Annotated in this window: 164 protein-coding genes, 1 tRNA gene and 1 riboswitch; of the genes, 94 read left to right on the plus strand and 71 right to left on the minus strand. The window is 44.2% G+C overall.

All coding sequences use genetic code 11. The features are described 5' to 3' along the window. Nucleotides 1–480 precede the first annotated feature (480 nt). From HQN88_RS24365 to HQN88_RS24425, 13 genes are all read left to right on the plus strand, one after another. A complete protein-coding gene (locus HQN88_RS24365) occupies nucleotides 481–1,431 on the plus strand; it encodes an ABC transporter permease (RefSeq protein ID WP_173117389.1) in 951 nt (316 codons plus the stop codon). 20 nt (nucleotides 1,432–1,451) lie between these two features. Further along, entirely contained in the window at nucleotides 1,452–2,318 is an 867-nt protein-coding gene (locus HQN88_RS38475; RefSeq protein WP_274319426.1) for a carbohydrate ABC transporter permease, read from the plus strand. 60 nt (nucleotides 2,319–2,378) lie between these two features. Continuing rightward, on the plus strand, nucleotides 2,379–3,884 hold the full coding sequence (locus HQN88_RS24375; protein WP_173117391.1) for an extracellular solute-binding protein: 1,506 nt from the start codon (nucleotides 2,379–2,381) through the stop codon (nucleotides 3,882–3,884). A gap of 21 nt (nucleotides 3,885–3,905) precedes the next feature. Beyond that, nucleotides 3,906–4,655 carry a LamG domain-containing protein gene (locus HQN88_RS24380; protein WP_173117393.1) on the plus strand — a complete coding sequence of 250 codons (750 nt, stop codon included), beginning with the start codon at nucleotides 3,906–3,908 and terminating at the stop codon, nucleotides 4,653–4,655. A 213-nt stretch (nucleotides 4,656–4,868) separates the two neighbouring features. Next, complete coding sequence (gene gabT, locus HQN88_RS24385) at nucleotides 4,869–6,224, plus strand: 4-aminobutyrate--2-oxoglutarate transaminase (protein WP_173117395.1); 1,356 nt, start codon at nucleotides 4,869–4,871, stop codon at nucleotides 6,222–6,224. Between the two features lie 8 nt (nucleotides 6,225–6,232). Then, the gene (locus tag HQN88_RS24390) at nucleotides 6,233–7,657 is read left to right on the plus strand and encodes an aldehyde dehydrogenase family protein (protein WP_173117397.1); all 1,425 of its coding nucleotides are present in this window, start codon (nucleotides 6,233–6,235) and stop codon (nucleotides 7,655–7,657) included. 538 nt (nucleotides 7,658–8,195) lie between these two features. After that, the gene (helD, locus tag HQN88_RS24395) at nucleotides 8,196–10,628 is read left to right on the plus strand and encodes an RNA polymerase recycling motor HelD (protein ID WP_173117674.1); all 2,433 of its coding nucleotides are present in this window, start codon (nucleotides 8,196–8,198) and stop codon (nucleotides 10,626–10,628) included. A gap of 79 nt (nucleotides 10,629–10,707) precedes the next feature. Then, nucleotides 10,708–11,463, plus strand: a complete 756-nt coding sequence (locus HQN88_RS24400) for an FHA domain-containing protein (protein ID WP_246320430.1) — start codon at nucleotides 10,708–10,710, stop codon at nucleotides 11,461–11,463. A 19-nt stretch (nucleotides 11,464–11,482) separates the two neighbouring features. Further along, nucleotides 11,483–12,775: a UDP-N-acetylglucosamine 1-carboxyvinyltransferase gene (murA, locus tag HQN88_RS24405; protein ID WP_173117399.1), complete on the plus strand. Its 1,293-nt coding sequence runs from the start codon at nucleotides 11,483–11,485 to the stop codon at nucleotides 12,773–12,775. A gap of 55 nt (nucleotides 12,776–12,830) precedes the next feature. Then, entirely contained in the window at nucleotides 12,831–13,598 is a 768-nt protein-coding gene (locus tag HQN88_RS24410; protein ID WP_173117401.1) for an arylamine N-acetyltransferase family protein, read from the plus strand. 85 nt (nucleotides 13,599–13,683) lie between these two features. Further along, entirely contained in the window at nucleotides 13,684–14,193 is a 510-nt protein-coding gene (locus HQN88_RS24415) for a shikimate kinase (RefSeq protein ID WP_274319430.1), read from the plus strand. A gap of 56 nt (nucleotides 14,194–14,249) precedes the next feature. Next, nucleotides 14,250–14,552, plus strand: coding sequence for a hypothetical protein (locus HQN88_RS24420; RefSeq protein ID WP_173117403.1), 303 nt, complete (start codon nucleotides 14,250–14,252; stop codon nucleotides 14,550–14,552). A 13-nt stretch (nucleotides 14,553–14,565) separates the two neighbouring features. Continuing rightward, nucleotides 14,566–15,036, plus strand: coding sequence for a hypothetical protein (locus tag HQN88_RS24425; RefSeq protein WP_173117405.1), 471 nt, complete (start codon nucleotides 14,566–14,568; stop codon nucleotides 15,034–15,036). Here HQN88_RS24425 and HQN88_RS24430 read toward each other — a convergent pair. Together HQN88_RS24430 and arfA are read right to left on the minus strand one after the other, a co-directional pair. Beyond that, a complete protein-coding gene (locus HQN88_RS24430) occupies nucleotides 15,033–16,667 on the minus strand; it encodes a glycoside hydrolase family 26 protein (RefSeq protein ID WP_246320431.1) in 1,635 nt (544 codons plus the stop codon). The genes HQN88_RS24425 and HQN88_RS24430 overlap by 4 nt on opposite strands. 146 nt (nucleotides 16,668–16,813) lie before the next feature. After that, nucleotides 16,814–18,325 carry an arabinosylfuranosidase ArfA gene (arfA, locus tag HQN88_RS24435; RefSeq protein WP_173117407.1) on the minus strand — a complete coding sequence of 504 codons (1,512 nt, stop codon included), beginning with the start codon at nucleotides 18,323–18,325 and terminating at the stop codon, nucleotides 16,814–16,816. 147 nt (nucleotides 18,326–18,472) lie between these two features. Here arfA and HQN88_RS24440 point away from each other — a divergent pair, with 147 nt between their 5' ends. From HQN88_RS24440 to HQN88_RS24465, 6 genes are all read left to right on the plus strand, one after another. Continuing rightward, nucleotides 18,473–19,375, plus strand: a complete 903-nt coding sequence (locus HQN88_RS24440) for an ArsR/SmtB family transcription factor (RefSeq protein ID WP_173117409.1) — start codon at nucleotides 18,473–18,475, stop codon at nucleotides 19,373–19,375. Nucleotides 19,376–19,516: 141 nt separating this feature from the next. Then, the gene (locus tag HQN88_RS37840; protein ID WP_216855813.1) at nucleotides 19,517–20,272 is read left to right on the plus strand and encodes a DUF975 family protein; all 756 of its coding nucleotides are present in this window, start codon (nucleotides 19,517–19,519) and stop codon (nucleotides 20,270–20,272) included. 13 nt (nucleotides 20,273–20,285) lie between these two features. Next, a complete protein-coding gene (locus tag HQN88_RS24450) occupies nucleotides 20,286–21,305 on the plus strand; it encodes a hypothetical protein (protein ID WP_173117413.1) in 1,020 nt (339 codons plus the stop codon). A gap of 11 nt (nucleotides 21,306–21,316) precedes the next feature. Continuing rightward, entirely contained in the window at nucleotides 21,317–22,144 is an 828-nt protein-coding gene (locus tag HQN88_RS24455) for a hypothetical protein (protein ID WP_173117415.1), read from the plus strand. Between the two features lie 165 nt (nucleotides 22,145–22,309). After that, the gene (locus tag HQN88_RS24460) at nucleotides 22,310–22,588 is read left to right on the plus strand and encodes a hypothetical protein (protein ID WP_173117418.1); all 279 of its coding nucleotides are present in this window, start codon (nucleotides 22,310–22,312) and stop codon (nucleotides 22,586–22,588) included. A 437-nt stretch (nucleotides 22,589–23,025) separates the two neighbouring features. Then, on the plus strand, nucleotides 23,026–24,789 hold the full coding sequence (locus HQN88_RS24465; protein WP_173117420.1) for a glycoside hydrolase family 2 protein: 1,764 nt from the start codon (nucleotides 23,026–23,028) through the stop codon (nucleotides 24,787–24,789). Between the two features lie 55 nt (nucleotides 24,790–24,844). On the opposite strand, the gene HQN88_RS24470 is transcribed toward HQN88_RS24465, so the two are convergent. From HQN88_RS24470 to HQN88_RS24505, 8 genes are all read right to left on the minus strand, one after another. Beyond that, nucleotides 24,845–26,530 carry a DUF11 domain-containing protein gene (locus HQN88_RS24470; RefSeq protein ID WP_173117422.1) on the minus strand — a complete coding sequence of 562 codons (1,686 nt, stop codon included), beginning with the start codon at nucleotides 26,528–26,530 and terminating at the stop codon, nucleotides 24,845–24,847. Continuing rightward, nucleotides 26,527–33,246, minus strand: a complete 6,720-nt coding sequence (locus HQN88_RS24475) for a DUF11 domain-containing protein (RefSeq protein WP_173117424.1) — start codon at nucleotides 33,244–33,246, stop codon at nucleotides 26,527–26,529. Before HQN88_RS24475 ends, HQN88_RS24470 begins: the two co-directional genes overlap by 4 nt. Nucleotides 33,247–33,372: 126 nt before the next feature. Next, nucleotides 33,373–34,149, minus strand: a complete 777-nt coding sequence (locus tag HQN88_RS24480) for a class I SAM-dependent methyltransferase (protein ID WP_216855814.1) — start codon at nucleotides 34,147–34,149, stop codon at nucleotides 33,373–33,375. A gap of 159 nt (nucleotides 34,150–34,308) precedes the next feature. Further along, nucleotides 34,309–35,184: a carbohydrate ABC transporter permease gene (locus HQN88_RS24485; RefSeq protein WP_173117426.1), complete on the minus strand. Its 876-nt coding sequence runs from the start codon at nucleotides 35,182–35,184 to the stop codon at nucleotides 34,309–34,311. Nucleotides 35,185–35,200: 16 nt separating this feature from the next. Further along, a complete protein-coding gene (locus tag HQN88_RS24490; RefSeq protein ID WP_246320432.1) occupies nucleotides 35,201–36,133 on the minus strand; it encodes an ABC transporter permease in 933 nt (310 codons plus the stop codon). Between the two features lie 72 nt (nucleotides 36,134–36,205). Continuing rightward, a complete protein-coding gene (locus HQN88_RS24495; protein WP_173117436.1) occupies nucleotides 36,206–37,870 on the minus strand; it encodes a type 2 periplasmic-binding domain-containing protein in 1,665 nt (554 codons plus the stop codon). 363 nt (nucleotides 37,871–38,233) lie between these two features. Continuing rightward, nucleotides 38,234–40,603, minus strand: coding sequence for a helix-turn-helix domain-containing protein (locus tag HQN88_RS24500; protein ID WP_173117438.1), 2,370 nt, complete (start codon nucleotides 40,601–40,603; stop codon nucleotides 38,234–38,236). A 127-nt stretch (nucleotides 40,604–40,730) separates the two neighbouring features. Next, nucleotides 40,731–41,996, minus strand: a complete 1,266-nt coding sequence (locus HQN88_RS24505) for an MFS transporter (protein ID WP_173117440.1) — start codon at nucleotides 41,994–41,996, stop codon at nucleotides 40,731–40,733. 157 nt (nucleotides 41,997–42,153) lie between these two features. Here HQN88_RS24505 and HQN88_RS24510 point away from each other — a divergent pair, with 157 nt between their 5' ends. From HQN88_RS24510 to HQN88_RS24520, 3 genes are all read left to right on the plus strand, one after another. Continuing rightward, nucleotides 42,154–42,390, plus strand: coding sequence for a cold-inducible protein YdjO-related protein (locus tag HQN88_RS24510; RefSeq protein ID WP_173117442.1), 237 nt, complete (start codon nucleotides 42,154–42,156; stop codon nucleotides 42,388–42,390). A 145-nt stretch (nucleotides 42,391–42,535) separates the two neighbouring features. Continuing rightward, the gene (locus tag HQN88_RS24515) at nucleotides 42,536–42,979 is read left to right on the plus strand and encodes a DUF2663 family protein (RefSeq protein WP_173117444.1); all 444 of its coding nucleotides are present in this window, start codon (nucleotides 42,536–42,538) and stop codon (nucleotides 42,977–42,979) included. A 28-nt stretch (nucleotides 42,980–43,007) separates the two neighbouring features. Beyond that, entirely contained in the window at nucleotides 43,008–43,610 is a 603-nt protein-coding gene (locus HQN88_RS24520) for a carbohydrate-binding family 9-like protein (protein WP_173117446.1), read from the plus strand. An 839-nt stretch (nucleotides 43,611–44,449) separates the two neighbouring features. Here the strand turns inward: HQN88_RS24520 and HQN88_RS24525 are convergent. Next, a complete protein-coding gene (locus tag HQN88_RS24525; protein ID WP_173117448.1) occupies nucleotides 44,450–45,649 on the minus strand; it encodes an ornithine--oxo-acid transaminase in 1,200 nt (399 codons plus the stop codon). A gap of 234 nt (nucleotides 45,650–45,883) precedes the next feature. On the opposite strand from HQN88_RS24525, the gene HQN88_RS24530 reads away from it, so the two are divergent. Then, nucleotides 45,884–47,302 (plus strand): aspartate ammonia-lyase, encoded by a 1,419-nt coding sequence (locus tag HQN88_RS24530; protein WP_173117449.1) that lies wholly within the window; start codon nucleotides 45,884–45,886, stop codon nucleotides 47,300–47,302. 57 nt (nucleotides 47,303–47,359) lie between these two features. On the opposite strand, the gene HQN88_RS24535 is transcribed toward HQN88_RS24530, so the two are convergent. From HQN88_RS24535 to HQN88_RS24550, 4 genes are all read right to left on the minus strand, one after another. After that, entirely contained in the window at nucleotides 47,360–47,722 is a 363-nt protein-coding gene (locus tag HQN88_RS24535) for a glyoxalase superfamily protein (protein ID WP_274319472.1), read from the minus strand. 33 nt (nucleotides 47,723–47,755) lie between these two features. Continuing rightward, on the minus strand, nucleotides 47,756–48,664 hold the full coding sequence (rocF, locus tag HQN88_RS24540; protein WP_420794175.1) for an arginase: 909 nt from the start codon (nucleotides 48,662–48,664) through the stop codon (nucleotides 47,756–47,758). 224 nt (nucleotides 48,665–48,888) lie between these two features. After that, nucleotides 48,889–50,634 (minus strand): SulP family inorganic anion transporter, encoded by a 1,746-nt coding sequence (locus HQN88_RS24545; protein ID WP_173117455.1) that lies wholly within the window; start codon nucleotides 50,632–50,634, stop codon nucleotides 48,889–48,891. A 282-nt stretch (nucleotides 50,635–50,916) separates the two neighbouring features. After that, entirely contained in the window at nucleotides 50,917–51,243 is a 327-nt protein-coding gene (locus HQN88_RS24550; RefSeq protein WP_173117457.1) for an ArsR/SmtB family transcription factor, read from the minus strand. A 265-nt stretch (nucleotides 51,244–51,508) separates the two neighbouring features. Here HQN88_RS24550 and HQN88_RS24555 point away from each other — a divergent pair, with 265 nt between their 5' ends. Both HQN88_RS24555 and HQN88_RS24560 read left to right on the plus strand, forming a co-directional pair. Beyond that, nucleotides 51,509–51,850: an Asp23/Gls24 family envelope stress response protein gene (locus HQN88_RS24555; RefSeq protein ID WP_173117459.1), complete on the plus strand. Its 342-nt coding sequence runs from the start codon at nucleotides 51,509–51,511 to the stop codon at nucleotides 51,848–51,850. A 153-nt stretch (nucleotides 51,851–52,003) separates the two neighbouring features. Further along, nucleotides 52,004–53,299: a hemolysin family protein gene (locus HQN88_RS24560; protein ID WP_173117461.1), complete on the plus strand. Its 1,296-nt coding sequence runs from the start codon at nucleotides 52,004–52,006 to the stop codon at nucleotides 53,297–53,299. Between the two features lie 53 nt (nucleotides 53,300–53,352). On the opposite strand, the gene HQN88_RS24565 is transcribed toward HQN88_RS24560, so the two are convergent. Next, the gene (locus HQN88_RS24565; RefSeq protein WP_173117463.1) at nucleotides 53,353–54,585 is read right to left on the minus strand and encodes an aminopeptidase; all 1,233 of its coding nucleotides are present in this window, start codon (nucleotides 54,583–54,585) and stop codon (nucleotides 53,353–53,355) included. Between the two features lie 169 nt (nucleotides 54,586–54,754). On the opposite strand from HQN88_RS24565, the gene HQN88_RS24570 reads away from it, so the two are divergent. Together HQN88_RS24570 and uxaC are read left to right on the plus strand one after the other, a co-directional pair. Continuing rightward, a complete protein-coding gene (locus HQN88_RS24570) occupies nucleotides 54,755–55,687 on the plus strand; it encodes a VanW family protein (RefSeq protein ID WP_173117465.1) in 933 nt (310 codons plus the stop codon). Nucleotides 55,688–55,822: 135 nt separating this feature from the next. After that, a complete protein-coding gene (gene uxaC / locus HQN88_RS24575) occupies nucleotides 55,823–57,223 on the plus strand; it encodes a glucuronate isomerase (RefSeq protein ID WP_173117467.1) in 1,401 nt (466 codons plus the stop codon). A 707-nt stretch (nucleotides 57,224–57,930) separates the two neighbouring features. Here the strand turns inward: uxaC and yicI are convergent. Next, nucleotides 57,931–60,252 carry an alpha-xylosidase gene (yicI, locus tag HQN88_RS24580; protein ID WP_173117469.1) on the minus strand — a complete coding sequence of 774 codons (2,322 nt, stop codon included), beginning with the start codon at nucleotides 60,250–60,252 and terminating at the stop codon, nucleotides 57,931–57,933. Between the two features lie 147 nt (nucleotides 60,253–60,399). Between yicI and HQN88_RS24585 the strand changes: the two genes are divergently transcribed. Then, the gene (locus HQN88_RS24585) at nucleotides 60,400–61,320 is read left to right on the plus strand and encodes a helix-turn-helix transcriptional regulator (RefSeq protein ID WP_173117471.1); all 921 of its coding nucleotides are present in this window, start codon (nucleotides 60,400–60,402) and stop codon (nucleotides 61,318–61,320) included. Here HQN88_RS24585 and HQN88_RS24590 read toward each other — a convergent pair. Beyond that, a complete protein-coding gene (locus tag HQN88_RS24590) occupies nucleotides 61,268–62,092 on the minus strand; it encodes an AraC family transcriptional regulator (protein ID WP_173117473.1) in 825 nt (274 codons plus the stop codon). The two genes, HQN88_RS24585 and HQN88_RS24590, sit on opposite strands and share 53 nt — an antisense overlap. Nucleotides 62,093–62,246: 154 nt before the next feature. Between HQN88_RS24590 and HQN88_RS24595 the strand changes: the two genes are divergently transcribed. Both HQN88_RS24595 and HQN88_RS24600 read left to right on the plus strand, forming a co-directional pair. Then, the gene (locus HQN88_RS24595) at nucleotides 62,247–63,533 is read left to right on the plus strand and encodes a Gfo/Idh/MocA family oxidoreductase (RefSeq protein ID WP_173117684.1); all 1,287 of its coding nucleotides are present in this window, start codon (nucleotides 62,247–62,249) and stop codon (nucleotides 63,531–63,533) included. A gap of 22 nt (nucleotides 63,534–63,555) precedes the next feature. Beyond that, entirely contained in the window at nucleotides 63,556–64,572 is a 1,017-nt protein-coding gene (locus HQN88_RS24600; protein ID WP_173117475.1) for a dienelactone hydrolase family protein, read from the plus strand. A 47-nt stretch (nucleotides 64,573–64,619) separates the two neighbouring features. Here HQN88_RS24600 and HQN88_RS24605 read toward each other — a convergent pair whose 3' ends face one another. Beyond that, entirely contained in the window at nucleotides 64,620–64,997 is a 378-nt protein-coding gene (locus HQN88_RS24605; protein ID WP_173117477.1) for a YmaF family protein, read from the minus strand. 143 nt (nucleotides 64,998–65,140) lie between these two features. Further along, a complete protein-coding gene (locus HQN88_RS24610) occupies nucleotides 65,141–65,575 on the minus strand; it encodes a methylglyoxal synthase (RefSeq protein ID WP_173117479.1) in 435 nt (144 codons plus the stop codon). Nucleotides 65,576–65,817: 242 nt separating this feature from the next. On the opposite strand from HQN88_RS24610, the gene HQN88_RS24615 reads away from it, so the two are divergent. From HQN88_RS24615 to HQN88_RS24635, 5 genes are all read left to right on the plus strand, one after another. Next, nucleotides 65,818–66,444 (plus strand): SLOG family protein, encoded by a 627-nt coding sequence (locus HQN88_RS24615; RefSeq protein WP_173117481.1) that lies wholly within the window; start codon nucleotides 65,818–65,820, stop codon nucleotides 66,442–66,444. 884 nt (nucleotides 66,445–67,328) lie between these two features. Beyond that, entirely contained in the window at nucleotides 67,329–69,398 is a 2,070-nt protein-coding gene (locus HQN88_RS24620; RefSeq protein ID WP_173117483.1) for a bifunctional aldolase/short-chain dehydrogenase, read from the plus strand. 26 nt (nucleotides 69,399–69,424) lie between these two features. After that, nucleotides 69,425–70,645, plus strand: a complete 1,221-nt coding sequence (rhaI, locus tag HQN88_RS24625; protein ID WP_173117485.1) for an L-rhamnose isomerase — start codon at nucleotides 69,425–69,427, stop codon at nucleotides 70,643–70,645. Further along, a complete protein-coding gene (gene rhaB / locus HQN88_RS24630; RefSeq protein WP_173117686.1) occupies nucleotides 70,639–72,132 on the plus strand; it encodes a rhamnulokinase in 1,494 nt (497 codons plus the stop codon). Before rhaI ends, rhaB begins: the two co-directional genes overlap by 7 nt. A gap of 112 nt (nucleotides 72,133–72,244) precedes the next feature. Further along, complete coding sequence (locus HQN88_RS24635; RefSeq protein WP_173117487.1) at nucleotides 72,245–73,006, plus strand: DeoR/GlpR family DNA-binding transcription regulator; 762 nt, start codon at nucleotides 72,245–72,247, stop codon at nucleotides 73,004–73,006. Between the two features lie 126 nt (nucleotides 73,007–73,132). Here HQN88_RS24635 and HQN88_RS24640 read toward each other — a convergent pair whose 3' ends face one another. After that, nucleotides 73,133–76,048, minus strand: coding sequence for a sensor histidine kinase (locus tag HQN88_RS24640; protein ID WP_173117489.1), 2,916 nt, complete (start codon nucleotides 76,046–76,048; stop codon nucleotides 73,133–73,135). A 13-nt stretch (nucleotides 76,049–76,061) separates the two neighbouring features. After that, complete coding sequence (locus HQN88_RS24645) at nucleotides 76,062–77,702, minus strand: response regulator (RefSeq protein ID WP_173117491.1); 1,641 nt, start codon at nucleotides 77,700–77,702, stop codon at nucleotides 76,062–76,064. A 204-nt stretch (nucleotides 77,703–77,906) separates the two neighbouring features. Here HQN88_RS24645 and HQN88_RS24650 point away from each other — a divergent pair, with 204 nt between their 5' ends. The 7 genes from HQN88_RS24650 (at nucleotide 77,907) to HQN88_RS24680 (ending at nucleotide 87,194) form a co-directional block, all read left to right on the plus strand. Next, nucleotides 77,907–79,283, plus strand: a complete 1,377-nt coding sequence (locus HQN88_RS24650; RefSeq protein ID WP_173117493.1) for an ABC transporter substrate-binding protein — start codon at nucleotides 77,907–77,909, stop codon at nucleotides 79,281–79,283. A 68-nt stretch (nucleotides 79,284–79,351) separates the two neighbouring features. Then, nucleotides 79,352–80,236 (plus strand): carbohydrate ABC transporter permease, encoded by an 885-nt coding sequence (locus tag HQN88_RS24655; protein WP_173117495.1) that lies wholly within the window; start codon nucleotides 79,352–79,354, stop codon nucleotides 80,234–80,236. Further along, the gene (locus HQN88_RS24660; protein ID WP_173117497.1) at nucleotides 80,221–81,045 is read left to right on the plus strand and encodes a carbohydrate ABC transporter permease; all 825 of its coding nucleotides are present in this window, start codon (nucleotides 80,221–80,223) and stop codon (nucleotides 81,043–81,045) included. Before HQN88_RS24655 ends, HQN88_RS24660 begins: the two co-directional genes overlap by 16 nt. A gap of 17 nt (nucleotides 81,046–81,062) precedes the next feature. Continuing rightward, complete coding sequence (locus HQN88_RS24665; protein ID WP_173117499.1) at nucleotides 81,063–82,070, plus strand: SGNH/GDSL hydrolase family protein; 1,008 nt, start codon at nucleotides 81,063–81,065, stop codon at nucleotides 82,068–82,070. 26 nt (nucleotides 82,071–82,096) lie between these two features. Further along, nucleotides 82,097–84,316, plus strand: coding sequence for a glycosyl hydrolase family 95 catalytic domain-containing protein (locus tag HQN88_RS24670; RefSeq protein WP_173117501.1), 2,220 nt, complete (start codon nucleotides 82,097–82,099; stop codon nucleotides 84,314–84,316). 198 nt (nucleotides 84,317–84,514) lie between these two features. Next, nucleotides 84,515–86,593: a 3-keto-alpha-glucoside-1,2-lyase-like domain-containing protein gene (locus tag HQN88_RS24675; RefSeq protein WP_173117503.1), complete on the plus strand. Its 2,079-nt coding sequence runs from the start codon at nucleotides 84,515–84,517 to the stop codon at nucleotides 86,591–86,593. Nucleotides 86,594–86,696: 103 nt separating this feature from the next. Continuing rightward, nucleotides 86,697–87,194, plus strand: coding sequence for a metallophosphoesterase family protein (locus HQN88_RS24680; protein ID WP_173117505.1), 498 nt, complete (start codon nucleotides 86,697–86,699; stop codon nucleotides 87,192–87,194). Nucleotides 87,195–87,537: 343 nt separating this feature from the next. On the opposite strand, the gene HQN88_RS24685 is transcribed toward HQN88_RS24680, so the two are convergent. Beyond that, nucleotides 87,538–88,401 (minus strand): aldo/keto reductase, encoded by an 864-nt coding sequence (locus HQN88_RS24685; protein WP_173117507.1) that lies wholly within the window; start codon nucleotides 88,399–88,401, stop codon nucleotides 87,538–87,540. A 352-nt stretch (nucleotides 88,402–88,753) separates the two neighbouring features. On the opposite strand from HQN88_RS24685, the gene motA reads away from it, so the two are divergent. Continuing rightward, a complete protein-coding gene (gene motA, locus HQN88_RS24690; RefSeq protein WP_173117509.1) occupies nucleotides 88,754–89,551 on the plus strand; it encodes a flagellar motor stator protein MotA in 798 nt (265 codons plus the stop codon). Further along, on the plus strand, nucleotides 89,548–90,354 hold the full coding sequence (motB, locus tag HQN88_RS24695) for a flagellar motor protein MotB (protein ID WP_173117511.1): 807 nt from the start codon (nucleotides 89,548–89,550) through the stop codon (nucleotides 90,352–90,354). The genes motA and motB overlap by 4 nt, the downstream gene beginning before the upstream one ends. 84 nt (nucleotides 90,355–90,438) lie before the next feature. On the opposite strand, the gene HQN88_RS24700 is transcribed toward motB, so the two are convergent. Then, a complete protein-coding gene (locus tag HQN88_RS24700) occupies nucleotides 90,439–92,361 on the minus strand; it encodes a methyl-accepting chemotaxis protein (protein ID WP_173117513.1) in 1,923 nt (640 codons plus the stop codon). 259 nt (nucleotides 92,362–92,620) lie between these two features. Between HQN88_RS24700 and HQN88_RS24705 the strand changes: the two genes are divergently transcribed. The 5 genes from HQN88_RS24705 (at nucleotide 92,621) to phoU (ending at nucleotide 97,200) form a co-directional block, all read left to right on the plus strand. Continuing rightward, nucleotides 92,621–93,541, plus strand: coding sequence for a phosphate ABC transporter substrate-binding protein (locus tag HQN88_RS24705; protein ID WP_173117515.1), 921 nt, complete (start codon nucleotides 92,621–92,623; stop codon nucleotides 93,539–93,541). A gap of 412 nt (nucleotides 93,542–93,953) precedes the next feature. Continuing rightward, nucleotides 93,954–94,892, plus strand: coding sequence for a phosphate ABC transporter permease subunit PstC (pstC, locus tag HQN88_RS24710; protein ID WP_173117517.1), 939 nt, complete (start codon nucleotides 93,954–93,956; stop codon nucleotides 94,890–94,892). Then, nucleotides 94,889–95,746: a phosphate ABC transporter permease PstA gene (gene pstA / locus HQN88_RS24715; protein ID WP_056616691.1), complete on the plus strand. Its 858-nt coding sequence runs from the start codon at nucleotides 94,889–94,891 to the stop codon at nucleotides 95,744–95,746. The genes pstC and pstA overlap by 4 nt, the downstream gene beginning before the upstream one ends. 3 nt (nucleotides 95,747–95,749) lie before the next feature. After that, nucleotides 95,750–96,517, plus strand: coding sequence for a phosphate ABC transporter ATP-binding protein PstB (gene pstB, locus HQN88_RS24720; protein WP_173117519.1), 768 nt, complete (start codon nucleotides 95,750–95,752; stop codon nucleotides 96,515–96,517). A gap of 23 nt (nucleotides 96,518–96,540) precedes the next feature. Then, nucleotides 96,541–97,200, plus strand: a complete 660-nt coding sequence (phoU, locus tag HQN88_RS24725) for a phosphate signaling complex protein PhoU (protein WP_173117521.1) — start codon at nucleotides 96,541–96,543, stop codon at nucleotides 97,198–97,200. A 62-nt stretch (nucleotides 97,201–97,262) separates the two neighbouring features. Here phoU and HQN88_RS24730 read toward each other — a convergent pair whose 3' ends face one another. Further along, nucleotides 97,263–98,870: a response regulator gene (locus HQN88_RS24730; protein ID WP_274319474.1), complete on the minus strand. Its 1,608-nt coding sequence runs from the start codon at nucleotides 98,868–98,870 to the stop codon at nucleotides 97,263–97,265. Nucleotides 98,871–99,021: 151 nt separating this feature from the next. Here HQN88_RS24730 and HQN88_RS24735 point away from each other — a divergent pair, with 151 nt between their 5' ends. Further along, nucleotides 99,022–100,764 (plus strand): GGDEF domain-containing protein, encoded by a 1,743-nt coding sequence (locus HQN88_RS24735; RefSeq protein ID WP_173117523.1) that lies wholly within the window; start codon nucleotides 99,022–99,024, stop codon nucleotides 100,762–100,764. A 17-nt stretch (nucleotides 100,765–100,781) separates the two neighbouring features. Here the strand turns inward: HQN88_RS24735 and HQN88_RS24740 are convergent, their stop codons facing one another. After that, nucleotides 100,782–101,531, minus strand: coding sequence for an HAD family hydrolase (locus tag HQN88_RS24740; protein ID WP_173117525.1), 750 nt, complete (start codon nucleotides 101,529–101,531; stop codon nucleotides 100,782–100,784). Between the two features lie 141 nt (nucleotides 101,532–101,672). On the opposite strand from HQN88_RS24740, the gene polA reads away from it, so the two are divergent. From polA to HQN88_RS24765, 5 genes are all read left to right on the plus strand, one after another. Further along, entirely contained in the window at nucleotides 101,673–104,336 is a 2,664-nt protein-coding gene (gene polA / locus HQN88_RS24745) for a DNA polymerase I (RefSeq protein ID WP_173117527.1), read from the plus strand. Between the two features lie 55 nt (nucleotides 104,337–104,391). Further along, nucleotides 104,392–105,252, plus strand: a complete 861-nt coding sequence (gene mutM, locus HQN88_RS24750; RefSeq protein ID WP_173117529.1) for a DNA-formamidopyrimidine glycosylase — start codon at nucleotides 104,392–104,394, stop codon at nucleotides 105,250–105,252. Between the two features lie 98 nt (nucleotides 105,253–105,350). Continuing rightward, complete coding sequence (locus tag HQN88_RS24755) at nucleotides 105,351–106,091, plus strand: MntP/YtaF family protein (protein ID WP_173117531.1); 741 nt, start codon at nucleotides 105,351–105,353, stop codon at nucleotides 106,089–106,091. Nucleotides 106,092–106,126: 35 nt separating this feature from the next. Then, a complete protein-coding gene (coaE, locus tag HQN88_RS24760; protein WP_173117533.1) occupies nucleotides 106,127–106,723 on the plus strand; it encodes a dephospho-CoA kinase in 597 nt (198 codons plus the stop codon). Then, a complete protein-coding gene (locus tag HQN88_RS24765; protein WP_173117535.1) occupies nucleotides 106,720–107,307 on the plus strand; it encodes a lytic transglycosylase domain-containing protein in 588 nt (195 codons plus the stop codon). The genes coaE and HQN88_RS24765 overlap by 4 nt, the downstream gene beginning before the upstream one ends. A 100-nt stretch (nucleotides 107,308–107,407) precedes the next feature. Here HQN88_RS24765 and HQN88_RS24770 read toward each other — a convergent pair whose 3' ends face one another. Next, nucleotides 107,408–107,617, minus strand: coding sequence for an alpha/beta-type small acid-soluble spore protein (locus HQN88_RS24770; RefSeq protein ID WP_065855582.1), 210 nt, complete (start codon nucleotides 107,615–107,617; stop codon nucleotides 107,408–107,410). Nucleotides 107,618–107,728: 111 nt separating this feature from the next. Between HQN88_RS24770 and nrdR the strand changes: the two genes are divergently transcribed. Beyond that, on the plus strand, nucleotides 107,729–108,208 hold the full coding sequence (gene nrdR, locus HQN88_RS24775) for a transcriptional regulator NrdR (protein WP_173117537.1): 480 nt from the start codon (nucleotides 107,729–107,731) through the stop codon (nucleotides 108,206–108,208). 98 nt (nucleotides 108,209–108,306) lie between these two features. Here nrdR and HQN88_RS24780 read toward each other — a convergent pair whose 3' ends face one another. Both HQN88_RS24780 and HQN88_RS24785 read right to left on the minus strand, forming a co-directional pair. Then, nucleotides 108,307–108,777 carry a DUF4183 domain-containing protein gene (locus HQN88_RS24780; protein ID WP_173117539.1) on the minus strand — a complete coding sequence of 157 codons (471 nt, stop codon included), beginning with the start codon at nucleotides 108,775–108,777 and terminating at the stop codon, nucleotides 108,307–108,309. Nucleotides 108,778–109,060: 283 nt separating this feature from the next. Further along, on the minus strand, nucleotides 109,061–109,249 hold the full coding sequence (locus tag HQN88_RS24785) for a hypothetical protein (RefSeq protein ID WP_173117541.1): 189 nt from the start codon (nucleotides 109,247–109,249) through the stop codon (nucleotides 109,061–109,063). 42 nt (nucleotides 109,250–109,291) lie between these two features. Continuing rightward, nucleotides 109,292–109,390: riboswitch (cyclic di-GMP riboswitch) on the minus strand. Between the two features lie 84 nt (nucleotides 109,391–109,474). On the opposite strand from HQN88_RS24785, the gene HQN88_RS24790 reads away from it, so the two are divergent. Beyond that, nucleotides 109,475–109,648 carry a hypothetical protein gene (locus HQN88_RS24790; RefSeq protein WP_173117543.1) on the plus strand — a complete coding sequence of 58 codons (174 nt, stop codon included), beginning with the start codon at nucleotides 109,475–109,477 and terminating at the stop codon, nucleotides 109,646–109,648. A gap of 50 nt (nucleotides 109,649–109,698) precedes the next feature. Here the strand turns inward: HQN88_RS24790 and htpG are convergent, their stop codons facing one another. Next, entirely contained in the window at nucleotides 109,699–111,579 is a 1,881-nt protein-coding gene (gene htpG, locus HQN88_RS24795) for a molecular chaperone HtpG (RefSeq protein WP_173117544.1), read from the minus strand. Between the two features lie 1,010 nt (nucleotides 111,580–112,589). Next, nucleotides 112,590–113,261 carry a DUF559 domain-containing protein gene (locus tag HQN88_RS24800; RefSeq protein WP_173117546.1) on the minus strand — a complete coding sequence of 224 codons (672 nt, stop codon included), beginning with the start codon at nucleotides 113,259–113,261 and terminating at the stop codon, nucleotides 112,590–112,592. A 180-nt stretch (nucleotides 113,262–113,441) separates the two neighbouring features. Here HQN88_RS24800 and HQN88_RS24805 point away from each other — a divergent pair, with 180 nt between their 5' ends. Both HQN88_RS24805 and HQN88_RS24810 read left to right on the plus strand, forming a co-directional pair. Then, nucleotides 113,442–114,197, plus strand: a complete 756-nt coding sequence (locus HQN88_RS24805; protein WP_173117548.1) for a PIG-L deacetylase family protein — start codon at nucleotides 113,442–113,444, stop codon at nucleotides 114,195–114,197. Nucleotides 114,198–114,224: 27 nt separating this feature from the next. Next, nucleotides 114,225–115,511, plus strand: a complete 1,287-nt coding sequence (locus HQN88_RS24810) for an MFS transporter (protein WP_173117550.1) — start codon at nucleotides 114,225–114,227, stop codon at nucleotides 115,509–115,511. Nucleotides 115,512–115,985: 474 nt separating this feature from the next. Here the strand turns inward: HQN88_RS24810 and HQN88_RS24815 are convergent, their stop codons facing one another. The 3 genes from HQN88_RS24815 to HQN88_RS24825 all read right to left on the minus strand — a co-directional run bounded on the left by HQN88_RS24815 (nucleotide 115,986) and on the right by HQN88_RS24825 (nucleotide 118,360). Continuing rightward, nucleotides 115,986–116,654 carry an NAD-dependent epimerase/dehydratase family protein gene (locus HQN88_RS24815; RefSeq protein WP_173117552.1) on the minus strand — a complete coding sequence of 223 codons (669 nt, stop codon included), beginning with the start codon at nucleotides 116,652–116,654 and terminating at the stop codon, nucleotides 115,986–115,988. Between the two features lie 27 nt (nucleotides 116,655–116,681). Continuing rightward, entirely contained in the window at nucleotides 116,682–117,434 is a 753-nt protein-coding gene (locus tag HQN88_RS24820) for a hypothetical protein (RefSeq protein WP_173117554.1), read from the minus strand. Between the two features lie 95 nt (nucleotides 117,435–117,529). After that, the gene (locus HQN88_RS24825) at nucleotides 117,530–118,360 is read right to left on the minus strand and encodes a helix-turn-helix domain-containing protein (protein WP_173117556.1); all 831 of its coding nucleotides are present in this window, start codon (nucleotides 118,358–118,360) and stop codon (nucleotides 117,530–117,532) included. A 194-nt stretch (nucleotides 118,361–118,554) separates the two neighbouring features. On the opposite strand from HQN88_RS24825, the gene HQN88_RS24830 reads away from it, so the two are divergent. Further along, entirely contained in the window at nucleotides 118,555–120,807 is a 2,253-nt protein-coding gene (locus tag HQN88_RS24830; protein WP_173117558.1) for an FAD-dependent oxidoreductase, read from the plus strand. A gap of 25 nt (nucleotides 120,808–120,832) precedes the next feature. On the opposite strand, the gene HQN88_RS24835 is transcribed toward HQN88_RS24830, so the two are convergent. From HQN88_RS24835 to HQN88_RS24845, 3 genes are all read right to left on the minus strand, one after another. Then, the gene (locus HQN88_RS24835; RefSeq protein ID WP_173117560.1) at nucleotides 120,833–121,951 is read right to left on the minus strand and encodes a GerAB/ArcD/ProY family transporter; all 1,119 of its coding nucleotides are present in this window, start codon (nucleotides 121,949–121,951) and stop codon (nucleotides 120,833–120,835) included. A 324-nt stretch (nucleotides 121,952–122,275) separates the two neighbouring features. Next, entirely contained in the window at nucleotides 122,276–123,439 is a 1,164-nt protein-coding gene (locus HQN88_RS24840; RefSeq protein WP_173117562.1) for a Ger(x)C family spore germination protein, read from the minus strand. A 30-nt stretch (nucleotides 123,440–123,469) separates the two neighbouring features. After that, nucleotides 123,470–125,158 (minus strand): spore germination protein, encoded by a 1,689-nt coding sequence (locus tag HQN88_RS24845; RefSeq protein WP_246320434.1) that lies wholly within the window; start codon nucleotides 125,156–125,158, stop codon nucleotides 123,470–123,472. Nucleotides 125,159–125,239: 81 nt separating this feature from the next. Between HQN88_RS24845 and HQN88_RS24850 the strand changes: the two genes are divergently transcribed. After that, nucleotides 125,240–126,430: an oxalate decarboxylase family bicupin gene (locus tag HQN88_RS24850; RefSeq protein WP_173117564.1), complete on the plus strand. Its 1,191-nt coding sequence runs from the start codon at nucleotides 125,240–125,242 to the stop codon at nucleotides 126,428–126,430. Between the two features lie 190 nt (nucleotides 126,431–126,620). Here HQN88_RS24850 and HQN88_RS24855 read toward each other — a convergent pair whose 3' ends face one another. The 7 genes from HQN88_RS24855 to HQN88_RS24885 form a co-directional block, all read right to left on the minus strand. Next, a complete protein-coding gene (locus HQN88_RS24855; RefSeq protein WP_246320435.1) occupies nucleotides 126,621–127,502 on the minus strand; it encodes a carbohydrate ABC transporter permease in 882 nt (293 codons plus the stop codon). A gap of 19 nt (nucleotides 127,503–127,521) precedes the next feature. After that, nucleotides 127,522–128,427, minus strand: a complete 906-nt coding sequence (locus tag HQN88_RS24860; RefSeq protein WP_173117566.1) for a carbohydrate ABC transporter permease — start codon at nucleotides 128,425–128,427, stop codon at nucleotides 127,522–127,524. Nucleotides 128,428–128,584: 157 nt separating this feature from the next. Then, nucleotides 128,585–129,958, minus strand: coding sequence for an ABC transporter substrate-binding protein (locus HQN88_RS24865; protein ID WP_173117568.1), 1,374 nt, complete (start codon nucleotides 129,956–129,958; stop codon nucleotides 128,585–128,587). A gap of 89 nt (nucleotides 129,959–130,047) precedes the next feature. Next, the gene (locus HQN88_RS24870) at nucleotides 130,048–131,649 is read right to left on the minus strand and encodes a response regulator (protein WP_173117570.1); all 1,602 of its coding nucleotides are present in this window, start codon (nucleotides 131,647–131,649) and stop codon (nucleotides 130,048–130,050) included. Next, nucleotides 131,627–133,417 carry a sensor histidine kinase gene (locus HQN88_RS24875; RefSeq protein ID WP_173117572.1) on the minus strand — a complete coding sequence of 597 codons (1,791 nt, stop codon included), beginning with the start codon at nucleotides 133,415–133,417 and terminating at the stop codon, nucleotides 131,627–131,629. The genes HQN88_RS24870 and HQN88_RS24875 overlap by 23 nt, the downstream gene beginning before the upstream one ends. Before the next feature lie 254 nt (nucleotides 133,418–133,671). Next, nucleotides 133,672–134,085 carry a VOC family protein gene (locus tag HQN88_RS24880; protein WP_173117574.1) on the minus strand — a complete coding sequence of 138 codons (414 nt, stop codon included), beginning with the start codon at nucleotides 134,083–134,085 and terminating at the stop codon, nucleotides 133,672–133,674. 82 nt (nucleotides 134,086–134,167) lie between these two features. Continuing rightward, on the minus strand, nucleotides 134,168–134,851 hold the full coding sequence (locus HQN88_RS24885; protein ID WP_173117577.1) for a DUF6022 family protein: 684 nt from the start codon (nucleotides 134,849–134,851) through the stop codon (nucleotides 134,168–134,170). 107 nt (nucleotides 134,852–134,958) lie between these two features. Here HQN88_RS24885 and HQN88_RS24890 point away from each other — a divergent pair, with 107 nt between their 5' ends. After that, the gene (locus tag HQN88_RS24890; protein WP_173117579.1) at nucleotides 134,959–135,672 is read left to right on the plus strand and encodes a TetR/AcrR family transcriptional regulator; all 714 of its coding nucleotides are present in this window, start codon (nucleotides 134,959–134,961) and stop codon (nucleotides 135,670–135,672) included. Nucleotides 135,673–136,332: 660 nt separating this feature from the next. Here the strand turns inward: HQN88_RS24890 and HQN88_RS24895 are convergent. The 4 genes from HQN88_RS24895 to HQN88_RS24910 form a co-directional block, all read right to left on the minus strand. Further along, the gene (locus HQN88_RS24895) at nucleotides 136,333–136,788 is read right to left on the minus strand and encodes a VOC family protein (RefSeq protein ID WP_173117581.1); all 456 of its coding nucleotides are present in this window, start codon (nucleotides 136,786–136,788) and stop codon (nucleotides 136,333–136,335) included. A gap of 82 nt (nucleotides 136,789–136,870) precedes the next feature. Further along, on the minus strand, nucleotides 136,871–137,320 hold the full coding sequence (locus tag HQN88_RS24900) for a DoxX family protein (RefSeq protein WP_173117583.1): 450 nt from the start codon (nucleotides 137,318–137,320) through the stop codon (nucleotides 136,871–136,873). A gap of 25 nt (nucleotides 137,321–137,345) precedes the next feature. After that, nucleotides 137,346–137,942 (minus strand): TetR/AcrR family transcriptional regulator, encoded by a 597-nt coding sequence (locus tag HQN88_RS24905; protein WP_173117585.1) that lies wholly within the window; start codon nucleotides 137,940–137,942, stop codon nucleotides 137,346–137,348. 251 nt (nucleotides 137,943–138,193) lie between these two features. Beyond that, nucleotides 138,194–139,228 carry an AraC family transcriptional regulator gene (locus HQN88_RS24910; protein WP_246320436.1) on the minus strand — a complete coding sequence of 345 codons (1,035 nt, stop codon included), beginning with the start codon at nucleotides 139,226–139,228 and terminating at the stop codon, nucleotides 138,194–138,196. 112 nt (nucleotides 139,229–139,340) lie between these two features. Between HQN88_RS24910 and HQN88_RS24915 the strand changes: the two genes are divergently transcribed. Further along, nucleotides 139,341–139,922, plus strand: coding sequence for an NAD(P)H-dependent oxidoreductase (locus HQN88_RS24915; protein WP_246320437.1), 582 nt, complete (start codon nucleotides 139,341–139,343; stop codon nucleotides 139,920–139,922). A gap of 83 nt (nucleotides 139,923–140,005) precedes the next feature. Here HQN88_RS24915 and HQN88_RS24920 read toward each other — a convergent pair whose 3' ends face one another. After that, a complete protein-coding gene (locus HQN88_RS24920) occupies nucleotides 140,006–140,164 on the minus strand; it encodes a hypothetical protein (RefSeq protein ID WP_056616564.1) in 159 nt (52 codons plus the stop codon). 207 nt (nucleotides 140,165–140,371) lie between these two features. Between HQN88_RS24920 and HQN88_RS24925 the strand changes: the two genes are divergently transcribed. Beyond that, nucleotides 140,372–142,021, plus strand: a complete 1,650-nt coding sequence (locus HQN88_RS24925) for an alpha-amylase family glycosyl hydrolase (protein WP_173117587.1) — start codon at nucleotides 140,372–140,374, stop codon at nucleotides 142,019–142,021. An 11-nt stretch (nucleotides 142,022–142,032) separates the two neighbouring features. On the opposite strand, the gene HQN88_RS24930 is transcribed toward HQN88_RS24925, so the two are convergent. Continuing rightward, a complete protein-coding gene (locus HQN88_RS24930; protein ID WP_173117589.1) occupies nucleotides 142,033–142,575 on the minus strand; it encodes a PadR family transcriptional regulator in 543 nt (180 codons plus the stop codon). A gap of 122 nt (nucleotides 142,576–142,697) precedes the next feature. Here HQN88_RS24930 and HQN88_RS24935 point away from each other — a divergent pair, with 122 nt between their 5' ends. Further along, a complete protein-coding gene (locus tag HQN88_RS24935) occupies nucleotides 142,698–143,822 on the plus strand; it encodes a serine hydrolase domain-containing protein (protein ID WP_173117591.1) in 1,125 nt (374 codons plus the stop codon). 382 nt (nucleotides 143,823–144,204) lie between these two features. On the opposite strand, the gene HQN88_RS24940 is transcribed toward HQN88_RS24935, so the two are convergent. The 3 genes from HQN88_RS24940 to HQN88_RS24950 form a co-directional block, all read right to left on the minus strand. Further along, complete coding sequence (locus HQN88_RS24940; protein ID WP_173117593.1) at nucleotides 144,205–144,915, minus strand: SDR family oxidoreductase; 711 nt, start codon at nucleotides 144,913–144,915, stop codon at nucleotides 144,205–144,207. 63 nt (nucleotides 144,916–144,978) lie between these two features. Further along, a complete protein-coding gene (locus tag HQN88_RS24945) occupies nucleotides 144,979–145,560 on the minus strand; it encodes a TetR/AcrR family transcriptional regulator (RefSeq protein WP_173117595.1) in 582 nt (193 codons plus the stop codon). A gap of 78 nt (nucleotides 145,561–145,638) precedes the next feature. Next, nucleotides 145,639–146,343 carry a MerR family DNA-binding transcriptional regulator gene (locus HQN88_RS24950; protein WP_216855815.1) on the minus strand — a complete coding sequence of 235 codons (705 nt, stop codon included), beginning with the start codon at nucleotides 146,341–146,343 and terminating at the stop codon, nucleotides 145,639–145,641. 163 nt (nucleotides 146,344–146,506) lie between these two features. On the opposite strand from HQN88_RS24950, the gene HQN88_RS24955 reads away from it, so the two are divergent. Next, nucleotides 146,507–147,127, plus strand: coding sequence for a DUF5701 family protein (locus HQN88_RS24955; protein WP_173117597.1), 621 nt, complete (start codon nucleotides 146,507–146,509; stop codon nucleotides 147,125–147,127). On the opposite strand, the gene HQN88_RS24960 is transcribed toward HQN88_RS24955, so the two are convergent. The 3 genes from HQN88_RS24960 to HQN88_RS24970 all read right to left on the minus strand — a co-directional run bounded on the left by HQN88_RS24960 (nucleotide 147,124) and on the right by HQN88_RS24970 (nucleotide 150,318). After that, complete coding sequence (locus HQN88_RS24960) at nucleotides 147,124–148,278, minus strand: PQQ-dependent sugar dehydrogenase (RefSeq protein WP_216855816.1); 1,155 nt, start codon at nucleotides 148,276–148,278, stop codon at nucleotides 147,124–147,126. The genes HQN88_RS24955 and HQN88_RS24960 overlap by 4 nt on opposite strands. A gap of 23 nt (nucleotides 148,279–148,301) precedes the next feature. Further along, on the minus strand, nucleotides 148,302–148,787 hold the full coding sequence (locus tag HQN88_RS24965) for a CBO0543 family protein (protein ID WP_173117599.1): 486 nt from the start codon (nucleotides 148,785–148,787) through the stop codon (nucleotides 148,302–148,304). Nucleotides 148,788–148,974: 187 nt separating this feature from the next. Next, nucleotides 148,975–150,318, minus strand: coding sequence for an FAD-binding oxidoreductase (locus HQN88_RS24970; protein WP_173117601.1), 1,344 nt, complete (start codon nucleotides 150,316–150,318; stop codon nucleotides 148,975–148,977). 358 nt (nucleotides 150,319–150,676) lie between these two features. Here HQN88_RS24970 and HQN88_RS24980 point away from each other — a divergent pair, with 358 nt between their 5' ends. Then, nucleotides 150,677–151,753 (plus strand): glycosyltransferase, encoded by a 1,077-nt coding sequence (locus HQN88_RS24980; protein WP_246320438.1) that lies wholly within the window; start codon nucleotides 150,677–150,679, stop codon nucleotides 151,751–151,753. 17 nt (nucleotides 151,754–151,770) lie between these two features. Here the strand turns inward: HQN88_RS24980 and HQN88_RS24985 are convergent, their stop codons facing one another. Beyond that, nucleotides 151,771–152,412, minus strand: coding sequence for an acetyltransferase (locus tag HQN88_RS24985; RefSeq protein WP_173117603.1), 642 nt, complete (start codon nucleotides 152,410–152,412; stop codon nucleotides 151,771–151,773). Next, complete coding sequence (locus tag HQN88_RS24990) at nucleotides 152,402–153,514, minus strand: DegT/DnrJ/EryC1/StrS family aminotransferase (RefSeq protein WP_173117605.1); 1,113 nt, start codon at nucleotides 153,512–153,514, stop codon at nucleotides 152,402–152,404. Before HQN88_RS24990 ends, HQN88_RS24985 begins: the two co-directional genes overlap by 11 nt. Before the next feature lie 327 nt (nucleotides 153,515–153,841). Between HQN88_RS24990 and HQN88_RS24995 the strand changes: the two genes are divergently transcribed. Together HQN88_RS24995 and HQN88_RS25000 are read left to right on the plus strand one after the other, a co-directional pair. After that, entirely contained in the window at nucleotides 153,842–154,603 is a 762-nt protein-coding gene (locus HQN88_RS24995) for a metallophosphoesterase (RefSeq protein WP_173117607.1), read from the plus strand. Between the two features lie 158 nt (nucleotides 154,604–154,761). Then, a complete protein-coding gene (locus tag HQN88_RS25000; protein ID WP_173117609.1) occupies nucleotides 154,762–156,267 on the plus strand; it encodes a M35 family metalloendopeptidase in 1,506 nt (501 codons plus the stop codon). Between the two features lie 361 nt (nucleotides 156,268–156,628). On the opposite strand, the gene HQN88_RS25005 is transcribed toward HQN88_RS25000, so the two are convergent. From HQN88_RS25005 to HQN88_RS25035, 7 genes are all read right to left on the minus strand, one after another. Next, nucleotides 156,629–157,045 (minus strand): DUF6199 family natural product biosynthesis protein, encoded by a 417-nt coding sequence (locus HQN88_RS25005; protein ID WP_173117611.1) that lies wholly within the window; start codon nucleotides 157,043–157,045, stop codon nucleotides 156,629–156,631. A gap of 580 nt (nucleotides 157,046–157,625) precedes the next feature. Continuing rightward, nucleotides 157,626–158,960, minus strand: coding sequence for a HEPN domain-containing protein (locus HQN88_RS25010; RefSeq protein WP_173117613.1), 1,335 nt, complete (start codon nucleotides 158,958–158,960; stop codon nucleotides 157,626–157,628). A gap of 165 nt (nucleotides 158,961–159,125) precedes the next feature. Continuing rightward, a complete protein-coding gene (locus tag HQN88_RS25015) occupies nucleotides 159,126–160,661 on the minus strand; it encodes a protein kinase domain-containing protein (protein WP_173117615.1) in 1,536 nt (511 codons plus the stop codon). 17 nt (nucleotides 160,662–160,678) lie between these two features. Continuing rightward, a complete protein-coding gene (locus tag HQN88_RS25020) occupies nucleotides 160,679–163,750 on the minus strand; it encodes a type I restriction endonuclease subunit R (RefSeq protein ID WP_173117616.1) in 3,072 nt (1,023 codons plus the stop codon). A 15-nt stretch (nucleotides 163,751–163,765) separates the two neighbouring features. Beyond that, nucleotides 163,766–165,103 (minus strand): restriction endonuclease subunit S, encoded by a 1,338-nt coding sequence (locus HQN88_RS25025; RefSeq protein WP_173117618.1) that lies wholly within the window; start codon nucleotides 165,101–165,103, stop codon nucleotides 163,766–163,768. Then, nucleotides 165,093–166,589, minus strand: a complete 1,497-nt coding sequence (locus tag HQN88_RS25030) for a type I restriction-modification system subunit M (protein WP_246320439.1) — start codon at nucleotides 166,587–166,589, stop codon at nucleotides 165,093–165,095. Before HQN88_RS25030 ends, HQN88_RS25025 begins: the two co-directional genes overlap by 11 nt. Before the next feature lie 283 nt (nucleotides 166,590–166,872). Beyond that, on the minus strand, nucleotides 166,873–167,907 hold the full coding sequence (locus HQN88_RS25035) for a hypothetical protein (RefSeq protein WP_173117620.1): 1,035 nt from the start codon (nucleotides 167,905–167,907) through the stop codon (nucleotides 166,873–166,875). 231 nt (nucleotides 167,908–168,138) lie between these two features. Between HQN88_RS25035 and HQN88_RS25040 the strand changes: the two genes are divergently transcribed. The 10 genes from HQN88_RS25040 (at nucleotide 168,139) to HQN88_RS25085 (ending at nucleotide 176,787) form a co-directional block, all read left to right on the plus strand. Next, a complete protein-coding gene (locus HQN88_RS25040; RefSeq protein ID WP_246320440.1) occupies nucleotides 168,139–168,609 on the plus strand; it encodes a JAB domain-containing protein in 471 nt (156 codons plus the stop codon). A 604-nt stretch (nucleotides 168,610–169,213) separates the two neighbouring features. Further along, nucleotides 169,214–170,449, plus strand: a complete 1,236-nt coding sequence (locus HQN88_RS25045; RefSeq protein WP_173117621.1) for a tyrosine-type recombinase/integrase — start codon at nucleotides 169,214–169,216, stop codon at nucleotides 170,447–170,449. A gap of 156 nt (nucleotides 170,450–170,605) precedes the next feature. Next, nucleotides 170,606–170,767 carry a hypothetical protein gene (locus HQN88_RS25050; protein WP_173117623.1) on the plus strand — a complete coding sequence of 54 codons (162 nt, stop codon included), beginning with the start codon at nucleotides 170,606–170,608 and terminating at the stop codon, nucleotides 170,765–170,767. After that, on the plus strand, nucleotides 170,767–171,789 hold the full coding sequence (locus HQN88_RS25055; protein WP_173117625.1) for a hypothetical protein: 1,023 nt from the start codon (nucleotides 170,767–170,769) through the stop codon (nucleotides 171,787–171,789). The genes HQN88_RS25050 and HQN88_RS25055 overlap by 1 nt, the downstream gene beginning before the upstream one ends. Before the next feature lie 9 nt (nucleotides 171,790–171,798). Next, the gene (locus tag HQN88_RS25060) at nucleotides 171,799–172,512 is read left to right on the plus strand and encodes an ATP-binding protein (protein WP_173117627.1); all 714 of its coding nucleotides are present in this window, start codon (nucleotides 171,799–171,801) and stop codon (nucleotides 172,510–172,512) included. 20 nt (nucleotides 172,513–172,532) lie between these two features. After that, a complete protein-coding gene (locus HQN88_RS25065) occupies nucleotides 172,533–173,999 on the plus strand; it encodes a DnaB-like helicase C-terminal domain-containing protein (protein WP_173117629.1) in 1,467 nt (488 codons plus the stop codon). Further along, on the plus strand, nucleotides 173,996–174,178 hold the full coding sequence (locus tag HQN88_RS25070) for a hypothetical protein (RefSeq protein ID WP_173117631.1): 183 nt from the start codon (nucleotides 173,996–173,998) through the stop codon (nucleotides 174,176–174,178). The genes HQN88_RS25065 and HQN88_RS25070 overlap by 4 nt, the downstream gene beginning before the upstream one ends. 618 nt (nucleotides 174,179–174,796) lie before the next feature. Next, nucleotides 174,797–175,006, plus strand: a complete 210-nt coding sequence (locus HQN88_RS25075) for a helix-turn-helix domain-containing protein (protein WP_246320441.1) — start codon at nucleotides 174,797–174,799, stop codon at nucleotides 175,004–175,006. Nucleotides 175,007–175,193: 187 nt separating this feature from the next. Then, nucleotides 175,194–175,571, plus strand: coding sequence for a hypothetical protein (locus HQN88_RS25080; protein ID WP_173117633.1), 378 nt, complete (start codon nucleotides 175,194–175,196; stop codon nucleotides 175,569–175,571). A 22-nt stretch (nucleotides 175,572–175,593) separates the two neighbouring features. Continuing rightward, on the plus strand, nucleotides 175,594–176,787 hold the full coding sequence (locus HQN88_RS25085) for a site-specific integrase (RefSeq protein WP_173117635.1): 1,194 nt from the start codon (nucleotides 175,594–175,596) through the stop codon (nucleotides 176,785–176,787). 207 nt (nucleotides 176,788–176,994) lie between these two features. On the opposite strand, the gene HQN88_RS25090 is transcribed toward HQN88_RS25085, so the two are convergent. Further along, nucleotides 176,995–177,067: transfer RNA gene (locus HQN88_RS25090), tRNA-Ala, on the minus strand. A gap of 210 nt (nucleotides 177,068–177,277) precedes the next feature. On the opposite strand from HQN88_RS25090, the gene HQN88_RS25095 reads away from it, so the two are divergent. From HQN88_RS25095 to HQN88_RS25105, 3 genes are all read left to right on the plus strand, one after another. Then, nucleotides 177,278–177,565 (plus strand): hypothetical protein, encoded by a 288-nt coding sequence (locus HQN88_RS25095; protein WP_173117637.1) that lies wholly within the window; start codon nucleotides 177,278–177,280, stop codon nucleotides 177,563–177,565. Between the two features lie 17 nt (nucleotides 177,566–177,582). Further along, nucleotides 177,583–178,101, plus strand: a complete 519-nt coding sequence (locus tag HQN88_RS25100) for a VanZ family protein (protein ID WP_173117639.1) — start codon at nucleotides 177,583–177,585, stop codon at nucleotides 178,099–178,101. A gap of 241 nt (nucleotides 178,102–178,342) precedes the next feature. After that, complete coding sequence (locus HQN88_RS25105; RefSeq protein WP_173117641.1) at nucleotides 178,343–180,160, plus strand: ABC transporter substrate-binding protein; 1,818 nt, start codon at nucleotides 178,343–178,345, stop codon at nucleotides 180,158–180,160. Nucleotides 180,161–180,177: 17 nt separating this feature from the next. Here HQN88_RS25105 and HQN88_RS25110 read toward each other — a convergent pair whose 3' ends face one another. After that, nucleotides 180,178–180,441, minus strand: coding sequence for a hypothetical protein (locus tag HQN88_RS25110; RefSeq protein WP_173117643.1), 264 nt, complete (start codon nucleotides 180,439–180,441; stop codon nucleotides 180,178–180,180). 157 nt (nucleotides 180,442–180,598) lie between these two features. Here HQN88_RS25110 and HQN88_RS25115 point away from each other — a divergent pair, with 157 nt between their 5' ends. Further along, complete coding sequence (locus HQN88_RS25115) at nucleotides 180,599–181,264, plus strand: tetratricopeptide repeat protein (protein WP_173117645.1); 666 nt, start codon at nucleotides 180,599–180,601, stop codon at nucleotides 181,262–181,264. An 11-nt stretch (nucleotides 181,265–181,275) separates the two neighbouring features. Here the strand turns inward: HQN88_RS25115 and HQN88_RS25120 are convergent, their stop codons facing one another. Then, the gene (locus HQN88_RS25120; RefSeq protein WP_173117646.1) at nucleotides 181,276–182,340 is read right to left on the minus strand and encodes an acyltransferase; all 1,065 of its coding nucleotides are present in this window, start codon (nucleotides 182,338–182,340) and stop codon (nucleotides 181,276–181,278) included. 266 nt (nucleotides 182,341–182,606) lie between these two features. Between HQN88_RS25120 and HQN88_RS25125 the strand changes: the two genes are divergently transcribed. The 4 genes from HQN88_RS25125 to HQN88_RS25140 all read left to right on the plus strand — a co-directional run bounded on the left by HQN88_RS25125 (nucleotide 182,607) and on the right by HQN88_RS25140 (nucleotide 187,371). Continuing rightward, complete coding sequence (locus tag HQN88_RS25125; protein WP_173117648.1) at nucleotides 182,607–183,038, plus strand: DUF86 domain-containing protein; 432 nt, start codon at nucleotides 182,607–182,609, stop codon at nucleotides 183,036–183,038. A gap of 83 nt (nucleotides 183,039–183,121) precedes the next feature. Then, nucleotides 183,122–183,754, plus strand: coding sequence for a helix-turn-helix transcriptional regulator (locus HQN88_RS25130; RefSeq protein WP_173117650.1), 633 nt, complete (start codon nucleotides 183,122–183,124; stop codon nucleotides 183,752–183,754). Between the two features lie 547 nt (nucleotides 183,755–184,301). After that, nucleotides 184,302–185,921, plus strand: a complete 1,620-nt coding sequence (locus tag HQN88_RS25135) for an S-layer homology domain-containing protein (RefSeq protein WP_246320448.1) — start codon at nucleotides 184,302–184,304, stop codon at nucleotides 185,919–185,921. 196 nt (nucleotides 185,922–186,117) lie between these two features. Beyond that, nucleotides 186,118–187,371, plus strand: coding sequence for a S1C family serine protease (locus HQN88_RS25140; RefSeq protein ID WP_173117652.1), 1,254 nt, complete (start codon nucleotides 186,118–186,120; stop codon nucleotides 187,369–187,371). A gap of 69 nt (nucleotides 187,372–187,440) precedes the next feature. Here HQN88_RS25140 and HQN88_RS25145 read toward each other — a convergent pair whose 3' ends face one another. Continuing rightward, nucleotides 187,441–188,076 (minus strand): bifunctional 4-hydroxy-2-oxoglutarate aldolase/2-dehydro-3-deoxy-phosphogluconate aldolase, encoded by a 636-nt coding sequence (locus HQN88_RS25145; protein WP_173117654.1) that lies wholly within the window; start codon nucleotides 188,074–188,076, stop codon nucleotides 187,441–187,443. Between the two features lie 180 nt (nucleotides 188,077–188,256). On the opposite strand from HQN88_RS25145, the gene HQN88_RS25150 reads away from it, so the two are divergent. Together HQN88_RS25150 and HQN88_RS25155 are read left to right on the plus strand one after the other, a co-directional pair. Next, on the plus strand, nucleotides 188,257–188,703 hold the full coding sequence (locus HQN88_RS25150; protein WP_173117656.1) for a DUF948 domain-containing protein: 447 nt from the start codon (nucleotides 188,257–188,259) through the stop codon (nucleotides 188,701–188,703). A gap of 14 nt (nucleotides 188,704–188,717) precedes the next feature. Continuing rightward, nucleotides 188,718–189,083: a YtxH domain-containing protein gene (locus HQN88_RS25155; RefSeq protein WP_173117658.1), complete on the plus strand. Its 366-nt coding sequence runs from the start codon at nucleotides 188,718–188,720 to the stop codon at nucleotides 189,081–189,083. 146 nt (nucleotides 189,084–189,229) lie between these two features. Here the strand turns inward: HQN88_RS25155 and HQN88_RS25160 are convergent, their stop codons facing one another. Both HQN88_RS25160 and HQN88_RS25165 read right to left on the minus strand, forming a co-directional pair. After that, nucleotides 189,230–190,357: a phosphodiester glycosidase family protein gene (locus HQN88_RS25160; protein WP_173117660.1), complete on the minus strand. Its 1,128-nt coding sequence runs from the start codon at nucleotides 190,355–190,357 to the stop codon at nucleotides 189,230–189,232. 119 nt (nucleotides 190,358–190,476) lie between these two features. Further along, entirely contained in the window at nucleotides 190,477–191,139 is a 663-nt protein-coding gene (locus tag HQN88_RS25165) for a helix-turn-helix domain-containing protein (RefSeq protein WP_173117662.1), read from the minus strand. A 205-nt stretch (nucleotides 191,140–191,344) separates the two neighbouring features. Here HQN88_RS25165 and HQN88_RS25170 point away from each other — a divergent pair, with 205 nt between their 5' ends. The 5 genes from HQN88_RS25170 to HQN88_RS25190 all read left to right on the plus strand — a co-directional run bounded on the left by HQN88_RS25170 (nucleotide 191,345) and on the right by HQN88_RS25190 (nucleotide 195,087). Further along, nucleotides 191,345–191,767: a disulfide oxidoreductase gene (locus HQN88_RS25170; RefSeq protein ID WP_420794176.1), complete on the plus strand. Its 423-nt coding sequence runs from the start codon at nucleotides 191,345–191,347 to the stop codon at nucleotides 191,765–191,767. Nucleotides 191,768–191,856: 89 nt separating this feature from the next. Beyond that, nucleotides 191,857–192,849, plus strand: a complete 993-nt coding sequence (locus tag HQN88_RS25175; protein ID WP_173117666.1) for a polysaccharide deacetylase family protein — start codon at nucleotides 191,857–191,859, stop codon at nucleotides 192,847–192,849. Between the two features lie 113 nt (nucleotides 192,850–192,962). After that, nucleotides 192,963–193,772 carry a glutamate racemase gene (racE, locus tag HQN88_RS25180; protein ID WP_173117668.1) on the plus strand — a complete coding sequence of 270 codons (810 nt, stop codon included), beginning with the start codon at nucleotides 192,963–192,965 and terminating at the stop codon, nucleotides 193,770–193,772. A 127-nt stretch (nucleotides 193,773–193,899) separates the two neighbouring features. Further along, nucleotides 193,900–194,775 carry a M14 family metallopeptidase gene (locus HQN88_RS25185; protein ID WP_173117670.1) on the plus strand — a complete coding sequence of 292 codons (876 nt, stop codon included), beginning with the start codon at nucleotides 193,900–193,902 and terminating at the stop codon, nucleotides 194,773–194,775. 99 nt (nucleotides 194,776–194,874) lie between these two features. Next, the gene (locus tag HQN88_RS25190; RefSeq protein ID WP_171633989.1) at nucleotides 194,875–195,087 is read left to right on the plus strand and encodes a hypothetical protein; all 213 of its coding nucleotides are present in this window, start codon (nucleotides 194,875–194,877) and stop codon (nucleotides 195,085–195,087) included. The last annotated feature ends 337 nt before the right edge of the window (nucleotides 195,088–195,424 follow it).

Here is a 195,424-nt window from a genome sequence, read left to right on the forward strand (position 1 = left end):
ACCGTCTGTTGTTTAAATTCATCATTATACCTTTGCCGCTGTTCACCCAAAATGAACACCTCCTGATAAGATTATTATCCTCATCTCCTAACGAGGTGTCTACTTTTTATTCTAGTTTCAATTTTCCAGTTAAACTTGAAATTCCAACATGAATCCGCGAAATAACTGGAGGTTTTCCAGCTAACGATAAGTTTGGTGGTGATTTGTTCTTGGCAGGTGAGGTTTTGCAGTTAACAATGTGTGGCTTAGACTTGTTCTCAGTAGGTGAAATTGTCCCGCTATTAATGCATGTGGCGTTGCTGAGCTCAAGGGAAGCGAAAGGGAAGTTGGTCTTACAGCTATTTTCATATGTATTTGTTCAGGAAGTAAAAATAGTTGCAATGAAAGTCAAAGGATTGGTATACGCTTTCAAATCGGCAACGGATATAATGAGGGCACAGAAGTTCAAATCCAGCAACAAGGAGAGGAGAGATCCAAGATATGAAAGCCTCAGTCCCTGCCGCAACATCCCAAGTGCTGACAAGCAAGCGGGCCAATCGTCATCCTCTGCTTAAGTATTGGGATCTTTATTTGATGGTTCTACCAGCGCTGGTGTTCCTGCTAGTGTTCAAATACGGACCGATGTACGGAGTCGTAATTGCTTTTAAAGACTACAACATTATTCAAGGGGTATTTGCAAGTAAATGGGTTGGCTTACAGTACTTCCGAGAGTTGTTTATGTTCGACGAGTTTCCGAGGGTGGTGGTTAACACACTAGTAATCAGCCTGATGAAACTGGTCATTGGATTCCCGGCCCCAATCTTGCTCGCGTTACTGCTTAATGAGCTTCGTCTCGTTGTTTTCAAACGCTGGGTTCAGACGTTTACGTATCTGCCGCATTTCATCTCATGGGTCGTTATCGGCGGGATTGCTGTCGACTTGTTGTCACCAAGCAGCGGTATCGTGAACAAAGTGATTCAAGTTTTTGGCGGCGAGCCGATCTTCTTCTTAACGAGTGAGAAGCTGTTTCGCTGGATACTCGTGTACACCGATGTATGGAAGGAAGCAGGATGGGGCGCTATCATCTACCTTGCTGCGTTACTAAGCATCAACGAGGAATTGTTCCAAGCAGCAACAGTGGATGGTGCGGGACGGCTCCGACAAATCTGGCACATCTCGCTGCCGAGCATTCGCTCAACGATTATTATTCTGCTTCTGCTGCGAATCGGTCATTTACTTGACGCCGGCTTCGAGCAAGTGCTCGTGATGTACAACCCGACGGTATACGATGTCGGTGATATTATTGACACTTACGTATTCCGAGTGGGATTAGGCACGATGCAGTTTGGCCTGACCACGGCGGCGGGATTGTTTAAATCAGTCATCGGTTGTGTGCTGCTAGTTATTGCCAATACACTTGCCCGGCGAATGGGCGAGGAAGGAATTTACTAACCTAGAGAGGTGGTGCTTGTGTGATTCGTTCTAGAGGAGAAACCGTATTCAGTTACTTTAACGTGTTCCTACTTTCGCTCATCTCGCTGTCGATGGTTCTGCCGTTCATACACGTGGCAGCCAAAGCGTTCAGTAGTGAATCACATGTTCTAGCCAAGGACATCCTGTTATGGCCCAAGGGAATCACAACGATATCCTTTGAATATGTGCTTTCAAATAAGCAATTCTACTACTCATTCGGTAATTCGTTATTTATTGCCATTGTCGGAACGGTAATTAGCATGGCGTTGACCGTGCTAGCGGCTTATCCGCTTTCTCGCAAGGGCTTGCCCTACACTCGCTTTCTGATGTTACTGTTCGTCATCACGATGTTCTTCAGCGGAGGACTGATTCCGACGTACCTCGTCGTAAAGCAAGTTGGGCTGCTTAATTCACTATGGTCGCTCATTTTGCCGACTGCGCTGGCACCGTTTAATATGATCTTAATCCGCAACTTCTTCATGGGCGTACCGGACTCATTGGAGGAATCTGCTCGAATGGACGGTGCCTCAAATTTACGAATTCTGACCTCAATCTATCTGCCGTTATCTGTACCTGCACTGGCTACCGTCGGGATGTTCTATGCGGTTGGCTACTGGAATGCTTTCTTTCAAGCGATGATGTACATTACCGATCGGCAGTTAATGCCGCTTCAAATGTTTCTCCTTCAACTCGTAACCGATGAGAAGTCAGCTGACCTAGTTGTGAATGATGTATTTCGCGAAGTTACTCCAGAAACGATACGGGCGGCAGCCATTCTGTGTGCAGTAGTTCCCATTTTGTTTGTGTATCCATTCATTCAACGGTATTTCGTCAAAGGGGTTATGTTGGGTGCTGTCAAAGGGTAATGGCCAACCTGCGAAAACACCTGTTTTTTTATATAAACACTTTAGGGGAGGTTTTATTCGATGAGAATTCAAAAAGCAGTGCTAGTGGGCATGTCATCTGTCCTGTTGGTCGGGCTTGCAGTAGGTTGCAGTAGTAATAATACTGCCCCTGCCAGTACCAAAGCTGGAGCGACAAGTTCAAGTGGATCAGTCAAAAACAAGGAATTGAAAGTGATGCGTATGTATCATCCTGCCATGGAACAATACAAGGGCAGTGACACGATTAACGACAACAAGCTGGTGAACGTGCTTAAAGAGAAATCCGGATATAACGTGAAATTCGAGTCGCTGCCTAAGGACAATCCCAACCAGAAGATATCGATCATTTTAGCCTCAGGTGATGTACCAGATATTATGTGGATCCCAGGCAAATCCGACTACTTTAAGCTGGCGCAACAGGGGGCATTTGAGCCACTTGACGAGTTAGTGAAAACAAATATTCCTAATCTATCTTCATTTCTGCCCAAAGAAATTCTCGACGCCTCCAAGCTGGATGGCAAAATGTACGGCATTCCAGTACGTGTTGCCCAAAAGGTTGGCAACGGCCTTCTGGAGCGCTCGGATATTCTGAAGGAGCTCAGTCTGAAAGAACCGACTACGATGGACGAGATGTATACGACGCTTAAGGCGATCAAAGAGAAAAAGAATATCGCGCCTCTCACGGGTTCCGCCGGAAATCCAGGAGCGTTTATGGCATCCTTCCTGCCTTACGCATCAGCGTTCGGAGTAGGTACCTCGACGGTAAACAAAAATGGCAAGTTAGAATTCGCATGGCTGCAACCAGAATATAAAGAGTACCTCACGACCATGAAGACATGGTATTCCGAAGGCTTAATCGACCAAGAATTCGCTATCAATAAAGATATTAAGGACAAAATGATCAACGGAACTGCTGCTTTCGGCACTGTCTATTGGGGCGATGCACTGACGATTGATACCTCAATCAAGGATAAGAAGAGCGCAGGAACCTTACAGTACATCGCACCAGTTAGCGGTAAGAGTGGAGCTTCAGGCTTCCAAGAGGAAGGTATTCCAGGTAACTACATTGTTATTCCGAAGCAAGCCAAGAACAAGGAAGGCGCCGCCGCATTTATCAATTACATCATGAATGCAGATACGGATAAATTTTTAACTTATGGACTTGAAGGTCAGGATTATAAGGTAGATAACGGGCAAATCGTGCAGACACCAGAACAGAGCAACAACATTCCGTGGAGGACATTGTACTTCTTCGGAGACAGTGACCCGAGCTTCAATGCACGTTTAAAAGTTAAGGGATTCCTTCCGTATTACGAGCCGCTGCTGAAATTTAAGCAGAATCGGGAAGAAACTTCATACGCACCTTCCATTGAGGCGTACGACACCAAGTTCACGGAGCTGCGCAACTACACAGAAGAAAACGCCTTGAAATTCATTATGGGCAAACGTGATCTAGGCGAGTTTGATAAGTTTGTGCAGGAATTCAACGCCAAGGGCGGCAAGGCAGCCATCGATGCGATGAACGAATGGTTTAGCAAAAAGAAATAGGGAACCTTGGAGGCTTCATTCATGAAGAAAGATATTGAAATGATGCTCAGCCATCCGAATTTAGTAGCGTTATGGGACTTTCAAGAAGGCCCTGGAGAAGCACGCATGTCAAGGGGTGGAAAGCCATATGCCCTGCAGGAAGGTGCAGGGCTGGTAGATCGTGACAATGAAGGTATATTCGGTCCATACAGTGCTCTGCTAGAGGAAGGGAAATGGTTCCGAATTCCCCGGGAGCACATCCAAGATCTGAATATACATGGTGAGAATGCGCAGGTGACGGTTGCTGCTTGGGTTAAACGCAGGAAAAAATCCAATAATGAATGCGAATTTATTGCTGGCATCTGGAACGAATCCAATAAGAGACGCCAGTATGGACTATTCCTGAATTTATCGATCTGGGAGAGCGGCCAACAGGTGTGCGGCCATGTATCTTCTGTAGGTGGTCCGACACCTGGGTATCGCTGGTGTATGGATGCATCTATTGGTAAGACCGAAGTCCCTCAGGGCGAATGGCAGCATGTAGCTTTTACATACGATGGTCAGCATGCGCGGTCCTACGTAAACGGAGTATTGGATGAACGTCCGATCCTTAATCCGTATCATTACCCTGGCGGCCTTTACGATGGAGGGCCTGACGGTGCTGATTTTACCGTTGGAGCGGTGGATCGTTCACAGGAGATCGGCAATTACTTTGTCGGCAGCATCGGTGGATTAGTTATTTATAACAAAGCATTAACGAATGCGGAGATGCACCAACTTGCTTGTTTGTAGAAGAGGAAGGGGCCAACTCGAGCATCTACAAGTATAAAAAATTATATTAAACAAGAGCCTGACCTACACGGCTCGTAAGCCCTGAAAAGGGCTTTTTTTTGCGTCATATTCTGAATGTGTAAATCGTTGCTGTCATAAAATGAAGAAGAAGGTAGTGGTAACTCTCATATAAATAAGAAAAGTTAAAATAGGAATGTAAAGGGGAAGATGAACATGCAAATCGCACGTAAATTTGCTTCAGTACCCTCCAAGTTACAGGGCGGCCGCACGCAAGAACTCATGGCTAAAAGACAAGCATTCATTCCAAGAGGTGTTGGCAATAATACGCCGATTTTTGTGGAGAAGGCAGAAGGATCATTGATTTATGATGTGGATGGTAATGTATTCATTGATTTTGCTGGCGCCATCGGAACGCTGAATGTGGGCCATTGCCCGCCAGAAGTTGTCAAAGCTGTTCAAGAGCAACTTGAAAAATATATACATCCTTGCTTTCATGTCGCTATGTATGAACCTTATCTGAAGTTAGCTGAGAAGTTGGCAGAGATTACGCCGGGCAGCTTTCCGAAGAAAACGATCTTTCTGAATAGCGGTGCAGAAGCGGTTGAGAATGCTGTGAAAATTGCTAGGAAATTTACAGGGAAATCAGGCATCGTCTCCTTTTCGCGAGGATTTCATGGTCGAACTCTCTTAGGCATGTCGCTTACAAGCAAGGTTAGACCCTATAAGTTCCAGATGGGACCTTTTGCTCCGGCCACCTATAAGGCGCAATTCCCGTATCCGTTGAATCGTCCGCAAGGCATGTCGGAGATCGATTACGCGCGCTATTGTGTTCAGCAATTTGAAGATTTCCTCCTTACGGAGGTTGCACCAGAAGAGTTGGCAGCGGTCATTATGGAACCGATCCAAGGTGAAGGCGGCTTTATCGTCCCTCCAAAGGAATTTGTTCAAGGTATATATGAGATTTGCAAAAGTAAACAAATTTTGTTCATTGCCGATGAAATTCAAACGGGTTTCGGACGTACGGGAGAAATGTTTGCATCGACACATTTTGGGATTGAGCCAGATTTGATGACGATGTCGAAATCCATTGGGGCAGGCTTGCCGATATCAGCGGTTACGGGACGTTCGGAGATTATGGATGCACCTGCCCCTGGCGAAATTGGTGGGACGTATGGTGGAAGTCCACTTGGTTGTGTGGCGGCATTGGCCGTTATTGAGAAGATGGAACGCGAGAATCTTATCGAACGATCTCGTGTTATCGGTGAGACAATCCGTGAATTCTTTACTAACTTGCAGAAGACGATTCCGCATATTGCGGAGGTTCGTGGTCTAGGCGCGATGTGTGCGATCGAATTCGTAGATCCTGATACGAAAGAACCAGATAAAGCGAAGACAGCTGCGATTCAAAAAGGCTGCTATGAAGCAGGCGTGATTCTATTAAGCGCTGGGGTGCACAGCAATGTGATTCGTTTTCTGACGCCACTCGTAATTACGGATGAAGAGCTTGCTGAGGGACTTGATATTGTCCAACAGGTTATACTTGACCAATATGCGCAAGACAGAAAGTAGGGTTGGGGATGAAAAGGCATTTGTTTATTAACGGAGAATGGAAAGAAGCTGCTCGTTACGAAGCACTTTACTCACCATTTTCAGGAGAATGGATTGCAGACGTGGGGTATGCGAATGAGGCAGAAACGGATGAAGCAATCCAAGCTGCACAAGCAGCTGCGCCGATCATGGCTCACATGCCTGCACACGCGCGTACGGCTATTTTAAATAAAGTCGCTGAATTGTTAGAAAAAAGGAAAGAGGAGCTGTCCCGTCTCGTAGCTTTGGAAGCGGGTAAGCCGCTCAAGACCGCGCGGGGCGAACTCGCCCGGACGATTCAAACGTATAAATTCGCTGCGATGGAAGCAAGTCGCATCCATGGAGAAACGGTCCCTCTGGATGCAGCTCCTGGTGGAGAGGGACGCATTGCCTTTACGCTGCGCAAGCCGCTGGGAGTGATTGCGGCGATAACACCATTTAACTTTCCCTTTAATTTGGTCGCACATAAAGTCGGCCCTGCGATCGCGGCGGGGAATACAATTGTACTCAAACCCGCGGGACAAACGCCACTTTCCTCTTTGGTACTTGCAGAGATTTTCCAAGAAGCGGGACTCCCGAAGGGGGCATTGAATGTTATTCCCGGACCTGGATCGGTAGTGGGTGAGAAGCTCGTGAGCGATCCACGAGTGAAGGCTGTGACATTCACAGGTAGTCCTGCAGTCGGAATTGCCATGAAAAACAAAGCTGGTTTAAAGCGAGTTACCTTAGAGTTAGGTTCGAATTCAGCTTTACTTATAGACAAAGCCTACGAGATTACAGATGAGTTAATCAGTCGGTGTGTGCTCGGTGCATTTTCATATAGTGGTCAAGTATGTATCTCCATTCAGCGGATTTTCGTCCATGAGCTGCATCATGATGATTTTATGAGTAGATTCAAAGCGCAAGTAGAGAAATTAGTTATCGGCGACCCGCTGGAAGAGACAACAGATCTATCTGCGCTCATTAGTGAGAAAGAAGTTCGCCGGATGCAGGATTGGGTAGATAGCGCGGTCTCCAAAGGAGCCCTTGTGATTACGGGAGGTAAAGAGCTGAACTCTCGGATATACCCACCGACCATCTTGACGCATGTAGCAGCGGATGAGCCTGTATCCTGTGAAGAGGTGTTCGGACCGATCGTCACGGTTGCCTCATTCAGCTCGCTGGATCAAGCCATACAGGATGTCAATCATTCCCGCTATGGACTTCAAGCAGGCATCTATACAAATGACATCCGTTCCGCGATGCTTGCTGCCCAGCAGTTGGAAGTAGGTGGCGTCATGATTAATGATTTCCCTACATTCCGTGTGGATAACATGCCTTATGGCGGTGTGAAGGAAAGTGGCTTCGGACGGGAAGGTATTCGATATGCGGTTGAGGAGTTGACGGAGCTGAAGTTCATTTCAATTAAGTTATAGGCTACACGATCCAATTAACTTGAAAATGTACAGCTATTTCAGCTATTTTTCCGGATTTTTCTTGAATAACTGGATTAGGTACAGCTAATTTAGCGTGCTTTGAACCAATTGCTTCATATGGCTCGAATTAGCTGTATGAAATCCAGTTATTCCTAATAGATCAGCTTTTTCAGCGAGATTAACATCATAAAATCCATCTATTCATGAAGCGCTGCACGGAGAAGGGGGATGCAGGTGCTGGTACTAGTACTAGCCGGATTATCAAACCCATAGCCGAAACATCGGAGGTTTCTTGGTGGACTCCAAGTTCAAATGCAAAAAAAAAGAAGAACCAGCAGAAATGCCGGTTCTTCTTACTAAATCATATATTTACACAGGAGGAAGTTTTATGTTAAGATACTAAGACTATTGGCTATTTTTAATTTACATTATAACTATTACATTATATCTTTAATTAAATTTTAGCATGAAAAACGGTAGGTTGTCAAACATTTTTTATTTTTTTCACACAAGACCCAAAAGGAGCGTGTTCGTGAAGATGATAAAGGCGAACGAATGGCAGCAAGAACAAGAGCGATTAAATATGGTTAGCGAAAAATTACAATCTGCAATCGTCGAAATTGAACCAGAAGTAGTCGGGTTGCGCGATCAGGTAACGGACTTCCGCAAACGTTTCTGGGAAGAAGTGTCCATCAACACGAGCACCCATGAAGATTTCGAAGAGGCATTTTATAGTATTAGGCAGCAAGAAGCATTGTTATCAGAGCGGGAGCGCAGTCACCAGCAGCGGATGCAACGATTGAAGAGCATGAAGCGACTGCTGCCGTCGCCATATTTCGGGCGAATTGATTTTCATGAGGAAGGCCTTAGCTTCAGCGAGCACATTTATATCGGTGTTTCGTCTTTCGTTGACGATGACGGTTTAAGCTTCCTGGTCTATGACTGGCGCACACCTATTGCAAGTATGTACTACGACTATTCCCCGGGGGCTTCAGCCTATGAAACACCAGGAGGGCAAGTAGCAGGGGAGATGACGCTGAAGCGGCAATATTACATCGGCGACGGTCAGTTAAAACGTGTGTTCGACACGAGTGTAACCATTGGCGATGAATTGCTCCAGCAAGTGCTTGCTCAAGGTGCAGATTCGCAAATGAAGAGCATTGTGGCAACCATTCAGAAAGAGCAAAATGCCATCATTCGCAACGATAAGACGCGAATGCTCATTGTGCAGGGAGCGGCCGGCAGTGGCAAGACGTCAGCCGCTTTGCAGCGAGCGGCCTACTTATTATATAAGCACCGCGATAAGCTTAAGGCGGACCAAATTGTACTTTTTTCCCCGAATCCGATGTTCAACAGTTATGTATCAACGGTTCTTCCCGAACTCGGTGAGGAAAACATGCAGCAGACGACCATTCAAGAATATTTGGTCTATTGGCTTGGGTCTACATTACAATTGGAGAGTCCTTTCGAGCAGATTGAATATGTGCTGACGTCACCATCTTCTCACGAGTATGAAGCACGACGAAGTGGGATTCACTATAAGGCATCTGAGGTATTTCTCCATGCGCTGCAGCAATATGCGGTTTGGCTGGGGAAAGAAGGCATGTTGTTCCGCGCTATCAATTTTCGGGATCGTGAGTTAATTACCGCGGAGCAGATCCGATTGCAATTTTATAGCTATGACCCTACCATTCGTCTGGCTAATCGCGTCCTTCTTTTACAGGAGTGGATCCTGCAAAGGTTGACGACGCTAGAGCGGAAAGAACAAAAAGCGCATTGGGTTCAGGATGAACTCGATTACCTCGATAACGAACAATATGCCGAAGCCTACAGAGAGTTACTCAAGAAGTATCAACAAGAAGAAGAAGTTGTCCTCCATATGAATGAACAGCTTTTGGATGATTATGGACAGTTTCTTGGCAAGGAGCAAGACGATGAGCATGATGTTGATTTTGCCATGCAGGAAATCGAAGAACTTCTTCGGAAGATGATCGTGAGCGGCCATTATAAACCCTTGAAAAATGACGTAAAGCGATTTAAGTTTATCGATATCATCGGGTTGTATGATCAGTTATTCAGCGATGAGACCGCTTATCGGAGCATGACCAACGAGCGCGATGTACCTGAGCATTGGACGGAAATTTGCAGGCAAACGAAGGAAAAGCTGAGTAAGCTCGAACTGTTTTATGAGGATGCGGCGCCGTTCTTGTGTTTGAAAGAATTCGTAGAGGGGACTCGGAGGAACACGAATGTGCGGCATGTATTTGTCGATGAAGGACAGGATTATTCTCCCTTCCAATTCTACTTCCTCAAGCAGCTATTTCCCCGCGCCAGCATGACCGTGCTCGGAGATTTCAGTCAAGCAATCTTCCCACAGGCGACCAATCTATCTGAGGTGGATTCGCCATTAATTCGGCTATACGGCCAAGATGAAACGAATCTGATTCGCCTTGTTCGAAGCTATCGCTCCACTCGCGAGATTGTGGAGTTTACGAAGGCATTGCTGCCTAGCGTAGATATTGTGCCTTTTGAGCGGAGCGACCAGAAGCCGTATCTTATTAAGGTGAGCAGCCGTGCAGAGAGAGTTGAACGCATTGTTGCGCATCTTGCTGAACTAAAGGCAAAGGGCTTTGAGTCGATTGGCATTATTACGAAGACCGCAGCGGAGAGTCGGGAGGCTTATGACGTGTTGATGTCAGCGGACATTGAGACGCTGCGACTCATTACGAAGGAAACATCAACGTTTGAGAAAGGGACGATGATCATTCCCGCATACCTCGCCAAAGGTGTCGAGTTCGACGCGGTATTGATTTTTGATGCATCATCACAAGTGTATAATCGTGAGAGCGAACGTAAGCTTTTTTATACGGCTTGTACACGTGCGATGCACCGGCTTTTGCTCTATACAACAGGGGAGTGGACACTGTTTATCCAGTCATTGGATCAGAATTTATACGAGAGAGAGGGTTAAACATAATTGTTACTGAAAAATGAGTGACCCGTCAGTGAGAAGGGGTTTTAATCAGCTATAGTTTGAGGTACGATAACTAATGGGGTTATTTCCCAAGATAGTTGGTAAGCTGCATTTGCAAACGGAGGGGACACAACTGGATAACTTTGCATGCTTATACGTTGTACGCGGTGAGCCCTATCGAGCGGGCACTTGCGTGAATTTAAACCAGGAAGAAACAAATGTCGGCCGGGTATCCCATGAGTTAACGCCGGATTTGGCTTTTACGAACGCGTTTATTTCCCGGAAACATATCATTATCCGCAAAGAGCAAGACAAAGCGGTGCTCTATGATTTAGGAAGTCGCCACGGCACTGAACTTAATGGCGTAGAGCTAACGCCGCACACGCCGTATCCGTTGAACAATTTTGATATTATTAGGCTTGCCAAAGGGATGACCGTCATCCATTTCTCATATATGTTTGCCGATCAAACCCTTGAAATCGAACCGCTCAGCATCACCATGCAGCTAGAAATTCCCAAACTCCCGTTGGAAATAAGTTGGGAGAAACGGGAATGTGTGGTGGAAGGCAAGCGAATTCTTATGTCGGAGAAAGAATATCTATTGATCCGTGTGCTGCATGAACATATAAACCGACTCGTTCCCATGGAGGAAATTAAATCCAAGGTGTGGCCTGAGCGATCACCAGGAGCCGAAGGGTTCTCGGACGTGACTCTCGATGAACTAAACGCTTTGGTCTATCGGGTTCGCAAAAAGTACGGAAAAGATACCTTTCTCATTAGTGCCGTGCGCGGCGGCGGTTATATGCTCGAATCCGAATTGAAATCGTCATAACGAAAGTTGGGATACCTTCATGAAGTATATACAAGCGGAATACTCAGGCCCACTCCACGGAACGGTACACATACCAGGCGCAAAGAATAGTTCTCTTGCCATACTTGCAGCTGCTTGTTTGGCGGATAATATCGTAACATTAGAAGGCATACCACACATAGATGATGTCCGTCTTATCGCGGATATTGGTAGGGATATCGGTCTGAAGCTCACACAGCACGCGGGGCAAGTGATTATTGATCCCCGCTGGATCCACAGCTCCGTGATTGATCCAGGCAAAGCATCGAGCTACCGAGCGTCTTATTATTTTGTTGGCGCGTTATTATCCAAATTTGGCAGAGTCACGATTGGATTACCTGGTGGTGATGATTTTGTTTCAAGACCGATGGATCAGCATATCAAGGTGTTCCAAGCTCTTGGAGCTCAGGTGCGGCTCTACAAGGATTATTATGAAGTCGAAGCGGCAGAGTTGAAGGGGGCGGACATTTATTTCGACACCATTACCTCGGGGGCGACGATGAATGCGATGATGATGGCTGTATTGGCAAAAGGACGGACTCACCTGCACAATGCGGCCGTGGATCCAGAGGTATGCGATACGGCAAGATTCCTGAATCAACTCGGGGCACGAATTTATGGAGCCGGCACGGATCGTATTCGGATAGAAGGTGTTCCTTACTTGAACGGGGGCATCCATACGGTAATTCCAGACAGGCTAATTGCCGGAGCTTTCTTGATGGCGGCTGGGCTGGGTGGGGGACAAATTACCGTCAAGGATGTCATTCCTGAGCATCTTGGCTCCTGTCTAGCTAAGCTGGAGGAAGTCGGACTGCATGTGGAATGTGGGGAAAACAGTATAACTGCTTATGGTACTGGCGCGCTGAGAGCCACACGAATTCGCGCAGGCATGTATCCGAGTTTCGCCACCGATTTACAGCAACCCATGACGGCACTCCTGTTGCAGGCCGAGGGCAAAAGTATCGTGACTGATCGTGTGTATCCGAAACGGTTTGCTCATGTTCCGCAGCTAAGACGGCTTGGTGCAGAAATAGAGATGCGGCAAGAATCGGCGTTTATTCGCGGTGGAATGCCCCTGCGAGGCGCTTGGGTGCATGCGACAGATGTGCGTGCAGGCATTTGTCTGCTGATGGCCGGTCTCACGGCTGAGGGCAGCACGTGTTTAACAGGCGTCGAGCACATCGAGCGCGGCTATGAGGATGTGATCGGCAGCTTCCGATCCATCGGAGCTAAGCTCTCGATGCGTGAACTGGACGCCCAAGAGATTTACAGTCGAATTCACATGCAAGGGTAATCGTTTTCCTATACATAGTAACGAATAACTCACTTAAGGAAGGTGTCTTCCCTCGATGAATACAGACATTCAAATTGAGAAGTATCTCGAACGCATCGGTTTTCAGGGTTCGCTCGATGGCAGCGCTAAGACATTAGCTGACCTGCAGGAACGACATCTGCACACGGTTCCCTATGAGAATTTGGATATTCTCGAAGGGAAAGCGTTATCTCTTGATCCGCAGGAATTGTATCAGAAAATTGTCATACGCCAGCGTGGCGGGTATTGTTTTGAAACGAATGCCTTATTCGGTTGGCTGCTTCGTGAACTTGGCTATACGGTGACGGATTTGGTCGCCAGATTCTGGCGGGATGAGCCGAATCTACCGCCCAAAAGGCGTCATCATGTCTTGAAGGTAGAAGCCGAAGGCGTGAACTACCTGTGCGATGTTGGTGTTGGCGGGATCGTACCTCGCAGACCCCTTTCCTTCATCGAAGGTCTTGTCCAGCAGCAAGGCGATGAGAGCTACCGCCTTGAGAAAGATCCCTATGACGGCTGGGTGCTTTGCGAACAGAAAAAGGAAGCATGGCATCGCATCTACTCTTTCACAGAGGAGCCTCAGCTGCCGAAAGACTACCTATTCGCGAGTTTCTGGTGTGAAAAAGCCCCAGATTCGATTTTCAACAAGTACCCAATCGTTGCGATACGCACGCCAGAGGGAAGGCATACACTTGCTGATAAGGAGTTCCGCATATTCAGTGCTACTGACGTAAGGACCTACACGCCTCAGACAAATGAAGCGTATAAAGAAGCTCTATTATCGTATTTCGGCATTCGTCTTTAGCTAAATAGAAGCGTGTGAGAAGGCAGCGGACCTCGTGGTTCGGTTGCCTTTTTTAACTAGAGGGAAAGAATGGAGGTATTTTATCGTGAAAAAGGGTAGGAATATCGTACTTATCGGAATGTCAGGCGCTGGAAAAAGCACGCTGGGTGTGTTATTAGCCAAAGCTTTAGGTATGGATTTCGTAGATACAGATATTGTCATACAGCAACAGGAAGGGCGATTGTTACAAGAAATAATAGAGTTAGATGGAATCGAAGCATTCATGGAAGTCGAAGAAAGAATTGTGTCAGGATTGCAACTTGAAAATTGCCTGATATCTACAGGTGGCAGTGTCGTATATTCTGACAAAGCGATGAAAGTCCTTCGACAAAGCGGCAGGATTATTTATTTGCATGTTTCCTATGAAGAAATTGAACGGAGAGTAACGAATATAACTACAAGAGGCATTGTAATGAGGGCAGGAAATAGCCTTAAGGATGTTTACGAGGAGCGAATTCCTCTCTATATGACGTATAGCGATTGCACGGTCGATTGTACGAGTAAGGAGATTGAACATTGCGTAAAGGAGATCATTTCGAACTTAAGTACCCCCTGAAATCGACGAAATTCGACGAATTTATATACAAGTTATTGCATAAGGAGTGAATCACGATGGCGAACAATTACAAACGCTTCATTCATAATCAATTCGAAAAAGCGAAGTCTACCGCATCCGAGTTCATTTCTTCAAGAAATGTGGAACAAGAAGAAGGCATGATAGAGCTCGACCCACGATATGTTGATCAGCTAAAAGATATCGCCATTCTGCAGCATACAACTGTAGATGCTATCGTCAATGGACTCATTGCTCAATATCTGGCAAGCGCCTCTTACGAATTAACCCCGATCTCTGTGGATCAAAAGGAAGCAAATCCACTGCTGTATTTGGATGGTATTTGCAAACAAGAGGATTAAGGAGGTCTGATCTATGGATAATCACTTGAATATTCAGGATGCCATTTTTCTGGATGAAACAGCTCTAGCCGCTTTAATGAACCCTGAAGACCCTCGATATACCAAGGCTCGTTCGATGTTTCTAGATTTACATGATCTTGAACGTAACTACATGACGACGAACTCCATCGTATTCGATCTCCACGAGTGGCTTCGTAATGAATACAGCTATGAGCAGGCGGAATATTTTCTGAAGGCGATTGAGAAAGCAGTAAGTAAAGGCAAATTGGCGGTCATCTCAAGCGGCCCTGAATTTGAGGGGGAATCGCGCAGATTGTTAATGGACAGGCCAGAACTCCGCTTCTCACTCAGCGAAGCCCTTACGGCAGTGACCATGTCGTACTACCAGGTGAAACGCATTTTTACTTTTAATCGTAATTTCATGATGCTGGCTAATTTGGATAAGGATATTCGTATTATTCCATCCTATCACTTCGGCAGCTAAGGCGTAACCGTATTGATATGAGCGATAACCTCAACACCCGAATTGACAGCAGTCACTTCCATTTTGTCATTGTAAGCTACCGCATACCAAGGTTCTGAGGCCGATTCAGCCTGAACGCCAATGTCGATTTCCCAAGGGGCTTCATAACTGACGCCAAGGAGTTGATTGCCTTGGTAAATGGCGATTGCAAAGGGTGGTTTACCCTGTTCATTCACAAGCTTCGGATAGACAAGAACGGTCTGTTGACCCGTAGGAAGAGAACGGTCTAAGACTGGTTTATAACGGTATTGAATAGGATTTACCCCTGGCTCTACCTTACTTAGAAACCAATCGGATGCGATTAGCCTTTGATAATATCCATCCATAAATGGATTTTCGCCGATGTCATAGACATAACTTCCGCTCGTTCGAATCGCCTGAGCCCGGCTGAAATTAAAGTAGGTAATGGCTTTTACTTGAGGAAATAATCGCGGGAGATGACCATACATATAACCCAACTGGCTTTCTGCCCAGGTCCAGTAAGCTTGGTTAGTTGGCAAATACGTATGAGCAACAGCACCCTCAGAAATCATAATAGGTTTATGGCTATATCGTTTATAAAGAGGAGCGAAGGTATCGATCACGGTGCCCTTTAGCTGCTCTTTTTCTGCTGAGAAAGGGGTGCTATATAACGAGAATCCAACCCAATCCACGTAGGCGTCACCTGGATAGTAGCTATCGATCGTATCCGGCGGCCAGAAGTTCGGTGACCACACCATGGCGACATTAGGTGCTTCTTCGGCCATAATATCGTGAATAAGACGGAATTTCTCGATATATAGCTGGGGCTCGCCATGCCATGGCACCCAAGCTCCGTTCATCTCTGATGCATAGCGTAGGAAGATAGGGATACCAGAAGCTTTGGCTTCACGTGCGAAACGGCGAACATATTCATCATCCTGCACGTCGTTTAAGCCAAACCGCGGCTCCCACCCAATCTGAAGTGCGCCGTCAAGTTCCTTCACTCTTTCTGCGGTACGCGCGGGGAAATAAGTGTTGGTATCGGTCTGCACCTTGCGCCACCCCACATAAGACAAATACAGCGCGTGCTTGCGTCCGTAGACGTCTTCAATCTTCGTAACATCGTAGCCGACTCTGCGATCTGCCCCGAGCATGCCAATATAAACCCCTGATGCAGGCTCGTGTTTAGCAAGCGAAGAAGTTACAGGGATGGCAGATTCCGTTGGTTTAAGGGGTTGAGCTGGTTGAACAGATTGAACTGGCATCGGAACACGGAGATAGAGCTCCATATCTGTCGAAGGTGTCTGGATGTTAGGCGAATCAGGCGTAAACAGAGGCGCCGAAGGAAGTCCAGCTGTATATACATCAATCCGATTGCGATAGACTGCTGCAGTCTCAGCCTGTCCTGCTTGCTCGGATTTCTTCTCTTGGTTGGTCCAATAAGTTAAGATATCTGGCTGTTTAGATCGTGAAGGAGGGGGAGTGGCAGGCGAATGATCCAGCATGGCAACGGCATCAAGTGTATTAGGCTCGTGCTTATCGCCATCGGTCTTCATTACAAGCAAGGGAAGCGCGATACAGCTCGCCAAACCGAGAAGGGCTGTAAGCCCCCAGGTAACTTTATTTCGCATGATACAGGTTCCTCTCCAAGGGGATTCCTCTTAATTGTATGCCCAAACCTGAGAGTCGGTCAATGGCGCATACAAGATGAAAATAAGGGTTCCCCGCCACATACATGGCAAATGGGAAACCCTCGTTTATGGTGTCTAGGATTAGCTTAACCTTTTTTAGTTTGAAGACGAATAACATTCCAAGATGCTTTGGCAAGGTTGCTTTTGACATGTCCATTGTCAAGAACGGATAGACCGCCATGGTGAGGCTTAACATGATGTGGGTTAGCCTTGGTGTTCACCGCTTTCAGGTCTTCGTGTTCAAGCACGATGTGTTCGATCAAGCTAACTTCGCCGAAGCTGCGAATGTCGAGATCCAGTTCCATAGCTTCGGAGAGATGGCGATTGACAGCAAAGACCGTAATATGACCCTGCTCCTCGTCGTATACGCAAATCGATTCCAAATAAGGGACATCTGTATAATCTTTGGAATCATATTTGGGTGAAGAATTGACGGTATGCAGGACAGTTCCTCGACCATAAATGGAAGCATGAAGGAATGGATAGTAAGTCGTTTGCAGCCACAGCGGACCACCTGTCTCTGTCGTAATCGGTGCGATAACATTAATCAATTGCGCCATGCAAGCCATTTTGACACGATCAGCATGCTTAAGTAACGTAATAAGGAAACAGCCAACCGCTAATGCATCCTCATGCGTATACACATCTTCAAATTCTGGTGGAGCAATCTGCCAACGCTCTTCTGCGCGACTTGATCCAATGGTATGCCAGACATTCCACTCATCTAAGGAGAGCATAAGTTTTTTCTTACTGCGCTTCTTGGCTTTCACATAATCACAAATGGATGCGACACTGCTGATGAACGTATCTAGATTAAGAGATGAGGCAAGAAAGTTTGCTGTATCGTTGTTATTATTATTGTAATAGGCATGTAGTGACAGATAGTCAACATTGTCATAGCTCAAATCCAGAACGGTAGCTTCCCAATCTGCAAAAGTACTCATACCGCTTGATGAGCTGCCACAAGCCACTAACTCAATAGAAGGATCGACCCAACGCATTACTTTTGCGGTTTCGTTTGCGAGGCGACCATACTCAACGGCTGTCTTCGTGCCGATCTGCCAAGGCCCGTCCATTTCGTTGCCAAGGCACCAGGTTTTGAAACGGTGGGGTTCCTTATAGCCATGAGAAATACGTAGATCACTATAATACGAGCCAGAAGGATGATTACAGTACTCGATCAGATTTCTGGCGTCGTCGATGCCGCGTGTGCCGAGATTAACCGCCATCATAACTTCAGAACCAACTAATTTCGCCCAATCAGCGAATTCATTCGTCCCAACTTCATTCGTCTCCGTTGTCCACCAAGCCAGCTCTAGCAATCGCTTACGATCTTTCTTAGGTCCAACGCCATCCTCCCAATTATAACCGGAAACGAAATTGCCTCCTGGATAGCGAATAATTGGAACTTGCAGAGCACGGATGGCTTCAATCGCGTCTTGTCGGAAACCATTCTCATCTGAGGTAGGGTGACCAGGCTCATAAATACCGCCGTAAACAGCCCGCCCTAGGTGTTCGATAAAGGATCCATATAGACGAGGGTCAATTTGAGCTAGAATAAAATTCTTGTCGATGAGCATTTGTGAACGTAAAGACATGTGTTATCGCTCCTTATATTTTGAATTAGTATATTAGTGAATCCTTGTCTTGTTGATTTCATCTATATTATGTACGATAATAGAGTTAATCTTCAATAACAATTTCATAGGATTAGCAAAATTGCGTATTCTAAAGGGTGTGAACGAATGTATCTAAAGACGGATGCTGCGTCGCTTCAGGTGTATGAAGCATTGGCGAGTGAGGTTCGCCTGAAAATTATAGATAAACTATTCATCAAGGAAATGCATATTAAGGAACTCGCTGCCGAGCTCTATCTTAGTAATGCGATTGTCAGCAGCCATGTAAACAAACTCGAACAAGCCGGACTTGTTGGAAGTAAGATGAGGCGAGTTAATGGTGGAACCTACAAATATTGCTTCGTGAATACGTCCTATTTGCAAATTAAGCTGTCACCAGAAAGAACCTCTTTGCACAAATCTAAGGAAGTGTCCGTCCCTATAGGCCATTACACGGATTATGAAGCGTGGCCGACTTGTGGACTGGCGACTACGGAGAAGATCATTGGCCATTATGATAATCCCACCTATTTTATGGACCCGGAAAGAGTAGATGCAGGTATTCTTTGGTTTGCGAAGGGGTTTGTCGAGTATAAAGTGCCTAACTACTTGTTAAAGGATGATCAATTAAGGGAAATAGAAATTTCGCTGGAAATTGGATCGGAAGCGCCTCAAGTAAATGAAAATTGGCCCTCGGATATTTGTTTCACATTGAATGGGACGCGACTAGGTACCTGGACAAGCCCGGGCGATTATGGTGAGACGAGGGGGAAGTTGACCCCGGAATGGTGGCACTCGGACGTGAATCAGTATGGGCTGTTGAAGGTTCTTCGCATTACGGATCAAGGCACATATATGGATGGTCAACGGCTTTCCGATGTCTGTATCAACGAGCTGGAAGTGGATCCGAAGTACTGGGTATTGCGAATTAGCGCAGAGGATACGAAACGTGGGCGTGGGGGGTTAACGCTGTTTGGTAAGGGATTTGGCAATTACGAGCAAGATATCTGGATGAGATGTTTTTATGAGTGAACTCATGGACACGCGCCCGATTTGGGGTACGTGTTTTTTTATTAGAAAGATCGTATAGAATTTGGTAAAAATAGGTACTGTTCTATGACATTCGGAGATAAAATAAGATGGTGTATATGGACTTACCTGAGGAGGGATTGCGTGGATTGGTCGCGTAAAGAGTTGAAAGCTAGAGCGAAACAAGTTTTGCGTACATCGTATTGGAAGGCATTTCTAGTGAGCTTGCTGCTTGCCGTTGTTGGAGGCGGAGTTCCGAGTTGCAATTGGAATTCGGATCGTGGTGCCTCCATTAACCTGACAGGTATGAATGCAGATTTTGGGGGTATTTCGGATGGTGTCGGTGCACTTATTCTGATCATCATTATTATTGTTGCGATCGTAGTAGGATTGGCCGTCGCTGCCTTCAACATCTTTGTGATTGCCCCCTTCAAAGTAAACACACAGCAATATTTCAAACAAGCCTCTCAAGGTGATGTTAATATGAACTATCTTCTTTACACATTTGGCAAAGGGAAGTATTTAGGAACGGTTGCCGCTATGTTTTGGAGTGCTTTGCTTAATTTCCTATGGTATTTATTGCTCATCATCCCTGGTATTGTGAAGAGTTATGCCTACAGTATGGTTCCGTATATCCTCGGTGACAATCCAACGATTGGTCGCAAAAGAGCCGTTCAACTCAGCAATCAGATGACGCGAGGACACAAGTGGCAGATGTTTGTTCTAGATCTTTCGTTTATTGGGTGGTTCATTCTCGGTGTCTTAGCACTTGGCGTAGGTGTGTTGTTCGTATTGCCGTATTATAATTCTACGAAAGCTGAGTTATATGTAGTATTGCGTCAGCAAGCATTATATGATGGACTGAGTAACCCTGAAGAATTAAATTTACCCATTTCATAAGGAGCTGATTGTTGTGTCTGTCCAAGTAGCGATGAGTAAGGCGCAAGCAACCACGACGACGTCCAAGCATTCGATCACGATGATCATGGGCATGTGGCTTATTATTGGCCTGTTTATTGATGGCTTCGCCCATAACCATGGAGCAGTAGAAACCTTTTTTACACCGTGGCACGCGATTCTTTACTCGGGCTATTTGGCCTGTGCTGTGTGGATTTTTCTAATGATTCGCTCGAATAAAATCAGCGCTCAATCCTCCTCATGGTTCGCAGCCATTCCAGTAGGCTATAAACTTGGTGTTGCTGGCGTCTTTCTCTTCTTTGTAGGTGGGCTTGGTGATATGTACTGGCATACGGTGTTTGGTATTGAAAAAAATATCGAAGCCCTGCTTAGCCCTACACATCTTTTGCTGCTGTCGGGTGCTTTAATGATTCTGACAAGTCCCTATCGTGCAATCAGCGCTGTTGAAAAGGAGGCTGCGCCGACGTTTCGCCAATTGTTACCGGCGTTAACTTCGATAGGGTTAACTTTTACAGTGTTTGCTTTCTTCCTCATGTACGCATGGTCATTCCGGCAGAATCTATGGATGGCCCGAGGTGAGGATGCGATTGGAAGAGCCGTGGTGGATTTCCTCATTACGACGATGATTCTTGTGATTCCATTGATGTTTGTCCTGCGGAGATGGAAGCTTCCGTTCGGTACCGTTACTTTCTTCTTTCTATTCGAGTCGATATTCCTAGCGGTGCTGGACGGATTTAGAGACTATAGCTCAATTACCATCCTGCTAATCAGCGGTGTGATCGGTGATGTGCTATTTCGAGAGATCAAAGAGCGCGACGTAACAGACTGGCGATATAAGGCTGTATTTTTTGCTTTGCCTGTCTTGGTCTGGGGACTATATTTCGCACATTTGAAACTATTTGAAACGTTGAACTGGTCTCCAGAACTGTGGGGTGGATCAATCTTCCTGTGTGCATTGACTTCACTTGGTTTAAGTATTCTTGCAGCGCCGGTTTCATCCGACAAAAGCGAATGAGAGTAAAGCTATTGCCCTTTACGTGCTTAGTTGTACTCCTATCCGCTTGTGGTTCGTCAGCCACCACGACGATTGATATGTCCGATATGTCCAGCATGTCGGGTATGACGATGTCATCGTCATCCGTTACACATCAACATACGAGCGATGCGATTGCTCATTTTTCGGTGGATTCACCGAATTATTTACCAAAAGAGTTATCCGATATCACGATTCTAGTTCAAAATAAATGGAATCGCCCCATCGAGAAGTTCGATGTTATGCACGAGAAACTTATGCACCTTATTGTGGTTAGCAAGGATTTGTCCTACTTTGAACACTTGCATCCAACCTACGCAGGAGCTGGGCGATTCGATGTCCAAACATCGTTCCCGGCAGGAGGCTACTATCAGCTCATTGCGGATTTTACGCCAACGGGCTTAGGGGAAAGTGTGCAGTCCCATTGGTTGACCATTAACGGGAAGGCACCGAAAGCTGTTAAGTTGCTCCCGGATAAAAACTTAACGAAACAGGTCGGTGACAAGGAAGTCACCCTAGCCTTCGATCATCTCATGGCAGGTATGGAGCTGGACATGGTGTTCACTTTCAAGCAAGGAGCTGCCAAAACACCTGTAACGAATCTGCAGCCATATCTTGGAAGTGTTGGACATGTAGTTGCCATTAGCGAGGATGGGAACGATTATGTCCATGTGCATCCGACTGATCCTACAGCGACTTCGGGGCCAACTGCAGCGTTCAAAATTGTATTTCCTACTAAAGGGATCTACAAAATTTGGGGCCAGTTTCAGCAAAATAACGAAGTGTTCATCGTTCCTTACGTGATACAAGTAAATTTGTAATATAAAAGAAATATAGTAGTCATCTGCCATACATGTTAGTCGGTTATAATAAAAGACGACCCCCTTTTAAAATATAAACCTTTAGACCCGCGGCCCGTTGCTGTGGGTCTCTTTTTGTCCATCTGTGGTACAATAAGAGACATACATCGAATAGGAGTGAGAAGAATGACTGCAAGTGTGAATGAGCAGGAGCTTTTACAATTCATTATGGGCAAGACGAAGGCAGAGCCGAAGCAGATTGAGTTAGTTTTGAAGCATGAGAAAGCCTACATAGCCAAAGCGGAACAAGGCTCGAAAGGTGCTGTGGATATCGACAGCGATGATTTAATCGATCATATTCTAGGCCGTCCAGACGTCAAGCTAAGCGAGCTTGCGGTGGATACGATTCTGGAAGCCGAGATGGAGTACTTGATGAAAAATGGGATGGCCGGCTACATCGACTAAAATATGTTCTAAAGACCCTCACATGGAGAATATCTGTGTGGGGGTCTTTTTGTGCGGGGGAGTAGGTTACTAAGCTGTCTTATAGCTGTCTATTGTGCGAAATAACTGGAAAATATCCATCTAAATTCCGCCGAAATCATTGTTTTAAAGGGATAAATGGATTTTATGGAGTTAATTTTACTGTTTTCTACTCGAGATCAGGAAAGTGAGGAAAATAGATGTAGTTTATCCAGGGGGAGGAAAGTAATAAGTGAGCAGTGAGTAGTGTTAAGTCAGGAGTTTAAAATTAGAAGCACGAATAGAATCATTAGTGTAACTTCAAAGTTAATTGAATAACGCGTATTGACATTGATTTCGTACGGATGCATAATGAAAAAAGGAATTATTACGTTATTTAATTAACTTATAAATTATCTAATTGGAGGTTTTCCTTTACAATGAGCAACCAACCGAGAGCTGAATATCCTAGACCGCAATTTGTACGAGATAGCTGGATCAATTTAAACGGCGAGTGGCAATTCGAGTTTGATGATGAATCCGTAGGGACGAAACAAAAATGGCATAATGGTGAAAGAGCGTTCTCCCAGACGATTCAAGTACCGTTTGCTTTTCAAAGTCAATTGAGCGGCATTGGCAGTAATGAATTCCACGATATCGTGTGGTATCGCCGCGAACTTGAGATTCCGCAGCCGTTTGCCGGTAAACGAATTCTACTTCACTTTGGTGCTGTGGATTACCTTGCATCGGTTTGGGTGAACGGCATTCTTGTAGCGACGCACGAGGGTGGTCATACGCCATTCCATGCGGATATTACGGAAGCGCTTCAAGCGGGGACGAATTTGCTTGTTGTGAAGGCTGTGGATTTTAGCAAAGACGTAACACTTCCTAGAGGAAAGCAGTATTGGAAAGCGGATTCTGCGAGTATTTTTTATACAAGAACAACGGGGATATGGCAAACGGTTTGGTTAGAGGCTGTTTCAGCTAACGCCTACTTAGATAAGGTGAAAATGACGCCGGATATTGATGCAAAGCAAATCGAAATCAAATACGAAATCGAAGGAATTGACGCACAATCGACGTCCAAGTACCAACTGAAGGTTGATATTTCTTTTAAAGGTGAGCTAGTTTCCGAAGATGTGTATGGGATTAAGAGCGGGACAGGTGCACGGAAGATTCGTTTGAATGATTTTAATGATCATGGGCTTGGCGGATGGTGGACACCAGAGAAACCGAACTTATACGATGTTACGTTCACGCTGCTAGTTGATAATGAGGTTGAGGATGTTGTAGGAAGTTACTTCGGTATGCGCAAGGTTTCGATCGAGGATGGCAAGTTGTGTCTGAATAATCGTCCTTATTTTCTGAAAATGGTACTGGATCAAGGCTACTTCCCTGATGGGAATTTGACGCCTCCGAGCGACGAAGCAATTAAACAAGATGTTGAGCTTACGAAGGCGATGGGCTTCAATGGGGCCAGGAAGCATCAAAAACTGGAGGATCCAAGATTCCTGTACTGGTGCGATGTGCTGGGGCTCGTAGTGTGGAGTGAAGCCGCGAATGCCTACGAATACACGGATAAGTATGTAGGGCAATTTACCAAAGAATGGATCGCCTCGATGGAGCGGGATTATAATCATCCGTCGATTATCGCTTGGGTACCGCTCAATGAAAGCTGGGGAGTCCCGAACATCCAAATCGATAAATTGCAGCAGCAGCATGCTTTGACGATGTATCATTTGAGCAAATCGCTGGATCCAATGCGCCCAGTTATCTCGAATGATGGATGGGAGCTTGTGACGACCGATTTATTCGCTATTCATGACTACGAGTGGCGGGAAGAAGTCCTGAGTGAGCGTTATAGCTCCAAGGAGAAGGCCGTCCATGCAATGCCGGCGAATCGACGTTTATTTGTCGAAGGTTTCCCTTATCAAGATCAGCCGATCCTCGTCACCGAATTTGGTGGAATTGCCTACAAGAAGAGTGAATGGGAAGGTTGGGGCTATTCCGGTGCAGATAACGACGAAGACTATGAGCAAAAGCTGCGTGCCGTTATTCGTCCACTCCTGAACTCAGGCGTAGTGCAAGGCTACTGCTATACGCAATTGACGGATGTTGAGCAAGAGATCAACGGGTTGCTGACGTATGATCGGAAGCCGAAAATTCCCGTGGAAATCATCAAAGCGATTAATGATCGTAACTAACATACAAATAAAGCCGAGGCTATTGCAGCCTCGGCTTTATTTGTATGTTACATAGCTATTCCTCTGAATGATCAATCCGAATAATAACAACATTGGAAAGCACAGTGCCTTGATGAATCGGCGCATTAACCTGATAATCATACGTAGCTGGGATTTGCAGGGTGAGTCTTCTCACATTGGAATGATGAATAATGGCTGCTTCATAAGTGATTTCAACGGATGTACGCGGCAGCAGATTGCCAAGAGACAGCGGTTGTTTCATATTTACTTGCTGCACGACAACTCCGTTAATTTGCAGCGTGCCTGGGACAAGTGTATTCAACGGAGAAATCCAATCAAGCAGATTCATGTGGTTCGCAGCCAAGTTTCCAGTGTTGGCTACCTGGATGTGGTAATGAATGATCGTACCCGGTTCAGCAAGCTTAGGTGATGCCGATAGCAGGATATCCAAGATTGGCCATAGTAATTGTGTGCTAACTAGATTAGATAGCAGCTGATTAGAAACGACGCGACCATCCGATAGTCGATAAGTAAAGAGAACATGTGCTTGGCTATTCAATTGCTTCTGATCCAGCGAGATGGCAAATGAATTTACCGTCACTTGGAATTTTACAAGGAGAGCTTTATGGGGCTGCAAGGTGCCTAATGGTATCTCACTTGGGAGTATACCCTGGCTATAAGGAACACCATCTATGGTTAGACTTCCCAGCACATAAGAACTGCCTGCTGGAATGAATTCAGACAGCCACACTTCCGTAGCAATATTACCATGATTCGTAATTGTAATGCCGTAGGACAAAGTGTCTCCCAAGGTAGCCTGTGATTCAAGTGCGTTTTCAACCACGATCAAGTCAGGATCATAGACGTGGATCGTTACATTATTGGAGATCATTTTCCCTTTGTAATCACCTGTTGAATAGGTGAGGACAGCTGAGTTTACGAGACAACTCGAGGGAGGAACACGGGTAATGGTAACTTGAAACTGAAGACAAACTTCCGTGTTTCCTGGGATTTCGCTAAGTTTGATGCCGTCGTTAGGGTTCGCTGAGGGGTAACTAACCTCGTTAATCTTAACACTTCCAGGTACAAAGGCAGCCCCACCAGGCAATTCATCTTTGAAAAAAGGGTGGAGAATCGGACAATTTTCCTCGTTTTTAATAATGAAATAAAAGGTGATCGTGTCGCCCACATACGTAGAAGTTGTGCTTGTTTGTTTGGTGAATCTGATTTTCGTTTCTTTAAATGGAATAATAACCGTATTGGACTTTGAACTGCCTGAAACATCTCTACCGCCAGGTGTATGGAAGTCATACACGGTTGTTGCTTGATTCTTCAGTTGTCGGGAAGCAGGTTCTTCTAGAACAATAACTTGAAAGATGACTTCAATAGTTTGACATACTTGTATAATACCTAGTGGTATGCCTTGATCTGGCCTAGCAAGTGGCAACGGAATAGTATCAACAATGACACTATTGGGAATAAAGGCAGTTCCTTCAGGCATGTTGTCAAAAAGGGTAACTTGTGCATCCAAGTTACCCTTATTGGCGATCGTCAAGGTATAGGTGATGATCTGGCCGAGAACGGCCAGATGGGTGTTTGCCTTTTTGAGCACAGTAATGATTGGACCTACGACAGGTGTATCTACGATATTCGAGTAGGAATGGCTGGTGGAGCTGCCTGAGCTGAATCTTACGACGGATTGGTTAATAAGATGATTGGAAGAATGGGAGTCGGCCGTCATACGACCGTCACCTCGAATGTAACCGTGACAGAAACTCCCGCAGGAATTGTACCGATTGGAACACCTGTGCTCGGATTCAGCGTTGGTTTGGATACACCATCTACAGTTACGCTGCCTGTAATAAAGACGGTTCCAGTGGGAATAGGATCGGTTAAGATGACATTATTAACAGCTTCAATACCGCTATTCTTGACGATAATTTTGTACGAGATCGTATCGCCGACAATCGCATCAATGGCATCCGTACTTTTCGTTACAGTTACATTAGGCGCAGATACTGGGATGATGAGAATATTGGATGAAACTGAGCCGTTTAATGGACGTCCATCTGGCGGTGAGTACGTATAGTTCGCTGTCGCTTGGTTGGATAGAAGCTGAGGAGATGGCAATGCATCAACCGTAACCTCAAGTGTAATTTTAACATCGACAGAAGCGCCTGGAGCAATGGTACCCGCATTAATTCCTGTTGATGGGTCGACACCTGGTTGGGTAACGCCATTGATAATAACACTGTTAGGAACAAAGGCTGTACCTGATGGGATCGAATCATACACAGTTGCAACTGCAGGAAGATTCCCAGAATTATGAAGTGTTAAGGAGTAAATGATGGTATCGCCAACAGTCGCATTCGTCGTATTCGCGCTTTTGACAACCGAGATAATCGGTTGATAGACCGGAACAATAACGGTGTTGGAGAACGCAGATGCTGCGAAAGCGCCCGTTGTAAAGCTGGCAGACGATTGATTGCTCAGTTGCTGAGTTGGAGGTAAAGCCGTTACAGTGACGTTGAAGTTGACTGTTATCATATTGCTAGGAAGAATGGAGCCCAGCGAGATCCCATTGGTTGGGTTGGCATTTGGTGCTACTACGCCATTAATCGTGACACTGCCTGGAATGAACGCGGTGAAGGCAGGAAGCTGATCAAAGAATTGAACGTTATTGACGGTAGATATACCTTTATTCGCAATGATAGAGGAATAAGTAATGGCATCGCCAACAACTGCATCGGTTGCTGTAGTTGATTTATCAATCGTGACGTTTGGAGCGGAAACAGGAATGTTGACGGTATTGGAATTGATAGCCCCGTTAAGGATGCGACCATCAGGCGGAACAAAGGTGTAGTTAGCCGTAGCCGTATTCGTTAATACTTGCGGATTTGGTAAGGAAACGATCACTACACCAAAGGTCACGGTGTCAGTAGCACCAGGTTGTGAAGTAAATGGAATGCCGGTTGCAGGATCTGCGCCAGGTTGTGTAATACCGTTTAGGACGACACTGTTCGTTTGGAACATCGTACCGTTCGGAATCGTGTCAACCAAGGAGATGGATGCCGGGTAATTCCCGGTGTTCGAGACGGTGATTGTGTAAATTACCATATCGCCAATCGTTGCGTTGGTCGTATTAGAACTCTTCGCAGCAGCGAGTATTGGTTGATAAACAGGTGTTGTAATTGTGTTAGAGAATGTGACCGCTGAGAAGGCACCGGATGTGAAGCTCACCGAACCATAGTTGTTCAATTGTGCTGGATTAGGTAAGGAAGTTACCTGAACATTAAAGGTAATGGTAACAGTCGCCCCGACGGCTATCGTACCAAGCCCAATTCCTGATACTGGATTCGGAGGTACGGGAGGCGTTGGCGCACCTGTAATAACAACACTGCCAGGAACGAAAGCTTCTCCAGAAGGCAGTGGATCTGAGAACACGACATTATTAATAGGTGCAAGCCCATTGTTAGTAATGACGAAAGAGTAAGGAATGATATCGTTAACCACTGCGTCTGTTGCTGTCGTACTTTTGTCAATCCTGACATCAGGAGAGGAAACAGAAATGGTAACGGTATTGGAATTCGTGCTGCGATTAAATGTCCGACCATCAGGCAGTGTGAAGGAATAGGCTGCTGTTCCGGTATTGGTCAATATTTGCGGATTTGGCAGTGAATCAATAATGACGGAGAAAGTGACGGGCACAGTTGTTCCGGGACTAATCGAACCAATTGAAAAGCCTGTTGCAGGGTCTGCGCCTGGCCAAGGTTGAGTGCCTACAAATACACTGTTCGCGAGGAAAGTCGTATTGGATGGAATCGTATCTGAAAGAAACACGTCAGTTGCATAATTACCTGAATTTGAAACATTTAACGTGTAGACAATGGTATCACCGACGGTAGCGTTAATGCTGTTGGCGCTTTTGAGTACGTTGATAATAGGTTGGTAAATAGGTGTTGTAATCGTATTGGAAGTGGTTGTACTTGATATCGCGCCTGAAGTAAAGCTGACAGCTGAAAAGTTGTTGAATTGAGCAGGACTTGGCAACGAAGTAACAACGACGTCGAAGAAAACCGTTACCGATGCACCAACTGCAATCGTCCCCAGGGTGACGCCGGATGCCGGATTGGGAGGCACGACAGGCGTCGGTGCGCCGATGATGACAACACTGCCAGGCACAAAAGTGCCTCCTGTTGGTATTTGGTCGGAAAAGGAAGCATTATTGATGGCGGTAATACCATTATTAGTAATGATTGATTTGTAGGTGATCGTGTCACCAACTGTAAGTGCTGTGGATGTTGTGCTTTTGACTACTGCCACATTCGGTGAGGATACAGGGAATGAAACCGTGTTGGAAGTAGCCGTTCGCGTGATCGTCCGACCATCTGGCGGAAAAAACGTGTAGGTTGCTGTTCCTGTATTACTTATCACCTGAGGACTAGGTAACGTGTTAATGAGAACCGAGAAGGAAACGGTTTTGGTGGCGCCTGCTGCAATCGAGCCGGCATTAATTCCTGCAACCGGATCAGCACCTGGCTGTGGTGTCCCGTCTACGATAGCACTATTCAGAACGTAGGAGGTCCCCGTTGGAATGGTATCTGTTACAATGACATCCCCTGGCAAGTTCCCTGTATTGGTAACCGCAATCGTGTATACAACCGTATCACCAACTGTAGCATTGGTTGTATTAGCCGATTTAACCAGCGTCATATTGGCTTGAGTAACAGGTGTGATGACATTATTGGAAGAGGATGAGCCAGAGAATGTGCCAGATGTGAAGCTGACATTAGATTGGTTATTAATTTGTGGCGTTGGCATTGTGATTTTCACCTCAAATGTCACGGTAACCGGCGTATTGGGCGCCAGGGTACCGATTGGAATGCCGGTGGACGGATTCGTGTTAGGCGATGATACACCATTTACGACGACGCTTCCGGGAATGAATGAAATGCTTACATCGGCAATGCTAGTCAAAATAACATTGTTGACGTTCGCAACACCTTGGTTAGTGACCACGACGGTGTAGATAACCGTGTCACCTTGAATGGCGGTGCTCACATTGACAGTTTCCATTACGACGACGTTGGGAGCAGATACGGGGATTGATACCGTATTGGAACTTCCTGTTCCAGACAGAGAACGGCCATCTGTGAGCATAAAGGTATAGCTTGCTGTGCCTTGGTCAACTAATTGCTGCGGGTTAGGGAGCGATTCTACAGTCACCAAGAAGGAGACATTCTTAGTACCACCTGCCGAAAGGGTACCGATAGGGATTCCACTTACAGGGTCAACGCCAGGAAATGGTGCATTATTGATGCTAACACTGTTCACGAGAAAGGAACTGCCAGCAGGAATATTATCAAAAATCGTAATATCTGCTGCTGTACTTCCGGTATTACGTACTTCAATCGTGTACGCAATGATATCGCCAATAACCGCTAACGATTGACTAGCGCTCTTGGTAAGGGAAATGATCGGCTGCTCGATATAGGTAGTAACGGTGTTCGAAAAGGTTGCGCCGGTGAAAGCGCCAGAAGTGAAAGAGATACTCGCATGGTTGTCAGCCTGAGGCGGGTTAGGGACGGATGTGACAGTTCCGCGAAAAACGACATGAGAATTGACGCCAGGATTTAGCGAACCTAGTGTGTAACCAGATGTGGGGTCTGCTGTAGGTTTGGGAACACCATCTACGGTCACACTTCCGGGGAGAAAGGTAACGCCACTCGGAAGCGCATCATTGATAACGATATTCGTAACTTGAACAACACTATTGTTAAGAATATCCAATGAATAGATGAGAGTATCCCCAATAGCAGCATAGGTTAGGTTCACGGACTTACTTACCATAATATTCGGTGCAGAAGCAGGGATGTCGATCGTGTTGGACGTGGCACTTCCTGACAATATACGCCCATCTGGTGGTTGATACGTGTAATTGGTAGTAGCCAAATTCGTGAGTCGTGGCGGCGATGGCAAGCTTTGCAAGACAACTTGGAACGTAATGACCGTTGTTCCGGATGGAGCAAGTGAACCTGCGACGATGCCCGTAGCAGGATTCGAACCTGGGCTTGAACTACCATTTATCGTAACACTGCCTGCTACAAACGAAGTTGATGCGGATATGGCATCAAAAATCGTTGGTTGCACAGCGATATTACCTTGATTGTTAACCGTTAGCGTGTAGGTCAATGTATCGCCTACGGTAGCGTTCGTGCTGTTCACACTTTTCGCTATGGAGACTTGGGGTTGAAAGACAGGTGTTGTAATCGTATTGGATAACGAAGTTCCGTTAAAGGTACCTGACGAGTAAGAGACGCCAGCCATATTAAGCAATTGACCTGAAGGTGGTAATGAGACGACATTCACCTGGAAGGAGACGGTCACCGAATTCCCAGCAGCAATCGATCCTACCCCAATTCCTCCGTCTGGGACAGCGCTTGGCTTCCCAATTCCACCGACGAGTACACTGTTTGGAACAAATACGACTCCTGTTGGTAACGTATCTGTTAGAACGACATTTGTTACGCTTTCTACACCTGAATTTGTAATTACAGTGTTGTATGTAAAGGTGTCTCCAATGACAGCGTCAATAACTGGCGTACTTTTGACAGCGCCTACGCTCGGTAATCGAACAGGGATTGTCAGTGTATTGGATTCTGCAGCGCCAGAAATCGTGCGGCCATCAGGCGGTTGGAAGGTATATGTACTATTCGCTTTATTGATGATTTGTGAAGGTGAAGGGAGTACGAGAATAAGAATATCGAAAGTAACAGTTGATGTCCCACCGGCGGCTACAGTCCCGATGTTGACGCCTGTCACGGGATTCGCACCAGGGACAGTGACACCATTGACCTTGAAGCTATTCGCAACATAGGAAGTACCTTGAGGAATGTTATCGGTAATGGTGACATTTGCTCCGATATTTCCCGTATTGGCGACTTGCAGTGTGTAGGTGACAGTACTTCCCACGGAGCCATTGGCTGTGTTGGCGGATTTTACGATACCAATTCTTGGCGCATAAACAGGTGTAGTTACGGTATTCGACGGTATAACGCCGCTGATTACGGAACCGCCAGCTACACTCTGGAACGTAAACGCGGCATTCGCCATATTCGCAATCTGTTGCGGCGTCGGAACACTTGTGATTGTAGCTTTGTATGTCACGGTGATTGAGGTACCGAAAGCAAGCGAGCCAAGCGGGGCACCAGCCGTAATATCATAAGTAGGTTTGGCAACCCCAGCCACCGTCACGCTTCCAGGCACGAAAGTTGATCCTACAGGCAATGCATCGGACAAAACAATACTAGCCGCGCTTGCGGTTCCCGTGTTGTTCGTCGTAACGCTATAGGTGATGGTATCCCCTAATACGGTTCCAGTAACATTGGCGCTTTTGGTGACAGTAATTTTAGGTGCATTAATGTCGACCTGAATCCCATTGCCGTTCACGACATAAGCGTCCCCTGAGGTCGTTAATTGCAGCACGGCTGAGGATTGATTGTTAATAAGGCGTGCAGATACATCAATGTTGGTAATATCCCAACCTTGTCGTCCAGCGCTGATATTGGTACCTGGTGCTCCATTGATTTGATTGGAACTTCCGAAAGTACCTGTGGTATTCAGGTTTCCTAAGTCATTATTGATTTGTGAAGCAAAGAAGTTAGCGGCAAAGTTGTTGGGTCCAGATAGCGCAACTAATGAACCAGTAGTAGGACCGAATAGCGCTTGGTCCCCGGTTCGATTGGCATCTCCTTCCTGGGCGCTAAATAAGGCTCTGCCTCCTAGAGCACCTGTTACTGGTGTAGCAAATCCGGTAATCGTGGTATTAACTGGCGGAGATGTCGATTGGACAAGGACAGCACCAACCCGCAGCGACATATTCCGGAATGGCAAACTGGTGTTCTGGTAAATGACAGCGAGTGTCCAACCAGCATGATTGGCGGTGGAATCACCAGGAATAACGATGGTCCCAACGACATTTCCTGTTGTATAAGTTCCAGCCATCCCTTGTTGAATGAGCGTCGTGACATTAGCGGATCTGACATATCCCAGTGCTCCGCCGCCTAAGTCGAATTCATTCTTGGTTGCGTTGTCTGGCGTAATGGAGCTGGTCCCTGCAGGGGTGGTAAAGGTGACGGCATTGTTAATAAAAGCTGTTAAGTTAACCGTGCCATTCACATAGGAACCGCCCCAGATCAATTCAGCATACAAAATGGTACTTCCAGCAGGAAGGTTTAAGATGGCGGAGGAATTGTTGAGCGTATAGAGACTGGTTGTTCCTGATGGATAAGTCCCATATTTGAGCGCTGTATTGGTCGTGGTAAAAGCACCAATGCTGTCTTGTGTTCCCGGTACACCTTCTGTATTCGAGCGGCTTAGGCCAAGTGTATTTCCGGTGAACGTAATCGCGCCAGTTGCGTTGAGTGTGGCCCTGACGACGAGAGCTATGATCGTCACCCCCTAGTATTTGTACCGCTTCTTCCTTCGTGGCGAGGAAACGGTGTGGTGATGGAAAGTAAAATAGGCCGATGGTCTTAAGATATGAGTCGAAAATGAAAAAATGATCATTTGGAGATGAAAATCTTACTTGTGCGGGCTTGATTTCTTCTTACCAGGTTGCGATGCTTTTTTGGAGGATTTCATAGACGCATTCATAGAAGGGCTCGTAGGAGAAAGCTTTCGAGACATGGGGATGACGTCGATATTGATTTCTTCAGGGAGTTCTTCCGATTCTGGTGCTAGTTGACGTCGAAGAGAGGGAATCCATTGGGGTTCGTAATACGTTTTATTGCAAATTCGGTGCCAATCGTCAACCTGTAATTCCTGCTTCACAACCACAAAGTGATACATGATTTCACTAATCAGATTGGGTTGGACATATTGCAGCATATCTAATTCGTCCTGTTCATACAGCGTAGTTGAATATGGAGGTTCATAGAGCAGCTCCATGCGGATTAGACGGAAATCAAAGGGGACGACATGTTCAAGGTACTCCTGTACAGGTGGGCAAATCGGACTACCTGCAGGTTGAAGAAAGGTGTTTGTTAAATAACGAGGCGTATATTCATCAAATTTTTGCTTCAAGTACGGATTCGACGCATGACGAAAATGATGAGCGTAAGGCGAAAGAATGCATACAATCGCTTTGTGCGTACAAATCCGATATAGCTCAGACATGACAGCAAACAAATCAGTCACATAAGGAAGACTGCGACTAGCCATGACAAATTCCACGGAATTATCGGGCAATGGAATGCCCTTGTCGATATCACATACCAAATCAACGCCTGGCAGCTGGACGCGATCGATTCCGTAGAAGTTCAAATGCTTGTGGTGACCGCAACCAAGATCGATATGCATGAACGTTCCTCCTTACCAAGTAGAAAAATGAACTGTCCTATAATCTATGTACAAGGTCCTTATCAGACAATGCGCTTGCCTAAGGAAGGAAAATATTCAAGAGCTATACAACGAAAAAACGCCGTCCCTCCAGAGCGGAGCGGATGACGTTTGTGGTACTTACCCTTTGACAGCGCCAATCATGACGCCTTTCACGAAATATTTTTGAACGAACGGGTAGAGGATCAGAATCGGTACAGAGGCAACCATGATGGTGGCATACTTGATTGTTTCTCCAATCTGGTGTTGATCGGCAGCATTGGCGCCCGAAGACATCATATCCGTGTTATTGGCTATTAGTATTTCCCGAAGGGTGAGCTGAAGGGGGTACAGTTCGCGATCTTTCAGGAAGATCGAAGCCCAGAACCATCCATTCCATTTCTCAACCGCATAATACAAGATCATAACTGCGATAACGGGCATGGAAAGCGGGATAATGATTTTAAATAGGATAACGAAATGGTTAGCGCCGTCCATTTTGGCTGACTCTTCCAAACTCTCTGGCACGGCCATAAAGGCTGTACGCATAATAATTAAGTTAAACGTATTGACGGCGAATGGTAAAATGGTTGCCCACAAGGAGTCGATGAGTCCGACGCCCTTCACGACAAGGTACATCGGAACAAGTCCACCGCTGAAAAACATCGTGAGAATGACGATGAAAATAAAGACTTTGTTCCACATGACATTTTTACGTGAGAGTACATAGGCCCCTAATGCCGTGACAATAAGGTTGGTCGTAACACCGAAGACGAGAATAAATAGGGTGTTGCGGTAGCCTTGTAAGATCGATGGATTTTTAAACACATTTTGATAAGCTTCCAAACTGAATCCCAGTGGGCGATAGAGCAAGCCTTTATGGGTGATAAGTTGTGCGCCGTCGCTAATGGAAGCGAAAGTGACATAGATGAGCGGATAGAGTGTTACAATCACTAACAAAATTAATAGAACATGGTTCACAGCGTAAAACACGCGGTCTGAATAGTTCGTTTTCATCTAAGACCCTCCTTCACTACCATAAGCTATTTTCACTAACTCGTTTACTAATTTTGTTGGCAGTAATGAGCAGAGCTAAATTGATCACGGAATTGAAGAGACCAACCGCAGCACTATAGCTCCATCCAAATTCGAGCAAACCTTTGCGATAAACGAAGGAAGAGATAACATCAGCCGTATCGTAGGTACTTGGGTTGTAGAGTAAGATGATTTTCTCAAAGCCGACGTTGAGTAAATTCCCCATTCGAAGAATGAACATAATCGATATGGTTGGTAGAATACCAGGTAATGTGATGTGCCAAATGGATTTGAGTCGTGAGGCTCCATCCATTTTCGCGGCTTCGTATTGCTCTTGATCAATGCCCATGAGTGCTGCTAAATAAATGATGGATTCCCAGCCAATTTTTTGCCAAATTTCAGATAACACGTATATGGTTCGAAACAGCTCTGGCTTCTGTAGCATCGCTGTATCATTCGCGCCAAAATAAGTCAGTAACGTATTCACTACACCGCCGTTATTCGTAAAATCTTTAATCATTCCGGCAATGACGACTAGCGAGATAAAGTATGGCATATAAGTAACCGTTTGCACAAAACGTTGGAATCTTTTATTCGCCAGCTCATTAATGAGAACAGCTAAAATAATCGGGGCAGGAAATTCAAAACATAACGTATAGAGTGAAATCAGAACCGTATTTTTGAGAATGCGCCAGAAATAATAACTGGTGAAGAAGTCATGGAAGTTTTGGAATCCGATCCATGGGCTGCCGAGTATCCCTTTGATGGGGGTATATTCCTTGAAAGCAATGATGGCTCCATACATCGGCGCATAGTGGAAGATAAAGTAGTAAGCCAGTACGGGAACCATCATCAGGTATAAATATTTATTCAACAGAAAATCGCGCTTGAAGCGTACAGAAAAGTTAGCCTCCGCTGTTTTACGCATCATATCTCTCCTTTCGTCGAGGACATGGAAAATATATGGGAGAGGAGCTTGTGCTCCTCATCCCCATGTTAGATTCTAACGTTTGTTATAACGATCTAAGGATGCTTTCTTGATTTCGATGGCACGGTTCAATTTTACGGAATTGAATTTCTCCATATACTTGTCAAAGCTTTCAACTGGCTCAGTTCCCAAGATGATTTTCAGCGTCATTTCATCCACAATGGTGTTCAGATCTGTCATGATTTTAGCAAGCTCTGTACTTTCTTCCGGTGTTGCTGTAATTGGCGGCAATTTGTGTTTATCTACATCGGTTTTGGACCATGTGGTTAAAGCATCTCGTTGTGTTTGCAAAGCCAAATATTGTTCGATATAGCGTTTATCCTGAATGAAAGGACCATTGTAGTTACCGCGGATATACATGGACATGGCTTGTGCTGGAGCCAATTTATCCGGATTTTTCATAAGTAAATCTGTGTATTTCGGATAGTTCCCTTCCATATTATAGGAAACGCCAGGAGTTCCGAAGTTGAAGAATAGAGCGCCTTCGGTGGAATAACCATAATCAAGCAGCTTAGCGGTAGTTTCAATGTTCTTGGAAGTAGCTGTAATCGCTACAGATCCGCCTGGTGCATTCGCAGGGTCTTTTTGACTGTACATCGCGATGTCACCTTTTTTGAGAACGGGGTAAGGGGCTGCAATCAGAACGCCTTTAGGATCTTTAGCTGTGATAAGCGGCTGCCATTTACCAATCCCGCCACCTGCATTACCTACAGTTACACCAGTAGCTCCTGACGCGATGTTCGCATCCAGGGATTTGCTGTCTGCCGTTGCGAAGTTCTTATCGATCAACCCTTCCGCATACCATTTGTGGAAAGTCGCTAGGAAGTCTTTGTAGCCTTTCTCAGCAGGGCCGAACTTGATCGCACCTTTATCATCCATGTAGAAATCACGTGTGACACCGAAAGCACTTGCGAATGCGCCGTTGGCCAGTTCGTTGAAAGGTCTAGGTACACTAACGACGGAGAAAGAAGCTGTGGCACCTTTCTTCTCTTTGAAGGCTTTGAGAGTGGTGTACCACTCGTCAATCGTTTGAGGAACAGGAAGACCTAACTCATCTAACCAGTCCTTACGAATGATGGGTCCTTGGAAAACGCGTAGCAAATCGTCACCACGGATGAAAGGGAATACATAGTAACTGCCGTTGTCTGTTTTGACTTGCTTATCAATTTCGGGATGTTCTTTGAGATATTTCTTCAGGTTCGGTGCAAATTTATCAATGGTATCATTCAATTTGAGAATGTATCCGTCTTTGATTGCTTTTTCAGGTCCGCCTGGGAATTTACCTTGGAAATCATATTCAATCATATCCGGCAAATCACCAGTTGCTAACATGACGTTGATGGCTTGATCTGCTTGGTTGGTCGGCGGTGCCGTGAACTTCATAGTAACGCCGGTGACTTTTTGCCAATTTTGAAAAAATGGCGTATCGGCGTGTGTACCTTTGACACCTGTTAAGTTCCCAGTAACTTCTCCCCAGTAGGTTAAGGTTTTGTCTGTTTTGAGCGGATAAGTAACGGCTGCTCCTGCGGCTGGTGCTGTTGATGCTTTAGTCGCATCTGCGGATGCTGCTGGACTAGGCGTACCTGTCGTAGAAGAATTGGATGAACAAGCAACAACTAAGCTTCCCATTAAAGATGTGGTTACCAACATGGTGAACATTTTTTTACTGTTTCTTTTCATGTGTTGACCTCCTCAAAGTTTTTCGCCACATGTACTGGCAACAAAAGCATGACTGGTGTTTCGCCAAATTGGCTCGCAGATGAGCTGATTTTAGCTAAGCTGTACTGAGAAATTGACCAGAGAAACAGGCTTCGGGAGTCTTAGAATGTTGTTGCCTGTGCTATACCTTAACTATATGGTAGCGCTTACATGAATGAAATCTTGAATTTCTCCAATTTCATCTTGATAAATAGTGAAAGAATCTTCAAAATGTCCAATTCCTTCATGAAAAAAGCCAATTTTGGGGTCGAAAGCGCTAATTTCATGAAAATAAGAGCGGTTTCCCGCTCCTATCTCATACAGACACTTACCTATTTCCTACGTTTATTTCTCAAGCATTTCCTTATATTTACCTGGCGTAATACCTTCGACCTTTTTAAATACACGAATAAAAGCGTTAATGTCATTAAAGCCTACACCGTATGCGGCATCCCCAACGGATTGTTCTTTCCCTCTGAGCAGCTGCTTGGATTTCTCGATCCGCACTTTGTTGATCCGATCTAGTAAACCTTCTCCGACGTAATCTTTGAAGAGTTTAGATAGGTATGTGGCTTTGCGATCAAAATGACTGCCAATCATCGTCACATTCAAGTTCACATCGGTATAATTGTGCTCAATATACGTATTCACTTGCTCTACGAGCTGTTGCAACGCTTTCTGTTTCGTTATCGAATTCGCATGTTGCCGCTTCGCAGCGGTATACGCACAGACTTGTGTAAGCATATCTCCGAGTTGGAGTTCCATATCGTGGATGGTTTTCGCGTTCATGAGACGGTCCAGCTGCTTCGGATTGCGAATGAAGAAGCTTTCCTGCATGCCGCCAGTATCATTAAGACTTTTCATCATCGTAGTCACTAAGCCCATCATTAAACATTTGGTTAAAGAGACGGATATACCAGAGCCTTCATAGTTTTTCTCGATGACCTCACGAAGAATCTGACGAGCATCTGCTAGTTCTCCGAACTTCAAGGCATTGAGGAATTGTTGCTCCACGCCCATTGGATAATAATAACCAGAAGGATTATCACAGTGAGTATGAGGCTTGAGATCATTGTAGGAAAGAATTTCGTGCCCACCCATGACAAGTTTGTAAGTCATTGCATCCAAGGCTTCCAAGAAAGCTTGCGGGACACTTGAAATGTGCTCATTCACGTTACTTATTGCGATCGTAAGATGGATATCATAGGTGGAAGCAAGGAACGATTGAGCCTCATCGGCAATACGTAATAATTCGTCTTTGGCACTATGGCCATCCTCAACGGACAGATTAACTAAGCACGCAAGAGTATCATCAATTTCTGCTACATAGCCGCGGTGCTTCTGGGAAACGAGTTCTTCAACCACATTACTTACGATGAATTGAAGCAGCTTCCACTTCTCCTCTTCAGGCGTGTTCGTTATGCGTTCGAAGAACGATTCGCTTTTATCTGTGACGAAGAGCATAACCGCAAATTCTTGTCGATCCAGCTTCATATCAAATGTCGTTAGAGCTTCGGCGATAGGTATTTTACCGTCCAGTTTACCTTTCAAGAGCTTTTCTACAAAATGAGACCGCACAATATGCCGGTGTTGCTCGACTTTGCTTTTGAAATCAGCCATCTCAATTAATGTACTGTCCACGGCTTCCTGAATGAAATGAAATTCATTATAAGTTCTGCCGGATTCGATGGACTGCTTCTTCGAGAAAGCGTGGACCAACCGCCGAACAGGATTGTAATTTCTTCGAAGGAAGAAGAACGTCAATATACCTCCGCCGAGTAAGCTAATCAGCATACTTAAATAGGTTAGATTGCGGATGTGTGAAGCTTTCTGCCAATAGGTCGTGCTAGGCATGATCGAAACGTATTTGAGCTTGGAACGCGGTGATTGAATATTAAACACTTCATATTTTTCACCATCATTGCTTTTAAAATAGAAATTCGTTGCAACATCTAGGTTCGCATAGGGGAAATCGACGGGCATCGTGCCCTCCGAACTGGAAGCTAGCACTTGATTCTGTTCATTCAGAATAAGCACATGGCCTTTATTGAAAATTTCCATGTTCTGAATAGCTCCAAGAATGCGTGATTGATCGATCATGATGACATTCGTTGCAAGAGGTTGGCCGTGTTCCATGGGATATGTGCTAATATAGGCAACTGTTTTGCGAAGGCTATTATCGTCGCCAATGCGGTACATCGGGATGAATCCTTTGAAATTACTCCGTGTTATAATCGATTGCCAGGAAGAGAAGGGGAAAGCATCGCTTCTGTGAAGCGTATCGTATGCAAAATCTTTGGATCGGACGGTCGTTGGGAGAATGACAGACTCATTCTTGTTCAAGTACACATAAAAAGAGTCGATCAACGGATAAGAAGTTTTGTACAAAGAGAAGCTCTTTGCAATCTGATAGGTATCATAAGGGAGATCTTTCGGAAAGTTTTCATATTTATTCGAATAGAGCAACTCTTGTACGTTCACATTCCATGTGATCTCAAAATTGAGCTGTTCCATCGCTTTGAATTGGTTGTCCATGACTTCGCGGACTTGCTTGAGCAAGGAGTCATTTGCTTGCTGAATTTCTTCCTTTAACGTACGGTTGGACTCGATATATAGCAAGAGACCAATCACGACAGGAAGCAGGAGGATGACAATATAGGAAATTAACCAGGTTAAGACGATACTTTGTCCATTAAAAATGAGCTTTTTCCGCATAGGTAAGGCCCCCTTGGCATTCTACTTGTCACTTGAGCACTGAGAAGTAGCTATGAATGCGCTCTCATTCTATTGTATTTCCTTTCCTTCGTCTACGTCAACGAGGAAAGGTGCTTTTTCGGTGGGTTTATTCTAGGGTTTTAAAACGCTGCTTACCAAAGAAAAAATAAAATAAAAATGAAATCACCGAATAGACGACGGCTGTGATACAAAAGGCGTACGCATATCCGAAATAACTGCCGTATCGAAATACGAGGCCTGTACTAATCGGAGAAGCGATAAACCAACCGAGGTTGAATACGGCCTCGCCGGAACTTGAAGCAAGCCCGCGAAGCGATCGATGGACATAGCTCATTTTGATCGAATTATAAAAAGGATTGGCTGCGTTCATTAGCGCCTGGCGGAACAGATAGCCACCGGACGATAAATAAAGATTAGCTGAAAAAGCAGTGATGAGCAGAAAAGGGATCGAACTCAGCTGCAAATACACGACTGATTTGACTTCGCCGAAGCGCTTCGCAATCATCGGTCCAATAAGGAAGGCAACCCCTGTGGCAGCTTGTCCTAAGGCAACGATAATGCCGATTGCGGATTTCGATGCTTCAAAGCGATCCTCAAAGTAGACGTTGAGATAGGGAACGATCATTCCACCGCCAAGTGAGGAGAGTAAACCGAGCAAACAGAAGATGGCGATGACCTGGATCGAAGTTTTGTGCTCACGCCAAGTGGCTTTCCAGCTCAAAGATTCGCGGTGCGGTGCATCTTCTTCCTTCTCAAGATCACTTTTTTCAAAAAGTGACATGGGAATGACACCAAGTGCTGCGATGGCGACGCCAATGAGCAAGGTATACCGCAAGCTATGAATTTCGTCTAAGCCAATTAGGAATTGAAAGAAATCACAAAGTACACCACCGATGGCAATGCCAATGACATTGGCCAACATAACCAAAGCCATATTGAGCGAAAAGAGATGAACCCGCTGCTGCGGCGTTGAGTTATTCGCCATGAACGGTAGAATCGTCGCAGAGACCACAGCTAGCGCCATACCGCCTAAGAAAGCGGATATCAACATTCCTTCATGTAAGTGAATGAGTGATCGTGCGGTTAGTGCGGCAATTGTAAAAATGAGACCGAAAGAAATGACGCGCTTAGGACCGAAGCGATCGTTCATGATGCCCGCCGGAATGAGGATGATGGCTGCAGCCAAAGCTGTCATCCCTACGATGCTGCCTACCATCGTTTGCTCATAGCCTAAGCTTCTTACATAGAGGTTGTACACAAGCCCAAACATGCTAATGCCCAAGTTCCATACAAAATTAAACCAGAAAAATAGTTTGATATTCCGGCTATAGCCTTCGAGTTGAAGCTTCCATTCACGTAGTAGATTGGTCATGCGATATTCCTGCCTTTGTATTTTGTGTCTAAATTGCAATCGCTTTGTCTATTCTACCACTGGTAAATACTTTTGAACACGGGAAAGACTTGATATTCGATGCGATCTGTATAATAATAAGTAGTCTAATCTACGAAGCAGGGAGCACATAATTGAAATGTCTACAACAACGAGTATTGTAACGGAAGAAGAACAGAAGCCAGAAGTTGAACAGATTGAGATTTGGAAATGTAAAGCTACGGAATGTAAAGCTTGGGTTCGCAAGGAATTCGTGACGGAAGCTTTACCAACTTGCCCGCTTTGTAAAACACAGATGGTCCGCAGCTACAAGCATGTACCGGTAGCAGCTAAAAAAGGAAATAAAAAGTTCCTTGTAGGAAAGAAACGGTTTTAATCGGAATTATTGAAAATTTCTACTAAATAATAGGTCAAGATCGAGAGCATCTTCAGCGAAGCATGAAGAGTGATGCTCTTGGTCTTTTTTTTTGTGTAAAGAATAGCCTTAGACAAGCATAGCATGGTAACGAGGGGGAGATGCTGTGATTGGACCAAAGATCAATGTAAGTGATGATACCGAAACCTTGTTGAAAGAGCTGCAGGAACGTAAGCAGAAGTGGGATAAACTCAAGCAAATCCAACCGATCTTATCGATTGCCACCGGAGCTATTTTGCTATTCGTCATTTATATGTTGTATCAGCAAGTTATCGTCCGTGCGAGTGGTAACGCCATCTTGATCTTGGATTTACTTATTTCGAATAAACTGTTATGTAGTTTGTTGCTCGCATGTATTTCGCTGTTTCTGTATGCCTCTAATCGGTCGCGCGAAACGGAGAAGGCGAAGGGGAAATATGAAGATTTACGTATAGAAGCTATTGAACGTTTGGAAGCTTCCTGGTTGAAAGATGTGAAGTCAGAGGCAAGGGATCAAATTTCGAGCTTCCTCTCCAAGGAGTTTGATATTAATATAGTTTATAAGAATTGATTTGGAAAAGTGGGGGAGCTACGAACTGATGAAATACATTTGTCGCTACATAGATGAAATTAGTTGTGTGAAATGGGAAGATGTGCAAGTTAGTTACTTGCGTGACGTGGTATCAGCGGATGTTCCAAAGTTGGAAACGCGGTTTCGAGCATGCTGGACGGCGGACAGTCTGCACATTCGATACGAATGTGAGGATGATCATGTGGTGTCGACGATGACACAGCGTGACGAGCCTCTGTATGAGGAGGACGTTGTAGAGGTGTTCCTTGACCCATTCGGCGGCGGTACGACCTACTACGAGTTTGAAGTAAGCCCGCGGGGCGTTTTATTCGATGCGTTGATCCATAATAAGCTGGATGGAAACAAGGATGTGGATACTTCGTGGATCGCGAAGGGATTCCAAGCAGAAGTTACGCCGGGGAAAGAGGACGGATGGCTTGTCTATGATGTGCGGATCCCATTCGCGGATTTAGATGAGGCAGGGGTGCCACATGCCGGAGCGGTCTGGCATTGGAATGTTTTCCGTATCGATGATGACCGCGATGGCGTTAGGCATTATTCAGCTTGGTCTCCTACCGGGATCGTCAATTTCCATGTTCCTCAGCAATTTGGGGAGCTTGTGTTCGAATGAAGAAAGACTCCAACTAATTAAAAGATTAAGATTAAAGATTCCCTTTGGGACGAATGATTTCGCTTTGTTCAGCGGATTAGTCCGAAAATGCCGAATTAATCTCACAATTGGCATTCTTACAAGGGTAATAGTCCGAAATAGCCTGACTAAATCGCCCTAAACACCGCTCAGACGGGGAAAGAGGGCGAATAAGTCGGTGAAATCGGACTATTTGCCTTTTGTAGCAAGGAATTCTCGGTTTAGTTCGGAGATGTCGGACTAATCGCCGCATTGATCTCTGAATTCAGCGAGCTACTTTCTTATTAATTTGCTGCTGTCCAGAGGGATGTGTTTAACTGGAAAAACTACAGCTATTTCAGCGATTTAACCCCGAAATTATCAGTTAACTGGATAAAGTACATCTATATTCCCCCGTTTGTCGGTTTCCAGAAGGAAAGTGTAAAATTAGCTACTTAAAATCCAGTTATTCCTTCAAAACCATGCATTCCATAGAATTTAGATGGATTATTTCCAGTTATTTCTGTTGTAAACTGCCATGTACTCCGAATCCAACTGACCATCACCCTAACTCCTACTCCAACAAGCTACTCTATCCTAGCCTACTCCAACAAGCTACTCTATCCTAGCCTACTCTAACAAGCTACACTATCCTAGCCTACTCCAACAAGTTACTCTATCCTAACCTGCTACTCCAACAAGTTACTCTATCCTAACCTGCTACTCCAACAAGTTACTCTATCCTAACCTGCTACTCCAACAAGCTACTGCTTACCAAATCGCCAACAGGCGCGTCTACCTGGAGAAAATCCAGCATCCTCTCGTCCCACCGCAGCCGAAACTCACTCCACTCGCAACACGTCGTGTAGCTGCTGCCAAGCCCAATCCAGCTCATCCTTCGTGATGACTAGGGGAGGCGCCAAACGAATGATATGCTCGTGTGTTTCCTTGCACAGCAAGCCTTTATCCTTCAACGCTTCGCAGAATGGACGGGCCGGGACCGTCAAGTCGATCCCGATGAATAAGCCGCGGCCGCGAATCTCTTGTATGAGCGGATTCTCGATTTCCTGAAGCCGCTTCAGGAAATAAGCCCCGAGCGAATCGGAACGCTCTGCGAGCTGTTCCTGTTCCAACACCTCAAGTGCAGCAATCCCGACGGCGCAGCCGAGCGGGTTGCCTCCGAACGTCGAGCCGTGTGACCCTGGCTCGAACACCTCAAGGACCTCACGATCTCCGGCCACAGCCGAGATCGGAAAAACACCGCCGCCAAGTGCTTTGCCCAGCACATACAGGTTCGGCGTGACGCCTTCCCAGTCGCTGGCAAAGCGGCGGCCCGTGCGGCCGAATCCCGTTTGGATTTCGTCCGCGACGAACAACACCTGATTCGCCTTGCAGAGCTCATAGCTTTCCCGCAGAAACCCTTCCTGCGGGATCACGATGCCAGCTTCGCCCTGAATGGGCTCCACAATAAACCCGGCCGTGTTCGGCCCAATTGCCTCACGTAACGCATCGACATCGCCGTATGGAATCATCCGGAAGCCTGGAGTGAAAGGCCCGAAACCCCGTTTGTACTCCGGAGAAGAGGAGAAGGAGGTGACCGTCACGGTGCGACCGTGGAAATTCCCTTCACAGACTATAATTTCCGCCTGATTCTCCGAAATCCCTTTCACATCGTAGCCCCAACGTCGGACCGCTTTGACAGCTGTTTCAACCGCTTCTGCGCCCGTATTCATTGGTAAGATCATAGGTTTACCTGTATATAGCGCCAATTTCTCATAGAACTGTCCAAGGATCTCGCTGTGAAAGGCTCTAGATGTCAAAGTTACTTTGCCTGCTTGTTCTACTAAAGCGTTTAGTATATGTGGATGACGATGTCCTTGATTCAGAGCTGAATACGCGCTTAGCATATCCATATATCGCTGGCCTTCGGGGTTTTCGACCCAAACACCTTCGGCTTTTGAAATCACCAGCGGCAGCGGGTTATAATTACGTGCACCATATTTCTCTGTTTGCGCAATAATCTTCGAGCTTTGTGTAGGCATAGGTTTTCCTCCCCGTAACATCAATCAAGGTTGTACTTCATTGTATTCATTATTAGCGTATGATGACTTTCTAAGTATATAATTGAAAAATAGGCGAGGATTTGCAATCTTAGCTATCCGGTGCATATCCCTCACTTTTAAGCTAAAAATAACCATGTTAGTGGACTTATTGTCGTTCTAGGTTCCATCGAAGCTTTGGGAATGAAATTTGAAGTGAAAAAGGATGGTAGTCGAATGAGTTATCGCATCGAGAAAGACTTTTTAGGAGAAAAGCAAGTCCCATCTCATGCCTACTACGGCATTCAAACAATGAGAGCCATTGAAAATTTCCCGATCACAGGTGTTACGATTCATGGTGAGCTTATTACTGCGTTAGCAGAAGTGAAGCGTGCAGCGGCACAAGCGAATATGGATACCCACATGCTCCCTAAGAAAATTGGAGAAGCGCTCGTACAAGCTGCTGAAGAAGTGAGTGGCGGAAAGCTCTTAGAGGAATTTATCGTCGATTCCATTCAAGGCGGAGCAGGCACCTCCATCAATATGAATATGAACGAAGTGCTGGCCAATCGATCCCTAGAGATTTTAGGTGAGGAAAAAGGAAGCTACTTTCACTGTAACCCCAATAATCATGTGAATATGTCGCAATCGACGAATGATGTGATTCCAACAGCGATCAAAATAGCTGCCTACCGCTTGTCGGAGCAATTAATAGAAGCTTTATCTTCTTTGCAAAGCGCTTTTGCACGGAAAGAAGTTGAATTTGATGATGTGATTAAAATGGGGAGAACCCATCTCCAAGACGCCGTGCCGATCCGTATGGGCCAAGAATTTGGCGCTTATGCGCGTGTATTGATGCGTGATATTCATCGAATTAAGCAAGCGATGCGAGGCCTCTTGATCGTCAATATGGGAGCAACAGCCGTAGGAACAGGGCTTAATGCCAAGCCGGAATATGTAGAGCGTGTTATGTTTCATTTGAAGGCGGCAGCTGGTATTCCGGTTGAAATCTCGGAGCATTTAGTCGACGGCACCCAAAACATGGATGCTTACACGGAGCTATCCGCATCGCTGAAAGTATGTGCGGTGAATCTCTCCAAAATATGCAATGATATCCGCATGATGGCATCTGGACCTCGCGCAGGGCTAGGTGAACTCAAGCTGCCGCCAAGACAGCCAGGTTCGTCGATTATGCCGGGCAAAGTCAATCCGGTGATGCCTGAGGTAGTGAATCAAGTGGCTTTCCAGGTCATAGGCAATGACCATACCATTTGTTTAGCCTGTGAAGCAGGGCAGTTTGAGCTTAACGTGATGGGGCCGGTTCTTGCGTTTAATCTCTTGCAATCCCTTAAAATATTGCGAAATGCGGCAAGTGTATTCGAACGCTTCGCAATTGAAGGTTTGGAAGCGGATCGTGAACGGTGCAAGAATTACGTGGAGCAAAGCTTCGGTATCGTAACCGCATTAAATCCGCATCTAGGCTACGAAGTTGCCGCGCAGCTAGTGAAAGAAGCTGTACGCACAGGTCTTACCTTGAAAGAACTCATTTTAGAAAGAGGATTACTCACGACAGAGGAGATTGAGGAAATTCTGAATCCGATTCAGATGACCACCCCAGGCATAGCAGGCGACAGACTGCTTCGCCCCGCAGATTAACTTTTTCGTATAAAAAACCCCCGATCTCAATCTGAGAAGAGATCAGGGGTTTTTGTGCTACGTTTCGATTCTTTCGAAAAAGATAATTCGATTACCAAAAGGATCTATCACCGTGACTTCACGGGTGTCCCATGGTGTCTTGTGGATGCCGGGACGAGAATATTTTGATTTTTGCGCTGTCAATAGGTTGTGAAAAGCTTCGATATCTGCCATTTCAACACGAATCGCGGCTCCGGGGGTGCAGTCCCCATGATGTTCGGATAAATGGATGGTGAGTGCATCCAAGGTAACTTCCATGTAAAGGGGCATTTCAGGTTCAAAACGGTGTTCCCAAGCCAAGGTAAACCCTAAATAATCGAGGTAAAATTCCCTGGCTTTCGTTTCATCAAACATTCGGAAGATAGGTGTTGCCCCTTTGATGCTCGGAATAAGATTCCCCTCCTACACAGTTAATTATAAAATTTGATCACCGAAGAAAGAGCTGATTAGGCTTACTGCTAATTCGGAAGTTTTGTTACTTTCATCGAGAAGCGGATTGACCTCTACGAATTCAGCAGACGTCACAATGCCGGCCTCATGCAGCATTTCCACAGCGAGATGAGCTTCGCGAAAGTGAAGACCACCTTTGACAGTTGTCCCTGTCCCAGGTGCCTCCATGGGATCCACGGAATCGACATCATAGCTAAGATGAACGCCATCTGTTCTTATTTTAATATAATCGATGGCTTCTTGCATCACATGGGCCATCCCTTTACGGTCAATATCGTACATCGTATAGCATTTGATGCCCAGCGAGCGAATCAGCTTCTTCTCCCCTTCATCCAACGAGCGGGCTCCAATAAGCACGATATTCTCAGGTTTCACCTTGGGGGAAATCCCGCTGATATTGGTTAACAAGGGATGCCCAATGCCAAGGCTGACGGCAAGCGACATCCCGTGTATGTTTCCAGAAGGGCTAGTTTCTGGTGAATTTAAGTCCGAATGGGCATCAATCCAAATGACGCCTAATTGCTGATAATGACTAGCTAGTCCCGCAATTGTGCCAATGGCAATACTATGGTCGCCACCGATAATGAGTGGGAAATTATCTGGAGTCACGACGTTAGAAATTTGCTCGGCTAGTCGTGTGTTTATATCAATGACTTCAGCAAAATACTTGAGATTTGTGGTATCCACTTGATCATCTAAGGGAGTTACTTTCTCATTCAGGTACAGATCTGAAACATGATTAACGGTATAACCCATTTGGTGTAAAGCGGGAAGTAATCCAGCTTCAAAAATGGCTTTAGGTCCATGGCTCGCACCTCGGCGGCCTGCCCCAAGATCAAAGTTGACACTGATAGCCGCGATGTTCGGTTTGATACTCATCGGATCAACTCCTTCTGATGGGATGACTTAACAATAAATCCTCGGGTAGCACTCCTTTGACTAACATTCCCAATCTACATGTAACCATCCTTCTATACTATATGAAACTATATTTTCTTTGTTCGCTCGTTAGTTCCTTTTTTATGTGATGTAAAAACCAAACAAGCCGGGACACATTACATAGCGCCCAGCTTGTTTATAATAGTAGAACCTCTTCGTCAATCAAACGGCGTTCGAACGTTAACCACTCTTGGGTCAGACAAATGTTTGCATTCTCGGAAGGCAAAGTGTTTGCACCCCAGACATTGCGCGTGGTTAAGTTTCGTTAAGGCGAAGTTAAGGGCATCCCCGGTTTTATCGAAAAAGTGCTCCTGCCCAATCCACTCGTCCAATCTTGTTTTTCGTAACATGCGGCGTGGTTGGTTTGGTACTTCAGAAATGATGACAGTGCAGCCGTGAAGGTCAAAGTGTCTGAGAATACGTGATAAATGGGCTGTTCCTGTTGTGTCCATATAGGGGACATTCCCCATTTTTAGCAGTAATACTTTGGGGGTGGTATGGATTTCTGCCATAATGGATTGCTCAAATGCACTGGCAACCCCAAAAAATAAAGCGCCTTCCACGGTGTAGATACTAATTTGAGGACAATTATGCTGCTCAGTAACGATATGTGCGGTTACATGTTCGTGCTTATCAGAAGGGTTAGGCAAAACCTTGGCAGTATGGAGTAAGTCGCTCATATGTTTCACAAAAATGATGCCAGACAAAAGCAACCCAACTTCGACTGCAGTTGTCAGATCGGTAAACACAGTAAGAAGAAAGGTAATAAGCAAAACGACGGACTCTGCAGTTTTGGTTTTTAAGACGTGAGCGAACTCTTTGCGTTCACTCATATTCCAAGCAACGACCATTAAGATCGGTGCCATACTTGCAAGCGGAATGCTTGAAGCATAGGGAGCGAATAGGAGCACAACCAGCAGCACCACAATGCCGTGGAAGATGCCGGAGAAAGGAGATTCCGCACCGCTTTTTATATTGGTTGCCGTTCGGGCAATAGCCCCGGTTGCAGGGATTCCGCCAAACAACGGTGTTATCATATTGGCGATACCTTGACCGATCAATTCCCGGTTGCTGTTATGCCTCGTTCTTGACATCCCGTCAGCAACGACAGCAGAGAGCAAGGATTCGATGCCGCCTAACATCGCGATGACAAGAGCAGGTTTTATTAGAAACTGCATACGTTCCATGTTAAGTTCAGGGAAGTGGATACTTGGCAAGCTATTCGGAATTGCGCCGTAAGTTGACCCGATGGTTGCAACCTTGTCAGGATAGAAGAGGGAGGCGATGATCGCTGAAATCAACAATCCCACTAAGGAGCCAGGAATTTTAGAGGACATGCGTGGTGTGAGAAGAATAAGCACCAAACAAATCACAGCAGTTAGGATGCTGTATATATTGATTGTTGAAATGTGAATGATTAATTCCTTCATATTGAAAAGAAATTCTTGATGTTTTGGAAGATCATGCAGCCCAAGAAAATTGGCGATTTGTCCTGTAAAGATGGTAACAGCAATTCCTGTGGTAAAACCGATCGTAACAGGACGTGGAATAAATTTAATGATTCCGCCTAATTTGAAAATCCCCATGAATAACAAAATAACGCCAGCCATAAAACCTGCGATAAGTAAGTTTTCGTACCCATATTGCATGACGATCGCGAAGAGGATGGGGATAAATGCCCCTGTCGGACCGCCAATTTGAAACTTGGAACCACCGAATAACGAGATGAGGATGCCCGCTACAAAAGTCGTGTATAACCCGTACTCAGGCTTTACGCCTGAAGCAATTGCAAACGCCATTCCTAATGGAATGGCGACAATTCCGACAATCAGACCTGAAACCAAGTCTTTTTGAAATTTTTTTCTATTGTAACCTTGGAATCTGCCTCGAAAAGAAAGTTTCATATCGAATTCCACCAACTTAAATATTTGATTATTTAAATATATATAAAATCATATATCTAAAACATAGGGGTGTCAATTTGATATTTCTGCTAGGAAATCACAATGAGAAAACCTCTATCGAGGCCATTCAAGGATGAGCGACCGCGGTTAGAGGTAGGTTTTACGCCAATAAGGAAGCTGTTTTCGGGAACCGAAAACTTATGCTTTCTTATGTGGTAAAAAAAAGGAGGTAAATCGAGAACAATAGACCCGATTCACTCCTTTTTGTGAAAATAGAAGCATTTATTGATTCTTTATGTGTTCTAACATGGAAATCGCATTCACAAGATGGTTATCAAATATTTGCTTGGCAACAATAAGCAGATCTTTAATTAAAGGATCTGTCAGGGAGTAGATCACAGAGGTTCCGTCTTTGATCCCACGGACAACGTTTTTATTTCTTAATACGGCTAACTGTTGTGATACGGCAGAACCTTCACTGCCCAAAATCATTTGTATCTCATTCACGTTCTTATCGCCATCCACTAAAACTTCAAGGATTCTTATACGTAAAGGGTGTGCTAATGCCTTGAAAAAATCTGCTTTAAAATGCTGTATTTCTTGATACATAACGTTCTCCTCTACTATCAATATTCGAACATTTGAATATATAGAATATCATAACATAAACTGGAATGTATGGAAGCAGGTTTTAAAAGCCTTTGCGTTTTTGATAACTTTTCAGTTATAGTATAATTATAATATTCAAAAAATCAAATATATTGTTATTTAAAAATAATGATCGGTAAATTGTTAGTTGGCGATGAATTATATATGGCTGCTTTCATGCGTTTAAACAAATTCTCAAAAGCATCGATAATGGGAGGTGATCCTTGTGTTCGAGAAATTACCATGTGGCTTCATACGTATATCAGACGATGTTATTTCTACCATAGCTGCATTCGCTACCCTGCATACACCTGGTATTGATTCCATGTCGGGCGGCCTCTCTGAGGAACTGACGAAGCGCTTGAGTGGAAAAAGTGCCAAAAAAGGCGTAGTGGTCGAGGTCATGGAGTCGGATGTCATCATCCATTTACGTGTCATCGTCAATTACGGCATGATGATTCATAACGTATGCCATGAGCTTCAAGAAAACGTTAGAGAAGAAGTGGAAAATTTGACAGGACTTCGCGTTCTGAAAGTGAACGTAAGAGTAGAGAACCTGGCAGTTTAGAAAGTAGAAATGAATAGGCTCGGATCGTAGTTGAATAATTACAATCCGAGCCTTATTACATTTCCTTGGTTGATGGGGGATTGCTAACATTGATAAGTTAACTCAAGAAAGTTAAACTTATAGAGATAAACTAAACGCTGAAGGTAGGTTACCATGTTAATCAATTTGGTTTTAATCGCACTACTGATTCTCCTTACCGCTTTTTTTGTTGCGACAGAATTTGCTGTTATTCGGATTCGTCCAAGCCGCGTAGATCAAATGGTTGCAGAAGGCAAGAAAAATGCACTAGCAGTTCAAACCGTTACCTCCAATTTGGATGGTTATTTATCCGCATGTCAACTCGGCATTACGATTACAGCTTTAGGGCTTGGTTGGTTAGGTGAGCCCACGGTCGAGAAGCTCCTTGGTCCCTTGTTCCATGGACTTGGTGTAGGTGAAACACTTTCGCACATTTTATCTTTCGGTATCGCCTTTTTATCCATTACCTATATCCATGTTGTTCTTGGTGAACTCGCTCCCAAAACGTTAGCGATCCAGAAAGCTGAAGCCATTTCTATTCTAACTGCTCCGTTCATTATCTTTTTTTATAAAATGATGTACCCGTTCATATGGATTTTAAATGGTTCCGCAACGCAGCTTGTAAGAATATTTGGCGTCAAGCCTGCAAGCGAACATGAGGAAGCTCATTCCGAAGAGGAAATACGCATTATTTTATCAGACAGCCTTGAGAGTGGGAAAATCAATAAGACCGAATACGGATTTGTGAATCGGATCTTTTCATTCGATGAATTGTTAGCACGTGAAATCATGGTCCCACGTACGGATATGATTTGTCTCTACGCGGATAAATCACTTGAAGAGAACATGAACATTATTATTAAAGAACAATATACTCGTTTTCCTGTAGCTAAAGAGAGCAAAGATCATATCATCGGATTCGTGAACACGAAGCAATTTTTCTTAAGTTATATCTCGAACCCGGATTTTAATTTCAAAGGTTTACTTCAACCGATCATGACGATCCCTGAAGGAATGCCTGTGAAGTCCCTGCTCAAAAAGATGCAGCGTGAAAATGTACATATCGCTTTGTTGATGGATGAATACGGCGGAACGTCCGGATTGATTACGATTGAAGATATTCTTGAGGAAATTGTCGGGGAAATTCGTGATGAATTCGATAAAGATGAACTGCAAGAAATTGACAGGCTAGCCGAAGGACACTACGTGGTAGACGGCAATGCCTTGATCATTGAGTTGAATGCTAGATTGGGGCTTGACATCATAGATGAGAATATAGATTCCATCGGTGGCTGGCTATACAGTAAGCAGTCAGAATTGAAAATCGGTGAACTCTGGCAGCATCAGGATTGGACTTTCATTGTGCGTGCTAGAGACGCAAATCGAATTCGTCAAATTGAGCTTATTAAAAATCAAATCATACATAAGTAGAAAAAGAGGGTTCCCCGCCGTGATCCATGGCTCAGGGGACCCTCTTTTCTATTCTAAAACGCCCAATTTCCTTGGCGGAAGATCGGCACGATGGAGCCATCTGCGAGCTCGCCGTCAATATCCATCTCGGCAGAGCCTATCATAAAGTCGACGTGAATGAGACTGTCATTCAGTCCTGCTTGCAGTTGTTCTTCTTTGGTCAGCTTCGTACCACCTTCAATACAAGTCGGGAAGGCACGACCGAGCGCCAGATGATTTGAAGCATTTTCATCATAGAGCGTATTGAAAAAGATTAGATTCGTGTTCGAAATCGGAGACACATGCGGTACAAGGGCAATTTCGCCTAGGAAGTGCGCGCCTTCATCCATCTCGATCATCGCTTGCAGCGATTCAAAGCCTTGCTCCGCTGTGTAGTGAGTGACACGGCCTTGCTCAAAGGTGATCGAGAAGTTGTCGATCAAGCTGCCTTGATAGCTCAGCGGCTTAGAACTGCGGACCGTCCCATTCGTTCCTAGACGGTTCGGAGAAATGAACACTTCCTCTGTCGGAATGTTCGGGTTGAAATCGAAGCCGCCCCTTTCGTTCGTCGCCGAACCCCCACGCCAAATGTGCTGAGGTGGAAGCTCAACTGTAAGTTCAGTGCCTGGGGCACGGTAATGAATTTTATGAAATTGCTGCTCATTCAATTGTTCCCGTTTGCTGCGAAGAGTAGCGTTGTGATCCTGCCACGTTTGTACCGGATTTTCTTGATCTACGCGGGTAGCCTCAAAGATTGCATTCCAAAGGGCTGTGACCGCGGCTTGATCTTCGAGATCAGGGAATACTTTTTGTGCCCATGCTAGGGAAGGGGCAGCAATAATGGACCATGTCATTTTGTAAGAGGACATGTATTCACGCCATTTGACCAGCAGGGGACCTGCCGCTTTCGCATTCGCTGAGATTCTAGCAGGATCTACATCCTTCAGCAGCTCTGGGTTGTCCGCGTCGATCCATAAGTAGGCGCCGTTGCTTTCCGCTAACTCAGTCAGTGCTTGCGCACGCCAAGCTGGGTATTCATTGAATGATTCATCAGGTGCGTGTGTATATCGGATTTGGGTGCAGATTTCATCCTGCCATTCAATATGTACATGCTTAGCGCCAGCTTCATACGCTTTACGAGTGATGAGTCTTACGAATTCGGGGTGCCCAATTGGCGCATTAATCCAAAGCGATTGACCAGCTTGAATGTTGAGTGCTACTCGAACAGTCAGCTCCGCATATTTCTCAAGATTGTGTTCAAACGTCATTAGATAAATCCTCCTTTTATAGCGTCTTGTTTGAAGTTTATCGCTCTGCTCGCCGACTGTCAAATAAATTTTACCGTTGATGCGAATCGTTTTTCAAAATGTATCTGAGTTGTCATTGCATGGAATTTTGACATTTGTTTACACTAGGGGCAGGAGGTGAATTGCGTTCATGCGCTATGAATGGCTATTGGGCCTGTTGCTGCTTGCCCAGCCCAAAGAATTACCTTTTCAACTATCAGATAACCCGAATGGCGAGAAGATGGCTCAGATTAGGCGAGAGCCCATTACGACACATCTCTTGGATGTTCCACTGGTAGATACACAGAAATTAAACCGGCTTGCGGAGCAAATTGACAAATCGATATATCGAAAGCCGATTAACGCAACCATTAGTGACAGTGGTGGCATTGTGAAAGAGATTGCAGGCGTTCGACTGAATCGACGCGCATTTCTCGATCAGTTCTATGGGCAATTTTATTCAGAAGGCCCCATGAATGTGGCATTGCCGTTGCAAACCCTATATCCCAAAGTAGATAGTGAACTGCTTGCCAGCATTCGAGTCCGTCCAATAGGCTATTATGTTACCTATTTTAATTCACGCAATAGTCACCGTGTTACGAATCTCAAATTAGCCACACAGGCGATCAACAATTATGTTGTACAGCCGAATGAGACATTCTCATTCAATCGTGTTGTAGGCGTTCGAACTCCGAACAGAGGGTATATGTCCGCTAAGGTGATTGTAAGAGGGGAATTCTCCGAGGGAATCGGCGGCGGTATTTGTCAAATATCATCAACGCTGTTTAATGCGGTTGACCGTGCAGGTCTTACGATTATTGAAAGGTACTCCCACAGCCGATCGGTGCCTTACGTGCCCCATGGAAGAGATGCTACCGTGAATTGGGGCGGGCCTGATTTTAGTTTCAGAAATGATTATAATCAGCCTATTTTAATTCGCGCACATGTATTGTCTGGTTCTGTCCATATCAGCATTTCGTCTTCGGATGGGGTTAATGTCAAATCCCGACATGTGCCTGGTGCAACAGAAGCGATCCCAGAAGAAATTGAAACGAATTCAAATGTTAAGAATACGCTCCCTTAGCAGATATGAACCCTTCTCAAGGTCAAGATATGCATATTTTATGAAATAAAAGCACGAAATCGCAAGATTTCTGAGCTGATTTTTTGCTAATATAGATGGCAGATCATTCAGCTTGAGAAGGGTGGAAATTCCTTTATGAAAACGTTTTTAGACGAAAATTTCTTGCTTAACAATGAAACTGCCGTACATCTTTTTCATGAATATGCCAAAGAATTGCCGATTATTGACTATCACTGCCACTTAAGTCCTAAGGAAATTTATGAAAATAAACAATTTAACAACATCACCGAAGCTTGGTTATACGGTGATCACTACAAATGGCGGATGATGCGTGCCAATGGTATCGACGAGTCCAAAATTACGGGAGAAGCTAGTGATTATGATCGCTTTGTAGCATGGGCTTCCACACTTCCTATGGCAATTGGCAATCCGTTGTACCACTGGTCCCACATGGAGCTACAAACGTATTTCGGTGTGTACGATATCATTAATGAGCAGAATGCACCAACAATTTGGGAAAAAGTGAATGCGAAGCTGGCTGAGGGTGGATCCCGCGCCAGAGACCTAATTACAAACTCCAAAGTAACGGTGATTTGTACAACTGACGATCCTGTGGATTCTTTGGAATACCACATCCTAATCAAAGAAATCGAAGGATTCAATACACAAGTATTGCCTTCCTACCGTCCGGATAAAGCGCTTGAAATCAACCGTGCTACATTCCTTCCGTGGATTGCTCAACTTGAAAAAGCGGTAGGAACACCGATCCGCACGTATGATGATTTATTGGCTGGTTTAGAAAGCCGCGCTGTCTTCTTTGACTCTGTAGGCTGTAAAGTATCTGACCATGCGTTGGATTATGTACCGTTCGCGGCAGCGACCAAAGAAGAAGTTGACGCGATCTTCGCGGCAGGTCTTGCTGGTCAACCCGTAAGCCTGGAAGACGAGAAGAAGTACAAGGCATTCACGCTCATCTTCTTAGGCGGCATCTACAAGAAATTGGATTGGGCCATGCAATATCATATCAATGCTTCGCGTAACAACAATGGACAGGCATTCGCGAAACTAGGTCCAGATACAGGATTTGACTCCATCGGTGACAGCCCTGTTGCGGGTGCGTTAACGGGACTCTTATCCGCACTTGCCGTAGCGGATTCCTTGCCGCGTACCATTCTCTATTCCCTGAACGCGCGGGATAACGAGATTCTTGCTTCTTTGATGGGCAGCTTCCAAGGCGATGGCATCGCTGGCAAAATCCAATTGGGCGCCGCATGGTGGTTCAATGATACGCGCGACGGCATGATCTCCCAAATGAAATCCCTAGGCAACTTCGGTTTGCTAGGTCGTTTCGTTGGGATGCTAACGGATTCCCGCAGCTTCTTGTCCTACACGCGCCATGACTACTTCCGTCGCATTCTCTGCAATATGATTGGTGAGTGGGTTGAAGCAGGCGAGTTCCCGAACGACGAGCAGTTGTTGAAACAGCTAGTACAAGGCATTTCCTACAACAATGCAAAACAATATTTCAGTTTCTAACTGACAAACCTTTGTGTGAGCGTGAGCTTGCACGAAGGTTTTTTTATTTGTGGAGGATCCGCGGCCGGCTGTTGGTGGGAGTGGAGGGCATGATTAGTTTGGTGATAGTAGTGAAGAGTAGAGAAAGGATGAGTGTTGGGCAGGCTAGTTTGGTGAGAGTAGTGGAGTGAAAAGTGAGGATGAGTGTTGGGCAGGCTAGTTCGGTGAGAGTAGTGGAGTGAAGAGTGAGGAAGAGTGGAGGACGGGCTTAGTTTGGAGAGAGTGGTGGAGTGAAGCGTGAGGAAGAGTGGAGGGCAGGCTTAGTTTGGTGAGAGTGGTGGAGAGAAGAGTGGGGATGAGTGGGTTGGAGTGAAGAAATGGAACCAGAGAGAGGCTTCACGCCCGGATCCGCGCTCCACGGCGTGAATAAATGGATTTTATACAGTTAATATCTCACTTATTTCGTGAAAATGTTAATTAGATGGATTTTATGTTGTTAATTTAACGGAGGTTAGCCAAATTGATCCGATTTCGTCAAATTAGCTACATATTTTCCATCTATCTTGAAAAATCGAGGGGATTTCCCTGAAATAGCTGTACATTTTCCAGTTAGATGAAGCCTAGGGGCTTGGAGGGGGTTCGGAGGTCTCGAAATCCTGATAATAAATCGGAAAAAACTCCCCCTCACATTCATCATTGAAGTGAAAGGGGAGTCTATTTACGTTGGATCAGATGGTTAGAGAAATAGCTGAGTTTGTGTTGACAGGCGTTACTTTCAGGCCATGCTCATGCGGTAAAAGAGTGCCATTTTCAACGTTAGTTACGGATGTTATGCCTCTAAGTACAAGGATCCAAGTGGCTGAATTGCCCGCCGGAATGATCTGGATGACATTGCCGTTGCGCGTAACCGTGAGGGTAAACTCCGCTTTCGTTGTCGGATGATACACGCGGGAAACGGCTTCATGTCCGTCCTCTAACTCAAATAGGTGGAATTCGCTATTCGCCAAGTAATCATAGTCTGGTTTCGTATCAACCGTTCCAATCGCTAACAACGTGTTCGGTCGGACGAGGAGCGGGATGCTCATGTAATCATGGTGCTCCTTATACCACCGATTGCCTTCGGCTTTTGCCCCAGTTAAGAAATGTGTCCAAGTTCCGGCAGGCAGATAGTAGGATGCTTCCCCTGAGTCATCAAAAATAGGCGCAACTAACAGGGAATCTCCAATCATATACTGACGATCTAAGTGATCGCACGTCGGATCATCACCGAATTCCAGCACCATCGCACGCATCAACGGTAATCCGAGCCTCGAGGCATCAACAGCCGTTTGGAACATATAAGGCATCAATCTGCTTTTGAGCTTGGTGAAAAAGCGCAAGACATCAACCGCTTCCTCATCATACATCCATGGCACTCGGTACGAACGGCTGCCATGTAGACGACTATGGCTGGAGAGAAGACCGAATGCTGCCCAACGTTTATACAGGTCAGCGCTAGATGTACTTTCAAATCCTCCGATGTCGTGACTCCAGAAGCCGAATCCCGAAAGTCCAAGCGATAGGCCGCCTCGCAGACTTTCAGCCATGGATTCGTATGTAGCCGTACAATCTCCGCCCCAATGGACAGGGAATTGTTGTCCGCCAGCTGTTGCGGAACGCGCGAACAAGGCAGCTTCCCCCTTGCCAAGCTTCTCTTCTAACACATCGAAGACCACTTTGTTATACAGTTGCGTATAGTAATTGTGCATTTTGACAGGATCAGAACCGTCATAGTAGACGACATCTGTTGGAATGCGTTCACCGAAATCTGTCTTGAACGAGTCAACACCCATATCGACAAGCTTTCTTAGTTTCGCAGCGTACCATTCACAGGCGGCAGGGTTCGTAAAGTCGACGATGCCCATGCCAGGTTGCCACATATCCCACTGCCATGCATCTCCGTTTGGTCTTTGCAGCAAATAACCACCTTGCATACCTTCTTCAAACATCGGGGAACGTTGGGCGATATAGGGATTGATCCACAAGCAGATTTTCAAGCCTTTGCTTTTGAGCCGCTGCAACATCTGTTCGGGCTCTGGGAATATCCGCGTATCCCACTCAAAATCGCACCAATGGAACTCGCGCATCCAGAAGCAATCGAAATGGAAGACGTGAAGCGGTAATTCGCGTTCAGCCATACCATCTATGAAGCTTGTTACTGTGGATTCGTCATAGTTGGTCGTGAACGAAGTGGTCAGCCAGAGTCCGAAGGTCCACGCTGGCGGCAGCGCGGGCTTTCCAGTTAGCGTAGTGTAATTGCCAAGTACTTCCTTTAAATTAGCCCCGCCAATCAGGAAATAGTCGAGATATTCACCTTCTACACTGAATTGCACCTTAGAAACTTTCTCGGAGGCAACCTCAAAGGACACGTTCTCGGGGTGATTAATGAAAACACCATACCCTTTATTGGTGATGTAGAAAGGAATGTTTTTGTACGATTGTTCGGAGTTCGTTCCTCCATCACGATTCCAGATATCAACGCTTTGCCCGTTTTTGACAAAGGAAGTAAAACGTTCACCAAGCCCATAGACACTCTCTCCAACGCCAAGGTCTAATTGATCTCTTACATAAGTTGTAGCGTTATCCGAGATTACGTATCCGATGCTCTTTAAGCCGCTGGAAGTAAGCTTACGCCCCTCGTAATCAAATGCAAGACGCCAAGGTTGATCTCTTCGAATGCTGGCCCTTAAATTGCCGCTGGTTAAGCTTGCTTCTATTTTATTTGCCTCTATTTGCAGGGAATGGCTCTCATCTGTGTTGAGTGAAAAGTAGGGACCGACTTGTTTCTTTCCTTTATGATGATAAATTTGAACACGAATAACATCCTTCAAGGGGGAACTTAATTTGACTTCGATAAGGGGGGTGTCTAATTCTCCAGCTCGGTCTATGATCGGTTTAGGCGGGCCGAAAAGGGTCAGAGAACGATCGGTTGTATACACATCATGTACTTCAACAGGACTAATAATTTGGTATTCTTTGCGGGTCATCCATTGACCATCACTAAATTTCAAAGCAGTCAACTCCTTAAATGTGAACTGTATAACTATATTGATAAATTTATGAGTCTTTGATTAAAAGTGTAATCGCTTTATGATATGATTGTCTTGCAGGATGCTGATACAGAAATATAACAATTTTGATATAAGGAGTGCTACGCTATGAATTTGGATGACTTGCATGAAGGTCGAATTCACGGCGATCTCATGTTCCCGCTAAGTGTGTACCAGGTTGAGAAAGTCAATGACGTTTTCTTCAACTACCACTGGCATGAGGAAATTGAATTTATATATATGACGCAAGGAAGCGCATGCTTCTATATTGGTTCCTCTTTGACGGAACTTCAGCAAGGTGAATCGCTGCTCATTCCGAGTGGTCAATTACATGCATGTTATCCTGCGAGCGAATTTCCTGCCTATTTTCATGCTATCGTCTTTGATTCCCATTTACTCAGCAGCAGTGCTTATGATGTTATCCAAAGTAAATACATACAGCCGTGGATGGAACAACGATTGATCTTGCCTAGCATCTACCGTTCAACAGATTCGTGGGAACAACATGTACGCCCGATGCTCGTGGATATTATTAAGCAATTCGAGGGAAAGCCACTAGGTTATGAGCTCAAAATAAAGGCCAATCTGCTCGCGATATTCGCTGAGTTGCTGCCACATGGTGAACTATCCGCTGATCTGCCTCGAAACGCAATACAAGGAAGTAAAATTGAGAGAATTAAGCCTGCGCTTCAATTTATGCATGAGCAATATAATCAACGGATTATGATTCCTGAACTCGCAGGCTTGATCGGGATGAGTGAAGGACATTTCTGTCGGTTTTTCAAAGCAATCGTCAAAAAGACACCCATCGAATACCTCAACTTCTATAGAGTCGAGAAAGCGATGAAGTGTCTGGAAGATCCAAAGATCAAAATCATTGATGTTGCGAGTGAGGTTGGCTTCGAGAGTCCGAGTTACTTTATTAAGACGTTTAAAGCGTTGAAACAGATGACACCGTCCAATTATCGTAAATTGATCAGAGACTCAGATGCATCATCTTCCGGCATTCCAATGGAGTCTGCGACGTAACTTGCTTGAATACGCGCCCGAAGTGGGCGACGCTGTCAAAGCCGGCTTGCTCGGCTATGTGGATCACTTTGAGCTTTGTTTCCCTTAATAAGCGTTGCGCCTCACGGATACGTAAATTGTTTAAATACTCAACGAATGAGAAGCCAATCGTATCTTTGAACGAGCGGCAGAAGTAACTTGGACTAATATGGAACTTTTCGGATATGAGCGCAAGTGACAATCGTTCGTTGAAGTGTTCATTGATATAGGTGACGATCTCGAAAATCTTCGGATTATAAGCCTGGGGATGCTCATCTAGCGTCCCTGGCTGTCCCATAAGTCTTGAGCAGAATATCAGCAACTGTGTGAGCAATGCTTTGCTATTCAGTTCCCAACCGAGCTGCTCTTGCTGCGTTTCCCGCAATAAGCTGAAGAGTAAATTCTCAACGATTGTGCGATTCGCTCCAGACAGAGAGACAATATAATGTTTTTGACGAAATGGAGATAGCGCAATCGAATAGGTTTCATCTTCTTTCATAGCGATCCAGCGCTCTTCAAAATTGAGTAAGATGCGCTCGTGCGGACGATCATCGGCATCAAGTGTTTTATGGAGTGTATGTTTATCTATAAATACAAGATCACCCTCTTGCATAGCATAGACGCGGTCATGAATAAAATAATTACGTTTACCGCTTAGCAAATAATAAATTTCATAATGATCATGGAAATGATTCACTAGCATTGTGTAGGGCTGTTCTCTGCGAATTCTTTCAATCTCGTAATGAAACAACATAGACACCTCTCTAGGTTAGGTTCTGTCTCTCTATTTTACAGCAAGATATGCAAGGAAATAAAGGTATTGAGTAATATTTGATTAGAAACACAACAAATATTGTATTAATCTTGCTATAAGAGATGACATTCTTTTTAATCGAGAGGGGCATTAACTGATGAAAACACGTTATGCGATTGTAGGTACTGGTGGACGAGCTGAATTCTTCTATGGTTCCATGGTAAAAGATTTTCAAGATACATCTGAGCTTGTAGCCATTTGTGATATTAACCAAACGCGCATGAACTTTACGAATGGCTTACTTGCGGGCAAGTATGAGTATCATGCTGTTCCTACGTATAAAGCTGATCAATTCGAAGAAATGATCCGTAATGAGAAGCCGGATGTCATCATTGTAACTACGGTGGATCGTACACATCACACCTACATTATTAAAGCAATGGAACTTGGTTGTGATGTTATTTCGGAGAAACCGATGACAGTTGATGAAGAGAAATGCCAAGAAATTTTGGATACGATTAAACGTACGGGCCGTCAGCTTCGTGTTACGTTTAACTACCGTTATGCACCGCACAATACGAAAATTCGGGAGTTAATTATGGATGGAACGATTGGTGACGTCCACTCCGTTCATTTCGAATGGTTGCTCAATACAGAGCATGGCGCCGACTATTTCCGCAGATGGCACCGTGATAAACGCAATGGCGGCGGGTTGCTTGTGCACAAGTCAACGCATCACTTTGATTTGGTTAACTTCTGGTTAGGGACACAGCCTGAGACTGTTTTTGCCATGGGAGATCTGATGTTTTATGGGAAAGCCAATGCAGAGAAACGCGGCGAAACGAAGTTCTATCAACGTGCTACAGGGAATGAGTATGCGAAAGAGGATCCTTTTGGACTTCAATTGGATAAAAATGAACATCTCAAAGGGCTCTATTTGGATGCTGAGCATGAGGATGGTTATCAGCGTGATCAGAGCGTTTTTGGTGACGGGATCTCCATTGAAGATACGATGGGCGTGATGGTTCGTTACAAAAATAAAGCGATTCTGACGTACTCCTTGAATGCCTACTTGCCTTGGGAAGGCTTTAATGTGAATATTAACGGCAGCAAAGGTCGTATTGAAATGAAAGTTGTTGAGAAATCTTACGTAAATTCAGGCGGAGATAAAGCGGATGAGGGTGCGTTGAAAGCGAAAACGATTACGGTATTCCCGATGTTTGCAGCACCTTACCAAGTTGAAATCGAAGAAGGCGTTGGCGGCCACGGTGGTGGCGATCCGGTTCTGTTGCAGGATATCTTCGACAAGCCATCCGACGATCGTTTCAACCGCGCGGCATCTCATGTAGATGGAGCGATGTCTATTCTTACAGGTATTGCTGGCAATATTTCATTGCGTACAGGGCAACCAGTTGCTGTAGATAAACTTGTGAAATTTTAGCTTGTGACGGAGGTTGAGTCCGATGTGGAGTCCTGACGCGAGTATGGAACAGCTCTATCGCGCTTTCGAATCGAAACGTGAGCAGAGTCGTACGGAATGGGCTGAACATGCGAAAGCTCATATGAAAAAGCGCTTGGCTGACTCCTTAGCGGTGACCGTGGAAGAACAGGACGATCTTCGTCCTGTTCTTCTTGATCGTGCCCAGTTTGAGGATCATGTCCGGGAGCGAATTGAAATCGGTACGTTTTGGGGTTTTCGGGTTCCTGTGTATGTGCTGTTGCCCAAAGGAGATTCTCAAAAGCGTGCTGGCGTACTGGCTCTGCATGGTCATGGCTATGGGAGCAGGCAAATCGTAGGCTTGAACGCTGATGGAACGGAACATGAGGGCGAATGGGATCTTCATGGCAACTACGCGCTAGAGCTGGTGAGGCGCGGCTTCGTCGTTGTAGTCCCTGAAATCCTAGGCTTCGGTGATCGGCGCTTGGAGGAAGATCAGAAGGATGGACAAGTGGGGAACTCTTCCTGCCAGACACTTGCTTCTCATCTTATGCTATATGGGATGTCTATAGCTGGGGTGCGTGTTCATGAGGCGATGCGTGTGTTGGATTACGTCGTAACACGTGAGGAAGTAGACGCAAGTCGAATCGGTTGTTTTGGATTCTCGGGTGGCGGCTTACTTGCTGCTTACACGGCCGTATTAGATGAACGCATTCAGGCATCGGTCCTGTGCGCGTTCACCAATACATTTAAGCGCAGTATCATGGGCATTCGGCATTGCATTGATAACTATCTGCCTGCTGCGCTCGAATTCGCGGAACTGCCAGAACTCATTGGTTTGCTTGCTCCGCGCCCGTTGTTCATTGCTTCAGGCAGACAGGATCCGATTTTCCCCGTTGATGGGGTGGAAACAGCTGTTTCCTACTTGGAGCGTGAGTATGCGTTGGCGGGAGCGCCAGAGCAACTGGGTGTACATCTCTATGATGGTGTTCATGAAGTGAATGGGAGTCAGGCGTATCCATGGTTGGTGAAAAATCTGTAAAAAATAGAAAGACTACTGAATATTGTTCAGTAGTCTTTTTTTGACATTTATTTTACACGTTGACGAATAATACTCTCAATAATTAATTTGTGCCCAACGACAACGCCAAGACGAATGACACCTGTAGTTCTGCCAGATATGATGTGGCGATGTCCATCTGCAATGTTTGTTGATATTTGAAAACGATGAAAATGATTCACGCCTACACCGATGTTGAGACCTGTACGACCGGAATACGTGTGGCGATGTCCGTCAGCTGTTGTCGTGATGCCTTGGAAAGTGTGACGGTGTCTGCCATCCTCGGGAATCACAATGTCACTTAAATTACCGAAAGAATGCCGATGGTTTTGTGTGAGAGATGTCAAACCCTCCATGCGATGTCTGAATTGAACGGGGCCGCCTGATCCTTGCTTGATTCTAGCCATTGTCTATCATCCTTTCAAGAAGAGATGATATTAAGGTATGCAAATCATAGTGGACTGGCTTGGTCAAGAGGCTAGTTAATAGGAATATTATAATATTCTGAAAGGTAGATTGGCAGTAGATTCTTCTATAATTTCAGGCAGTCTTATTTGTGGTCTGTACCATTCAATCGTGGGGAATCATATTTGCGAATTTCTTCGCGCCAAGAGAGGAAGCCGTTTTCCATAGCTCTAATTAGCATTTCTGCTGTTCCAAGATTAGTCGCGAGAGGGATTTGTTGCACATCACAGAGGCGAAGGAGCGCTGTAATATCGGGTTCATGACCTAATGCTGAGATCGGATCACGGAAAAAAATGAGCAAGTCAATGTCATCCATGGCGATCATAGCACCAATCTGCTGATCCCCACCATACGGGCCTGAGCGTAGTCGAATCACGTCCAGCTTTGCTGCTTCACTAATTCTTCTTCCTGTAGTTCCTGTTGCATAGAGCTGGTGTTTTTGGAAAATATGCTTATAAGCAATTACGAAGTCCACGAGCAAGTTTTTGTACACATCATGCGCAACGAGTGCAATATTCATTCCTATCCGCTCCTTTTATGTCATGTAAATTAACATAATTATTTGTGTTAAGATCAGAATATCGCAAAATAATTAAAAATTCAATCATTATTTTGATAAAAACAGTCATAATATTGTCTTTAAGTCATTGTCGTGAATGTTCGTGTTATATTAACTGACATAATTATTATGAGAAACACCTCCTTTCTAATTAGAATCATCTGTGCTAACCTTTTAGGAGTATTAACTAGGAGGTGAACTCGATGAAACGCGTACTGATTACAGGGTACAAAGCGAATGAACTTGGTATTTTCTCATTGAAGCATCCTGGCATTCCGATAATCAAAAAAGCAATTCAAAAGCGGATCATCGCTTTAATAGATGACGGGCTCGAATGGGTTGTTGTAAGTGGGCAATGGGGGGTAGAACTGTGGGCGGCAGAGGCTGTGCTAGAGCTGAGAGAGCGTACCTATCCTGAGTTGAAGCTTGCTGTGCTTACGCCATTTTTGGAGCAAGAAGAGAAGTGGAGCGACGATAAAAAGGGATGCTACGCTAGCGTGATGCAGCGGGCCAATTACGTCAACAGTATAACGAAGACTAAATATGAGGGGCCTTGGCAGTTTAAAGAGAGGGACAAGTTTCTTCTGCGAAACTCTGATGGCATTCTGCTGGTCTATGATGAAGAGACAGAGGGTTCTCCGAAATTCATGAAATTGCAGGCTGCTCAAATTGCCGCGCATCATACCTATCCGATCATAACGATCAACGCTTTCGATTTGCAGAATGTGGCCGAGGACGAGCACGGAGATTACGGCGGCGACATCCAAGATGACATGTCTGGGGATTCAGTTAGTAGTGGAGATAAGTGGCATTTTGACGATGACATTTAGGCCGACTGACTCTCCTCCCGGCATCTAGCCTTCCGAATAAAGAGAGAACTGTCCAATACAACCACCAAACTGTCTCGGTACACCATAGCTACTCAACAAACATCAAACTTGGCTCCGTGCGTGCACCAAAGCTACTCAACAAACATTAAACTTGGCTCCGTGCACCATAGCTACTCAACAAACATCAATCTTGCCTCCGTGCGTTATAGTTACGCAACAAACATCGAACTCGCCTCCATGCATCATAGCTACTCAACAAACATCGAACATTCCTCCGTGCACCACAGTTACTCAACAAACATCGAACTTGTCCCCATGCATCATAGCTACTCAACAAACATCGAATTTGTCTCTAAACTCACCTTTCTGTTACTCGATGTTTACCGAAGACTCCTCCAACATCCACCCTCACGATTAAATGGAAAACATACAGTTAAATTCAGCATTCTAGGCGACAAAATTGAACTAAATGGAAAATATGTGGTTAATATTTGGTTTTTTACTTGAAACAGTGGTTTTAGCTGAAAATAGCTGTAGGTTATCCAGTTAATGTGCTTCAAAAGGTAATTTCCCCAGAATTAGCTGTATGTTTTCCAGTTATTGTACGGATGGAGCGTCGTTGTTGTGGAATTCAGAAGAAAACCCACACATTCGCAGATTAGAACAGCGGCGCTTGACCTTTCTACTCGATATCACCCTAATATTTCCCTTGTAATCGAGTCAATCCATTCATTTTAATACTCGATACACGGAATTATCTGTGTTTGCTTTTGCCTAAAACAAACATAAAAATAATTATTCAAATACAAACAAAGATGTGTTAAGATGAAACCATCAAAAACAAACACATACACATGGGATGTAAAACTTAGGAGGGTACTTACATGGTTGCGAATTTATGGGATGCTTCAAAAGCGAATGCAGTATCGAAAGGCGTAGAGGAAATTGTTTATCGTTCTAACTTATTAGGTACAGATCGCGCTGTTTGTAACTGGGGCGGCGGCAACACTTCTTACAAAACAATAGAGAAAGACTTCCGTGGTCGCGATGTAGAAATCATGTGGGTTAAAGGTAGCGGTTCGGACCTTGGAACAATGAAAGCAAAGAATTTCACAGGTCTACGTATGGAAGATATTCGTCCCTTGATCGAGCGTGACGAAATGACTGATGAAGAAATGGTTGCTTACCTAGCCAACTGTATGATCGACAGCAAGCACCCGCGTGCTTCCATTGAGACGCTTTTACATGCCTTTTTACCATTCAAAAACGTTGACCACACGCACCCAGATGCGATTATCTCGCTCTGCTGTGCACACAATGGACGTGAGCTTGCGAAAGAAATTTACGGCGACCGTTTCGTGTGGGTACCTTATGTGCGTCCTGGTTTTACACTTTCCAAAATGATCGCTGATGGCGTTCGCAACAATCCAAAGGCTGAGCTTGTCCTGATGGAGAAGCATGGTCTAGTAACTTGGGGCGAAACGTCCGAAGAAAGCTACCTCAAAACGATTGCCATCATTAATGAAGCAGCAAGCTTCATTGAAGCTCTCGTGAACGAAGCGAACCTATATGGCGGCTCCAAATACGAATCTCTTAGTGTAGAAGCTCGCAGCGAACTATTGGCACAAGTTCTTCCAGTTGTACGCGGTGCGGTAAGCAACGAAAAGAAAATGATCCTCACCATTGACAGTGCAGACGATGTGCTTCAATTTGTAAACAGCCGTGATGCAGCGACGTTATCCCAAGTAGGTGCAGCTTGCCCGGATCACCTTGTTCATACGAAAATGAAGCCTTTATATATTGATTGGAACCCAACAACAGGTGACGCAGCTTCCTTAACTGAAGCACTTAAAGCTGGTATAGAAGCTTACAAAGAAGAGTACAAGGCTTATTTTGACCGTAACAAAAATGAAGGCGACGTTATCAATGAAGCAGCTCCACGTGTTATCCTTATTCCAGGGATCGGAATGATCAACACCGGCAAAAGCTGGGCTATGGCACAGATTAGCGGCGCACTTTACCACCGTGCGATTTCCGTTATGAGAGGTGCTACAGCGCTTGGAACGTTCGTATCCCTTAGCGAAAATGAATCCTACAATGTTGAGTACTGGCCTCTTGAACTTTATAAACTAACATTAGCTCCTGCAGAAGCTGAATTCTCCCGTCAAGTTGCTTTCATCACTGGTGGCGCGGGCGGAATCGGAAGTGTAACAGCTCGTCAATTCTTGAAAGATGGCGCACACGTTGTACTTGCGGACTTGAACCTTGAAGGCGCTCAGAAGCTGGCAGCAGAACTTAACGAACAATATGGCGATAATAGAGCGATTGCTGTCCGCATGGACGTAACGAAGGAAGAAGAAGTAGAAGCAGCTTTCCGGGAATCCATTCTTAGCTACGGCGGAATCGATATTATCGTGAATAACGCAGGTCTTGCGACTTCCAGTCCTTTTGACGAAACATCCCTTAAAGAGTGGAACTTGAACATGAACGTGCTTAGCACAGGGTATTTCCTTGTAGCGAGAGAAGCGTTTAAAATTATGAAAAAGCAAACCATTGGTGGCAGCATGGTATTCGTAGGCTCCAAGAACTCCGTATTCGCAGGGAAAAATGCTTCCGCATACTCCACGGCTAAAGCGGCAGAGATTCACTTGGCACGTTGTATTGCAGCAGAAGGCGGCGAGTTTGGAATTCGCGTGAACTCCGTATTGCCAGATGCGATCCTTCAAGGATCCGCGATTTGGAATTCCAACTGGCGCAATGAGCGTGCTGCTGCCTACGGAATTGAACCGGATCAATTGGAAGAGCACTACCGTAAGAGAACGACGTTGCTTGTTAATATTTTCCCCAAAGATGTGGCAGAAGCTATCGTGTACTTCGCATCATCCAAAGCAGCTAAAACAACAGGTTGCATGATCACAGTGGATGGTGGCGTACCTGCTGCCTTCACACGCTAATTCAACTAATAGGAGGCAATAAACCAATGAGCGATAAAGCCTACGCATTATTCGAAGAACAACAAGCCCTGAGAGGCATTGATATAGCAGCAGTCAAAGCGAAGCTAAAAGCACTTAAAGTTGAGACACCTTCATGGGGCTATGGAGACTCGGGAACACGTTTCAAAGTTTACAAACAAACAGGCGTGCCGCGTAATCCCTTTGAGAAATTCGAAGATGCAGCGCAAGTGCACAAACTGACGGGTGTTTGCCCGTCGGTTGCCATCCACATCCCATGGGATAAAGTGGACGACTATGCGAAGCTGAAGCAGCACGCGTCTGATCTAGGCGTATCCATTGGTGCGGTGAACCCGAACCTTTTCCAAGAAGATGATTACATCTTTGGCAGCGTAACAAATTCGAACGCAGCGATTCGCCGCAAAGCGACGGATCACTTGCTAGAGTGCGTTGACATCGCCAAAACAGTAGGCTCCGATGTGCTGAGCTTATGGTTCGCAGACGGTTCCAACTATCCAGGGCAAGTGGATATCCGAGCGCGTAAAGCATGGATGTACGAGTCATTGAAGGAAATGTATAACGCAATGTCACCAAGCATGCGTATGTTAATTGAATATAAGTTCTATGAGCCAGCTTTCTATCACACGGATCTAGCTGATTGGGGGATGGCGTTCAATTTGGCTAACAAATTGGGTCCACAAGCCGAAGTCCTCGTAGATACAGGACATCACCCGCAAGGAACGAACATTGAGCATATTGTGACGTACTTGTTGGATGAAAATAAATTAGGCGGATTCCACTTCAACTCCCGTAAATACGGCGATGACGATCTGATCGTAGGTTCAGTGAACCCGTATGAATTGTTCTTAATCTTCTACCAAATCATTGATGCAGCGAACGACAAGAACCCACAAATTCGTCAAGCTGCTGATAACATTGCGTACATGATCGACCAAAGTCACAACATTGAGCGTAAAATCCCTGCGATGCTGCGTTCCGTACTTAACGTACAAACGCAATATGCGAAAGCACTTCTAATCAACCTTGAAGAAGTTCGTGCTGCACAAGCGAACCAAGATGTTCTTGGTGCCGAAGATGCGGTTCGTAAAGCTTTTGAATTTGATGTAACGCCTCTGCTTCAAGCTGTTCGTGAAGAAATAGGCGTTCCGGTTGACCCAATGAAAGCTTACTTGGCAAGCGGCTATGACGAGAAAATTAACGCGCGTGGCAAAGGCGGTGCAAGCTGGTGAGTACCTCTTCGACAGTTCTAGCCTTCGATTTGGGAGCAAGCAGCGGCAGAGCGATCGTCGGACGTCTTGATTCTGAAGCGGGCCGGATCACGATCGAGGAAATTCACCGCTTCTCCAATGATCCAGTGCAGGTGGGCAACCACCTTCACTGGGACATTTTGCGGTTGCTTCATGAGCTGAAGCAGGGCATTTTACAAACAAAGCATCATGGTTACACGAACATTGAGAGCTTGGCCATTGATTCATGGGCGGTTGATTTTGGATTGCTTGCTAAGAATGGCGAGCTATTGGGGAATCCTTACCATTATCGGGATCACCACACGGACGGCATCATGGATAAGGTGATCAGCGAAGTAGGCCGTGAAAAACTGTATGCGCTAACAGGGCTGCAGTTTTTGCAATTCAATTCCATTTTCCAACTGTATGCACTCCAGCAAAACAATCCGGAATTACTTGACCGCGCGGCGACGTTTCTTATGATTCCAGACCTGCTTCGCTATTTCCTGACAGGTGAAAAGCACAGCGAATTCACGAACACGACGACGACGCAGTTGTTTAATGCAACGAGCTTCACGTGGGACACCGAACTAATTGATCAGTTAGGCCTACCGGCTCAAATCTTCTTACCGCCTGTCACGTCGGGATCGCGTGTTGGATCACTAAGTCCTGCTGTTTGCGAGGAACTGGATGTTCCTTCCATTCCTGTGATCGCCGTTGGCGAACATGATACAGCGTCAGCTGTGGTTGCCGTTCCAGCACTTGATGACGACTTCGCTTTCTTAAGCTGTGGAACATGGTCGTTGCTGGGCACTGAAACGGAAAAGCCTGTGCTCACGGAACAAGCCTTAGCGTGGAATTTCACGAATGAAGGCGGCGTGTACGGAACGAATCGCTTATTGAAGAACATCATGGGGCTATGGCTGATTCAAGAATGTAAGCGGACGTGGGAAAAAGAAGGCAAAACAGCCAGCTTCGCTGAGCTTGTTAAGCAAGCGGAAGACGTAAAACCTTTCCAATTCTTCATCGATCCGGATGATGATATGTTCCTTAACCCTGCTCATATGCCAAAACAAATTCAGCAGTATTGTCGTGACACCAAACAGACTGTGCCTCAGACCGATGGAGAAATCGTGCGCTGCATCCTGGAAAGCTTAGCGCTCAAATATCGCTTTATCTTAGAGCGTACCGAGCAGCTTTCAGACAAGACATACCGCGGCCTTCATATCGTTGGCGGAGGCATTCAGAATGAGCTGCTTTGTCAGTTCACTGCGAGCGCTACGGGGCGTGAAGTGTGGGCGGGACCGGTAGAGGGTAGTGCCTTAGGAAACCTTGTAGTACAATGGATAGCACTAGGGTACATCGCCAATTTGCGCGAAGCCAGGAAACTGATTCGGAATTCGTTCCCAGTCAAGACGTATCATCCTCAGGATGAGGCGGGTTGGCAGGCAGCTTATGCAAGTTTTTGTCAACATATTTTGATTGTATAGGTTTTACATTATACAATGTAATATGTCTAGATAAACGCGCGGATCCTTATAGGCATGCCGTAGTCGTTTATTGCGAGTGGCCTCCCGATCGACGGTGAAATGAGGGGTAACGATGCTGGTAGCAGAAAGATGGCAGAGAATCGTTCAATTGGTTAATGAAAGAGGAAGCATTCGCGTAACCGAGTTGAGTGAACTGTGCCAAGTAACAGAAGAAACAATTCGACGTGACTTGGATCGCTTAGAAGCTGAAGGCAAGCTCATGCGCAGCCATGGCGGTGCGGTGAGCGTGAAGGAAGCGCAGACCGAAGTTCCTTTCATGGAGCGGGAGACAGCTCACGCGGATTTCAAGAATAGCATTGCGAAGGAAGCTATCTCACATATTCAAGAGGGGGACCGTATCATACTTGATGCGAGTACGACAGCTTGGTATATGGCGAAAATGATTCCCGACATGGCGATTACCATCATCACCAATTCGATGAAGGTCGCACTTGAGGTAAGCGGCAAAGAGAAAATTCAAGTCATCTCCACCGGCGGCTTACTCTCTCCGAAGTCTTTATCTTATGTAGGTCCATTATCGGAGAGATCCTTGGATATGTACCATGCGCACAAGCTGTTCCTTTCCTGCAAAGGGGTTCACGTACAGCGCGGCATCAGCGAATCAAATGAGCTGCAAGCCTTGATTAAGCGCAAAATGATCAGCATCGCAGACGAAACCTATCTGCTGGCTGACCATAGTAAATTCGGTACGCAAGCCTTAACACAAGTTGCAGATTGGTCAGAAATTCAACATGTGATTACGGATCGCATGACGGATAAGGATGCTCTTGCGCGTATTCGCGAAAAAGGCGTGCAAGTCCGCCAATTGGATTAGTGCATCTACGATCCCTTTGGATGCTCGTCATAATCCATGGGATAGTATGAATTAAATAGTTCAAGCATAATAAAGGCTATCCTGAAGTAGGAAAATATACTTCAGGTAGCCTTTTTCTGGTTTGAATCACGATTCAATTGACAGTGATTTCGTAAAACTATCATCTTCAGAAAGCATAGGCAAGTGGAGGCGCACAAGTGTTCCTTCTCCTAGTTTGCTGTCAATATCCCAAGTAAAGCTATCGTTGAAATATAAATGCAGTCGCTGGAACACATTAATTAATCCGATACCGGATTGGCTGGTCTCCCGTGAATCCTCTTCAATCAAGCGCAAACGCTGTAATTGTTCCTCCGTCATCCCTGTGCCATTATCGAGGATCTCGATATGAATATGGGTTCCATCGATATAGGCTTTAATCATTAGAAGGCCGTCAGCTTCCATTGTATCCAAACCATGAATGATCGCATTTTCTACAATGGGCTGTAAGATCAATTTAACCGTCAGGAAGTGTTGTAACTCTGTGGAGACTTCCCAAATCACAATGAAACGATTTTTTGCTCTAATTTTTTGAATCCGCAAATACTGTTCCAGGTGGTCCAACTCTTCTGACATGCGAACTAAGCCACTTTTTTTACTAATGCTTCCTCGGAAAAATTGCCCCAAGGCAGTTGTCATTTCAACAATTTCGTTGGCTCCCTGACGAAAGGCCATCCATTTAATCGACTCCAGCGTGTTGTATAAAAAGTGGGGATTAATTTGCTGCTGCAAGGCATGGAGCTGGGCTTCTTTCTCCAAGAACATAAGCTCTTTCTCGCGAAGTTTCGATTGATAATTTTCGGTAATTAACTCATTCAAACGCTTGATCATATTGTTAAAATGGCGGGCAAGACTGGCAATTTCGTCTCGGCCCTTGTGATTCATTCGGGCTTCAAAGTTGCCCTCATTCACTTCATGCATCAAGTCTTGCAGCTTCCGCAGTGGTTTGCTTATTAAACTTGAGATTAATGTTGCGATAATCATAATCAGAATGCCAAATAAAGCGAAGAAAGCTGCACTGTACCAGACTAGGGTAAGTACCTTTTTTTTCAATTCGTCGGAAGGGACGATTCCTACCATTTTTACACCAAAGTACGAGGCAGTGTCGTAGAAGACCATATACCTTTTGTTGCTCGCTTGTTTGAAATCGGAACCGCTCATCTGCTGCATCATCTCAGTTACGAGGGGGTCTTCCTTCGAAAGCACATGTGAGGTGAGCTCGTCATTGTCATGGGATAGAATGGTGCCGTTCGCATCCATGAGGAAGAAATAACCAGAATCTCCGATGCGAATCGTTCGGAAAATATTGCTCAGCATATCCTGTTCCACATTGACAATCAAATACCCGAGTTGAGATCCTAGATTGGATTCGCTGGAACTGCTAATTTTTCTGGCAAAGGTGAGTACCGGTGTCATATACAAATTGCGATAGGTACCGATGAGCAGCAACTCACCTGAGCTATGATCCAACTTCTCAAAGACACGCGGATCGGTCTTCGATATCGGCACGGTACCTGCATACATGCCTGTATAGATTCGCTCACGGGTTTGATTATAGAGTTCCATGGATAGAAACTCCCTTTTCCGCTGTTTCATGTTACCGAATTGAAGCTCGAGCATCATGTTATCAGTTGGCAGTAACGAAGTCGTTTCTGATTTTCGCATCGTTTGTTGGACTTCAGGGTGATAGATTAGCTGTTGCGTTAATCTGTCGTAATTTTTCAAACTATAATTAATATTTCGTTTGACTTGTTGAATTGTGCTTTCCGTAAGCTGCATCACTTTATTTTGATAGTTGTCATAGTGAACGTAAGTCAGTAACAGGACAAACAGCAGGTTGGGCACAAAGGTTGTTAGGACAAAATAAGCAATTAGCTTTGAACGCACACGATAATTAGGAAAAATGATTCTTGGTTCAAGGGGGGCACGTTCATTCATTGCAGCGAATCCAGCGGATAATCCTTGTGTTAATTCAAACAACGGCTTGGATAGTGTCCCGGCGAACCAGAATGACAAGATCATGACAAATACAAGCGATCCCAAACCGAAAAAGAATAGGAAAGAGTGCGTTCCGCCCTTGCTTGTTAAGATCGATGCGATAGGGAATTCACTCATGAGTTCAAACGGATAGGAGGGCAGCTGAAAGTGAGTAACCAGCACTTTACTACCGTTTTTATGAATGATTTTGTAAGAAGTATCATCCGATTGCTGGGAAGAAGAGTAGTGTTCCTCGTCCAAGCTGAAAGGCTTGTTGCTCCAAATAGGCAAGTGTTGATTGGTCAGCAATTGCAGTGTCTCATCAACATCAGAACTATAAAATATTTCCTTCGCAAACTCAGGAATATTAAACGTCACCACCATCGTGCCGATCGTTTCATTTTCCAGCCGGATGGGGCGGTAGTAAGCAATTTTTTGATGAAGCATGAGAGCTAACGTTTGTTCGTCCTTATCATTGCTGAGCGGTGGACCCACGGGTTTATAGTAGAAGGGAACACCTTCTTGCTGTTTATAGAGATAAGCTGCACTATCATTCAGCCAATGTGTAAAGTTAAAATCGGTTCCCGCATATTTGCCGCCATTATCATATTCATACAGATAGACTAGGTTGTTTTTGCCCAAAATCATAATTTTGTCGATATAATCATGATAAAGTAATGTATCATTAATTTCGCTTGTTAATCGTTGAACCCGCTGTCCGATTTGGATGAAATCGTTTTGCTGGAACGGCTCCTTGACGGCTGTTTGTACCAATGCTGTGTTTACCAACTTGTTCGTATTGGCATCCAAATCGGCAAAGAGAGATTTGAAGTAATTGGCTGTTTGCTTAAATTCATTGACTTGGTATTCCGCTTTTTCTTGCACGATAAGTCGGCTCACGAACGCTTCAGACAACCAATAAAAGGTAGTGGCAAGCGTTAGTGTGAGCAGCATCGAGCAGAACATCAGCTTCTTACGAATCGAATGATTATAGAGAAAGCTTGTGAGAAACAGCTTCAAACGTTCCATGTAGACACCGCTTTCAATATGTGATGAAGGATTGACGGTACTCTAGCGGCGTTAGTTTCGTGTGACTTTTGAACGTCGTAGCGAAATATTTACGGTCTTGATAGCCGACTAATTCACCAATTTCATATACTTTGAGATCGATGCGGCGCAGCAATTCTTTGGCTTTTTCCATTCGGCAATTTTTTAAATAATCGATAAAATTAATGCCTGTTTCTTTTTTAAATTGAATGCTGAAATAGCTGGGATTGAGGTAAACGAGCTCAGCCATCTGATTTAAGGTGATTTTTTCGCTGCTGTGCTCTTCGATATATTTTTTTACTTGCTGGACTGCCGAATGCGAAGTCGTTTGTACGTCGTCATTTAATTGTTTGATGTGCAGTGTAATGTCTGAAATTAAGCGATCCAATGCGAGTTTCAATTGAGACAAAGTTTGGAATTGTTCTACATATTCGGTGAAAGGCATGTGAAGACTTGCCATTGCTTCAAAGGAAGCACCATGCAGATCCAATCTTCGTTCTAGCATCGTGAAGAGCGGCGTCAAGTATTTCAGGACGAGGGGGAGCTCCGCGCGTTCAGAGTCTAGTCCACAGCTGTCCCAAAATTGTTGAAAATGCAGCGTGCTGTTATCTCGATTACCCTCCAGCACCGCATCGAGAAATTTGGTTTCATACGGATAGGGATAGGCATATTCTTTGCGTTCCACTTGAAGCCCGTCGGCAGGATCCCATTGAAACAATCCGCTGCGTTCCCGGAAAATGTTGCGTTCCATGATACTTCTCGCTTGCTTATAGGAATCTGGGAACGATAGTAAACTTGGATAGACTTCACCTAGACCTATGATGGATCGGCAACCTATTTCTTGTTCGATGGATACGATGATTTGCTCAAATAGCAAGGAAAGTGATTTGCGTGCCGGAACAGTTGTCGCATTCAGGTTCAAGAAGACGGCTAGTTCACCAGCTTTCTTCTTAAGCGTATAGCTATGACATTGACCTGCATCGAGATGACGCTCAATAATGGTGATAGCCTTCATCAACTTACTCACATCAGGTAGACTACCGTCAGGAGGCTCGTTCAATTCGAGCTTCACAGCTGCGCAACAATTATAGGTCGCGTTCATTTCAATTTCCAATAAGCTCATTTTTTCTTTGACCTCATGATATTCAGGTAAGAGATCTTCGAGTAATGACTGGAAAAAGTGATCTCTGGCAGCAGGAAGGCTATTCGCCAACTGGTTCTCGTAGGATAGCAATTTTTGCGATGATTGCCGTTCGGTATCCAAAAGAAGCTTTAACTTCATCATACTTTCACTCAGATGCTTCAAGTCCACGGGCTTCAACAAATATTCGGATACACCTGCTTGAAGGGCGTCACGGGCGTACGTAAATTCTTTATATCCGGATAAAATAACAATTTTGACATGAGGATAATGCACAGAAATGGCCCTACTGAGTTCGATACCATCCATAATGGGCATCTTGATATCTGTAAGGACGATATCCACATCATTTCGCTGCAACAGGTCAAGTGCTTGCTTACCGTTAGCAGCTAGGCCAACTACCTGAAATTGAAAGCGTTCCCAATAAAAGGAGTTTAAACCTTCCCGAATCTCGAATTCATCGTCAACAATCATCATTTTATAGGTATCGTTCATCGGACTCACTCCTTTGACTCTATAATAATCACGCATTCTTTTCATGTAAAGGAACTTCTAAGAACTTTCGACCGAAATCGGCAACAGTCAAAAAGATCAAACCTAATCCAAAAACCATCCCCTATTTTTTTGGCTGTATTCCCCCTAGAATGAAACTCGTAGCAACACAATACATGTGGCACACACAAAAATGGAGGCGCTTTTATGCAGGGGTTCAAGAGAAGTTGGGCATTAATAAGTTTGTCATCGGTCGTCGGGTTAAGCCTTTTGAGCGGATGTGGCAGCGCTACCACAACGAAGAAAGAAACAGGAGCGGTAGCTTCTGCAAGCACTGCGCCGAAAAAGGCTGATCCCGTAACATTGTCCATGTTCATTACTTCAGCGGGTCAGAAGGAGTGGGAAGATGGCCAGCCCAACGATAAATTAAGGAAACAATGGGAAACCAAAACGGGGAACAAGCTTGAGCTTAATATTTTGCCAGGAACGCTAGATGAAGCCATGAAGAAAATCGACATCGCCATGCTCTCCGGTGACAAGACAGATATCATCAACCTTTCGAATCCCATCGATCAGAACAAGTATGCGTCCAGAGACTTCTTGTATCCAATGAAAGATTTGGCGAAGCAAGCTAACTATGATATTGACAAAATTTATGGGGATTCGCTCACAAAATACAAAGATGAAGTCTACTATATACCGTACAACTTGTCGATGTGGGCAGTCTTTTATAACAAAAAGCTATTTGATGAAGCAGGTGTTCCATACCCGACAGGAAAATGGACGTGGAGCCAATACATTGAGACGGCTAAAAAATTAACGAAACCGGATAAAGGCATCCAAGGCTCGTACATGCTTACGTTTGATAACTACCTGTACATGCAGGCTAGACAAAAAGATGTGCCAGGTTATAAAGCAGACGGAACTTCTAATTATGATGATCCAGCATATAAAGATGCGCTTAAATGGTACAACGATTTGAGTGCTGTTCATAAAATTCAGCCGTCATGGATTGAGTTTAAGACGAAGAAACTGTCTAACCTCGGATTCTTGGAAGGCAAATATGCGATGCAATTCATCGGAACATGGTACTTGGGTTCCTTAAACAATTTCGAGAAATATCCACGTGACTGGAAATGGGGCGTTGTTCAACCTCCGACACCTGATGATGGCAAAGGCAATAACAATATCGGGGTTACCGCAGCTCTCGGGATTAATAAGAAATCCGCTCACCCTAAGGAATCGTTTGATTTCCTAACCTACTTTGCAGAGAATAGCTACAAAGAAAGAGGCGAATTCCCTGCTCAGAAGAATTTGAGCAAGGATGACATGAATGCGGTACTGAAAAATATTGCAGATAAATCGCAAGGCAGTGTTTCAGCAGATGATCTTCGTAAAGCGTTGCTTGATAATGGACTAGGCTTCACGCAAGAGAAATTGCTAGGTAGTGCGATGAGTGAGTATAGCAATATTATTATGCAAGAATCCGAGTTGTACTTTGCTGGACAGAAAACAGTGGATGAAGCTGTTAAATCCATTAAAACAAGAGAAGACCAAGCGATTCAAGCGGCAAGCAAACAATAAATAAATGAGAAGTAACGGAGGAGGACATCATGGTGGTGTCCTCCTTCCTAAAAAGAGGAGAATGGAGCATGCTGCGGATTACGAACGAAGAAAAGGTTGCTTTCTGGTTTGTCACGCCTTTCGTGGCAGGATTTGCGCTTTTTTATTTACTGCCTACTCTGTACGCTTTCGTCATCAGCGTACTAGATTACAACAGCTTTAAAAGCTTGACGGACGTGCACTTTGCTGGACTTTCTAACTATATCGCGGTCTTGAAGGATCCTATTGCCGTAAGTTCATTTGGAAGAAGTTTCCTATTTATGATTTGTTATGTGCCAGGCATTATTATTGCAGCTTTGCTGCTCTCTATGTTATTTAATGCGACTTTTCATTTGCGAACATTAGCACGGACGTTGATTATGCTGCCGTATGTAACGAACGTAGTGGCAATCGCGATTGTGTTTTCCATTTTGCTTAACCCGTATGATGGCGTTGTGAATAAATTGCTCGTAGCTGTAGGCGTGGAACATCCCCCGCTTTGGTTGGGCGGTATTCACACCTCGCTGCCAACGATTGCAGGCGTTGAAGTTTGGCATTCACTGGCTTTCCCGACAATCGTGTACCTAGCGGCTCTGCAAGGAGTACCTAAAGATTTGTACGAATCGGCGGAACTCGATGGAGCTGGGCGGTTCAAGAAGTTTATGAGCGTGACATTGCCGTTAATTTCACCGACGACTTTCTTCCTGGTGATTACGAACATTATCGGATCATTTCAAAACTATGCGATTTTCCGTAACTTGACCAATGGCGGTCCTGGTACTTCCTCGCGTGTTATTTCATTAAATATTTACGAGGAAGCCTTTGCTTACAACAAATATAGCTTTGCTTCCGCTCAAGCGATTCTGTTGTTTGCCATTATATTAGTGATTACGATCATCCAATGGAGGGGGCAAAAAAAATGGGTACATTATTAAAACCGAAATTAGTGCTTACCTATGTGATGCTTCTCATCGGCATTGTGATGATCATTCCGTTTCTGTTTATGATTTCATTTGCGCTGAAAACACCGCTAGAGATGACACAGCATCCGGCTTCTCTTCTGGTCAGCCATCCGTTTATGGGCAATTTTGAAACCATCTTCAAACACAAAACCTATTTCATCTGGTATTTTAACTCCATTAAAGTCGTGCTGGGCGTTCTTCTGTTAAGGGGGCTGCTCGTGACCATGGCGGCTTATGCCTTTGCAAGATTGGAATTCCGGTTTAAAAATGTCATTTTCATGATCTTGATCGCCAAGATGATGATTCCATCCGATACGACCATTGTCGCGAGGTTCTTGCTGTATAAGTACCTTCATTTAAATAACACGCATTGGGCGATTATTTTACCGGCGGCTTTCGACGTCTTCTTCCTGTTCTTGCTTAGACAATTCTTCATTAGTATTCCCAAAGAAATATCCGAAGCAGCCATTGTCGATGGTTGTTCGCATTATAAAGTGTACTATCGGATTATTTTACCGCTGGCTAAACCGGCGCTTGTCACGATGGTGTTGTTTACCTTCTTATGGACATGGAACGATTTCGCTTCACCGTTTGTGTTCATCACGGACATGAAGAAGCAGCTGTTAACGGTAGGCTTATCCTACTTCCAAACCGAAGCGGGTGCTGACTATGCATTGCAAATGGCTGGTGCTGCTGTAGCTGTACTGCCTACGATTGTTCTGTTTATTTTCGCGCAAAAATATTTTGTTCAAGGTGTAACGATGTCTGGGGTTAAAGGTTGATTGTTAGGAGGACAACGATGCTATATCCGCTTAAGGAACCCAAGGTTGAGCTTCACCATGTAACCGAAGGGGTGGAAGACGAAATCAAAGGGCTGCGATTATGCCGGATTCCTGAGAAACTGCGGCTGACGCTGAATGAATTTGCTCAGCGAAACGCTCAGAGCGCTGCGGGCTCTGAAATCCGATTCCGCATGATCGGCGATCGTGCAGAGATCGGGCTATGGTGGGAGCCGCATCTTGAAACCCCGATTACGACAATGGCAGCCCTTGTTATTGGTGAATTGCAGGCTGAGATTTATTATTTACAGACAGGATATAACCGAATCGTCATCAAGAGATATGAGTTACTACCCGAGTTAGAAATGATCCTGCCACAGAAAGCCTACGATAGGGAACTGTACCGACTCGTGCTTCCCTATCAAGGGAAGGTGTATCTCTCTTCTATTGAGGGTGAAGTAGAGCCACCGTACCGCTTGAAGGTCCCTGGCAAAAGCTATCTAGCGTACGGTTCCTCCATTACTCATGGAGCTTCAGCGTGGTCGCCAACTGGAACGTATGCGTTCCGGTTGGCTCAATTGCTTGGTTTGGAATTACGTAATTTTGGGTTAGCAGGCGGAGCAAAGCTTGAACCGCAAATGGCAGATTATTTGATGGAGCTAGAAGGCTGGGAGATCGCTACTGTCGAGCTTGGGATCAATGTAGTGTATGACTGGACGGCTGAAGCGTTTCGCGATGCGGTTGATATTTTCCTAGACAGATTAGTAGCTGGTCTTGGCGAGCGCAAGGTGTTCGTCACGGACATGTTCTGGTTTGCCATGGACGCATCAGGGGATACGAAGTCTAACCTATTTCGAGCTATTGTTCAACAGGCCGTCAGTATGCGTAATCATCCGGGTATGATAGGTATTCCTGGCAGAGATCTATTGGAACCAGAGAACCAAACGCTCGATTTGGTACATCCGTCTCAGGCTGGAATGGAGCAGATTGCTCAGCGGCTGTACGCAGCGATCTCAGTGCATTTGTAAAAACATATGAAATCGAGGAATCAAGGATGGCATTTAACGTAGATTGGGAATCGTTTCTTTCCGCGCATGATGTGGTTCAGCCAGATCTTAAGTATCACGGCGGTTATTCCGAAGCAACGGAAGAGCATAAGCGCCAAAGTACACGAAAGGAATGGGGAGAGGGAGCTTTCATTGGAAATGGGATGATCGGGGCCATGATTCTGAAGGACTCGCCTCAGGATTTGGCGTGGGAACTGGGAAGGAATGATGTTGTTGCGCATAACCATTTGACCGGAATCGATTGGTCCGTACCCCGTGTTCCAATTGGTGATATGCTACTGAGGCCAAAAGGCAAGATAAAGGAAGAAACCATGCGGTTGTCGTTATGGCATGCAGAAGCAACGGGAGCGATGACGACTGATCAAGGAACTCTCGAATGGCGCTCTATAGCCCATGCTCAGATGGATTGTCTGATAATTGAATGGAAATCAACCGGAAGCGAAGGAGCGGTAGTGGGATTTCGCCCCCGCCATGGCGTGAGTCCGAGGTTGGAGTTGGTCCCACACAATCTGTCGCGCAAGTATCTTCCTCCGCCCCCAATGCAGCTTCATCAGCAAGGCACACAGGTAAGCATTCAAACCTTTGTTAAAGTAGAGGAAGACGACACTGTTATATCCGAGGGAGCCTGCGTCGTGGCTTGGAAAGAGATTAACTTCAGTGATTCCCATGGTGTTGTATACGTAAGCATCACAAACTCCTATTATGACGAAAGTGCAATAGATGAGGCCCTTAGGACGATTGACTCTGTAACAAGGCTTTCCTTAGAAAACGTTATCGAAACGCATAGAGCCTGGTGGCATGAATATTACCCAGCGAGTTTTATCTCCCTGCCTGATAAGTATTGGGAAGGGATGTATTGGATTCAGATGTACAAGTTGGCAAGCGCCGTTCGTGAAGATTCACCGGTGCTGGATAATCAGGGACCATGGCTTACGAATACAGGTTGGCCGGGAACTTGGTGGAATTTAAACGTACAGTTGTCTTATCTTTCGGTCTATAAAGCAAATCGGCTGTCAATCGGCGAGTCATTAATCGGTAATTTGGAACGATATCACGAAAATTTACGCCAGAACGCTATACCCATCGGATTAGATGACGGAGCGTATATCGAAAGGCAATCCAGCGTTAATTTAGTATCACCATGTCTGAAACCTAATTTTGAATATGGAAATTTACCATGGGCATTGCATAATGTGTGGAGGCACTACCGTTCCACTATGGACGAAGCATTCCTTAGGGAGCGACTGTATCCACTGCTGCGAGCCAGTATGAATGTGTATTTGCACATCTGCTTTAGGGGTGAGGATGGCTATCTTCATTTGCCCAAAACAGCTTCGCCCGAGTATCCGGGACCGGAAAGCGGCACGGCTTATCCAACGGAGGACGCCAATTACGATTTGGCTTTATTCCGTTGGGGTTGTCAGGCATTAGTGGAGGCTAATGATCGGTTGCGTCTTGGTGATCCGCTAGAGGACCGTTGGAAGGAAGTGCTTCAAGATCTGGCACCCTATCCAATTGACCACAATGGTTTCAAGGTAGGCAAAGATGTGCCCTTTGCAGTATCTCATCGGCATTATTCCCATCTCTTGATGTTTTTCCCTCTGCATCTTGTTCACGTTGATCAGACGGAATATTCGGATGTGATTAAGAAAACGATCTCTCACTGGATTCGTTTAATGGGAGGGCTACAAGGCTATTCCTACACAGGTGCGGCCTGCATGGCAGCTACACTGGGTGACGGTAACCAAACACTGGCTTACTTAAATGAATTCCGGCGTTTTTTGTATCCGAATACCATGTATTCCGAGATGTATCCGGTGATCGAAACCCCGTTGTCTAGTGCAGAATGCATCCATTACATGGTTATGCAGTGTTGGGGCGATACGATCCGCATTTTTCCTGCCGTACCTGATGAATGGAAGGAAATATCCTTTGGGAAGCTATTGGCGGAAGGCGCTTTTGAAGTGTCTGGTCAATGGAAGAAGAGCAAGACGGAATATGTTGGTATTAAAAGTCTTGCTGGCGCTCCATTGAGGATCATGCCGAATTTACTTGGACCGCTGGAAGCGACCGGAGAACGGAATTTCTCCATTACGGAAGTGTCACCGGGTGTGTATGATATTGATTTGAAGCTGGGGGAATCCATACTTCTTTATACGGGAAGCCGCCCTGAGGAGATCGGCATTGGTCCGGTTTCCAGTCTCTAAGAATTTGAGGATACTTGAAGGGAGGTGAGGGAGCAGCATTTGTGTGAAAAAGTGAACCTTACCTGATGATAGACATAGCGTCATTAGGTGAACTGCCAGTAGTGTCGAATGTTCATGCGAAAGAGGAGTCGTTTTGGAATGAAAATTTTTGAAAGCGTTAACAAAATTTGTAATTCAATATGTAAAGGGGAATGATTCATGTATTCTGCCAAAAAATTAGTCACTATTTTCGCTACAATCGTTATCATGCTGTCTTTCGTAGGAGCAATACCTAAAGCCGCTATGGCTGCGGGTACTATTTATTATGTGGATTCTTCGAGATCGGATGACAGCGGAGATGGAAAGAGCACAGCGACTGCTTGGAAAAGTTTGACCAAGGTTAATGCGACAACATTCGCAGCTGGCGACCAGATCCTGTTCAAATCGGGCGGTACTTGGACCGGCCAGCTATATCCGAAGGGTTCAGGTGTGTCTGGCAGTCCAATCATTATTTCCAGCTACGGCAGTGGAAGTAAACCGCTCATTAATGGGAACGGGCTTACGATGAATGCGGATGGCAGCGGAGGCTCGGCTGTCTATTTGTACAATCAAGAGTACTGGGAAATTAAGAACCTAGAAGTGACGAATAAGGGCGCAACCGCTGCCAAACGCTTAGGTGTCAATGTGGTTGCCTCGGATTATGGGACGGCCAATTACATTCATATTTCCAATCTTACCGTGCACGATGTGAATGGGATTAATACGGATAAGAAAAACGGCGGCATTGCTGTGCAGGCATTAGGAACCTCCTTATCGACGAAGTGGAACGACGTGCGCATCGAAGGAAATACCGTGTACACCGTGGATTCAACGGGTATTCAGACGCACTCCCGCTGGATGAACCGAGGTGGCATGGTTGATTCTGGACCATGGTCAGGTTTCACTAATGTACTTATTCAGTACAATACGGTTTACGATATCGGGCGTGATGGCATTCTGGTTAGAGTAAGTTCGGCACCCGTTATCCAGTACAATGTCGTTCATCATGCTAATATGCGTTCTGGTGCTGAGGGGGTCGCCATCTGGCCGTTCAATACAGACGATGCGCTAGTGCAATACAACGAAGCGTACAGCACGCATGGGAGTCTGGACGGACAAGGATTTGACTCCGATTATGACTCCAATCGAACGATCATTCAATATAACTATAGCCATGACAACGAAGGCGGTTTCGTTCTCATTTGCAATAACGGCACAAGTAATTTCAACAATGGCACGATAGTGCGATATAACATCAGTCAGAACGATGGTACCCGTATTTTTCAATTGGCAGGTCCTGTCACCAATACGAGCATTTATAACAATACGATCTATATTGGTGCGGGAGCGGGCACGAATATTTTATTAATTAACGATTGGGGGGGATATGCGAGCAATACATCTTTTAAAAATAATATTATCTATAACCTAGGCAGCGGCGGATATATCATGGGAAGCAGTACGAATACGGTCTTTGATTCTAATGTTTTTTATGGCAATCATCCTAGTTCTGAGCCAAGCGATGCGAACAAGCTTACGACGAATCCGCTTCTAGTTAGTCCTGGAACGGGAACGAGTCTTACTGGCGTGGATGGCTACAAGCTGCAGAATGGTTCACCAGCCATCGACAGCGGTGTTGCGATTAGCAGCAACGGTGGTAAGGATTATTGGGGCAGTGCAGTACCGGCAAACAGTGTTCCAGATCGTGGTGCCTACGAAGGTGCAGGCATTGGTTCCCCTCCAGTGGTTACTGTGTTTAGTGATAATTTTGAAAGTGGTTCCAGTAGCTGGACGACAAGCGGAGGTACGTGGAGCGTAATCACAGACGGAAGTAAAGTATTCAATCAGTCCTTGGCCACTGGTGAAGCTCTTGCCTTTGCGGGGAGTGCATGGACGAACTATACCTATTCCTCGAAAGTAAAGCTAAATAATGCTTATGCCAACGCAGGACTGCTATTCCGTGTCACAGATGCGAACAATTACTATATGCTGCGAATCAACAACAGTACGAATTCCCTTGATTTATATAAAAAGGTAAGCGGGACGTTGACCTTGCTATCGAGTGCTTCGTTCAGCTCTACGATTAGCACGTGGTACGACCTCAAAGTGAAGATAACCGGGAGCAATATCCTCGGTTCGGTGAACGGTACGCAGCTGATTAACTACACGAATGGAACATCGGAGCTGAGTACAGGCAAAATCGGTTACCGGATGGCTTCCTCGACAGCTAGCTTTGATGATGCTGTGGTTACACAGTAAAATGAATGGCTGCGTTTTGCTCCCAAACACATAGTTGCATTCCTACGTTATCCTGACTAGTATATCCTTAATGACTAGTTCATATTGGAAGGGGTTAAAAGGGATGCGAATAGGTGTTATAGCAGATACGCACTTATCCTACCGTGCCACGAAGCTGCCCGATGCGCTTGTAGCGGGGCTACAGGGTGTCGATCTTATCATTCATGCAGGAGATTGGGTGAGTGAGCATATCATCGAACTTGTCGAGCAGATTGCACCATGTGAGTCCGTAGCTGGCAATAACGACGGTGATGACATTGTGGAGAGGTTTGGGAAGAAGAAACTATTAACCTTCGGTAATTTCCGCATTGGACTTATTCATGGAGATGGCTTCCGGAAAACGACTGAGGAAAGAGCACGTGAGGCGTTCGAGGCTGAGCGGCCTGATATGGTGATCTTCGGACACTCACACATCCCGTTTCTTCAAAATATCCAAGGGACAATTATGTTCAATCCTGGTTCGCCTACGGATAAAAGAAGACAGCCTCGCTACTCGTATGGCATTCTCCAATTAGGGGAGCAATGGAAGGCGGAGCATCTCTTCTTTGATTCCAAAGCGTAGTCGACTGTGAACCAACTAATCACAAGTAAAACAAATAGGGCTATCCGCAAAGTAGATCATTCTACTTGAGGCTAGCCTTGTTTGTTTTACTATAATCTCTAGGCGTCAAAGGAAAGGTGGAAGTACTATTGGGTTTAAACTGGACGGAATTAGCAGGATAGGGAACGTATGTACGCTATTCATTCCATTGTCGTCACATATAGCGTTTTTCTGCATAATAAGGTCCTGTCGTTCCCTTTCAATGTCCATTTGCCTGATGTAGACAGGAATAGTGTATCCTCGTTCCCTTCATCCTAGATGGCGTTATGAAACTGGTGTATGAACCAGTCCCTATTCGCTGTTGCTACCGCACATACCACTCGCCGGACACCCAATCCGTCGATTTCCACTTCAGCACATCAGGATTCGCCAGGTGCATAATCTCCTTAAGGAAATCGAGCTGCTCAAGATCGGTCATCGGCTTGAAGCTTTTCGCTATGGCCAGATTCTGCTCCAGTTGCTCCATAGACTCCATACCTACGATGGCTGTAGAAATCGGCAAAGACAATGTGTAGCGCAAAGCTTTCTCATACCAAGGTGCCAATTTGCCGAGTGCCATGACTTTCATGCCGATTACTGCGATTCCCTTCTCATTAGCTTTGGGCAGGAACTCATGAGCGAAGCTATAAACAAGGTGATCAGCAGCGGAAAGAGCGACAAGTGCGCTATCGAACGGATAGCGGTCAATCGCTTCCAGCTGGACCTGAGGATTCGTATGACCACTGATCGAGATATGCTTGATCATGCCTTGTTCCTTCGCTTCAAGCAAAGCTTCGAGTGCGCCTCCTTTGGCAAAACACTGATCGAGCTCTTCCATTTTCATAATGTTATGTAGACGCCACTCCTCCACGTGATCCGTCTGCAGACGTTTCAAGCTGTCTTCGAGAAGTCGCAAAGAACCGTCCCGTGTTCGGTCATTGGTCTTGGTTGCAATCCAAACCTCGTCCCTGCGCTGATGGAGGGCTAGTGCTTTACCTAACCGTTCTTCCGATTGCCCTTTCGAATAGCTAGGAGCTGTGTCGTAGTAGGTAATTCCCTCATCAATGGCACGATTCACAATTTGAATCGCCTGTTCTTCTGTGCAGTTATGCTCGTCTACAATACGTTGGGCACCAAAGCTTAATAGTGGGAAATGTGCTCCCGTCCGGCCAAAAGGTCTTTTCTCCATTCCAATCATTCCTCCTACAATGGCAAACTGAAGTTATTATGTCCTATCGTTCCCACATTGGATACCAAGACATACCAATTTTATCATATTGGTTGAATTTCGAAGAGAGCGAATTAAGAAGGAATCTAATGCATGTCCATATAATTTAATTGAGAAGAGGTTCTTCGTCAGGATTCGACCTAATTGGTTCGAAATGATGAACAAATGGGTCTTTGGGCCTAATATTTTCGCGAAAAAGGATTGTAGTAATACGTAAATAAACTTATTATGAATATAGGGCTCAATTATTGTCGAAAGCTTGGTCAAACAAGTTGAAATACATAAATCGATTACTTGAAGAGGTGCATGAATAATGGAGAAATCATCAATTATTGGGATCGTACTCGCTGCTGTTTCTATTGGATTTGGGATGGTACTTAAGGGAGCAAGTTTAGCGGCTTTATTAAATCCTGCAGCTGCTTTAATTATTTTCGGTGGAACAGCTTCTGCACTGTTCATAGCTTTCTCACTCGAAGAGATCAAGAAAATTCCGGTCTTATTAAAAATCATTTTTACTGAACAGAAACTAATGCCCAAAAAAGAATTGATCGAAACGTTCATTAACTGGGTGAGCATTACGCGTCGTGAGGGGCTGCTTTCTTTGGAGAAGCAAGCTGAGGAGCTTTCGGATCCTTTTATGAAAAGTGGTATGCGACTGATTATCGATGGGAATGACCCTGACTTCGTACGCGATGTTCTACTTGAAGATATTGCCGAGATGGAAACGAGACATAAGAAATTTGCAAGTATTTTTACACAAGCAGGTACATATGCGCCTACATTAGGGGTACTTGGTGCTGTTGTAGGGCTTATCGCAGCACTAGGTAATTTAAGTGAAGTGGAGAAATTGGGTCACTTGATTTCAGCTGCTTTCGTTGCTACCATGTTCGGTATTTTCCTGGGCTATGTTATTTTTCACCCTTTTGCCAATAAACTTAAGCAGAAGTCCAAGAAAGAGGTTGAAATTAAGCTGATGGTCGTAGAAGGCTTACTTTCCATCCAATCTGGTGTGTCTGCCAATTCCGTGAAGCAGAAGATGATGATTTTTGTTGCTAACAAAGATCGTGAGTCCTATGAACAAAGCATGGAGGGGGGGGCATCCGGACAGTGAGTAAAAAAAAGAAGCATGAGGATCATGAAGAACATGTCGATGAATCCTGGCTGATTCCCTATGCGGATTTGTTGACTCTACTACTGGCCCTTTTTATTATTCTATTTGCCTCAAGTCAATTGGACTCTAAGAAATACGACTCCATTATGCGATCGTTAAATAATGCTTTCACGGGTGGCGAAGCTCCCTTCGCCATGTCGAACTTAATCCCAATTGATGATGCAGCAAGCTCGACAAAAAATAATTTTAAAAACCAGAATCCACCTTCCAAAGATGAGAATAAAATCGAGAGTCAGCTAGCTGCGAAGCTTCAGAAGGAAGAGAAAGATCTGGAAGAACTGAAGAAAAGTATGGACGCGTTCATTAAAGAGAATAACATGAGTGAACAGTTGACAACGAAGTTGGATAATGAAAAATTGACGATTACCATTAGCGATCGAGCACTGTTCGATTCGGGATCTGCGACGATCAAGCCAGATTCTCAGAACTTGGCCACATCGATGTCGAATCTACTGGGACAATATCCTGGCTATCAGGTTGAAGTCGCTGGACATACGGATAACATACCGATTCACCGAGCGGATTTTGAAACGAATTGGGATTTAAGTGCCAAGCGCGCCGTGAACTTTATGAAATTGCTGCTCGTCAACACCAAGATTCAGCCAGCGTCGTATTCCTCAGTTGGCTATGGCGAGTATCGCCCCATTGCTGAGAATGCGACAACCGATGGCCGAGCCAAGAATCGCCGAGTTGAAGTGAGTATCCTCCGCAACATTAAATCAACGGATGAGATTGCGAAATAAATGGTTTGCGAAAATGAAAAGAGCTAAGCGGCTTATTAAGCGCTTAGCTCTTTTAGTTTTTGGGATTCGCTGCCGTGTGCAGTCTTACTTGGCCCCGACCAATTCTTTCTTTTCTTGAAGAGGCTCCTTTTCTTTGAGTTCCTTCTGCTGCTGCACGTCACGCTGCTGCTCGAATACGGACTCTACATTTAATTCCTGTTCAATCGCTGCGATTTGTTCCACAATTTGTTCCACGATTGGATCTTCAGCAGCAGGGGTTCCAACGATCTCATCCACCGGATTGACTTCTGCAATTTGAAACTTGCTGATTTCTGCAAAAAGCTGCTGAGCCAGCTCAAGAATATCATCAGACTCTTCGGCAATACGGCGGATCGAAGCGTCCTGTTGGATGCTGGTCGAGTTCACCTCTTCAACACCTGCAGCTGTTTCTTGTGCAATAGCGGCAACGAATTGGACGGAATCGACCAAGCGATCGTTTTTCGATTGAGCTTGCTCGATTTTTTGGTGAATCTGCACAATCTGCTCACGGATGACTAACGTTGATTGCTCAATTCTGCTGAAGGAGCCGAACGTCTCCTCCACACGGCTGCTCTGCGCTAGCGCAGATTCACGCGCATCGCCTAGTGAGATCTGCAGTTCCTGAATCTGTCCCTGCAGCGTCCCGATGATACCGCTGATCGTCTTCGACGATCCGTTCGTTTGCAGGGACAGCTCGCGCACTTCGTCCGCGATCACGGAGAAGCCGCGGCCGTGCACGCCGGCTCGGGCTGCTTCAATCGCGGCATTCAACGCAAGGACATTCGTCTGCGTTGAAATCTCCATGATCGAGCGCACGATGGCGCCGATCTGCTTGGAGCTGGCGCTGAGTGTCTGCATTGCAGCGTCAACCTTTTGCAGCAGGAGCTGCGACTGTGCAGTCGATGTTTTGAGCGCCTGCACGGACGCAGTACCTTGCTGAGTATCGATAGCAGCCTCGTCGCTGCTGCGTTTCATTTCATGGGTATACGCGCTGATATCGCGGATTTCATCTTCAAGCTCGGCAATGAGCAATGAGCTGCTCTCTGTTTTCATTGCTTGTTCATCCGCGCCTGTCGATATCTCGTGGATCGCTTTAAGGATATCTGAGTTAGCTGAAGCCGTCAGCTGTGAGAAACGATGAAATTCATGAGAATGGGCAGATAGGGAAGAAGCAATGCCCTTCGTTGCGCCAAGCATGAGCCTAACCTGTTTAATCATTTGGTCGAAGCTATTACTTAATTGGCCAAGCTCATCTTTAGCAGAGGAATTAATGGTATGCGTCAAATCACCAGAAGCAATGCGAGCGACGGCTTTTTGCAAAACGGAGATCGGACGCGTGAACGATGTAATAATGAGAAATGCAATAATCAAAGTCAGAAAAAATACAAGTGCTGAAGCAACCAACATGATCGTTCGGCTATTATTGAGTGCTTTGGAGGAGTCAGCAATTGCAGCTGCAGCACCGTCTGCATAGGTTATGTAAAATTTATCGACTAGTCCAAAAATGTTATCCTTCAATTCTTGCGATTCACTATATAAGTACAACAGATTAATCTGAAGATCGGTTGGCTTGATGTTGGGGTCCTGAACCATTTTAGCTGCGGAATCAAAATTGTTTATGTAATCAACCGACGCTTGGATTAATTGGCTTCGCCACTTTTGCTGATCAGGAGTACTGGCGGTATCGCCTATCTTCTTAATAGAGTCGTTGTATGGCTTTCGTTTACTATTGTATTTCTCAATAAATTCTGGCTTTTTCGAAATCTCAAGGCCAGAAGCGATGATATTCATCTCCTGAACTAAATTCTTTAGCTCTAATGCCATTACTTTAAGATCTACCTTATCGTTCTGGTCGATCATATGCTGCTTGATTTGAGTCACCTGATGAAGATTGAACAGAGCAACGGTCAAGAAAATTAGCAGAACACCGCTGAAGCTTGTGATTAATTTTGCACGCATAGAGAAGTTTGACATCATCAATCTAATCATATGTATTCCTCCTATAAATAGACAAGCTTAGACATTCTTCGTCTAATTACTTATTAATATAGGGGACTTCTATTAACTAAAGCGTCGAACTATGTAAACGATTTGTAAATTAAAAGTTTTACATTACGTTAACGTTTCGTGGGTTTGTAATTTACATTCGCTTGTTACCATATGGAAGTAAGGTCGTTCGACACACAAGTAGATGGGGATCGAACATAACCAAATCCAGCACATACATTCAAAGGAGGACATGTTAACTATGTTTAACTTCATGTCGAAAAAAGGAATTACATTTACACTATCCGCGGTATTAATGATGGGGACTTTGGTTGGTTGCGGCGCTAAAACAGAGACAAACAACGCAGCAGCAACAACAGCAGCAACGACTGCAGCTTCAGCTTCAGCTAAACCGACGGATGCTCCGAAAACAGAGTTGAGTGGCACAGTAACAGCTTCCGGTTCCAGCGCACTTCTTCCATTGGTAAAACAAGCAGCAACAGAATTTATGGAAAAGAACCCGAAAGTAACTATTAACGTTACTGCTGGTGGTTCAGGTACAGGAATTAAAAACGTAGCAGACGGAACTTCCGACATCGGTAACTCCGACGTAGAGCCTGCTGCTGAATATAAAGATAAAGGCCTTGTAGATCACCAAGTAGCTATCGCACCTTTTGCATTGATCGTGAACAAAGACGTAAAAGTGGATAACGTAACGAAACAACAAGCAGCAGACATCTACACAGGTAAAATCACGAACTGGAAAGAAGTTGGCGGCAATGACGCGAAAATCGTTCTTGTTCACCGTCCAGATAGCTCAGGTTCCCGTACACTAGTTAAACAAATTATTTTGGATGGCAAAGAATTCACGAAAGACGGTATCACGCAAGAAAACAGTGGCGCTATGAAAACAGCTGTTGTTGGTCAATCCGGATCCATTGGTTATGTTGACACACCGTATATCGATGACACAGTAAAAGCGTTGAAACTTGATGGCGTAGCTTTCTCCGAAGAAAACATCAAGAACGGTACGTACAAATTGTTCGGTGTTGAGCACATGTATACAAAAGGTGAAGCGACAGGCGCTGCTAAAGCATTCATCGACTACATTTCCACAAAAGAATTCCAAGGTAAGCAAGTTCGCGAATTGAAGTTCTTACCAGCTGATTTGTTGAAAAAATAAGATATCCCATATCCCACATCAAGAGCGTCTGCATATTCATGCGGCGCTCTTTTTTCTGTGCATGGGCTGCGTAAAAGCAAGAGTTAGTCGATTATATCGACTAACTGCCCGCGCGAGTCCGCGGAAATGTCCGAGTTAGTCGATAATATCGACTAACTGCCCGCGCAAGGCCGTGGAAGTGTCCGAGTTAGTCGATCATATCGACTAACTGCCCCTGCGAGGCCGCGGAAGTGCCCGAGGTAGTCGATCATATCGACTAACTGCTCGCGCAAGGCCGCGGAAATGTCCGCCAAAATCCGCGCGGACACGCAAAACTTTTACATTCCCTTAACAAATCATTTACGATCCAATGACATTCGTATTCTATGATAATAGTAAGTCTTGTGTACTGTAGAGAAAGGGGAATCACCCAGTGAATTCCATAGTAGATCAACTTACCAGCAATGTGAAATCAGATGCAAGTCGCCCTGTTATCACCAAATGGACTCAAAATCAGCATCGGCAAGATAGAATGATGAGGTGGGTGTTTGTCGGCAGTGCTGCTCTAGTTTCTGCAATTATATTCTCAATCATCATTTTCGTAGGCATGCAGGGAATCAAAACTTTTCAAGGTGTGAGTCCTCTCGAATTTTTCTTCTCTACCGATTGGACGCCTGGTCAAAATAAATTCGGCGCGTTTCCGTTTCTTTACAGCACGTTGCTAATGACGCTAGTTGCTGTCGTTATTTCCGTTCCGCTCGCTTTATCTGGTGCCTTGTTTATGGCCAAAATCGCACCGAAATGGATGCGTGAGATCATGCGTCCTGCGACAGATTTGTTCGTCGGAATTCCATCAGTCGTCTATGGATTGATCGGGATGACCGTCATTGTGCCTGCATTAGGTAAAATAACAGGTGGCATCGGGTATGGTATTTTGCCAGCGGCGATCATTCTAGCCATCATGATTCTCCCTACTATTCTGTCCATTTCGGAAGATGCGATTCGCTCGCTTCCCGGCCGCTTGGAAGAAGCCTCATTGGCACTGGGCGCAACAAGATGGCAAACGATGTGGCGTGTACTCTTGCCAGCAGCGAGACCTGGAATTCTAACAGCTATCATCCTTGGGATGGGCCGCGCGATTGGCGAAACGATGGCTGTATTCATGGTCATCGGGAACTCACCGCAAATGCCCAAATCGCTTCTCGATTCAACGACAGTGTTAACAACAGCCATCGTTAAAGATATGGGGAATACGAATTATGGCTCAACCTGGAATAACGCGCTCTACTTGATGGCTTTGCTCCTACTTGTCATCTCCTTATCCCTCATTCTCATTATTCGTATTGTAGCCAAGAGGAGTGAACTCAAATGACAAGTAAATCAACAGATCGCATCGCAACCATCTATTTCTGGACATCAGGCATCGTTATTATCGGGATACTCGCATGGTTTCTCGTTCGCATACTAGGTGATGGCATACCTCACCTCTCCTGGCATTTCATCTTCGGTAAACCGGAAGAAATCAAAGCTGGCGGCGGGGTAGGACCACAACTTTTCAACTCTTTCTATGTCTTGTTCTTGTCACTGGTGATTTCGATTCCTATCGGCTTATTTTCAGGTATCTACTTAGCCATATATGCTCAAAAGAATTGGTTCACTGACCTCGTCCGTATTTCCGTCGAGGCATTATCTTCCGTACCATCTATCGTGTTTGGTCTTTTCGGATTTCTACTATTCGCCAATTTGCTAGGGCTCAAATTTTCATTAATTGGTGGCGCGGCTACCGTGGCCTTGCTCAATCTACCCGTCATGGTGCGGGTAACGGAGGAAGCCATTCGGACAGTGCCTGACTCTTATTGGGAAGCTAGCTTGGCGCTAGGCTCAACGAAATGGCAGGCTATTCGTAAAGTGCTCATTCCAGCCGCTTTACCAAGCTTGATTACAGGAATTACACTGATCGCTGGTCGTGCGCTTGGGGAATCTGCGATTCTCATTTACACAGCTGGCTTGTCCGTATCACGCTTTTTCCCAGATTTCAATCCGCTCAAAATGGGAGAGACTCTCTCCGTTCATCTCTGGTACATCGGTGCAGAATCACTTGTCCCTGATGCGAAAGAGATTGCCAAGGGCAGTGCAGCGTTACTCTTAATCGTTGTCTTGATCTTCAATCTGCTGGTATCGATACCAAGTCGAATCTTACAAAAAAGACTTTCCGGGGGGAAATAACATATGGCTATCGCGACGAAGTATAAAATTAAAGCAGAGAAATTGAATTTATTTTATGGCGAAAACCAAGCACTTCACGATATTGATTTGAATATCGAAACAGGATCTATCGCCGCGCTAATCGGTCCTTCGGGTTGTGGGAAATCCACGTTCCTTCGTACGTTGAATCGAATGAATGATCTCATTGATAATGTGCGGATCACAGGGAATGTAGCCGTGGACGGACACAATATTTATGGCTCGGATTCCGATGTTGTTTCATTGCGTAAACGTGTGGGGATGGTATTCCAACGTCCGAATCCATTCCCAATGAGCATCTACGATAACATCGCCTACGGTCCGCGGATTCATGGGATCAAGAAGAAGGCTGTGTTAGATGAAATTGTAGAACGCAGTCTCGTACAAGCTGCACTTTGGGACGAAGTCAAGGATCGACTGAATAAGTCTGCAATGGGATTATCCGGTGGACAACAGCAACGTTTATGTATCGCACGACTACTAGCGGTAGAGCCAGATGTACTTCTGATGGATGAGCCGACATCGGCGTTGGATCCTATATCAACGTTGAAGGTAGAAGAATTAACACAAACGTTAAAAGAGAAATATACGATTATCATCGTGACACACAACATGCAACAAGCAGCGAGAATTTCAGATAGAACCTCTTTCTTCCTGAACGGTTATTTAGTCGAAACCGACCAAACCGATAAGATCTTCACGAATCCAAATGATCAACGTACAGAAGATTACATTACCGGACGTTTCGGTTAAAACACATAAAGGGAGAGATACACATGGATGCAAGACCAGGGTTTCATCAGTCGTTGGCACTACTGCAGAAGGAATTACAGCAAATGGGAGAAAGTGTGGAGGATTTAATTTACACGTCCGTAGAGTCCCTTGCCAAGCTGGATGAGAAAGCCGCACAGCAAGTCATCCAGAAAGACGATCTCATTGATGACTATTTAACGACTATTGATGAGCTATGCCTACGCTTAATTGCTCTTCAACAACCCATGGCTAGTGATCTGCGAATTATTGGTACGGCGCTGAAGATTGCGACTGACTTGGAACGTATCGCAGATCATGCAGTCGATATTGCGAAGATAACGATTCGTTTTGCAGGTGAAGAGCTCGTGAAGCCACTAGAAGTCATTCCGCAAATGGCTGAAATTGCTATCGAGATGTTGCACGAGAGCCTTCTTTCCTATACGGAACGCGATGTACATAGGGCGGCATCGTTGGCCGAGAAGGATGACCGTGTAGACAAGCTGTACAGCACAGTGATGCAGGAACTGATGGGGATGATGGGAACGGATTATAACCGGAATCGTCAATTGACCCACCTGTTATTCGTTGCACACTTCTTGGAGCGTGTAGCTGATCATACGACGAATATTGGTGAAGGCGTCATCTACATGGTTACGGGAAAACGGAAAGATCTGAACGTATAAGTGACATAAGAAGGGCCATCACCAAAAGTAGATCCGATCTACTTCTGGAGATGGCCCTTATTTCATTTGGAGTGAAGCGGAAAGCGAATGAAGAAGGTTGTCCCATTCGGACTGGAACTTACTTCAATTGTAGCGTGATGCCTGGCAGCAATACTATAGCAAATAGCTAAGCCAAGTCCAGTACCTTCATCCTTCGTCGTAAAGAAGGGACGACCTAGCTTCTCCAAATGCTCTGTCTTAATACCACTGCCTTGGTCAGCAATTAGGAGAACAACGTGTTCAGGCTCCTGATAGGTTTCGATCGATAGCGTTCCACCTATGTTCATGGCTTCAAGACCATTCATACACATGTTCAGAATAAGCTGTCGCATTTCTTTGTCGTCAAGCTGGATCTCCGGACAATTGCCGAATTGGCCATTCACATGCTTGCCTGACATGACGGCTTCGGCTTGAATCAGAGGCAGTAAGCTTTCAATGATCCGGTTAATACTCTCGGGGCGTTGATAGGATTGCTTATTTTTGGCAAGGGAAAGATATTCCGTAATAATATCGTTAGCCCTGTCCAATTCTTCCAACATGATGGGGATGTACTCTTTTTGCATATGGCGATCATTTTCTTGAAAGAGTTGAAGGAAGCCACGGATGGTCGTCATCGGATTCCGAATTTCATGGGCAATCCCTGCGGCCATTTCACCGACTAGGTTTAATTGAGCAAGTCGTGCCATTTCGGTCTCAAATCGAAGACTTTCCGTAATATCAACGGCCACATGCAGCAAGCAATTTTCATCCTCGATATCAATGATCTCTGTGGATAGGAGCGCAGTCCGAATGTCGCCAGATTTGGTAACATAACGAACTTTCTCATTCCGGACAATATCACCGTAGTTAGCTGAATTATTAAGATCGTCACGCAACAAATTCAAGGCTGTGCCAATAACCTCGTCTCCATAGCCTGTATGCTGCTTCCAGCTTTCATTAACATCCAGATAAGTGAGATCAGGAAGTCGGCGGATGGCCATTAATGATGGTGAAAGAATGAACATTTTTTTGAAATGTTCCTGAGAGTTCATAAGCTTTTCATGGGCATCGACGAGCTCTGACGTACGTTCTTCAACCCAATTCTCGAGAAGTAAGTTTTGCTCTATTAATTTTTCCTCAGCTTCTGCCAGTTTGCGGTTCGTTTCTTCTAGATCTAATGTGCGTTTATGTAAAAGCTCGCTTTGAGCTTTCAGCTTCTGATGGTTCAGATGCATATTAACGAAGCCATCCACCTTCATGCGCAGCATTTTGGGATGCACAGGTTTAAATAAGTAATCAATTGAACCCACATGATAGCCACGCAAAACATGCTCGATTGAGGTGCTCAATGCTGTTAAGAAAATAATCGGAATATCTTGACAGGCTTTTCGTTGCTTTATTAATTCAACGGTTTCAAAACCGCTAAGTCCTGGCATCTGTACATCCATCAAAATAACCGCAATATGATCCGCAGGTTCTTTTAATAAATAACGAAGCGCTTCTTCCCCGGATTGTAAAGAAATAACGTCATAGGAAGAAGAGGCTAGAATGCTATTCAGAGCCAGCAAGTTTTCATAGCGATCGTCTACCGCCAAGATCTTTACTTGTTGTTCCATCGGTCGTCCTTTCCGCACGAGATCTGCTTTACGCACCTGCAATCCATATCTCTCCTTTTCGAGGAAAAAGTGTAATTCCCTCTTTTTTTCCGAAAGTCTTTACACACATTTTACATATGGTTAATCTTACCTATCATTTGATTTGATAGACTTAGGATACATGCAGAAATAGATGAGGATGATGGACATGCTTACTCAGTCAGACGTCGCGATAGAGTTTCATAAATTGCTAGAAGAACAACGTATTTCTTCCGTTTATCAACCGATTGTTTCCTTGCAAGATGGACAAGTGATGGGGTATGAAGCTTTAACTCGCGGTCCGGTGGATGGACCTTTTCATTCGCCACTCGCGATGTTTCAGTATGCGGAGCAGCAAGGTGAGTTATATCGTTTAGAGCGGCTAGCGCGTGAGAAGGCTATACAAGGCTCTATTCTGGAACACGGACAGCAATTGTTATTTATTAATATCTCATCACACGTGTTAGAGGATCCTGGCTTTATTCCTGGTAAAACGCTTGAGATTTTGCAGAAGTATGGACTTCGTCCGAGCAATGTCGTGTTTGAGATTACGGAAAGAAGCTCGATCGAGGACTTCACGTTGGCTAAGAAAATTCTAGCCCATTATCGGACACAGGGTTATCGTATTGCGATTGATGACGCGGGGGCAGGATATTCATCACTCCAAGCGATTGCCGAGCTTCAGCCTGATTTTATTAAAATCGATCGTTCATTGATTGAAAATATTCATTTGAATAAAGTGAAAGCTTATATTCTCGAAACCTTCGTTACCTTTGCTCAGAAAATGAACATATCGTTAATCGCTGAGGGCATTGAACAAGTCGAGGAGCTAGCTAAACTAACTCAAATGGGTGTGCATTATGCGCAAGGTTTTTTACTCGGGAAACCTTCTACATCCATTGCAACTGTTCAAGATACACATAAAATGACCATTTGGCAGCATCGCAACGTACAAGGAGGCACTATGACTTGGCAAATTGGCGAGCTGAAAACTCCCGTTGGTGTGTTCCATACGAAAGTACAAATATCGGAAATCGCGGAGTTTTTCAAAAAAAATCAAGAAGCTGTCGGGGTTGTCATTGTGTATGATGATGAGCCGCGCGGACTTGTGATGCGAGATCGCTTATTCCAGCATTTGGCTGGGCAATATGCCTACTCTTTGTACTGGAATCGAACGATTGATAGCGTGATGGATGCTTCACCCTTAATCGTTGATGAATTAACGCCTGTGGAGCACGTGTCCCAGCTCGCAACTTCACGTGCGATTCATCATTTATACGACCTTGTCATCATTACAAGTCAGGGGAAAATGGCGGGCTCAGCATCCATAAGAACGATATTAGAGAGTATTACGAATGTGAAAATGGAATCAGCTCGCGTTGCGAATCCACTAACAGGTCTTCCGGGGAATTTGCAAATAAATCGGGAATTGAACAAACGAATAACGGCGAGAGTGCCTTTCCATGTCATCTACGCTGATTTGGATTATTTTAAATGGTACAATGATCGCTTTGGTTTTCAAAAAGGGGATCAATTAATCCAGTATATGGCGGACTTAATGCAGCAAGCGATTGCTTCTTATGGAACGCCAAGTGATTTTGTCGGACATGTCGGCGGAGATGATTTCATAGCGATATCCACCTCATTATCCCCGAAACTCTTATGTCAAGAAATCATTGGCAGGTTCGAAACGGGTGTACGTATGTTCTATGAAGGCGAAGATTGGGAGTATGTGGTAGATCGGGGTGGCAAACAAGTGAAAAGCGAAGGGGTCACGGTGTCCTTATCCTTAGTCATCTGCAGCTGTGAGTCCCCTATTTCACTTGACTATATTTCTCAAACAGCGGCTCAGCTCAAAAAGAAAGCAAAGGCGCATCAAGGCAGTATTTATTGTTTTCAAACGATTGGATAACCTCTGTGGGGAGTGTTTCAGAACGTATAGATCAATTGTTTGAACGAACGAACGATAATCACTTTCTGCTTCCCGATTCGCCTCTCTGAAATTTTCTTAATATTGGCTGGGTGAATCCAGACCGCATCCATCCCAGTAGAAGCTGCGCCAACCACATCATTGCGCCACGAATTCCCAACCATCACACTCTGGCCTGCAGCCGTGTTCATCGTTTTCAGGGCTTGCTCAAAAATCGCGGGATGCGGCTTTCGTGGGCCATCATTCTCCGTTGTAAATAGGCGTTCCTGATCGAACCAAGAGGTTAACTTCATTTTCTCCAAATTCCGTTGTAGTCGATTCCGATTGCCATTGCTGATAATGGCCAGCTTATATTGACGTGACAGCACCTCTAACGTGTCTTCTACCCCTGGGAATAATGCGACGAAATTGTCCTCTTTCTCTTCGATTTGATGGAAAAAGGTTCGTGTGAACGCCGTACTCACTCCTATAGGAAAAGGATGGAGTGCTTTGATTAAACAAATATGCCGCAGCTCGTCGGGCGAGATAGGGCTTCGGATAGGTGTTTTGCGATGGCGGCTCCACTCGGACTTATAGCTAAGCAGTGCCTCTTGCGCGGTCAGTTTCGAATCCTCTGTTTCCCACCGTGCCGTGAAATCCTGCATAACTTCAAGAAAAGCGGAGTCGAAGCATTGTCTGCGATCAAGGATCGTGTTGTTCATATCAAAAAATATAACCTTTTTACGTGTGGGTGAGAAAAAAGGACTCATACGGAGAACCTCCTTCTGAAGACCTGACCGTCCTAACTTGTAAAATTGCGGCTCCTTACATGTTTATGTAGGGAACCGTTTTTTTATTTTAATTTCGTATGCTATGATGAAGGAAGTATGTCTAAAATTGGGGTGGAACTTATGGATAAGCTTATAATTATTGATGGAAACTCAATCGCGTTTCGTGCTTTCTATGCCTTACCGTTGCTGAGTAATTCAAGCGGTTTACATACCAATGCGGTATATGGCTTTACGACCATGCTGCTGAAATTGATTGAAGAAGAAAAACCAACCCATTTTCTTGTTGCATTTGACGCGGGGAAAATTACGTTCCGACATAAAGAATATACCGAGTACAAAGGCGGTCGTGCGAAAACGCCGACAGAGCTTTCTGAACAATTTCCTTTAATTAAAGAATTACTGAAGGCTTTCAAAATTCCGCAATTCGAGCTATCGGGCTATGAGGCGGATGATATTATCGGTACGTTAACAAAAGAAGCCGACGCGAGAGGGGAGAAGGTTCTCCTCGTATCAGGGGATAAAGATATGCTCCAACTCGCTTCGGATCAAGTAACTGTTGCGATTACCCGTAAGGGAATCAGCGAAATGGATCGCTTCGATCCTGAGGCCATTAAAGAGAAATACGGGCTGACGCCGAATCAAATCATCGATTTGAAAGGTCTCATGGGCGATACATCGGATAATATTCCGGGAATTCCCGGCGTAGGTGAGAAGACGGCGCTTAAAATGCTGCATGACTTTGGCACTGTCGAAGAAGTGTTGGCGAACACAGCAAGTCTAAAAGGCAAAATGAAAGAAAAAGTGGAAGAGCATGCCAAGAGTGCCCTCATGAGCAAAGAGCTGGCTACGATTTATCGTGAAGTTCCGATGGAAACAGCGTGGGAATCGTTCCGTTATGATGGGTTCGATGGACAAGCGTTATCCAGTATGTTTCGCAAGCTAGAGTTCAAATCATTACTAGAGAAGCTGGATTTTGGTACAGTCAGCGTGGAGGCCGAAGATCTCGTTGTCGAGAGTCTGGAAGCTGTTGCGGTTACAGAAGCTAATATGGGTGAGTTGATTGCCAAATTGGACGACCATGCCGCAATCCATGTGGAAGCGGTTGGTGAGAATCCGCATCAAGCTGTAATGGTTGGGGTAGTATGGTTTATCGATGATGGTGCTGACAACACCTCCTATTATGTGCCATTTGCCCTGCTGCAAAGCGATGCAGGCAAACCGCTTCGTGATTGGCTTAGCGATGCGTCCAAGAAGAAGCAGCTCTTCGACCTGCACCGCGCGCAGTTGGCGTTGGCTTGGCAGGGCATCCACCTGGCAGGGGTGGATTTCGACGTGCTGCTGGCCGCTTACCTCCTCGATCCGACGGAGTCGAATCTCAGCTTGAGCGGCCTGTCGGTGAAGTACGGTCTGCCATCTGTGAAGGCAGACGAGGATGTGTTCGGCAAAGGCGCGAAGTTTCGCCTGCCGGAACTCGCTGCGCTTAGCGACCACGTGGGTCGCAAAGCAATGGCAATGGCGCGCATGGTTCCCGTGCTGCGCGATGAATTAGAGAAGAGTGAGATGCATCAACTCTTCTACGAGCTTGAACTGCCTCTCTCCGGCGTTCTCGCGGAGATGGAGATGCGCGGCATCGCCGTGGATGCCGAGGGGCTTAAAACGCTCGGCGTGGAGCTTGGCAAGCAGCTGGACACGATCATGTCCAGCATTTACAAGCTCGCCGGCGTCGAGTTCAACATCAACTCACCGAAGCAGCTCGGTGAGGTTCTGTTCGAGAAGCTGGGACTGCCAGCTTCCAAGAAGACCAAGACCGGCTACTCGACAGATGCCGAGGTGCTGGAACGTCTTGCGCCCTACAACGAAGTTGTCGGGCAGATCCTGCACTACCGCTCGCTTGCGAAGCTGCAGTCGACGTACGTCGAGGGGCTGCTCAAAGAGGTGCGGCCTGAGACCGGTAAGGTGCACACCTATTACCGTCAGACGATTGCCGCGACGGGACGTCTCAGCAGCCAATTCCCGAACCTCCAGAACATTCCGATTCGTCTGGAGGAAGGCCGCAAGATCCGCAAAGTCTTCGTTCCATCCGAACCTGGATGGTACATTCTTGCTGCGGATTACTCCCAGATCGAGCTGCGCGTGCTAGCGCACATCTCGCAGGATGAGAAGCTGAAGGAAGCGTTCCTTCAGAATATGGACATTCACACGAAGACGGCGATGGACGTCTTCGGCGTGGAAGAAAGCGCCGTTGACGGCAATATGCGCCGTCAAGCGAAAGCCGTTAACTTCGGAATCGTTTACGGAATCAGCGACTACGGCTTGTCTCAGAACTTAGATATTACCCGCCGGGAAGCCGCGCAGTTCATTGAACAGTATTTCGCGGTATTCCAAGGGGTTCGCCGATATATGGATGATATCGTCAAGGATGCGCGTCGTGACGGATATGTAACTACGTTGCTTCAGCGTCGACGCTTATTGCCTGAAATTACACATTCGAACTTTAATATACGTTCCTTCGCCGAACGTACTGCGATGAATACACCGATCCAAGGGACAGCGGCAGATATCATCAAGCTTGCCATGGTTCAAATGGCTGATCGCTTAGTGAAAGAAGGGCTGAAGAGCCGTATGCTGCTTCAAGTACACGATGAGCTTGTGTTTGAAGTGCCAGCTGATGAGCTGGAAACGATGAAGGGCCTCGTGCCTGAAGTCATGGCAGCTGCACTGAAGCTGGACGTGCCTTTACGTGCTGACGTTGATTTCGGTCTCACTTGGTATGATGCGAAGTAACAGGGGGCAAGCGGCACGAACTGCCGCTCCCAACATCTAGAAGGAGGTGAACACCTTGCCTGAGCTACCCGAGGTCGAAACCGTCAAACGAACTTTAAACGAATTAATTACAGGGAAAACGATTGCCCATGTTGTGGTTAGACTGCCTCGTATTATCCAAAAGCCTGACGATATCCAGCAGTTTGAAACGCTGCTGCAAGGACAGACCGTTGAAACGATTGAACGAAGAGGGAAGTTTCTGCGCTTCGTGCTCACAGATTATGTGATGGTTTCCCATTTGCGTATGGAAGGCCGCTATGGCTTGTACGCAGGTGAGGATTCCCTCGAACCGCATACCCATGTTTTGTTCCGCTTTACGGATGAGAGTGAGCTGCGGTACAAGGATGTGCGACAATTCGGCACGATGCATCTGTTCCCGAAGGGTGATGAACTTACGCAGCCGCCGCTGGTGAAGCTCGGTATGGAGCCGCTTGATGAGGCGTTTACCCTCGAAGCATTTCGCGAAGCGATTGGCCATCGATCTACGAAGATCAAGCCGCTATTGCTCAATCAAGCATATATCGTGGGCATCGGGAATATTTATGTAGACGAGTCCCTCTTCTTGGCGGGAATCCATCCCGAACGGGAAGCTTCCTCACTCAGTAAGCGTGAACTTGGTTTGTTGCACGAGGCGATTATTCGCACCCTTCAAGATTCCGTTGAAGTAGGCGGATCATCCATTAAATCCTATGTGAATGGACAAGGAGAAATCGGCCTTTTCCAGCATCAATTGAACATTTATGGCAGACAATCACAGCCGTGCAAAACATGCGGTCAGGAGATTGTGAAGACGGTCGTGGGAGGCAGAGGGACACACATATGTCTCACTTGTCAACCTTTGAAGCCCAAGCGGTCACGAAAGAAGTCGGAGAAATAGGCACGAGAAGCGTACCCTCCCCATATGATATGGAGTACTTAGCCTAGGTAACAGCCCATGTGGCCTGCTATTCAGGTAAAACGCTTAGGAGGGTTTGTATGCTTCCTGTCATATCTCTGCTTATTTTGGCATTTGCCGTTTCTTTGGACGGTTTCGGTGTTGGTGTGATGTATGGATTACGCAAAATCCGAATACCACTTATCTCTATTGGAATTATATCGCTATGGTCTGGTATCATTATATTTACTTCCATGCAGATCGGCGTTTTGATGTCTTCCTTCATGTCACCAGGGGTTGCCAAGCGAATTGGGGCAATCATACTAATCGGTATTGGCGTGTGGGCTCTTGTTCAAATGAGGCAAGGGCAGAAAAACCAAACGCAACAAGAACAAACAGCTGCTACGGTTGATCAAGCGATGGTTAGCAGCATGCCCTACGAAGAGATCCGCAACTCTGGTTACGTGGAGCCCGTGACGTTCGATACGTTGCAGCGGACCAAAGAGATTCTTAGTATTGAGTTGAAACGTTTTGGGCTTGTGATTCAAATCCTACGAACGCCATCTATTGCGGACGTAGATAAGTCAGGCAATATTTCAGCTTCTGAGGCAACATTGCTCGGCTTAGCGCTCTCTTTGGATGCTTTCGGAGCGGGAATTGGCGCTGCACTTATCGGTTTCGTGCCGCTGTTAACGGCTTCTGTCATTTCGATTTCAAGCGGATCCTTACTTGCTGTCGGCTTGCGGATTGGTTTTCGGTATGCAGAAATGAACTGGATGAAGAAGCTGTCTATTCTCCCAGGATGTGTACTTATTGTCATGGGGCTTTTGAAAATGCTATAGTTCACTAACAATGAACCTTTAGGAGAGAATTGCTTATGAATATCGGCTTAACTGGAGGAATTGCTTGTGGAAAAAGTACGGTTAGCCGCATGCTCGTTAGCCGTGGCGCGCTTTTAATCGACGCCGACCAGATTGCTCGTGATGTCGTGGAGCCTGGCAGCCCTGTTCTCGAACAGGTTGCTGCACATTTTGGACAAGCTGTGATCGGACCCGATGGATCCCTGCAACGTAAGAAACTAGGTGAAATTATCTTTGAATCGCCTGGAGAGCGAAAGCAGCTAGAGGGCATATTGCATCCCCCTATTCGGGCAAAGATGCGCGAACAAATGACTTTGTATGAACGGGACTACCCTACCAAGTTAGTAGTGGTCGATGTTCCTTTACTCATAGAATCGAATCTGGTCTCGATGTTTGAAGAGATCATGGTTGTTTATATTCCGCGCCACTTGCAATTGGAGCGTCTGATGCAGCGAGATGGCTTGTCAGCCGAGACTGCCCAGCTTCGACTCGATGCACAAATGTCGATTGAGGAGAAACGTAAGTTAGCCGATATCGTAATTGATAATAGCGGAACTTGGGAAGAAACCAACATGAGGGTGGAGCTGTTCTGGGTAGGGAAGGGATTGGCATGACGTTCTTTCGAAAAAAACGAATGTTTGCTATTCTGCTTATCGCATTTGTCATGATTCTCTTCATGAATAGCGCAATTATAGGTAGAAAGCTATATCCCATCTACTTTCAGCAGGAGATTAAGCAAAGCGCGGCGAAACACAATATAGATCCGTTTCTAATTGCAGCCATTATTCGCGTCGAAACGAATTATAAGTATCATTTAGAATCAAGCAAAGGGGCAGTAGGGCTCATGCAGCTTATGCCTGATACTGCTGATTGGATTGTTGAATCTTCGAATCTTGGGCCTCATACTCCAGAAGATTTGCTTCGAGTCGATATTAATATTTATTTAGGGTCATGGTATCTAAATTGGTTAATTAAGCATTATAATGGGAATTTAGTCTATGCCATAGCAGCGTATAATGCTGGTCAAGGTAATGTGAATAAATGGAAAAACAATCATGTTTGGGACGGTTCCGAGGACAATATTCGTGACATTCCATTTGGTGAAACCCGTCATTATGTGCAGCGTGTTCTTTATTACTATGAGAAGTATACGAAGCTATACACAGACACGGAGCAATGGCAGGGTGCAGATGCTTAGGTCACCCGCACAAAACAAAGAAGCATTGGACTAGCTCCGAGTGGAGCGCAAAGTCCAATACTTCCTGTTTTGCAGAGTCAAAAGCGTGTGTTATTCAAGATTACTTGAATTGACCTGCTAGAGATTGTTCTGCGATTTGCACCAGGCGACGAGTAATGCTACCACCAATAGAGCCAGTGTCACGAGAAGTCATGTTGCCATAGTAGCCATCTTGTGGGATAGCAATACCTAGCTCCTGAGCTACCTCGTACTTCAACTGATCCAAGGCTGCATTTGCTTGTGGAACGACTAAAGTGTTGCTTGAGCTCATGTCTGTTCACCTCCTTGTCGGTTGGTAAATCTATTGTGTGCAGAACTCCAAACTTCAAGACATGTAACATATGGTAATGATATTTCCAAGTGAGAAAGGAGATGAAAGCGAATGAAATGCCCGTTCTGTGACCATTCTGGTACGAAAGTGCTTGATTCCAGGTCTGCCAATGAGAATAAATCCATTCGTCGGCGCCGTGAATGTGAGAAATGCGCAAGAAGATTCACGACATTTGAAATGATCGAAGAAACACCGTTAATTGTGATTAAAAAAGATGGAAGTCGGGAAGAATTTAGTCGAGATAAAATTTTACGGGGCTTAATTCGTGCTTGTGAAAAAAGACCCGTTTCCATGGAGCGGCTAGAGATGCTCGTCTCCGAAGTCGAAATGCAGCTTCGTACGACGGCACATGCTGAAGTCGATAGCCTTGGCATTGGTGAAATTGTGATGGAGCAATTGTACCCCGTCGATGAAGTGGCCTACATTCGCTTCGCCTCTGTATATAGGCAGTTCAAGGACATTAACATGTTTTTGAAGGAGTTAACGCAAATCTTGGGAAAGCATGACGTCGGGCTACTCCGAGACAAATAAGTAGCGCAATCCTCTACAATTACAAAAAGCCGCATCGCCTCGTGAATCGTATCAGGAGGAGTTGCGGCTTTTCTATGTTTATCTTTGAACAGAGTTGGTTAGTGAGTATTGACTGTCGTTGTGACAACTAGATTGTTCGTTGTTGAGGTAGAGGTAGATGTAGAAGTGGAGGTAGAGGTGGAGGAGGCTGTGAACGATAAGGTTTCTAAATTGACAGTTACACCAATAGTGAGACCCGTATTAATGACTAAACTAGCTGTCGTCAAAGTCGTCAAGTAGCTCAATTGAAGAACACCATTTACAAATACATTGTAATACCCATTGCTACCAGGGACCGTCAGACTATTGGCTGCCAAGTTAGATCCTGTGTCGTCTCTAAAGCTAGATGAAAGAATCGTAGTCACGCCTCCGAGAATGTTTCCTAATACGACACTCGCCGTAAATCGTTTGACCAGCGGGGTAAGCGTCGTGGTCGTTGTTGTTGATGTGACTGTTGAAGTTGAGGTTGTAATTGTTCCTGAAACTACACTGGTAGCCGTTAAATGGAGGGTAATTAAATGTTCGCTCATGGGTGTCCTCCTTTCAGGGAGTGAATATAGATAATTCTAGTATTTGCTATATGATATGTTAGAAAAAGCTAGATTGCTTGGGATAATTAGAGGGTGACACGAATTGATTTGTTTTTTTTCGAAATGTGACAAAAAATAAATAAAAGACAGCGGCAAGTGCGCTGTCTTTGGTTGCTTCATCAGAGAAAAGTCAATAACGACGCGCCCTCATGAGCTTTTGAAAAAAAATTATTCTAATGACATCAACCGACTGTATTTTCGAGAGCGATAAGGCATAATTCGGTTATTGAGTGCGTTTGTCCAATTCACTTCGAAGAAAATGAATAAATCGGATGGCTTCGTCAGATGTTAGTAGGTTGCCGCTGAATGAAAAGGAGAACATGTCCAAAATATCATCGTCGGGAAGATGCAAGTTATCGAGTAAGTGCATTACGTCTGTGCTCATAGTGCCGTCAATTACCGTTTTATTCAAGTTATTAATTCCTCCTTTGTCGAACTGCCATTATCGGATGGAGGCGGTAGCTGGCTGACATATTGGACAGCAGGTATCATTGCCAATTTAGTCCCTTTAGCTTTGCGTCACCACTTTTCAGCGGTTTTGCCCTTATCATACCGATAACGTCTTATATGAAAACTATATCACAGGTTAGGTTTAACGTGCTATTAATTACATTAATTCGAAGGATGGTTGAAGCATATGTCCGTCAATAGCCCAAAATCAAGTAAAATTATTCATGAATTGGATATTGTTAAGGTAGCAGAGGCGCTTGGTCTTGATCAAGCACGTTTACTCGCTTATGTCTATAATCGTCCAGAGGCTATTCACGCTTATGTGCTAGATGAGCCAGCAGCTCCTTCGGATGCTTCCTAACCATACATAAAAAAGCACCGCAACATGGAAGTTGCAGTGCCTGCGTAGTATTACACCATAATTTTACAAATATCGTTCGTGAATTCAACGGGATCTTGAAGTGGAAGACCTTCAATAAGAAGAGCTTGATTGTACAAGAGCGCTGTGTACAGATTCAATTTTTCTTTATCCTTCTCGAAAGCATCCTTCAAGGAAGCGAACACGTCATGATTGACGTTGATTTCTAATACTTTCTCAGCCTTAACGTTCGGATTGTTCGGCATGGCATTCAAGATTTTTTCCATCTCGATGGTGACATCGCCATCTGTCGATAAGCATACCGGATGCTTTCTCAGACGCTTGGAAGCTTTTACGCTCGTTACTTTACCAGCCAATAAGCCATTCATGTAGTCGAATAAATCTTGATTTTCTTTTTTATCAGACTCAGAATCGTTGGCGTTATCCTCTACATCAATACCAAGATCCCCGCTTGAAACTGATCTGAATTCCTTCTCTTTGTAAGTCATAATCATTTTGATTGCGAACTCATCAATATCATCTGTGAAGTATAGAATCTCGTAGCCTTTATCCGTCACAAGCTCGGTTTGTGGAAGTTTATCGATTCTTTCCATCGACTCACCGGAAGCATAGTAAATGTATTTCTGATCTTCTGGCATTCTAGCTACATATTCGTCCAACGTGACAAGCTGTTTCTCCTTGGAGGAGGAGAACATCAAAAGATCCTGCAGAAGCTCTTTATGCGTGCCGTAGTCGCTGTAAACACCGAATTTAAGCTGTCTGCCGAAGGACTTGTAGAATTGCTCGTATTTCTCTCTCTCGTCCTTCAGGAGGCTTTGAAGTGAGCCTTTGATTTTGCTGGAGATATTCTTCGCAATTAATTTAAGCTGACGATCGTGCTGCAGCATCTCACGGGAGATGTTGAGCGATAAGCTTTCGGAATCGACCATCCCTTTGACGAAGCTGAAATAGTCAGGAAGCAGGTCCGCACATTTATTCATAATGAGAACGCCGTTTGCGTAAAGCTCAAGGCCTTTCTCGTATTCTTTGAAATAGTAGTCATAAGGCATGTTTTCAGGAATAAAGAGGATCGCTTGGTAGACTACCGCGCCATCTGCACTCACATGAATATGCTTAAGCGGCTTGTCGAAGCCGTAATGTTTCTCATGGTAGAACTTCTCATAATCTTCAGGCGTAAGTTCGCTTTTGTTTTTGCGCCAGATCGGCACCATGCTGTTCACATGTTGTTCTTCTTGATAGTCCTCGAATTCGCTCTCGCTGCCTTCTTTTAGACGTTTGCCAGTGATGTCCATTTTAATAGGATAACGGATGAAATCGGAATATTTTTTGATGATTGCTTTCAAGCGATACTCGTCCAAGTACTCGTCGTAGTTATCATCTTCGGTATTCGCTTTAATTGAAAGAACAATCTCCGTACCAATCGAATCTTTCTCTGCTGGTGCAATCGTGTACCCGTCTGCGCCATCGGATTCCCATTTGTAAGCTGTGTCGCTGCCAAGTGCTTTACTTGTTACTGTGATGTGATCAGCGACCATGAACGCGGAGTAGAAGCCTACCCCGAATTGGCCAATAATGTTGTGGCCGTCTTTGGCTTCGTTCTCTTTCTTGAAAGCAAGAGATCCGCTCTTCGCGATAATCCCCAAGTTGTTCTCAAGATCTTCTTTCGTCATCCCGATACCTGTATCGCGAATCGTTAAGATACGATTGTCTTTATCAGCCGTAATTTTGATGAAGTAACTATCTTTGTCAAAAACGAGCGAGTCGTCTGTAAGTGCCTTGTAGTAAATTTTGTCAATCGCATCGCTGGAGTTGGAGATAAGCTCTCTTAGAAAGATTTCACGTTGTGTGTAAATCGAATTGATCATCATTTCCAAAAGACGCTTGGATTCGGCTTGAAACTGTTTCTTTTCCACGGATAGATCTCCTTTCGATATGTAGCAGGGTTAATATCAGAATCATTAGCACTCGCGTGCTGTGAGTGCTATACACTAACTTTATAACATCCCTGAAATTTAATGTCAATTGGCATGAAGAGAATTTATGTGAAGTTGCGGAAAGATATAATTGGTAATGGCGATAAGTGGCACAATGAAGGGGGAGAAGTATTGGGGCGGCGGCGAGCTTGGTGGGGGATTGAGGGAAGGGATGTGGCGTGGTGAGAATTTAAAGTAGCTTGGATTAGGGAGGAAGAGTGAGTAGGAGAAGGGGAGTAAGGAGGAGTGAGTAGGAGAGTGGGAGTATGGAGGAGAGCGGAGAGTAATGAGAGTAAGGGTGGCAACGAATGTTATGCCTGACTACTAACAGCCCTCGGTTCAGCTACTCATCTAGTACTATCAAAATTGCAAATGAGCACTTTTGGAGGAGGATTCCCCACCTTCAGGGGAAATTGATGCAAATAGGCATCAATTTGGAGCATTTTAAGGTGAAATACTTGAAAATCGATAAAAAGGATGCCTATTTGCACTTATTTCGCAATTTTGTGGGTAAATGAAGTAAAAAGGTTGTATATTTGCACTTTTGGGAGAGAGAGCTGCCACTAGCCCGCCAACTCATTTGCTACCGCACTCCCACCACTAAGCTCCACCCACCACTAATCAGCTACCGCACTCCCACCACCAAGCTCCACCAGCCACTAATTACCTAATGCACTCCCACCACCAAGCTCCACCAGCCACTAATTACCTAATGCACTCCCACCACCAAGCTCCACCCGCCACTAACTAGCTACCGCACTCCCACCACCAAGCTCCACTGCCACTCACTAGCTACTATCACCCGCGACCTCACTCACTCACTCACTCACTCACTCACTCACTCACTCACTCACTCATCCACCACCCGCCACCGCATTTCCCCACATCCACTCACCCCCGTCTCACGCACCAGCCACATCCCCACCTAACATACCTAACACACCAACGCATCAAATCATGCGAATATGATCCCTTTTCACTAGCTCATAACGAAGAACATGTTTGCCTTCAGCTCCCGCGTGCGGGATAAGCCAACCTTTGTCACACAGTGATTGAAGCACTCGCACGGATGAACGATAGTTGATACCCAGATGTGTTCTCACATCAATTGGCCGGAATGGCTGTGCGAGCGTATAGGCAAGCCGAATGATTTCCCGTTCCATCACATTGTCCAGACTGACAGGTGAGGTAATAGTCTGAAATCGACTAATCAACATGCGAAGCAGTGTGATGCAGAGGTCAGGGCGATTTGCTACGTCATCATATGAAAATGAAATCACCTGATACCCCATCGCAGCCAAAAAGGTTTCCCGGTTTAGCTCATTGCAGTATTTCTGTCTGTCCATATCTCTCACATGTGGGCCGTATCCTTTGATCTCGATGATCAATTTCACATATTTCGTCAGCCAGGCGAAGTCACAGAAATAAGAGCGTCCACGCCAATCCAACACTTCGAATTCAGGGTGCAACTCTTCGAAATTTCCTCGGAGCTCCCACCAGACTCCCTGACAAAAAAGTTTTTCCGCCTCCTGATGTCCGCGCTCCAAGCGGCCTCTGCGTTCTCCGGTTCTACGATTCAGATGGTTTTGCATCCATAAAGCATGTACGTGTTCGAAACTCATAGGATCTTTCCCTCCCTTTAAAATAAAAGAAACGCCCCTGTTCCATGAATGAAAAATGGACAGGGACGTTCTTCGTCTCATGCAAATAAGTATATCGGAAATCGCCTGATTTCTCGAGGGAACATTTTCGACATTTCTCCATCTTTTATGATAGAATGTGACATATTGGAGGGATATCACATGGATATTAGACGAATATTAGGTCTTCCTGAGTTGTTAGATGTCAAAAAAGTCGTATGCGTGCAACCCCACCCCGATGACAACGAAGTTGGGGCAGCTGGAACGTTATACGAACTTGCACAGCGCGGTTGTGAAATCGTTTACATTACAGTGACCGATGGAAGCGGCAGTGCTTCAACTGGCGAGGTAGAACCAGAAGCGATTGCAGCGATTCGCCGATCAGAGCGCTTGGCTGCTGGAGATATTTTGGGCGTGACTAAGCATATTGCGCTTGATTACCCAGATATGGGCAGTTATACCGAAGAGGAATTGCTAGCCAAGTTAATTCCGATTATTCGCGAAGAGAAACCTGACTTGCTGATGACGGTAGATCCATGGATGCCGTATGAAGCTCATCCGGATCATATTAAGACAGGGAAAGCTGTTGCTTCAGCCATGCTTTTCTCATCGAATGAGATCCTATTTCCAGGATCCAAACCACATGATGTCCCGCAAATCGCGTTCTATGCGACGTCGCATCCGAACACCTTCATTGATGTATCGGCTCATTGGGATACGAAAATCGCGTCCATCCTGGCACATAAGAGTCAATTTGATAACATTAATTGGCCCTTGGTTAAAGGGTATTTTGACTATCAAGCCGTCCAATTGTACAGCAAGTTGAAGCAAAACCCAGAAGCCAAAGGTTATGCGGAATCTTTTAAATTACTGACATCCCACCAACTGCACTTCTTCCCATCCGCACTATATAGCTAGCTACTTATCTTTAAGGAGGCAAGTCCAATGATTTCTTTATCAAAAAAACTCGCTTACAGCTCGAATCAAATTGGACTTAGCGTCTTGTGGCAGGCATTTAGTGCCATTGCAGTTTTCTATTATGTAACGGTGTTGAATGTTTCTGGCACATCAATTTCTATCGGGATGATTATTTATGGTTTCCTGAATGCGTTGTTCAATTTGGTTGCTGGGTATGTGAGTGACCGAACGAAAACGCGCTTTGGCAGACGAATACCGTATATTTTGTTCGGAAGTTTGCCGTTTGGCGTACTATTCTTCTTTCTCTTTAATCCGCCTGCGGGTAGTGCGACGATGTTGTTAATTTACTTTTTCACGCTAACATTCTTCTTCGATTTGATCTACTCTTTCATTGGACTTAATACAGGTGCATTATTTCCTGAGATGTATCAAACCAAGAAGGATCGTTATCAAGTGTCAGCGTTCCAGCAAATGTTCAGCATCATCGGTATGATCATCGGTATCGCGCTTGCGAAATCCTTAGGACTCTCTTTAGGTTGGGGTCTCATGGCAGGGATATTTGCGATTATCGCGGTCATTTCTTTGTATGTGTCCCTGTACGGTTCCTTCGAGAATCCTGCTGCGAGCAAATCAGAGCCCCTTCATTTCAAGGAAGCAACAGTCCAGACGTTCAAAAATAAGTTATTCAATTCCTACGTCGTAGCGAATTTATTAATTCAATTGACGACAACGATGTTCGTGTCGTTAACTGCTTTTTACACGAAATACGTCGTGGTGTTAAACGGAACGCAAAACTCGATTTTCCTAGGCGCAGTGTTTATTGTGGCGATTCCGATGTCATTCATTTGGGCAAAAAGCGGCGTACGGCTATCGACAGTTCGGGTCGCGATGATTTCTTCTGTGCTGTACGCGATCATCTCCCTTGGCTTCCTTTTTGCCGATTCGACGGTCATGGTGATTATCATTGGAGCCTTATTGGGTATTCCGGTTTCGGGTTTCATGTTGTCCTTGCATGTGCTACTTTCCGATGTTGTTGATTTCGATGCACAGCAGACGGGGCGTCGTCGCGAAGGGATGTATTATGGCGTGAATGGTTTTATCATTCGTATCGGGATGTCCATTCAATATGGGATTATGGGAATTTTCTTCGCGACGAGCGGTTTTGATGCGGATAAGGAAGTTCAGGTCACCAGCGCCATTCATGGCTTCCGCTTCCTCATAGGGGGATTGCCGATTCTCATCCTAGTGATCGCCTATATTTGCCTGAAGAAATATCAGTCCTCCGAGAAGAAGCTTAGAGGCGCGAACAGTTAGGTGGGAACCCAGTGAGCTATCTGCCGCGGCGATGATCATGGGGGTTGTCGGGCTGTTATCTAGTTTGGACGCGAAAGCGTGAAATGAAATGAGCCTCCCGATTGGGGAGGCTCATTATGTGTTCTAGGGCAAGCTGGATCCCTCTAGGGTCAAGTGTTCGATTGCCTAAAGCGGTGCCCTCTATCGTATAACTGTAAAATATACAGTTAAATTGAGCGGTTGTCTGCATTATTGCTGATTACCTGTAAAACATACAGTTAATTCAACAGGTTTGAACCTTACGGCTCCAAATGGGTGAAATTAACTGTAGGAAATACAGTTATTGCCCGAGAACAGCGGATTTCAGAGAAATTAACTACAGAAAATCCATCTATTTCAAAAGTGACTCTGTCTGGCTATACAAACCTGAGCGTTAGAACCAATTTTGCTTATACCTCATCAAGTAGATCCCTCGCCAGTAGCGAGAACCTCCCCCTATCTCCCGGACGCCTCACGTATATCGCTGCTCTCCAGAATCGCTTTCGGATATCCGTCACGCGCGACAGAGATCATGGCACAGCCTATCTGCTCGGAGTCAATGACAGAGTTCGGGAACCATTTCTGCAGCAGTGGGAAAATTGGACGCAAAATGACAATGAAAGTTTGGTACAGCTTGGTTTTGGATTTGACGCCGTTTTTCGGCAGAATCGCGCCAGGACGGAACATGAAGGCTGACCTGAACGGCAGCTTGAGGAGCGCATTTTCTGTTTTACCTTTGACACGTGCCCACATGCTGCTGCCTTGTTCTGTGCTATCGGTGCTGGCACCTGTTACATAGACGAAGGTCATGTTAGGTTGGATTTGGACGAGCGCGTTAGCAATATTCATGGTCAGATCGTAGGTGATCGCATGATACTTTTCCTCGCTCATCCCTACAGATGAAACGCCGAGGCAGAAGAAACAAGCATCGATACTTGAAAGCTCATCCGTTAATGGGGATAGCTCAGTAATGTCCTTGAGGACATGCTCATGGAATTTCTGATGTTTTTGCGTTGAAGCCGTACGGCCAATGGATAGCACTCGTTTAACCTGAGGATCAATCAAACATTCACGCAATACGCTTTGTCCGACCATCCCCGTTGCTCCAAAGATGAGAACGTTCATAGATGGGTGCCACCTTTCGCAAATAAATTAAGAGAGCAGAACTGCTAAGAGACACAGTATAGTGTTAATCACCATGAGGCTGATTTGTACGGGGTACTTTTTGACAGTGGTAATAAAGGTAAGCATAGCAGGACTAGCAAGATATGACTCGATATAAGCTTTTCCTGATATCTGAATAATACCCGCAAACGTCAAGGAGTTAGCACGCATGATCAGCCATAGTCCTGGGTTCAAGGTAAGGCAAACAATCAGCAGCGGGGTAGTCAAAACGGCGAGATGGTAAAATCCAATGGGCTGCTTAAACTCGTAAATGACGAAGTCCCAGTTCCAAAGCGTATAAGCGATAGCCCAGAAAATCATGGCTTCATTGACGGTTATGTAATAGCTTCCAAGCCATGTTCCCGTGATGACGAATGACGTTGCAATGAGAACTAGTCCCGAAATGACATTGTAGTAATTCTTGTTTTTATAATCGGTTAATGCCGCTTCCAAAATGTTAATCCGCAGCAGCCACACGATAATTGGCACTAGCCATTCACTAGGGAAGTATCCTATGAAGGTCAATACAACTAATACTCTTCCAATAACTAAGGTGGATAGTTTTAATTTCTCGAAGAAGTCAGATCGTAAGGCAAACAAAATGCAAATAGGAATAACAATATTAATAAGGCCATTTGCGTAAAGTGGTGAGAAGGCGGTAAGGATGGTGCCGAAGGAAAGAATAGTCAAAATGATGACAAATCCGATCCATTGTGGCAATTTTAATAGTCGATCTGTCATGGCGATTACATCCCTCATTTTAAATAAATGTGATGCTAGTATCATACTAAACTTAGAAGCCTCTCGTATAGATGTACTTCACTGTCTGTGTTCGTTCAAAGACGATGAAGCTTACGGAAAGAGGAAGGCGTGACATGCATGCGTTTTTTAAATACACGGCTCAAGTAAAATTCGTTCTCAAAGCCGCATTGTCCAGCGATTTGCCCCAATGTCATATCACTATCTAGCAAGAGCTGTTGTACCTTCTGCAGACGTAACGTGGTTAAGTAATCGATTGGCAGCATGCCGGTCGATTTTTTGAATCGGCGGGTAAACTGCACCTGTGTCAATCCAAGTTCCATAGCGATATCTTTCATGATGCAGGTGGATGACGCTAATTCGTGCAGGCGTTGAGTTGCCTCATGAATTATGGCATCCTTATTGTTCGTCAAACCTGCTGTCCAGGGAGATACCGCCTCAGGGCTTGCCGAGTAAGCCTCTTCCACAATCAGCATCCATAGGTCTGTAAGCAGATGTTGACGTAGGGAGGAAGCAATGATTCCTTCATGTTGAAACCATTTTTTCAAGTAGGCATAGTTCGACGAGAGTCGATTGAGATCTTGAATAGCTATTTTCCCAGACGGGACTTGAGTTTCCATGGCTAATGGATGTCCTGCCGAATCCCCCCACTGCAGCAACATGACGTGAAACGATAAGGGCTGAATGACTTCTCTGCGAAAAATAGCTCCCGGTGGACATAGCACCAGATCTCCGAATGTAGCAGTCCCCTCGTGTTCTTGAATCTGGTAGGAAAAGCTCCCATTCTCTACTGCAAATAGGACCCAGAACTCATTGGAATCCTCTTGAAGCTGAAAGGCTGATTTCTCCCTCCAATACATGTGACTGAGCAGCTTTGGTTGTACTTGATCCGTATTTTGAAGTTGCATGGCGCGTCCCTATCCTCTCACATTCCGAATCACCCACTACATGAAATATCTCCTTTCATCATAGAGGATTAGCTTGGCAGAAGAAAGTGTTGTTAATGAAATTTTGTATAAGTTTATGCTAATAGCGTGCATGGTTTAAAGCGCTGCCAATCCTATAGAATAAAGGTAATGACAGATTTAATGGAGGTTATCCAATGCGAGAAGAAGGGGTAATAAAAGATATTACAGTCATCGGTGGCGGACTTTCAGGTGTGTGTGCGGCCATCGCTGCTGCGAGATTAGGTCAGACAGTGGCATTGATTCAAAATCGACCCGTCCTCGGGGGGAATTCGTCAAGTGAAGTCCGTGTATGGGTGTGCGGAGCAACGGCGCATGGCATTAATCGGTACGCACGTGAAACGGGCATTATGGGCGAATTGTTCGTAGAGAATCAGTTCCAGAATCCAGACGGGAATCCGTATCTGTGGGACCTCATCGTACTGGAAGCTGTACGCGCTGAAGCGAATATTCAGCTCTTTCTTAACACCGATGTGCATGAGGTGGAGGCAGATGGGGATGAAAGTAACCGAATCATCCGTTCGGTTACGGGCTGGATGATGGGCTCGGAACGGCGCATTCGATTCGAGAGTAAAGTGTTTCTAGATTGTACGGGCGATGGCCTCATTGGATTTTTGGCGGGGGCCAAATTTCGTGTCGGCCGCGAGGCACGAGAAGAGTTTCAAGAAGAGTGGGCGCCTGAGATCGCAGATGAGATTACACTCGGGAGTACGATTTTATTTTATACCAAAGACGTGGGTCACCCGGTTAAATATCATGCGCCAAGCTTCGCCAAAGACATTACAACGACATCCATTCCGATCAAGCGTGTCATTCGCAGCGGTGATTCGGGTTGTCATTATTGGTGGATTGAATGGGGGGGCGAGCTGGATACGGTACATGAGAACGAGCGTATTCGGGACGAATTATGGTCGGTTATTTATGGGATTTGGGATTATATCAAAAATTCAGGTGGATTTGATTCAGCGAATATGACGCTGGAATGGGTAGGGGCTTTACCTGGCAAAAGAGAATATCGCCGTTTCATCGGGGACTATATGCTGAACCAGAATGATATTCTGGCTCAGACGAGATTCGAGGACACCGTTGCTTTCGGAGGTTGGTCCATCGATCTGCACCCGCCGCAAGGGATGTATTCGACCGAGAGCGGTTCGAAGCATTTGCATGCGGATGGCATCTATCATATTCCATTTCGCAGCTTGTACTCCGTAAATGTAGCTAACATGTTAATGGCGGGACGAAATATAAGCGCATCCCATGTAGCCTTCGGCACGACGCGCGTCATGGCGACCTGCGCAGTGATAGGGGAGGCCGCAGGCACAGGTGCGGCGTTATGCGTACAGAAACAGATTGCGCCGCGTGAGCTGTATCAGAAGCATATGCAGGAGCTCCAGCAAGTGCTGCTAAGGCAAGATGCGGCCGTAATTGGCATTCGCAATGAGGATAAGCAGGATCTTGGGCGGCTTGCCAAGCTGAAGGCGTCTTCTACATTAACACGGCTAAGTGTGTCACATGCTGCGGAGCCGAGGTGCTTGAGCGACGATGTAGCAGTGTTATTCCCTGTAGATCCGCAGCTTGAGTGCTTCGAGTTGCTGGTTGATGTGAGCGAAGCTACAACGATTCAAGTGGAGCTGTGGGACACAGGGAGAGCGGAGAATTATGTGCCTGCAATGCTGATTATGGAGACCGAGACAGCGGCGCAAGTCGGGGAACAGCAGTGGATTAGCTTTCCTTTGAGTTGGCAGCCTGAAGAGACACAGAACGCTTTCGTCATTATCAAAGCTAATGATCACGTAGTGGTTTATCACTCTGATCAACAGCACACGGGAGCGATTGCTTTTGTACGAGGCACGAAACCAATTGTGGATCCAAAGCTGGAGAACCATCAACCAGATCAGCCAGTCGTTCAGTGGAGTATGAAAAATGGCGTGGATCGCAAGCCAATCTGCTTCCGTCTCCCTTCAGAGACGAGTGCTTTCACCGCAGAAAAGGTAACAAATGGGTATTTACGTCCTTATGGTGCGCCACATCAATGGATGTCAGAGCCGATGGTACCAACGAAAGAGGAGTGGCTGGAACTAAGTTGGGATGAAGCCCAATCTCTAAAGTATCTACAAGTAACATTTAATGATAACGTGCACGAGGATTTAATTAATCTTCACGCATTCAGGACGAGTGAGGAAGTCAGACCTGAGTTAGTGAAGGACTATCGATTGGAGGCTTGGGTCAATGGCAATTGGGCGGTAATTCAGCGCGTAACGAACAACCGCATACGTACAAGGAGATTGCAGTTGGAGGCAGCCATTACTACCGATCGGTTGCGACTTGTCGTGGAGGCGACGAATGGCTGCCCGTGTGCTGAGGTTGTTGAGGTGCGGGTTTATGGGTAGGGGTAAACGTTTTACGATGAGCGTATTAGTCATTTGAGGGAAGATCAGATTTGCTCTTCCTCTTTACAACATGTACAAGGAGCACCATAGCAATAGGAAGCAGATACCCGATAGTTCCCCATAAGGGGTGTATAAAAGATACTAAGTTGCCCCAGAAGGCTTCACCTTTCACAGGTGTAGTAAAAGAAAGCAAACAACATATCATGGTTAAAGGTAGGATGAGTAAGCGACTATTTTGCAAATTAAACAAATGGGTAAAGGTTAAATTTAAGGCAAATATAACGATTGTGGCTTTCATATAGGAAGCTACAATTAATGAAATACCAATGAGTGATTCAATACGCTGAAACAATTCATAAAATTCAACGGTTCGAGCTAACTGAAACATCGAATACTTACGCTCTCCAGCGATAGGCCCATATGTCATAATTGTGCATAATGTGACAGTAATCAGGCTTAAAGCGTTGATGGAAAGAGCTAGAAATAAACCACGTTTCAGTGGTTTATTTTGGTTTCTGGAGACGAAGGGAAGGATCATGCTGAAAAGAAAGATTTCAACATACGGAAATCCATAGGAAAAATAACTTCCGAACAAGATAGGTTTAAAGCCGAAAGGCATGACAGGCAATAAGTAAGATGGATGATAATTGAAGCTGGCCAAGGTTAATATGAGAATGACATAAACCATAACCATAGCTGTAAGTAAAACAAACATGCGTGCCATGACGTCAATGCCCATTCTTACAGTCACGTAAATCAGTATAAATATGAGCGAGTTAAACACGTAGATAGGTGTCTCTCTCATTAAAGTTGTGGTCATGAATAAGCCAATATCAATAACAATGCCCGTGGTCATATGGAACTGAAAGGAGATGAAAGGGATCGCGAGTAGAACTGTCATCCATGTACCAACCGTTTTCTTACTATATTCAATAAAGCTCAAGTCCGGATATTTTCCATGCATATACAAGATACAACCTAGAAAGCTAAGGCTTAACAGGTAAGCAAGGATAAGCGATAACCAAGCTCCGTTGTTGGCAAAGCTTATTAAGGGTTGGGGAATGTTGATAATCGAAGAGCCTGTTAAATAGATGAAAAACAAGACGGACATTTGGCCCGGACTAATTTTTTCTCCATTTCCCATTGCATGGCCCCCTCCTTTCCTTGTCTTCCTGACTTTCTATTGTTATTGAGGGGTGACGTGTAAGAACTCAACGATCAGACGGGCAGGAGCTCCCAGCAAGAAGTCAGCTGCGTCATAGAGGTTTGGCCAACGTAATTCAAACACGAAAATACTGCTAAGATAGATTACTGCCAATAGCAAAGAAGCATAAATAAGTTTGGCGTGGGAGTTTTCTTTTCTAAAATTGACCAAATCGAATAAAAGTAACGGGACACAAGTAATGATTAGAAATACTAACTTTAGTATCATGGGTACTCTTGTCCTCTCGTTGACGTATGCTGTTCCTTATTTATCTAGAGGCTTACCGCCGCTCATACCTGAGTTAGTAACCGTCACATCAACTTGGATGTTAAATTGAACGTCAGTGAATCGATCTCCCCAATCCTGTTTCCATGATTGCCATAAACGGGGGTTTTTGGCGTAAATCATGTTGCCAATGCCTAAGGCATCCAGTTTTTTGGATTGAAGATGATGGATTAAGGTTAGTATTTCATTCTTGATTTGATTACTTAAACGAGTTTTGTAAGCAAGTTCTTCCTTGGCAGTGTTTATCGTAGAACAACTTAACTCCCCAGCTGCACCGACCAATTTGGCCTTGATATTCACGATTACTGCATTATTCTTAAGTGAGGTGGAGACATTCGTACTTCCTTGGGAAATCTCGAATGCTTCCTGCAGCGTGTGGTCGCTGTCCCCACCAAGCTCCTCACAAGACGTTAAGATAATACCGCCTTTAAATTGATGCTTTAGCAAAAGAAAGGCCTTTAATTCTTCAGGCGGAATGATATCCACCATTTTTTGCTTTTTGATAACGACGACTCCGGCAATATTAGGAACACTCCCACGCTTTGTATTCAAATATAAGTAAGGGATCTCCGCAATGCCTGTTTCGCTTTTCATTTGAATCATGACTTTCAGGATATTCTGATTCATTGATTTAGCAGCAAATCGCGAGGAGCCTTCATCCATAGATCGTAATTGTTGTCCCAACGTATATTCAATAAACGGCTCTAACTGTAGATACTCTCCAGCATTCCCTTTCGTAACTAAGAGTAAATTAGTAGGTCTAGGTTCATGATCTCGTCTGAAAAAGTCTAGAATAACACCGAGATCATGTGCCTTCAGAACTTCATCACTAACTAGAATGGCACGCATGTGATCCCATTTGGCTTTTCGTCCTAAATGGATGGTGACATCCCGAATGGCATCAAAAACATTCTTCCCTTCTGTCTTAATCGTGAACGAAGATTTCGTCCCCGTACCCTTTGTCAGTGCACTACTGCCACTTGGCTTGTAGAAAAGTGTGGTTAATTTGATGTTGCCTTTGTCGGATAGATCCAAAGAAACCGCTTGTACAAAGGCATATTCAACCAGTTCGGCTTTGTTCCAACAGCCTGTTAAAGAAAATAATAACAGTCCAGATAATGTCGTCACCATTAACCATCTCATGTTGTATTTCCTTCTTTCTCTGTCATGCCGTTACTTTTTGTGACTGTTCGGCCGATGTCGGTTGCGCGGTGAGCGGAGGAGAATTTTCAATGGAGCTCTTATGAATCCATCTTTCAATTGATTCATTATAAGAGGAGCCCATGGCGTTAGATAGGGTTGTCCTAGAGATCGCAGGCTAACTAAATGTAGAAAAATAAACAGAAAGCCAATCATGAAACCGAATCCTCCTAAGCTTGCAGCAAGGATCATTAGGGGGAAGCGCAAGATACGTAGAGAGATAGCCATATTGTAGTTGGGCAACGAAAAGGAAGCGATCCCTGTCAGTGCCACGATGATGACCATGATGGGGGAAGCGATTTTGGCTTCAATAGCAGCTTGTCCAATGACAAGAGCTCCGACGATACTAACGGCTGAACCCACAGGTTTAGGAAGACGGATACCGGCTTCCCGCATGATTTCAAAGAAAAATTCCATCAACAAAGCTTCGATGAATGCGGGGAAAGGGATTCCTTCACGGGTATCTAGAATGGCTAACAGCAACACAGTGGGAATAAGTTCAGAATGAAAAGTTGAGATAGCGATATAGAGGCTCGGTAATGTAAGAGCCATAATAAATGCGAATAGCCGAAGTAATCGAATGAGTGAGGAATACAAGGATCGTATGTAGTAATCTTCACTAGATTGAAAAAACTCGATAAAGAGGCCGGGGCAGATCATAATGGATGGAGAACCACTGGTAAGAACAATGATTTTCCCATCAAGAAGCGCCGCAACAGCCGTATCTGTACGTTCAGTATGTCGATATTGTGGAAAAGGGGAATACGTAGAATCCTCAATTAATTCTTCGATATAAGCGACTTCCAAAATTTCTTCTTGTATAGCGGTACTAAAGCGTTTCTTAAATTCCATTAACGTTTGTGGGTTCACGGTCCCCGCTAAATAACCGACGGCGATTTCGGTCCGTGTTTCTCCGCTTGCATTAAACTTTTCAATCTTGAAATTAGCACTTTTCAGACGGTTACGCAGTAACCCTAAATTGATTCTCAGACTTTCCACAGTAGCTTCTTGCGGACCTCTAACTACGGGTTCATTCATGGGTTCACTAATTTGTCTTGATTCTAAAGCAAGCGCATTATAGCTCAGTGCCTTGTTCCATTGATCAAAAAAAATGACAATTTGACCATGAAGGATGTTATGTTCTGCAACTGGCAATTGGTCAATAATCGTCATATTCCTAGAAGAGACGCCATGATTCTCAACGAATGAGATTAACTTGTTAAGATCAACGGTTGCTGCTTCAAAGCCTGCTTCTTGAAAAACAATGTCTTGGAGAACATTTTTTAGAAATATCAATTCTTTATCATTAATAAGTGAATCGCAATACACAACAAGAGCTCCGTATTGCAATTCCGTGCCAAAAAATCTAGGCAGATAACAAATATCAGAACAATCCACGAGTTGTTGCTCTATCCATTTTCTATTTTCCTCTAAGATTGGTGCCAGTGGAGATTCCACTGAAGAGGGGGGAGCACTAGTATGTGGTGCCTGAGTAGGTGCTGATCTCCTACTCTTCCTGAACAACTTTTGTATATCCATAGAAATTATCCTTCTATAATTTGTTAGTTGCGCAGGTTTATTATTCCAATTTGCAGGGGAAATATGTGACTTGCTTGCCGAATAATTTAAATCCCTTAATGAAGAACTTTCGTTGATTCTCAAGTAATGAACGCTGTAATCCTCTCATATATCAATTAGGATGAGATACATCGTATTTCACCTTAATGGAGAGGAGACGACCACATGGATACTTCGAACAGGAATCAGGGTGTGTATGGCAATGTGCCACAGCCAATCCGACCGGATGGCGCTGGCGGGATGGATACCGGTCCTCGAGATATTATGAGGGATATGGAAAACCCGAATATGCTAGTTCCGCCCATAACAGATTCTGGCTTGCTGCCAAATTTGAAGTTTTCATTTTCGGATACTTCGATGAAACTGAATTTTGGAGGTTGGTCAAGGGAAGTAACCGTCAGAGAGTTACCCATTGCGACCACGCTTGCGGGTGTTAATATGAGTTTGACGCCTGGTGGTGTTCGCGAAATGCATTGGCACCAACAAGCAGAATGGTCCTATATGATTCTGGGTTCAGCTAGAATCACATCAATTGATCAAGAGGGGCGGAATTTTATCGCAGATGTGGGTCCAGGAGATCTTTGGTACTTCCCGCCTGGACTCCCGCACTCCATACAAGGGTTAGAGCATTGTGAATTCTTGCTTGTTTTTGATGATGGTAACTTTTCTGATTTGAACACGATATCCATCTCCGATTGGTTTTCACGAACACCGAAAGATGTGCTTTCCGCCAATTTTGGCGTTCCCATGAGTGCTTTTAACAACATTCCCAAAGAGCAAGTCTATATCTATCAAGACAAGGTTCCTGGTCCAATCGATAGCCAGAAGGTACAGTCCCCTTATGGGACCATTCCCCTCAGTTTTAAGCATCGATTGCTCGCGCAGCCCCCGATCAAAACGCCAGGCGGCAGCGTCAGAATTGTAGATTCTACAAATTTTCCGATATCTAAGAATATAGCAGCTGCACTGGTTGAGATTGAACCTGGCGGAATGAGAGAGCTGCATTGGCATCCGAATAACGATGAATGGCAGTACTACCTGACTGGACAGGGACGTATGACCGTTTTCGCTGGGGATGGTAATGCTCGTACGTTCGATTATCGAGCTGGTGATGTTGGTTATGTGCCATTTGCTTTGGGTCATTATGTGCAGAATACCGGTACACAATCCCTATGGTTTTTGGAAATGTTCAAGAGTGATCGGTTCGAGGATGTGTCGTTAAACCAATGGATGGCGCTTACTCCACGTGATCTGGTTAGTACGAATTTGAACGTAGGTCCAGAAGTATTGAATGCGCTGCGCAAGGAAAAGTGGCCTGTCGTGAAGTATCCGGGATTCTCTTACTACCCGAAGTAGGTAAGGAAAAGGCTATCTCCGTAGAATGTCTACGAAGATAGCCTTTTCGCATGGCAGATGAGGGGACACCAGCTGTGCTAGACGCTTCCGCACGACCTGTGGGGAGAGCGCCTAGTACGAGCAAAGCAGCGGAAGAGAATCATGAACCATTTTTTGAAGGAAAGCATGGATGAGGCCTCCTTTTGTGAGGCTAGCCTTTCAGTCCCGAGCTTGCAATTCCCTCTACGAACCATTTTTGACAAACAACCACGACGATGAGCAGAGGAACAAGCCCAGAAACGGAAGCTGCCATGGTGAGCACATAATTCGTACCAAACTCTTCAACATAACTCGTTAAGCCAAGAGGAATCGTGTACAATGCTTTCTCGCGAAGCATAATGAGCGGTGTTTCATATTCGTTCCAATGCCAAGTAAAAGAGAGAATTAAGAGCGTAACGAGTGCAGGTTTGATCAACGGCATACAAATTTGCCAGAAGGTTCGCCAGTAGCCCGATCCATCAACACGTCCTGCTTCCAGCAGTTCGTTCGGAAGGCTGATGAAGAACTGACGCATCAGGAAGGTGCCGAATACGGTAAATAAACCTGGTAAAATAATGGAAGCATGTGTATTGATCAGCTGCAGCTGATCGAACAAGATGAAGCGAGGGACAAGCAAAACCTGGCCCGGAATCATCATCGTTGATAAATAAAGCAGAAACAGGAAGTTGCGGCCTTTGAACCGTATTTTGGCAAAAGCGTAGCCAGCCATGGCACTCGTAAGTAAGTTGCCAGCGACAGTGATCCCCGTAATTTTAATTGAATTCCAATAAAATAAATAGAAAGGATCTGTGCCTGCCCAGACTTTCTTATAATTCTCAAAATGCCATGTATTCGGTATCCAATCGATTGGATATTTGAATACTTCGCCATTAATTTTGAAAGAGGTCGATATCATCCATAAAAATGGCAGAATCATAACGATGGAGATCGCTCCCAAGATGAGTGTAAGGAGGATCTTAAGCCATAAGCTGCCCCTTCTCATGCTGGCAATGGCTGTTTTTCGCGTAGTTTGAGTAGATACGGTAGTTTCCATAAGGGTTGCTCCTTTACAATTAGAAGTGCTGCTGCCAACGTTTCTGGCTCTGCCATTGAATAATCGTGACGACGAAGATGATGGCGAATAGCACCCAAGAGACGGTAGCGGCATAGCCCATTTTGTAGAATCGGAATGCAAGTAAGTAAATGTGATAGGATAACACCATCGTCGAATCAATAGGACCACCTTGTGTCATAATGTTGACAGGTCCGAATATTTGGAAGGAGCCGATAATAAGTGTAATGGCAACGAGAAAGGTGGTTGGCGTGAGCATCGGAATGGTGATTTGGAAAAACTGGCGTATTTTCGAAGCCCCATCAATATCGGAAGCCTCGTACAAATCCTTGGAAATGCCTTGCAATCCGGCCAAGTAAATGACCATCGAGTACCCAATCGTTACCCACACCTGCATGATGATAATCGCAAAAAGGGCAGAATTCGGGCTCGACAACCAGCCTGGTGGATGATCAATGCCAACGGACTTGAGCACCTGGTTGATTGGACCATCGGAAGCACGGTACATAATGCTCCAAATGACGGATACAGCGACGAGCGAGCTGACATAGGGCAAGAAGATCAGTGTTCGCAGTGTTTGCTTGAAAAACACATACTTGTTCAGTATGACAGCAAACAGGAGTCCTATAATGATAGAGCCTGGAACGCTGACGAGAGTAAAGACCATATTATTTTTGAGCGCTTTCATGAATTTCGGATCACTGCCCAGCGCTTTAAAATTATCTAAGCCCACCCATTCAATCCCTGCAAAACCTTTGAGATATTCCCAATCCACGAATACGAGGTACAGACTGAATAAGATCGGCAGCAATATAAAAATGAGGTACCCTGAGAAGTTGGGCAAAATGAACAGGTAGCCTGCAAGGTTTTCCCTGAATTTGGCGTTCTGCCAGAAATGTCGTTTCATTCGTAAGCCACCCTTTCAAATTCATGTGTTAACGTAACTTTACCAAGCAAATGAATGAATTCCCATAGCGTGAACGTGATCTTTTCTGTAGTTTCATTGAAAAAACCTCCAGCAAGAATCTGCTAGAGGTTTCCGAATGACAGAGAAAGAATTTATCTTATTTTTTAGCGCCTTTAATCGTTGTATCCCCACGCGTTTTCATCGTTTCCAAAGCTTTGTCAAGCGGTTGAGCGCCAAGCAAATATTTCTCCATCTCATCTTTAAAGACAGCTCTTAGCTCAGTTGGAACAGGCACATTGTAGGATGTTGGGAATGTGTAGTTGCCAGCTAGCAGTGCTTTCAAGGATGCTTCGTCAATCAAATCCTTCGCATCACCAATGAGGATAGAGGCGATTTTAGCAGGATCTGCCTTTTTGCTAGTTGGGATACGTCCACCTGGCACCATAGCCATATTACCTTCTTGTAAATACCAGGAGATGAATTTGAAAGCCGTTTCTTTATTTTTGCTGTTTTTATTAATCGACATGTAGTCGCCCATACCGCCGCCTGGATTAACATTGCTGCCTGCAGTAAATTGCGGATAAGGAGCGAATGCAACTTTGAAATCATGCGGGAAGCTCTTGATGTCCTTGATATAGCGGATGATATAAATAGCGGAAGCAGACATTGCTGTTTTACCCGTCAGAAGCTCATTTTGCACCGTGATTTTACCAGCAACAGCTTCGGAATATTTCATCATGACGCCTTTGTCTTCCAAGCTCTTCTGCATTTCCAAGCCTTTCTTCATGGCTGGGCTATTGAAGTTGGATGTGCCATCAGCAGCGATCACCCAGTCTTGAGGTTTGGCTGTTTGTAGAACGGTATCACCAAACCAACTCAAAGCTGGATCTAGCATTGTACCCTTCATAGCACCTTTATTAAGCTTGGTGGCCATTGCACTGAAATCATCCCATGTCCATGCCGTAGGCAGCTTCTCGCCTGCTGCATCTAAGGCTTTCATATTGAAAAGGACAGCGCCTACATTCTTATTAGCTGGTAAATAATAATATTTACCGTCTGCGAACTTCTTGATATTAGCCGCTCCGATAATACCCTCAACGTCAAAGCCGGCTTTGGCGATCAGGTCGTCCAATGGCTCTGCCATGCCAGCAGCTTGGCGTTTGGTCATATAGGCATCACCGTAGTTCATGTAAATATCAGGTGCATCTGTATTAGAGAGAAGGGCCGTTTCGAGTTTCAGGTTACCGGGATCATCATTCACATACCGTGTATATTCGACCTTAATGGTAGGATTTGCTTTATTCCACGCATCGACGGCATCTTGTGGTCCGCTTTCTGGCGGAACACCTCCCCAGAATTTAAGGGTAACTGGTTTTTGTGCTTCAGGTGTAGGTGTAGCAGCTGCTACAGTGGCAGCAGGCGCGACGGACGCAGCTGCGGAAGGTGATGCCTCAGGTGTTTTGGAGCAGCCGGTTACGAGAACGCTTACAGCAAGAGCAATTGAAGCTCCCATGCCTAATACTTTTTTCATTTGTTCATCCCCTTTTCTTTTGGTAGTTAAATCGTAATGCAAATGTTCCCAAAAAGACACGGAGTATTCTTTACGAAGTAAGCATTATTCTATGATGTTCGATGACCGAAGAAGAGCTTTCGAAATTCGGTAGGGTACATCCCTTCCATTTGTTTGAAGCTGCGGCTGAAATGGTTGGGATCGGCATACCCGATGAGCTCAGAAATTTCAAAAATTTTGTAATCCGGATTCTTGAGCAGCTCACGGGCATTTTTCATTCGAACATTCGTCATATAATCGGTGATCGTTTTGCCTGTTTCTTTTTTGAACAAAATGCTCAAGTAATTCTCGGTATAACCAACGGTACTGGCTAAATCAGCAACTTTGAGGGGTAAATTATACTTCTCCATAATTTGACGGATCACCATTTGAATCTCTGGTCGGAGTTTCTCTTTCCCATGCTCACGTTTGTATGCTAGGAAGACGGGCAGCCATCCGATGAACCAAGTTGATAATACCTGTAACGTTTCAGCATTGCGAATAACATGGTACGGATACTGCTGCTCGTGCAGGGTAACGGAGTATATATCGCCGCCTTCCGCTTTCAAGCAGCGTGCAAAAATATGAAGCAGACGAAGCCACTGCTCTCGCAATAGGGCAGGGGGAATATTCTTATTGTGGCAAAGCTCCTCTGTCCAGGCTGTAATTTTCTCTCGTAAGCCGGTTTCGTCTCCTTCTTCGATACGTTTCATCCATTCTTCTTCCTGCCATGGCTCGGCTAGCGTGGGGGGTGAACCATGTAATTGATCATAGTAAACGATACAGGAGCCCCCGTAGTAGAATCGGTAGCTTAAGGCATGATCTGCTTTTTCATAGGCAAGATGCAGAGCAAATGTATCCTCATAAGAGGGAGACACGCCGATGGCCAGCGAAATTTTCAGGAAAACTTGTACGGCATTTTGCATTTCGACCAACATATTCCCGTTAATTTGGCCTATAAGGATACAGAACTTTCCAACTGCCATTTCAACTAGCTCTCCATTGCCATACTTCTTGAGAATCTCATTGAGGACATTTTTCACCGTGTAGGTCAAAAGACGATCGCTTTGGAAACGGTTATTTTGCGTTAATTCCTCATAGGAATCGATCTGGATCACCGCTGCTGATAAGGGAGAAGTAAATAGCTCCAATTGGAATTCTCGCCATACTTGTTCGATTTCCCCACGGGAAACATGGCTTTGGAGGAGCTCGCGCAACCGCTTTTCTTTGACCTCGTTGCTATATTGATTCACCTTCTGCTCAAGCTGCGTTCTCGCATCCACGCCTTGTTTCTCCATTTGTAGTTGATCCTGGATTACCCGCAGCTTCTCCATCAGCTCAGAGGGATTGATTTCTAATTTCGTGACATATTCAATGGCACCTAGGCGTAGTGCCTGTTGGACATAGTTGAAGTCATTATGATTGGATAAAATGAGACATTTGATTGCCGGCCAGCGTTCACGGATTTGTTTTAATAATTCAAGTCCGTCCATCTCTGGCATACGAATATCCGTAAGTACGACGTCGCAAGCCTGCGATTCTAATATTTTCAAAGCTTCCAACCCATTAGCAGCTTCGCCTATGACCTGGAATTCTTCGTTATCTCTCGGAATGATCGTTTTTAAGCCAATGCGCACAAGAATTTCATCATCAACGATCAGAATTCTCAGCATCTGTATTCCTCCTTTTCAAAGGCAGTACCAGTAATAGTCGGACGCCTTCGCCCTCCACGCTTGAGATGTGCATGCCGTATTGCATGCCAAAGTGGAGCTTAATTCGTTCATTTACATTGCGTATACCGATGCCGCTGAACTTTGCGTGTGGCTGATTCAGGGAAGACTCGACTTGCCCAATCATTTCCATACTCATGCCTACGCCGTTATCCTGCATCACAATATGCAGATTCCCATTAACTTCTTCAGCTTGAAGTTCAATAAGAAGCGGGAACCGATTGCCATGAATAATGCTGTTCTCTACGGCAGGCTGCAGCGTGAATTTTAACACTTCGCAGTCAAGCAGCGCTTCCGGAATGTGATAAGTAAACGTGATCTGATCATGATATCGAATTTCCTGGAGAGAGAGGTAGACCTGTAAATAGTCCAGTTCTTCTTGCAATGTGACGAATTCTTGTTCATTCCGCATGGTAAAATTCAGAAGTTTCCCCAGTTTGGTAATCATTTCACTGATATGATCAGCGCCAGAGAGCAGGGCCATCCATTTAATTGAATTGAGTGTATTGAGCAGAAAATGCGGATTAATTTGCGCTTGAAGCGCTTGAAACTGTGCTTTCTGCTTGCGCCGCTGTTCGTCATATAAATCGGAGATGAGATCTTGCAGATGTAGCACCATGCGATTGAAGTAATTGCCCAGCATGGCAATCTCGTCTTCTCCTTTAATCGTAACCAGCGTATTAAATTCCCCTTTACCCACCTTGGTCATGGATTTAGCCAATTGTTTGAAAGGGCTCGTTACACGAAGCATGAGAACAATGAATGCGATTGCAAATAAAAGGAACCAGGCGACAACCCAGGTGATAGATTTATCTTTTTCCCGACTAAGCTGTGTGGCGAAATCCTTCTGATTCATGAATTGGACTAGCCGCCAACCCAACTGTGGAACGTAAGCGTCATTCATAAAATAGACATGGTCTTTGATTCTCACTTCTTGAATGCCATTTGCATTGGTACGAACGTTCTGAAGGGCATGATTCGCTAACAAATCTGCAGCTGCACGATCACCGATCAAGAGATTTTGGTTTTCATCGACGAGAACCGAGGTTATGCCTGATGCTTGTTGGTGCTGAATCTCGGCGTTCGGATAGAAGAAAACGGGGATCGGTACACTGATAAAAAAGACACCATAGTTACTCGTATATTCACCATTTATTTGTCTCGTCATGACGATCAGATCTTGCTTATTATTGGATGAAGGAAGTGAATAGGGAACCGTCCAGTAGGGGAAACCATTGAGCTTGAGCGTTGGTTCATACCAGCTTTCCTTATAGAAAGATTGAACATTCGTTGGTGTAACGGCAGACCATGTGGTATGTGTAAACCCTCTATTGTCGTATAACCCAAGCTGTGTCGTACTATCAAGAAGGAGATCTTTGACGTTGGACATTTTCTTTTGGAGGCTCGTGAGCTTAATGAAGGAGAGGTAGTTATTCGACCAATCCGCAGGCTCTTTCAGGAATTTCTCCGTCTCTGGATCATTAATAATCAGACTAGAGGCAGTGATCATACGAACGGCCATCTCGTTCATAGCTGTGGCTTTTTGGGATACAGCGGCTTGATTAGATTGATTGAGCTGAATTTGCACAATATCTTCAGAAGACTTATAGAATCGGTATAGAATGGTCACAACTGGAAGGATAATCAAGAAAAATAAGGAGATCAGAATCTTTCCGCGCAAAGTCTTAATTGGACTGCGAAGTTTCATCATAGATGTCACACCATGCCCTTATCTTCTAGGATTAGGAATCACTTCTATCATACAACGATGACTCTTATCCTGCTAGAGAGAGTAGGGGGAAGCTTGGTATTTCAAAGAATATGCCGTATAAAACAAAGAATATGCAGGGTTCATGTTGGGGGATTGAAGCGGGATAGGGGAACTGGGAGATAGGAGAAGGCAGGAGGCAAAAGGTACATAGGTAAAAAAAGAGGCGTGAGATTCTCTCACCACCTCCCCTATACTTATTGATTCGCAGCGTTCGGATCCATCCAGAATAATTCCCATTGATGGCCGTCAAGATCTTGGAAGCTGTGCTGATACATGAATCCGAGATCGTTAGGGTCACTATAAAGCGTACCTCCAGCGGCTACAGCTTTTTCGATCAGTTCGTTGACTTCCTCACGACTAGAGAAACTTAAGGCAACGAGTACTTCTGTCGTTTTCGTAGCATCGGATATTGGTTTTTTCGTAAAGGTTTGGAAATATTTCTCGACCAATAGCATGACATAGATGTGTTCACTGATCACCATACAGGTTGCATTTTCATCCGTAAATTGGGGGTTGAACGTGAACCCAATAGAAGTAAAGAAAGCGACAGACTTGTCCAAATCTTTAACAGGTAAATTCACGAAAATTTTATCGGATTGAACAGCCACGATAGGATCACCTCAATGAGTTATTTGGTAGTACCCTCCTATCATAAATGATTGCAAATTAGCGCGTCAAATTCGCAGGAAATCAGATAGAACGAAGAGGACGTTTGAAATAGGCAATCATTTTTCCGTCCACTGGCGCGACAGTGACAAGTTCCCAACCGTAACGACCCCAGTGGGATAACGCTTCATCCAGTGACCAGCTGCTATGTTCGGATTCTGATTTTCCTAGACAATCGGCTAACGAGACGTCCGTCGCGTATTCCCATTGTGTTATCTGGTGCGCGCTTTGTGAAGGATTGCGAACTTCTTTCCGATCCCATCGGACACGTGCAGTGGCTTGGGATAAAGCAGATAAGATCTCTTCTCTTTCCGTGACGTGTAAAAAAAGAAGCTGTGGTGCCCGCGGCACGAAGAAGGAACGGTGCGAATGATAGATTTGAAGAACTAAGGTGCCAACAGGCGTGCCTTCATGATCATGGATGAGGTACCAAGCGCAGCGCTCACGCTCTTCGGGAGGCCCCCAATTCTCGATCGAATTATGACGATTAAAACCAGCTTTAACCTGGTACCCTTCTTGTTGGAAAGGTTCAACAACGTGTGCCATGAAGTCTTTAATCCAGACACCGTACGCACGATCGCCATACTCGTTGAACATTGCAATGAGTTCAGTTTGTTTATTATCAAATACTGATTTCCATGTATCGGATAACCGTTTTTCTGCTTTTCGAAATAATGGGTCGAATGGGTTGATTGGGTTATTGGTCATGAAGAACAACTCCTTTTTGTGTTTATTTAACAGTGTTAGAATAATAATTTAATGATGTTAGATTAAAGTAATGTGGTATAATTGTCAAGAGAAATTGGAGGTCGAATATGGCACGTAGACGAATCCATCCCCTACAATCGGAGGGGGCCGGTGATGGACAAGGGGCATCCGATGTACATACCCCACTAGATCGTGAACGTATTATTCAGGCTGTCCTATCCCTGTTGCGCGATGAAGGGTTAGGATCGATCAGCATGCGTAAGATTGCAGATTTCCTCGGCGTAAAAGCAGCTTCCTTGTATTATCACGTCAAAGACAAAGAGCAATTAATGCATCTGCTCGCCGAGCAAATTAGTTCCGACGTGAGCTTTCCAGATGAAAGCCTCGATTGGCAGGAGCAGCTTCGCGAGTGGGCGCTCCAATTCCGACTCGTGCTGCATCGGTATCGAGATGCGGTATCCATCATGAGCGCAACGATGGCAGGGAGCCCCAAGCGGCTGGCGCATATCGAGTTTCTATACCGATTATTTGCCCAATCGGGCTTCCGTGATCCGCACATTCCGTGGTTCGCCAGCATGATTAAGAACTACATCTACAGTTTCGTCGATGAAGAAAATCGCTTAATGGCAAGAGCGGCGGAGCCAGTTGAGCCTTCCGATAAAATAGGCGAAACCCCTGCAGCGCGTATGCAGTCGCTGTCTGCGGAACACTATCCGCATTTTGTTCGGCTGTTACCTTACACGACAGCCGTCAATTGGAATGAAGAGTTCTTGTTCGGGCTTAAGGTGTTAGTTGACGGGTTTGAAGCACAGCGGAAGTAAGCCGCAAAACGCGAAAAAGAGGTTCCCCCAGAAGCCATGGTTGGTGGCGAGGGAACCTTTTTTTGATGTTTATTGAATGCGAAAATGCAAAAGTGCAACCTTTTGTTTGGGAAGGGCCTCCCCATCTGAAATGCTTGCAAATCTGCAACTATTTCTGCTGCGTTCCTCATTTTGGTGACGTTCCGGCGCAAAAGGTTGCTGTTTCGCACGCATTTATCCATGTGTAGCCTTTTTCTTCCGAGAAAGTTGATCATTTGCATCTTTGAGCATTTACACGGGGGAGTGTCGCTGCTGTAACGTTGTTTTTCATCGTTACAGCGTGGGTGAGCGAGTAAAAGTGGCCAATACGCTGCTGTAACGATGTTTTTCATCGTTACAGCGTGGGTGAGCGAGTGAAAGTGGCTCAATGTGCTGCTGTAACGATGATTTTCATCGTTACAGCGTGGGTGAGCGAGTGAAAGTGGCTCAATATGCTGCTGTAACGATGTTTTTCATCGTTACAGTGTAGGTGAGCGAGTGAAAGTGGCCAATATGCTGCTGTAACGATGTTTTTCATCGTTACAGTATGGGTGAGCGAGCAAACCTGGTCCCACATCGCCCTCGAGGCAGCTTTTAACAAAAAGGAGCCAAGCGCAAACGCGCTTGAAGCTCCTTTTCGTTTTATCCCTCGTAAGCTTGCTTCAGCGCGGCGATATCAATCTTCTGCATGCCCAGCATTGCGTTCATCACGCGAGCTGCTTTCACGGGATCTTTGGCGTTGAGCAGTTCCCCCAGAATGGTCGGGATAATTTGCCAGGAAAGGGCGAATTTATCCTGTACCCAACCGCAGCGCTGAGGCTGTCCGCCTTCAGACAGCTTCTCCCACAAAGTGTCTACTTCTTGCTGCGACTCGCAGTTTACGTAGAGCGAAAGGGCAGGGGTGAATTTGAAATGTGGGCCGCCATTTAGAGCCATATACCGCACCCCACCAAGCAAAAATGTTCCTGAAATTACTCTTCCTTCAGGTCCAGAGCGATTGATACTTTCAATTTGGGAATCGCTGAATATGGACGTGTAGAAGTTCATTGCCTCTTCGGCATTGCCGTCGAACCATAAGAATGGCGAGATTTTTTGCATGTCAGCAACTCCTTTTATTAGGTATTGTATCACAAATGTGAATGGCTACATGTGCATCGTCGCAGCTGATATCACATGACATCTAAACGCCAAACCAAGGCGATGCCAACACAACAGCCCCGATAAAAACGAGTTGCAGCACTACTCTAACCGCCAATCGAGGGACAGGCTTACCGCCAATTGTTAATTTTTTGCGAGCAGCGAAGACATTAGCGGGAAACATTGCGAGCAGCAAAAGTAATAGGCCGACAGATGCGGCCTGTGACACAGCGGGAATCAGTATCCCGATGGCACCGGCAATTTCTAAGTAGCCCGTAATCGTTACGATTGAGGCGGGTTTTGGGAACGCAGGAGGGACCATTCGAATCAGATCTGGACGTCTTTTGCCCCAATGCGCGGAAGCTGTAAGCAGAAACATGACAGCGACTGCGCCTTGCAGTGAGGTGTGCCATTGATCGAAAAATGACCATCCAAGAAAACCCATTGCCCGGAAAAGTAGAAACGATGATAACAGCGCAACGAATGGTGCCATGCGATTACCTCCTTAAGAATCTAACTTATTTGGATTGTTTTTTTAAAATTGTGGACATAAATGTAGACACCTCAGTGGAGATCTGTGCGGTAGTCGAGGCAAAAGATGAACGGACACGTAATCCCAAGGAAAGCAGGACGAACATTTCAGCTGTTTGGTCCGGGTCAACATTTTCCATAATGACGCCATGGAGCTGACCGAGAGTGATCCAGTTCTTAGCAAAAGATATGGATCGTTCATAGAAATGCTGCAGTACACTCGCAACGGTCGGATCTTCTTCCTTACCAAGTAAGTATTTGAGTATTTTATTCGTGATATCGTGAGGATCTTCTAGCGCCATAAGATTGTGAGAGATGCTTTGCATAGGTCCATCAAAGGTTTTAGCAGCGTGTTCCGTTTCCTGCATGAATTTCGCATTCGTTTCTTCAAGTCGTTCGTGCAGCACCAAAGCATAAATTTCGTCTTTACTTTTCACATAGTGGAAGATAGCTCCTTTGGAGAGCAAGGATTGCTCCATAATATCCTTCATCGTGATGGCGTGGCAGCCTTTTTCCTTCAACAGCGCTTTCGTCGCTTCAAGGAGTTTACGTGTGGTGATTTCTCTGCGTTCCTCATTTTTCATAAAACCCATTCCTCCATCTCTATCTCTGTCTCCATCACTGTCTCCATTTCTAACTCTGTCTTCATCACGGTCTCTGGGAAATAAATCCATGTACTCCCATTATATAAACAGACCATCGGTTTGTAAATAGGTAAAACGAAAAACGCTACAAGAGTCAGACTCCAGCAGCGCCGTTGCTCAGCATGTATTGATAATCAAGCGTACTTACCCAACATTTGAATTCACTTTTGACTCCTCATCAACAGAATCGCTCATCCATTTACGCGCATTTGCCCGCTTTGGATCGTGGCTCGATATTGTCCAGGTGTTAAGCCAGTCCATTTTTTAAAGGCATTTTGAAAGGCACTAGGTTCTGAGAAATGCAGCACATAAGCGATGTCCCCGACAGAAAACTCCCATTTACGAAGGTAGCCCATGGCTAAATCTTTGCGAACTTGAATGGAGAGATCGTTATACGTCGTATTCTCTTCTTTCAATTTATGTTGAAGTGTACGTGAGCTCATTTGGAGGAAATCTGCAGTTTGTTGTAAGGATGGGAAATAGGAAGGCATGCATGTGCGTATCCAGTGGACAACTTGCTCAGTCAATCGGCTAGCTTGTGTGAGCTCTTGTCTAGTTTCTTGTGCGATATTCTCAAAAATGCTCAGTAACTTAGCGTCGGAATAGAGGACGGGGTATTGTAAAACATCCTTGTTGAAACGCAAGTAATTACTATTCGCGGCGAAGTGAGGGATTCGCCCAAATACGGGTTGATAAGGCGTTAAATCAGCCGTAGTTTCGTGACGAAAGGCTACCTCTAGCAGCGGGATTACCCGGTTACTGAGTCGGCTAATTAAACGGAATAATGAGCTGGCCATATCTTCTATACAATGACGGGACATGTGTCCTTGCCCGGGATGTTGTAGAAACATGGATATTCTTACATCATCGCCCTCCACTTCCCAGTCCAAATTAAATCCACTGCATAACAGCACATTATATCGCTGGTAAGCGGATAAAGCATCGACGACGGTTTGGGAATGCATCATGACGTAGCCAAGAATGCCCATATCGGCGAACTCCATGATCTGTCCTTGATGTAAACCGAAATGCATATCCTGCGTAAAATGAGCCGCGGCTATCGTTAATCGCTCCAATTCCTCGCCTGAGATGCGTGCCTCTACATCCTGGAGAAGACTGGCGTCGAAGGAGGCATACTGACAGAATTGCTCTGAATCAAAGCCTTTTTGCACCACCGTTTTCATAATGGGGTACACCATAGAAATGGCAACACCTTGGCTTTTCAAGTTGAAAATCCCTCCTTTGCGTAAATCCGCAATTGGTTTGCGCGTTTCATCATTGGAAGCAAACCGCATTCATTCTATGCTGATTATAGTCGCAAATAAGGAGGAAATCATCTTGAAATCGAATATTCTTATCATTAACGGACATCCGGATCCGCAAAGCTATTGTGCGGCCCTAACGAATGCCTATATCGAAGGGGTCTCACTCAATAAGGTTGACATTCAGAGAATTGATATTCATACCTTAACGTTTGATCCGAATCTGCAATTTGGTTATCGGAAACGCACAGAGCTCGAGGAGGATTTACTGCATGCACAGGAACTCATCCGCTGGGCTGATCATCTAGTTTTCGTTTATCCAACCTGGTGGGGGGCGATGCCGGCGATGATGAAGGGGTTTATTGATCGTGTCTTCCTACCTGGTTTCGCATTCAAATATCGGGAAAAGTCCGCACTCTGGGATAAGTTGCTGGTAGGTAAATCGGCACATCTCATTGTGACAACAGATACACCTGCTTGGTACAGTCGATGGGTCAATAAGCATGCGGGATATCGTGTAATGAAGCATAATATATTGCAATTCTGCGGGATTACGCCCGTACGTCTAACCGAGATTGGACCAGTTAGGCCATCATCGCTAGAGAAGAGAGCTCAATGGTTGGAGAAAGTAAAGCGGCTTGGAGCGAAGTTAGCGTAGTTAACTATGCCTATGCAAACGAGGTCGAAAGTTATTATGCAAAGAGGGAGGTCCGAAAGGACCTCCCTCTTGATCTTACCAACCTAACGATGTTCCACCAGATCAATTGCTCCTAGAATCACATGAGCAACTCCAAAGCCAAGCACACCAACACCAAGAAGCTTATATTTGCTTTTTAGCATAGTCGCACCAGATGCAGAAACGACAGTTCCAAGAACAGCAGGAATCAATCCCTCGCGCATGAACATCACTCCTCCAAGTTTGTTTGGGTTAGGCAAGACATCTTAGTTTGCATCAAAGTCGTAAACATATGCAGGATAGACAAACGAATGGAACATAATCGCATCATAAGTGAGTAGAAACGGACATTGGCAGGTTATTCCATAACCGTTACGATGTGAAGAGGAGTAAGCGATAAAAGCCTTCACATAAAAAGGAGATTCATATCCATGTCTCATTTTCCAACAAAAGGATCACAAGGTGTACGGTTCACGTTTGCAACGGACAGCCAGGTCGAAAGTGTCGCGGTTGCAGGGACGTTTAACAATTGGAATGGCGATAGGAACTTCATGCGTAAAATGGAGGGGGAGAACGTCTGGGAGCTCCAAATTCCGATCCCGAAGGGGCGGCATCTCTATAAATTCGTCGTGAATGGGGACAATTGGATACTAGATCCCATGAATCCGAGTATATCGGAAGATGGGCAAAATAATTCAGCCATCACAGTGACTGAGCAGGGCGAAGTTCTGATTAGAACAAGTGATATCTCAGAGGAACATCCGGGTTATATGTATGCCAATTATACGGCGCTCGCAAGTCCAGATTGGATTAAGAAAGCTGTGATTTATGAACTTCATGTTCGAGCTTTTACTAAAAACGGATTTAATGGGTTGACGAATCAAATAGCCTATTTCAAAAAACTCGGGGTAAACACGCTGTGGCTAATGCCATTCAACGAAGTAGGTCTTGAAGGCAGGATTGGTAAGTATGGGGATCCGTATGCTGTGAAGGATTTTTATCGTATGGACCCAAGCTTTGGCACGAAAGAAGAACTATCGGATTTCATTCGTGTAGCTCATGAGAACGGGATAAGGGTCATTCTGGATTGGGTTCTGAACAGGACGAGTGTGGATCATATCATGACAAGAAGTCATCCGGAGTTTTTCACACGGACTGAACAAAATGAGCTGTTTTACGACGTGCCCAACCGGTCCTATTTCGCGGGACTACAGTTCGATAATCGTGATATGCGAAGCTACGTCATTGAGGCCATGAAGCATTGGATTACTGGGTTTGATTTTGACGGTATTCGACTGGATGATTCGGACATTACCCCGTATGATTTTTTAACAGAAATTAAGCAAGAGCTGCAAGTGGTAAAAGATGATCTGATCTTAATTTCACAGTCCTACGATGAGTTTCATCATCTGGAATCCTGTGATTTGACCTACGATGGCAAGCTGCGTATGTTAATTCGCGATTGGATCGATAGAAAGATCTCTCAAGAGGAGTTCATGGCCATTTACAACTCTTTCAAATACAGCTTCCCTCAACATGCGCTTAGAATGAGTTGGCTTGAGGAGAAAGAACAGTCTCGAATAGCCGCCTATTTGGGCGAAAAACTTGCTGGACCCGCAGCAACGATTTTGCTTACGTTAGAAGGTGTTCCTTGCTTGATGATGGGACAGGAGTTTAATGAACCAACCTTGGCAACATGGGCTTCATTATTCGATGAATATGAACTGAATTGGCAACAATTTAATAGGCAAATGTTTGAACACTATGCTTTTCTCATTCAGCTACGTACAAGCAATCCTGCATTTTGGAAGGGGAAATTGACGTTTATCCGTAATTCGGGCGACATGGTTGTGTCTTATGCAAGACAGTATGAGCGTGATACGTATCTGGTCGTTGTTAATCTTTCTCCAGAAGCCGTCATTGTTCGATTTGACGATAGCCAGCTAGACGAGGGTGATATCCATGATTGGAACAATATGATCTATCAAACAGCGACTGTCAATCGCCAGTTTGCGGAAGACTCGTCTGAGCTGTGGCTGGACGGATATGAGAGTGTCATTTTTAGAAAAGTGAGCGTGTAGTTGATTACAGGTTAGGGTGTTTGTGAGGGTAGCTCGGCAAGCAGGGCTTCGAACCATTCCTTGGCAAAAGTATGAGAGCGGATACCATAATCAAGTGTTTTGATTTGATAAGCAAGAATTTCTGCATAGGGTGCCGGAACTTGAACGTTCTGGAGCCCTTTGTCCATGTGTTGGAGATCATGTTCAACCTTTTCAATCTGCGAGATAATGTGCTGTAGAATGGCACGTTTATCTGAAGTGGAGTCGATTAATCCCAGAAAAAACACTTTAGCTAGGGCTGTGGATTCTAATCTGCTTGTTGCTATCTCTGAACCCATCCAGGTATAGAATGCGCCTCGACCTTTCTCTGAGATGACGTATACTTTCTTGTTTCGCCCTCGATCTACCTCTTCCTCATAGCCAATATCACCTTGTTGAAGTAATTTCTTTAAAGCCGTCTGCAAGCTGCCATAACTGGCACTATAGAACAAGGCAATGCCTTGTTGAAATGCTTTGTTGAGCTCATACACGGTCTGATTCTTCAAAATTAATAAACCAAGAATGACGAATTCCATAGGGGGAGTCTCCTTATTCGTGTTGACATACGACTTGTCCTTACACTACGATTAGTTATATTACTAATAGTAACATTGGTCGTTTGCAAACACAATTCTTTCTGGGGAGGATCCGTATCGCGATGTTTGTTCGAAAATCATGGAGCCATGAGGTAGCCACAAAGCATTTTGATTCCTACTTCGCGAAATTACTTAAGAGCAGCCGCCATCAGACTGGACTACAGGTATGGATTGAGAGCCATGGATTTACGTATCGTTATGCCGCGGGCAGAATATCAGCAAGCAATGGCGCGGCAATCAGACCTAATCAACCTTTTCATACGGCAAGTATTGGCAAAGTGTTTACTGCTGTGTTACTCATGAAACTGGCGGAGAGCGGTAAACTTTCGTTAGATTCTCCAGTTGAGACTTTGTTACCACCGTCTGAGTTGGAAAATCTCTTCGTGTATCGCGATGTTGACTACGCTCATCAAGTGACGATCAAGCAGTTGCTTGGGCACACATCGGGCTTGGCAGATTATTTCGAGGACCCTGTCATCCACAAGCCAATGTTTATCCAACGTATACTTGCCAATCCTCAGGGATGGTGGACACCAGAAACGTTAATTGCATTTACGAGGGAAAATCAAGGAAGCTTTGGAACGCCAGCATCGCGCTTTCATTACTCGGATACTGGTTATATTCTGTTAGGAAGAATTATCGAGCGTGTCACGGGAAAATCGTTTAGCGACAATCTGCACGATGAGATCTTCAGTCCGCTACGAATGAATGATTCCTACTTAATGTTCTATTCGCAACCGAAACATACGCCAGCAGAACCGATTCAGGATATTTGGTTGAATAAGGTTGAAATCAGCCGTATGCCCTGCTTAAGCTGCGATTGGGCTGGCGGAGGAATCGTAACGACACCGCAAGATCTACTGCTTTTTCAAAAAGCACTTTGGAATGGAACAGGCCTTGAGGCATCGTCGTTACAGGCCATGACAACCTTCACACATCAATTCCGAAATGGGATTCATTATGGGTTGGGGATGATGGAGCTTCAATTTGAGGGGTTTTTCTTCTTGCTTCGAGGTTTACCAAGGCTTCAGGGACATAGTGGAATACTAGGTACGCATATGTTCAGCCATCCAGAAACCGAAACGCATATCGTAATGAACTTCGGTTCCAGTACGGCGATTGTTAGAAGCTACAAAGCACTAATTGAAGTGGTGATGACGTTGAAAAGGATGCAAGTATGGGGGTAGAGATTTTCCAGAGCTAAGTCGGGAATAATCCAGAGCTATTCCAGAGCTGAGCCGGGAATAATCCAGATCTATTCAAGAGCTAGTCCAGCGCACCGCACCTCACCGCTAACGGACATGGGAGACCGTATTTGCCTGAAATCAGGCATTCCATTTGGCTAACGGACACAGCAGACGCTATTGAACTGATTTCATGCCTTTATCGGCTGTTCAAGAACGTTTAACGTCGATTGTGTCCGTTAGCTTCTGCGCAGAGACGTAAATGAAGAATTAACGCTACTGGTGTCCGTTAGGACAATTGGAGATGCTGAAAAATGAGGATTATCCATCGAGATCGATTAGATGACTAGGAAGGATCAACCTACGAAATGGAAGGCCAACGGTTCTACCAAGGCAGAGGTTCCGTTTTGTGGAAAAATCCACCAGACGGACCATCCGCGGAGAGTGTAGCCAAATATACAGCAGTCTCAGCGCCTTCATGGATTTCCATGAGGGCAGCAGGTCCGCCCATGTCGGTTTTTACCCAGCCAGGGTGGCAGGCATTCACCTTTAAGTTGGAACCTTTTAGCGCAATGGATAGCTGTGCTGTCCACGCATTCAGCGCTGCTTTCGATACGGTGTAAGCTGGAACAGCAGCTCCGGCATACATGTCATTCGTTAGAATGGTGGAAATGGAGCCGAGAATGCTGGATTGATTAACAATTCGACCTTCTGGACTTGCTTTTAATAGAGGGAGAAGTGCTTCTGTTAAGGCATGAGCGCCAAAGATATTGACATCAAATGTACGTCGCATAACATCCGTGTTATTGCCTTCATGATCCAAATAAATGCCTGCATTATTAACGAGAATGTCTAATTTTCCATAGGTCTGACCAATCTTCGTGACAACCTGCCCAATGTGCTCAGGATTAGTTACATCTAATTCAATCGGATAAGCTTCGATTTCCTCAGCTCGCAGCTGCTCGGCAGCGTTCTCTGCCTTACGCACATCACGGGCTCCGAGTAGTACAATAATACCTTGCTGTCCTAGCTGCCGGCCAATTTCTAAGCCTATTCCTTTATTAGCTCCTGTTATCAATGCAATTTTTTTCGTCATTCTTTGTCTACCTCCTATAATTTTAGTTTTATACTGATTAGTACAAAATTGGTAAAAAAATGCTCAATCGAGCAAAGTAAGTAACTCCGTTACCACACTATCGACGTATGCGCGTTCTGGCTGTGATTTCATCGTGACAGAAAGCCCAGTGGCTGAGATCGTAAGTAAGCGCGATACGGCAGCTGCATTCAATGAAGGTGAGAGTTCACCAGTGTGGATACCCGTTTCAAGTGTTTGTTGGATGATGTCAGTAAGTTTCAACTGATAGTTCTTCGTAATATGAGATAAGCGCTCGTCGTGAGGTGCAAGTTCAACCATCGTGTTTATGCATAAGCAGCCCAAATCAGGCGTACTCTCGCCAACCCCTTCGATGATTCCTTCGAAATACATGCGCAGTGCCTCTTTCACGGAAACGGCGTTCTGCATCCTGTTGTGAATAAAAGAGAGGCTCATGTCTACGTACTTGTTAAGCACGGTTTCAAACAATTCTTTCTTTCCCCCAAATGTCGCATAAAGACTAGGACGCTGTATGCCCATTCGAGCGGTCAGATCACTCATTGAAGTCGCTTCATAGCCTTTTTCCCAAAATACGTGCATGGCTGCAGCCAATGCATGCTGTTCATCAAACTCCCGCGGTCGAACCATAGTCGTGATCACTCTTTCTGTACTTATCGGTACAAAACAATCATATAGCAAATTTAACCAATCGTCAATGTTGATGATTTAACCGATTATATTCAAAATTTGGCATAATTTATACAGGTCATACACGCCACGGAATTGTTCCCGCTTGATTTTGTATAGGAATTGTAGAGATTGATGCGCGATACGCTTGGCGTGCTCAATATCGTAGGGGTCCATTTCTGCGATTGCTTGTTTCAATCCAATAAGATCGAGCGAATAGACTGCTGGTCGCAAGGTACGGAGCAGCCTAATTTTATGTAATTGCGATCGATTATATCTGCGATAGCCATTCTGGGGATCGCGTGAGGAGAGTATGAGGCCGACTTTCTCCCAATGCCGAATGGTAGAGCGAGGGAGGGAGGTCTCCTGGGCAACTTCACCAATTGACATCCAGACCATATCCTGGGCATCGTGTACGCTAGGGGACTCAGTTTCTAAGAGTTGAATATTTGACTCAGCCAGTAAAGTATCACGATGCAAGTTAGCTTGGACTTCATTTACAATTCGGAGTGCGGAGTTCATCTCTTTGCGTTGAATGAAACCTAGAATTTCGGAGGTTGCCTCCATCCCAAACCCAGGTTCCATGGATTGAATACATGTAAAATAAGCAACATGTTCATCTGTGTATTGGCGGTAACCCTTTGATGTTCGCACTGAAGTAGGGACTCGACCCTTGGTCTCATAATTTCTTAAAGTGCTCGTGCTTATGTTAAGTTTCTTTGCAATATCGATCGGTCTAATCATTGTGGTTCACCTCATCTTAGCCTTCTTCTAAGATTAAAGCAGAAGTATAAGGTTATGACAACCATGTCTTTTAGAAGCTGCGATATTATTTCAAACCTTAGTATTAGCTTTAATGTTGTAAGATAATGATAGACCATTTCGTTAAGGAGGTACGCACAAAGATATGTTGAATGAGGAGTTCGAACGTCAACTTGGGAATCTAATTCATAAAGGATATCCACAGTTAGTAGGATTAAGCGTGGCTGAATTTACGCAGGAATTAGAACAGCTCCAGCATAAAATCTCAGAAATGAATCCAGTCCAAATAGAATTACAGGAAAGTAAGATACCTTTTGTCATTGTGATTAAAAGTGATTGGTTAAATGCAGGCCAGGCGATGCAAGTAGTGGAACGAGAAGGGAAGAAGGGTTTCAGTATCATGGATGTCGAGGAAATCAATCGCTTTCAACCTATTGAGGGGATTAAGCTCCCTGAGGGGAGGGCTTATCTGTTGTGGGATATTGATACTGGCACTGAAACATTAAACGTGACACCAACCGCAGCATTAACTTTTATAGCGGAAGAAAACCGTTCTCCGCTTACCTTGGAAGAGGGAATTAGCGTGATTACCCACTTTCCTGATAGGTTGCGAAAAAATAATGGCTTCTCACTGCTGGGTTCTCGCTGTGGTGACCGAAGAGTCACTGCGCTATGGATTAGTGATAAAAAGCCAAAACTCGGCTGGTGCTGGGCGGGGAATCCACATACATGGCTAGGCTCCGCCTCTTGTGGAGCTAGAAGCTAAACGATTTTCATGATCTTGCCATCTTGCGTGGATAGGTAAAGTTCGCCTGCCGAGTCCGTACCGAAGGAAGCAATATTCAAACCGGACGCAAGTAAAGTTCGATTCTTGATCGTTCCGTCATTTTGTAGAGATAATGCCCAAATGTTCCCCGTACCATAATCTGCGTAGACATACCAGCCATAAAGTTCAGGGAGTTTCGTGCCCCTATACACATAGCCTCCGGTAATCGATACGCCTTGATCACGACCATAGGTAAACAGTGGTTGCTCTAAGCCCGTCTTATTGCACCCTGTTTTTGGTTCGTAGCATTCAAATCCTTCTTGAATACGCCACCCATAGTTTTTACCTTTTTCTATGAGATTAATTTCTTCGAATCTATTCTGGCCAACATCGGCAGCCCAAAGCTTTCCTGTAATGGTATCGAAGCTGAATCGCCATGGATTTCGCAGTCCGTAGGCATAGATTTCCTTAGCCCCTTTGCTAATAAAAGGATTATCAGCAGGGATTGCATAGAGAAGCCCAGCATCTTGCTTGTCTACGTTGATACGAAGTATTTTGCCTAGCAGGGACTGAAGGTTTTGGCTATTGTTCTGAGGATCTCCGCTGCTGCCACCGTCCCCCGTCGCTATGTACAAATAACCATCAGGGCCGAAAGCGAGTTGCCCGCCATTGTGATTCGGGTAAGGCTGCTTAAAAGTTAGGAGCACTTGCTCACTAGTTGGATCTAGAAGAGCCGGATTGTTTGGAATCGTGTTGTAGCGAGCGATGACCGTATGGGTCTCCGTCGTGTAGTTTACATAGGCCCAATTGGGATCCTTCGGATGGAAGGCTAGTCCTAGCAAACCTTGTTCGTTTCCACTATCATTGACGCGATCCGTAATATCGAGAATAAGAACGGGCTTTTCCTTCGGCTTATCGATGTTCACGCTGATGATCCTACCAGGCTGCTCTACGATATACAGGAGTTGCGGTGAGTTAACGCGATGCTCAATCCCTACGGGATGATCGAAGTTGTTTGGCTCAAAAAAAGGAGTCAGTGAAATGCTGTTCGACGTCGTGGAGGAAGGTTCGGAATCTTTGGACCACAAGCATGCGGGTAGAATGAGTAGAAAGAGTAGGCTCATACATGCAAGACTATAACGCTTAATCATAATCAACCTCCTTCATGAAGAAGCTAATAATCTTCTTCGGCGTTCATATTCTTGATTTTCTTAAAAAACCATAAGAAATACCAATATGATAATAATAACGTGATCGTTATCGAGATGAAACTCATATACCATGTCCAATTTAAGTATTTTATTAAATCGGTGTGTTTTTCTAGTAAAACTTCGATTATTGTCATTATGGCTGGGAAGCTAAGCGTGTACAAAGTTTTCACTATCCATGATTTATCACGAGGGAAGTGTACGTTGAAAATGGCACTTATAGCTGGGAATACGAAATATTCAAACGTAAAACTTGCTTTGTAGACAACGCTAAGAAAACCAACAGGGTATTCTATTAATCTTCCTTTAACAACTAATGTACCGAATAACCAAGTTGGGACTTGCATGAACATGAAACTTAATTGCGCTTTCAATAAATTCTTTCTTCTGATACATAATATCAAGAGAATTGCCGTAACGATCCAAACAAAGTAAAGAATAATCGTATCCATAGTTCAAGGTCCCCTAATTATTTACTACAATTAATTATGGTCATAACTAGGGCAAGTTAATCACGGAAAAAGTAAGGACCGCTCGGTTTAACGGATGATTCCGCATGAAAGCGAGAACCCAATTAATTTTGGAATCCTCGCCAGTCGGATGTGACAATAAAGCCATTTAAGTGGATGTAAACGTGGCTTACAATTTGGCAGGAGGGATACTTTGGGGGTTGTTAAAGACATTGCCCGGATCATATTTCGCCTTGATTTTCCGTAACCTCGTGTAGTTCGCTCCATAATAAACGGGTCCGGAATTTTTAATACCTTGATCGGGTACGTTGATATAAGATCCGACGATATAAGGTTGTAACTTCTGGCGAGTTTGGCGAACAATGGCGATATTTTTGGCAGCATCGGATTTCTTAATCCAAGAGCTATTCCATTCCACGTAATACTTGGCTTTACGCCAGTAGAATGCTGTTGATTTCGGTGATTTACGGTTAATAGCACCGCCCCAGTTAAGGAAGAAAAATCCTGCAAACTCTCCTTCAACTTTCTCCAAAAATTGACGCATGGATGTAATTGCCTTGTCAGGGAACTTAGTCCTTACGAAACCGCTAGAGAACTGATTACTAACCTTTTGTGTTTGTATAGGATCGGGGGCCAACATAAAGCTCACGACTTGCGTGTAGGGTAATGATCGAATTAGTTCCGTAGGTGTACCAACGCTCGTTATAGGCTTTAATAGACGTACAGCCTCCTTTTTTGATCCGAGGAAAAGACCTAACATGGAGACGTTGCCGCCTTTTTTGGGACCGATGGATAATTCGCTGCCCAGTTTGGTATTGACGTTTGGAGCCCATTTTTGCCAGACTTTGAACACTTCTTCGAACTGATCCCATGGCCATGTAATGCGAAATACAGTAGCCTTGGCAGGTGCTCGCAGCACATTAAATTTGTATTTGGTGTAGACACCGAAGTTTCCACCGCCACCTCCGCGGGAAGCCCATAGGAGATCAGAATGACAATTCTTGTTGGCACGAATAACTTTGCCTTTCGCGTCTACCATTTCGAGTGCAATCAGATTATCACTAATGAGGCCAATCGTCCGTTGAAGAGGCCCAATTCCACCTCCAAGCGAAATTCCCCCAATTCCAACAGAAGGGCTGTCACCAAATGGTGCGATAAACCCTTGTTTGGCAAGTGTGTGTGCGATTCTACCGACTCGATTACCCGCCCCAACAATAACAGTTCCTTTTTGTTTATTTAGCACAATCTTCTTCATTTCACTTACATCAATTACAATCCCTCCATTGACCTGCGAAAGATTGACTTCAAGAGCATGACGGCCACTTCTCGGTCGTATGGGAACATTATTTTGGCGACCCCATTTAATAGCGTTGACCACATCTTGCGTGTTTTGAGCAAAAACAAATACTTTGGGGAATCTGTTTGTATGAGGATCCCAATTCTTACGTGCGGATTCATATCCTGGATCTCCTCTGAAGACTACTCGGCCAGTAAGTTCCGTTTTTGATTTCACTTATATCCCAACTCCCATTGTGTGAATGCGTACACGATAGTTCAACATAGGTCTTCACTTATCGTATGTAGGTCGTCTGTGGAGGGAATGGGCTGATGGTTGATTAATTTGGGTACAAGAAACACGCTCGCAACGCATCGTGTGGTTGGAACTAACCCAAAGCAGCCTAAAAATGATGGTAGATAGGCGAGCAAATTTGAATACATAAATACATGAGTCTTGAACGATGATGAGTTGTCATTTGATACTGGTTTAGGAAGGTTATTTGGTGCTGGACTTCCGCATACAATATAAGTATCGTAATTTTCACCATATCGGGTGAGTATATCCATCAAACCATAATGGGAGGCATGCAAACTTGTCATCAAAAACAGAATTAATTCCATTTCCTCATCGCAGGCTTGCGGTAATCGATACAAAGTTCCCTTGGAAATTGAGTGGTTTCCGTTATTGGGAAAATAGGGAAATACATTCTCAAAGACCTGATACCTTATATTTTGCTACTCATCCTTACCATGATACATTTCCAACAACCGTTTATCCTTTTTCTGAGTTTCAACAAATAGCCATATCCCATGGAATCACGGATGTTTATTGTGTATTCTTGAACCTCACCTTGAGCTTGCTTGGCTTATGCAGTCTTCCCGATGGAAGCCATATGCCTGGATCCAATTTAGGATGGAATATTAGAGCCTTTTTGGAAGATCGTAAAATTAAGCTTCATAGTACTTTATATCCTGGAGGCGGGCTAGATCCAGGGACTTCTATTGAATTTTTGAACTACGCAGCAATGCACTGCTCAACTGTTTTCACGAATATTGATGAAGTGCTTGGCGCTATTCCTTCTAGCCTGTACTACCCAGTTGTTATAAATACCGACTTATTTGCATATTCACCTAAGCATGCAACTTTACCGATTGAGGTAACCTTTTGTGCTTTTAATTACCCCAGAAAAGGCTTTCCCTTGCTGATACAGGCATTTAATATGCTACCTGAGGATTTTCATCTAAACATAGTAGGTGATTGGCAAGATCATTTACACTTGTTAACGAACGGCAATTATACGTTTCATGGGCTCTTAGAACCTGAAAGCTTGCGCTCCATCTATTTGAGAACTCATGTATTTGTAAACTGCAGTACACAAGATCAATTTGCTCTAGACGGCTTTCCTACTACAGCGGCGGTCGATGCCATGTCTACGGGTTGTATTTTAGTGTCTACGAATCCCCGAAATGATAAGCTTGTGCTTCAATCAGGAGTCGATTATATAGAGGTAGCATCGGACGCACAAACCATTACAAATACATTGTTGTGGATTAAAGCAAACCTTAAGGATGCTCTGAAAATAGGAACACGTGGAGCAGAAACAATAAGCGAACGTTTTGATGTGAAAAATATTGTTCTTTCTAAACTAAAGCATATGATGGGCTATTAGAAATAGCCCCAACTACACTACGACAGGTTCTTTTTAAATACGGCTGGGACACCAGCATATAATACTCCTCCGGGCACTTGATCCTTTACAAAAGCTCCTCCACCTATCATCGACCAAGGACCAATAGTAATTTTTTCGCGAACAGCTGATCCAGTCCCTATAAAAACCCCCTCCTCCACCATGACATTTCCACTTAGGTTAACTCCAGGGGATAGGGTAACATAATCAGATATTCTGACATCATGGGCAATCGTTACGCTGCTGTTAACTATAACAAAGTGACCAATGTGAACATTGATTGTTATAATGGTGCCTGCACAAATAATAGATCCAATTCCCAACTGAATCTTTCTAGAGAGTTGTACCCCGGGATGAACAAGACTATCTGCAAATGAGAACCCGAAATCCCTAGTTTTCTGAACGAGCCTCTTTTTTAATTGAGGGCTCCCGACGCCTGCGCATACAACCTTTACTTGATCACAAAGGTGAATAATATCCGACAAGTCACCGAGTACTGGCGTTTCATCAATCATCTGTCCGCACATCTCCGACCGTTCATCTAGAAAACCTATAACCTCAATATCCAGCAGTTCACACAAATGGTTAACCTCGCGGCCCATCCCTCCGCAGCCCCAAATGACAAGCTTGCTATCCTTCATGTGAAAGCCCTCGTAAAATCTTTTGCACATGGCCTTGGTCCATGTCTTCCCATAAAGGCAAATTGATGATCCGACTTCCAATTTGTTCCGTTACATGAAGAGAAGTTCGAGGATAATACTGAAAAGCAGTCTGTTTATGACAGGATGGGGTAAAATAGGTGCGAGCTTGAATACCCTGTTTGGCCAGCTTTTGAACGAAATATGCATTGCTGCTTTTTTCAGGGCATAACAAAGAAAGGAATGAATAGGCAACGCTCCCTCTTACTTCTTGCAGTTGCCAGCCAAGATCAAGGAGCCCCATTTGCTCAATCTCCTCCATATACCAGTCATAAATCTGCTCGCGCATACGCTTTTTCTCATGGAATACATGGAGTGTGGCGAGTCCGATCGCAGCTGCGTATTCTGACACTTTCCCATTAAGTCCCCTTTGCATCGATTCTCGATCTTCGTTAAATCCAAAGTTAGATGCTTGTCGCACCCTATTAATCATTTCTTTATCACTACTGTATATGAGCCCGCCTTCTCCAATCCCAAAGCCTTTCGTTGCATGAAAGCTAAACACAACAGCGCCTGAAAAGCCTTGACCAAAATGCTGATTCAGCCTAGATCCTATGCTTGCCGCAGCATCAATAACTACGGGGATATTCCGTTCTTGGAGGGCTTCATAATACTTTGTCTCCATATTCGTTCCAAAGGTCGCATAGGGGACCACAACAGCAACCTCATCCCCTAATTGTTGGATTACTTGCTCTAGCAGCTCTTCGTTCATGCACCAATTTCGATCGTTTACATCAATAAAATAAGGCTCCAAGCCGCACCACATTGCTGCTAATGGTGTTGCAGCGAACGTGAAGCTAGGCATCAGCGCATATTTACCTGGGCGTTTGATCTGAGAGATAGCTAGGATAAGTCCTGTTGTTGCGTTATTGACAGTTACAGCATGCCCTTCGTCTTGAAACAAATCATGAATTAATTGCTGTTCAAAGCTTGTATTCAATGCTCCGTAATTGGTATAGGATCTCGAATCATCAATCTGTTTCAAGTAGTCTATATAATCTTCTTTCACTACAAGCTTGGGCCTTAGAAAGGGGATATCAAACATGAAGGTCCCCACCTTCCATATAATGGTTGGTTAGGGAGCAGGATTTCGATACACCCAAATAATATTGATTATCCAAAATTATCACTCTCCTTCAGGGTAGCGAATAACATTCTGCAGTATCGACTGCATAATTTACATGAGATTAGTATATGAAATATAAAATTTCCAAGTATCAGCAGGTGTCTATGTATTACAAAAACCTCCAAAGTTACGGAATTTTCTCAATCCAGTAGATCAATGGGAGGAATAATAAAAGGGATATTTCGATTTATCTTGAATACATATTACTTCATCACAATGAATCTTGTAGGTGAGGAGAATGGTGAAATGATCTTTGTATACATAGTGATTCTAATCCTATTGGTTTATATTCTTTTTATCTTACCTACACAATGGCTAAAAATTGAACGAATTGCATATCCTCTGGATTTAAATTTGAAAATCTTACAGATTAGTGACCTGCATGTAGAACGATTAAGAATAAGTCCTACTAGACTAGCTGCTATTATTAATGATGAAAAACCAAACCTTATTTGTGTGACAGGTGATTTTACCAAACATCGTAAAAGTCTCATCAAACTAGAGAAGTATCTAAGAGCTCTGACGATTGGCAATGTACCTATTTATTGTGTACTCGGTAACCATGATTATCAGCAAAAAAATGTCATGGATGTAATAAACTTGTTAAGAAAGTATGGATTACATGTATTAAGAAATGAATCGGTACGTGTAGATCAAATTGAATTAATCGGAATTGATGATTTTGATTCAGGCAAGAGTAACATAGAAAAATCGTTTCAAAGTGTTGATCAAACAAAACCAAAAGTCATTATTACGCACGATCCTAACATCGTTCTTCATCTAAATAAGTCCTACGATTATTTAATGGCCGGACATTTGCATGGCAAACAATTTAATATTCCATTTCTATTTAGACTGAAAGACGCGGGTACATTGCCTCGCATGGGGATATATAAGGGACTTCATACTAATCAGTATGGGGCGTACTACATCTCAAAGGGGATTGGGCAGACGGGTATTAATGCAAGATTTTTAGTTAGAAGTGAGGTAACGATGCATTATTTATAGGTTGGAAAAATAAAAGACAAATCAACCAGAATTATGGCTGATATGTCTTTTTATTTTATGGAGATTAGAGGGAAATAAAGGTAATATTTGGAATATATCGAATATCTTATTAAGTTAAAGATGAACAATACCTATTCAGCGCTAGGAGGGGTAAGGATATGGAACATACCCACGGGCAAAGATCAAATAACACGCAAGTGCAAAGTTCTATACCTACGAAAAGCAGCGAAGAGAAAAACACGAGTGTGGAGTCATCTTCAACTTTAAAATATAAGGATATTCAATATTTACAAAGAACGATCGGCAATCGTGCTGTCGCATCTTTGTTCAATACCCCTAAAACAAACATGGGCGAGACCATTCAAAGAAAAATCCAATACACCGACAAAGAGGGGAAAAGTGAATTAGGCGTACAAGAAAGTGCCTGGTGTAATGCGTATAAACAGAAAATGGGGAAAAAGTTCACTACCTCACCGTTTTACTTCCAATTTTCTCAATCCGATAAATTTACTATTAACGTAAATACAAAGAATCGCGAAGTTGATTATTTTAAAGAGCTGGCAGCTCTTTTAGCGACCGATCCGTCTACGCTCCAAAGTGCAAAGGACTGCAATACTATTGCCCCGAATGTCCTTATCACCTATACAGAGACTATTACCGATTCTACGAAAAGTACCGATGAACGGGAAAATCAAACCATTATTTTCAATGATAAAGATATTACGCCTAGAGAGTCTGCAATAACCGGCGACAAAGCAAAGACAGTCAATAAACTTGTGTCAGATTCAAAAAAACAAATTGGGTTGGTCCTGAATATCCTGGATCAACTTTGCCAAACTGTGGAAGATACTAAGGAGACTAGTAAATTCAAAGATACGTTGACCTCATTACTATCTATCCAAGATAAGGATAGTAGTCTACCTGCAGCTTTAGAACAATTACGTACGATATTTCTAATCATGCAAAAGCGATTGTCAGCAGCAGTTCTTGAGGTATCTACCATGAGCCTAAACGATAGACTTAGTAGACCAAATGCGGCGGGGTTATCTAGCCCTAAGCGAGGTGGAGATTGGATATTAAAGAACGAGAAGCACGAGGCTACTCACAAAACTTGGGAAGAGTGGCTAAAAAAGAAACAGGACTTTGAAGGTGATATTCAATTGCGTATCGGCGCAGATCAGATACTATACAAGGAATCGTACAACAAACTTCTTACGGCATTTATACATGAGCTTAGTCATGCATCTGCTTCTACGCAGGACTATGCATACGTACATGAATTTGAGAAATATAAAAATCTAGATTATATCAAACGGCTTGGTAATGCAGATACGATTGCTTTAATAGTCGAGGAGCTCATCAAGGAAAAGGAAAAGCAAGAAAAGGAAGCTCAACCGGTAGAAACGAGTGGAAAGGAAGATAACAAAAAGGAAGATAATTACAAGGAAGAGCAGGATAAAAGTACCCAAGAGGATATCCCTACAAAGGAACAAATGAAGAAATGGATAGTCCAATTAGCAGAGAAAGATGGAGTCGATGACGTTTTTAAAGTAAAAGTGAGTAACTATTTAGCTCAATACGGAAAAGAAATTGCGTATATTGAAGATGAATTTGAAGGATGGGAAACCGATTTAGAGAAAGAAATAGCTTGGAAATTAATGTAGAGGAACTACGACAGCGACGGTTTAGGACCGAGATAGCACAATATTCAGCTATTCAGCCCGTTCAACTTCCTCTTTCCAATAGGAAGTCGAAAGGGCTTTGTTTGTTTGTAAATGGCAGGAGCATTATCCAGTATATATCTCCACGGTATAACTCATGGACTAGTCAAACAAACCGAACAGAACAGAACTCTCATTTTCAAATGGAGTGAAGATCAAATCACTATTACCGAAGTTCTTAAAGCAATTGACCACAAATCGCTATTCGGGAACCGTCGAAGCAAGACGCAGTTTTTATAATATAGCGATGAAGATTCGCTGAATAATGAAAAACATTGAGTCAAAGGAAATCGAAGAAGGGTTTTTAATTCAAAATAGTACTAACAAGAATAGCTGGTATCAAAATGATGAGAATTAATACTGCGCCCAATACCTTGGTCATGATCAGATTACCGGAATTGGGATCTTTAACTTTAGTAGAAGTTACGAAACCACGTTTCCAAGACCAATTTGGATTCACTATCGCTGTAATCCCGTAGGCAATGACTGCGATGAAAATAAATGTTGGAAATAAGATATCTACTTCTTTTTCTTTTTGAATACACCTAACAGCACAGCAAAAATTATTACAACGATCAAGAAACCACTCAATGATATCACCTCTATTTGGGATTATAGCATGAGCAGTTGTTGTTTGAATATTGAGGAACATGAGTTGAAAAAATGCCAATGTATGAGAGTCTTTATTGATCAGAATCTTTATGGACGACCGTAGTTGCAAATGACCACTTCCCTGAACGAGTATTTACATAATATTGTATTCACAGCATTCATTCCCCTTGATCTACAAGGTTTTTTGGTATAAAGCCTAGAGGGATTTCCGAATCCTGATCTAAATAGCTGACGAAACGAACTCGAAGAGGACTTTTAGCGGTGGATTCAGACTCCGTTTTCTTACCCCACAAAGTGAAGATAAGCGTTGAAGCAAATTCCGATTACTTTGCGGGGGCCCCTTATTACGCCTTCGGCTCCGTCCGCGCGGGAGAACCCCTCAGGGGTCCTCACCCCCAATAGCTCCAAGAACGAAAAAAAGAACATGTCTGATGACATGTTCTTTTTATTTCGTTCGATATGGAGCCTAGGGGGATCGAACCCCTGACCTCATCGCTGCCAGTGTTCATCGCCGCGTTATCTCTGATTATTGAAAAGCCACAAACCTCTTTTTCCATAAAGGTTTTCAGTGTGTTGTATTATTTCAGGTTATTGCTAATTACCGGTCATTAACGGTAGTTTGTTACCGGATTGTTACCATTAAGTTATGAGAAAAGATATTGATATTCTCACTTACTAGACCTTCCAACTTAGTCTCTTGGAGTTGTCATTCGCCTATACAGTTCAGGATTTAATTTTTTACCTTGCTGCCAGTGATTTTCCAAATAGCCGAACCAAAATCGAAGAATATCTCTTAAGTCAGTTGATGACCTTTTTTGCATCATCTTTACATAATATGGTGAGTTACAAATTAGTCCTGCAACTAAACGTTTAAAAATAATAAATCTATTTGTAGTTATGCCTGGAGAAAAATCATCATTAAAATCATGATAAAAATCTGAGCCGCCATGAACATATTCCGATCTCCATGTATAAACATTGTCTACAAGCAATGAGCAATCTGCTTGAGTTACATTAGGTAATTTAACAAGTCTTGGAATCAAAAAAGATAGCCCAGCTCTTTTATGATCCTGAGTTTCTAACAGGATAGTTTCTGCAGCAATAGTCAAATGCAATAAAGGCAAACCAATCCCCTCGAAAATATCATCCCGTTCTTCTGACTCAATTGCTTTTTTAAAAAACTTTAGACCTTTATGGAACCTTAATGACAATGCCTCTGTAATTCCATTTCGAATTAATGTATTATACAAACTCTCAAACAGAAGCAAATTTTTTTTGTCGCTTAGCCAATTTAAATTGATATTACAATCAGCATTGTAGCGAAAAGGCATACGACTTATTTGCCAATCTTCTTTTGCATAGATCATCATATGATTAGATTCATTTTCATAATCCATTTGAAAATCAATTGGCATTTTATAGTTTGGGTAAATTTTCGCCCAGTAAATTGCTTGAAGTATACAATTGGCATAGAAAGAAATTCTCCTTGCAAATTGCTCAACCGATCGATGTTGACCGCGAACTCTCACAGCTAAGAGGGGATGATTAAAAAATCCTGAGGATCTACTTTGAATGGTATATCTCATTCTTTCTACTGCTTTTCTTGAGGAAGTCTTACCAAGCAACCTTAATACATCTGCTTTTTCTTCAAAGTTTCCGGCAATAAAAACAAAGTCTTTAAATCTAATTGTAGAAGTTAAATGCGCATTATTTAAAGGAAATAATACCCACTGATCAGTAATGTTTGCCTGCAAATTGGTTTGTAGTGTACTTAAAAGAGTATCAGCATCAATTACTCCATAATTTGCTTTATTTTTTATAGTTGGGTGAAGCACATAGGAGCCAAGAAGATGTTCCGTCAATTCCGGTTCAAAGCTTTGAGAAAAGCTAGGGTGAATTGACAATTTTTCCATTAGATTTGCTAATGGCTTATCGTCTACAAAATTAATCTCATCTGGATCAGTTAGATTTTTCCTCTTACAATAGTATAGAAATGCTATAGCAAATGGTCTTAAGGTTATCATATATCCGTCCTTACTTTGGAAAGTCAGTTCAAATTATTTTTAATTTAGGTTTGCATGAAATATATTCATACACTTGAAATAATAGAAATTATTGTGATTACAATCCCACATAAACACATTCTTAAGTTAAAGAATTATTCCAAAATTAACCTCACCAAGTAATAGTTAATTTGAGTCCCATCTATTTCTAATAACTGATGGAATACTCTTATTATTTCTATTCTCATTGATAAGTCTTTGAATTGAAAATCTATTAACAGTAAACCCTACATATTCTAATAAATCTGATAAAATAACTGTTGTCTCAGAATAGACTCCAAGTTCTTCGAGCATTCTCATGGAAAATCTACCGAAATTATCATAATTAGCAAAGGATAATTTCCGTTCTTTTAAATCCTCAAACATCTCATAAAGTAGTTTCTCAAGCTCATGTTCGTATTGCATACTAAATACTTCAAAAACTTCTAGGGCGGCAGAGTAGTTAGTCAAAATTAAGTCAGTAAGAATGATTCCTGCATTCTTTCTTGTGAATATATTGTATATCTTTTCAGATACAATGTTATTTTGCTCAACCATTTGCATTAATTCTTCCATGGGGTCATAATTTATCTCAGTGTTTTTTAAGTTAACAAAAGCGTCGTGAAGTTCATTTACATTTTGATATCTTCTGGACAAATCTCTATTTGTAGCTCTCGCTACAATACTACTATATTTATGTTCTCTACTCACGACGCTGCCGTTAAAAATATAATCAATTAACTTACCTAATGAATAAATATCTGTTTGGATAGATGCATCCTTAATATTATTCAACTGAATTGGATCAGTAAAATGAGCTGTACCTACGCCTTTTTCGGTTACTGTTTTATAAGAATAGTTTTTTGTGCTATCCTTTCCAAGTCCAAAATCAGCTAGTTTAGGCTCATTTTTAATCATTAATACATTGTTATAACTTAAATCTCTATGAATTGTTTCAGGATGTATCTCCATTAGTCCTAGCATAATTCCTTCACAAATATGTTCTTGCCATTGTAGATTCATTATGTGGTGGTGCTCATTAATAAATTCTTTTAAGGTATAATCCGCAAATTCCATTAGAAAGGAATTGTCATTCTCAGTAAACTCATATACCGAAATCGTATATTTGCTTGTATTATACTTGCCCATCAATTCAAATTCCCTTTTAAACCGATGCGTTACTTCAGAATCTGACCAAAACTCAGGTTTTAGTTTTTTTATTGCATATTTTTTCCCATCTTTAATCCAAGGATAGACTTCAGCAAAGAAACCTTCACCTAACGGCTTTACTTCTGTTTTATTCAAGAATTTAATATCTTTTTTTGTTTTCACAATATATCGATCTGTTAAGTTAAATATATTGCTATTAATAAATTCAATGATGTCCGACTGAAGTCTTTCGACATCTCCTAAGCTAACCTCATTAAAAGATACTAATTCTTCAACTGATAAAGCCATTATCATAACTTCCTCAAGTTTACCCTTTAATACGAGTTCATTCAGTTTTTGTTCTGCGTATCTCCATCTAGTTGGAAATCCACTACCATAAACATCGTTATAACCAAACTTATTAAAAAAATTGACAAGACTAGGTCCACTCCTTCGAGGGAATGGACCTTCATCTCCAGAAAGACTCTTAGCCAGCATTTCAATAATCTTTGGATGACTGATTCTTACATTCATGATAACAATCCCCTTGATTAATATAATTCTTTTCTTTCAGCAGCTATTGAATAAGAGAATCTATTTGAATTTGTTTCATATAAATTATTTTTCATCTGCAACTCCGCTTGTCTTATCACGAGCTCGGTCGCTTCGGGGATTTCATCAGGCGGATACTTGTATTTTTTTAGTAAGCGTTTGATGAGTGAGCGCATGTTTGCTTTGGCATCATTACGTTTGTACCAATCTGGAGTCTTGTTCTCAGAAATAAGTTGAATAAGGTTCTTCGCCATCTCCCGAAGCACATCCGATTGATAGTGCTCCTTAACCAATTCGGGTTTTGCTAGAGCATCATAGAAGGCTTGTTCTTCAGGTGATAGATGCAAATCGATACCTTCATTGATGGCTGACTCAATTTCCTTTGCAATATCAATCATCTGCGTAATCAGCACATTAATGTCTTCAACTTGATTGTACCGCTCGACGATGTTCTTCAATTTCTCAGAGAAGAAGCCAGAGCGAACAATATTGGTTTGCTCGAACCATTTAATTTTATCGTCGATTAACTTTTTCAATATCGTAGCAGCGACATTCTTTCGTTTCATTGCCATAATTTTTTCTAAATTTTCTACAGATAGAAGACTCTTTTCCTTTTTAGCGGAGATGGATACAACTTCATCGCCGTCTCTAATAATCGCTTGTTCGATCATCGCTGTAATTTTCTTCTTAAAAGCTTCTACATCTGGCATTCCATCACGTTCGACCTTAACGATAAATGATTTTACTGCCATGAAAAAGCTTACTTGTACACGAACGGGAAAATCCAAAGCAGTCGCACAGATGTTATAAGCGCTTTGGAGCCTCGCTACATGCTTAAGAAACACTTCCTTAGCTCGCTCTTTAAGTACATGCTCTACGCCGTCTTGAATCAATTCAAACCGCTCTTTGGGCGTTGCATTCATGTACTTACTGAAATCAAAGCCATGGAACATACCCTCAAGAATTTCTACTTCGGTCATGAGGATTTCCTTAGCTTTTTCAATCTCAGGAACACTGTTTTTATCACGGCTTGTATAAGTATTAAGTGCTTCCTTCAAATACTTGCTAAGCCCGATGTAATCAACAATCAGTCCAGCTTGTTTATCTTTGTATACACGATTAACCCTTGCGATCGCTTGCATCAAATTATGTTCTTTCATAATTTTATCGATGTACATGGTATCTAGGCTTGGAACATCGAAGCCAGTTAGCCACATATCAACGACTATAGCTATCTTCATATCACTGTTATCGTCCTTGAACTGATTGGCGAGCGTCTGACGATGTTGCTTGTTGCCGATGATATCTCTCATTTCCTGATTCGTGTCTTTGTTGCTATCGCTCAGCACTAGCCCGATTTTGGCACCAATTTCAGGAGACTTTTCTTTAATAAGTTGATACATGCGGTAGGCGATTTTGCGAGAATAAGCAACAATCATTGCTTTACCTTTGAGTATATCCTTGCGAATATCATAATGTGCAAGAATATCGTCTACGACAAGATTAAGGCGATCTTCGTCACCTATTACGGCTTCCATTGTTACAAGGTCCTTTTTCAGCTTTTCAATCTTTTCAGGTGTAAGTCCTTGAGCCTCGATACTGGCAACTTCCTTGTCGATCTGATCGAGAATGCCTTCGTCCAAATGCACTTTAGCGAGACGATTCTCATAATGCAAATCGACGGTTGCACCGTCTAACTTCGCTTGTGTCATATCGTATACATCAATGAGTTCACCGAAGACACCAATGGTTGACTTATCGTTGGAATCAACCGGCGTACCAGTAAATCCAATAAATGTAGCATTCGGCAGGGCATCTCGCAGATATTTGGCATAACCATAGACGAGTTCAGCTTCAAGCGTCTTTTTGTCAATTTTGATATCGGGGTCTATACCGTATTGGGAACGGTGTGCCTCATCGGCTATTACGATAATATCGTGACGATTCGAGAGTAAGCCAGTTTCCTCGGTAAACTTCTGAATTGTGGTGAAGAAGATTCCCCCAATGGAACGATGTTCCAGTAATTCAATTAAGTTTTCCCTGGATTCAGCTCGTACAGGCGCTTGCCTAAGAAAATCCGCCGCGCTGCTGAATGTACCATGTATTTGCTCATCGAGATCATTCCGGTCTGTTACCACAACAATAGTAGGGTTGTTCAGACGAGCAATAAGACCAGCCGATAGAAATACCATCGAAAATGACTTTCCGGAGCCTTGCGTATGCCAAACAACACCGCCGCGTTTATCACCATCAACCGCTCGAACAACACTGTCTATTGCTTTATTCATACCAAAGTATTGATGATAGCCGGAAATAATCTTGGCTTTGCCACCAGCAAAGAAGCTATAGTTACGAATAACATCAAGAAGCCGCTCTTTGTTCAAAAGCCCTTTCATTAATGTGCCAATCTGAGCGATATGAGGTTCATCTACGATAGGAGAATGGCGGTCTACCTGCTTCCATTGCATATAGCGGTCATAATCAGCCGTAATCGAACCGAATTTTGCGTTCACACCATCGCTTATGATACTAAACGCATTATAGTGAAAGAGGGGCTTGATGATATCCTGATAAGTCTTGATTTGTAAATAGCCATCATGGATCGTTGCATCCTCGCGAACCGCTGATTTAAGCTCAATAACGACGAGCGGCAACCCATTAACGAACACCACGACATCAGGTCGTTTCTCAGCCTTATGAATGACTGTAAACTGATTAATTGCTTTAAAATCGTTGTTATATGGATGGTCAAAGTCGATAACCTTAACAATACGCGAAGGAATGTCCTCCCCGTATACTTCAATTCGTACACCTTCAATGAGAAAACGTTGAAACTGCTGATTAGCGGAAACCAGACTAGCATCATCAATGTATAGCAGCTTGCGAAATGCAGCTTCTATGACTTCTACTGACAAAGTTGGATTAATCACATAAAGAGCTTCTCGTAAATCTTCTTCAAGAACAACCGAATGGTAATCACGAACAAGGTCGTAGCCTTTTTGAACTTTATATTCCAATTCATCCTGAAACAAATCAAGGACAATTGATTCTAAGCTATCTTCGGTAAACATGGTTTCACCGCCAGTCTATAATTCAAGCTCCGACACGTCGATTTCCCCTGACATAAGCTTGGGGAGGAGGGTGTCGCGGAGATTGGATAAATTTTTATTCTGCCGATTATTAGATTTTATTTTCTCAAATATCGGCTTAAATTTTTCAGCTAAATCTTTCATTAATTTTTCAGGAGCCACGACAAAATTTAACGATTCAAAAGTTTGAAAGGTAATTTGTGGGAAAGTACCTGATCGAGATTCAGCAACTTTTTGAAGATAATTCACTGTTTCTTGATTAGTTAAATAAAAGTAGAGCATTACGGGGTCTACATAGCTTTTCGCTCTTAGAACCATTAATTTGGTGGAAACGACATAATTATCAGAATCAAAATCAACGTATGCATACCGTTTATTTTCTGGTCGAATCTCACTGTACAATATATCATTTCTCATAATACTTTTTTTAGCTTGACCTGGTAAATTAGCTACATTGGAGTATGTTTCATGAAGTATTTCACCTTCAAGAATATCAGAAGTGTTTAAAAATATAATTTCGTCTTTTATGAACTTATATGTTTTGGAGACAGATTCTACTAAATCAGATATTTTTGAGTTTTTCCATCCTTTTGGAATCTCTTTCCCTAATTCCTCACACCATTCCATCTCTCCGCCACTAGACTTATATGGTTCACTGTTTTCATTCGGAAACTCAAAATCAATAAACCATTGCGTGAAAATCACCTGAACCATTTGCTCCATTACTTTGTTCAAACGGTTGTTTAGTTCAATTTTGTCGTCGAAACTATCAATTATTTTCACAATCTTTTTTTGTATATGGATTTTAGGCACCGGTATTGGTAAACCTTTTAAAATTGACAAGTTAATTAGTGGTATTGTTGATCCTGTATTTAACAACTTGATATATTTGTTCATTTTTGAACTTGCAAACCAATAATAAGCATAAAAATAATCTACAATATTCCCATCTACTCTAGCTCTTAATTGCTTATTTGAAATAACATATTTTGGATATTTGCAATTTGGAGTTATTATTCCTACCTGCCCAATTGTGCCAGCAGCAGTGAAAATTAAGTCATTTACTTCAGCATAAGTATTTAGTTCATCAGCCTTTTCATTAGTTACAAACACAAATCCATCATCAACAAATCTAGTCAAATCTTGTGTTATGTTATTCCCTCTAATAACTGGAATACCATTATCCACAAAATACTTACTAGAAATATTTGATCCAAATGGACCCGATATTATAGAGCCCTTTTCTTTTAAGCAGACATCACTCAAGGTGAATACTGACCAACCAGAAGCCAACTTCCCAAAGTTCTGCTCAAATTTCTCTGTTTCAACACTCATATCCAATAGCCTCCAGACTTTTCTTAATCTTCTCGTCTAAAACAGAAGACTCCGACATTAAATCAGAAAGCTCAGAAACAAGTTTTTCCATCTTTTCTTCCAACGGCTCTTCATCGATAATTTCTTTCACACCAACGTATCGACCTGGAGTTAGTACATTTTTATTTTTCTGGATTTCCTCCAGCGTAACCGATTTGCAGAAACCGACCTCATTTTGATATCCGTCATTGTTAATCCACTTATGGTAAGTCTCCGTAATAAGTCTAATATCTGCATCATCAAGTTCACGCAACCTACGACTAATCATCGTACCTTTATCTCGCGCATCAATGAACAGCACTTCACCATTGCGTTTCTTAACGCGACGAAGAAACCACAAACATACCGGAATACCTGTTGTAAAGAACAGTTTATCTGGCAAGGCAACGATACAATCGACCAAATCCTCTTCAATAAATTGCGTGCGAATATTACCCTCACCAGATGTTTGAGAAGACAAAGAACCATTCGCCAATACTATACCAGCAACGCCTTTGGATGGTTTTAACTTCGTTAGCATATGAGATAACCACGCATAATTAGCATTACCTTTTGCCGGAATGCCCCATTTCCAGCGTGGATCTGACAAAAGACTGTCTTGTCCCCAATCACTAATGTTAAATGGAGGATTAGCAAGAATATAATCAAATTTCTCATCTTTAAATTGGTCACTATGGAAAGTGTCATCATGAGTGTTGCCAAGGTTTGCCTCAATACTCCGAATTGCAAGGTTCATAGTTGCAAGTCTACGAGTCTCAGCATTCAATTCTTGACCGTATACAGACAGGTTAAAGGCATTACCACCATGCGCTTTAACGAACTTTTGCGCTTGAACGAACATCCCGCCGGAGCCACAGCATGGGTCATAGATTGTACCTTCATATGGCTCAATCATCTCGACAAGCAATTTAACAATACTGCTCGGCGTATAAAATTCGCCACCGCCCTGACCGAGCATAAAGGCAAATTTGCCAAGGAAATATTCGTATACGCGACCAAGCGCGTCTTCTTCAATTAGAAGTGTATTCGAGTTTTCGAATACCATAACGACCTCGCCAACTCTACGTTGGTCAATATCTGCGCCGGAATAAATTTTGGGCAAAACGCCTGCCAAAATTTTATTCTCTTTCTCAATCGCTATAAATGCCTCATCTATGACTTGACCAATATTCGGCTTGGTTGCCTGCTCAATAATGAATTTCCAGCGAGCTATCTCCGGTACATAAAATACATTGAAACGCTCATATTCATCGCGATCATCTTCAAAGCCGTCACCTTCAGCAATAAGCTCTTTATAACGCAAGTCGAATCGATCGGAGATATATTTAAGAAAAATGATGCCGAGTACGACATCTTTATATTTAGAGGCTGCAATACTGCCTCTGAGCTTATCTGCTGCTGCCCATAATTTGTCTTCCATGCTGGTAACTAAGTTTTCTTTTGCCATTCGTGAATGCCTCCGTCGAATATATTACTTTGTTAGTAGAAAAGGGTAGCGACTACAGTTTGACAGGAAACATGAGTTCTGTCTTTATTCAATTATTGTAAAACGAAACATTCTATAAACAACTTTAGTTTGATAATTTTCGACGCGTCAGTTGTAGTTTCCTGCATTCATAGTGAAAAAGTCCTATATATGGAAGGACTGGAAGGACATTAATTCACAATTGTTTCCCAAAATAAATTTAATACAGAAATGAAATCAGCGCCAAATATTCTGATGCGATTAGTTAGTTAACAAAATAAATGGGATAATCAATTAAAGCTTGGATGCCCTTTTTACCTTGTATCTCAAAAGCTTTTTTCCCCTTGAGTATAATGTTCTGATGCTTTTCACGTAAGGTGTCATGGCTATTGTAAATTCTGCTTAACTGGACACGATTATAAATCTGTCCGAAATTTGGGAATAACTTCTCTTTTAACGGATTTACAAAATATCCAGGTTTGAAAAAAACATTAATAAACTTAAGTAGCTTTTCTATTGTCTTGCCATTTATGGTATCGTGTTTTGGATCAAACCTATCGTCAAGTTCCCGACCATGTAAATACTGACGGCATCGTTCGATATGCTGCTCAAGTGAATCCGACATTTGAACGGTTAATTGATATTCCTCTTCGTCAAGATCGTTAAAAATACGGAGAAGTAGCGTATACGCCTTTATATTTTCCAATTGACAATCCAAGTAATAAATGAAGTTTAGATAATCCAAATGACTCGGTTTATTGTCTAAATTAAATCTCTTTCTACATTCAACACGTTTTATCCAGAAATCTTCGTAGAAATCATAAAACAACCAGATTAAATCATTCACGGATTCGCTTTCTTTAAGCGATGCTATTTCAACTAACCGTAACTGCCATTTATCTTCATTGTTCTCCTGCTTGTATCTTTCTTCGGTTCTGTCGTAATAAAAACGGAAACTACGCGTTTTGTGGTAATCCGCCGAGGGCTTCATATATCGTGTGTCTTGCGGATTCAAATCTTGTTTTCCAAATTCCTGAATAATCTCGCAAGCGTCCCCATAATTAATGATCCGGTAATCACAAAACATTGCTCCGAAGCCCAATGGTAGAATGCGATCATCTCGATAAACAGGGAAAATGACATATCCCTGTGTCAAATACTCCTTGGCAAAGCCAGGACGAACATTCGCCTCGTCCAGCTTGAGCATTCTGCGAATACGACTATCACTGGAAAGATCTCGTTCTTTAATAATGAGTGGAGGACATTTCATTTTCTCTAATTCTTTCATAAATTGATACAACTTTATCACCTTCTTTTCTGTGCATAAATGATAAAACCAAACGAGCGGTTGTCAATCTTTTTGTTGACAATCCTTCGTTTGGTTTTATAATGCCAGCATATTATGGCTTGAATTGTCTTGGGAATTATTTCAAGGCAAGCTGTACCTGTTTTGCAATAGGTGTAGTGCGCCGCAGATTTATGATCTGTGGATTTGACAAAGAAAATTATAATAATGGAGGATGCATAAAAGATGCAACTTACTGAGCCTGAAAAAGTACAAAGAATGAAAAGATTGAGTGTCGTTAGCTTGAAAATGGTTAAGGAAACAACGCTATCCTATCGGTCAAACGTGATACGTAAGCCGCAGGATGCATTTGAAATCGCAAAAGATTTCATCGGCGACGAAGATCGAGAGCATTGTATGTTAATTTGTTTGGATACCAAAAATAAAGTGAATGCAATCCAAACGATTGGAATCGGCAGCCTTAACGCCGCAATTGTGCATCCGCGTGAGGTATTTAAAATCGCCATACTGAGTAACAGTGCCAGCATTATTTTTGCTCATAATCATCCGAGTTCGGATTGCACTCCTTCACAGGAGGATATCAAAATCACGGAACGCATTAAACAAGCCGGTGAAATCATTGGAATTGATCTCTGCGACTCTATTATCGTTTCGGATGATAATTGCTACAGTATGAAGGAACATGGCTTTATATAAGAAATTACTTGAGGGAACGTATCGTTCCTTCTCCTTTGAACATCTATTGGTCACCACGCCACGATAACCTTGTTGATGCAAGGTTTGTAACAATGGGAGGCAATGCCTCTTGCTTTAGAGAAAGGTGTTCAACTGCTATAACAACAGCGTGTAGCCCTTAGAGGTTAGATGCTTTTTCGCATTGGTATGAAGTTTGTTCTCGACTGAAATCGGTTTTGTCGTAAAGCGACATAACCGGCACTTTCACCCCCTTTATCTGGCGTTGATGAAAAGTATCGCGGCAGCGATATTTTTCATCAGGCAGGTAGAGGGGGTATCTTTGTCGTACTTTCGCATGGGAGCTTACGTTACGCTTATTCAATTAGTCGGAGATCTTTATTTCAATTGCGAATTGATATGGGACGATCAGACTTGCGAATTTTATATTGAGTGACACGCATGATAGGCTGATTAGCATCGCGAATTTGTATGTTTCGCGGCTTTCGCGAGAAACCATGCCCGTAGAGGCTCCATGTCGAATCGCTTTGCCGCAGAGGTTTAGGACGTAAATTAACACAAGCGTTCATTTGCTGTTATAATTCCAGCGAAATGAGGTGATTGTGTTATGAAACAAGACAAGCTAATACAGGCGCTATCAGATCAGCCTAAATATGAAGGAAAATATTTTTCCGGACGCAAAAAACGAACCAAGCCTAAAAAACATTTCGAAATATCAGATAAACAGCGTAAAATCGACCATCTATCGAGCAAGCGTCGTCATGCGTTGCTCCGATTACATGCTGATTTGGATAAGCTCTTAATCGCTAACTCGAAAGTCACACGCTACTCAGACGGTAAACAAACCAAGCATCATGCCAAAAAAGGCGGTAACGGCAACCTCGGGGTTGAAGGTATTTGGTCATCCATTACCTATGAACGCTACAAAAAGTCATGCAAAACTTTTTTGAAATATTGCTTCGATAATTTCGAAAACGTAAACCAGGTACGGGATATCAAACCCCGCATGCTAGGTCAATTTATAAACTCATTACTCGAAAAAGATAGATCGGCTAAAACCATCTCCGCTTATGTAAGTGCTATTCAAAAAATGGCTGAATCGGCTGTCAAAGTCGGCATCAAGGGGCATGCTCGTTTAGTTAATGAAAAGCATCGACAGATGATACCAATCGCTCGGAAGGCAGAACGACGGCGCGGCAGCGTCGGAGGCGTGGGTTATTCGCTACGGGAAGCACAAGTAATCGTCAAGCAATGCGGTAAGCATTACAGCATATACGAGCAAGCCTTGCTAGAGCTCTTGTTGTATTCATGCCCCCGAATAAGCGAAGTATTAAAAATATCGTTTGATCAAATCGACTTCGAGAACAAATGCATCGTAATGAACAAAAAAAATCAAAACAAAAATAATCGCCCTCGCCTAATCCCCGTACCGGAATCCACCCTTCAAAAGCTCAAAATGATAGAGGCTTACCTACCCAGCCCACAAACCAATATATGGGGTCATCGAATGACGGAAAAGCACATTCGCCAGCTCGTCAAAAGCTGCGTAAGCTATGGAAAGGTCGGCAAATATTGCGGAGTACATGATTTTCGAAAGGCAGGGCTACAATGGCATACAAAGCGGTTGCAAAAATGGAGTAAAGAGCAGTTGGTCAAAGAAATAATGCAATTTGTCGGCGTCGATCCAAAGCTAAATCCATTAATCAAAAGGGATGGCTTACTCGAGCATAAATATAAGTCGAGGTCGTTACTGAAACGTCAAAAGCGATGGCTGATCAATCAATATTGCGCGCAGCTGCTAGGGCACTCGAGGAATGACTCCAGTTATCCATACCGAAGATAATAATCATTTTTATGCCATCCGTTTTTGATGGCATTTTTTTCACCTCCAAAGCAGCCCAAAGAAAAAAATCTGATTTCAAAAAAGGATTATTTAATTTCCGGCTCAACTATAAGGTCAGATGGTCAGAAATGACCATCAAACAAGGGGGTATAAAAAATGTCAAAACAAAGACAGCAACAGCCGCAAATCAAATTTTATGCAAGCAGCGACGAAACAAAAAAAGCATTCAAAGTATTTTGCGCCCGTAAAGGGCTTTCCATCCAACAAGTGCTTGAAGCTTATATGATGCAACTATTGGACAAGGGGGATGCCGAATAATGAATTCACTCTCCAATAAGTTACTTCTCGACGAGCATCCGTTACTCATCCTGCCTTCGCTTGCTTTTATTATCGGATTAAATGAAAGCATTGTGCTCCAACAAATGCACTACTGGCTTCAGAAAAGCAGGAACCACCGCGACGGACGGATGTGGGTGTATAACACGTATGAGGGTTGGCATGAGCAATTTCGTTTTTGGTCCATCAGCAAAATTAGACGGATTATCGGCAATCTCGAGAAGGCGGGTATCGTCATCACCGGAAATTATAATCAGCTCAAAATCGACAACACCAAATGGTACAGCATCGATTACGACAAGTTAAATCTACTGGTCAGATCACCTGCTCAAAATGAACAGACGGAGCCTTCAATTTGGACAGACGAGCAGTTCAACATGGTCATGCCATTACCAAAGACTTCTTCAGATACTACAACAGATATAGGAATCAAGAATACTTTGTATTCTTCGCCAAGCAACGAAGACAAACAGCAGCATCGTAAATCGCAGAAAAACCAATCGCCAACAGGAGTTGGTTCCTCAGCCGCCGTCCTGACCTATATCTCGTCTATCGGTTCAAAAGGCGAATACGCTTTGACGAAAAAAGCTGTTCAGTTGCTAGAAACCAATACATCAGCGAAACAGGCTTTCGTTGCCTTAATATCAGCAAATGGTTGGAAGCATTATACAACAAAAACGCAACGTGACAGCATGTTAAAGATCCTCTCAACCTATATAAATGTGTTTGGTTGCTTTCCCACAGATGATGAGCTGATCTGGCTTGACGATATGCGCTCTAGCGATGCCATTTATAAGCCAAAAACAATTCGCAGCGCCATATATCTAGCGAAGTCGGATGAACATGAGCTGCTGAATCCTGATTTCCACGGCTATGTGACAGAAGCTCATAAGCGTTTAATGAGCTACATTCCTGCTGACAAAATCAGCAAGAGCAAAAAGAAAGTTGTTCAGGATCATTCAAGTCCCAGTGATTTTGCAACAACTACCGGCTTATTCGAATAGGAGGACAATATGAATACGAAATGTATAATTGAGAACCCGGCTTGTGATGGCTTAGGTCAAATCATAATTGACGGAGATGTTTACGACTTTTGTTCCTGCACTGATATTCACAAGGCATATGAGCTTTACAAGCAATCCGGAGCAGAGATAAGTCACATGCTCTTTCCATCCCAACTGACACATAATCCGGTCATTCAAACACAGGTTGCAAAGCCAATACGACTCCTTGATCTATTGGAAATCCACGACCGCGAGTTGAAACACATGATTGACCACCGCTGGCATCTGATCTTTATATCTGATACGGGCTATGGAAAAACACAGTACGTGTCCACCTTGCTTCTAATGGCTGCATATCGTAAGTATAGGAGCATCTTTATCGATTTGCGTAAAATACGTGAATGGCTGAAGGACAAAAACGCTAAGCCAATAATTGAAGCAAAGTTAGCTGAAGCGGATATTATCGTGCTTGATGATATAGGCGTAGAAAATTATCAGGACTTCGAGTATATGAGCGTCATGAATAAGCTAGACTCCATTATTCGCACGCATAAAGGCTTGTTAATTGTTACAAGTAACTACAAAATTGCGGATATGAAGAAAGCATATCTGAACACAAGAATTCCTGACGCGTTATTGAAAGGCGATACCAAAATATACGCCTTTCTGGAAAGCAATTTGCGGCAGCGCAAATCAGATCCAAAAATTGATCAGATTCCATAAATCATACGGGGGGATACACAATGAAAAGAGAGAAGATAGAAGTTGGAATTTTGAAGGGATTATGTGCGAATTTGAGGCTATGGAAGACGCTTCTACAGAATAACATTACCGAACTAGATTTTACCGATCCGGTTCGTCAATCTGTCTTTCGAATTTGCAGCATAATGAAATTAAATGGCAAGCTAACTACTGAAATGGTACAACGGCTGGCTGTAAATGAGTCTGATGCAAACAATATTGTTACAACCTATATTGCGAACCAAGCTCCTGAACATGAAGAAAACTTCAAGCTTTTCGTAATTGATCTAACCAAAATCAAACGGCAACAACAGCATGAAGCACTTAAGCGGGAATACATAGGAAAGCGAAACAAAGCAACTGACAAAGAAAGCGTCGATCTGGAATTTGCCAGAAAGCTATTAGCCATCAAAGATACGAACATCCTCTTTGAAAACACATCCGCTGAGGAAATCATAGCGGAGCATTATAAGCAAGAGAAGAGAAAACAAGCTATACCTACATTTCTTAAAGAGCTTGATCAGCATTGCAAGTTCTATCGTGGCGAACCCAACGTAATCGCAGCCGGTTCAGGCGTCGGTAAAACCACAACAATGGTCAATTGTGCCGCGAAAGCAGCAGAAGCCGGTTATAAGGTTCTTATTTTGACACAAGAGATGGATGCTTTGAACCTTGTTTTCAAAGCACTAGCTATCATTTCTGGAAAGGAAGAAGCGTATTGGCGGCTTGAAAACAGATTAGATGACGCCCCTGAGAATTTTGTGTTAACCAAGGAAAATGCCATCCAGTTGCTATCGCATTTTTTTAACGGAAGACTTGTGCTGGAGAATCAAATATTATCGGCTGAGAAGCTATGTCATCGGCTGGAATATGCTGAGGAGCAAGGCTTTGATCTCGTATTTTACGATTACTTCCAATTATGCAAAGCTGAAAAGCCGAAAGCCAATGGTGATTACGAACGATATGCTGAAGTATCCGATATGATTCGGCAATGCGTTAAAGGCAAGGGTCTTGCATTCGTATGGCTTTCGCAGATTACTGCGGATTTGCACGATCCAGGCAATAGCAAATTGAAGAACACATCCAAATTAAAAGACGATGCCGCATCTGTCCTCATCATGTATAAAAAGAAATCAGATCCGCTTCTTCCAGGCATCCATCCGAATTTGTATTGCTACATAAACAAAAACAGATACGGTATCAAGGATCTCGAATTGCCCTTTCCTTTTGATTACAAGCGGCAGCGAATTGGGAGCTATAGCTTTTCCGATATAAACGAGCGTGCCCGAAGCCGAATCCTAGCCCCAACGGCGCTGGATTTATTTGATAAACGAATCAAAATTGGTTTACCGATTTTCGACGAAAACATGAATGTAGTCCCGCCATTTAAGTCAACAGGTAGCGAAGAATATCATGCTTTCGCCATCTCGCCGAAAGCCGGTGAATCAATTGAGGTGTACATTCCATGAAATATAAGCTGGAATTTAAAGAAATGTTTCGTAACGGCGAAACGTGGATATGTCTTGTTAAAACTGAAGATGAAACCGATCCTCACCTTTGGCTTACGGAGCAATTAAATCGTCAATTTCCGGAATTGGATTTGAAGAAAGACAAAATCCTGGAATGGATCAAACGCATTGAAAAGTAATTTCAAACATGAGCTCTAATGGTTTTCATTTTCGTTTTTTATTTTCACAAGCCAAGAAGCAGCCGTGGCAATATTGTCTCGGCTGCTTCTTGGCTTAATATTCGTTCTCAACACGAGCAGTATTATAAATCATCTGCAACCGGTTGCCCGCGCAAGACCAAGCTTCCTTTCTTCAAATGTAAAAAATAACAATTCTTCTAAGTTATAAAAATATATTTTTACGATCTTCATGCTACCAAACGTGATGTAATTTGCACCATTAATACCAAATACTACTATTTAATGCGATATTATCTATTTTCATTTGTGGAATGTCACAAAAATATTGGTAACTTATGGATTTGTATTAAGGCTTACAAGTAACATCAATATATAGTCAAATATCCAGGATTATCAAAAATATATTTATTGGCAGAATTACAGATTCAAAAAATATAAAAAAATATATCATCCATAAATTTCGTTATTGCATTTTTTAAACTAAATATATTTATCAATGATCTTTACATTATCATTTTTGCTTTGTAAATTCCTCTAAGACTAAAGAGCATTTGGCTTTCGTATGATATACCTTGTCAGTCGCGACGACACAATACACTTTAACTGGAGGACATAACGTTGGGAAAAAACATTAACAAATTTCTGAACTCAGAGGCACTTCCTGACGCGATGAGCGTTGACGATATGAAACGCTACCTTGGGATCGGTAGAGTACAAGCATATGAACAGATCAAGAAGAATGATTTTCATTATGTGAAAATTGGTCGCAGTATTCGAATCAGTAAGAAGGCATTTCTTCAATGGTTTGATGGTCAAGACACATCTTAATAAGGGAAGATCGGAAAATGGAATAAATTAGTTGACATTGATCCATTGCCGATTATCATATGCAAAATGCTTAATTTGTTCATTGTTCAGACGGTGTAACAAGCTTTGTTTATTTCACATTAAGCAAAGTGCTAATCGGATGTTCAGATCCGGTAATCAAACAAAAACAAATAACGGAGGAATGAAAATGTTTTTTGTAAACGAAGAACATGAATGCAATTTTTGCCAGTTGTTACGGAAATATCCTAGGGCTCAATCCGATTCACAATACCTATCAGGAATTTATATCGTAGCTCACCCTGTCATATTCGATTTCTGTAGGCAAGATCCGGTTGTTCGGGGAATTGGTCCGTATGATTGGTTCTTTGAGAAATCGAGCAAACCTGGACTTTCCGGCGGTTTCAGTCTCTTGTGCCAAGCTGGACTATGTATTTACAACGATTATCATGAATTTTCCCTTTATGAGGCATTAGGAAATTGGGGTGATGAATTATTCAACGTTTTCACTCAAGCTTGTATGCTTGTGCGTTGTGATCCAATTTTGTTCGATGAACAATTTTTTTAATTGGAAGGAAGCGTGAAAACTGATGGCACGAACAAAAAGTCACTATGCTGGCGTGTATGAACGAAATGATACGGATGGTAAATCGTATTACTTCATTATTTCAACGACTGATCCGAAGACAGGTAAAAGACGGCAAAAAAAATACGGCGGCTATAAGGATAAAGCAACGGCGTACAAAGACCTTACTGATTTAAAGGCTAAACTAAATAAGGGCAAGTACATCCATCCTACGAAAATAACGCTGAAAGAATGGCTCGACAAGTGGGTCGGTAAAAAAGAGTTGACGTTCAGAGAAGTAACGCTGGAATCTTACAAAAATCGAATAAAACACATTGTAGAAGATTATGGAAATTTACAGCTTTACTCGATAACATCGGACATTTTCACCGATCTTCATGGAATGCTGCTGCAGAAGAAGAAAGTTATCTTCAATGGTAAGGAAAAAATCACTACCAATGAAGGTTTGTCTAGCAGAACCATTCACGATACCCTTAAGGTACTGAAAATGGCTTTGATTCAAGCTTACGAAGACGATTTGCTCCCGAAAAATATTACGAAATCGTACAAGCTCCCACCAGAGGGTTCTAAAGATCATAACGTCTTGAAACCGGATGAGGTTCCCATTTTACTTGAAGTGGCTAAGAATGATCCAATGTACGCCGCCATATACATCGCAGTAACGACAGGTATGAGGGAGTCTGAAATACTGGGCTTAAAGTGGGATGCAGTCGATTTTGATAATGGTCATATCGAAGTCAAATCCACTTTAAATGGAGTAAACGGAGTTTACACTGTCAGTAATCGAACGAAAACTCCCTCCAGCAAAAGAACAATCGAAATTGATGATGAGATCATTGATGTGTTAAAGAAACAATACCATCTAATTCAGAGCTACAAAGAAAATGCTCAGGATATGTATCAAAATAATAATTTGGTATGTCCAACAAGCAATGGCACACCAGTGAATCCAAGTAACTTAAGGCGAAGCTTTTATCGTATTTTAAAAAGAGCTGGCGTTACTCGTGTGACCTTTCATGAGTTGAGACATAGTCACTTAACACACTTGTTAATAGCAGGTGTTGATCCAAAAATTACCAGTTTTAGAGCAGGTCACAGCTCCACAAGGGTTACCAGCGATATTTATCAGCACGTCCTTAAAGGCGTTCAAAGGGGCGCCCTCGTGAAATACAGAGAAATAATAAATCCCAAAAATTAATTCTTTGAGGACAAGCTTTCCTGCTTGTTCTTTTTTTAGCCGCATTGTAATCGTTGGTTATTCTCTGAATTCGTAGGTTCAATTATTATCATATGTTACCGAATTGTTACCGCAAAATGAGTTTTCTTGGTGCAGGCAGTAATTCCGTATGTTATTAAATAACTAAAATCCCTTGCGTAGCAAGGGATTTCGGGATTTTATACTTTATGGAGCCTAGGGGGATCGAACCCCTGACCTCATCGCTGCCAGCGATGCGCTCTCCCAGCTGAGCTAAGGCCCCGTGTTGTCGCTTACAAACGTCGACTTTTTGTATTATACATGAATTCGTGATGACAGGCAATACCTGAAATCTAGGATTTTTCTCGTAGTTGACTATCCGAGATGCTGTATGTCGATTCTGTTGCAAAGCGGGAACGAACGTTGTTTTCATGCGTATTTTCATGCTAACCTAGTAATATAAACTAGTTGAACGTTTGGGAGTGACGTAGAAGTGTCAAACGCAGTATTGTATTGGATTTACTTGGGTATCGCTTTCGTTGTGCCGTTTGTGATTGGTGTCCTTATGATGCGAAAAACGAACCGTTTAGGATTCTCCTTTTGGATCACGACGGCGTTAAATATTGTGCTGACGGCTCTCGCAGCTTTGTGGTGGAAGTCCGTAACGACAGATCAGTTTCAGATGATGTTTGGCATGGCCTTTTATGGCGTATCCGCAGTGAATTTAATGGTTATAGAATTTTTTGCCTTATTTAGTATACGTAAAAAAATGAATCCATAAGAGTGAAAGGGGCCGTTATGCCGAAGTTAACTCGATCGAAGACGGTATTCTACGTGTTCCTAGTGGCAGCCATTCTATGGATGGCTTTCATCTATATGAAGTCTGCCGAGCCATATCAGCAGCAGAGCTTGAAGCCATACTTGGAATCGAAATTTTCCACTGAAAAGTTGAAAGAACATATTCCTAAAGTGAAGTTTACCTATGATCAACAGGTGATTTCCTGGCAAGATCCCATTAATTTGATTGAATTTTTCATAAGAAAAGCAGGGCACGTTAGCGAATACGCTGTGCTTGCCCTGCTTTGGTCTATAGCTTTACTTGCAAAACCGGTCAGAATGAACATAGCTTTGATCAGCTCCTTCCTAATTTCATTGCTCTACGCAATGTCGGATGAATGGCATCAATCGTTCGTGAAGGACCGAACGGGGCACGGCATCGATGTAGTCGTCGACGGAGTTGGTATTCTGTGTGCGCTCATTCTGATTGCAGTGGTGGTTTCGATACGTAATCGAATTAAATCCAGAAGAATAAGCTAGTTAGAAGTACGTAGACTTTTCTTTTTTTAACGGATTGCCATTTCCAATGCTCGCGGGACTGGCTTTCCAAATCGTGCTGTTGCCACTCCATTAATTTCTCTGAAACATAGAGGTCTGTTGGTTGCATATGAGGGTCACTTTCCTTTCTTTTCCTGATACGTTTAGTTTACGCTAGAATAAGGGGAACAAAAAGAGTATAATTCACTTCAATGATTTCCCCTTTTGAGAAAGGACGTTGAAGATGCAGCTACTTACTCATTTTCTGGAGCTACGCGCGGGTTTTGAGCATGGTGTTGAAGATATACCGCAGCCCATTACATTAGAAGAATTAGCGGAAAGATTATATTGTTCGACTCGGAATGTAAAGATTTTATTGAAGAAGATGAGTGATCAGAATTGGATTTCCTGGAAGCCTGGACGGGGGAGAGGGAACATTTCAGAGCTTACTTTTTTGGTCTCCTCGGAAGACATGATCTCGAAGCAAGCGATGGCGCTTGCGAATCGAGGCGATTATTTAGGCACAATTGAGCTGATACATCAACTAGGCAAGGGAGAAGCACTTCAGGACTCCTTTATCGAGTGGTTGTTCAGCTTTTTTGGCTACCGGACGGTTGAGCATGAGGAGCGGTTTAAGGATACATTGCGCGTACCTGTTTACAAATGGTTGGTGACGCTGGATCCTGCGCACACTTTTTTTGCATTTGATTTCCATCTAGTGAGTCAAATTTTCGATACGCTCATTCGTTATAATACGCAGACAAGGGTGATTGAGCCGCACTTGGCTCATTACTGGGAAATCAGCGAGGATGGTTTACATTACACTTTTTATTTGCGCAAAGGTGTGCTGTTCCATCATGGCAGAGAGATGACAGCGCATGATGTAAGTTACTCTTTGTCGCGATTAAAGAAGCTCGGCCAGTCTGCTACGCAAGGATGGATGACCGAAAGCATTGAGGCGATTACCGTGCTGAATCGAAGCTCCATTGCGATTGAATTAAGCCAGCCGAATGTGCTGTTTCTTCAACAATTGGCACATACGTCTATGGCGATTGTCCCCGAGGAAATTTGCCGGGATAGTGAATCGATTTTTGGACGAATGCCCATTGGGACCGGGCCGTTCAGGCTGGAGAGAAACGATGATTACATTTGCAAGCTACGGGCGTTTGATAGTTATTTTGGCGTCAGGCCGCATATGGATCTCATTGAATTTTGGCTGCTGCCCTCGGATCTGCAGGAATCAACACCAAGCTGGGATACGATCCAGGTGTATCGTGGGCAGTCGAATTCAAGTAAGCCAGTAGGCGCGATTGATAAAGATTCAGAATGGCATCAAATTGAGCAAACGATTATGGGGTGCAGTTTATTAACGTTTAATCGCAATAAGAGAGGGCCGCAGTGCCATCCTAACTTCCGCAAAGCGGTTGATTTGGTCATAGATCGTGAGCGTATGATTGGGGAACTCGGCGGTTTTCGGGAAGCACCAGCAAGCAGTTTTATTCCAACGATGGAGCCGCTAGTCAGGTCTAGGACGGATATTACGGAAGCCAAGCGCCTGCTAAATGAAATGGGCTACAACGGCGAGACGTTACATATGTATGTCTATCGGAATAACAATGAGGATGCCATGTGGATTTGCCGGCAGTGTGCTCAGATTGGGATTCCCATCGAAATCACGATTCGAAGTGAGTCTGACATGACACAGATGGAAACCATTGACGAAGCCGATCTTATTTTTTATCACATTTGTATGGAAAGCAATTACGACCTTCATATCATCCAAACATTGAAGCAAAGCAACAGTTATGTACGTGCACATTTGAACGTAGAGCGGCTGTTGTGGGTGGATTCGAAAATGGAGGGAATTCTGAGTAATCCTAGCTTGGATGAGCGTATCGGTGGATTACATCAATTGATTGCGGAGCTTCAGGAGGAGAAATCGTTCCTTTTCGTACTTCATCGCTCGCAACAAACGACGTATCATGATTCGATTAAAGGGGTAACGATCAACGATTTAGGCTGGATTGATTTCCGGGAAATTTGGTTTACACCAAGTGTTTGAAAATGAAAAAAACGACCTTACGGTCGTCTAGGAGCAGGCGGCTCAAAGCGGTATTCCATCGCTACCCAGCGTCCATTCGCAACGAAAAACCCGATGAAAGCGAATACGATTAGTCGAATAGGAATCCAAGAGGAATTAACGGATTGGAAGCTTAAATATTCAAGTAAGGTCGTGAGGATCGCAGCTCCAATTCCCCAAGGTACGATTCCGAACATAATTAAATATCTAGAGCGACCTAGTTTTTTTCTCTTAAGCCATGTAGCTTTATGCGAATCTTTCATGTCAAAGCTCCCTTTTTCTTTCTAGTATAGCATTGCTGGCGAAAAATCTCGAATGGTAGAAGCATCACACTTTGAAAAAGATGTTTTTCTTAGGAGAGGGCTGAACAAAATCAGCATAATATGGTAGTATAAGGAAGTTGAAAAGGGGGAGTACACCATGCTAATCAAAATACTATTATTTGGATTACTCTGGCGGATCGTTGGTAATCCGTTTCTGGCTTTACTCATTTTACTCGTCATTCTGTATGTGTTGGATAGAAAATACGTTGGCATCCTGCCGAATATTTGGAGACCATTTCAGTTAAATCGAAGAGCATCACGTCTACGAATTGATCTCCATGCGAACCCGCACAATACGTCAGCGAAACTGGACTTGGCGCGCATACTTATTGAACGCAAAAAATATCAAGAAGCACTGCCTTACTTGGAACAAACACTACCAATCATGCAGGAATCTGCCGACGTTCATTATGAAATTGGACTGTGTCTTCTGAAACTTGGCCGAATAGACGAGGGTGAAACCTTTATGCTGAGGGCGATTAAACTCAATCCTCGTGTAAAATATGGCGAAGCCTACCTGCGCCTGGGCGAGGCTCTGGCCCCCCTTGCGCCGAAGCGTGCGGCGCAGTTTATTGAACAGTTCCGCGACCTGCACTCTTCGTCGGTCGAGGCTTACTACCGACTAGGCCAGCTGTATCAGCAGCTTGGCCGGCAAGAAGATGCCAAGCGCGCGTACCGCGAAGCGCTGGACATTTACCGCGGCTTGCCTCGCTACAGCCGCAGACAGCAGCGGCGCTGGGCCTGGCTGGCGCGCATGAAATAGAAAGGTTCCGCTCATCTGCGAGCGGAACCTTTTTGGACTGCGCGAGCGTAGCCGCGCGTGAGCAGCAAAGCGCCTAGCAGCCCGATAAGAACGGCTGCTGCGGTGTGCACATCATAGAGCCAAAGGCGCTCCAGCGCTGGCTCTGGCGTAACGCGATCCCACAGGGTGAGAATCGCGGGATGCACGAGATAGATGCCGAAGGAGGCTGCGCCTAAGGCAGATAAGAAAGCGCTGAAGCGTGAGCTGCGCGCCAGTTGGTTGCGTGCCCACGGCACACAGACGAGTGGGATGGTCAGGCAGTAAGCGAGCAGCGCCAGCTCGAACCAAGTATTTTCGATCATAGCGAGACCATGTTGCTGAAGTAGGAGCATGCCTACATAAGCGCCACCTGCCACATAGACGGAGCTCCATATCCATCTTTTGCAACGAATCGCCCATGTCACTATCGTTGGATAATAGATGCCCATGAAGGCACCGAAGCAGAACGTAGCCGTATAGCTTAAGCACAACGTAGCATATTCGGGCAGCGGGATTACCCAATGATGAAAGGTATAGGAAACCGCTTGAATGCCGATACCTAGAGGAATCAGGCAGCGACGGAGCCACGCGTAACGTTTGATGGCAGCAATCATTAAAGGGAATAGCGCATAGAACTGAACAATAATGACAATGTAATAGAGATGATAGCTGGCATTGCCCGACAAGAGTAATTTAAATAGATGAAAGGCATCGATCTGTATCGAACCATGAAACATGACTTGATTATAAAAATAATAGAATATGGACCAGATGATATAGGGAATTAATATCTTTTGCAGTCTTTTTGTCCAAAAAACACGCGCCATCTTGGGCTCCCAACGGTCATAATACGAATAGAACAAGACGAGACCGCTAATCCAGATGAACAAAGGAACGGTAAACAAGCTAGCTTTGTTGAGGATGAAAAAGAAAGCCTGGGAGCCTGTCCCAACAGGTAGTTGAGTGGCGCCAGACGTACCATGAATGAGTACAACGGCAAAGATAGCAAGCGCGCGTACGATGTCGATTTCTGACAGTTTGGGTTTAGATAATATCATGTAAATTCTCCTTTTTTCTCTCGTTTCACTTTAACATGATCGCTATAGGAGGACAATGCTTTTAGGAATGAAAACCCGCGTGGCTTGACGCTCTCACCTGCCCGAGATAAACTGTTGATAGCATGTAAAGAGATCAATCAAGAGGGTGAATGAACGTGAGTTATGAATATTTGATGCAGGCGGTTTTGCTCATATTTTTGGTTATTATCACTTTTTTTGCGATGTTGGCATGGACGAAATGGCGAAAAAGAGGACGGAGATAGACCATGTATTTTATTAATCATGAACAAATTGATGGGCGCATTCAGTTTTTGTCTGTACTTGCGGAGGCAAGTCAGCAGTTAGAAGCACAATGGGCGCAAGGGAAGCAAGATCTGACTTGGCAGCTTTCGCAAGAACGAGTACTTCATTTGGCGATAGAAACCGTGACGGATGTTGGGAGCTTGCTCATTGATGCTTTTATTTTAAGAGATGCAAGCAGTTATGAAGACATATTGGAAATTGTACATGGGGAAGGGGCTTATTCAGAGTCCTTAACGGAGACGTTGCTGCAGTTAGTGAAGCTTCGGAAACCACTTGTACAGGATTATGTAGATTGGCCGCGACAAGACTTACATCCATTAATACCTAAACTCCCAGCGGCATTTGAGGAATTCGCGGCATCGGTTCGTGCATTTATTAAGAGTGAATTGGCATAACATACATAAGTGTTTCATAATTTACTTATTGCCAGTGATGCTGTAAAATGAGACTTAAACGAGTTCCGAGGGCAGGTGAGAGCATGAATCAAACACTAGAAACATCGACGCGTAAAGTGATTCTTTCTATGCTCAAAACGCAAGGGCCGTTAAGTGTACAAGATATGGCGAAACAACTTGGGATCACTGAGATGGCTGTTAGACGACATATTCATTCGATGGAGAAGGATGATTTGCTCGAGGCTAAGCTCGTAAGGCAAGCTATGGGACGTCCTACAAGTGTGTATACATTAGCGCCACAAGCGGACGAATTATTTCCCAAGAAATACTCACAGTTAACGTTGGATTTATTAGACGAGTTATTAGAAGACGAAGGTCAAGATAAAATCGAACGGCTCTTTGAAGGCAGACAGGGGAAGCTCGAAGCTCGCTATCAGTCAAGGATGCAAGCCAAAAGCTTAGAGGATCGCGTGGCTGAATTAGCGCACATTCAGAATGAGAATGGCTATATGGTTGATTGGTCCGCACAAGGTGATGATGCTTATATCTTCAATGAGCACAACTGTCCCATTGCGAAGGTGGCCAATACGTTTCAGCAGGCATGTCAGTGTGAACTATCGCTGTTCCGTAATTTGCTGGATGCCGAAGTAGAACGTACAGAGTGTCTCGCCAAAGGTGCTAACAAATGTGTGTATATCATACGTCAAAATAAATAGTTTTGAAAAGAAGATAAGCAGACAGTGTCTGCTTATCTTCTTCTTTTGTCAGAGGAGTCAGTCGATGAAACCGACTAACTCGAGCACATCCGTGGCAATTGTAGTGGAGTTAGTCGATGAAACCGACTAACTCGAGAGCATCAGTGGCAATTGTAGAGGAGTTAGTCGATGATATCGACTAACTCGAGCGCATCAGTGGCAATTGTAGAGGAGTTAGTCGATGAAATCGACTAACTCGAGCATATCCGTGGCAATTGTAGAGGAGTTAGTCGATGAAACCGACTAACTCGGGCGCATCAGTGGCAATATGAAAGCCCCAATTCACAATGAATGGGGCTTTTTAGCTATTTTTTATTCCATATAAATCCATATTGGAATTACTTTTGGAACAAATTTCCAAGATACGGACTGAAATGGAACCTAATCTATCGAAGTCTATACTACATAGATAGTAGAGGAGGTGAATCTATAGATGATGAAAAATAATCAGTTCGATTCAAGTTCAAGTCAAATAGAGAGAAAAAGGAGTGCATTCAGAGTGAAATCAATGATTGGGAAAATTTCTCATGCTTTGGCTCTATTCATGATAGTTTCTATTCTAGTACCTGTGATTGCCTTCGGGGCAACGCTAGGTATAAAGTCGTACACATACGACAAGACGACTGGAAATGTGACAGCGACTGTTTATAGCGACGTTTATGACAATGTATCTGGGGCCGTGTATCTGAATATGTATGCTCCAGATAATAGTCTGTTGAAGAAAGCTTACATGTCTGATTACACGAACACGGAAACAGTAAATGGCGTTACATACTACAATTTTACGTTCAATACAGGTATAACAGCTAATGTATATGACGCTGTATATTTAGCAGGCCAATATAGTTCTACAGTTTCTAGCCTCGTATATGCGACTGATGCCAATCCTGACCTGCCAGGATGCACGAGTTACTGTGGCGGAGGGTATGGCGGAGGTGGTTGGGTACCACCAGCAACTGGGACTAGTATTAATGTTCCTACTAACGGTGAAGTTAACGAAGATAGCCTGAAAAATGCACTAGCTTCAAATACGAATATAGAACTCAAATTATCCGGTGACATCGCCCTTATTCCAGCCTCTGCTTTAGTTGACGCTGTAGGTAAAGCGGGCTCGACCATTACTGTACGTTCAGACAATGGAACTTATATGCTTCCTCTTTCTATATTAGATGTGAATGCTCTAGCCAAATCGTTAGGAATTCCTTTGAAGGATCTGAAGATCAAAGTGAGTATTACGAAGGTTACCGGTGATTCCGCAACTGCGGTAACTTCTGCAGCCACTGCAATTGGGGCTAAAGCTATCGCTGATGCAGTAGACTTTAATGTCATTGCTCTAGGTCCTGGGGACAAAACTACTTCGGTTGATTATGGCAAAACGTATGTTTCGCGTTCCATTAACATCTCAAATGCTGTAGATACCAAGAAGGTTACTGGTGTTCTCTACAATGAGACAACGAAGAAGCTAAGTTTCGTTCCTGCAATCTTCGAGGTTAAAGATGGCAAAACAGTTGCCACACTGAAGCGTAACGGCAATAGTATTTACACGGTTGTCGAAATGAACAAAAATTTTACAGATACTGCGTCCCACTGGTCTAAGGATGATGTAAGTCTCCTTGCCAATAAACTCGTTATTGATGGGATGACAGATACAACATTCGCTCCTGACCTTCACGTTACACGTGCGGAATTTGCAGCCTTGGCTGTTCGTTCTTTGGGTTTAGACCTGGTAACTACAACAACTACATTTAGCGATGTCCAAGCTTCCGATTGGTACGCAGCGACAGTTGCAACTGCAGCCAAAGCGGGCATTATCGATGGATATGAAGATGGTTCATTTAAGCCAGATGCTCAGATCACACGTGAAGAGCTTGCCGCTATGATTGTACGAACAATGAACTATGCAGGATTGACATCAAATCTGTCTGATTCACAGCAAATCGAGTTATTAAGCAAATTCAGCGATTCTAACAAAATCGTGTGGGCACAGAAAGAAATTGCTAGGGCCATCGATGCTGGTATTATCAATGGTTTGACGGATACAACCATCGGCCCTAACAACCAAGCGACTCGCGCAGAGGCTGCTGCTATGCTCAAACGATTCCTAAGTAAAGCAGGATTCATTAATTAATATTTTTTATAAAGACCTGATGCCGTGGACCAAAGAGTCCAGGATCAGGTTTTTTTTATCCCGCCAACCCTTCAGCATACTTTCAGCTAACATTCATACAGCTATCAGCCCAGTTTAAGTCTCACTTCAGGTTAGCGTTCTATACTTGATCTATCAGCAAGAAACAAAATGATAGCAATCGAGAGGCGGTAATCATATGAATGAGGATATGAACAATAACGTGAACTTGGATGACATAAAAATTGAAAGAAAAGCAAGCAATTCCAGAGTAAAGCCAATATTTGCAGCTTTTATGGCAGGTGCAGTTGTCGTTGGTGGTTTGATGTTCACTTCGGACAAATTAAACCTGTTTGGCTATGATACGCAAACCGTGCAGTCCAGCGCAACCGCGGCTGCAGCAGCGAACTCAGCTGCGGCTGGCGTCCAAACTGCATCGCTCAACAATTTAGGAATCAATAGCATTTCACAAATTACGAAAGCCTCAAGTCCGGCCATTGTCAAAATTGAAACGAAAGTCAAGCAAACAAGCACATCAGGTACTCGCAGAAATTCGCAGCAGCAAGGAACGCAAAGTGGAGATACGATAGAAAATGGAATCGGATCTGGGTTCATTTTTGAAGATAGCGGCTATATATTAACGAACGAGCATGTGATAGACGGAGCAGATGAAATCGATGTATATGTACAAGGTTATGATACCCCATTTAAGGCGACGCTACTTGGCAGCAGCTATGATCTAGATTTGGCTGTACTCAAAATTCAAGGAGACAAAGCCTTTCCAGCTTTAAAAATTGGAGATTCAAATGCTGCTGAAGTTGGTGAGTGGGTGGTTGCGATTGGTAATCCCTATGACTTTGATTATTCCGTGACGACAGGTGTTTTAAGCGCCAAGGAACGCGAAATTAGCATTGATGATGAACAGGGGACACGTAATTACAAGCATTTGTTACAAACGGATACGGCGATTAACCCTGGTAACTCTGGTGGCCCGCTCTTAAATTTAAATGGTGAAGTCATTGGGATTAATACGGCTGTCAATGCCGAAGCGCAGGGAATGGGCTTTGCGATTCCAGCAAGTACCATTAGCTCCGTCGTAGATAAATTGAAAAACAACGAAACGATTGCGAAAGATCCAGCACCTTACATTGGCGTAGCGTTGCAAAATATTACGGATGACATGTTACAGGATCTGCAAATTAGTAGTACCAAAGGTGTGGTAGTTGCTGAAGTACAGCAAGGTTCACCAGCTTTCAAAGCAGGGATACGCCAGTTTGATGTCATTACGGAAGTGAATGGGAAAGGAATTGCGAATACAGAGGAACTGACGAAAGCGGTCCAAGCCGCGGCAGTTGGCGATGCATTGAAGGTGAAAATTTCACGCGATGGTCAAACGAAGGATGTATCCGTACAAGTTGGAGATAAAAATGCAGTTGCCGCCTATCAAAGCTAAATAGTCCACGAAGACGTAAAAACGGAGCCGCAATCATTCGCGAGCTCCGTTTTCTCATGCCTCACAATATTATGCCCGTGACGCCGCGAGCAATTGAACAGCCTTGTCCGTGATCCAGCCGAAATTACCGGCTTCGATTTCTTTCAGGTTGATGAGCGAGCCGCCAATGCCTAAGCCATAACAGCCAATGGACAGAAATTGTTTGATATTCCCTTCGGTTACCCCACCAACAGCTATCATAGGGATGGTATCGAGTGGCCCCATTAATTCCTTGATGTAAGGCAAGCCTAAGCTTGCGCTTGGGAATATTTTAACGGCGGTAGCACCGGCTTTCCATGCTTTCACAACTTCGGTTGGCGTCATCGCACCAGGGAAGATTGGAATACCTTCTTGCTTCGACCAGCGGATGACCTCCTCATCCAGATTAGGAGTGACCAAGAAAGCAGCTCCCGCGGCAACAGCTTGTTTGGCGTCCTCCAGATCCAGCACAGTGCCGGCTCCGATGAACATCTGCTCTCCCCATTGCTTTTGAAGGTTAGCGATCATAGAGAGCGCACCAGGTGTGTTTAGCGTTACTTCCATGACTGTGACCCCACCTTGGTGAAGTGCTTCAGCAACAGACATAATGTGATCTCCCTGCACGCCTCGGACGATTGCTACGATACGTGTACGCTCAATTTCTTGCAGCCCTTGTTCTCGGTTCATTTCTCGATTCCCCCAACTCAAATTCGACGCATTTGCTATTTATTATGACAGGTTCCAGAAATTTTTCCAATCCGTTTGTGTCAAAACAAGCCCTACCTACCTATACTGTAGTAATTCATAGGCATTCGTCTAGAAGCCTCATCAACCCTCACAGCTTTTAGCTCATAGGAGGTGACCTACATGACATGGAGTGAGATCAGTATCGTCAGCTTGGCAGTTGCGTGTATTGTGCTCATTGTCTTTACAGTTCGCATGTTCATTACAGCTACGCGAACGCTTCGCTTGTTAGGGGACACGGTTATTGAAGTTAAGCAGCAGGTTGTCCATACGACAGAGCATGCGGAGAATCTAATGAAGCAATTAGGGCAGCTTACGGAAGAGGTACATTTGCAAGTCCTTGCCTTAGAGCCAACTATGCAATCGGTTGAAAAGGCAGGAAAGGCAGTAGGGGAAGTCGCTTCCATGCTGCGCAAAGCCTCACGCATGATGAATGATTCCTTGCTAGGTGCGGAAAAGGTCGTACATACGCACCAGAAGCGTATCCACGACATCATGGAATGGGCAACCACAGGGTATGAGCTATGGCAGAGATGGCAGGCGCAGCGGAGTGCGAAATCAGATCATTAAGGAGTGGATATCACATGTCCAATGGAAAAAAAGGAAAAGATCTTCTCATCGGTGCAGTCGTAGGCGGTTTAGTTGGGGCTGCAGCAGCGCTGCTGTTCGCACCGAAATCAGGTCGTGAACTACGCAGTGATATTGCAGAAGGAGCTACTGTGGTTAGCGATAAAACCGTGCAAATAGCCACTACAGTTAGTCAAAAAACGCAAGCAGCTGCCAAAACAGTGAGTACAACTACTACAGATCTTGTAGGCAAAGCCAAGGATACAGCAGCAAGTGTTGTCGAGACCGTTCGGTCTTGGAAGGATTCGCAATTTGAGGATGACATTCAAGATGAGATCGCAGCATCGGAAGCCGCAGAAGACTTAGTCATCGTAGGCCGCTAGTTTTCCAATGAAAGAAGCAGAGCGCTCCTTCTAGGAGTACTCTGCTTCTTTGTTGAAATTTAGAATGTATAAGTTTTACATAATAAATTGGCTATATTCTCCATAAACGCTCGCGTCCTTGAAGGACGGCGTAGCCGTTTATTTGGTTACCATTTGGACGGATCAATCTTACTGATATCCAGCCCTTCCCACACATTCTTAATATCAGCGGTCTCTGGGTGATCGAAAAGCAACCAGGCGGTCGGGAGATAGCGTTCACCGTATTCACTTGAAGGTTTATTAATAATAGCATTATTGTGAACCAACACGGTTGAAGCACCCCCATCGAGGTTCGCCGCGGTAATGGCGCCATGGGCTAAGAAAATTTCCTGCACATCATAGAGCGTTGCACCGATACTGTGCGTTTGTCTGCCATCAATGATGGCGAATAGAATCGCGCCGTCCTTCGTTTGAGCCATGCACGTTCGTGGTGCGATGCCCCAGCCATCTGCTTGACTTTTGACTTGGCCAACACCATTCACGATGAAGCGAGGGCTGAAGGAGACGGCTTCTTGTACGCCCATTTCGAGCAGCTCAGATACTTTGTATTTGCCTGAAATCATTCGGCCTTGCTTATCAATCCCAACGATCTGTACGGTACCGTTCATACCCTTGTCATTGTAAAAGATTTTGCCTCCTGAGATGACGACGCCTTCTGGTTGAAAGCCATTCCCTTCCCAGTTCGGATCAATAAATCCACCGCCATTCACACCGAGGATCGCACCGGTACGTTTGACCATGGAAGAGACTTTCTCCCCTTTACCTGCTTTCTCTGGCACAGCTATGCGAAGCTTAGTAGGGTCTGAAATAGTAACGAGCTTGCCTTTGAAATTAGGGCCAGAAATGCTCTCAATTGTTACTAAATCTTTCTTGACTGGGGCTACCACTTCTGTGGGCGTATGGGACGCAAGAGGACCAACATCTACAAGTCCTAGATCCTTCTCCGTACCCATTTCGTCAAAACTTTTCGTATATGCGGCTACACGTTTCTGCAACTCGGATGTGCCAATTAAATATTTGGCCCAATCCCGATGCTGCGTGGTAATGATGGTATCTGCCATCATGAAACGCAGGCTCGACCCCGAGGCAGTCAGGAAAAACCAACTTAAACCTAAGATTGCTAGAAGGGTAATCGTAAGCACTGTATACGACAAAAAGCGTATGCCTGCAGAACGTTTGCGCTTTACACGGGCTTGCAGGGTAGTCTGTTGGGCGGTTGTTTGTTGAACAGCCATGCTTAAACATCTATCCTCTCTAACGCTAATGGAGTCCACACTGTCAACTAGTAAGACGAAAAGAAAGGAGAATAAGTTTCAGAATTCCCTGAAATTTTTCTCCTTTTTTTGTAAAATGCTTAATTTTGTCGTTGAAGTGAGGCGAGTAGAGAGTCTTTGATCGTGCTTTTTTCCCATTGGTATTCAAGATCGTTCCCTGCATGATAGGCGACACTGCGCAAAATAAGTTCATGATATTTCTTTTGGCGCACGGCTGCAATCGTCACACTTAGGCTTACACCTAGCGGATCGAAATAAAGCTTGCCTGCCTGGGCGTCATACTTCTTAACGTGAGACAAATTAACGAATAGATCCGTATCCATTTTCTTAAACCCTTGATCTTCTAGTTGGTCTAGGAAATGACTGAAATCTAATAAGGATTGCATGGGAATCGTGCGATTACCGATTTGTGTGTGATACGTCATTTCAGTAGATCCAATTTCTATAAAAAGGATGTCTGCCAAGGGGAGAGTGGGTGGTGTCCCTTGACTATCTTGGTTACCTTTTTCAAGATATCCAGCTTTCTCCATAAGATCTGTATACGAAAACTTGTAGGCATCCGACAATTTCTTTAACGTGACAGGGGATGGCTTTATTTTTTCATTCGTCGAACGGTTACGCTCTAACTCTAAATCTCGAATATAGGCATGGGACAGACCACTCTTGTTTGCAGCTTCACGTAAGGACATTTTTCCTCGCAAGCTCTCCAAAAATTTACCGAATCCTTCAAATTGCTTCATCATAGGAATCCCTCCATATGTTAATTGTAATTGAATTGGCTCAAAATAGAAACGTTTATAGCACTTATTGGTACTAATTACCTGAGTGGAATGTGAACATCTTATACGATTCGTAAGCAAAATGCGAATTTAGTAGGTCGGTAGAATCAACTCCGTGACTTCTTTCGTCTATTTTTTTATAATAGGGTAGAAGAGAGGGGACGATTTCATCATGTTAAAAAAATGGCTGAGAGACAACGGCATGCATATATCATGGCTAGTTGCCTTGGTTGCGACACTTGGAAGCTTATATTTTTCCGAAATCTTGCATTTTGCACCATGTAAACTATGCTGGTATCAGCGTATTCTTATGTACCCATTGGTTGTAATTCTAGGCATTGCAGCCGTTCGCAGAGATTACAAGTTAACCATCTATGTGTTGCCACTAACGATTTGGGGAGCATGCATCTCCATCTATCATGTTTTATTACAAATGGGTGTTTTCAAAGAAACGGGCACAGGCTGCGGTCCCATTGCTTGCGATACCGACTATCTAAACTGGCTTGGATTTATTACGATTCCGATGCTGGCGGGAACAGCGTTTATCCTACTTACCGTTCTACAATACTTGACTTATCGCGCTACAAAATAACCCCCAATTTCAATAGTTAGGCAGGTAATTTGTCATTCACTGTCGAATAGTATGGATGAAGAATCCATTCCTATCTCGAGGTGTAACTCATGATAAAACATACCCATAAAGCTGCACTGCTGATCATAATGAGCGTTTCGTTGGTCGGTTGTGCAGATATAAGCCTAACTGCCCCTGTCGGCACGGAAGCGGCTGCCAAAGCCAGTCCAGTTATTTCTCCTAGATTTTCGCCAACACCTTCTCCCGCACAAACTGTTAAACCTTCACCAACAACGACACCTACGCCAACTCCTAAGCCAACGACTGTGCCGAGTGCATCACCAGCTACACCGACACCTAGCGCAACGCCTAAAGCCACAGCTGATCCTGCTAAAACGAAACCATTGCCCGCAGATCGAACACCCTATTCCTGGTACTATATGAAGAAGAAAACAGGGCAAGTTCCTGATTTTCCGCTTGAAACCAAATCATTTACCAGTGACCAGAAAGCTGTCTGGGTTGGAACGGGGAAAAAGGTTTATTTAACCATTGATGCAGGAGGACCGCTCATTGAGGTTGATCTCATGCTGAAATCACTCAAAGAGAACAATGTCAAAGCGAACTTTTTTATTACAGGGAACAACATCAAGAAGAACCCGGACTATTTGAAAAGAATTGTGGCAGACGGCCATTATGTAGCGAACCACACCATGACACATACGGATTTTAACGACTTAACAGATGATCAGATACGCAAGGAAATTAAGGATTTTGAAGTTGTGTATAAGCAAATCACCGGTAAAGAGGTCGGGAACTATTTCCGTTTTCCTTATGGGCACTATAATGCTCATAATTTAAGTTTGGTTTCTGACATGGGCTATACCTCTGTGTTCTGGTCTACAGCCATGCGTGATTGGGAGCCCAGAGCGAATGGTGCCGAGGATCCGTACAACGATATTATGAATAATTTGCATGATGGAAACGTGATCTTGATGCATCAGGGTTCCATTGAGAACATGCAGGCGCTTGATCGCATTTGTAAAGAAATCAAAAAGAGAGGGTACGAATTCGGACTTGTAACCGAGCTTCAACCAAAAAAGTAAAGAAGATTAGGTCGAAATCTGTGTAGTACTCTTGGTACCTTTGAGCTTGGCCGCACATATCCTAACCATGTGGTTTATATCAATTCATCAACCGGCAAAGGAAGCGGATATGTGTGCAGCAAGCGATAGCCGTACTGGACTCCGGAGTCGGAGGGTTAACTGTTGTAAAAGAAATCATGAGACAGCTGCCGCATGAAAAAGTCATTTATTTTGGTGATACGGCAAGGAGCCCATATGGACCCCGTCCTGCTAATGAAGTTCGTCACTTTACACGCCAAATCGTAGATTACTTACTTCAGTTTAATCCCAAAATGATTGTGATTGCCTGTAATACGGCGACCGCGGTCGCGATAGAAGACATACGTGCGCGTGTCTCGATACCTGTCGTAGGTGTGATTGCACCTGGGGCAAGAGCAGCAATCAAAATGACACGAAGCGGGATCATCGGTGTTATTGGCACGGATGGAACGATACGCAGTCAAGCATATGAAACAGCGTTGAAGCAGATTTCGCCTGATATTCACGTCTATAGTGAGGCGTGTCCGTTACTAGCTCCATTTGTTGAGAGAGGGCTATTTAGTAGTGATCGTGCGCATACAATCGTGGAGCAATCCCTGAATCCCTTAAAAGATAAACCGATCGATTGCTTAATTCTGGGCTGTACCCATTACCCATTTCTGATGGAATCTATTTCTCAAGTGATGGGCCCTGAAGTGACATTAATTTCTTCGGCGGAAGAGACAGCCAGAGATATAAGTACGATTCTTTCTCAAAGAGGTATGCAAACGAAATCCCCAGAAATGCCGATTCACCAGTTTTTCTGCAGTGGTACGCCTACCGTTTTTCGGCAAATTGCGGAGAACTGGCTCAAGGAATATATTGCCTTCATGCCTGTCGTGTGGCAGGTGCCGACTATTATTTAAACGCTCGAAATAGACCCTTGTGGGTCTATTTTTATTTCATCTCGCGTAACTGAGATACCGCATGATTCCAGCAACCTTATCATAAGAATAGCCATACGAAAGAAGTAGAAGGCTGTGAGGTGGTAATGTGTTAGGTTATGGCTATGAGACATTGGCGAGTGAGCTAAATCGTTTAGGCAAAATATATCCTTTTTTGCAAACGGCGTGTATTGGCCAAAGTGTGATGGGAAGGGACATTCCTGCGCTGCGTATCGGGCATGGTACGAAGGAAATCCATTTCAATGCAGCTATGCATGCGAATGAATGGATAACGGCCCCCTTGCTGATGCAATTTGTTGAAGATCTGGCATGTGCATATGCAAGAGGGACGGCATGGCATGGGCGCAATGTTAGACGCATTTTGTCAGAGTATGCCTTGTGGGTCGTGCCCATGGTTAATCCTGATGGGGTTGAGCTTGTTTTACATGGACTGTCCGAAGAACATCCGCATCGTGAAGCATTGTTGGCATGGAATAACGGCTCCTTATCGTTTATTAATTGGAAGGCGAATATACGCGGCGTAGACCTTAATGATCAATTCCCTGCCCATTGGGAAGAAGAAAAGCTGCGAAGAGAACACGATGGACCAGGCGAGCGAGATTACGGAGGCGAAGCTCCGCTATCTGAGCCGGAAGCCGCTGCCTTAGCCGAGTTCACCGAGTGTCATGACTTCGAACTTGTCGTTGCCTTACATACGCAGGGAAGAGAAATTTATTGGAATTACCGCGATTACGAGCCAGCTGAAGCTGAAGCACTTGCAGAGAGATTGGCATTAGCCAGTAATTATGAGGCAGTGAAGCTTACGGGCAGTGACGCTGGGTATAAAGATTGGTTCATTCAACACTTTCGGCGACCAGGCTTTACAGTCGAGGTGGGGCTTGGCGTAAATCCGCTGCCTGTTGAAACATTTGCGTTACTTTATGAGGAAGTGGTTCCTATATTATTGACTACCTTGGAATTATAATCGTAAGACAAGTCACTTCAACTTGCTTGCGTTCGCCACGAACCGACTTTGCCCAGACTTCATATACTGAGGAAAGGAAGCTGTTGGGGAGGCGTGAACATGGCACCACCTAAAGGTAAAGGCAAAGTTGTTAAGAAGAAAAAGGAACTTTCATCTCGTGCGCAATACACGATGAGGATGGTTGAGTCTGCCACTTGTTCGGTGTGTAAAACACCCTGCGCAAGGGGGATGCGCTATCTGGATATGATGTCACAGCCTGGGGCTGTTGGCAGAGGTGTTCCGTGTATTTTGACACGCAGGAAAATTAACTAACCAGGATCCGCCCCTTGGAGGGGGTGGATTTTTTGTCTTTTAAATATTCACAACCCCCGCAACCCCCGCAACCCCCGCAACCCCCGCAACCCCCGCAACCCCAGGAACTTCAGCAACTCCTACAACTCCTAGTAACCCGCCGATTACCACGAATAGATGGATTTCATGAAGCTAATTCTTTCGAATTTGGGCTGAAATCACGTTTAGATGGATTATTGCTCTTCTGTCAAGAAAGTGGACGTCACTAAGTTATGCAACTTGCTGGTAGTATAGCTGCTCAAATTGCTCAGGTGACATGTAACCAATTGTGCTATTCGACCTTGTCCTGTTGTAAAAG

Origin of the sequence: Paenibacillus qinlingensis (assembly GCF_013204845.1) — a bacterium.
In the GTDB taxonomy this organism is placed as follows: domain Bacteria; phylum Bacillota; class Bacilli; order Paenibacillales; family NBRC-103111; genus Paenibacillus_E; species Paenibacillus_E qinlingensis.

Coding starts and splice junctions, on each gene's coding strand:
- HQN88_RS24365 (WP_173117389.1), top strand. CDS start 481: ATGAAAGCCTCAGTCCCTGCCGCAACATCCCAAGTGCTGACAAGCAAG.
- HQN88_RS24375 (WP_173117391.1), top strand. CDS start 2,379: ATGAGAATTCAAAAAGCAGTGCTAGTGGGCATGTCATCTGTCCTGTTG.
- HQN88_RS24380 (WP_173117393.1), top strand. CDS start 3,906: ATGAAGAAAGATATTGAAATGATGCTCAGCCATCCGAATTTAGTAGCG.
- gabT (WP_173117395.1), top strand. CDS start 4,869: ATGCAAATCGCACGTAAATTTGCTTCAGTACCCTCCAAGTTACAGGGC.
- HQN88_RS24390 (WP_173117397.1), top strand. CDS start 6,233: ATGAAAAGGCATTTGTTTATTAACGGAGAATGGAAAGAAGCTGCTCGT.
- helD (WP_173117674.1), top strand. CDS start 8,196: ATGATAAAGGCGAACGAATGGCAGCAAGAACAAGAGCGATTAAATATG.
- HQN88_RS24400 (WP_246320430.1), top strand. CDS start 10,708: ATGGGGTTATTTCCCAAGATAGTTGGTAAGCTGCATTTGCAAACGGAG.
- murA (WP_173117399.1), top strand. CDS start 11,483: ATGAAGTATATACAAGCGGAATACTCAGGCCCACTCCACGGAACGGTA.
- HQN88_RS24410 (WP_173117401.1), top strand. CDS start 12,831: ATGAATACAGACATTCAAATTGAGAAGTATCTCGAACGCATCGGTTTT.
- HQN88_RS24420 (WP_173117403.1), top strand. CDS start 14,250: ATGGCGAACAATTACAAACGCTTCATTCATAATCAATTCGAAAAAGCG.
- HQN88_RS24425 (WP_173117405.1), top strand. CDS start 14,566: ATGGATAATCACTTGAATATTCAGGATGCCATTTTTCTGGATGAAACA.
- HQN88_RS24430 (WP_246320431.1), bottom strand. CDS start 16,667: ATGCGAAATAAAGTTACCTGGGGGCTTACAGCCCTTCTCGGTTTGGCG.
- arfA (WP_173117407.1), bottom strand. CDS start 18,325: ATGTCTTTACGTTCACAAATGCTCATCGACAAGAATTTTATTCTAGCT.
- HQN88_RS24440 (WP_173117409.1), top strand. CDS start 18,473: ATGTATCTAAAGACGGATGCTGCGTCGCTTCAGGTGTATGAAGCATTG.
- HQN88_RS24460 (WP_173117418.1), top strand. CDS start 22,310: ATGACTGCAAGTGTGAATGAGCAGGAGCTTTTACAATTCATTATGGGC.
- HQN88_RS24465 (WP_173117420.1), top strand. CDS start 23,026: ATGAGCAACCAACCGAGAGCTGAATATCCTAGACCGCAATTTGTACGA.
- HQN88_RS24470 (WP_173117422.1), bottom strand. CDS start 26,530: ATGACGGCCGACTCCCATTCTTCCAATCATCTTATTAACCAATCCGTC.
- HQN88_RS24480 (WP_216855814.1), bottom strand. CDS start 34,149: ATGCATATCGATCTTGGTTGCGGTCACCACAAGCATTTGAACTTCTAC.
- HQN88_RS24485 (WP_173117426.1), bottom strand. CDS start 35,184: ATGAAAACGAACTATTCAGACCGCGTGTTTTACGCTGTGAACCATGTT.
- HQN88_RS24490 (WP_246320432.1), bottom strand. CDS start 36,133: ATGATGCGTAAAACAGCGGAGGCTAACTTTTCTGTACGCTTCAAGCGC.
- HQN88_RS24495 (WP_173117436.1), bottom strand. CDS start 37,870: ATGAAAAGAAACAGTAAAAAAATGTTCACCATGTTGGTAACCACATCT.
- HQN88_RS24500 (WP_173117438.1), bottom strand. CDS start 40,603: ATGCGGAAAAAGCTCATTTTTAATGGACAAAGTATCGTCTTAACCTGG.
- HQN88_RS24505 (WP_173117440.1), bottom strand. CDS start 41,996: ATGACCAATCTACTACGTGAATGGAAGCTTCAACTCGAAGGCTATAGC.
- HQN88_RS24510 (WP_173117442.1), top strand. CDS start 42,154: ATGTCTACAACAACGAGTATTGTAACGGAAGAAGAACAGAAGCCAGAA.
- HQN88_RS24520 (WP_173117446.1), top strand. CDS start 43,008: ATGAAATACATTTGTCGCTACATAGATGAAATTAGTTGTGTGAAATGG.
- HQN88_RS24525 (WP_173117448.1), bottom strand. CDS start 45,649: ATGCCTACACAAAGCTCGAAGATTATTGCGCAAACAGAGAAATATGGT.
- HQN88_RS24530 (WP_173117449.1), top strand. CDS start 45,884: ATGAGTTATCGCATCGAGAAAGACTTTTTAGGAGAAAAGCAAGTCCCA.
- HQN88_RS24545 (WP_173117455.1), bottom strand. CDS start 50,634: ATGAAACTTTCTTTTCGAGGCAGATTCCAAGGTTACAATAGAAAAAAA.
- HQN88_RS24550 (WP_173117457.1), bottom strand. CDS start 51,243: ATGTATCAAGAAATACAGCATTTTAAAGCAGATTTTTTCAAGGCATTA.
- HQN88_RS24560 (WP_173117461.1), top strand. CDS start 52,004: ATGTTAATCAATTTGGTTTTAATCGCACTACTGATTCTCCTTACCGCT.
- HQN88_RS24565 (WP_173117463.1), bottom strand. CDS start 54,585: ATGACGTTTGAACACAATCTTGAGAAATATGCGGAGCTGACTGTTCGA.
- HQN88_RS24570 (WP_173117465.1), top strand. CDS start 54,755: ATGCGCTATGAATGGCTATTGGGCCTGTTGCTGCTTGCCCAGCCCAAA.
- uxaC (WP_173117467.1), top strand. CDS start 55,823: ATGAAAACGTTTTTAGACGAAAATTTCTTGCTTAACAATGAAACTGCC.
- HQN88_RS24585 (WP_173117471.1), top strand. CDS start 60,400: ATGAATTTGGATGACTTGCATGAAGGTCGAATTCACGGCGATCTCATG.
- HQN88_RS24590 (WP_173117473.1), bottom strand. CDS start 62,092: ATGTTGTTTCATTACGAGATTGAAAGAATTCGCAGAGAACAGCCCTAC.
- HQN88_RS24600 (WP_173117475.1), top strand. CDS start 63,556: ATGTGGAGTCCTGACGCGAGTATGGAACAGCTCTATCGCGCTTTCGAA.
- HQN88_RS24605 (WP_173117477.1), bottom strand. CDS start 64,997: ATGGCTAGAATCAAGCAAGGATCAGGCGGCCCCGTTCAATTCAGACAT.
- HQN88_RS24610 (WP_173117479.1), bottom strand. CDS start 65,575: ATGAATATTGCACTCGTTGCGCATGATGTGTACAAAAACTTGCTCGTG.
- HQN88_RS24615 (WP_173117481.1), top strand. CDS start 65,818: ATGAAACGCGTACTGATTACAGGGTACAAAGCGAATGAACTTGGTATT.
- HQN88_RS24620 (WP_173117483.1), top strand. CDS start 67,329: ATGGTTGCGAATTTATGGGATGCTTCAAAAGCGAATGCAGTATCGAAA.
- rhaI (WP_173117485.1), top strand. CDS start 69,425: ATGAGCGATAAAGCCTACGCATTATTCGAAGAACAACAAGCCCTGAGA.
- HQN88_RS24635 (WP_173117487.1), top strand. CDS start 72,245: ATGCTGGTAGCAGAAAGATGGCAGAGAATCGTTCAATTGGTTAATGAA.
- HQN88_RS24640 (WP_173117489.1), bottom strand. CDS start 76,048: ATGGAACGTTTGAAGCTGTTTCTCACAAGCTTTCTCTATAATCATTCG.
- HQN88_RS24645 (WP_173117491.1), bottom strand. CDS start 77,702: ATGAACGATACCTATAAAATGATGATTGTTGACGATGAATTCGAGATT.
- HQN88_RS24650 (WP_173117493.1), top strand. CDS start 77,907: ATGCAGGGGTTCAAGAGAAGTTGGGCATTAATAAGTTTGTCATCGGTC.
- HQN88_RS24655 (WP_173117495.1), top strand. CDS start 79,352: ATGCTGCGGATTACGAACGAAGAAAAGGTTGCTTTCTGGTTTGTCACG.
- HQN88_RS24660 (WP_173117497.1), top strand. CDS start 80,221: ATGGGTACATTATTAAAACCGAAATTAGTGCTTACCTATGTGATGCTT.
- HQN88_RS24665 (WP_173117499.1), top strand. CDS start 81,063: ATGCTATATCCGCTTAAGGAACCCAAGGTTGAGCTTCACCATGTAACC.
- HQN88_RS24670 (WP_173117501.1), top strand. CDS start 82,097: ATGGCATTTAACGTAGATTGGGAATCGTTTCTTTCCGCGCATGATGTG.
- HQN88_RS24675 (WP_173117503.1), top strand. CDS start 84,515: ATGTATTCTGCCAAAAAATTAGTCACTATTTTCGCTACAATCGTTATC.
- HQN88_RS24680 (WP_173117505.1), top strand. CDS start 86,697: ATGCGAATAGGTGTTATAGCAGATACGCACTTATCCTACCGTGCCACG.
- HQN88_RS24685 (WP_173117507.1), bottom strand. CDS start 88,401: ATGGAGAAAAGACCTTTTGGCCGGACGGGAGCACATTTCCCACTATTA.
- motA (WP_173117509.1), top strand. CDS start 88,754: ATGGAGAAATCATCAATTATTGGGATCGTACTCGCTGCTGTTTCTATT.
- HQN88_RS24700 (WP_173117513.1), bottom strand. CDS start 92,361: ATGATTAGATTGATGATGTCAAACTTCTCTATGCGTGCAAAATTAATC.
- HQN88_RS24705 (WP_173117515.1), top strand. CDS start 92,621: ATGTTTAACTTCATGTCGAAAAAAGGAATTACATTTACACTATCCGCG.
- pstA (WP_056616691.1), top strand. CDS start 94,889: ATGACAAGTAAATCAACAGATCGCATCGCAACCATCTATTTCTGGACA.
- pstB (WP_173117519.1), top strand. CDS start 95,750: ATGGCTATCGCGACGAAGTATAAAATTAAAGCAGAGAAATTGAATTTA.
- phoU (WP_173117521.1), top strand. CDS start 96,541: ATGGATGCAAGACCAGGGTTTCATCAGTCGTTGGCACTACTGCAGAAG.
- HQN88_RS24735 (WP_173117523.1), top strand. CDS start 99,022: ATGCTTACTCAGTCAGACGTCGCGATAGAGTTTCATAAATTGCTAGAA.
- HQN88_RS24740 (WP_173117525.1), bottom strand. CDS start 101,531: ATGAGTCCTTTTTTCTCACCCACACGTAAAAAGGTTATATTTTTTGAT.
- polA (WP_173117527.1), top strand. CDS start 101,673: ATGGATAAGCTTATAATTATTGATGGAAACTCAATCGCGTTTCGTGCT.
- HQN88_RS24755 (WP_173117531.1), top strand. CDS start 105,351: ATGCTTCCTGTCATATCTCTGCTTATTTTGGCATTTGCCGTTTCTTTG.
- coaE (WP_173117533.1), top strand. CDS start 106,127: ATGAATATCGGCTTAACTGGAGGAATTGCTTGTGGAAAAAGTACGGTT.
- HQN88_RS24765 (WP_173117535.1), top strand. CDS start 106,720: ATGACGTTCTTTCGAAAAAAACGAATGTTTGCTATTCTGCTTATCGCA.
- HQN88_RS24770 (WP_065855582.1), bottom strand. CDS start 107,617: ATGAGCTCAAGCAACACTTTAGTCGTTCCACAAGCAAATGCAGCCTTG.
- nrdR (WP_173117537.1), top strand. CDS start 107,729: ATGAAATGCCCGTTCTGTGACCATTCTGGTACGAAAGTGCTTGATTCC.
- HQN88_RS24780 (WP_173117539.1), bottom strand. CDS start 108,777: ATGAGCGAACATTTAATTACCCTCCATTTAACGGCTACCAGTGTAGTT.
- HQN88_RS24790 (WP_173117543.1), top strand. CDS start 109,475: ATGTCCGTCAATAGCCCAAAATCAAGTAAAATTATTCATGAATTGGAT.
- HQN88_RS24800 (WP_173117546.1), bottom strand. CDS start 113,261: ATGAGTTTCGAACACGTACATGCTTTATGGATGCAAAACCATCTGAAT.
- HQN88_RS24805 (WP_173117548.1), top strand. CDS start 113,442: ATGGATATTAGACGAATATTAGGTCTTCCTGAGTTGTTAGATGTCAAA.
- HQN88_RS24810 (WP_173117550.1), top strand. CDS start 114,225: ATGATTTCTTTATCAAAAAAACTCGCTTACAGCTCGAATCAAATTGGA.
- HQN88_RS24815 (WP_173117552.1), bottom strand. CDS start 116,654: ATGAACGTTCTCATCTTTGGAGCAACGGGGATGGTCGGACAAAGCGTA.
- HQN88_RS24820 (WP_173117554.1), bottom strand. CDS start 117,434: ATGACAGATCGACTATTAAAATTGCCACAATGGATCGGATTTGTCATC.
- HQN88_RS24825 (WP_173117556.1), bottom strand. CDS start 118,360: ATGCAACTTCAAAATACGGATCAAGTACAACCAAAGCTGCTCAGTCAC.
- HQN88_RS24830 (WP_173117558.1), top strand. CDS start 118,555: ATGCGAGAAGAAGGGGTAATAAAAGATATTACAGTCATCGGTGGCGGA.
- HQN88_RS24835 (WP_173117560.1), bottom strand. CDS start 121,951: ATGGGAAATGGAGAAAAAATTAGTCCGGGCCAAATGTCCGTCTTGTTT.
- HQN88_RS24840 (WP_173117562.1), bottom strand. CDS start 123,439: ATGAGATGGTTAATGGTGACGACATTATCTGGACTGTTATTATTTTCT.
- HQN88_RS24850 (WP_173117564.1), top strand. CDS start 125,240: ATGGATACTTCGAACAGGAATCAGGGTGTGTATGGCAATGTGCCACAG.
- HQN88_RS24855 (WP_246320435.1), bottom strand. CDS start 127,502: ATGGAAACTACCGTATCTACTCAAACTACGCGAAAAACAGCCATTGCC.
- HQN88_RS24860 (WP_173117566.1), bottom strand. CDS start 128,427: ATGAAACGACATTTCTGGCAGAACGCCAAATTCAGGGAAAACCTTGCA.
- HQN88_RS24865 (WP_173117568.1), bottom strand. CDS start 129,958: ATGAAAAAAGTATTAGGCATGGGAGCTTCAATTGCTCTTGCTGTAAGC.
- HQN88_RS24870 (WP_173117570.1), bottom strand. CDS start 131,649: ATGCTGAGAATTCTGATCGTTGATGATGAAATTCTTGTGCGCATTGGC.
- HQN88_RS24875 (WP_173117572.1), bottom strand. CDS start 133,417: ATGATGAAACTTCGCAGTCCAATTAAGACTTTGCGCGGAAAGATTCTG.
- HQN88_RS24885 (WP_173117577.1), bottom strand. CDS start 134,851: ATGACCAATAACCCAATCAACCCATTCGACCCATTATTTCGAAAAGCA.
- HQN88_RS24890 (WP_173117579.1), top strand. CDS start 134,959: ATGGCACGTAGACGAATCCATCCCCTACAATCGGAGGGGGCCGGTGAT.
- HQN88_RS24895 (WP_173117581.1), bottom strand. CDS start 136,788: ATGCAAAAAATCTCGCCATTCTTATGGTTCGACGGCAATGCCGAAGAG.
- HQN88_RS24900 (WP_173117583.1), bottom strand. CDS start 137,320: ATGGCACCATTCGTTGCGCTGTTATCATCGTTTCTACTTTTCCGGGCA.
- HQN88_RS24905 (WP_173117585.1), bottom strand. CDS start 137,942: ATGAAAAATGAGGAACGCAGAGAAATCACCACACGTAAACTCCTTGAA.
- HQN88_RS24920 (WP_056616564.1), bottom strand. CDS start 140,164: ATGCGCGAGGGATTGATTCCTGCTGTTCTTGGAACTGTCGTTTCTGCA.
- HQN88_RS24925 (WP_173117587.1), top strand. CDS start 140,372: ATGTCTCATTTTCCAACAAAAGGATCACAAGGTGTACGGTTCACGTTT.
- HQN88_RS24930 (WP_173117589.1), bottom strand. CDS start 142,575: ATGGAATTCGTCATTCTTGGTTTATTAATTTTGAAGAATCAGACCGTG.
- HQN88_RS24935 (WP_173117591.1), top strand. CDS start 142,698: ATGTTTGTTCGAAAATCATGGAGCCATGAGGTAGCCACAAAGCATTTT.
- HQN88_RS24940 (WP_173117593.1), bottom strand. CDS start 144,915: ATGACGAAAAAAATTGCATTGATAACAGGAGCTAATAAAGGAATAGGC.
- HQN88_RS24945 (WP_173117595.1), bottom strand. CDS start 145,560: ATGGTTCGACCGCGGGAGTTTGATGAACAGCATGCATTGGCTGCAGCC.
- HQN88_RS24950 (WP_216855815.1), bottom strand. CDS start 146,343: ATGATTAGACCGATCGATATTGCAAAGAAACTTAACATAAGCACGAGC.
- HQN88_RS24955 (WP_173117597.1), top strand. CDS start 146,507: ATGTTGAATGAGGAGTTCGAACGTCAACTTGGGAATCTAATTCATAAA.
- HQN88_RS24960 (WP_216855816.1), bottom strand. CDS start 148,278: ATGATTAAGCGTTATAGTCTTGCATGTATGAGCCTACTCTTTCTACTC.
- HQN88_RS24965 (WP_173117599.1), bottom strand. CDS start 148,787: ATGGATACGATTATTCTTTACTTTGTTTGGATCGTTACGGCAATTCTC.
- HQN88_RS24985 (WP_173117603.1), bottom strand. CDS start 152,412: ATGAAGGATAGCAAGCTTGTCATTTGGGGCTGCGGAGGGATGGGCCGC.
- HQN88_RS24990 (WP_173117605.1), bottom strand. CDS start 153,514: ATGTTTGATATCCCCTTTCTAAGGCCCAAGCTTGTAGTGAAAGAAGAT.
- HQN88_RS24995 (WP_173117607.1), top strand. CDS start 153,842: ATGATCTTTGTATACATAGTGATTCTAATCCTATTGGTTTATATTCTT.
- HQN88_RS25000 (WP_173117609.1), top strand. CDS start 154,762: ATGGAACATACCCACGGGCAAAGATCAAATAACACGCAAGTGCAAAGT.
- HQN88_RS25010 (WP_173117613.1), bottom strand. CDS start 158,960: ATGATAACCTTAAGACCATTTGCTATAGCATTTCTATACTATTGTAAG.
- HQN88_RS25015 (WP_173117615.1), bottom strand. CDS start 160,661: ATGAATGTAAGAATCAGTCATCCAAAGATTATTGAAATGCTGGCTAAG.
- HQN88_RS25020 (WP_173117616.1), bottom strand. CDS start 163,750: ATGTTTACCGAAGATAGCTTAGAATCAATTGTCCTTGATTTGTTTCAG.
- HQN88_RS25025 (WP_173117618.1), bottom strand. CDS start 165,103: ATGAGTGTTGAAACAGAGAAATTTGAGCAGAACTTTGGGAAGTTGGCT.
- HQN88_RS25030 (WP_246320439.1), bottom strand. CDS start 166,589: ATGGCAAAAGAAAACTTAGTTACCAGCATGGAAGACAAATTATGGGCA.
- HQN88_RS25040 (WP_246320440.1), top strand. CDS start 168,139: ATGCAACTTACTGAGCCTGAAAAAGTACAAAGAATGAAAAGATTGAGT.
- HQN88_RS25045 (WP_173117621.1), top strand. CDS start 169,214: ATGAAACAAGACAAGCTAATACAGGCGCTATCAGATCAGCCTAAATAT.
- HQN88_RS25050 (WP_173117623.1), top strand. CDS start 170,606: ATGTCAAAACAAAGACAGCAACAGCCGCAAATCAAATTTTATGCAAGC.
- HQN88_RS25055 (WP_173117625.1), top strand. CDS start 170,767: ATGAATTCACTCTCCAATAAGTTACTTCTCGACGAGCATCCGTTACTC.
- HQN88_RS25060 (WP_173117627.1), top strand. CDS start 171,799: ATGAATACGAAATGTATAATTGAGAACCCGGCTTGTGATGGCTTAGGT.
- HQN88_RS25065 (WP_173117629.1), top strand. CDS start 172,533: ATGAAAAGAGAGAAGATAGAAGTTGGAATTTTGAAGGGATTATGTGCG.
- HQN88_RS25070 (WP_173117631.1), top strand. CDS start 173,996: ATGAAATATAAGCTGGAATTTAAAGAAATGTTTCGTAACGGCGAAACG.
- HQN88_RS25080 (WP_173117633.1), top strand. CDS start 175,194: ATGTTTTTTGTAAACGAAGAACATGAATGCAATTTTTGCCAGTTGTTA.
- HQN88_RS25085 (WP_173117635.1), top strand. CDS start 175,594: ATGGCACGAACAAAAAGTCACTATGCTGGCGTGTATGAACGAAATGAT.
- HQN88_RS25100 (WP_173117639.1), top strand. CDS start 177,583: ATGCCGAAGTTAACTCGATCGAAGACGGTATTCTACGTGTTCCTAGTG.
- HQN88_RS25105 (WP_173117641.1), top strand. CDS start 178,343: ATGCAGCTACTTACTCATTTTCTGGAGCTACGCGCGGGTTTTGAGCAT.
- HQN88_RS25110 (WP_173117643.1), bottom strand. CDS start 180,441: ATGAAAGATTCGCATAAAGCTACATGGCTTAAGAGAAAAAAACTAGGT.
- HQN88_RS25115 (WP_173117645.1), top strand. CDS start 180,599: ATGCTAATCAAAATACTATTATTTGGATTACTCTGGCGGATCGTTGGT.
- HQN88_RS25120 (WP_173117646.1), bottom strand. CDS start 182,340: ATGATATTATCTAAACCCAAACTGTCAGAAATCGACATCGTACGCGCG.
- HQN88_RS25125 (WP_173117648.1), top strand. CDS start 182,607: ATGTATTTTATTAATCATGAACAAATTGATGGGCGCATTCAGTTTTTG.
- HQN88_RS25130 (WP_173117650.1), top strand. CDS start 183,122: ATGAATCAAACACTAGAAACATCGACGCGTAAAGTGATTCTTTCTATG.
- HQN88_RS25135 (WP_246320448.1), top strand. CDS start 184,302: ATGATTGGGAAAATTTCTCATGCTTTGGCTCTATTCATGATAGTTTCT.
- HQN88_RS25140 (WP_173117652.1), top strand. CDS start 186,118: ATGAATGAGGATATGAACAATAACGTGAACTTGGATGACATAAAAATT.
- HQN88_RS25145 (WP_173117654.1), bottom strand. CDS start 188,076: ATGAACCGAGAACAAGGGCTGCAAGAAATTGAGCGTACACGTATCGTA.
- HQN88_RS25150 (WP_173117656.1), top strand. CDS start 188,257: ATGACATGGAGTGAGATCAGTATCGTCAGCTTGGCAGTTGCGTGTATT.
- HQN88_RS25155 (WP_173117658.1), top strand. CDS start 188,718: ATGTCCAATGGAAAAAAAGGAAAAGATCTTCTCATCGGTGCAGTCGTA.
- HQN88_RS25160 (WP_173117660.1), bottom strand. CDS start 190,357: ATGGCTGTTCAACAAACAACCGCCCAACAGACTACCCTGCAAGCCCGT.
- HQN88_RS25165 (WP_173117662.1), bottom strand. CDS start 191,139: ATGATGAAGCAATTTGAAGGATTCGGTAAATTTTTGGAGAGCTTGCGA.
- HQN88_RS25175 (WP_173117666.1), top strand. CDS start 191,857: ATGATAAAACATACCCATAAAGCTGCACTGCTGATCATAATGAGCGTT.
- HQN88_RS25190 (WP_171633989.1), top strand. CDS start 194,875: ATGGCACCACCTAAAGGTAAAGGCAAAGTTGTTAAGAAGAAAAAGGAA.